204 protein-coding genes, 2 tRNA genes and 3 riboswitches (1 of these 209 only partly in view) are annotated in these 226545 nt (G+C 66.4%); of the genes, 82 read left to right on the top strand and 124 right to left on the bottom strand.

What is annotated here, in order from left to right; translation table 11 throughout:
* From RM50_RS08410 to RM50_RS08375, 8 genes are all read right to left on the bottom strand, one after another.
* A protein-coding gene (locus tag RM50_RS08410) for a cupin domain-containing protein (protein WP_043451689.1) crosses the window boundary here: on the bottom strand, positions 1–344 show its 5' portion. 1 nt of this gene lie to the left of the window's left edge; the window shows 344 of its 345 coding nt (coding positions 1–344); its start codon is at positions 342–344; the stop codon is cut by the window's left edge — 2 of its three bases fall inside, at positions 1–2.
* Between the two features lie 136 nt (positions 345–480).
* On the bottom strand, positions 481–867 hold the full coding sequence (locus tag RM50_RS08405; protein WP_043451687.1) for a VOC family protein: 387 nt from the start codon (positions 865–867) through the stop codon (positions 481–483).
* Between the two features lie 238 nt (positions 868–1105).
* Complete coding sequence (locus RM50_RS08400; RefSeq protein ID WP_043451764.1) at positions 1106–1429, bottom strand: hypothetical protein; 324 nt, start codon at positions 1427–1429, stop codon at positions 1106–1108.
* Positions 1430–1579: 150 nt separating this feature from the next.
* Positions 1580–1924, bottom strand: coding sequence for an iron chaperone (locus tag RM50_RS08395; RefSeq protein ID WP_043451684.1), 345 nt, complete (start codon positions 1922–1924; stop codon positions 1580–1582).
* Between the two features lie 10 nt (positions 1925–1934).
* Complete coding sequence (locus RM50_RS08390; RefSeq protein WP_043451682.1) at positions 1935–2402, bottom strand: SRPBCC family protein; 468 nt, start codon at positions 2400–2402, stop codon at positions 1935–1937.
* Positions 2403–2433: 31 nt separating this feature from the next.
* A complete protein-coding gene (locus RM50_RS08385) occupies positions 2434–3351 on the bottom strand; it encodes a 2-hydroxyacid dehydrogenase (protein ID WP_043451679.1) in 918 nt (305 codons plus the stop codon).
* On the bottom strand, positions 3348–4130 hold the full coding sequence (locus tag RM50_RS08380) for a DeoR/GlpR family DNA-binding transcription regulator (RefSeq protein ID WP_043451676.1): 783 nt from the start codon (positions 4128–4130) through the stop codon (positions 3348–3350). Before RM50_RS08380 ends, RM50_RS08385 begins: the two co-directional genes overlap by 4 nt.
* 69 nt (positions 4131–4199) lie before the next feature.
* On the bottom strand, positions 4200–5342 hold the full coding sequence (locus RM50_RS08375) for a Gfo/Idh/MocA family protein (RefSeq protein WP_043451674.1): 1143 nt from the start codon (positions 5340–5342) through the stop codon (positions 4200–4202).
* 135 nt (positions 5343–5477) lie between these two features.
* Between RM50_RS08375 and RM50_RS08370 the strand changes: the two genes are divergently transcribed.
* The 12 genes from RM50_RS08370 (at position 5478) to RM50_RS08315 (ending at position 17631) form a co-directional block, all read left to right on the top strand.
* A complete protein-coding gene (locus tag RM50_RS08370; protein ID WP_043451672.1) occupies positions 5478–6380 on the top strand; it encodes a carbohydrate kinase family protein in 903 nt (300 codons plus the stop codon).
* Between the two features lie 19 nt (positions 6381–6399).
* The gene (locus RM50_RS08365) at positions 6400–7284 is read left to right on the top strand and encodes an aldolase (RefSeq protein ID WP_043451671.1); all 885 of its coding nucleotides are present in this window, start codon (positions 6400–6402) and stop codon (positions 7282–7284) included.
* A gap of 91 nt (positions 7285–7375) precedes the next feature.
* A complete protein-coding gene (locus RM50_RS08360; protein ID WP_043451669.1) occupies positions 7376–8665 on the top strand; it encodes an ABC transporter substrate-binding protein in 1290 nt (429 codons plus the stop codon).
* Complete coding sequence (locus RM50_RS08355; protein WP_043451668.1) at positions 8662–9618, top strand: carbohydrate ABC transporter permease; 957 nt, start codon at positions 8662–8664, stop codon at positions 9616–9618. The genes RM50_RS08360 and RM50_RS08355 overlap by 4 nt, the downstream gene beginning before the upstream one ends.
* Before the next feature lie 4 nt (positions 9619–9622).
* Positions 9623–10438, top strand: a complete 816-nt coding sequence (locus RM50_RS08350) for a carbohydrate ABC transporter permease (protein WP_043451665.1) — start codon at positions 9623–9625, stop codon at positions 10436–10438.
* Between the two features lie 39 nt (positions 10439–10477).
* Positions 10478–11917 carry an NAD-dependent succinate-semialdehyde dehydrogenase gene (locus tag RM50_RS08345; RefSeq protein ID WP_043451663.1) on the top strand — a complete coding sequence of 480 codons (1440 nt, stop codon included), beginning with the start codon at positions 10478–10480 and terminating at the stop codon, positions 11915–11917.
* On the top strand, positions 11918–12661 hold the full coding sequence (locus tag RM50_RS08340; RefSeq protein WP_043451662.1) for a sulfite exporter TauE/SafE family protein: 744 nt from the start codon (positions 11918–11920) through the stop codon (positions 12659–12661).
* A 37-nt stretch (positions 12662–12698) separates the two neighbouring features.
* Positions 12699–13973, top strand: a complete 1275-nt coding sequence (locus tag RM50_RS08335) for an AGE family epimerase/isomerase (protein WP_043451660.1) — start codon at positions 12699–12701, stop codon at positions 13971–13973.
* Positions 13974–14095: 122 nt separating this feature from the next.
* Positions 14096–15340, top strand: a complete 1245-nt coding sequence (locus RM50_RS08330) for an MFS transporter (RefSeq protein WP_043451659.1) — start codon at positions 14096–14098, stop codon at positions 15338–15340.
* A 146-nt stretch (positions 15341–15486) separates the two neighbouring features.
* The gene (locus tag RM50_RS20640; protein ID WP_043451658.1) at positions 15487–16149 is read left to right on the top strand and encodes a hypothetical protein; all 663 of its coding nucleotides are present in this window, start codon (positions 15487–15489) and stop codon (positions 16147–16149) included.
* A gap of 100 nt (positions 16150–16249) precedes the next feature.
* Positions 16250–16798: an RNA polymerase sigma factor gene (locus RM50_RS08320; protein WP_052260065.1), complete on the top strand. Its 549-nt coding sequence runs from the start codon at positions 16250–16252 to the stop codon at positions 16796–16798.
* Positions 16795–17631: a hypothetical protein gene (locus RM50_RS08315; protein WP_043451655.1), complete on the top strand. Its 837-nt coding sequence runs from the start codon at positions 16795–16797 to the stop codon at positions 17629–17631. Before RM50_RS08320 ends, RM50_RS08315 begins: the two co-directional genes overlap by 4 nt.
* Before the next feature lie 137 nt (positions 17632–17768).
* On the opposite strand, the gene RM50_RS08310 is transcribed toward RM50_RS08315, so the two are convergent.
* On the bottom strand, positions 17769–18104 hold the full coding sequence (locus tag RM50_RS08310) for a cupin domain-containing protein (RefSeq protein WP_043451653.1): 336 nt from the start codon (positions 18102–18104) through the stop codon (positions 17769–17771).
* 154 nt (positions 18105–18258) lie between these two features.
* On the opposite strand from RM50_RS08310, the gene RM50_RS08305 reads away from it, so the two are divergent.
* From RM50_RS08305 to RM50_RS08295, 3 genes are all read left to right on the top strand, one after another.
* Positions 18259–18666 carry a DUF1304 family protein gene (locus tag RM50_RS08305; RefSeq protein ID WP_043451652.1) on the top strand — a complete coding sequence of 136 codons (408 nt, stop codon included), beginning with the start codon at positions 18259–18261 and terminating at the stop codon, positions 18664–18666.
* A 79-nt stretch (positions 18667–18745) separates the two neighbouring features.
* Positions 18746–19984, top strand: coding sequence for a mechanosensitive ion channel family protein (locus RM50_RS08300; protein ID WP_240471916.1), 1239 nt, complete (start codon positions 18746–18748; stop codon positions 19982–19984).
* A 49-nt stretch (positions 19985–20033) separates the two neighbouring features.
* A complete protein-coding gene (locus RM50_RS08295; protein ID WP_043451649.1) occupies positions 20034–20786 on the top strand; it encodes an ArsR/SmtB family transcription factor in 753 nt (250 codons plus the stop codon).
* 79 nt (positions 20787–20865) lie between these two features.
* Here the strand turns inward: RM50_RS08295 and RM50_RS08290 are convergent, their stop codons facing one another.
* The 5 genes from RM50_RS08290 to RM50_RS08270 all read right to left on the bottom strand — a co-directional run bounded on the left by RM50_RS08290 (position 20866) and on the right by RM50_RS08270 (position 26387).
* A complete protein-coding gene (locus RM50_RS08290) occupies positions 20866–22212 on the bottom strand; it encodes an alpha-L-fucosidase (RefSeq protein ID WP_043451647.1) in 1347 nt (448 codons plus the stop codon).
* Positions 22213–22269: 57 nt separating this feature from the next.
* Positions 22270–23172 carry a carbohydrate ABC transporter permease gene (locus RM50_RS08285; protein WP_082007014.1) on the bottom strand — a complete coding sequence of 301 codons (903 nt, stop codon included), beginning with the start codon at positions 23170–23172 and terminating at the stop codon, positions 22270–22272.
* Positions 23162–24082, bottom strand: coding sequence for a carbohydrate ABC transporter permease (locus RM50_RS08280; protein WP_240471915.1), 921 nt, complete (start codon positions 24080–24082; stop codon positions 23162–23164). The genes RM50_RS08285 and RM50_RS08280 overlap by 11 nt, the downstream gene beginning before the upstream one ends.
* A gap of 56 nt (positions 24083–24138) precedes the next feature.
* Positions 24139–25392 (bottom strand): ABC transporter substrate-binding protein, encoded by a 1254-nt coding sequence (locus RM50_RS08275; protein WP_240471914.1) that lies wholly within the window; start codon positions 25390–25392, stop codon positions 24139–24141.
* A 215-nt stretch (positions 25393–25607) separates the two neighbouring features.
* A complete protein-coding gene (locus RM50_RS08270) occupies positions 25608–26387 on the bottom strand; it encodes a FadR/GntR family transcriptional regulator (RefSeq protein ID WP_052260050.1) in 780 nt (259 codons plus the stop codon).
* 184 nt (positions 26388–26571) lie between these two features.
* On the opposite strand from RM50_RS08270, the gene RM50_RS08265 reads away from it, so the two are divergent.
* The 13 genes from RM50_RS08265 to RM50_RS08205 all read left to right on the top strand — a co-directional run bounded on the left by RM50_RS08265 (position 26572) and on the right by RM50_RS08205 (position 39855).
* On the top strand, positions 26572–27954 hold the full coding sequence (locus tag RM50_RS08265; protein ID WP_043451646.1) for an L-fuconate dehydratase: 1383 nt from the start codon (positions 26572–26574) through the stop codon (positions 27952–27954).
* Between the two features lie 9 nt (positions 27955–27963).
* Positions 27964–28392: an RbsD/FucU domain-containing protein gene (locus RM50_RS08260; RefSeq protein WP_043451644.1), complete on the top strand. Its 429-nt coding sequence runs from the start codon at positions 27964–27966 to the stop codon at positions 28390–28392.
* Positions 28392–29285, top strand: a complete 894-nt coding sequence (locus RM50_RS08255) for an amidohydrolase family protein (RefSeq protein WP_240471913.1) — start codon at positions 28392–28394, stop codon at positions 29283–29285. Before RM50_RS08260 ends, RM50_RS08255 begins: the two co-directional genes overlap by 1 nt.
* A 2-nt stretch (positions 29286–29287) precedes the next feature.
* Positions 29288–30259, top strand: a complete 972-nt coding sequence (locus tag RM50_RS08250; RefSeq protein ID WP_043451642.1) for an aldo/keto reductase — start codon at positions 29288–29290, stop codon at positions 30257–30259.
* Positions 30260–30295: 36 nt separating this feature from the next.
* A complete protein-coding gene (locus tag RM50_RS08245; RefSeq protein WP_043451641.1) occupies positions 30296–31141 on the top strand; it encodes a fumarylacetoacetate hydrolase family protein in 846 nt (281 codons plus the stop codon).
* Between the two features lie 27 nt (positions 31142–31168).
* Positions 31169–31927 carry an SDR family NAD(P)-dependent oxidoreductase gene (locus RM50_RS08240; protein ID WP_043451640.1) on the top strand — a complete coding sequence of 253 codons (759 nt, stop codon included), beginning with the start codon at positions 31169–31171 and terminating at the stop codon, positions 31925–31927.
* A gap of 67 nt (positions 31928–31994) precedes the next feature.
* On the top strand, positions 31995–33290 hold the full coding sequence (locus RM50_RS08235) for a hemolysin family protein (RefSeq protein ID WP_043451637.1): 1296 nt from the start codon (positions 31995–31997) through the stop codon (positions 33288–33290).
* Between the two features lie 172 nt (positions 33291–33462).
* On the top strand, positions 33463–34443 hold the full coding sequence (locus RM50_RS08230; protein ID WP_043451635.1) for a LacI family DNA-binding transcriptional regulator: 981 nt from the start codon (positions 33463–33465) through the stop codon (positions 34441–34443).
* Positions 34444–34568: 125 nt separating this feature from the next.
* Entirely contained in the window at positions 34569–35888 is a 1320-nt protein-coding gene (locus RM50_RS08225; RefSeq protein WP_043451634.1) for an ABC transporter substrate-binding protein, read from the top strand.
* Positions 35885–36886, top strand: coding sequence for a carbohydrate ABC transporter permease (locus RM50_RS08220; RefSeq protein WP_082007013.1), 1002 nt, complete (start codon positions 35885–35887; stop codon positions 36884–36886). The genes RM50_RS08225 and RM50_RS08220 overlap by 4 nt, the downstream gene beginning before the upstream one ends.
* Positions 36883–37782: a carbohydrate ABC transporter permease gene (locus RM50_RS08215; protein WP_082007012.1), complete on the top strand. Its 900-nt coding sequence runs from the start codon at positions 36883–36885 to the stop codon at positions 37780–37782. The genes RM50_RS08220 and RM50_RS08215 overlap by 4 nt, the downstream gene beginning before the upstream one ends.
* The gene (locus RM50_RS08210) at positions 37779–39371 is read left to right on the top strand and encodes an alpha-amylase family glycosyl hydrolase (protein WP_043451633.1); all 1593 of its coding nucleotides are present in this window, start codon (positions 37779–37781) and stop codon (positions 39369–39371) included. The genes RM50_RS08215 and RM50_RS08210 overlap by 4 nt, the downstream gene beginning before the upstream one ends.
* A 97-nt stretch (positions 39372–39468) precedes the next feature.
* Complete coding sequence (locus tag RM50_RS08205; protein WP_043451631.1) at positions 39469–39855, top strand: hypothetical protein; 387 nt, start codon at positions 39469–39471, stop codon at positions 39853–39855.
* 15 nt (positions 39856–39870) lie between these two features.
* Here RM50_RS08205 and RM50_RS08200 read toward each other — a convergent pair whose 3' ends face one another.
* From RM50_RS08200 to fdhA, 5 genes are all read right to left on the bottom strand, one after another.
* A complete protein-coding gene (locus RM50_RS08200; protein ID WP_043451630.1) occupies positions 39871–40614 on the bottom strand; it encodes a dienelactone hydrolase family protein in 744 nt (247 codons plus the stop codon).
* 65 nt (positions 40615–40679) lie between these two features.
* On the bottom strand, positions 40680–42041 hold the full coding sequence (locus RM50_RS08195) for an MFS transporter (protein WP_240471911.1): 1362 nt from the start codon (positions 42039–42041) through the stop codon (positions 40680–40682).
* A gap of 67 nt (positions 42042–42108) precedes the next feature.
* Positions 42109–43044 carry a serine hydrolase gene (locus RM50_RS08190; protein WP_043451625.1) on the bottom strand — a complete coding sequence of 312 codons (936 nt, stop codon included), beginning with the start codon at positions 43042–43044 and terminating at the stop codon, positions 42109–42111.
* A gap of 242 nt (positions 43045–43286) precedes the next feature.
* Entirely contained in the window at positions 43287–43640 is a 354-nt protein-coding gene (locus RM50_RS08185) for a GNAT family N-acetyltransferase (RefSeq protein WP_043451624.1), read from the bottom strand.
* Positions 43641–43752: 112 nt separating this feature from the next.
* Positions 43753–44964 carry a formaldehyde dehydrogenase, glutathione-independent gene (gene fdhA / locus RM50_RS08180; protein WP_043451622.1) on the bottom strand — a complete coding sequence of 404 codons (1212 nt, stop codon included), beginning with the start codon at positions 44962–44964 and terminating at the stop codon, positions 43753–43755.
* Between the two features lie 300 nt (positions 44965–45264).
* On the opposite strand from fdhA, the gene RM50_RS08175 reads away from it, so the two are divergent.
* From RM50_RS08175 to RM50_RS08165, 3 genes are all read left to right on the top strand, one after another.
* Positions 45265–46239, top strand: coding sequence for an aldo/keto reductase (locus RM50_RS08175; protein WP_043451621.1), 975 nt, complete (start codon positions 45265–45267; stop codon positions 46237–46239).
* 176 nt (positions 46240–46415) lie between these two features.
* Positions 46416–48155 carry a RecQ family ATP-dependent DNA helicase gene (locus RM50_RS08170; RefSeq protein ID WP_052260048.1) on the top strand — a complete coding sequence of 580 codons (1740 nt, stop codon included), beginning with the start codon at positions 46416–46418 and terminating at the stop codon, positions 48153–48155.
* A gap of 35 nt (positions 48156–48190) precedes the next feature.
* Positions 48191–49393, top strand: a complete 1203-nt coding sequence (locus RM50_RS08165) for a TerC family protein (RefSeq protein WP_043451619.1) — start codon at positions 48191–48193, stop codon at positions 49391–49393.
* A 1-nt stretch (position 49394) separates the two neighbouring features.
* On the opposite strand, the gene eda is transcribed toward RM50_RS08165, so the two are convergent.
* From eda to RM50_RS08135, 6 genes are all read right to left on the bottom strand, one after another.
* Complete coding sequence (gene eda, locus RM50_RS08160) at positions 49395–50021, bottom strand: bifunctional 4-hydroxy-2-oxoglutarate aldolase/2-dehydro-3-deoxy-phosphogluconate aldolase (protein ID WP_043451617.1); 627 nt, start codon at positions 50019–50021, stop codon at positions 49395–49397.
* Positions 50014–51426 (bottom strand): mannitol dehydrogenase family protein, encoded by a 1413-nt coding sequence (locus tag RM50_RS08155; protein ID WP_240471910.1) that lies wholly within the window; start codon positions 51424–51426, stop codon positions 50014–50016. The genes eda and RM50_RS08155 overlap by 8 nt, the downstream gene beginning before the upstream one ends.
* 38 nt (positions 51427–51464) lie before the next feature.
* A complete protein-coding gene (locus tag RM50_RS08150) occupies positions 51465–52439 on the bottom strand; it encodes a sugar kinase (protein ID WP_043451615.1) in 975 nt (324 codons plus the stop codon).
* Positions 52436–53647 carry a D-mannonate dehydratase ManD gene (manD, locus tag RM50_RS08145; RefSeq protein ID WP_043451614.1) on the bottom strand — a complete coding sequence of 404 codons (1212 nt, stop codon included), beginning with the start codon at positions 53645–53647 and terminating at the stop codon, positions 52436–52438. Before manD ends, RM50_RS08150 begins: the two co-directional genes overlap by 4 nt.
* Positions 53648–53745: 98 nt before the next feature.
* Positions 53746–54774 (bottom strand): L-idonate 5-dehydrogenase, encoded by a 1029-nt coding sequence (locus tag RM50_RS08140; protein ID WP_043451612.1) that lies wholly within the window; start codon positions 54772–54774, stop codon positions 53746–53748.
* The gene (locus RM50_RS08135; protein WP_043451610.1) at positions 54771–56168 is read right to left on the bottom strand and encodes an MFS transporter; all 1398 of its coding nucleotides are present in this window, start codon (positions 56166–56168) and stop codon (positions 54771–54773) included. The genes RM50_RS08140 and RM50_RS08135 overlap by 4 nt, the downstream gene beginning before the upstream one ends.
* Positions 56169–56345: 177 nt before the next feature.
* Here RM50_RS08135 and RM50_RS08130 point away from each other — a divergent pair, with 177 nt between their 5' ends.
* Together RM50_RS08130 and RM50_RS08125 are read left to right on the top strand one after the other, a co-directional pair.
* Positions 56346–57071 (top strand): GntR family transcriptional regulator, encoded by a 726-nt coding sequence (locus tag RM50_RS08130; protein WP_043451609.1) that lies wholly within the window; start codon positions 56346–56348, stop codon positions 57069–57071.
* Positions 57072–57199: 128 nt separating this feature from the next.
* A complete protein-coding gene (locus RM50_RS08125) occupies positions 57200–60877 on the top strand; it encodes a TM0106 family RecB-like putative nuclease (protein WP_043451608.1) in 3678 nt (1225 codons plus the stop codon).
* 2 nt (positions 60878–60879) lie between these two features.
* Here the strand turns inward: RM50_RS08125 and RM50_RS08120 are convergent, their stop codons facing one another.
* The 3 genes from RM50_RS08120 to RM50_RS08110 all read right to left on the bottom strand — a co-directional run bounded on the left by RM50_RS08120 (position 60880) and on the right by RM50_RS08110 (position 63558).
* The gene (locus tag RM50_RS08120; protein ID WP_043451607.1) at positions 60880–61191 is read right to left on the bottom strand and encodes an acylphosphatase; all 312 of its coding nucleotides are present in this window, start codon (positions 61189–61191) and stop codon (positions 60880–60882) included.
* A 109-nt stretch (positions 61192–61300) separates the two neighbouring features.
* Positions 61301–62236: a glycosidase gene (locus tag RM50_RS08115; RefSeq protein ID WP_043451606.1), complete on the bottom strand. Its 936-nt coding sequence runs from the start codon at positions 62234–62236 to the stop codon at positions 61301–61303.
* A gap of 260 nt (positions 62237–62496) precedes the next feature.
* Positions 62497–63558 (bottom strand): adenosine deaminase, encoded by a 1062-nt coding sequence (locus tag RM50_RS08110; RefSeq protein ID WP_043451739.1) that lies wholly within the window; start codon positions 63556–63558, stop codon positions 62497–62499.
* Between the two features lie 310 nt (positions 63559–63868).
* Here RM50_RS08110 and RM50_RS08105 point away from each other — a divergent pair, with 310 nt between their 5' ends.
* Positions 63869–64510 carry a transglycosylase family protein gene (locus tag RM50_RS08105; RefSeq protein WP_043451605.1) on the top strand — a complete coding sequence of 214 codons (642 nt, stop codon included), beginning with the start codon at positions 63869–63871 and terminating at the stop codon, positions 64508–64510.
* Positions 64511–64692: 182 nt separating this feature from the next.
* On the opposite strand, the gene RM50_RS08100 is transcribed toward RM50_RS08105, so the two are convergent.
* Complete coding sequence (locus RM50_RS08100; RefSeq protein WP_043451604.1) at positions 64693–65280, bottom strand: hypothetical protein; 588 nt, start codon at positions 65278–65280, stop codon at positions 64693–64695.
* Between the two features lie 156 nt (positions 65281–65436).
* Between RM50_RS08100 and RM50_RS08095 the strand changes: the two genes are divergently transcribed.
* From RM50_RS08095 to RM50_RS08075, 5 genes are all read left to right on the top strand, one after another.
* A complete protein-coding gene (locus RM50_RS08095; protein ID WP_043451603.1) occupies positions 65437–66357 on the top strand; it encodes an MSMEG_6728 family protein in 921 nt (306 codons plus the stop codon).
* A 3-nt stretch (positions 66358–66360) separates the two neighbouring features.
* Complete coding sequence (locus RM50_RS08090) at positions 66361–67221, top strand: NAD-dependent epimerase/dehydratase family protein (protein ID WP_043451601.1); 861 nt, start codon at positions 66361–66363, stop codon at positions 67219–67221.
* Positions 67222–67289: 68 nt separating this feature from the next.
* A complete protein-coding gene (locus tag RM50_RS08085) occupies positions 67290–67676 on the top strand; it encodes a DUF1622 domain-containing protein (protein WP_043451600.1) in 387 nt (128 codons plus the stop codon).
* A gap of 28 nt (positions 67677–67704) precedes the next feature.
* Positions 67705–68484 carry an isocitrate lyase/PEP mutase family protein gene (locus tag RM50_RS08080; RefSeq protein WP_043451597.1) on the top strand — a complete coding sequence of 260 codons (780 nt, stop codon included), beginning with the start codon at positions 67705–67707 and terminating at the stop codon, positions 68482–68484.
* 61 nt (positions 68485–68545) lie between these two features.
* Positions 68546–69358 (top strand): YqjF family protein, encoded by an 813-nt coding sequence (locus RM50_RS08075; protein ID WP_240471909.1) that lies wholly within the window; start codon positions 68546–68548, stop codon positions 69356–69358.
* Here RM50_RS08075 and RM50_RS08070 read toward each other — a convergent pair.
* Positions 69355–69690, bottom strand: coding sequence for a hypothetical protein (locus tag RM50_RS08070; RefSeq protein ID WP_043451592.1), 336 nt, complete (start codon positions 69688–69690; stop codon positions 69355–69357). The genes RM50_RS08075 and RM50_RS08070 overlap by 4 nt on opposite strands.
* A 75-nt stretch (positions 69691–69765) precedes the next feature.
* The gene (locus RM50_RS08065; protein ID WP_043451588.1) at positions 69766–72246 is read right to left on the bottom strand and encodes a Tex family protein; all 2481 of its coding nucleotides are present in this window, start codon (positions 72244–72246) and stop codon (positions 69766–69768) included.
* 128 nt (positions 72247–72374) lie between these two features.
* Between RM50_RS08065 and RM50_RS08060 the strand changes: the two genes are divergently transcribed.
* Complete coding sequence (locus tag RM50_RS08060; protein ID WP_043451585.1) at positions 72375–72692, top strand: hypothetical protein; 318 nt, start codon at positions 72375–72377, stop codon at positions 72690–72692.
* Positions 72693–72925: 233 nt separating this feature from the next.
* Here the strand turns inward: RM50_RS08060 and RM50_RS08055 are convergent, their stop codons facing one another.
* The 4 genes from RM50_RS08055 to RM50_RS08045 all read right to left on the bottom strand — a co-directional run bounded on the left by RM50_RS08055 (position 72926) and on the right by RM50_RS08045 (position 77646).
* Positions 72926–73996 (bottom strand): alkene reductase, encoded by a 1071-nt coding sequence (locus tag RM50_RS08055; RefSeq protein ID WP_043451582.1) that lies wholly within the window; start codon positions 73994–73996, stop codon positions 72926–72928.
* A gap of 118 nt (positions 73997–74114) precedes the next feature.
* Entirely contained in the window at positions 74115–74909 is a 795-nt protein-coding gene (locus RM50_RS08050; RefSeq protein WP_052260046.1) for a hypothetical protein, read from the bottom strand.
* Between the two features lie 131 nt (positions 74910–75040).
* Complete coding sequence (locus tag RM50_RS21260) at positions 75041–75628, bottom strand: DUF6318 family protein (RefSeq protein WP_430929400.1); 588 nt, start codon at positions 75626–75628, stop codon at positions 75041–75043.
* 290 nt (positions 75629–75918) lie between these two features.
* On the bottom strand, positions 75919–77646 hold the full coding sequence (locus RM50_RS08045; protein ID WP_043451579.1) for a purine-cytosine permease family protein: 1728 nt from the start codon (positions 77644–77646) through the stop codon (positions 75919–75921).
* Positions 77647–77858: 212 nt separating this feature from the next.
* Here RM50_RS08045 and bioB point away from each other — a divergent pair, with 212 nt between their 5' ends.
* The 3 genes from bioB to RM50_RS08025 all read left to right on the top strand — a co-directional run bounded on the left by bioB (position 77859) and on the right by RM50_RS08025 (position 80130).
* Positions 77859–78878, top strand: a complete 1020-nt coding sequence (gene bioB, locus RM50_RS08040; RefSeq protein ID WP_043451576.1) for a biotin synthase BioB — start codon at positions 77859–77861, stop codon at positions 78876–78878.
* Positions 78879–79202: 324 nt separating this feature from the next.
* Positions 79203–79637 (top strand): pyridoxamine 5'-phosphate oxidase family protein, encoded by a 435-nt coding sequence (locus tag RM50_RS08030; RefSeq protein ID WP_043451570.1) that lies wholly within the window; start codon positions 79203–79205, stop codon positions 79635–79637.
* A gap of 19 nt (positions 79638–79656) precedes the next feature.
* Positions 79657–80130, top strand: coding sequence for a very short patch repair endonuclease (locus RM50_RS08025; protein ID WP_043451568.1), 474 nt, complete (start codon positions 79657–79659; stop codon positions 80128–80130).
* 112 nt (positions 80131–80242) lie between these two features.
* On the opposite strand, the gene RM50_RS08020 is transcribed toward RM50_RS08025, so the two are convergent.
* A complete protein-coding gene (locus RM50_RS08020; RefSeq protein WP_430929399.1) occupies positions 80243–81433 on the bottom strand; it encodes a glycosyl hydrolase in 1191 nt (396 codons plus the stop codon).
* Positions 81434–81701: 268 nt separating this feature from the next.
* On the opposite strand from RM50_RS08020, the gene RM50_RS08015 reads away from it, so the two are divergent.
* Positions 81702–82112: an Hpt domain-containing protein gene (locus tag RM50_RS08015; protein ID WP_043451563.1), complete on the top strand. Its 411-nt coding sequence runs from the start codon at positions 81702–81704 to the stop codon at positions 82110–82112.
* On the opposite strand, the gene RM50_RS08010 is transcribed toward RM50_RS08015, so the two are convergent.
* Positions 82085–82849: a response regulator transcription factor gene (locus RM50_RS08010; protein WP_205622242.1), complete on the bottom strand. Its 765-nt coding sequence runs from the start codon at positions 82847–82849 to the stop codon at positions 82085–82087. The two genes, RM50_RS08015 and RM50_RS08010, sit on opposite strands and share 28 nt — an antisense overlap.
* Positions 82850–82943: 94 nt before the next feature.
* Here RM50_RS08010 and RM50_RS08005 point away from each other — a divergent pair, with 94 nt between their 5' ends.
* Entirely contained in the window at positions 82944–84599 is a 1656-nt protein-coding gene (locus tag RM50_RS08005; protein ID WP_043451558.1) for an ATP-binding protein, read from the top strand.
* Here RM50_RS08005 and RM50_RS08000 read toward each other — a convergent pair.
* The 11 genes from RM50_RS08000 to RM50_RS07950 form a co-directional block, all read right to left on the bottom strand.
* Entirely contained in the window at positions 84583–85839 is a 1257-nt protein-coding gene (locus RM50_RS08000; RefSeq protein ID WP_240471908.1) for an McrC family protein, read from the bottom strand. The two genes, RM50_RS08005 and RM50_RS08000, sit on opposite strands and share 17 nt — an antisense overlap.
* Entirely contained in the window at positions 85826–88057 is a 2232-nt protein-coding gene (locus tag RM50_RS07995) for an McrB family protein (RefSeq protein WP_043451555.1), read from the bottom strand. Before RM50_RS07995 ends, RM50_RS08000 begins: the two co-directional genes overlap by 14 nt.
* Before the next feature lie 70 nt (positions 88058–88127).
* Positions 88128–88409: a hypothetical protein gene (locus tag RM50_RS07990; RefSeq protein WP_430929398.1), complete on the bottom strand. Its 282-nt coding sequence runs from the start codon at positions 88407–88409 to the stop codon at positions 88128–88130.
* 65 nt (positions 88410–88474) lie between these two features.
* Entirely contained in the window at positions 88475–88891 is a 417-nt protein-coding gene (locus RM50_RS07985; protein ID WP_043451552.1) for an acyl-CoA thioesterase, read from the bottom strand.
* Positions 88892–88929: 38 nt separating this feature from the next.
* Positions 88930–91002: an ABC transporter ATP-binding protein gene (locus RM50_RS07980; protein WP_043451550.1), complete on the bottom strand. Its 2073-nt coding sequence runs from the start codon at positions 91000–91002 to the stop codon at positions 88930–88932.
* Complete coding sequence (locus RM50_RS07975; protein WP_043451549.1) at positions 90999–92732, bottom strand: ABC transporter ATP-binding protein; 1734 nt, start codon at positions 92730–92732, stop codon at positions 90999–91001. The genes RM50_RS07980 and RM50_RS07975 overlap by 4 nt, the downstream gene beginning before the upstream one ends.
* Positions 92733–92882: 150 nt before the next feature.
* A complete protein-coding gene (locus RM50_RS07970) occupies positions 92883–95126 on the bottom strand; it encodes an MDR family MFS transporter (protein ID WP_082007011.1) in 2244 nt (747 codons plus the stop codon).
* Positions 95119–95613 carry a MarR family winged helix-turn-helix transcriptional regulator gene (locus RM50_RS07965; RefSeq protein WP_043451547.1) on the bottom strand — a complete coding sequence of 165 codons (495 nt, stop codon included), beginning with the start codon at positions 95611–95613 and terminating at the stop codon, positions 95119–95121. The genes RM50_RS07970 and RM50_RS07965 overlap by 8 nt, the downstream gene beginning before the upstream one ends.
* A gap of 153 nt (positions 95614–95766) precedes the next feature.
* Positions 95767–97467 carry a thiamine pyrophosphate-binding protein gene (locus RM50_RS07960; RefSeq protein WP_043451545.1) on the bottom strand — a complete coding sequence of 567 codons (1701 nt, stop codon included), beginning with the start codon at positions 97465–97467 and terminating at the stop codon, positions 95767–95769.
* A gap of 3 nt (positions 97468–97470) precedes the next feature.
* Positions 97471–98535, bottom strand: coding sequence for an agmatinase (speB, locus tag RM50_RS07955; RefSeq protein WP_043451543.1), 1065 nt, complete (start codon positions 98533–98535; stop codon positions 97471–97473).
* 250 nt (positions 98536–98785) lie between these two features.
* The gene (locus RM50_RS07950) at positions 98786–99361 is read right to left on the bottom strand and encodes a helix-turn-helix domain-containing protein (RefSeq protein WP_043451541.1); all 576 of its coding nucleotides are present in this window, start codon (positions 99359–99361) and stop codon (positions 98786–98788) included.
* 269 nt (positions 99362–99630) lie between these two features.
* Here RM50_RS07950 and RM50_RS07945 point away from each other — a divergent pair, with 269 nt between their 5' ends.
* Positions 99631–101151, top strand: a complete 1521-nt coding sequence (locus RM50_RS07945) for a sodium:solute symporter (protein ID WP_043451539.1) — start codon at positions 99631–99633, stop codon at positions 101149–101151.
* Positions 101152–101254: 103 nt separating this feature from the next.
* Here RM50_RS07945 and RM50_RS07940 read toward each other — a convergent pair whose 3' ends face one another.
* Positions 101255–101482, bottom strand: coding sequence for a hypothetical protein (locus RM50_RS07940; protein WP_043451538.1), 228 nt, complete (start codon positions 101480–101482; stop codon positions 101255–101257).
* A 264-nt stretch (positions 101483–101746) separates the two neighbouring features.
* Between RM50_RS07940 and RM50_RS07935 the strand changes: the two genes are divergently transcribed.
* Entirely contained in the window at positions 101747–102886 is a 1140-nt protein-coding gene (locus RM50_RS07935; RefSeq protein WP_043451535.1) for a VIT1/CCC1 transporter family protein, read from the top strand.
* A gap of 35 nt (positions 102887–102921) precedes the next feature.
* Here the strand turns inward: RM50_RS07935 and RM50_RS07930 are convergent, their stop codons facing one another.
* Entirely contained in the window at positions 102922–104058 is a 1137-nt protein-coding gene (locus RM50_RS07930) for an LOG family protein (RefSeq protein WP_043451532.1), read from the bottom strand.
* 142 nt (positions 104059–104200) lie between these two features.
* On the bottom strand, positions 104201–105619 hold the full coding sequence (locus tag RM50_RS07925; RefSeq protein ID WP_043451530.1) for a sugar porter family MFS transporter: 1419 nt from the start codon (positions 105617–105619) through the stop codon (positions 104201–104203).
* A gap of 296 nt (positions 105620–105915) precedes the next feature.
* Here RM50_RS07925 and RM50_RS07920 point away from each other — a divergent pair, with 296 nt between their 5' ends.
* Genes RM50_RS07920 through RM50_RS07910 form a run of 3 tightly spaced genes read left to right on the top strand, consistent with a single transcriptional unit; the run spans position 105916 to position 108646 of the window.
* Positions 105916–106656 (top strand): GntR family transcriptional regulator, encoded by a 741-nt coding sequence (locus RM50_RS07920; protein WP_043451527.1) that lies wholly within the window; start codon positions 105916–105918, stop codon positions 106654–106656.
* A gap of 32 nt (positions 106657–106688) precedes the next feature.
* Positions 106689–107582 (top strand): 5-deoxy-glucuronate isomerase, encoded by an 894-nt coding sequence (gene iolB / locus RM50_RS07915; RefSeq protein ID WP_043451525.1) that lies wholly within the window; start codon positions 106689–106691, stop codon positions 107580–107582.
* A gap of 47 nt (positions 107583–107629) precedes the next feature.
* Positions 107630–108646, top strand: coding sequence for a LacI family DNA-binding transcriptional regulator (locus RM50_RS07910; RefSeq protein WP_156133855.1), 1017 nt, complete (start codon positions 107630–107632; stop codon positions 108644–108646).
* Here RM50_RS07910 and RM50_RS07905 read toward each other — a convergent pair.
* Complete coding sequence (locus tag RM50_RS07905) at positions 108643–109851, bottom strand: MFS transporter (RefSeq protein ID WP_043451520.1); 1209 nt, start codon at positions 109849–109851, stop codon at positions 108643–108645. The genes RM50_RS07910 and RM50_RS07905 overlap by 4 nt on opposite strands.
* 169 nt (positions 109852–110020) lie before the next feature.
* Here RM50_RS07905 and RM50_RS07900 point away from each other — a divergent pair, with 169 nt between their 5' ends.
* Complete coding sequence (locus RM50_RS07900) at positions 110021–110470, top strand: MarR family winged helix-turn-helix transcriptional regulator (RefSeq protein WP_043451517.1); 450 nt, start codon at positions 110021–110023, stop codon at positions 110468–110470.
* A gap of 84 nt (positions 110471–110554) precedes the next feature.
* Here RM50_RS07900 and RM50_RS07895 read toward each other — a convergent pair whose 3' ends face one another.
* The 9 genes from RM50_RS07895 to RM50_RS07855 form a co-directional block, all read right to left on the bottom strand.
* The gene (locus RM50_RS07895) at positions 110555–111985 is read right to left on the bottom strand and encodes a sugar porter family MFS transporter (protein WP_043451515.1); all 1431 of its coding nucleotides are present in this window, start codon (positions 111983–111985) and stop codon (positions 110555–110557) included.
* Positions 111982–112857 carry a sugar phosphate isomerase/epimerase family protein gene (locus RM50_RS07890; protein ID WP_043451512.1) on the bottom strand — a complete coding sequence of 292 codons (876 nt, stop codon included), beginning with the start codon at positions 112855–112857 and terminating at the stop codon, positions 111982–111984. The genes RM50_RS07895 and RM50_RS07890 overlap by 4 nt, the downstream gene beginning before the upstream one ends.
* 73 nt (positions 112858–112930) lie before the next feature.
* Positions 112931–113944 carry a Gfo/Idh/MocA family protein gene (locus RM50_RS07885; protein ID WP_043451508.1) on the bottom strand — a complete coding sequence of 338 codons (1014 nt, stop codon included), beginning with the start codon at positions 113942–113944 and terminating at the stop codon, positions 112931–112933.
* 31 nt (positions 113945–113975) lie between these two features.
* Positions 113976–114887 (bottom strand): sugar phosphate isomerase/epimerase family protein, encoded by a 912-nt coding sequence (locus tag RM50_RS07880; protein ID WP_043451506.1) that lies wholly within the window; start codon positions 114885–114887, stop codon positions 113976–113978.
* Positions 114888–115019: 132 nt separating this feature from the next.
* On the bottom strand, positions 115020–116540 hold the full coding sequence (locus tag RM50_RS07875) for a CoA-acylating methylmalonate-semialdehyde dehydrogenase (RefSeq protein ID WP_043451504.1): 1521 nt from the start codon (positions 116538–116540) through the stop codon (positions 115020–115022).
* A gap of 32 nt (positions 116541–116572) precedes the next feature.
* On the bottom strand, positions 116573–118522 hold the full coding sequence (iolD, locus tag RM50_RS07870; protein ID WP_043451503.1) for a 3D-(3,5/4)-trihydroxycyclohexane-1,2-dione acylhydrolase (decyclizing): 1950 nt from the start codon (positions 118520–118522) through the stop codon (positions 116573–116575).
* A 29-nt stretch (positions 118523–118551) separates the two neighbouring features.
* The gene (locus RM50_RS07865) at positions 118552–119490 is read right to left on the bottom strand and encodes a Cgl0159 family (beta/alpha)8-fold protein (RefSeq protein WP_043451502.1); all 939 of its coding nucleotides are present in this window, start codon (positions 119488–119490) and stop codon (positions 118552–118554) included.
* Positions 119487–120515: a 5-dehydro-2-deoxygluconokinase gene (iolC, locus tag RM50_RS07860; RefSeq protein WP_043451500.1), complete on the bottom strand. Its 1029-nt coding sequence runs from the start codon at positions 120513–120515 to the stop codon at positions 119487–119489. Before iolC ends, RM50_RS07865 begins: the two co-directional genes overlap by 4 nt.
* A gap of 187 nt (positions 120516–120702) precedes the next feature.
* Positions 120703–121107 (bottom strand): tautomerase family protein, encoded by a 405-nt coding sequence (locus RM50_RS07855; RefSeq protein ID WP_043451499.1) that lies wholly within the window; start codon positions 121105–121107, stop codon positions 120703–120705.
* A gap of 145 nt (positions 121108–121252) precedes the next feature.
* On the opposite strand from RM50_RS07855, the gene RM50_RS07850 reads away from it, so the two are divergent.
* Positions 121253–121609 carry an ArsR/SmtB family transcription factor gene (locus RM50_RS07850; RefSeq protein ID WP_043451497.1) on the top strand — a complete coding sequence of 119 codons (357 nt, stop codon included), beginning with the start codon at positions 121253–121255 and terminating at the stop codon, positions 121607–121609.
* The gene (locus RM50_RS07845) at positions 121606–122094 is read left to right on the top strand and encodes an SRPBCC family protein (RefSeq protein ID WP_043451496.1); all 489 of its coding nucleotides are present in this window, start codon (positions 121606–121608) and stop codon (positions 122092–122094) included. Before RM50_RS07850 ends, RM50_RS07845 begins: the two co-directional genes overlap by 4 nt.
* Here the strand turns inward: RM50_RS07845 and RM50_RS07840 are convergent.
* The 16 genes from RM50_RS07840 to RM50_RS07765 form a co-directional block, all read right to left on the bottom strand.
* A complete protein-coding gene (locus RM50_RS07840; RefSeq protein WP_043451494.1) occupies positions 122046–122861 on the bottom strand; it encodes a triose-phosphate isomerase family protein in 816 nt (271 codons plus the stop codon). The genes RM50_RS07845 and RM50_RS07840 overlap by 49 nt on opposite strands.
* A gap of 27 nt (positions 122862–122888) precedes the next feature.
* Positions 122889–124235: an MFS transporter gene (locus tag RM50_RS07835; protein WP_043451492.1), complete on the bottom strand. Its 1347-nt coding sequence runs from the start codon at positions 124233–124235 to the stop codon at positions 122889–122891.
* A gap of 101 nt (positions 124236–124336) precedes the next feature.
* Positions 124337–125104, bottom strand: coding sequence for an SDR family NAD(P)-dependent oxidoreductase (locus RM50_RS07830; protein WP_043451491.1), 768 nt, complete (start codon positions 125102–125104; stop codon positions 124337–124339).
* Positions 125105–125158: 54 nt separating this feature from the next.
* Positions 125159–126112: a 3-hydroxyacyl-CoA dehydrogenase family protein gene (locus tag RM50_RS07825; protein WP_043451489.1), complete on the bottom strand. Its 954-nt coding sequence runs from the start codon at positions 126110–126112 to the stop codon at positions 125159–125161.
* Positions 126109–126603, bottom strand: coding sequence for a ribose-5-phosphate isomerase (locus tag RM50_RS07820; RefSeq protein ID WP_043451488.1), 495 nt, complete (start codon positions 126601–126603; stop codon positions 126109–126111). The genes RM50_RS07825 and RM50_RS07820 overlap by 4 nt, the downstream gene beginning before the upstream one ends.
* 11 nt (positions 126604–126614) lie before the next feature.
* A complete protein-coding gene (locus RM50_RS07815) occupies positions 126615–128336 on the bottom strand; it encodes a dihydroxyacetone kinase family protein (protein WP_043451485.1) in 1722 nt (573 codons plus the stop codon).
* 36 nt (positions 128337–128372) lie between these two features.
* On the bottom strand, positions 128373–129371 hold the full coding sequence (locus RM50_RS07810; protein ID WP_043451484.1) for a sugar phosphate isomerase/epimerase family protein: 999 nt from the start codon (positions 129369–129371) through the stop codon (positions 128373–128375).
* A 125-nt stretch (positions 129372–129496) separates the two neighbouring features.
* Positions 129497–130186: a GntR family transcriptional regulator gene (locus RM50_RS07805; protein WP_043451483.1), complete on the bottom strand. Its 690-nt coding sequence runs from the start codon at positions 130184–130186 to the stop codon at positions 129497–129499.
* 111 nt (positions 130187–130297) lie between these two features.
* Positions 130298–131074, bottom strand: coding sequence for an SDR family NAD(P)-dependent oxidoreductase (locus RM50_RS07800; protein ID WP_043451482.1), 777 nt, complete (start codon positions 131072–131074; stop codon positions 130298–130300).
* Between the two features lie 10 nt (positions 131075–131084).
* Complete coding sequence (locus RM50_RS07795; RefSeq protein WP_043451481.1) at positions 131085–132434, bottom strand: MFS transporter; 1350 nt, start codon at positions 132432–132434, stop codon at positions 131085–131087.
* Between the two features lie 254 nt (positions 132435–132688).
* Positions 132689–133420, bottom strand: a complete 732-nt coding sequence (locus tag RM50_RS07790) for a FadR/GntR family transcriptional regulator (RefSeq protein ID WP_043451477.1) — start codon at positions 133418–133420, stop codon at positions 132689–132691.
* A 182-nt stretch (positions 133421–133602) separates the two neighbouring features.
* Positions 133603–134505 (bottom strand): succinate--CoA ligase subunit alpha, encoded by a 903-nt coding sequence (gene sucD / locus RM50_RS07785; RefSeq protein ID WP_043451474.1) that lies wholly within the window; start codon positions 134503–134505, stop codon positions 133603–133605.
* A gap of 11 nt (positions 134506–134516) precedes the next feature.
* On the bottom strand, positions 134517–135686 hold the full coding sequence (gene sucC / locus RM50_RS07780; RefSeq protein ID WP_043451473.1) for an ADP-forming succinate--CoA ligase subunit beta: 1170 nt from the start codon (positions 135684–135686) through the stop codon (positions 134517–134519).
* A 223-nt stretch (positions 135687–135909) separates the two neighbouring features.
* A complete protein-coding gene (locus tag RM50_RS07775; protein WP_043451472.1) occupies positions 135910–136629 on the bottom strand; it encodes a hypothetical protein in 720 nt (239 codons plus the stop codon).
* A gap of 82 nt (positions 136630–136711) precedes the next feature.
* Positions 136712–139204, bottom strand: coding sequence for a DNA helicase PcrA (gene pcrA, locus RM50_RS07770; protein ID WP_043451471.1), 2493 nt, complete (start codon positions 139202–139204; stop codon positions 136712–136714).
* A 110-nt stretch (positions 139205–139314) separates the two neighbouring features.
* Positions 139315–140145 (bottom strand): inositol monophosphatase family protein, encoded by an 831-nt coding sequence (locus RM50_RS07765; protein ID WP_043451470.1) that lies wholly within the window; start codon positions 140143–140145, stop codon positions 139315–139317.
* Between the two features lie 32 nt (positions 140146–140177).
* On the opposite strand from RM50_RS07765, the gene RM50_RS07760 reads away from it, so the two are divergent.
* Complete coding sequence (locus tag RM50_RS07760; protein ID WP_043451469.1) at positions 140178–140804, top strand: hypothetical protein; 627 nt, start codon at positions 140178–140180, stop codon at positions 140802–140804.
* 24 nt (positions 140805–140828) lie between these two features.
* Here the strand turns inward: RM50_RS07760 and RM50_RS07755 are convergent, their stop codons facing one another.
* From RM50_RS07755 to RM50_RS07745, 3 genes are all read right to left on the bottom strand, one after another.
* Positions 140829–143501, bottom strand: a complete 2673-nt coding sequence (locus tag RM50_RS07755; protein ID WP_043451468.1) for a hypothetical protein — start codon at positions 143499–143501, stop codon at positions 140829–140831.
* Complete coding sequence (locus tag RM50_RS07750) at positions 143491–144849, bottom strand: SWIM zinc finger family protein (protein WP_052260042.1); 1359 nt, start codon at positions 144847–144849, stop codon at positions 143491–143493. Before RM50_RS07750 ends, RM50_RS07755 begins: the two co-directional genes overlap by 11 nt.
* A 199-nt stretch (positions 144850–145048) precedes the next feature.
* Positions 145049–145840 (bottom strand): DUF998 domain-containing protein, encoded by a 792-nt coding sequence (locus RM50_RS07745; protein ID WP_043451467.1) that lies wholly within the window; start codon positions 145838–145840, stop codon positions 145049–145051.
* A gap of 83 nt (positions 145841–145923) precedes the next feature.
* On the opposite strand from RM50_RS07745, the gene RM50_RS07740 reads away from it, so the two are divergent.
* From RM50_RS07740 to RM50_RS07730, 3 genes are all read left to right on the top strand, one after another.
* A tRNA-Arg gene (locus RM50_RS07740) sits at positions 145924–145996 on the top strand.
* A gap of 1 nt (position 145997) precedes the next feature.
* Complete coding sequence (locus tag RM50_RS07735; RefSeq protein WP_430929397.1) at positions 145998–146474, top strand: DUF6314 family protein; 477 nt, start codon at positions 145998–146000, stop codon at positions 146472–146474.
* Complete coding sequence (locus RM50_RS07730) at positions 146471–146902, top strand: NUDIX hydrolase (protein ID WP_043451466.1); 432 nt, start codon at positions 146471–146473, stop codon at positions 146900–146902. Before RM50_RS07735 ends, RM50_RS07730 begins: the two co-directional genes overlap by 4 nt.
* Here RM50_RS07730 and RM50_RS07725 read toward each other — a convergent pair.
* Complete coding sequence (locus RM50_RS07725; protein ID WP_043451465.1) at positions 146899–148812, bottom strand: ABC transporter ATP-binding protein; 1914 nt, start codon at positions 148810–148812, stop codon at positions 146899–146901. The two genes, RM50_RS07730 and RM50_RS07725, sit on opposite strands and share 4 nt — an antisense overlap.
* A gap of 2 nt (positions 148813–148814) precedes the next feature.
* Complete coding sequence (locus RM50_RS07720; RefSeq protein WP_043451464.1) at positions 148815–150476, bottom strand: ABC-F family ATP-binding cassette domain-containing protein; 1662 nt, start codon at positions 150474–150476, stop codon at positions 148815–148817.
* A 250-nt stretch (positions 150477–150726) separates the two neighbouring features.
* Between RM50_RS07720 and RM50_RS07715 the strand changes: the two genes are divergently transcribed.
* On the top strand, positions 150727–151458 hold the full coding sequence (locus tag RM50_RS07715) for a hypothetical protein (RefSeq protein WP_043451463.1): 732 nt from the start codon (positions 150727–150729) through the stop codon (positions 151456–151458).
* Positions 151455–152192: a hypothetical protein gene (locus RM50_RS07710; RefSeq protein ID WP_043451460.1), complete on the top strand. Its 738-nt coding sequence runs from the start codon at positions 151455–151457 to the stop codon at positions 152190–152192. Before RM50_RS07715 ends, RM50_RS07710 begins: the two co-directional genes overlap by 4 nt.
* A gap of 209 nt (positions 152193–152401) precedes the next feature.
* Here RM50_RS07710 and RM50_RS07705 read toward each other — a convergent pair whose 3' ends face one another.
* The 10 genes from RM50_RS07705 to RM50_RS07660 form a co-directional block, all read right to left on the bottom strand.
* Positions 152402–155434, bottom strand: a complete 3033-nt coding sequence (locus RM50_RS07705) for an alpha-mannosidase (RefSeq protein WP_043451458.1) — start codon at positions 155432–155434, stop codon at positions 152402–152404.
* 122 nt (positions 155435–155556) lie between these two features.
* A complete protein-coding gene (fdhD, locus tag RM50_RS07700; RefSeq protein ID WP_043451456.1) occupies positions 155557–156432 on the bottom strand; it encodes a formate dehydrogenase accessory sulfurtransferase FdhD in 876 nt (291 codons plus the stop codon).
* Between the two features lie 50 nt (positions 156433–156482).
* A complete protein-coding gene (locus RM50_RS07695; protein ID WP_043451455.1) occupies positions 156483–158000 on the bottom strand; it encodes a molybdopterin molybdotransferase MoeA in 1518 nt (505 codons plus the stop codon).
* Complete coding sequence (locus RM50_RS20850) at positions 157997–158290, bottom strand: DUF6457 domain-containing protein (RefSeq protein ID WP_043451452.1); 294 nt, start codon at positions 158288–158290, stop codon at positions 157997–157999. Before RM50_RS20850 ends, RM50_RS07695 begins: the two co-directional genes overlap by 4 nt.
* Positions 158287–158997: a molybdenum cofactor guanylyltransferase gene (gene mobA, locus RM50_RS07685; RefSeq protein WP_240471907.1), complete on the bottom strand. Its 711-nt coding sequence runs from the start codon at positions 158995–158997 to the stop codon at positions 158287–158289. The genes RM50_RS20850 and mobA overlap by 4 nt, the downstream gene beginning before the upstream one ends.
* A 66-nt stretch (positions 158998–159063) precedes the next feature.
* Positions 159064–159564, bottom strand: coding sequence for an HNH endonuclease (locus RM50_RS07680; protein ID WP_043451450.1), 501 nt, complete (start codon positions 159562–159564; stop codon positions 159064–159066).
* 266 nt (positions 159565–159830) lie between these two features.
* Complete coding sequence (locus RM50_RS07675; RefSeq protein ID WP_043451447.1) at positions 159831–160598, bottom strand: NlpC/P60 family protein; 768 nt, start codon at positions 160596–160598, stop codon at positions 159831–159833.
* Positions 160599–160759: 161 nt separating this feature from the next.
* Positions 160760–161440: a C40 family peptidase gene (locus RM50_RS07670; RefSeq protein WP_043451445.1), complete on the bottom strand. Its 681-nt coding sequence runs from the start codon at positions 161438–161440 to the stop codon at positions 160760–160762.
* A gap of 70 nt (positions 161441–161510) precedes the next feature.
* A riboswitch (cyclic di-AMP (ydaO/yuaA leader) is annotated at positions 161511–161691 on the bottom strand.
* 129 nt (positions 161692–161820) lie between these two features.
* On the bottom strand, positions 161821–162639 hold the full coding sequence (locus RM50_RS07665) for a M23 family metallopeptidase (protein WP_082007017.1): 819 nt from the start codon (positions 162637–162639) through the stop codon (positions 161821–161823).
* Positions 162640–162649: 10 nt separating this feature from the next.
* Positions 162650–162861, bottom strand: a riboswitch (cyclic di-AMP (ydaO/yuaA leader).
* A 136-nt stretch (positions 162862–162997) separates the two neighbouring features.
* The gene (locus RM50_RS07660; RefSeq protein ID WP_043451441.1) at positions 162998–163699 is read right to left on the bottom strand and encodes a metal-dependent transcriptional regulator; all 702 of its coding nucleotides are present in this window, start codon (positions 163697–163699) and stop codon (positions 162998–163000) included.
* Positions 163700–163979: 280 nt separating this feature from the next.
* Here RM50_RS07660 and serC point away from each other — a divergent pair, with 280 nt between their 5' ends.
* Positions 163980–165110, top strand: coding sequence for a phosphoserine transaminase (serC, locus tag RM50_RS07655; protein ID WP_043451439.1), 1131 nt, complete (start codon positions 163980–163982; stop codon positions 165108–165110).
* Between the two features lie 110 nt (positions 165111–165220).
* Here the strand turns inward: serC and RM50_RS07650 are convergent, their stop codons facing one another.
* Both RM50_RS07650 and RM50_RS07645 read right to left on the bottom strand, forming a co-directional pair.
* The gene (locus tag RM50_RS07650; protein WP_052260039.1) at positions 165221–165802 is read right to left on the bottom strand and encodes a DUF3027 domain-containing protein; all 582 of its coding nucleotides are present in this window, start codon (positions 165800–165802) and stop codon (positions 165221–165223) included.
* 6 nt (positions 165803–165808) lie between these two features.
* Positions 165809–166192 (bottom strand): cold-shock protein, encoded by a 384-nt coding sequence (locus RM50_RS07645; protein WP_018762148.1) that lies wholly within the window; start codon positions 166190–166192, stop codon positions 165809–165811.
* A 240-nt stretch (positions 166193–166432) separates the two neighbouring features.
* On the opposite strand from RM50_RS07645, the gene RM50_RS07640 reads away from it, so the two are divergent.
* From RM50_RS07640 to RM50_RS07630, 3 genes are read left to right on the top strand one after another with little or no spacing between them, the layout of a single operon-like run.
* On the top strand, positions 166433–166666 hold the full coding sequence (locus tag RM50_RS07640; RefSeq protein ID WP_043451437.1) for a hypothetical protein: 234 nt from the start codon (positions 166433–166435) through the stop codon (positions 166664–166666).
* A 10-nt stretch (positions 166667–166676) separates the two neighbouring features.
* Complete coding sequence (locus RM50_RS07635; RefSeq protein ID WP_043451435.1) at positions 166677–169157, top strand: helicase-associated domain-containing protein; 2481 nt, start codon at positions 166677–166679, stop codon at positions 169155–169157.
* A 13-nt stretch (positions 169158–169170) separates the two neighbouring features.
* The gene (locus RM50_RS07630; protein ID WP_043451432.1) at positions 169171–170817 is read left to right on the top strand and encodes a DNA repair helicase XPB; all 1647 of its coding nucleotides are present in this window, start codon (positions 169171–169173) and stop codon (positions 170815–170817) included.
* Between the two features lie 18 nt (positions 170818–170835).
* On the opposite strand, the gene RM50_RS07625 is transcribed toward RM50_RS07630, so the two are convergent.
* The gene (locus tag RM50_RS07625) at positions 170836–171705 is read right to left on the bottom strand and encodes an FHA domain-containing protein (RefSeq protein WP_043451430.1); all 870 of its coding nucleotides are present in this window, start codon (positions 171703–171705) and stop codon (positions 170836–170838) included.
* 5 nt (positions 171706–171710) lie between these two features.
* Positions 171711–171968: a hypothetical protein gene (locus RM50_RS07620; protein WP_043451428.1), complete on the bottom strand. Its 258-nt coding sequence runs from the start codon at positions 171966–171968 to the stop codon at positions 171711–171713.
* Positions 171969–172210: 242 nt separating this feature from the next.
* Between RM50_RS07620 and RM50_RS07615 the strand changes: the two genes are divergently transcribed.
* From RM50_RS07615 to RM50_RS07600, 4 genes are all read left to right on the top strand, one after another.
* Positions 172211–172711, top strand: a complete 501-nt coding sequence (locus RM50_RS07615) for a DUF427 domain-containing protein (protein ID WP_043451426.1) — start codon at positions 172211–172213, stop codon at positions 172709–172711.
* A 73-nt stretch (positions 172712–172784) separates the two neighbouring features.
* A complete protein-coding gene (locus RM50_RS07610) occupies positions 172785–173495 on the top strand; it encodes a response regulator transcription factor (RefSeq protein WP_043451424.1) in 711 nt (236 codons plus the stop codon).
* A 2-nt stretch (positions 173496–173497) separates the two neighbouring features.
* The gene (locus RM50_RS07605) at positions 173498–175009 is read left to right on the top strand and encodes a sensor histidine kinase (RefSeq protein ID WP_043451422.1); all 1512 of its coding nucleotides are present in this window, start codon (positions 173498–173500) and stop codon (positions 175007–175009) included.
* Positions 175010–175116: 107 nt separating this feature from the next.
* Entirely contained in the window at positions 175117–175404 is a 288-nt protein-coding gene (locus RM50_RS07600) for a WXG100 family type VII secretion target (protein WP_043451419.1), read from the top strand.
* Positions 175405–175414: 10 nt separating this feature from the next.
* Here RM50_RS07600 and RM50_RS07595 read toward each other — a convergent pair whose 3' ends face one another.
* Positions 175415–176476 (bottom strand): ribonuclease HI family protein, encoded by a 1062-nt coding sequence (locus RM50_RS07595; RefSeq protein WP_043451715.1) that lies wholly within the window; start codon positions 176474–176476, stop codon positions 175415–175417.
* Between the two features lie 217 nt (positions 176477–176693).
* On the opposite strand from RM50_RS07595, the gene RM50_RS07590 reads away from it, so the two are divergent.
* A complete protein-coding gene (locus RM50_RS07590) occupies positions 176694–178004 on the top strand; it encodes an ABC transporter substrate-binding protein (RefSeq protein WP_043451417.1) in 1311 nt (436 codons plus the stop codon).
* 101 nt (positions 178005–178105) lie between these two features.
* Here the strand turns inward: RM50_RS07590 and groL are convergent, their stop codons facing one another.
* The 5 genes from groL to RM50_RS07565 form a co-directional block, all read right to left on the bottom strand.
* Positions 178106–179740, bottom strand: a complete 1635-nt coding sequence (gene groL, locus RM50_RS07585) for a chaperonin GroEL (RefSeq protein WP_043451415.1) — start codon at positions 179738–179740, stop codon at positions 178106–178108.
* Positions 179741–180035: 295 nt separating this feature from the next.
* Positions 180036–181313, bottom strand: a complete 1278-nt coding sequence (locus RM50_RS07580) for an ABC transporter substrate-binding protein (protein WP_052260037.1) — start codon at positions 181311–181313, stop codon at positions 180036–180038.
* Entirely contained in the window at positions 181313–181519 is a 207-nt protein-coding gene (locus RM50_RS07575) for a cold-shock protein (RefSeq protein WP_134165653.1), read from the bottom strand. Before RM50_RS07575 ends, RM50_RS07580 begins: the two co-directional genes overlap by 1 nt.
* Before the next feature lie 164 nt (positions 181520–181683).
* Positions 181684–182325, bottom strand: a complete 642-nt coding sequence (locus tag RM50_RS07570) for a LytR C-terminal domain-containing protein (protein WP_043451410.1) — start codon at positions 182323–182325, stop codon at positions 181684–181686.
* Positions 182326–182375: 50 nt separating this feature from the next.
* The gene (locus tag RM50_RS07565; RefSeq protein WP_043451408.1) at positions 182376–182705 is read right to left on the bottom strand and encodes a DUF3263 domain-containing protein; all 330 of its coding nucleotides are present in this window, start codon (positions 182703–182705) and stop codon (positions 182376–182378) included.
* 153 nt (positions 182706–182858) lie between these two features.
* Here RM50_RS07565 and RM50_RS07560 point away from each other — a divergent pair, with 153 nt between their 5' ends.
* On the top strand, positions 182859–183629 hold the full coding sequence (locus RM50_RS07560; protein ID WP_043451406.1) for a uracil-DNA glycosylase: 771 nt from the start codon (positions 182859–182861) through the stop codon (positions 183627–183629).
* Between the two features lie 14 nt (positions 183630–183643).
* Complete coding sequence (locus tag RM50_RS07555; RefSeq protein ID WP_043451404.1) at positions 183644–184483, top strand: siderophore-interacting protein; 840 nt, start codon at positions 183644–183646, stop codon at positions 184481–184483.
* A gap of 17 nt (positions 184484–184500) precedes the next feature.
* Here RM50_RS07555 and RM50_RS07550 read toward each other — a convergent pair whose 3' ends face one another.
* The 3 genes from RM50_RS07550 to RM50_RS07540 all read right to left on the bottom strand — a co-directional run bounded on the left by RM50_RS07550 (position 184501) and on the right by RM50_RS07540 (position 188593).
* Complete coding sequence (locus RM50_RS07550) at positions 184501–185988, bottom strand: threonine/serine ThrE exporter family protein (protein WP_043451402.1); 1488 nt, start codon at positions 185986–185988, stop codon at positions 184501–184503.
* A 34-nt stretch (positions 185989–186022) separates the two neighbouring features.
* A complete protein-coding gene (locus RM50_RS07545) occupies positions 186023–187339 on the bottom strand; it encodes a peptidoglycan bridge formation glycyltransferase FemA/FemB family protein (RefSeq protein ID WP_043451400.1) in 1317 nt (438 codons plus the stop codon).
* Between the two features lie 120 nt (positions 187340–187459).
* Complete coding sequence (locus tag RM50_RS07540) at positions 187460–188593, bottom strand: lipid II:glycine glycyltransferase FemX (RefSeq protein ID WP_082007010.1); 1134 nt, start codon at positions 188591–188593, stop codon at positions 187460–187462.
* Positions 188594–188714: 121 nt separating this feature from the next.
* Between RM50_RS07540 and RM50_RS07535 the strand changes: the two genes are divergently transcribed.
* Positions 188715–189257 (top strand): TspO/MBR family protein, encoded by a 543-nt coding sequence (locus RM50_RS07535; protein ID WP_043451396.1) that lies wholly within the window; start codon positions 188715–188717, stop codon positions 189255–189257.
* A 60-nt stretch (positions 189258–189317) separates the two neighbouring features.
* On the opposite strand, the gene RM50_RS07530 is transcribed toward RM50_RS07535, so the two are convergent.
* The 4 genes from RM50_RS07530 to RM50_RS07515 all read right to left on the bottom strand — a co-directional run bounded on the left by RM50_RS07530 (position 189318) and on the right by RM50_RS07515 (position 196087).
* A complete protein-coding gene (locus RM50_RS07530) occupies positions 189318–190757 on the bottom strand; it encodes an L-serine ammonia-lyase (protein WP_043451395.1) in 1440 nt (479 codons plus the stop codon).
* A gap of 408 nt (positions 190758–191165) precedes the next feature.
* Positions 191166–192314, bottom strand: a complete 1149-nt coding sequence (gene gcvT / locus RM50_RS07525; RefSeq protein WP_043451393.1) for a glycine cleavage system aminomethyltransferase GcvT — start codon at positions 192312–192314, stop codon at positions 191166–191168.
* Positions 192315–192322: 8 nt separating this feature from the next.
* Positions 192323–195169 (bottom strand): aminomethyl-transferring glycine dehydrogenase, encoded by a 2847-nt coding sequence (gcvP, locus tag RM50_RS07520; protein WP_043451390.1) that lies wholly within the window; start codon positions 195167–195169, stop codon positions 192323–192325.
* Between the two features lie 189 nt (positions 195170–195358).
* Positions 195359–195456, bottom strand: a riboswitch (glycine riboswitch).
* Between the two features lie 94 nt (positions 195457–195550).
* Positions 195551–196087 (bottom strand): TetR/AcrR family transcriptional regulator, encoded by a 537-nt coding sequence (locus RM50_RS07515; protein ID WP_043451711.1) that lies wholly within the window; start codon positions 196085–196087, stop codon positions 195551–195553.
* A gap of 83 nt (positions 196088–196170) precedes the next feature.
* Here RM50_RS07515 and RM50_RS07510 point away from each other — a divergent pair, with 83 nt between their 5' ends.
* The gene (locus tag RM50_RS07510) at positions 196171–197718 is read left to right on the top strand and encodes an MFS transporter (RefSeq protein ID WP_043451388.1); all 1548 of its coding nucleotides are present in this window, start codon (positions 196171–196173) and stop codon (positions 197716–197718) included.
* Positions 197719–197789: 71 nt separating this feature from the next.
* Here RM50_RS07510 and RM50_RS07505 read toward each other — a convergent pair whose 3' ends face one another.
* The gene (locus tag RM50_RS07505; protein WP_043451386.1) at positions 197790–198269 is read right to left on the bottom strand and encodes a Dps family protein; all 480 of its coding nucleotides are present in this window, start codon (positions 198267–198269) and stop codon (positions 197790–197792) included.
* A 221-nt stretch (positions 198270–198490) separates the two neighbouring features.
* Here RM50_RS07505 and RM50_RS07500 point away from each other — a divergent pair, with 221 nt between their 5' ends.
* Positions 198491–200047: an APC family permease gene (locus RM50_RS07500; protein ID WP_043451384.1), complete on the top strand. Its 1557-nt coding sequence runs from the start codon at positions 198491–198493 to the stop codon at positions 200045–200047.
* A gap of 57 nt (positions 200048–200104) precedes the next feature.
* Here RM50_RS07500 and RM50_RS07495 read toward each other — a convergent pair whose 3' ends face one another.
* The 7 genes from RM50_RS07495 to araB all read right to left on the bottom strand — a co-directional run bounded on the left by RM50_RS07495 (position 200105) and on the right by araB (position 206587).
* Entirely contained in the window at positions 200105–200656 is a 552-nt protein-coding gene (locus tag RM50_RS07495) for an AMIN-like domain-containing (lipo)protein (protein ID WP_043451709.1), read from the bottom strand.
* A 158-nt stretch (positions 200657–200814) separates the two neighbouring features.
* On the bottom strand, positions 200815–201117 hold the full coding sequence (locus RM50_RS07490; RefSeq protein ID WP_018762118.1) for a DUF4193 domain-containing protein: 303 nt from the start codon (positions 201115–201117) through the stop codon (positions 200815–200817).
* A gap of 92 nt (positions 201118–201209) precedes the next feature.
* Positions 201210–201413 (bottom strand): hypothetical protein, encoded by a 204-nt coding sequence (locus RM50_RS07485; RefSeq protein ID WP_043451381.1) that lies wholly within the window; start codon positions 201411–201413, stop codon positions 201210–201212.
* Between the two features lie 75 nt (positions 201414–201488).
* Positions 201489–202463, bottom strand: coding sequence for a LacI family DNA-binding transcriptional regulator (locus tag RM50_RS07480; RefSeq protein ID WP_240471906.1), 975 nt, complete (start codon positions 202461–202463; stop codon positions 201489–201491).
* Positions 202464–202555: 92 nt separating this feature from the next.
* On the bottom strand, positions 202556–204076 hold the full coding sequence (araA, locus tag RM50_RS07475; protein ID WP_043451378.1) for an L-arabinose isomerase: 1521 nt from the start codon (positions 204074–204076) through the stop codon (positions 202556–202558).
* Positions 204077–204113: 37 nt separating this feature from the next.
* Complete coding sequence (locus tag RM50_RS07470; RefSeq protein WP_043451376.1) at positions 204114–204842, bottom strand: L-ribulose-5-phosphate 4-epimerase; 729 nt, start codon at positions 204840–204842, stop codon at positions 204114–204116.
* Complete coding sequence (gene araB, locus RM50_RS07465; RefSeq protein ID WP_156133854.1) at positions 204839–206587, bottom strand: ribulokinase; 1749 nt, start codon at positions 206585–206587, stop codon at positions 204839–204841. Before araB ends, RM50_RS07470 begins: the two co-directional genes overlap by 4 nt.
* A gap of 268 nt (positions 206588–206855) precedes the next feature.
* On the opposite strand from araB, the gene chvE reads away from it, so the two are divergent.
* From chvE to mmsB, 3 genes are all read left to right on the top strand, one after another.
* Positions 206856–207983, top strand: coding sequence for a multiple monosaccharide ABC transporter substrate-binding protein (chvE, locus tag RM50_RS07460; RefSeq protein ID WP_205622240.1), 1128 nt, complete (start codon positions 206856–206858; stop codon positions 207981–207983).
* Between the two features lie 106 nt (positions 207984–208089).
* Entirely contained in the window at positions 208090–209619 is a 1530-nt protein-coding gene (gene mmsA, locus RM50_RS07455) for a multiple monosaccharide ABC transporter ATP-binding protein (RefSeq protein WP_043451372.1), read from the top strand.
* 4 nt (positions 209620–209623) lie between these two features.
* The gene (mmsB, locus tag RM50_RS07450) at positions 209624–210904 is read left to right on the top strand and encodes a multiple monosaccharide ABC transporter permease (protein WP_043451371.1); all 1281 of its coding nucleotides are present in this window, start codon (positions 209624–209626) and stop codon (positions 210902–210904) included.
* A gap of 116 nt (positions 210905–211020) precedes the next feature.
* Here the strand turns inward: mmsB and RM50_RS07445 are convergent, their stop codons facing one another.
* The 5 genes from RM50_RS07445 to RM50_RS07425 form a co-directional block, all read right to left on the bottom strand.
* Positions 211021–212271 (bottom strand): MFS transporter, encoded by a 1251-nt coding sequence (locus tag RM50_RS07445; RefSeq protein ID WP_043451369.1) that lies wholly within the window; start codon positions 212269–212271, stop codon positions 211021–211023.
* Positions 212272–212311: 40 nt separating this feature from the next.
* Positions 212312–214483: an elongation factor G-like protein EF-G2 gene (locus RM50_RS07440; protein ID WP_043451366.1), complete on the bottom strand. Its 2172-nt coding sequence runs from the start codon at positions 214481–214483 to the stop codon at positions 212312–212314.
* A gap of 84 nt (positions 214484–214567) precedes the next feature.
* On the bottom strand, positions 214568–214993 hold the full coding sequence (locus RM50_RS07435) for a ChaB family protein (protein WP_043451705.1): 426 nt from the start codon (positions 214991–214993) through the stop codon (positions 214568–214570).
* A gap of 71 nt (positions 214994–215064) precedes the next feature.
* Positions 215065–215138: transfer RNA gene (locus RM50_RS07430), tRNA-Thr, on the bottom strand.
* Positions 215139–215282: 144 nt separating this feature from the next.
* Entirely contained in the window at positions 215283–216170 is an 888-nt protein-coding gene (locus RM50_RS07425) for a DsbA family protein (protein WP_043451363.1), read from the bottom strand.
* 178 nt (positions 216171–216348) lie between these two features.
* On the opposite strand from RM50_RS07425, the gene RM50_RS07420 reads away from it, so the two are divergent.
* The 4 genes from RM50_RS07420 (at position 216349) to RM50_RS07405 (ending at position 221563) form a co-directional block, all read left to right on the top strand.
* Positions 216349–217851 (top strand): alpha,alpha-trehalose-phosphate synthase (UDP-forming), encoded by a 1503-nt coding sequence (locus tag RM50_RS07420; protein WP_043451361.1) that lies wholly within the window; start codon positions 216349–216351, stop codon positions 217849–217851.
* Entirely contained in the window at positions 217841–218677 is an 837-nt protein-coding gene (otsB, locus tag RM50_RS07415; protein ID WP_043451359.1) for a trehalose-phosphatase, read from the top strand. Before RM50_RS07420 ends, otsB begins: the two co-directional genes overlap by 11 nt.
* Before the next feature lie 218 nt (positions 218678–218895).
* The gene (locus RM50_RS07410; RefSeq protein ID WP_018772048.1) at positions 218896–219978 is read left to right on the top strand and encodes an ABC transporter ATP-binding protein; all 1083 of its coding nucleotides are present in this window, start codon (positions 218896–218898) and stop codon (positions 219976–219978) included.
* A gap of 166 nt (positions 219979–220144) precedes the next feature.
* Positions 220145–221563 (top strand): DUF4032 domain-containing protein, encoded by a 1419-nt coding sequence (locus RM50_RS07405; RefSeq protein ID WP_043451357.1) that lies wholly within the window; start codon positions 220145–220147, stop codon positions 221561–221563.
* Between the two features lie 3 nt (positions 221564–221566).
* Here RM50_RS07405 and RM50_RS07400 read toward each other — a convergent pair whose 3' ends face one another.
* Positions 221567–222937: an FAD-binding oxidoreductase gene (locus RM50_RS07400; RefSeq protein WP_043451354.1), complete on the bottom strand. Its 1371-nt coding sequence runs from the start codon at positions 222935–222937 to the stop codon at positions 221567–221569.
* A gap of 186 nt (positions 222938–223123) precedes the next feature.
* On the opposite strand from RM50_RS07400, the gene RM50_RS07395 reads away from it, so the two are divergent.
* Together RM50_RS07395 and RM50_RS07390 are read left to right on the top strand one after the other, a co-directional pair.
* On the top strand, positions 223124–224857 hold the full coding sequence (locus tag RM50_RS07395) for a glycoside hydrolase family 13 protein (RefSeq protein WP_043451353.1): 1734 nt from the start codon (positions 223124–223126) through the stop codon (positions 224855–224857).
* Between the two features lie 2 nt (positions 224858–224859).
* Positions 224860–225939, top strand: a complete 1080-nt coding sequence (locus RM50_RS07390) for a LacI family DNA-binding transcriptional regulator (protein WP_043451351.1) — start codon at positions 224860–224862, stop codon at positions 225937–225939.
* Here the strand turns inward: RM50_RS07390 and RM50_RS07385 are convergent.
* A complete protein-coding gene (locus RM50_RS07385; protein WP_043451349.1) occupies positions 225936–226463 on the bottom strand; it encodes a hypothetical protein in 528 nt (175 codons plus the stop codon). The two genes, RM50_RS07390 and RM50_RS07385, sit on opposite strands and share 4 nt — an antisense overlap.
* Positions 226464–226545 lie beyond the last annotated feature (82 nt).

The raw sequence follows: 226545 nt of genomic DNA, 5'->3' as shown, positions 1-226545 counted from the left end.
TACGGGCCAGTGACAATGTCCACCGAAATCTCCACGGCCGGGACCGGGCCACGGTTCTCCAGCCAGTGGTTGGTGTGCCGGTCCTCCGGCCAGCCCACCCCGGGCCCGTAGTCCGTGGCCACTCCGTCCCGGTGGTCCGTGATGGTCCCCTGCAGGATGTACACCGTTCCGGGGCGCCCTGCATGGTCGTGAAGGGGCCCGAACACTCCGCCGGGTTCGATGGTCACCATCCGCATCCGCAGTTGCCGGCCCTCCATGCCGTCGATCTCGCCCGCGAGGTCCACCGTCGCCAGCAATTCGACGGTGACTCCCTTCGTCTCCTGCTCCGCCTTCTCCACGCCCATCGTTTCCCTTTCGGTTGGACACTTACGACGGCGGCGCCGGCCCGCCGCTGCAGCGCACCCGGGTGCGGGGTGCCTTGGGCGGTGGGTGCCGGCGTCGTCCTTGTTCTCCAGAGCCTGCGTCTGCAGGCCGCGACGGTCAAGACGGAATCGAGGAAATGTTCAGGATGTTTCCCTCACTGTCCAGGAACCAGGCCGCCTGGCCGTAACCTTCCATCGTTGCGATGCCGTTTTCGGTCTTCAACCCGGGCATGTCGTAGTCCTCGAACACCACGCCCCGGGCGCGCAGTTCATCCACGTCCCGCTGGACGTCATCGGTGGCCCAGCCGATTTGCGTGTTTTTGGCCGAACCGGCGTTGTCCGTCTGGTAGATCAGGAACGATGTCCCCTTCCCGCACCGGTAGACAAGGCCGCCGTCGGCCATCGTCCGCTCGGGCTCAAACCCCAGCTTGTCCCGGTAAAACTCCCGCGCCCTGTCGATGTCCTTGGCCGGCAGCACAGCCATGACTTCCATATCTTTGAGCATGACGAATCTCCTTGTGCTTGGTGGCGTTGCTCTCCCCCTGAAACAGTCCGGCCGTCCCCCGCCGGGCCTCGTGGCCGTCCTTCCCGCCGATTGCCGGGGCGGCCGCCTGGAACCTCTGGATCCACCGTGGCACAGGACAGCGGCGGGAGGTTCCCGAAGTCTACGAGGCCATTATGGAACCGAATGTTCCGCGGCGAAATAGGGGATTTTTTCGCCGCATCCGGGCAGCGCGGACTCCTTATTTCCGGGCCGCCCGGAGGGTCTTGCGCACCGCGGCCCCGGCAGCAGTCACCAGGGGAATCAGGCACACAAGGGTGGCAATCGTGTTGGGACGGAAAGCCGCCCGGCCGTTGACCGTCCTGTACACACCCAGGGGCACCACAAAGCCGCCGCCTCCGCCGCCGGATGCCCCGTCACCGGATTCCGTCCCGCCGCCGAAACCGAAGGACACCAGCGCCACGGGCACAATCTCCTCCCCGCCCACGTTCACCGGCGTGCCGTACGCGCGGGCAACGCCCATGTTCTTAAAGGAATCTGCGAGGTTTGCAAGTGTGTCAGCCATGGGTTCAGGGTAGGCACCTGCTTGCCTGCAGGTAAGGACCATTGGTCCCGCCGCCCGGGCAACCGCCCAAGGGGCGGCTGCCAGGCAGCCGGTGCGTGCCGCCGTCGTGCCTTGGCGCCCCCGTGGTCCTGGCGTCGATGTGCACCGTGCCTACTTCCGAATTTCGGCCATCCTGAGCCGGACGATGTCCTCCAGCACGTCGTCCGGAACGGGGTGGTCCGCTGTGAAGCGGATGGTGCCCTTTGACAGGGAGTATCCCTCCAGCCGTGCGGCCACCGCCTCCACGACGGCGGAGGAGAACGGGAAGATCGAGAGGTGCTTTGCCGTAGACACGGCGGCCACGAGCGGTTTGCCGTCGAGTTTCAAGGCGGGCATCCCGTAACTCATGCCCTCGGTCGCGTCGGGGGCCAGCGACCGGGCGAGCTCGACCACGTGCTGCAGGCAGCCCCTGTCCCGGTCGCTGGCCTCAGCGAGCGCGTCGTCCACGACCCCCACCGTTCGGGCCTCAGCTCTTCCTGGCCGCGACGGTGGATGCCAGGGCTGCGAGCCCGCGTTCGAAGTCGGCGCCCACCATCTTGTCCATGTTCATGAACAAGGCGAACACCCGGCCGAGGCCCTTGTTTTCACCGGTCATCCGCCACGTGACCTCGGTCCCGCCCGGCGCGGGTGCAAAAGTGAACGTGGTGGGGTTCAGTGCCTTGAAGGGCCGGGTGAATTCGAGCCGGATGCCGATGGAGCTGGACGGAACGGACTCGGTGATCTGCATGGTCCCGCTGCCCGCCCTGCGGTTCCCGCTCCATTCGTAGCCGGCCCCTTCGCCGGAATCATTGCCGAAGTAGCGGCGGCTCATGCCGGGGTCGACTGTTTCCCACGGCGACCAGGCCGTCCACTCATGGAAGCTGTTAACCAGCGGGAAGATCTCTTCCGGGGAGGCAGGGATAACCGCGCTGCGGCGGACTTCAAATGAGGACATGGGCCAAGCATAGGCGCGGGGACCGCTGCCGTTAAGGGAGGACCACGTTCACCGGGTCCCTGCCTTCGAGCAGGAGGCCGATCTGCTTCCTGAGCAGCCGCACCATCCTGGGGAACATGGCCGAGCTGGCCCCGCCCACATGCGGGGTGATGAGCACCCCGGGGGTGGTCCACAGCGGGTGGCCTGCCGGCAGCGGTTCCGGGTCGGTCACATCCAGGGCGGCCCGCAGCCGGCCGCTTGAGGTCTCTGCCAGCAACGCGTCAGTATCCGCCACCGGGCCCCGGGCGACGTTGACCAGCAGGGCTCCGTCCGGCATGGCGGCAAGGAACTTGGCGTCCACCAGCCGCTCGGTCTGCTCTCCGAGTGGAACACTGACCACCACGATGTCGTGCAGCGGCAGCTGCTCATACAGCGAGTCGATGCCGTGGACGGGTCCCCGGCCGTCCTCGCGGGCACGGCTGGCCAGCCGGGTAACCTCGGTTTCAAACGGCAGCAGCCGGGCCTCGATGGCCTTGCCCACTCCCCCGTAGCCCACCAGCAGCACCCGCCGGTCCGCCAGGCTGGGGCGTGGGCTGTTGTCCCAGGTTCCGGTTTCCTGGTTCCGGACAAAGTCCGGGATGCCGCGCTGCGAGGCGACCATCATGCCCACTGCGAGCTCGGCGGTGGAGGTTTCATGGACTCCGGCAGCGTTGGCAAAGGTGACGCCTGCAGGCAGAACCGCGGAGACGCCGTCGTACCCGATCGACTGGCTTTGCACCAGGCCCACGTCCACGCCTTCCAGCGCAGCAAGCGCCGCAGGCTTGCCCATGTAGCCGGGAACCAGCAGGTCCAGCCGGCCTTCCGGCGCGGGCCCGGACAGGTCCCACACGACGAACTTGACGCCGTCCATGGGAGCGAGCGCGTCCAGCAGCTCCTGCCCGGGCAGGCAGACGCGGAGGCGGCCGGTCATGCGGCCACCATCAGCTTCACGTTCGCGGCGCTCAACGCGTCCTCGATTTCCCGTGGCGGCGGCGCGTCCGTCACCAGGATGTCGACTGCGTCGAAGGCAGCCAGCCGCGCCAGTGCGTACCGCAGCATTTTCTGGTGGGTTGCCACCACCACTACCTGTTCCGCCGATTTCATAAGCGCGAGTTTAGTGGCGCGTTCCACGTCCCGCTCGATATAGAACGCTTCGTCATGAATTCCTGTCACGCCAATAAAGGCTGTCTTGGCGCGGAGCCCAGCAGCGGCGCTGACGGTCATGGGGCCGTTGAACGCCTGGCTGTCCAGCAGCAGCTCGCCGCCCAGGCAGATGGTCCGCGCCGCCGTCAACTGGAGGCAGCGCTGGATGGCCGGTGCGGAGTGCGTGATGATGGTTCCCGTGAAGGACGTGGGCAGCTGCTGGGCGATCTGGTAGGTGGTGGTCCCCGCGTCCAGGATGATGGCATCCCGTTCCCCGATCATGGACAGGCAGGCGCGCGCCATCCGGAGTTTTGCGTCGGCATCCTCCCGGACCCTCGCTGCAAAGTCCGCGTTCTGGCCGTGGCCGTCCACGGCGCTGACACCGCCGTGGACCACCCGGGCCAGTCCGCGCTTGGACAGGACCCGGGTGTCCCGCCGCACCGTCATATCAGAGACGGCGAACCTCGCCGCCAGGTCGTTGGTGGAAATGAAACCCCTGCGGCCGAGTTCATCGAGAATGGTTTGCTGCCGGGGCGTCAGCGGCGCCTCTTTGTGTGTGGTGCCCATGGCCGTTCTCCCTCCCCAAAGCGCCGGGCAGGAGCCAGGCGGGATGTTGCAATTCCAACACGTATCTAGTTAAGAACGTACCCCGGCGGTGGCGTTGCCAAGCTCAACGGGGCGGCCCTCCGTAATAGAACGTTCTGCGGCGAGCCCCATGCGCACCGACTGCAGTCCGTCCGCGACGGTCACCTCCACGGGCCCTTCGCCGAGGATGGCCTTCCGAAAACCCAGGTGCTCGTAGTACGTGGAGCCATGGTGGGCACCTGCGGCAAGCACGGCCTCGTCCACGGGAACTTCGTGCTTTTCGGGGCCCAGCGGTGAGCGCGGGCTGAACTCGACGGTGGCCTCAGCCTCGTCGCCGGGGATCCAGTGGTTGGCGGCTACCGGGATGAGCGTTTCGATCTTGGCCGCATCCCCCACGATGGAAATCCGTTCCTGGAACTTGGAACCTTCGGCGAACATGGACAGTTCGAGCATGGCGCGGCGGCCGCCCTTGAAGTCCACGATCACGTAGGCGTTGTCCACCATGTCGGAAACCCGGCCGTCGTACACCTCATCCATGTGGTTGACGTCGTGGCCGCCGCTCGCATAGACCCTGACGGGCTCATCCTGCAGGATCAGGCGCATCAGGTCGAAGAAATGGCAGCACTTCTCCACGAGGGTGCCGCCGGTCCGCTCAGCAAAGCGGTTCCAGGCATCCACCTTGTGCAGGAACGGGAATCGGTGCTCGACGATGGAGAGCATATGGATGTTGCCAAGCCTGCCGTTGTGCGCAGCCTGGATGACTTCCTGGACCGGCGGCATGTAGCGGTATTCCATGGCCACCCATACGGGGGCCGGGTAGGTGGCAGCAAGGGCTTCGAGTTCATCCGCCTGCTCCGCGCTGGTGCACACGGGCTTCTCCACGAGCACGGGCAGGTTGGTTCCGCTGGCGAAGATGTCCTTCAGGATGTCCAGGTGCGTGTCGTTCGGGCTTGCGATGACCAGTGCATCCACGAGGCCTGAGGCCAGCAGCTCGTGATGGGTGCCGAAAGTCTGCACGTCGTGGCCGATTTCCTGCACCGTGGCTTCCAGCGACGACGGAGCCGGGTCCGAGACAGCGGTGATGTTGCTGCCAGGAATCAGGGCAAGGTTCCTGACGTGTTCGCGTGCCATGTGGCCTGCCCCGATGAGGCCATAGCGGATGGTCCGGACCGGTTCGGCAGAAGGCAAAGACATGTGCTGCTCCGTTTCTCTTCGTTGAGGGGGATCGCGGCGTTGTATCCCAAACACAACTATACAGAAAGTGTTGTTTTTCCAACATGCTATGTGTATATTTCTTCAATACCAGCCGGAACTACAACGAGGTGGAACGTGCCCCAACCGTCAACCGGACCCCTGCTTTTCGTAGGCTGCGCCACGCTTGACTCCATTGCCCTGGTGCAGGACTATCCCGCCGCGGACAGCCGCACCGTCGCCACTGACTTCGCAACCGCCGGCGGCGGCCCCGCAGCAACGGCAGCCGTTGCCGCCGCCAGGGCCGGAGCCACGGCTGCCTTTGCCGGGGTGCTTGGCGCGGACGAAGAAGGTGAGCGCATCATCAGCGGCCTTGAATCGGAGGGCGTGGATACATCCGCCGTGATCCGGGACGCAGGCGTGAAAACCGGTGCCAGCGTCATCGTGGTGAGCAGGGCCACCGAGAGCCGGGCCATCGTCACCCGCCCGGTCCCGCCGGTCAGTTTCCCGGCCGGCAGCCGCTTTTTCGAACTCCTGCGGTCCGCGTCATGGGTCCACACGGACCACCTGGGCTGGAATGCCGTGGCCACCGCCGTCCGCGAGCCCGGCCATCCCAACATCAGCGTTGACGCGGGCAACCCGATCCCCGCTTTCAGCCCGCGCGGCGTCGCACTTTACGTGCCCACCATAGAACGGCTCCAGGCAGAGTACGGCGCGGAACTCGCCCCCGGGGCCCTTCTGCAGAAAGCGCTCGACGACGGCGCCTCCGCCGTCGTCGCGACCGCCGGCGCTGAAGGGGCCTGGGTCCTGGAACGGGGAGGGGAGCCGGTGCATGTCCCCGCCACGCCCGCCACCATCGTGTCCACCCTCGGCGCCGGCGATGTGTACCACGGCGCCCTGCTCGCTGCCGTTGCGGCCGGCCTTCCCCTGGTGGACGCCGCTGCATTCGCCGGCCGCACCGCCGCCGCTTCCTGCGGCGGGCTGGACGGCCGCTCTGCCATCCCGCGCCAGACCATCAACCTTGTCCCAGCGTCCAACTGACCACTGAAAGAAGCAGCCCATGACACCCACAGACCTTTCCCCGCTGCAACGCCCCTCCGGCGCGTTCGCCATGCTCGCCGTCGACCAGCGTGAAGCAATGCGGAACATGTTCGCAGAGCACACGAACCAGCCCGTCACCGACGATGACCTCCGCGACTTCAAGCTGCAGGCGGCCCGGATCCTCACTCCGTATGCCTCCGGCATCCTGATCGACCGCCAATTTGCCCTGGACCAGGCGATCGAAGCCGGGGTGGTTGACCCGAGCTGCGGCCTGATCGCCTCCGCAGACCACTTCGAGTCCGCCCACGGCGAGCTGGTGGGCGAGGTCACCATCGACCGGCTGGTGGACCCGCACAAATACAAGGCACTGGGCGTCAAGGCCCTCAAGCTCCTGGTGCTCTACCGCCCGGATGAACCGGCAGAAGGCAGGATCTCCATGGTCCGTGAATTCGTGGACAGCTGCCGGTCGGCGGGGCTGATCAGCATCATCGAGCCCGTCTCACGCAAGCCGCTGGCAGGCGGCGACTTCGACTGGAACGCCGGAATCCTTGCGGCAGCGAAGGAACTCGGGGGCCTGGGCGCCGACCTCTACAAGGCCGAGGTTCCTTTCCATGGCCAGGCATCCGAGGAACAGGTCCGCACCGCGTGCGCCGAACTGACCAAAGCCATCGATGGCCCCTGGGTGGTGCTCTCCTCCGGGGTACCCGAGGACGTCTTTCCGGACGCCGTCCGGTGGGCCTGCCTCGAAGGTGCCAGCGGCTTCCTCTCCGGACGCGCCGTCTGGGCGTCCTGCATCGGCGCCCCCGACGTCGTCGAATCCTTGTCCACTGACGCCGTCCGCCGGCTGCAGCGGCTCTGTGAAGTTGTGGACGACGTCGTGTCGACCCAAAGGACCAACGCCTAGGCACTCCCGGCACGCCACAGCACGATAACCGGGCACCCCCTTTCAGCAGTACGCAAGCAAGACACAGCAAACACTCAACGAGGAGATTATTGTGAGTCAGATTTCACGCAGGCAGGCAGTCGCCCTTTTCGGAGCCCTGGGCTTCGGCGCCGCTGCGGCAGCGTGCGCCGGACCCGGCGGTTCCACCAAACCGGGAGGTGCCACCGGACCGGCGGCCCCCTCGACGGGAGCCGTCACCGGCAAAGTGTCCTTTGCCCACTGGCGCGGCGAGGACAAAGCCGTGTTCGACGAACTGATCAAGCGCTTCGCTGCACAGCACGGGGGCGCGGAGGTTGCCCAGGACATCTCCACCTCCAACGACTACAACGCCCAGGCCCTGCAGAAGCTGCGCGGCGGCTCCATCGGTGACGCCTTCGCCACGTTCCGTGGCGCCCAGTTCAAGAACTTCAGCGAAGCCGGCATCTACACGGAACTCAAAGACAGCAAGGCCGTGAAGAACTACCAGAAGGGTCTGCTGTCCGCGGGCCAGAGCGGCGACAGCCAGCTGGGCCTGCCCTACCAGGTGGTCTTCCCCATGCCCATGGCCAACGTGGACCTCTTCGACAAGGCTGGCGCGGAGATCGCCCCCAAGAACTGGGACGCCTTCCTGGGCATGTGCGAGAAGCTTGCCTCGGCCGGGGTCATCCCGATCTCCTGGCCCGGCGGGGACGTGGGAAACGGCGGCCAGCTGTTCAACTGCATGATCGCCAACAATGCCCCCGTGGATGACATGTGCGCCCAGATTGAACAGGGCAAGCTCAAGTGCACTGACGACTGGTTCATCAGGATGCTCAACCAGTACAAGGAACTGGCACCCTTCGTTCAGCCCAACGCCACCGGCACAGCCGTGGAACCGGCGCAGAACCTGTTCTCCCAGGGCAAGGCCGCCATGCTGGCCACCGGTTCGTACCATATTGCCGCCGTCCGCGGGCTGGGTGCCAAGTTCCCCATCGATCTGGTGTTCCCCAACACCACCTCGGACGGCAACGGAAAGTACGAGGGCGCCTACAACGCCACCTTCATCCTGGGCGTCAATTCGGCCAGCAAGAACCAGGCCGCCGCGGCAGCCTGGATCGATTTCCTCTCCGAACCCGAGAACGCCGGCTACTACGCCAACCAGACCGCACAGCACGTGTCCGTGGACAAGGTGGCGTACACCAACCCGGACCTCAAGCGGCTGAGCCCCTGGCTGCAGAAGAAGACGGCGCTCGCCGCCCGCTTCCAGTTCCAGAACCTGGATGTCCGCAATGCGGTGGAAGCCAGCGCCACGGCCGTTATCTCCGGCACCAGCCCGGAGCAGGCAGCCGCTGCCGCCCAGAAGATTGTTGATGAACGGCTATGAGCATCCATCCCGGAACCGCTGCCAAGCGCAAGGCACCGGAGAACCAGAAAGCCGTCGACGGCGCCAAGGGGCGGCGCCGCTCCCCCACCCGGGTCAATCCGGCGCTGTACCTGTTCCCGCTGCCGGCCGTCGCCGTCGTCGCCTTCTTCCTGGTGATGCCCACGCTGCAGGCCTTCCAGTACGCCATCACCGACTGGAACGGTTTTTCGGCGGCGTTCAACTACGTTGGCGTGGACAACTTCGTCCGGGCGTTCACCAAGGATTCACTGTTCACTAACGCCCTGACGAACAACCTGAAGTTCGTGCTGCTGGTGGTCATCGCCCAGACCGCGTTCTCGCTGGTCCTGGCGCTGCTCCTCACCAAGAACTCACGGGGCAGCATCCTGCTCCGCGCCCTGTTCTTCTTCCCCACCATCCTGTCCTCGGTGTCGGTGGCCTTTATCTGGAAGTTCATCTACGATCCCAACTTCGGCCTGGCCAACACGGTCCTCAAGACGGTGGGCGTGGACGGTGGCTCCTACCTCGGCAACGATGCCCAGGCCCTGTACTGGGTGGCCGTTACCCAGGTGTGGTTCCACTCGGGCCAGATGATGGTTGTCTACATCGCAGGCCTGCAGTCCATCCCCAAGGAACTCTACGAGGCGGCCGAAATGGACGGCGCCAACAAGTGGCAGCAGTTCAAGTCCATCACCTGGCCATTCGTGGCCCCGGCCACGTCCATCGTGGTGGCCTACACCACCGTGCAGTCATTCAAGGCGTTCGACCTGATCCTCGGCATCGCGGGCAACCCGCCCAAGGCCGCCCTGGACATCCTGTCCACCCGTATCTACAGCACCTTTGCCAACTCGGAGTTCGGCTACGCCGCCGCCCAGTCGATCATCTTCATGGCGATGATCGCCCTGGTCACCTGGCTCCAGCGCCGCCTGCTCCGGCTGACCCCGAAGGGGGACTAGCAGCATGCTCGCATCAGTAAGCCGCCGCGCCATCCTGGCCATCTATGCGGTCATCATCATCGTTCCGCTGACCGTGGTGGCCTTCGGCAGTTTCAAATCCACGCAGGAACTGTTCGCCGGGCCGTTCAGCCTGCCGCACTCCCTCTCCCCCGACAACTTCGCCGAAGTGGTGGGCGGCCAGAACCTGGGCTCGTCCTTCATGAACAGCGTCATTGTCACCGGTATTTCCGTGCCCCTGACCCTGTTCCTGGCAAGCCTGGCCGGCTATGCCGTGTCCCGGCTGAAGGGTTTCATGGCGTGGGCCATCTTTGGGTTCCTGGTCCTGGGCATGGCTATCCCGGCCCAGGCCAACATGGTGCCGCTGTACGTGCTCTTCGGCAGGCTCGGCCTCCTGGACAACCTCGCCGGCCTGGTCCTGGCCAATGTGGTCTCCACGTTGCCCATTGCCGTCTTCATCCTGGGCGGATTCATGCGGACCCTGCCCAAGGAGCTCTATGAGGCCTCCTCCATTGACGGCAGCGGCCCGTGGAAGACGTACTCCTCCATCGCACTTCCGCTGTCGGCGCCCTCCATCGCCGCCGCCGCGATCTTCCTGTTCGTTATCCACTGGAACGAGCTGCTGTACCCGCTGCTGTTCATCCAGACCCCGGGCAACCGCACCCTGCCGCTGGCACTGCTGAGTTTCCAGGGCGAGTTCCAGACCAACTATCCCCTCCTGTTTGCCGGCGTGATCCTGGCGTCACTGCCCGTGGTGGTGGCCTACGTCTTCCTGCAGCGCTACTTCGTCGCAGGCATCACCGCCGGCGCCAGCAAGGGCTGAGCACACAGGCCCCTGCCCGCCCAACGAAAGGCAACATCCGTGAATTTGAAATCAGCCGGCCATCTGGTCAACGGCGCCTGGCAGGCCGCCGGCAGCACGAAAGACGTGACCGACCCCGGCAACGGCAGCACCGTGGGCGAGGTGGCCTGGGGCTCCGCCGGGGACGCCACCAAGGCCGCCGACGCCGCCGCCGACGCCTTCGGTACCTGGTCCCGCACCACCGCCCGCCACCGCGCCGACCTGCTGCGCAACGCCGCCGACCTCCTGGCGGAACGCCGCGACGAACTCGCGCACACCCTGGCGCTCGAGGCGGGCAAGCGGCTCCCTGAAGCGCAGGGCGAGGTGGACTTTTCGGTGGAGTACTTCCGCTGGTTCGCCGAGGAGGCCCGCCGCGCCACCGGCACCATCAGCCCGCCTGAACTGCAGGGCCGCCGCCATCTCAGCAGCCGCAAGCCCATCGGCGTGGCCCTCAGCCTCACACCATGGAACTTTCCGGTGTCCATCCAGGCCCGGAAGCTCGCAGCGATGCTCGCCGCCGGCTGCACGGTGGTGGGCAGGGTGTCGGAGAAAGCCCCGCTGGCCGCCACCGGGCTGTTCGAGGTTCTGCACGACGCCGGATTCCCGGCCGGGGTGGTCAACCTGGTCCACGGCCCCTCCCGCGAGATCACGGCTGCCCTGATGTCCCACCCGGCGGTGCGGGCGGTCAGTTTCACCGGTTCCACGGGCGTGGGCCGGCAGATCATGGCGTCGGCCTCGGAGCGGGTGGTCCGGCCCCTGCTGGAGCTGGGCGGCAACGCCCCCTTCATGGTCTTCGAGGACGCCGACCTGGAGGCCGCGGTGGACGGCGCGGTGCTGGGCCGGCTCCGCAACACCGGCCAGTCCTGCGTGGCGGCGAACCGTTTCCTGGTCCAGGACAGCATCGCAGAGGAGTTCGCACGGAAGCTGGGCGCCCGCTTTGATGCGATGAGCATCGGCCACGGCGTTCCCGACGGCGGCGCACCGGTTCCGGACCTCGGCCCGGTCATCGACGCCGAACGGGTGTCCGCAGTGCAGGCCCTGGTCGACGACGCGCTGGAGCGGGGCGCCCGCCGCGTCACGCAACGGACTTCCGTCCCCGCGCGGGGGTCCTTCCTGGCACCCACGCTGCTCACGGACGTCCCCGACGACGCACTCCTGGTAACCGAGGAAGTCTTTGGCCCGGCGGCCGGCGTCGTAACCTTCTCCTCGGAGGAAGAAGCGGTCCGGAAGGCGAACGCCACCGAGATGGGACTGGCCGCCTATGTCTGGAGCGGCAGTCCCAGGCGCGGCTGGGAGGTCCCCGAGCGGCTCGAGGCCGGCATCGTGGGCGTGAATGACCCGCTGCCTTCCGTTGCCTTCGCACCCATGGGTGGCGCCAAGCAATCGGGCCTGGGCCGGGAAGGATCCAGCCTCGGCCTCGAAGAGTTCGAGGAGGTCCAGTACGTGGCCTGGAGGCCGTAAGTGCTCACCACCGGCCTGGTGTTGGCCGCCGTCGTCATGGGGGCCGGGATGCAGCGCGTCACCGGCATGGGATTCGCGCTTGTCGCCGCTCCATTCCTGGTCCTGCTCCTGGGGCCCGTTGAGGGTGTGGTGCTCGTGAACGTGTGCGGGGCCGTCACGGCAGGGGCCATCATCTTCCGGGTGGTGAGGGACATCGACTGGAAGCGGTACGCAGCCCTGGCCGCCTCGGCACTGCTGGGCATTATTCCGGCAGCCGTCCTGATCCGGCTAATTCCGGCGCCTGTCCTGGAGATCTCCATCGGGGTGATCCTCGCCGTCGGGCTGACCGTCCTCCTGGTCCTGAAGTCCGCCACCCTGCCGGCGCGCCGCCGCTACCTGGTGACCGCCGGCGGGCTCAGTGGGTTCATGAACACGGCAGCGGGCGTTGGCGGGCCGGCAGTGAGCATGTACTCGATCGCCACCCGGTGGCAGCACAGGTCCTTCGCGGCCACCATGCAGCCCTACTTCTTCACCATCGGCACGTTCTCGCTGGTCTCGAAGGCCATCACAGCTCCCGCGACCTTCCCCGTCCTGCCTTTGGCGATGTGGCTCGCCGTCGCCGGAGCCTGCCTGGCCGGCCTGGTACTCGGCGACCTCGCCGCCAAGCACGTCCCGGCCCGGGCCGCGCAGATTCTCCTGATCGTCCTGGCCTACCTGGGGGCGGCCGCAACCATCATCCGCGGCGTCTCCGACGCCGTCGGCTGACCTGACATTTTCACCTGCACCAAGAGAGGAACTAAACATGACGTGGCTCGACAGTGCCGCCCACGCACGATGGCTTGAGGCGGAAACGGACCGGCTGATCCGTTTCGCCGAGGCTTCCAAGGTCCCCACCGGATTCGGCTGGCTGGACAACTATGGCAAGGTCTTCGCCGACAAGCCGACGCACCTGTGGATCACCGCCAGGATGACGCACAGTTTCGCCGTGGCCGCGCTGATGGGACGGCCGGGCGCCGGGACGCTGGTGGACCACGGCATCGCGGCACTCAACGGAGCCCTCCACGACGACGAGTTCGGCGGCTGGTACGCCGAAGTGGACCAGAACGGGCCGGTGAACGATACCAAGTCCGGCTACCAGCACTCGTTCGTGCTCCTCGCCGCCGCCAGCGCCGTCGCCGCCGGCCGCCCGGGAGCCCGCGAGCTGCTCGACGAAGCGTTGCGCATAGCCGACACGAAGTTCTGGGACCACCAGGCCAACATGTGCTTTGACTCCTGGAACCGTGAATTCACAGAAACGGAGGCATACCGTGGCGGGAACGCGAGCATGCACTCCGTCGAGGCCTATCTCATCGTCGCTGATGTGACCGGGGAGAACCGCTGGCTGGAACGGGCGCTCCATATTGCCGAGGTTCTCATTCACCACTTCGCGCGCAACAACAACTACCGGGTGTTCGAGCACTTCGACCCGGAGTGGAATCCGATGCCCGAATACAACACCGACGACCGGGCCAGCCAGTTCCGCGCCTACGGCGGAACCCCGGGCCACTGGGTGGAGTGGGCACGACTGCTCCTGCACCTCCGCGCCGGGCTTGAAGCCCGCGGCCTGGACGTCCCGGACTGGCTGCTCGAAGACGCACGGGGCCTGTTCGACGCAGCCATCCGCGACGCCTGGGAACCGGACGGCCATCCCGGCTTCGTGTACACCGTCGACTGGGAAGGCAAGCCGGTGGTCACCACACGCATCCGCTGGGTCCCCGCCGAGGCCATTGGAGGTGCGGCGGCCCTGTACATTGCCACCGGCGAAAAGACATATGCGGACTGGTATGAGCGCATCTGGGACCACGCACGCGACTGGTTCATCGACTACGAACACGGGTCCTGGAAACAGGAACTGGACGAAAACGGCAATGTCTCCTCGACCGTATGGTCCGGTAAGGCAGACATCTACCACTTGTGGCACTGCCTCGTGGTTCCGCGCCTCCCGCTGGCCCCCGGGCTGGCCCCGGCGGTGGCGGCAGGCCTCCTCGACGCCCGCCTGCGCGGACAGGGACAGGACAGCGTGTCCTCCGGCCGCTGACTCGGTATTCGGCAGTGGTGTCACATCTGTGACACCACTGCTGATCCTGTAAATTTAAGGGAGGAATTGTCCGGCGAGCCGAGCCGCGTTCCATCCCCCTCCCTTGAATGGATCACTCCCCCATGTCTTCCGCGATCCCTGCGCCGGAACCTGCCCGTTTTCCCTACGCCGCGATGGTGGTCCTTGCCACCATCGCCTTTACCGCCATCACCACCGAGCTCCTCCCGTCCGGCCTGCTGCCCCAGATCAGCACGGGCCTGGAGGTGTCGGAACCGGTCGCCGGCTACCTTGCCGCCGCCTACGCCGCCGTCATCGTTGTCACCGTGGTTCCGGCGGCCCGGCTGCTGGGGAAGATCCCGCGCCATGCCCTGCTCGTGGGGCTGGTCCTGACCTTCGCAATCAGCAACGCCATGGTCGGCCTGGCTCCGGATTTCACCGCCGCCATGGTTGCCCGGCTGGTGGGTGGCCTGGCGCACGGACTGCTCTGGACCACTATGGCGCCCTTCGTCTCCCGCGTGGTTCCTGCCGACAAGGTGGGCAAGGCCCTGGCGATCGTGTTCAGCGGCAACAGCCTGGGCCTGGCCATCGGTGCGCCGGTGGGCACGGCCCTGGGCGGATTCCTTGGCTGGCGTGCCGCGTTCCTGGTCCTCGCCGGCTTTGGCGTGGTACTGACAGTCCTGGCGTTTTGGCTTCTTCCCCGCGTCCGCCGCATCAGCGACGCCGCCCGGCCGTCCCTGCGGAAGGCCATCGGCCAGCCGGGCGTGAAGTCCGTGGCCACCGCCTGGCCGCTCCTGGTGCTGGCGCACTTCGCCCTCTTCACCTACATTGCCCCGTTCATCCGCGAGGCGGCCCTGCCCGACTATGCCATCAGCCTCTCCCTCACCGTGCTGGGCGGCTCCGGCCTCCTGGGAATCTGGGTTGCCGGCCTCACCGTTGATTCGCGTCCCCGCCGGTCGCTGCTGATAACGACGGCGGCCATCGCAGCATCGATGGTCTTCCTGCCTTTTGCGGCGGGGAACCTTCCGCTGGCCCTGGTGCTCATGACCGTCTGGGGAGCGGGCCTGGGTGCCATCGGCATCTACAACCAGTCAGCCATCCTGCGGGCCGGCGGCGAGTACAGCGAGGCCGCCAACGGGCTGACCGTGCTGACCATCCAGCTCGGCATCACCATCGGTGCGCTGTACGGTTCAGCCGCCCTTGTGGTGGGCGGTCCACTGCTGGTGCCGGTTGCGGCCGCGGTCCCGGTGGTTGCTGCCCTGGTGATCACGCTCGCCGGGAAGCGGTACGCCTACCCGCCGGGGCCGCGCGAACGCATCTGGCTGGAACCGCGGCCGGTGGGTGAGAAGACGCTGGCGAAGGAACGGTAACGGCACCGTCAGCGGTGAAAATGACAAAATAGTCAAAAGATTCCCGCCGACCCGTAACCTCCATGACGAGTATTTCGATCCATTAAGTGCGGGGACATCCCGCGCAGTTGATCGCAATCCTTAAAAATTCGTCAACGGAGGGTCTCATGTCGTTCTTCACCATCTCAGGCAACAAGCTGGCAATGACCGTTTTGGCAGCCGGCGCGTTGGCCGTCGGGGGCACAGGCGTCGCCGCCATGGCAGAGTCAGCGCAGGACAGCCCGCCGGTGGTGGCTGCCACCGGGTCGCCGTCGCCCACGCCCACGGAGACCGAAACAGCGTCACCCACGCCCACGGACACCGAGTCCCCTGACCCGAGTCCCACGGAAACCGAAACAGAAGCTCCGGAGCCGACACCAACGGAGACGGAAACGGACACTCCCGAGCCTTCGCCCACGGAAACGGCGGATCCTGAGCCCGCGCCCACCTCCACGGCAGCCGGCCCTGACGCCACCGGCCCGGCGGCGTTCGGCCTGTGCAACGCCTTCACCAACGGCGGCCTGAGCCCCACCTCGACCGCCTTCGCGGCGCTGGCCCGGGCCGCCGGCGGCGAAAGCGGCATCGATGCCTACTGCGACACCGTTGCCGCCCCTGAAGGAGGCGAGGATGGCGGCCTTCCCACCGGCGACTCCACCGAGGACCAGGTGGAACAAGGCGCGACGGGACAGCAGCAGGTCCAGGAGCAGCGCCAGGGCGCGGGTGCTTCCAACGGCGCTGCCGGGCACCAGTCCGGCAACGGGGCCAAGCACGGCACCGGGTCGCAGCGGTAGCCTGACAAGAGGTTCTGCGGCTGCTCCAGGCCGCCCCGCCGGTCCGGAGCAGCCGCCCAGGTTGGGAATGCCGCACGCGGAACCTGCCGCAGGGGGGCGGATGCATACGGTCAAGGACGAAACACCGGCGCCCGGACCACCGGACGAGCGCCTGTTTTGTGCCGCTTACCGGGAGTTCTCCCCTGCCGTTCTCAGCTACCTGCGCGCCCGCAACGTCGAGGACCCGGAGGGGCTGACCCAGGAAGTCTTCCTGGCCCTTTACCCCCAACTCGGGAGCGTGTGCGGGGGGATGAAGGGGGTCAAGTCCCTCGCCTTTTCCATTGCCCACGCCCGGTACGTGGATGAGCACCGGCGCCGCCTCAAGGCGCCGGCCACCGCGGACTACACCCCCGAGGCTGATCCGCGCTGCAGCGACTCCGCGGAGGACCAGCTCCTCGCCGTTGAAGGCTCGGGCAACGTCAAAGACCTGCTCTCGGTGCTCCAGCCCGAGCAGCAGGAGGTCATTGCGTTGAGGGTGGTGGCCGACCTGTCCGTGGAAACGACCGCCGAAATCATGGGCAAGACACCCGGCGCCATCAAGCAGCTTCAGCGCCGGGCCCTGTGCCGGCTCCGGAAGCTGCGCCCCGCACTGAGAGAAGACCGGTCATGACGAGCACAAACAGAGGAACTTTTGAGCGGCGGCCGGATGACGAACAGGCCGTGGACCAACTCCTGGCCGAAGCCGGTTTCCCGGCGGACCCCGGGCTGCGGCGGGTGCTGTTGCAGCTGAAGGCCATGAGGGATACGGAGGTCCCGGAACCCTCGGCGGCGCTCCGGGCGCTCATGGGCATGCCGGACACAGCGGACATCATCTCTGTGGCGGATGGAAACAGCCAACACGCGGGAAGAGCACGGAAGAAGAGCCGGGTGGTGCTGACCAGCCTTGCCGTCGCCGCCTCACTCGGTGTTGCCGGCGGCGCGGCAGCGGGCAATGAGACGATCCGGCGAGGCGCTGAGGGAACCATCAGCACCATCATTCGATCGTTCGCGCCGCCCGTTCCGGACGCTCCGGCACCCCCGGCCCCGACTACCCCGGACCCGGCGCCGGGCGACGAAGCACCAGGCTCCGGCGCCGCCGTCGTGCCTGCCCCGGGAGGGGGAAATCCGCCGCCCGCACCAGCCCCGCCAACGACCGGGCAGCGGTCCTCCGATCCGGGACAGATTCCCGCGGACGGCCAGCGGGAGGCAGCCCGGCAGCCGGGTGGGTCAGCGGAGGTACAGGAGCCCGGACCCGGCGCATCCGGCCGGCCAGGCCCGGAAGGACTGCAGGAGGACAAGTCCCCAAGCCCCTTCCCTACTGCGGCGCAGCCGCTGACCGGCCAGCCGGCACCCGGCAGCCAGGAACAACCGGGCGCAGGGCGGCCGGTCACCAAGGGACGGCCCGACAGCGGCGTGCCTGACGGCCCGCCTCCCCCGAAGTCCAAGGTGCAGTCCGGCGGCTGACGGACCGGTGTGGCACGACGGCGGCTGCCGGGCTTCCGCTGGGGGAGCCCGGCAGGCGCCGTACTACCGGCCATCGATTGCTCCCTAGATGTCGCTTTGCACCGGCATAACGACATCTACGGAGCAATCGATTCGGGTCAGTCCCGGTATTTGGCCACTGTGAACAGGAAAGTGGAGTCCTCTTCCGCGTCGAGGCTGTGCAGACCGGGCGGAACGATCAGGAGGTCGCCGGCCTTTCCCTGCCAGGATTCACCGCCGGCGCGCAGGTTGAGGCAACCCTGGACCACGAACACCGTGGCGTCGCCGGGATTCTGGTGCTCGCTCAGCCGGGTCCCGGCTTTCATGGCGATGACCGTCTGCCGGAGGATCTTCTCGTGTCCGCCGTATACGGTGTCGGCGGCGCGGCCGTTGGTGGACGCAAGGGCTGCCTCGAGCTGCTGCCGGGCCAGCGCATCGATTGATATCTTCTGCATGCGCCCAAGGCTACCCACCGGGCGCCCGGCTGGCGACGGTCAGCGCCCCGGCCTGCAGCGCGTGCCGATGAAAGGGTCCCGGCTGCCGCGCAGCGTAGGGAATCCCCCATTCCGGGGATGGAACACGGCGCCGCCACCGGCCTAATCTTCGTGCATGAACGCCGTCTCGCAGGTTTTCGCGGTGTTGGCCGCCGCCATCTACATCTTCGTGTTTCCGCTGGAAAGCTTCCTCCTCCAACGCCACCGCTGGGCCCAGAAATTCCTGAGCACGCCGCCCGAAAACGTCCGTGCGGTGATGATGTGGGCCATCCCCACCGGGTACAAGAACCTGGTCATCGCCCTGGGCGTGATCGCGGGTGTGGTGGCCGCCAACACCGGACACCTCGTGGTTGGCTACACCCTGGTGGTCTATTGCTGCGCCAACATGGTCCTCACGGCCCCCACCATGCTGCTGGCGGACCTGCAGGGCCACTACCCAAGGAAATGGGAGAGCGTGCCGGGGACACTCGCCGCCACCGTCCCTGCCTTGGTGGCGCTGCTCCTGCTGCCCATCGGGCCATAGCCTCCCGCCGCCCGGGACGGACACGCCTGCGCCCCTGTCCAATTTCGGGGCCCGGGGCAGGCTTGATAGACCTTAAAGGATGCTAGCTGTCCTGAATCCCGCATTGCCCTTCATTGCCACAGCCCTGGCGGTGGTGGCCGGACTGGCATTGTCCTGGCTGCTCCGCAAGATCGTCCTGAAGCTGAACCGGAATCGCCCGGAGCTGCAGGCCACGTCCCGGGTGGCCCGGCAGCCGCTGCGGCTGGCACTGTGCCTGGTGGGCGTCCGCACGGCGCTGGGCCTTACCGCCGGAAGCGAAAGCTGGCACGCCGGCGTCGACCATCTCCTGCTCATCGCCCTCATTGGCGCCGTGGCCTGGCTCGCTATCGCCGTGCTGCTCATCGTGGAGGCAGTGGTGCTGACCCGGCACAGCGTTGACGTGGCGGACAACCGCCGGGCACGGCGGCTGCGCACGCAGATGATCCTGGCGCGGCGGATCGCCGTGGCACTGGTGGTGGTGCTCGCCGTCGGCACCGCGATGCTGACCTTCCCGGCCATCCAGGCGCTGGGCGCCGGGTTGCTTGCCTCCGCCGGTGTCATCTCGATCGTGGCAGGCCTGGCCGCACAGACGTCGCTGGTCAACGTTTTCGCCGGCATGCAGCTGGCCTTCACCGACGCCATCCGGGTGGATGACGTGGTGGTGGTCCAGAAGGAGTGGGGCCGGATCGAGGAAATCACGCTCACCTACGTGGTGGTGCATCTCTGGGACGACCGCCGCCTGATCCTGCCTTCCACCTACTTCACCACCACCCCGTTCGAGAACTGGACCCGACGCCAGTCCGAGGTGATGGGCACCGTGGAGTTCGACCTTGACTGGCGCGCTCCCGTGGAAGACATGCGCACCGAGCTCCGCCGGGTCCTGGCCGGCACCGAACTGTGGGATCAGCGCGTGGGCGTCCTGCAGATCACCGACGCCACCGGCGGCTTCGTCCGGGTCCGGATCCTGGTCAGCGCCGCGGACAGCGCCGCGCTCTTCGACCTGCGCTGCCTGGTCCGCGAAACCATGGTCACATTCCTCCAGCTGAGCCATCCGCAGGCCCTGCCGCACCAGCGCTGGGAGCAGGCGGCGGACGACGACGGCGGCACAGCCACCCGGCGCAGGGCACCCCTGCGCGGGCTGGGTTCGGCCGGGGCGGCAGGGGCGCGGCCCCCGGCGGACCCGCATGAGTCCCAGCTGTTCACCGGCTCCATCGAGGCGGTGGAGCGCTCCCGGGCCTTCACCGGTCCCGGCGAGGACGTCTTCGAGGAGCGGGACAGGAACCTGGCTGCGCACAACTGATCCCGCAGGACTATTGATATGTGACCTTTTAGTCACCTATTATTGGCGCATGGACGACGTGTTCAAGGCGCTCTCCGACCCCACCCGGCGGGACCTGCTCGACGAGCTGTTCCGCGAGGACGGGCAGACGCTGAGCGCCCTTGAGGCCCGTTTCGACATGACCCGCTTCGGGATCGCCAAGCACCTCCGCATCCTGGAGGACGCAGGCCTGGTGGTCACCCGCCGTCGGGGCCGGGAGAAGCTGCATTTCCTGAACCCGGTCCCCATCCGTCTGGTCCACGACCGCTGGGTCAGCAAATACGCAGAACCATGGGCCGCTGCCCTCAGCGACCTCAAATCCAGATTGGAAAGTCCCATGGAAAAGATTTTCGAGATTTACATCAAGACCACACCGGAACGGCTCTGGGAAGCCATCACGGACAGCGGGATCCGCAGCAAGTACCAGTTCGGAAACACACTGAAATCCGACTGGGTTCCGGGCGGACGGTTCGAGATGGGCAATCCCAAGGCCGGCGACCTGCTGGGCGAGGGCGAGAACCTTGAGGTGGATCCGCCGCGCCGCCTGGTGCAGACCATGCGCGCCTTGTGGGGCGAGGACGTCAAGGCCGAGGGCACGTCAAAAATCACTTGGGAGATCGAGCCGGTAGGCGATTCCTGCCACCTCACGGTCACCCACAGCGACCTGCGTGAAGGCGCCAATGAGCAGCTCTATGGCGGCTGGCCGATGATCCTCTCCGGCCTGAAGACCTGGCTGGAGACCGGCGAAAAGCTCACTACGCCCGGCTCGCTGATGTACACGTAAGCGGCGGATCTTGAGCTGAGGCACCACGACGGCGGCCCCCTTGGCGGGTCAGCCGCCGCCGTCGACGTTACTTCCGGGACTACGCCTTGGGGACGCGGATGATGGCAGGGCCGGGCCGGTCAGGCAACAGGGTGACATTGAGCCCGTCCCCGGTCGCCTGGACCGTTCCACCGGCACCTTCCGCTACCGCCTGTGACAATGAGAACCTGCCCGCGTCCAGCTTGATGGCAGCTTCCGTTCCCCCGCCCGGCGAGTCAACGAAAGCCACGGCCTCCGTTCCGCGGTCCACCCAGCGGATCCAGGGGTCCTCGCTGCTTGCCGCCATTCCATCCTGGAGCGGACGGGCCCCCACAAGGTACTGCTTGGCAGTGGCCATCCACTCGCCGAGACCTGTCAGGGCCTGGCGCTGGATCTCAGGGATGGTCCCGTCGGCCCGGGGACCCACGTTCAAAAGGAAATGGCCGCCGCGGGATACAACGTCTGTGAGGTGGCGGGCCAACTGCCGGCCGGTCAACGACTGCTCCGGACCTTCCACCTGGTTGTAGCCGAAGGAGAATCCGATTCCCCTGCAGTTCTCCCACTCGGATTCGGACTCGTTCTCCCTGGCGGCTTCGTATTCGCTGGTGGCGTAGTCCTTGTGGGTGGCGCCCCAACGGTCGTTCACCACGCCCTGCGGATTGATCGAGTAGAAGTGCTCGAACAGCGTGCCGAGGCCGTGCTCGCCAAAGTGCTTGCCGGCGTCGGGCCATTCGATGTCGTTCCACAGGACGTCCGGCTGGTACTTATCCACCAGGTCCACCACGTGGTTGTAGGCGTACTCGGCGTAGCCGGCGTCCTTGGGGCGGGACGTGTCGTGGACGCTTTCGCTGGTTACGTGCGGCGGGAAGGGACGTACGTGCCAGTCCAGGCCGCCGGAATAGTACAGCCCCAGCTTCAGGCCCTTGTCGTCCACAGCGCGGGCGATTTCGCCGATCAGGTCCCTGCGCGGTCCGCGGTGGACCGTGTTCCGTTCCCCTGTTCCCGGAGCGTCCCAGAGCGCAATACCGTCATGGTGCTTCGTGGTGGGCACCACGTAGTCGGCACCGGCGAATTTGAACAGCTCAGCCCAGTCCGCCGGATCGAACTGTTCTGCTTTCCATTGGTCCAGGAAGGCGTCGTAGTCCTCTCCTCCGAAGACCTCCCGGTGGTGCTGTTGGGCAGGGCTGCCGTCAATGCGGATGGTGTTGTAGTACCACTCCGCGTAGGGGTTGTGGGTAAACCACTCGTGGTCCTCTATGGTGCCCAGCGCGCCGATGGGTTCGGCCCAGGCGGGGACGGAGTAGGCGCCCCAGTGGATGAAGATGCCGAACGGCGCGTTCTGGAACCACTCCGGCACGGGACGGGACAACTTGTTCCAGTCTTCAGGCGTGGCTGTGCTGTCAGTCATGCTGCACTCCAATTTCAGATAGGTGATTTTGGCAATTTTTGTGGTTCAGGGTGGGGCTCAACGGCCGCCGAAGCCGCCCATGCTGACGCCCTTGACCAACTGGCGCTGCAGGAGGATGACGACCAACAGGCTGGGAATGACGGCGAGGGTGGCCGCGGCCATTAACGGCCCCCAGTCCGTTCCGCGTTCACCGGAGAACATGGAGAGGCCGAGTGGGATGGTGGCCTTTGAAACGTCGTTGATGATGATCAGCGGCCAAAGGAAACTGCTCCAGTAATCGATGAAGCTGAACACGGCAACCACCGCGAGGGGTGCACGGACCAGTGGCAGGATGACGCTCCACAGGATCCGGATGGACCCCGCACCGTCAATGCGGGCTGCTTCTTCAAATTCGACCGGGAGGGACAGGAGGAACTGCCGGATGAGGAAGGCCCCGAATGCCCCGAATGCGAACGGAACGATGAGCGCCGGGAGGGAATTCACCAGATCCAGCTTGTTCATCATGATGTACAGCGGGATGACCAGGACCTCCTGCGGCAGCACCAGTGTGCCAAGGAAGACGAGGAACAGCTTGTCGCGGTGCTTGAACTGCAGCCGTGCGAAGGCATACGCGGACAACAACGACACAACTGTCGTCAGTACTGCACCGGCAATGGACACCAGGAAGCTGTTGGCGATGACCTGGGCGAACGGAATGGCCGTCCATGCGGTGAGGTAGTTGGACCATTCCACACGGGAAGCCAGGAAGCTTGAGCCCGTGGAGAAAACCTCGGAAGTCGGCTTCAGGGACGTGGCCACCATCCAGAGGAACGGGAAGAAAAAGATAAGGCCGGCCACGATGATGGCCGCCCGGCTCACATAAGTACCAGTCCGCCTCTTCCTCCGGGTTGCGGTGACTTGGCGGCTCAGTCGCCCGGCGTTTCCGGTGGCGGCGCCCTTGGCCAAGGTGTCAGTTGTCATAGTTGACCAACCTCTTCTGCTGGGAAAACTGCAGCGCGGTGATGAGCATGACGATCACGAACAGCGCCCATGCCAGGGCTGACGCATACCCAAGCTTGTCGAAGGAAAAGCCGTTTCGGTACAGGTAGAGCACGATCGTGTTGGTGGACTCTCCCGGGCCGCCCAGCGTGAGCAGGTACGGCTGGGTGAAGACCTTGAAGGATCCAATGATGGTCATCACCGTGCAAAAGAAGAGCGACGGCGACAGCATCGGCAGCACCACGCGGAAGAACCGCTGCCATGCCCCGGCACCGTCAATGCGCGCTGCTTCGAGCAGGTTGGGTGAGATTCCGTTGAGCCCGGCGCCGAGGACGATGATGTTGTAGCCGATGCCCTGCCACAGGGACATGGCAATCAGTGATCCCATCGCGAGCTGGCTGTTGCCCAGCCAGGACGGGCCGTGGATGCCGACATTGGCCAGAAGACTGTTGACGACGCCGTCGTCGGTCAGCATCAGCCGCCATACCAGCGCATTCGCCACCATTGGAGTGACAACCGGGACGAAGAAGACGACCCGGAAGAAGGGGCCCCAGCTGCCCAGGTTGTGCAGCCATGTCGCTACTGCCAGTGCCAGGACGAGGTTCAACACCGTATAGCAGACGGCGAAGAACAACGTGTTGCCCAGGACAGTCCAGAAGACGGGATCCCCGGCCAGCATGCGCGTGTAGTTTTCCAATCCTACGAACTTGGGCGTACCGAACAGGGGCCAGTCGAACAGGCTGATCACGAGGGAGGCGACGAGCGGCACCACGATGAAGATGAGGAACCCCAGCATGCCGGGAGCCAGGTACGCAGCGGCGAGCTTTCCATGGCCGGTAACCCTGGCCGGCTTCTTCGCATTCTTTACGGCGAGCGTCGGTAATGCAGTCATCGTTGACCTATTCCTTGAGCGGGGCAGGCTCCAGGCCGGAGCCCGCCCCGGGAGGATTACTTGGCTGAGTTGGCGATGGTGGAAAGGATTTCCTGGGCTGACTTGCTGCCCCTGAACCCGTCGCCGGAGTACTGAGTGAAATTTGTTTCCACCTGGTTCCAGGTGGGCGTGGTCACCAGGGGGCGCCCGGACTTCAGCAGGGCTTCGACCACGGCGACGTCGGCCGCGGGCTTGTTTCCGGCCCAGTCCTTGACGGCGGATTCCACGGACGGCACCGTCCCGCGCGCTGCGCCGACGGCTCCAACAACCTCAGGGGTCGTAATCTTCATGATGTTCTTGAAGGCCGTTTCCTTGTCCTTGCAGGACGCCGCGATGGCGAAGGCGGAGCCTTGGATCATTCCGATACCCTGTCCCGATGTCGAAGGAATGACGGCGATGCCGACCTTGCCCTGCGTCTTGGTGGTAAGTGTGTCGTACATCCACGGACCGTCAATGATCATGGCCGCCTTCCCGCTCATGAACTGCTGCTCCGGGACATCGCTGCCGTCCGACGCCTGGGGAGCGCTGGCGACCTTTTCCTTGGCGGCGAGGTCAAAGGCAAACTGCTGGTCCCGCACCAAACCCTGGTTGGTCAGGTCCAGCTTCCCGTCTTTGACCGGTTCATTGCCGTTGGCAAAGGCCAAGGGCAGGCCCGGGCCGGCGCCGAAGCCCGGCGGAACGGCCAAACCCGTGACGCCATCCTTTGTGAGTGCCTTAAGGTCGGACGTGAACTGGGTGGTGGTGTAATTGAGCGTTGGTTCCTTTACGCCCGCTGCGGCCAGGAGATCCTTGTTGTAGTAGAGGACCACAGGTTCAGCGTCATACGGGATGCCGCGGAGGGTTCCGTCAACCGTCAAGCCATCGATCATCGCCTTGTTGTACATGGACACGTCAATGTTGTTGCTCTTGACCATGTCATCAAGCGGCACGGTCAGGTCCTTGAGCTCCTGGGCGCGGGCTGCCTGCGTGGTAATGATGCAGGGTGCGCCGGAACTGGATAGGCGCGTCTTCACTTTTGTCCAGTAGTCGTTGAAGCTGGGGCCTTCGAGCGTGAGGTCGAAACCGGGGTCCTTTTTCTTCGCCGCGTCCACGAAGGCCTGCCATTGGGCACGGTCGTTTTCATTGCTGATCCAGGTGTACATGGAGGAGGCTTCCTTGCCCCCGCCGGATGATGAACCTGCGCTTGAACCACAGGCGCTCAGGGTGCCCACTGCGAGGGCTGCCACCGCGGCCGCTGTCAACAGCCTGCCGGTAACGCGGTTGATCGACACGATGAATGTCCTTTCATTAGCTGGGGACAAAGGCTGCCCTGCGGCGTCTGGTCGCTTTCCCGATGGGTTTCCGCAACCTTTGTTCCAACAGAATGACCCTGCCCTCGTCGGGAAGTCAAGGATTCATCTGATCTTTTATGCTAATTTCCCCTCAAGAACCGTGAGAGCCAGCCTTTTACTGCCGTATTGCTCTACAAGGTCTGACGAATATTCGTCTAGCGGGCGCTGCTCCCGCCCTCCATAACTCCCGCCGCATCGCCACCCCGGTCCTCAAGGGCCGGTTCAGGGATGGCCGTCACATAGTCCTCTACGGCATATAGGTGGTTGGCCATCCGCGTCCTGGCGCGATCTGCGTCGTGCCCGCGCAACGCCTCCAGAATGCCAAGGTGCTCTCGGTGCGTGGCCTGCAGACCCTCGTTGTCGTGAAGGGAGCGCCACATGCGCCCCCTTATGGTGTTGCTCGACACGGTCTCGATCAGCGCGGACAGTACGTGGTTGGAGGATGCCTGCGCGATCAGGCGGTGGAACTCGACGTCGCACTGCATTGCAGCCTCGTGCTGGATAGGTTCTGCCTGAATAGCGGCATGCGCGCGTTCCAGAATGCGTTCTGCTTCGTCAAGCTGATCTTTGCCGATCTGGACGGCCGCGGCGGCAGCAGCCTCGGTCTCCAGCGCCCTGCGGACCGTATGCACCTGATTCGCGCGCTCACCGTCCTGCAGACCCACCCAGAATTCCATGGCGGAGAGGAGGGCGGCGGGCTCCAGGCGGGTGACGAACGTGCCGGCACCTTGCCGTGTTTCCAGGATTCCCATGACAGACAGGGCCCGCACGCCTTCGCGCAGGGACCCCCTGGAGACCTGCAGTTCCGCGGCGAGGTCCTTCTCGATGGGCAGCCGATCCCCCGGCCGCAGACGGCGGGAGGAGAGCATTCGTTTCACGCCCGAAATGACGACGTCAGTCTGCGACATCGCACCATGGGCGGCTCCGTTGGTCATGGATGCCGCCCTTCTTTCTGTTCCGTCAGTTTGGGTTTCCACTAACCGCTCCACTTTCATCCGATGAATTGCTTGGAAAAGCTATCCAAGTCCTATATTCTCATCAAATACTTCCAAATACATCTGATGACGCTTGCGCCGCCGCCGCAGCGTCATTCTCGCAGCCTCATCGAGAGGATTCACCTTGCCACAGATCACCGGATTTGACGTGTTCGACGTGCGCTTTCCGACGTCGCTCTCGGCCGACGGCTCGGATGCCATGAACAAGGACGGGGACTATTCCGCCGCCTACATCATCTTGAAGACCGACAACCCCGAAGTGTACGGATGCGGGTTTACCTTCACCATCGGCCGGGGCAATGACATCTGCGCGGCCGCCATGGAACTCCGGGCCCGTCCCCTTGTGGGGCTGGACGCCGATGCAATCTGCATCGACCTGGGAGGGACGTATCGAAGCCTCAAACGCGATTCGCAGCTCCGCTGGCTCGGACCCGAAAAGGGCGTGGAGCACCTTGCACTTGGTGCCGTGATGAATGCCGTATGGGACATGGCAGCCCGGCGGGCGGGCAAGCCACTGTGGCGGCTCCTGGTCGACATGACGCCTGAACAGATTGTCGATGCTGCCGACCTTACGTATCTGTCGGACGCGCTGACCCGGGACGAAGCATTGAACCTCCTGGCCCGCCTCGTCCCGTCCAGGGACGAACGGCTCCGCCAGCTGACCCGCGACGGCTACCCCTGTTACACCACATCCGCAGGGTGGCTCGGGTACTCCGACCAGAAGCTCCGGCGGCTCTGCCAGGAGGCGGTGGACCAGGGGTACCGCCACATCAAGCTCAAAGTAGGTGCCTCGCTGGAGGACGACATCCGGCGCCTTCGCATCGCCCGCGAGGTCATGGGACCCGAAGGGAACCTGATGATCGACGCGAACCAGGTGTGGGACGTTCCCCAGGCGATTGACTGGGTGAAGCAGCTGTCCGAATTCAACCCCCTGTGGATCGAGGAACCCACCAGCCCCGATGATGTGCTGGGCCACGCCGAGATCCGCCGGGCAGTGCAGCCGATCGGAGTGGCGACCGGCGAGCACGGCATGAACCGGGTCCTCTTCAAGCAACTCTTCCAGGCCGGGGCCATCGACTACTGCCAGCTGGACGCCTGCCGGCTCGCCAGTGTCAACGAAGTACTCGCGGTCCAGCTGATGGCGGCCAAGTTCGGTATCCCGGTGTGTCCCCACGCCGGCGGAGTGGGCCTGTGCGAGCTGGTCCAGCATTTGTCCATCTTCGATTTCATCGCCGTTTCGGGGGACCTTACCGGACGGGTCACCGAATTTGTTGACCACCTGCACGAACATTTCGTGGACCCTTGCCTCGTCAAGGACGGCGCCTATGTCATGCCTGCCAATCCGGGGTATTCGGCAGAGCTCAAGGAGCAGACCCTACAGGAATACGCCTTTCCCCGCGGCAGCTACTGGGCCGGAACAGAAGCCGGCCGGGCGGAAACGGCATGGCGGCAGGCCCACGATGGCCAAGCCGTTGCCTTCGCGAGCGTGCGGGCAGGAGAAGGGTAGGAAACAGCCATGATCAACTACACCCTTACGCATCCCGGCCTGCTTGCTGCCCTCGCCGAATCCGGCCATGGGTCGCAGATTCTGGTTGCCGACGCCAACTACCCCCACAACACGGGAGCACCGGCATCCGCCAGGCGCATCGCGTTGAACCTGAGGCCCGGCCTGCTCACCATCGACCAGATCCTCGAAGTGCTGGTCGACGCCGTTCCTCTCGAAGCGGCAGCGGTGATGACGCCGCCTGATGGAAACTGGACGGAGGCGGTCAGGGGCTATCAGCAGGCGCTGGGCACCGCGGTTCCCATCACCTCCCATCAACGCTTTGGGTTTTACGACGCCGCTCGGTCGCCCGACGTCGCCGTTGTCATCGCCAGCGGTGACACCCGGCACTACGCGAACCTGCTGCTGACCATCGGGGTCCGGCCTGACGGTACCGCCTGATGGAAGCATCCTCCTTGCAGGTGATCGACGCACACGTCCACGTCTGGGACCCCGCTGTGCTCGACTACGCCTGGTTGGCCGACGCCCCCGGCCTGAACAAGCCGTTCCTCCCGGACGATCTTCCGCACCACGGGGCCAGCACCAGTGCAGCGGTCTTCGTGCAGGCCGATTGCCGTGACGACCAGACATTGAAGGAAGTGGACTGGGTGACCGGGCTCCGGGCGGGTTGGCCGGAACTGGCCGGGATCGTGGCCTTTGCCGCCATCAGCCGCGGGGACGCGGTGGCGGCGGATCTCGACCAATTACTGGAGCGGCCCCTGGTCCGTGGAGTGCGGCAGCTCTTCCAGGACCGGGATGAGTCGTTCATGCTGCATCCGGCAACGCTGGCGGGGGCACGGCAAGTAGCCAGTGCCGGGCTGGTGTTTGACGCCTGCATCCGCGCCCCGCAGCTTGAGGCCCTGGCCGAGTTTGCCGGCCTCGTCCCCGACCTGCAGATTGTGCTGGACCACATGGGCAAACCTCCCGTCGCCCGCGGGGATCAAGCGATGTGGCGTACGGGCATGCGGGAAGTTGCAAGGCGCCCCAACGTCGTCGTCAAAATCTCCGGGGCCGGCGCGGAGGCGGACCCGAACCGGCCGCTGGCGCCCCAGGCATCACCCTTTGTCAGCGAAACGCTGGACCTTTTCGGAGCCGGGCGCTGCATGGTCGGCAGCGACTGGCCCGTCTCCCTCACCGGGCAGCCCGCCTACCAGGAGTGGCTCACCATTGTGGAACAGGCAATGGTGGGCGCGTCCGACGGCGAGCGCAAAAGTGTCCTGCACGGAACGGCAACCCGCATCTATCAGCTTCAACCGCCGCCACGACAGCCACCCACGAACCAGGAGAAGGACTGAAAATGCAAGCAGAAACCCGCACCATCCCGGACACGGACGTCCAGCTGCCGGTACTCGGCTTCGGCGGGGCGCCCATCGGCAATCTCTACCGGCAGGTGCCGGAGCAGGAAGCGCTCGACGCCGTCACCTCGGCGTGGGAGGGCGGCGTCCGGTACTTCGATACCGCACCGCACTACGGGCTGGGGCTGTCCGAACGCCGCCTTGGTGCGGCGCTGGCCGGGCTGGACCGCGACAGTTACGTGCTCAGCACCAAGATCGGGCGGCTCCTCCGGCCCAACCCGTCCCCGCAGGGCACGGATACCGAGGGGTTCGACGTCCCGGACGAGCTCCACAGGGTTCGGGACTACTCCCGGGACGGCGTGCTGCGCTCCATCGAGGAAAGCCTGCAGCGGCTGGGCACCGACCGGATCGACATCGTCTACATCCATGACCCCGACGACTACTGGACCGAAGCCGTCGAGGGAGCCGCACCCACCCTTTCCGCGCTCCGCGACGAAGGCGTGATCGGCGCGTGGGGCGCGGGCATGAACCAGTCCGGGATGCTCCACCGTTTCGTCACCGAGACGGACATCGACGTGGTCATGCTCGCCGGCCGGTACACGTTGCTGGAGCAGGGAGCCGCACAGGACCTGCTTCCGGCATGCATCGAACGCGGGGTCGGGGTGGTGAACGTCGGCGTCTTCAACTCCGGACTGCTGTCCAAGGAACGGCCGGCCGCCAACGCCACATACAACTACGCACCTGCCCCGCAGGACCTGCTGGACAGGGCCAACCTGCTGGCGGACATCTGCGAATTGCACGGAACCACGCTTCCCGCGGCCGCCCTCCAGTACCCGTACCAGCACCCGGCCGTGACAAGCGTCGTCCTGGGCATGCGGACGCCGGCCCAGGTGCAGCAAAACCTCGACCTGGCCTCCCAGAAAGTGCCGGACGCGCTCTGGGCCGACCTCCGCGACCGCGGGCTCATTACCTGACCGCACAGCCCACCCCTATTGAGAAGAGAAGGAACAATGCAATTTGCGCGCATAGGTGCCCCGGGCAAGGAAGTGCCCGCCCTGCTGCACGACAAGAAGTACTACTCCCTGGAGCAGCTGGCGGCCGATATAGACGCCGGCTTCTGGGAATCCGACGGTCCGGGACGCGCGGCCGTCGCGCTCGAAGCCGGGGAATTAACCGAACTCGCCGTCGACGGGGCACGCATCGGCGCTCCGATTGCCCGGCCCTCCTCCGTCATCTGCGTCGGCATGAACTACGCCGCGCATGCCGCTGAATCCGGCTCCGCCCCGCCTTCGGTCCCGATCATCTTCCACAAGGCTCCCAACACGGTGGCAGGTCCCTTCGACGCGGTGGCCATCCCCCGTGGTTCCACCAAGACCGACTGGGAAGTGGAACTGGGGGTGGTCATTGGCCGCCGCGCTTCGTACCTGGACTCCCCGGCACAGGCCCGTGACCACATTGCCGGGTTCGTCACCGTCAACGACCTGTCCGAGCGCACCTTCCAGCTTGAGGTGTCCGGCGGCCAATGGTCCAAAGGCAAGAGCTGCGCGGGTTTTTGCCCCACCGGCCCCTACCTTGTCACCCCTGACGAGGTGGATGCCGGGAACCTGCCGCTGCGCAGCTGGGTCAACGGTGAACTCCGCCAGGACTCCACCACCCGCGACCTGATCTTCGGGGTGGAACAGGTGATCCATGACCTCAGCCAATTCCTGGTCCTCGAGCCTGGAGACCTCATCTGCACCGGAACCCCCGAGGGAGTAGCCCTGTCCGGGCGCTTCCCCTACCTGAAGGCCGGTGACGTCGTCGAACTTGAAGTGGCGGGGCTTGGCCGCCAGCGGCAGGAATTCTTCCAGGGCTAGGCAGCCCGCCATCGAAAGGATCAAACAATGGAGTTTGCTGGACTCAAGGCAGTTATCACGGGCGGGGCATCCGGCATCGGCGCGGCGGCGGCGAAGCTTCTCCAGGAGCGGGGCGCCTCGGTCGCCGTGCTGGACCTCAACCCGGACCAGGCACCCGCAGGGATAAAGGCCATCCACTGCGACGTCTCCGACGATGCCTCCGTCCGCCAGGCCATTGAAGAAGCTGCGCAGCAGTTGGGCGGGATCGACGTCGTGGCCAACAACGCCGGGGTGGGCGCCCAGGGCACCATCGAGGCCAACGACGACGACGAGTGGCACCGGGTGTTCGACATCAACGTGTTGGGAATGGTCCGCGTCTCAAGGGCGGCACTGCCCCACCTGCGGCAGTCGGAGCACGCGGCCATCGTCAACACCTGTTCCGTAGCAGCCACCGCAGGCCTCCCGCAGCGGGCACTGTACAGCGCCACCAAGGGTGCTGTGCTGTCGTTGACTTTGGCCATGGCCGCCGACCACCTGCAGGAAGGCATCAGGGTCAACTGCGTCAACCCGGGGACGGCTGACACGCCCTGGGTCGGCCGGCTCCTGTCCGCAGCGGCGGACCCGGAGGCAGAGCGCGCCGCACTGGAGGCGCGCCAGCCCCACGGCCGGCTCGTCTCCCCCGAGGAAATCGCTGCTGCCATCGCATACCTGGCCAGCCCCTTCGCCGGTTCGACCACGGGCGTGGACCTGGCAGTCGACGGGGGCATGCAGGCACTCCGGCTCCGGCCGCGCACCCCCCGGTCCTGACATAAGTGTCCTGACGTAAGTGTCCTGACGCAGCGCCAAGCGCGCCCCGGCTCTGTAGTGTCATGTCATGGACAGCGGCGCCGTGGTCAACATCGCTTTGGTTCTGGGTTTCGTGCTGCTGGGCGGCGTGTTCGCAGCGGCTGAGATGGCCCTCGTGTCCCTGCGGGAAAGCCAGGTGCGCCGGATCGAGAAGTCCGGCCCCCGCGGAGTCCGGACTGCCGAGCTGGCGCGCAACCCCAACCGGTTCCTTTCCACCGTACAGATCGGGGTCACCCTTGCGGGGTTCTTCTCCGCGGCCTATGGCGCCTCGGAAATAGCGCCCGGCGTCGTCCCCCTGCTGGAGGCCGCCGGGCTGGGCGCGGCGGCAGGGCCAATGGCTTTCATCGGCATGACCCTGCTGGTTGCCTACCTGTCCCTGGTCCTGGGTGAATTGGCGCCCAAGCGGCTGGCGCTGCAACGGCCGGTGGTCTTCACCAGGATCCTGGCTCCGCCGCTGATTGCGTTTTCAAGGGCAATGCGGCCGGTCATCTGGCTCCTGTCCGTCTCGACGGACGCCGTGGTGCGGCTCCTCGGCGGCGACCCGCGGGCCAGGCGGGAGGGCATCAGTTCTGAAGAACTCTGGGACATGGTGGCGGAAAGCGAACTGCTGGAGGAAAGCAGCCGGAGCATCGTGGCCGACGTGTTCGGTGCAGGCGACCGGACACTTCAGGAGGTGATGCGCCCACGTACGGAAGTAACGTTCATCGACGGCGCCACCACCATCGCCGATGCCCGGAGCATGGTCAGGGATGGTCCGTATTCGCGGTTCCCCGTCATCGGGAAAGGTCCGGACGACGTGTTGGGGTTCGTGCATATCCGTGACCTCATGCCCCGCGATGAGGCGCAGGACCGGCGCCCGGTGCGCACCATTGCCAGGGAAATCCTGGCGCTGCCCGGCACCAACCGGGTGCTGCCCTCGCTGTCCCGGATGCGCAAGGTCAACCAGCACATTGCGCTGGTGGTGGACGAGTACGGTGGCACGGACGGTGTGGTGACGCTCGAAGACCTGGTGGAAGAGCTTGTGGGCGAAATCTACGACGAGTACGACACCGGCGCCGAGCACGAGGACCGCGTCAGCGTCGCCAACGGAACCATCGACGTCGACGGCGGCCTGATCCTGCAGGAGTTCAGGGCAGCCTCCGGAATAGAACTGCCCGAGGGCCACTATGAGACAGTGGCGGGATTCATCATGGACCGGCTGGGACGCCTTCCACGGGCGGGCGACCGCGTGCAGGTCCCCGGCTATGTGCTGACGGTCCTGAGCATGGACAGGCTCCGGATCGCACGGGTCCGCGTCACCCCGGCCACCGACCGGCCCGGGTAGGAGTACGACGGCGGCACGCGGCTTGGAGGGGCGGCGGCACTGCCTGGGCGGCGTTTACGAAACGCATGCGGTTCCGTTCCTTGTCCATTTACTGTTGTTGAGGCACTTCACGCAACCGTTTTCGTAAACCGTTTGCGTACGTGCCACAGAGCACCGGCGGGAAAGGGAAACAGTGGTAACCATCAGGGACGTGGCGCAACATGCCGGAGTGTCCCCTGCCACCGTTTCCCGCGTCGTCAATGGCCTCGTAGGGTACTCGGACGAAACCCGGGAACGCGTCGTGGCCGCCGTCCGGAAGCTCAGCTACGAAACGGATTACTTGGCCCGGGGCCTGAAGACCCGCCAGACTTCAGTGATCGGGCTCCTCGCGCCGATGGTTTCGGATGCCCTCGCCTCCAAGGTCATGCAGGGCGTCGAGCAGGAAGCCCAGGAGCGCGGCTACGCCGTCATGCTGGGACGCACCGGGGCCAAGTCCGCCTTCATCGCCGGCTACCTGAGAACCTTGCGAACCTACCGGTCCGCCGGGGTCATCCTCATCTCCGCGGTCATTACCCAGGAAACGCGGCAGCTGCTGGGACCCAACATCCCCATCATCTCCGTGGCCATCAGCGACAAATCCGGGTCGCCGAGTGTTGCCATCGATGACGAACAGGCAGCCTACGACGCAACCCGCCACCTGCTGCGGATAGGGCACCGCCGCATCGGCTTACTGGCGGGAGATCCCGGCTCGGTCTTCGTGGCCAAGCCCCGCGAGCGCGGCTACCTCCGCGCCATGCAGGAGGCAAAATGTACGCCGGTCACGGCCACCGGCAGCTTCTTTTACGAAAGCGGGGCGGCCGGACTGGACGAACTCCTGGCTCAGGATCCCGGATTGACTGCCATCTTCGCGGTGAGCGACGAGATGGGGGCCGCAGTGGTCAACGAACTCCAGAGGCGGGGCCGGAAAGTGCCTGAGGACGTCTCCGTCCTGGGCTTCGACAACACTTCCACCTCGCTGCACGTGCACCCGCCGCTGAGCACCATGGGCCAGCCGCTTGAGGAGATGGGACGGATGGCCGTAACCAAACTCCTCCGCGCGCGGGACCTCGGACCCAAGATCATGCCCCACCGGCTCATCGAGCGCGGTTCCACCGCGCCGCCGCCCACCACCTGACCAGCCACCGCACGCACTCCCCCACCCAAGGCAACGCCCGGCACATCTCCGTGCCGCCGTCGTCGTACTTCTCCATGCCCGCAACCCCTGATTCGCATCACAAATATCCCCAGAAGGAGCATCACATGAGGCAGCGCCGCCGCACTTGGCAGACACTTCTCACCACCACCGCACTCGTCACGGCAGTCGCCACCGGGCTCACGGCCTGCGGAGGTTCCTCACCCCAACCAAAAGCCAGCAGCAGCCCGGCCGCGGCGTTCGAGGGCAAGGGCCCCATCAACTACGTCTCCTCCCGGGATGCCTCCGGTGCCGCCAACAAGAGCATCGAGGAATGGAACGCGGCCCACCCGGACGAAAAGGTCACCTTCATCGAACTCCCCGACTCCGCGGACCAGCAGCGCCAGCAGCTGATCCAGAATGCCCAGATCAAGTCGGACACGTTCAGCGTGCTGAACCTCGACGTGGTGTGGAACTCCGAGTTCGCCGCCAACAAGTGGGTCCTGCCGCTGCCTGCGGACGCCGTGCCCACGGACAAGATGATCCCCGCCACCGTCAACGCCGCCAAATACCGGGACACCTTGGTAGGTGCGCCGTACTACACCGACGGTGCGCTCTTCTACTTCCGCCAGGACCTGCTCACCGCCGCCGGAGTTGCCGCCCCGCCCAAGACCTGGGACGAAATGAAGGACGCCTGCAAGAAGATCCTGGCCCTGCCTGAAGCGGCCGGCATGTCCTGCTACGCGGGCCAGTTCGACAAGAACGAAGCCCTCACCGTGAACTTCTCCGAGGCAGTGGCTTCCGCCGGCGGCAGCGTGGTTGACGCCGACGGCAAGCCCACGGTGGACACCCCCGAAGCAAAGAAGGGCCTGTCGCTGCTGGTTGACGGGTTCAAGGAAGGCCTCTTCCCCTCGGACGCCATCACCTACCTCGAGGAACAGGGCCGCCGCGCGTTCCAGGACGGCAAACTGGTGTTCCTACGCAACTGGCCCTTCGTCTACGCCTCCCTGAGCGCCACGGACGGCTCCAGCAAGGTGGCCGGCAAGTTCGGCATCACTTCCATCCCCGGAACCGACGGCCCGGGCGTCTCCACCCTGGGCGGCCGCAACCTGGCCGTCTCCCCCTTCACGCCCAACAAGGCCACGGCCCTGGAGTTCATCAAGTTCTTCACCAGCGAGGAACAGGCCAGGAAGCGCCTTGAACTGAGCTCCCGCGCACCCGCCTACGCCGACCTCTACCAGGACCAGGCCGTCGTCGCCAAGCGCCCCTTCTTCCCCAACCTGCTTGAGTCCCTGCAGAACGCCCAGCCCCGCCCCAAGGTGGTCCAGTACGGCGCCACCACCAAGGCCATCCAGGAAGAGGCCTACGCCGCGATCACCGGCCAGAAGACCACCGACGCCGCCCTGGCGGACATGCAGTCCAAGCTCAAAGAGATCTCCTCGAAATGACAAGCTCCGCAACCCTCAACCGGACACTGAACGGGCCGCCCGGCGCGGGCCGCACCCCGGGCGAAGGCCGGATGGCGGCCCTGCTGCTCTCCCCCACGCTCCTGGTGTTGGCGCTGGTGATCGCCTACCCGCTCATTTCGGCCATCCACCAGTCCCTGTACCGGGCCCAGTCAGGGCTGGACGCTGACGGTTACGTCACCGAAGGGGAAGCGTTCGTTGGCCTGGCCAACTACGCGGACCTCTTCTCGGGCGAAGCCGGCCAGCAGTTCTTTAACGCGTTCGGCAACACCACCTTCTTCACCGTCACCACCGTGCTGCTGGAGACCGTTTTGGGCCTGGCCCTGGCACTGGCCATGAACCGGGCCTTCAAGGGCAGGTCCTTCCTCCGCGCCAGCATCCTGGTGCCATGGGCCGTCCCCACGGCGGTGTCCGGCCTGCTGTGGCGCTGGATCTTCCAGTCCGACGGCATCGCCAACACCCTGCTGGGCAGCGAAATCCTCTGGACCGCGGAGGGAGCCGCCTCCAAGGTTGCCGTCATCGTCGCGGAAGTCTGGAAGACGGCTCCCTTCATCGGCCTGCTGGCGCTGGCCGGCATGCAGATCATTCCGGACGAAGTGTACGAGGCCGCCAAGATCGACGGCGCCGGCTGGTGGCGGCAACTGGGTGCCATCACGCTGCCGCTGGTAAAGCCCACCCTGCTGGTGGCCGTGCTGTTCCGCATGCTCGACGCGCTGCGCATGTTCGACCTGCCTTTCGTCCTCATCGGCCCTGGCAAGCAGTCGGTGGAAACACTGTCCATGCTTGCCTGGGACGAGTCCAACCAGCTTCGGTACGGCTCAGCATCCGCTTTTGCCGTCATCCTGATCCTCTACGTCGCGGCCGTGGCGATCGTGTTCGTCAAGGTGCTGGGCGCCGACATCACCGGGGCGAAGCAGCTGGGCGCCAAACGCCGTGCCCGCAAGGCAGACCGCATCCAGAAAGCCGAGGCCGCCCAATGACCATCACAGACCTCCGGGCGCTCTCCAAAGCCGGGACCGCGGCGTCGGGCGCTCCTGCCAGGACCGGGCAGAAACGCGGCTGGCGCTCCTACTCCGTCTACGCGGGCCTGGTGCTGATCATCGTCTACTGCCTGGCCCCGTTCTACTGGATGATCGTCTCCAGCCTGCGCCGCACCGCCGACATCTTCGACAACACCCTCCTCCCGAACCCCTTCTCGCTGGAGAACTACACCAAGGTGTTCGACGGCTCCACCATGTTCGGACAGGCGCTGCTGAACAGCCTGATCGTTGCCGGCGTGACCACGGTGGCCGCCCTGGTGCTGGGCATCTTCGCCGCCTACGCCATCTCCCGGCTGAACTTCCGGTTCAAATCGGTGATCCTCGGCGTCATCATTGCCACGTCCATGTTCCCGGGGATCTCCGTGGTGGTGCCGCTGCTGCGTTTCTTCACGGACCTGGGCTGGATCAACACGTATCAGGCCATGATCATCCCCAACCTGTCCTTCGCCATTCCGCTGGCCGTCTGGAACCTCACCACCTTCATGAAGCAGCTGCCCTTCGACCTTGAGGAAGCCGCCATGATCGACGGCTGCACCAAGTGGCAGGCGTTCCGGAAGGTCCTGCTGCCGCTGGCCGCGCCGGGCGTGTTTACCACCGCGATCCTGACCTTCATCCACAGCTGGAACGAGTTCATCATTGCGCTGTCCATGATCAACGACCCCAGGATCCAGACCGCCACAGTGGCCATTTCCAAGTTCACCGGCGCCACCGAGTTCCAGGCGCCGTTCGGCGAGCAGATGGCCGCCGGCGTCATCGTCACCATCCCCCTGGTGGTCATGGTGTTGGTGTTCCAGCGCCGGATCGTGGAAGGCCTGACCGCTGGAGCCGGGAAGTGAGCGGGGACTGGTGGGATTCCGCCGTCATCTACGAGGTGTACCCCCGGTCCTTCGCGGACGGTGACGGCGACGGCGTAGGCGACCTCCCCGGGCTGAGTGAACGGCTGCCGTACATCGCTTCCCTTGGCGTGGACGGGATATGGATGACCCCTTTCCAGCCCTCCCCACAGGTGGACCAGGGCTACGACGTCAGTGACTACTGCGGGGTTGATCCGCTGTTCGGCACGATGGCGGACTTCGATCAGTTGCTGGATAAAGCGCATGGCCAGGGCCTGCGGGTCCTGCTGGACGTGGTCCCCAACCACTGCTCATCCGCACATCCGCTGTTCCAGCAGGCCCTGGCCGCCGGCCCGGGCTCACCGGAACGCGAGCTCTTCCATTTCGTGGAAGGCCGCAGTTCCTCCCCGGACTCCCCCAGCGACCTCCCGCCCAACAACTGGCAGAGCGTCTTCGGCGGCCGGGCGTGGTCCCGCGCCAACCCTGGTTCGGCTACTGACACCCAGTGGTACCTGCACTTGTTTTCGTCCGGGCAGCCTGACTGGAACTGGCGTAACCCTGAGGTGGGCGACTACTTCGAAGGAGTGCTGCGCTTCTGGTTCGACAAGGGCGTGGATGGCCTCCGGATCGACGTGGCGCACGCCCTGTTCAAGGCCGACGGAATGCCGGACGCGCCGTCGGCCAGCCCGGTGGTGGACGGCCTGCGGTCCAATCCGCTGGTTTCGGACCAGGAGGAGGTGCATGAGGTATACCGCCGCTGGCGGAGGCTGGCTGAAAAGTACCAGCCGCACCGTCTGCTGGTGGGCGAAGTGAACCTCGAACCGGCCAGGGCCGCCCGCTACACCCGAGCAGATGAAATGCACCAGGCCTTCGCGTTCGCCTTCGTCAAACTGGGCTGGGACCCGGCCGCCTGGGCGAAGGTTGGCACCGAGCTTGAGGAGGCACGGAAGCTGCACGGCGCAGCCCCCACCTGGGCCCTGGAAAACCACGACATCGTCCGATCCGTGACGCGTTTCGGTGGCGGCCTGCAAGGGACGAGGCGGTCACGTGCTGCACTGGTGGCGCTTCTCGGCCTTCCGGGAGCGGCGTACATTTACCAGGGCCAGGAACTGGGGCTTCCCGAGGTGGACGTCCCGGAGGAGGCGCGCGTTGACCCGATGTGGGCACGCGGCGGCGTCACCCGCGACGGTGCCCGCGTTCCCCTCCCGTGGACGGAGGACCCCGCGGGCAGCCACGGCTTTTCAGCTGTCGGCGGGGCTCCGTCCTGGCTGCCCACTCCGGACGGGTGGGGCACCCGCGCCGTTGAGCGCCAACAACGGGACCCGGGGTCCCACCTTGCCCTGGCCAGGCAGGCCATCGCCCTGCGGCGCCGGCTTTGGGCAGACGGCACCTTCACCGTGAACGACGGCGGCACATGGCGCCTGCAGGAAGGTGGCCTGCTGCTGTGCCAACGCAGCCCCTGCTTCCTGGTGGCGGTCGCCATGGGGAGTGCCCCCGCCCGGCTGCCTGCCGGCGTCGTACTCTTCAGCGCCTTCCCGCTGGAACAGGACGGGTGGTTGCAGCCGGACAACGCTGCCTGGCTGCGCCTGTAGCAGCAGCCGCCTCCGGGGACCAATGGCCCTAGGGCAGGACGTGGGTCACCGACACAGTTAAGGCACCATGCAGCCCCACCCGGCAGACAGGACGACCATGTTCACCAAGCGCACCACCCTTCTAGCCGCCGCCCTGGCCTTTGCTGCTGCAGCCGTCGCGGCGCCCGCACAGGCTGCGGGCAGCGGCGGCGCGGACGTCGACCGGACAAGCGGCTGCCAGGACAATCAAGAGGTGTGCCAAACGGTCCTGACTCCGAGCGGCATCCGTTCCAGCTCCACCTTCAGCAACTGGGTTGATACAGATCCGGGCGACGGAACCACCACCCGGACGCGCATGAGCTCCCACAGCCTCGAGCAGGACGGCGTATCCATCGAAGTGGGCCTGCATTACGCGCAAACCACCGGCGGATGCACGGACCGGGAGGACAGCCAGCAAGCCGGGGACGGCCGCGGGTACAACCACGAGGTGTACCGCTGCCCGTGACCGCCCGGCGGGCACCTACACGCTGAGGTTCCGGTCGAGGAAGGCGAGCGTACGCCTCCATGAGTCTTCGGCGGCCTCAGCGTTGTAGGTGTACCTGTTGGTGTCGTTGAAAAAGGCGTGCCCGGTTCCCGGATACACGACGGCTTCGAAATCCACCCCGGCAGCCCGCATCTGCCGCTTCAGCCCGGGCAGCTCCTCCATGAGGGCGCTGTCCTGCCCGCCGTAGAAGGCCAGGACGGGGCAGTTGATGGCGCGCAGCTCCGCGTCCCTGAAGTCAGCGTGGCCGTAGAACGGAACGGCGGCCCGCAGCCGGGGTTCGGCAACCGCCAGGGAAAAGGTGTAGGTGCCGCCCAGGCAGAAGCCGGTCGCGGCCACCCGCCCCGCCAGTCCGGGCAGGCCTTCCAGATGGTCGAAACACACCCGGAGGGCGGCCAGCGCGTGCTTGGCGTACTCCGGTGCGCGGATCGGTGCCATGTGTTTCCGCAGCCGCGGCTGGGCATCGCTGCGCTGCTGCGGATCAAAGGCAGCCGCCTGCAGCTCTCCGCTGAGATCCGGCACTCCCCCGGCTCCGGTCAGCAGGTCCGGTGCGACCACCACGTAGCCTTCCGCGGCAAAACGGTCCGCCACATCCTTGGTCTGCGGGACAAGCCCCCACACTTCGTGGACCACCACAAGCCCGCCCCTGGGAGCCGCGGCCGGTTCACTGACGTACGCCTGGACGGACGTTGCGGCATTGCCCAGAGCCATCATGTTTCCCATCCGGCCAGCATGGCACGCCCGCCGGACGCTTCATAGGGGTTCACCGGATGCTTCCACCGGGCCGGCTACGCCTTCCGCTGCCGCCAGAACACGGAAATCCCGAACGTCACGGCACACAGCACCAGCATGGCCAGCACCATCCGCAGCCAGCTGTCCTGGTGCACCCCGCCGGCGGCAAACACACCGATCATGACGGTTGCGGTGATCGCCCCCACGTAGCGGCAGGTCTGGTAGATCCCGGCGGCAACGCCGCGCTCCTGGGGCCGGGTGGAGACGAACATGCCCTGGTTCGTGGCGATGCTCACCGTCCCGTACGGGATGCCCATCAGCGCCGTCAGCACCACCACCACCGGGATGGCCAGTGTCCCGGTCAGGAGCCACATGAGTGCCGCCACCACGGTCAGGAGCACGACGCCGGTGAGCAGCACCCGCCGGACACCCCACCGCCCCATCGCGGAGACGGCCCACGGGGTGGCCACCACGGACATGCCCGCCAGGGGCAGCATCAGCAGGCCCACCACCCCGGGATCGTAACCACCGGCTTCCTGCAGCAGCTGCGGGAGGCCGAAGAAGACAAAATAGTAGACGCTGCTGAACACAGCGAAGGCCAGGTACACCAGCATCAGCGGCCTGTTCCCGCCCAGCAGCCGCAGGTCCAGGAATGGCTTGGCAAACCGCAGCTCCCGCCAGGCAAACAGCGCCGCGATGACGGTACCCCCAGCGAGCATCCACCAGCGGTAGGCCGGCGCCACATTGAGCGCCGCCATCATGACCAGCAGGAGCGCACCGATGAATCCCGCGATGCCGGGAACGTCCGAATCGCGGACCAGCTCTGCGACGCTGCCGCGCTCCCTGACTTTGTCCGGCGGTGCGGCCTGCCGGACGATCAACAGCGCCGCCAACGCTAGGGGGACGTTGATCAGGAACAGCGACTCCCAGCCCACCAGGCCCACCAGCAGGCCGCCGACGACAGGCCCCACCGCAGCCGCCGACGTGTTGGCCATCTGCAGCCGCCCCAGCGGGCGTGCGGTGTCCACCTTGGCCTGGTGCGCAAGCGCCCCCACCATCACCACGGCGCTGGGATAGGCGGTGGCGGTGCCCAGCGCCATGACCGCGCGCGCCACACAGAGCAGAGCGAAGTTCGGCGCCAGCGGGGCCAGGGCGCAGGTGACGGCCACCAGCCCCATGCCCAGCAGGAACATCCGCCGGGGCCCGAACCGGTCCGCCAGCCGGCCCATGACCGGTTGCCCTGCGGCCGATGCCAGGTAGAACGAGGTGACAACCCAGGTCACGGCAGCGACGTCGAGGCCAAAATCGGCGCGCAGGACCACCAGGGCAACGGCGATCATGGACGAGTTCAGCGGGTTCAGTGCCGTGCCCAGGCTGAGGCCGGCGACGGCCAGGGAAGTCCGGGGTTTGTTGCTCACGGTAACAGTCTGGCGCATGGCTTCCGGTGCGGGCGACTTGGCAGACCCCCTTGGGGCGCGGTGTTGGCTACTTGCTCGCCAGCCCCACCGGGAAGAGGGCGTCCTCCACCGCCCGGGTCAGGTCCCGGATCACCTGGGCCTGGCCGTCGTCGGCAACGCCCTCGCGGTTCTCCGTGTAGATCACCAGCGCAAAGGTGGAACCGCGGTAGCTAAGCAGGGCGGCATCGTGCAGCTCACCGGAGACTTCCCCGTACTTGTGGTGCACATCCACTCCGGACCGCGACCCGGCAGGAATGAGGTCCTCGTTGTTGGTGTCCTGCATATAGCTGAGCAGCTGCTGGGTGTGGTCCCCATCCAGGAGCTCCCCGGCGTACAGCTTCTTCAGGATCAGGGCCATGTCGGCGGCGGTCAGCAGGTTCTGTTCGGGGTCGTACGTGACGCCGATCGAGTCCGCGTAGGCAATCAGCTGCGGGTAGCCTACGGCGTCCATGAGCAGCAGCCAGGAATCATTGTTGCTGTCATTGACCATGGCCTTGAGCTGGAAGGCGGCGTCATAGTCCCCCATGGGTTCATCCAGGCTCGCCTGCCCGTTCTCCACCAGGTGGTAGTAGGCAGCGGCCGTCAGGATCTTCGCCGTGCTGGCCGCGGTAAAGGTGTCCTGGTCCCCGAATGTCCGTTCCGCTCCGCCGGACACGTCGGCGAGCGCCAGCCCGATGCGGTATTCATCCGCCTCACTGAGGATGTTGTCCACGCTGTCCTGCAACGTCGCCGGGGCTGCCGCCACCGGCGCAGCGGGTACCGCCGGCTGGGTGGGGGCAACGGTGCCCGTCGGCGGCTCGGACCGCACCACTGCGAGGGTGATGGTGCCCACGATGACCAGCACCACGGCCAGGGCCAGGAAAAGCAGCCGCCCGTGGCCCTCCCGCCTGCTGGACGGTGGCTTGCCAGGCGCGGGCTGCGGGGCACCGCGGCCTGGTTTAGGCACCACGGGGTGCACGGACATACAAGGGCTCCTGTCCCGCTTCGGCAATCACAAGCAACGTCAGCCCGGCGTTGAGCCGCGCTGACAGATGCTGATTAAATCACCGGAGGTTGGGAGCTTCCTGAAGGCTTGCGGGGTGTTCCGCGGTGGTCTTCACGACACGCAAGCAACTCCTCGACGCGCGTATCGATTCACGCGCACCATATTCCGGGCGCGCCAGGAAATGTGCGCCTCGAAAACCATTCTGCGCGTCGGATGCGGTTCTAGGCGCGGGTCCGGGCAGCCAGCGCGCCCTCCAGGAATTCGAGGTGGGCCGGGGTGACGGCGACAACGCTGGCCGAGTATTCCGGGTGCTTGGCCAGGAACTTCTTGATGAACGGGCACACCGGCGCAATGCGGCTGCCGGACTCGACCGTGCTGTCCAAGGCAGCCGTGGCGAGCTGGCCGGCCAGGCCCTGCCCGCCGTATTCCTCGTTGATGACCGTGTGGTAGAAAATCCGCTGCGGCGACTCCCCGCCGTCGTATTCCTTGTAGGCCGCCTTGCCGATCACGTTGCCGGCGTCCAGGATCTCGAAGCGCTCGCGCCCGGGGTTGTGGCGGACGGTGATGTCACTCAAGGGGTACTCCTTTGTTAGCGGTTGGTGCTGCCCGTGCCAAGCCTAACCCGGCCCGGGCAGCCCTTATTTCCGCAAACGCGGTTCCCTGGGGGCGTCTCCGTCCGCCGTCCCGTCAGCTGAGGTAGCCGTTGGGATTGAGGACGTACTTCGTGGCCGCGCCGGCGTCGAACTCGGCGTAGCCCTTGGGCGCCTCCTCCAGCGGAATCGCCTTCGCATTGACATTCTTGGCGATGTTGACCCGGTCGTTGAGGATGGCCATCATCAGCTGACGGTTGTACTTCATCACCGGACACTGGCCCGTGGTGAAGCTCAGCGACTTCGCCCAGCCGGTGCCGAGGCTCAGGCTTAGCGACCCCTTCTTGGCTGCCTCGTCAATGCCGCCCGGATCACCTGTCACGTACAGGCCGGGGATGCCCAGCGCCCCGCCCGCCGCGGTGATGTCCATCAGCGTGTTCAGCACGGTCGCGGGTGCTTCCTGCGCTCCCTTGCCATGGCCGCGCGCTTCGAAGCCCACCGCGTCCACGGCGCAGTCCACCTCGGGCACGCCCAGGATCTGCTCGATCTGGTCCTTCGGATCACCCTGGGTCAGGTCCACGGTTTCGCAGCCGAAGCTGCGGGCCTGCGCCAGCCTGCCGTCGTTCATGTCGCCAACAATGACGACGGCGGCACCCAGCAGGTGTGCGCTGGTGGCCGCTGCGAGGCCCACGGGACCGGCTCCGGCCACGTAAACGGTGGAACCTACGCCCACGCCGGCCGTGACCGCGCCGTGGAAACCGGTGGGGAAGATGTCCGAGAGCATGGCCAGGTCCAGGATCTTCTCCATGGCCCGGTCCTTGTCCGGGAACTTCAACAGGTTCCAGTCCGCGTAAGGCACCAGGACATAGTTCGCCTGGCCGCCAACCCAGCCGCCCATGTCCACGTAGCCGTAGGCGCTGCCGGGCCGGTCCGGGTTCACGTTCAGGCAGATGCCCGTCTTGCGTTCCTTGCAGTTCCTGCAGCGGCCGCAGGCGATGTTGAAGGGCACCGAGCAGAGGTCGCCCACTTTGATGAATTCAACGTCGCGGCCCACCTCCACCACTTCGCCGGTGATCTCATGGCCAAGCACCAGGTTGGGTGGGGCGGTGGTGCGGCCGCGGACCATGTGCTGGTCCGAGCCGCAGATGTTCGTGGCCACCGTTTTGAGGATTACCCCGTGGTTGACCGGGCGTCCAACGTTGGCGGGATTAACCCCGGGCCCATCCTTGAGCTCGAACGTTGGGTAGTCAATGTCGATTACTTCTACCTTGCCGGCTTCCTTATAGGCAACGGCTTTGTTCCCTGTCATCTATCGCTCCTGTAGTCAGGCGTCCGGTGGGACGGCCGTGATCTTGGTAGGTGGGACATCCCGCGCGGGAACTGCGCTGGTCCAAGGGTTTTCCTGCCGTATCCGGTGGTCAGGTATCGGTTCCCGGGTTGGGGATTCGCCCAGTCTAGGCACGGCCCCCATGGCGGTCTAGGGGTAACAGCCCCCAGTTTCAGGCGCAATCCGGAGGGTATGCGCTTATAGTGGCGTACGCTGCACCGGCCCGGCCATGGACACCGGCCGGCCGGTTCGACATCAGGTTCGACCTTGAGGAGAAACGGCATGAAAACGCGCACCATCGGACAGTTGACGGTTTCCGCCCTGGGCCTGGGCTGCATGGGCATGAGCGAGTTCTACGGCAACGGCGACGAGCAGGAGTCCATCGCCACCATTCACGAGTTCCTCGATGCCGGCGGATCGCTGCTCGAAACCGCCGACATGTACGGCCCTTTCACCAACGAGGAACTGGTGGGCAGGGCAATCGCCGGACGCCGCGGGGACGTTGTCCTGGCCACGAAGTTCGGAAACGAGCGCCGTGAAGACGGCTCCTGGGTGGGCATCAACGGCCGGCCCGACTACGTCAGGTCCGCCTGTGACGCCAGCCTCCGGCGCCTGGGCGTGGACCACATCGACCTCTACTACCAGCACCGCGTGGACAAGACCGTCCCCATCGAGGACACGGTGGGCGCCATGGCGGAACTGGTCCAGGCCGGGAAGGTCCGCCACCTGGGCCTGTCGGAAGCATCCGCGGACACCATCCGCCGGGCCCACGCCGTTCACCCCATCACCGCACTCCAGACCGAGTACTCGCTGTGGGAGCGGGAGCCGGAAACCAAGGTGTTTCCCGTGCTCGCCGAGCTGGGCATCGGGTTCGTCCCCTACAGCCCGCTGGGCCGCGGCTTCCTGACCGGGCAGATCCGCAGCGCGGACGACTTCGCCGAGGATGACTTCCGCCGCCATTCGCCGCGCTTCCAGGGGGAGAATTTCACCCGGAACCTGGAACTCGTGGACCGGGTGAAGAACCTGGCGGACCGGAAGCAGTGCACGCCGGGCCAGCTGGCCCTCGCGTGGCTGCTCGCCCAGGGTGAGCACATCGTCCCCATCCCCGGGACCAAGAAGCGGGAACGGCTGCGCGAAAACCTGGGCGCCGTTGATGTCGAGCTCAGTCAGGACGAGCTGCAGCTGCTTGACCAGCTGGCACCGGCCGGAGCAACGGCGGGTGCGCGCTACCCCAACATGTCCACCATTGACGTCTGACCCCTAGCCGGCCTGGTCAAGGCAGCCGGGCAGCCCCGGCTCCAGGCCGGGTTTGTGGACACGGCGGGTGCATTCGCCGCGCGCCGGTGTCTACGACGGCGGCCGGGGCTGGCGTAGGCTGGTGGGCACGGCTGAAGCAAGCGGCCGCTGTTTCTTTCTGCGCGGAGCACTTTCCTATGTCCGACGAACCAGCCCTCCGGGCCCTTGCTGAGTCACCCTTTTCCCTGCCCCACCTGAGGGACGGCCAACTGGCGGGCATGGCGGCCCTTGCCCAGGGACGCGACGTCCTGGCCGTGATGCCCACCGGGTACGGCAAGTCCGCGATCTACCAGGTGGCGGCCCTGCACCTGCACCGGAAGACCGGACGTCCCGCCGTCGTGGTGTCGCCGCTGATTGCCCTCCAGGAGGACCAGCTGGACGGCCTGTCCCACGTCCTTGGCCCGGGCGCGGCGGTGGCCATCAACTCCTCACACAGTGATGCCGACGTCGAAGCGTCCTGGCGGGCTGCCGAGCAGGGCTCAGCGGTCTTCCTGTTCCTCGCCCCTGAGCAGCTGGCCAAAGAGTCGACGGTGGACCGGATCAAAGCCCTGGACATCTCGCTGTTCGTGGTGGATGAGGCACACTGCGTCTCATCCTGGGGCCACGATTTCCGTCCGGACTACCTGGCCCTTGGCAATGTCCGGGAGCGGCTGGGGAACCCGCCCGTCGCCGCGCTGACCGCCACGGCCTCCCCGCCGGTACGGGACGAAATCATGGAGCGGCTGGACATGAAGGACCCCCTGGTCCTGGTGCACGGCTTTGACCGGCCGAACATCAGCCTTGACGTGGTCCGGCACCACGAGGACAAGGGCAAGCGCAAGGCCGTGCTGGCACAGGTGGCGGATCTGGCCAGGAGCGGCCCGGGGCTGCTTTATGCCGCCACCCGGAAGGATACGGAGAAATACGCAGCCAAGCTGGCCAAGGAGGGGCTGCGCACCGAGGCCTACCATGCGGGCCGGTCCGCCGGGGACCGCGAGCGCATCCACGACATGTTCCTGGCCGACGAACTGGACGTCGTGGTGGCCACCACCGCATTCGGGATGGGCATCGACAAGCCGAACGTACGGTTCGTTGTCCACGCCGACATCCCCGAGTCGCTGGATGCCTACTACCAGGAGATCGGCAGGGCGGGCCGGGACGGAGCCCCCGCGGCCGCCGTCCTGCATTACCGTTCGGAGGACCTGGGCCTGCGCAAGTTCTTCAGCACCCACTCCCCCGACCCCGATTCGCTGCTGGCCGTCCTGAAGATCCTCAAGGCCGCCAAGGCCCCGGCCCCGAAATCGTCCCTGGCGGAGCTCACCGGCCTTCCGGCCCGGCGCATCACCGGCCTGGTCAACCAGCTTGAAGAGATCGGCGCCGTCAGCACGGGCAAGCGGGGCATCCGGCTCACCTCCAAAGCCAAGCTGCCCGCCCTGGTGGGGGACGCCGTCGAACTGGCCGAGGCGAGGCAGCGCGTGGACCAGTCCCGGCTCACCATGATGCGTGCGTACGCGGAGACCGACGGCTGCCGGCGTCAGTTCCTGCTGGGCTACTTCGGCGAGGACCTGCCGGAGCCCTGTGGAAACTGTGACGGATGCGCGGCGGCTGCCGCACACGCGCAGCCAACAGCAGGTGGCAAGGACAAGGCCGGGACGAAGAAGCAGGACAAGAAGCAGGCAGGCAGGACGAAGGGCGGCAGGACGTCCGACGGCGGCGGCCCGGCTTCCGCAGCGGACGAGCCGTTCCCGCTGCAGTCCGCAGTGGTGCACAAGGAATGGGGTCCCGGGCTGGTGATGCGGCACGAAGACGACGTCATCACGGTGCTCTTTGAACAGGAGGGGTACAAGACGCTGTCCCGGTCCGCCGTGGTGGAGAACAAACTCCTGAAGCCTGCTTAGGTAGGCTGGGAGGACCTCCAACGAAAGGCCCCCGGGTGGAAGTACCTGCGTATGTCTGGACCCTGACCATTGCGGGAATCGTGGGGCTGCTGGCCTTCGATTTCTTCTTCCATGTCCGCAAGGCGCACACGCCCACGCTCAAGGAATCCGCAGCCTGGTCCGCCATCTACGTGGGCATCGCGTTGCTGTTCGGGTTGGGGGTGCTGCTGTTGGGCGGCTCGGACATGGGCACGGAATACTTCGCCGGCTATGTCACGGAGAAGGCCCTGTCCGTCGACAACCTCTTCGTGTTCCTCATCATCATGGCCAGCTTCAAGGTGCCCCGCGCCGACCAGCAGAAGGTACTGCTGTTCGGCATCGTGTTCTCCCTGATCGCCCGCACGGCATTCATCTTCCTGGGCGCAGCCCTGATCAACAGTTTCGCCTGGGTGTTCTACATCTTCGGGCTCATCCTGCTGGTCACGGCCGGCAACCTGCTCAAGCCGGACGACCACGACGACGACTCCGACGGCCTGGTGGTCCGGCTCGCCAAGAAGCTGCTGCCGGCGTCGGAGCACTACGACGGCGACAAGCTCTTCACCGTGGAGAACGGCAAGCGGGTCCTGACGCCCATGCTGCTGGTGATGGTGGCCATCGGCGGCACCGACATCCTGTTCGCCCTGGACTCCATCCCGGCGATCTTCGGGCTGACCCAGAACGTGTTCGTCGTCTTCACCGCCACGGCGTTCTCCCTGATGGGCCTGCGCCAGCTGTTCTTCCTGATCGACGGCCTGCTGGACCGGCTGATCTTCCTCTCGTACGGCCTGGCGGCGATCCTGGGTTTCATTGGCGTGAAGCTCATCCTGCACGCGCTGCATGAGAACACGCTTCCGTTCATCAACGACGGCGAGCACGTCAACGTTGTGGAAGTCAGCACGGCCGTGTCGCTGTCCGTGATCCTGGGCGTGCTGGTGGTGACCATCCTGGCGTCCCTCTTCAGCCCGAAGGGCAAGGCCAAGAACGCGGTGTCCGGGGCAAAGCGGCATGCCACCGAATACCTGGATCTCAACTATGAGACGGACATGGCCGAACGCGACAAGATCTTCGCCAAGATGTGCCGGGAGGAAGGCCAGATCCGCAAGCTCCCCGAGAAGTACAAGCGGCTGATCCGCAACGAAACCGAATTCATGGCCCTGCTGCGCAACGCCCACGCGGAGCATGACAAGGCCCAGGTCCGGGCTGCCGCGGCCGAGGCCTGACCTACCGGCTAAGGGCTGCGGCGCCCCTGGCCAGTGCGGTGATCGTGTCCCAGTCTTTGGCTTGGACGGCGTCTGCCGGGGTCAGCCAGCTTCCGCCGACGCAGGCCACGTTGGGCAGCGCCAGGTAGTCCGGCGCAGTGGCCAGGCTGATCCCGCCGGTGGGGCAGAACCTGACCTGCGGGATCGGGGCGCCGATCGCCGCAAGGTACTTCGGGCCGCCGGCGGGTCCTGCCGGGAAGAACTTCATCGCGTCCAGGCCGGCGTCGAGGACCGCCATGACCTCCCCAACCGTGGCTACGCCCGGCAGCACCGGCACGTCGAGGGACAGCATCGAGGTGAGCAGGGCGGGGGTGACGCCGGGGCTGACCAGGAAGCGGGCGCCGGCTGCCACGGCGGCGTCGGCCTGCGCCGGGGTGAGGATGGTGCCGGCACCCACCAGGATCTCCGGGACTTCCTCGGCGATGAGCTTGACCGACGTCAGCGCGGACTCGGTCCGCAGCGTAAGTTCGATGATGCCCACCCCGCCGTCGGCCAGCGCCCGGGCGAGCGGCACGGCGTCCTGGGGGTCGTCTATGGTGACCACCGGGATGACCGGTGAAGTGTTCAGGACGGCGGAGGCGTCAGCCATGGTTGATCTCGTTTCCCAGGCCTTCCGGCCCGTTTTCCAGGGTGCGGTACCAGTGCAGGAGCAGGTGTGTGAATTGTTCGTTCTGCGCCAGGCTGGGGTCGAAAATGGGACGGAATCCCAGCAGGGCGGGAACGACCGTCTCCGCGGTGCGGGCGGCGGGCAAGGCAGCGTGGAGTTCGGCGGCCAGCGGATCGTTCAGGCCCGCCGGCGGCGTGGTAGCGACCCTGTGCATCCAGGCGGCAATCGCGAGGGCGGCCCACCGGGGTTCGCGGCCGGCGTCGAGCGTTCCGCGGATGGTGGGCAGCAGGCGCAGCCCAATCTTCTGTGAGCCGTCGCTGCCCACTTTGGCGGTGGTGTGGCCCAAGGCCGGATTCGCGAACCGTTCCAGCACCTGCGAGCAGTACTCTTCGCCATCGAGTTCGGCTGGCAGGGTGATGGTGGGCAGTGCTTCCGCCAGCATCATGCGCCGGCAGGCGGTGCGGAACGGCTCCACCGCCACGGCATCGCTGATGGCTTCCTTTCCAGCCGCCAGCCCAAGATACGCAAGCATGGAGTGGCTGGCGTTGAGCAGCCGCAGCTTCGCCGCTTCCCACGCTGCAACATCCGCGCTGAACAGGGCACCGGCGTCCTCCCAGCGGGGTCGGCCGGCAGCGAAGGTGTCCTCGATGACCCATTGCTTGAAGGGTTCGGCCACCACGGCGGCTTCGTCACGCACCCCCAGTTCATGTTCGACGGCGGCAAGGTCACGGTCCGTGGTGGCGGGCACCATCCGGTCCACCATGGTGGACGGGAACGCCACGTTTGCCGCGATCCAGGCCAGCAGGTCATCGCATTCGGCCGCGGGCAGTGCGGCGGCAAACCCGTGGACGAGCCGCGCCGTCAGTTCGCCGTTGGCAGGGAGGTTGTCGCAGGAAAGGATGGTGACGGGGCCGGCCCCGGTGCGTGCGCGCTGCTGCAGCCCGCGGGTGATCTGGCCGACGGCGGTCAGCGGCGGACGTCCGGCGAGGTCCGCCTGCACGTCGTCGTCGGACAGGTGCAAACCGCCCGTCAGGGGATCGAACCGGTAGCCCTTTTCCGTGATGGTCAGGGTGACGATCCTGGTGGACGCCGCAGCGATCCGGTCCACGACGTCCTGCGGCCTGTCCCGCCCCGGTATTGCTTCCACAATGCTGGAAACCACCCGCGGCGGTGCAGCACCCGCGCCCCTTTCGGCGACCGTGAACAGCCCGTCCTGGGGCGTCAGCTGGCGGGCCACGGTGTCCGATCGCTGGGTGACGCCAATGATTGCCCACTCGTAGTCCCCCGAGGAGGCCATGGCGTCCTCGGTAAATACTGCGGTGTGCGCACGGGCGAATGCACCGAGGCCAAGGTGGACGATGCCGGGCTGCAGCTCCTCCCGCGGCAACCGGACCTGCTGGCCGGTGGCGGCAAGGGATGAAGAACTCAGGCGTGCGATGACACTTCTCCTTCCACGGAGTGGGCGGACGCCGCGGCGTGGGCGCGCGTCTGCTCGAACGTGGGGATGAAGCCCGTTCCGCCCTTGCCGCCCACCACCAGCGACGACGCCGCGGCACCATACCGCGCCGCGGCCTGGAAGTCGTCCCCGAGCACCAGCCGTGCGGTGAGGGTCCCCACGAAGGCGTCGCCGGCGCCGGTCTGGTCCACCACCGCGGGGGCCGGGATGGCCGGCACCCATACCGAGTCCTGCCCGGACTCGAGCTGGATCCCTTCGGCACCGCAGGTCACGGCGACGTTGGCTGTGCCCTGGGCCCGGAGCCCGGCGGCGGCTTCCTGCGGCGTGGATGCGCCCAGCAACGCGCTGGTTTCGCCGGGGAATGAGGGGGTGACGAGGAAGGCCTGTGGCGCCAGTTCGGCGAGGACCGCCGTCGCTTCTTCCTTGGTGGTGAGCCGGGGCCGGAAGTTCGGATCGAACACAAAGCGCTGGGCCAGGGAGGCGGCTTTGACGACGGCGGCGCGTGCCGTCGTCGAGATGGCGGAGGCGATGCCGCCCGCCACCACCGCGCCGGCCGCGGTGAACACTGCGGGGTCCACGTCGTCCGGCCCCAGGGTGGAACCGACGCTGCCGCTGCGTGCGTAGGAGAACTCGCGTTCGCCATCCGGGTCGCTGTGCACCAGGTAGACGCCCTGCTGCCCGCGGCGGTGCAGCAACAGGTCTGTGGAGATACCCAGCTCGGCGACCCGCGCGGCAATCGCCTGGCCCAGGTCGTCGTCGGTGAGTACGGACAGCAGGCCCACCCTGGCACCCGCAGCGGCGGCGGCTGCTGCCACGTTGAGGGCGTCACCGGAGATGCCAAGCTGCGCTGGAACGCCGTGGGCGAAGGGCAGGTCGGTGGCGACTTCGACCAGGATCTCCCCCATCACCACCACATCGAAGGGCTTGTGTGCTGCAGCGTTCACCAGTCGTGCACCGATCCGTCGAGCCGGCGGTTGACAGGGAGGTATTTGGGGTCGAAGGGGAAGCGCGCGGCGGCTTCCTCGTTAAACTCCACCCCCAGGCCGGGAGCCTCACCAGGGTGCATGTAGCCGTCGTTGAAGGTGTAGGAACTCTTGAAGACCTCACCCGCCGGGTCCCGGTGGCCCATGTATTCCTGGATTCCGAAGTTGGGGATGCTCATGTCCACGTGCAGTGCTGCCGCGAAGGACACCGGCGAGAGGTCGCCGGCACCGTGGGAGCCGGAGCGGACGCCGTAAAGGTCAGCGAGGGAGAAGATCCGGCGCAGGTGGGTGATGCCGCCGGCGTGGGACACGGACGTGCGGATGTAGTCGATCAGCCGTTCCGTGATGAGCTGCTGGCAGTCCCAGATCGAGTTGAAGACTTCCCCCACGGCGATCGGGGTGGTGGTGTGCTGGCGGATCAGCCGGAACGCGGACTGGTCCTCGGCCGGCGTCGGATCCTCAATCCAGAACGGCCGGTACTGCTCCAGCGAGGCACCCAGCCGGCCTGCCTCGATGGGGGTCAGCCGATGGTGGACGTCGTGCAGGACGTGCACGCCGTACCCGAACTCCTCCCGGACGTGGGCCATCATCTTCGGCGCGAAGTCCAGGTAGGCCGTGGTCTCCCAGGTGTCCTCCTGGGGCACGTTGCTGCTGGCCGGTTCGTAGAGCTTCCCGTCCACTGGCGCGATGCCGTACGTCTTGTCCAGCCCGGGGACCGCGGCCTGGGCGCGGATGGCTTTGTAACCGAGGTCCAGGTGGTGCTGGAAGTCTGCGCTGAGGTCCTCGAGGGTGGTGCCGCTGGCATGCCCGTAGACCATCACGCCCTCACGGGCGGCGCCGCCGAGGAGTTCATAGACCGGCATTCCCGCGGCCTTGCCCTTGATGTCCCAGAGGGCGACGTCGATGGCGGCGATCGCCGTCATGGTCACCGGGCCGCGCCGCCAGTAGGCGCCCTTGTAAAAGTACTGCCAGGCGTCCTCAATACGGCGGGCGTCGCGGCCGATCAGGAGGGGGCAGAGGTGCTCGCTGAGGTAGGACGCCACGGCCAGCTCGCGGCCGTTGAGGGTGGCGTCGCCGATGCCGGTGATGCCGTCCTCGGTTTCAATGACGAGCGTCACGTAGTTGCGTCCGGGCGACGAAACCACTACCCGTGCGTCGGTGATCTTCACTGGGGGTCCTTCAATTGGTTGTACGGGCAAGGTGGGTCGCAGGAACTGCCGTCGCGGGGCCCACGACGGCAGTTCCTGCTGCGTGGTGGAGCGGGATGTCAGGTTCCGCTGAGCCGGAGCATGACCTTGCTGCTTCCGGCGGTCGGGTCGGCGGCGGTCTGCATGGCTTCCTCGGCGTCGTTGATGCCGAACGTGTGGGTGATGACGGGTGAGACGTCCAGGCCGTTCTGCATAGCCTGCAAGGCGTCGGTGATTTCGTCCACGAACCGGTAGGAGCCGATCCAGGTGATTTCCCGGGTGACGAGGTCGCCCAATGCCGCGGGCGCCGGGGCGCCGGGAAGGTTGCCCACCTGGATAAGCGTGCCGCCGCGGGCCGTGGCGCGCAGGACTCCGCCCAGGACTGCCGGGATCCCGGTGGCCTCGAAGACGAGCTCCATATCAGCGGGCAACGGATTGTCCGACACGTTGATGACCTCATCCGCGCCCATGGCCCTGGCGATTTTCAAGGACACATCGCTGATGTCGGTGGCCGTGACGCTGCGGGCTCCGGCAAATTTGGCGGCCGCGGTGACCAGCGATCCGATCGGGCCGGCGCCGTTGACCAACACGTCCCGGCCCCGCAGGCTGCCTGCACGGTTGACCGCGTGCATGGCGACGGCAAGCGGCTCGGCCAGCGCCCCGCGGCGGGTGTCGACTCCGGCGGGAAGGGGGCGGACCTGGAACGCCCTGGCAAGTTTCCGCTCGCTGAAGCCGCCGTCGGTGTGGGGGTCGAAGGCGGCCGAGCCAAAGTAGCGGATCTGCGGGTAGAGGTTGGTCCGTCCGCGCAGGCGCTCCGGCATGGTTCCGTCCCCAACGAGTTCGGCCGGGTGGACCGTCACCGCCTGGCCAACCTCGAGGTGTTCGACGCCGGCGCCCAGCGTGCTGATCCGGCCGGCCACCTCGTGCCCCAGGACGAGCGGCGACTTCAGCGCCGCGGTACCTGACGCTCCGTGCCGCCAGTAGGACAGGTCGCTTCCGCAGATCCCGCCCCATTCGACGTCGATGACTACTTCCCCCGGCCCGGCCACCGGCTCCGGCCGGTCATCGATCCGCAGGTCGTTGGCGCCATGGACGACGACGGCTTTCATACCGCGTCCTCCAGCCGGACCATGTCGCGGCCACGGACCTCGGGGCCCACGGCGGCCGATACCAGGGTGATCAGCGAGTAGCCAATGAGCATGGCGGCCAGCGGCCACCAGTGTCCGGTGACGGCGGTGAGCGTAGCTGCAAGGATGGGGCCAATGGCCGTGGCCAGGATGCCGCCGATTTCCTTGGCGAGGGCCAGCTGGGTGAAGCGGGTGCGGGCACCGAAGAATTCGGCCATGGTCACGCTTTCCATGGCGAACAGGCCCAGCACGCCGAGGTTGAGTCCTATCACCATGGCCACGGTGATGACGGCTGGATTGCCACTGGTGATCATGAGCATCATCGGGATGGCGTACACGGCAGTCAGGGCGCTCAGCACAAGGTACAGCGGGCGGCGGCCGAAGCGGTCGCCCAGGAAGCCGACCACCGGGATGGTGATGAAGCCAAGCAGGGAGCCGTACATGATGGCGTTGGTGCCCACTGTTTTGTCGGCCAGCAGCACGGTGGCCAGGTAGCCCACCAGGAAGGTCTGCACCAGGCCGGAGTTGCCGGCCTGGCCGAAGCGCAGGCCGAGTGCGATCAGGAAGGACTTGCCCTTCTTCTGGTGCAGGGCGGCCTCGATGGTGCTGGTTCCGGCAAGTTCCGGGGCCTTGGCTGCCGCGGTCTTGATCTTGTCCTTGGTGAGGGCAACGCCGTCGACGACGTCGGCACGCTGTTCAAAGACGGGGCTTTCCTTGATGGAGCGACGGATCCAGACGGCAAAAAGCATGATCACGAAGCTGGCCAGGAATGGGATGCGCCAGCCCCAGCTCAGCAGGTCTTCCTGCGAAAGCGACGCCACGAGGATGGCCCACAGGGCCGAAGCGCCCAGGGTGCCCGAGTTGGTTCCCAGGCAGACCAGTGACGAGATAAGGCCACGACGGCGGGCCGAGGCGAACTCAGCGAGCATTACCGTTGCACCTGCGATTTCCGCTCCAGCGCCGAAGCCCTGGATGAGACGCAGCGCCACCAACAGGATGGGCGCCCAGATGCCGATCATGGCGTAGGTGGGGAGCACTCCGATCAGGGTGGTGGAGGCGCCCATCAGGGCAATGGTGATGTAGAGGACCTTCTTGCGGCCGATCCGGTCACCCATCCGGCCAAAGTAGACGGCGCCGAACAGGCGGGCCACGTAGCCCACCCCGTAGGTTGCCATCGCGGCGATGAGCCCGATAACGGGGCTGACGTCCGGGAAGAAGATCTTGTTGAAGACGATGGCTGCCGCCAAAGAGTACAGCTGGAAGTCCATGAATTCCATGGCGGTGCCCAGCCATCCAGAGACGGCCACTTTGGCCAGGTCCCGGGTGTTGGGAGTTTCGGCCTGGCTGCGGGTTGGCGGCGCAATGCTTTCGGTCATCAGTTGCTCCTTTGCAGGTGATGCTGTCGAAGGGGAGAGCGTTTGGAGGGATGTGGACAGCGGAAAAGCTGGGTCTGCCGGGCCTGTTCGATGGGGCAAGAGTGACCGGCAGCACGTCGATTTCAACTACCATACAAGCACTACCATTCTAGTGTGTCAACCGGCTAGACTGGTCCCATGGCAACGGACAAAAGAAGCGCTTCCCCCCGGCTTTCGGTGCGCGACCAGACGCTTGAAACACTCCGGCGCAGGATCATTTCGCTGCAGTTGCCGCCGGGCGAGCCGCTGTCCGAGAACGAACTGGCCCAGGAGCTGGGGGTCAGCCGGACTCCCGTGCGCGAAAGCCTCATCCTGCTTCGCGAGGAAGGGCTGGTCCAGGTGTTTCCGCAGATCGGCTCGTTTGTCTCCCTTGTCGACCTGGGGCGCGTCTCGGAAGCGCAGTTCGTCCGGGAAGCCATCGAGTGCGCCTCGCTGCGGGACCTCGCCGTTGACAGCGACGGCATCGCTGGACTGAGGAGCATCCTGCGGGCCCAGTCCGAGGCGGACGCCAAGGACGATGTGGAGGAATTCTTCCGCTTGGACGAAGACTTCCACCGCGAACTCCTGCGCCTTGCGGGACACGAATCGGCCTGGGCCGCGGTCAATTCCGCCAAGGCGCACCTGGACCGCGCGCGCCGGATGAGCCTGCTGGACACCCGGCCGGTGTCCACCCTGATCGAACAGCACACCGCCGTTGTCGATGCGCTGGAAGCCAACAACCTCCCGGACGCGGACAGCAGCCTGCGCCTCCATCTCCGGGCCGTGTTCGAGGATGTTCAGCGGATCCAGGAAGCAACGCCGGGACTGTTTTCCGACGGCGAAGCGCGCCGCCCGTCGCGGCGCAGCGTGGCACGCCTGGCCTGATGGCCCCTGGGCGGCAGGCCAGGCAGGAAACCCCGGCAGGGGCAACGTGCTGCTTTGTCAGCCCCTCTTGCTACGTTTGAGCCAGGCCGGGGAAACGTCCCGGGCCCGCGAACAGTTCGGGAGGCCCCGTGTTTCTGCTCGACTCTGCCGGCGCTGACGCCGGGTCCGCCGCCCCGCCGGACCTGGTGTTTTCGGCCAGCGACCTGGTGGCTGCATCCGAGTGTGAGTACCGCACGCTCCGGGTCCTGGACGAAAAACTGGGACGGACTCCCAAGCCGGAGTTCCCCGTCGACGAGATGCAAAAGCGCGCCGGTGAACTCGGTGACCGGCATGAGCGCACCGTCCTGGCCAGCCTGGTGGCGAAGTACGGCGAGTGGGATGCCAGCCGCGCGGCAGGCGTGTACTCGCTGGAGCGTGGCCCCGCCCTGCGCGGCGAGCTGCAGGCCCGGCACGCCGAAACCGAGCTCGCCCTCAGGTCCGGTGCCGACGTCGTCTTCCAGGCCACCTTCTTCGACGGGGAATTCCTCGGCTACGCGGATTTCCTGGTGAACGAGGCCGCCGGCACAGGCAACCCCGGCCGCTATGAGGTGTGGGACACCAAGCTTGCCCGGCATGCCAAGGTCGGGGCGCTCCTTCAGCTCGCCGCCTACGGCGACCAGCTCATCGGCATGGGACTGGAGCCCTCCCCCGTGGTCACGCTGGTGCTGGGCACCCGCGTCGGCGACGACTGGCTGCGGAGCACCCACTCGCTGGCGGACCTGCTGCCCGTGTTCCGGGAACGACGCCGGCGCTTCCGCCAGCTCACGGCCAACCACCGTGCCGCCGGGGCAGCGGTGCAGTGGCAACAGCCCGGCATCGTGCACTGCGGGCGATGCGATTACTGCGCTGAACAGGTCAAGCTGCACCGGGACCTGTTGATGGTGGCAGGCATGTCCGTTGTCCAGCGGCGGAAGCTTCACGCAGCCAAAATCACCACCATTGATGACCTGGCTGCCCTCCCCGCCGCCGAAGCAAAGAACTCCGTCGCACGGCTTCGTGCCCAGGCGCGGATGCAGCTGGGGCTGGAGCAGCCGTCAGGCTCGCGGACGTTCAGCAAGGACGGCCAGCCGCACACGGTAGCCTACACCGTGCTGCCGGACAACACGATCGGATCACTGCCCGCTCCGAGCCCTGGCGACATCTTCTTTGATTTTGAGGGCGACCCCCTCTGGCAGGACCCCGCCACCGGCGTCTGGGGCATCGAGTACCTCTTCGGCGTCATCGAAGCGCCCGCTGCGGGCGCCGACGGAGATCCTGTATTCCGGCCCTTCTGGGCACACTCCCGGTCCGGGGAACGTCGCGCCTTCCTGGACTTCCTGGAGTACGTGGAGAAGCGCCGGGCCCGGTACCCGGACATGCATGTCTACCACTACGCCCCCTACGAAAAGACGGCGCTCCGGAACCTGTCCCTCGCCCACCAGGCGGGCGAGGACACCGTGGACGACTGGCTCCGGCAGGGACTGCTGGTGGACCTGTACGCCACCGTGCGGCATTCCGTCCGCATCTCCGAAGCGTCGTACTCCATCAAGAAGCTCGAACCGCTTTACATGGGTGGCAACCTCAGGTCCGGGGACGTCAAGGACGCCGGCGCATCGGTGGTGGCCTATGCCGCCTACTGTGCCGCGCGGGACGAGGGGCGGAGGGCAGAAGCCGACACCATCCTGGCCTCGATTTCAGACTACAACCGCTACGACTGCCTTTCCACGCTGCGCCTTCGCGACTGGTTGCTGGAGGTGGGGCAGCAGGCCGGGTCCGCACCCGGCCATCCTGGCGGTGCCGCTCCCGCCGCCGACTTCCCCGACCGGTCCGCTGGACTTCCCGCGGGAGGGAAGGACGAGGCCGCGGCCGGCAGGGAAGAATCCCCGGAGCACGAAAGGCTGCGCCGGTTCCTTGCCGGACTGCCGGACAACCGGCCCTGGACCAATGATGAGCGCGCCATCGCCATGGTGGCGGCCGCCACCGGATACCACCGACGCGAACGCAAGCAGTTCTGGTGGCAGCACTTCGACCGGGTCGAGGCCCCGCTGGAGAGCTGGTCCGACCAGAGGAACGTGTTCGTGGTGTCATCCGCGGAAGTGGTTTCCGACTGGGCGTTGGCCAAGCCACGGGAACGGATGCGCACCCGCGTCCTGCGACTCCGCGGCACCATGACCGAGGGCTCGGATTTCCGTGCGGACTCCACCTGGTGCCGGCTGTACGACGCTCCGGGTCCCGATGGGACGAACCCGGAGGCCGCACCCGGAACCAGGTCCTACACGTTTGGCACCAGGATCAGCGGGCTCGAGGCGGCGCAGGACAGCCCGGAACAACTGGTCACTATCGCTGAACGGGAAACGCGGAAGGTTGCCGCATATCCCCATTTCCCCGTGGCGCTGACCGAGGACCAGCCGCTGGCAACGGCCAGCATCGAAGCCTCCATCACGGAGATTGCCCGCGCCGTAGGCGCTTCCGCACCGTCGCTGCCTGCGCAGCCGGGCGTGGACATCCTGCGCAAGCTGCCGCCGCGGTTCCGTTCCCTCCCGGGCCCGGCGGCCGTCCGGCACGGCGAGGACGGTGCCGCAGATTATGCCGGTGCCATCACCGGGTCGCTGCTGGACCTGGACCGCTCGTACCTGGCCGTCCAGGGACCTCCGGGGACGGGGAAGACCTACGTTGGCGCGCACGTCATCGGCCGGCTGGTGGCGAAAGGCTGGAAGATCGGGGTGGTGGCCCAGTCACACAACGTGGTGGAGAACCTGCTGTGCCGCGCCATCGAAACCGGCGGGGTGGACGCACAGCGGGTAGGCAAGAAACTGGCTGCACCCCACCCGGTTCCGTGGACCCTCACGGCGGAAGGCGATGTGGCGCGCCTGCTCTCCTCCCCCGGCGGCTGCCTGGTTGGCGGAACCGCATGGACCATGACCGGCAAGGAAGTTCCGCCCGGGTCCCTGGACCTCCTGGTCATCGATGAAGCCGGCCAGTTCTCGCTGGCCAACACCTTGGCCGTGAGCCGGGCGGGGACGCGGCTGCTCCTGCTGGGTGACCCCCAGCAACTCCCCCAAGTCACCCAGGGCGCCCATCCGGAACCCGTGGACGAGTCCGCCCTCGGCTGGCTCGCAGCGGGACACGCCACCCTTCCGGCCACCCTCGGCTACTTCCTGGCCGACACCTGGCGCATGCATCCGGAACTGTGCCGTGCGGTGTCAACCCTCAGCTACGAGGGGAAGCTGAAGTCTGCTCCTGCGGCATCCCAGCGGATACTTGAGGAGCTGCCTCCCGGTGTCGAGACAGTGTTCGTTGACCACAGCGGCAACGCCACGGCGTCCACGGAGGAAGCAGAGGAAGTGGTGCGCCAGGTCCGCCGCCACCTGGGGTTGAAGTGGAGGTGCGGCCCGGAGGTGGAGCCGCGCCCGCTGGAACAGCAGGACATGTTGGTGGTGGCTGCCTACAACGCGCAGGTCCACCTGATCCGCAGGCACCTGGCGGAGGCCGGTCTGCCGGAGGTCCGGGTAGGCACGGTGGACAAGTTCCAAGGCCAGGAGGCTCCGGTGGTGCTGGTGTCGATGGCCTGCTCGGCTGTGGCGGAGGCCCCGAGGGGCGCGGATTTCCTGCTCAACCGGAACCGGATTAATGTCGCGGTGTCCCGCGGGCAGTGGCGTGCCGTGATCATCCGGTCCCCTGAGCTCACCAGCTACATGCCGCACAAACCCGCGGCCCTCGAAGAGCTCGGGGCTTTCATCGGCCTCAGCCCGCGGAACCAGGACGGGGCCCGCGCAAAGCGGGATTAGTGTCAGCGGACGCGGAAGCCGCGGAAGCTGCCGCTGGCCTGCGACAGTGAGTCGTCCACCCGTTCCACCCGGCCGGGCGTCCGGTCGGAATTCAACCAGTCCAGGAGTTTCCGGACCTGCGGCCCGGGCCCCTCGGCAACAACGGATACCGAGCCGTCGTCGAGGTTCTTCACCTCACCAGACAACCCGAGCTCCTCCGCGGTGCCCATGGTCCAGTACCGGAAGCCGACACCCTGGACCATCCCGAACACCCGGGCCTCCAGGCGTACGGCCTCTTGGCCCGCGTCATCCCGGGGGCGTTCATGCCTGCCCATGCTGCTCCTCCTGGACCTTGCACCCCGCCCAACTGCGGTCGCTGGAACTGCGTGCTGGAACCTCCAGAACGGCAGTTGGCGCTACCCGGTTGGGCGGGAGGGCAACCCGTTAGTTGATGGTGATGTCGCGGGTGGCGTGGTTATAGCGGATGGTCACCGTGCCGCCGGCGTGGTGCAGTTCGTGGTTGGGGCCATCGAACGTGCCGAAGGCGCCGTAGTTCTCAGCCCAGGAACGGTTCAGGGCGATCTTGAACGTGTAGTACCCGGCCGGCAGTTCGGCGCTCTTCTTCCAGAGCTGTTCCAGGAAGTCGAACTCCATCTGGGCCTCGTCGTACTGCGGCGCCCAGTTCTCGGGGGCACCCAGGATGGTATTGAAGTCACCGGCCACGGCCACGGCCTCCGGCTGCGGCAGGGTCTCGACGTCCGCGTCCTCGAACGGCTCTGCCGGTGCGGATGACCCGGCAGGTGCAGTCCCGGCCTTGTCTTTGGCGGTGGACTTCTTGCGGACGGCCTTGACCACAGGCTCAACGGCGTCTTCGATGGCCTTGGCTGCCTTGCCCACGGCGGAGGCGGCCTTCTTGGCCGGAGCCTTCCTGGCAGCCTTCTTCGGGGCTTCCTCCTTGGCGGGGACCTCCAGCGTTGCTGCTGCAGCGGAGACCGGGCGGACAAAGCCCTCGGGAGCCGTGGGAACCGGGGTATCGGCGGGGACCGGCGTGCCGGCGTCGAGCGCCGCCGCGAAGGAGTCAGCGTCAGGGAAGGCCACCGTGGCGCGCATGCCGTCCTCGGTGATGGTCCAGCCCGAGCGGCCCTTGATCAGCCAGCCTGCCTTGACCAGCTTGGCCGTGGCCGAGGTGAGCGTCTTGTGCCCCCGCGGGATTCCGCCGCTGAGAAGTTCCGCCTCGTGCTCGTTGAACGGCACCCGGGCCGTCGCTTCCGCCAGCACCTGGCCGGCGTTCAGGGCATCGCCGGACCACACGCCTTCGGTCAGGACATCCAGCACGGTCTTGAGTCGAAGGTAGGTGTTCTCTGCGGTGGACTTGGCCATGATTCCCCTTATATAAAAGCGATCGGTCTTAGGCATCTTGCCAACTGCCCGTTAAATCGCGCGACTTTAATTGGTTAACTCTGCGTGTCGTGACCGACTGTGAAGCGGATTATGCCGCAAGTGAGGCTGAGGTCTCGGGTAAGGGCTGTCTGCATAACCCTTTAAGCGCCGGCATGGGTGCCGCACCGCACTCCCGGACACGCCTGCGGCACCAGTTTACCGGCCCCGCAGCCCGGCTGTTGCGCCCGACACAGCAGCCGTCAGTCGGACACTTCCCGGCCGTTCAGCTCGGCCAGCAGTTCCGCCTTCCGTTCCTCCGAAGCAAAGGAGGAATGGATGGAATTCGCGGCCAGCCGGGCCCTGTCGAAGTCGGAGAGGTCAAAGACGGCGGTGAGCTGGGTGAAGTTGTCGTCCACGTAGCCGCCGAAGTAGGCAGGGTCGTCGCTGTTCACGGAAACATTGAGTCCCGCGGCGAGCATCGCAGGTAGGGGATGGTCGGCCAGGGTGTCGACGGTCCGCAGGCGGACGTTGGACAACGGGCAGACCGTCAGGGGGATCCGTGCGTCCACGAGCCGCTCCACCAGGTCGGGGTCGTCCATGCAGCGGATGCCGTGGTCGATCCGCTCCACACCCAGGATGTCCAGGGCCTCCGTGATGTACGACGCCGGGCCCTCTTCCCCGGCGTGCGCCGTCAGCCGCAGCCCGGCCTCGCGCGCCTTCGCATAGAGCCGCTCAAACTTCGACGGCGGGTTCCCCACTTCGGCCGAGTCCAGGCCGATGGCGCCGATCGGCGCATCCATGGCCAGCAGGCGGTCCAGGACCTCCAGCGCGGAATCCTCGGGCAGGTCGCGCAGGAAGGCCGCGATCAGGATGGTGGAGATTCCGTAGTCCTGCTCCGATGTGGCAAGCACCGAGGCAACGCCCCTGACGCAGGCTTCGAGGGGAACGCCCCTTGATAGGTGGGCCTGCGGATCCATCATGATTTCCGCGTGCCGGACCCCGGCGGCGGCCGCCCGCTCCAGGTAGGCACGGGTCATGTCCGCAAAATCCTGCTCGGTTTGCAGCACGGCCATGTTGGCGTAGTAGAGGTCAAGGAAGGACTGGAGGTCCGTGAACTCATACTTTTCGCGGAGTTCATCCAGGCCCGAATACGGCAGGGCAATGCCGTTGCGCCGGGCCAGGTCAAAGATGAGCTCCGGCTGCAGCGTGCCCTCGATATGCAGGTGAAGTTCGGTCACCGGGAGGGGCTGGGCAGGGGCTGCGGGTTCCGCAGAATCCGTTTCGTTTTCGGGCATGGTGCTGCCGCCGGCAAAGTTGTCCATCCGGTCAGGATAGTGCCCCTCCCGGGTTTGTGCCTTCTGGGCAATCCGGGCGGATGCTTCCCCGCGGGACACGGGGCCCCGTGCACCACGGCGCCACGCCTGCCGGTATCCCGATTTGATAACACCCAAACGATGACCTAGCGTGAAATACATGCCCGCCAGGCGGGCTTTTTGATTGCCCGGTGCTGCCTTCACCAGAACTGCCCAGCGGCAGCAGCCGACAGTGACCTCTATTCGTCAGGGGCGGGCAGTGGCGCGACGATCTCCGGGGACGGAAGCAGCGCTGGTGGCCTTCAGGAGCATCACCATAATGAAAAACACCAAGTTCCGTACTGCCGCACGCCGCGGAGTCACCCTGGCCGCCGTCTCCGCGGCAGGTTTGGCCCTCTCAGCCACGGCGGCCAACGCAGCGACCCCCACGTCCACGTGGGATGCACTCGCGCAGTGCGAAAGCGGCGGCAACTGGTCCATCAACACGGGCAATGGCTTCTCCGGCGGCCTGCAGTTCACCTCCAGTACCTGGGCGGCCTACGGCGGCACCGGTTCCCCCGCCGAGGCCAGCCGTGAACAGCAGATCGCGGTGGCCGAGCGGGTCCAGGCTTCCCAGGGCTGGGGTGCCTGGCCGTCCTGCGCCTCACAGCTCGGCTTGAGCGGTGGCGGCGGAGCGCCGGTCCAGAGCGCACCAGTACAGAGCGCACCCGTCCAGGCTGCTCCCGCGCAAAGCATCCAGGTGCAGAGCGCGCCGGCCAAGCAGGCTCCGGCACCGCGGCACGCAACCTCGGTTCCCCTCAGCGGTGAGACCTACACCCTGCAGGCCGGCGATACCTTGAGCATCGTGGCCGACAAGCTGGGCATCCAGGGCGGCTGGCAGCACCTTGCCGACGCGAACCTGGATACCATTTCGGATCCGAACCTCGTCTTCGAGGGACAGGTTATCCAGCTTCCCGCGTAATGGTCGTTGACCGTATCCAGCGGCTTGGCCCGCTTCCGCCTTGCAAAGGCGACACAGACAGGTCGGCGATAGACAAATTCCGTTGACCAAAAGACGACGCCGGCACACCCCCACGAGGGATGTGCCGGCGTCGTTCTTTAATTCCTTCTTTCCTGCCGCAGGAAGCGGCCAGGGCAGGGATATCAGCTGGCGTGCAGCTCCCGGACGATCCGCACCTTCCATGCGGATTCATCGCTGGTGTCCAGCAGCGCGACGGTGCCGTGCGCAAGGTTCAGGGCGACCCGCTTTACGGCGAGCAGCTCAAGGTAGAGGTGCTCGTTCATCCGGCTGGGGGTGTCGATCATGTACTTCACGGCGTCCCGGACCTTGCGGTAGTTGGCGCTGCGTTCGCGGTGCATGTGCAGTTCAAGGGCGGACCGCTGCTTGAGCCGCGGCTCGTGCCGGTTGAGCAGCGTGACGGCGGTGTGCACGGCGACGACGAGCGTGAGCGAAACACCGTAGATCCACCAGCCGCTGGAGAGCAGGAAGAGCGGCAGGTTGCCGATGGCCACGAGCGCGATCACCACCCGGAGGGCAGCAATGCGGCGGACCGTCCTGGCGACGGTAGCCATGCCGTCGCGGAAGCGGTGCTGGTCCTTCCGGGCCGCGGCAGGATCGATGGTGAACTCGTCAAGAACCAGGATTCCCTGGGCTTCAGGGCCCAGCATCTGCCCGTACCGGGGCAGGGCAGCGGGGACATGGTCGACGGCTTTGTCAGGTGTAGATGTCATGAGAGAGCTTCCAAAACGCGGGGGTGGTTGCGGTGATCTTAGTGGTTTAACCTGGGAGCCGTATGTATGCGTCCACTATTTGGACAGCACCCGGTGCCGTGCGTGGTCCCGCGCACTGTAATTGGAACATCCGCCGCATGCCGTCAGACTGAATAGATGCAAACCTTCCTCCCGTACCCTGACTTCCGCCAAAGCGCCAAAGCCCTGGACACAGCACGGCTGGGCAAGCAGCGGGTTGAAGCGCTGCAGACCCTCCGCGCCCTGGTGATTCCCGGCTATGGGTGGCAGACGCACCCTGCGATCCGCATGTGGATGGGCCACGTGCCCGCGCTCACCATGTATGGGCTGGCCATGGTGGATGAATGGATCGAACGGGGCCACCCCGACAACACCCGGGCGAACATCGCCGAGTTCGCCCCGCAGGCTGCCCACCCCGACTATGCCGCGAAGATTGTCATGCCGCCGTGGCTCGGGGATCCCGACTTCCACCTCAGCCACCGGTCCAAGCTGGTCCACAAGGAACCCAAGTTCTACACGTCTGTCTTTACGGATGCGATTCCAGACATGGACTATGTCTGGCCGGAGCCGCGCCATGAGTTTCTCCCGCAGGAGCCTGAGGGAGACATCCTGTGGATCCTGCGGGAGCCGTACGACGAGGTCGATCCCCAGTCGCTCAACACGGTGGCGCTGCCACCGGTGAACCGCAAGGCTGCCGAGGCGGCAGCCATGGCCGGCGGGGATGACGGGTACTCCCCCGTTTATGTGGACGACGGGTCCCGACGTCCTTCCCGCGCCCCGAAGAAGGCGCCCCCGAAGCCGCAGGCAAAGAAGCCCACCCGCAAGCGGCTTGCGCAGGAAGAGGCTTTCCGGACCCTTCCCGGAAAGACGCCCGTGGCGGTCCCCTTCGAGAACGGGTCCAGGTTCGCATTGGGACACGTCGTGGGCCGTCCCATCACCCTTGATGATGGCCGGTTCGGCAGGAACTTCGACGTCCTGGAGATCATCGACCGTTCTGCGTTCGCCTACCCCGCCCTCCTGCAGGACCCGCGCGTTTTCTTCCCGGTGGAGGCACCGTAGCCAATGACGATTCTTATGGCGGGCTGCGGTGACCTGGGCACCGAGGCAGGGCTCCGTTTCGCTGCTTTGGGCCACAGGGTCGTGGGCTGGCGCCGGACCCCCGGAAGACTGCCGGCGGCCATCGAAGGCGCCGCGGCAGACCTGGGATCGCCGGACCTGCCGCCAGTCCCGGCGGACACCACCGCCGTCGTCATCGCTGTCGCTGCCGACTCCCCTACCGAGGAGGCGTACCGGGCAGCGTATGTAGACGGGGTGGCCCATGTCCTCGACGCGCTGGAGCGCGACAAGGTGACGCCGGACAGGATCCTGTTCGTGTCCTCGACGGCGGTCTACGGGGACGCAGGCGGGGGCTGGGTGGATGAATCCACTAAGCCCGAACCCGGCGGCTTCTCGGGGCGGGTGCTGCTGGAGGCGGAAGACCTGCTGCAGGCCCGGCTCGCCGGAACCGGCACTTCCAGCACCTCGCTGCGGCTTGGCGGCATCTACGGGCCGGGCCGGACCCGGCTGATCGACCAGGTGCGGACGCAGTCCGCGGTCATCCCCAGCGACGTGCGCTACACCAACCGCATCCACCGCGACGACGCCGCGGCCGCCATCGTCCATCTGGCCACGATGGAAGCAGCACCTGCGCCTGTCTACGTGGGTGTGGACAACGATCCCGCAGACCTGGGGGCGGTATTGCGGTTCCTTGCGGCGGAACTGGGGCAGCCTTCGCCCCCGGTTGGCGACGCAGGCCCGGCCCGCGGAGGCAACAAGCGCTGCAGCAACCGCCTCCTGGGCAGCACCGGATTCACCTTCACGTTTCCCACCTTTCGGGAAGGGTACAGGGACGTTATCGCGGGGAACGGCGTCCGGCATCCATAACCGGCGCGGCCGTTCCCTGGTCACTGCCAGGCCGGCCGCGGCACGCCTGGCCCGAGTTGAGGCAGGGCATGGAGTTTCGGGAGATCATTGAGGCAGTCGGGCAGCTGGTCGATTTCGCGGGCGTTGCCGTCATGGTGGTCGGGGCCGTGGTGTCCCTCCCGCTGGCATTCCGCGGCCACCAGCCGCGGCAGCTGCCGCCCGGAGCAGGCAGACTGGGTTTCTACCGGTCTTACCGCCAATTGCTGGGACGGTCCATCCTCCTTGGCCTGGAACTGCTGGTCGCTGCCGATATCATCCGGACCGTTGCCGTCACGCCGACGTTCGAAAGCGTCGGGGTGCTGGCCATCATCGTGCTGATCAGGACATTCCTCAGCTTTTCTTTGGAACTGGAAATCACCGGCCGCTGGCCGTGGCAGAAGGACCCGGCTTCCGGCGCCGCCGCCCCCGCGGGGTAAGGTCCTGCCCGTCCGTTAGGCTTCAGCCATGACCGAATCCACCCGCGCCAAGGCATCCGAGTTGCTCCGCCTGCACGAGGCACCTGAGATCCTTCAGGTGGTCAATGTGTGGGACGTGGTAACCGCCAAAGTCATCACGGATGTGCCGGGCACCGCCGCCCTGGCCACCGCCAGCCACTCCATCGCTGCGACACTGGGCTACGACGACGGCGAGAACATCCCTGTTGGCGAGATGGTCGGCTTTGTGGGCCGCATCGCCGCTGCGACCCAGCTGCCGGTCAGCGCCGACCTCGAGTCGGGGTACGGAAACCCGGGCGAAACGGTAAGGCGGGCGATTGGAGTCGGCGTCGTCGGAGCGAACATCGAGGACCAGATGCGGCCGCTCGCAGATGCTGTCAACCAGATGTCGGCAGCAGTGCATGCAGGCGCCACCGAGGGAATCGACTTCGTTCTGAATGCCCGGACGGACGCCTTCCTCAAGGCCGGGGACCGGAACCGCGACGAGGTTGTTGCGGATGCCATAGCCCGTGGCAGGGCGTTCCTGGACGTCGGCGCCACCACCGTTTTCGTCCCCGGGCTGCTGGACGAGGCCACCGTCACCGCCTTGGTGGAGGGGATCGGCTGGAACAAGGTCTCGGTCATCAACGTGCCCGGCTCCCTGCCGCCGGCCAGGCTCCAGGAACTGGGCGTCGCCCGCATCTCATACGGACCGTGGACCCAGCGGGTGGCCCTGACGGCACTGGCGGACACGGCGGCAAGCCTTCTTGCCGGCGGCCAGCTTCCGGAGAACGCGCGTCCGCTGAACTAAGAGCTTCAACAGCCGTGCGCCAGAAGCCCGGTGATCCGGCCAAGCGAAGGAGTGGAAAGCCGTGAAGGCAAACTCGAATGCCGCCGAAATCTGGCCGCGGCCACCCGGACTGCCCTCGCCGGTGTTTTCTGACCAACGCTGGCTGGACGCCATCTTCCTCCACTGGCGCATTCAGGAGTCAGTGGCGGCGCGATACATGCCGGCCGGGGTCCGGCCGGACGTGTTCGACGGGAGTTCCTGGGTCGGGCTCATCGGTTTCCGCATGGAACAAGCCGGACTTGGGCACGGCCCGGGCATTCCGTACCTGGGCAGCTTCAACGAGGTCAACGTGCGGCTCTACTCACGCGGACCGGACGGAACCCGCGGCGTGGTGTTCCTCAGCCTCGACGCCAACCGGCTCCCCGTGGTCCTGGCAACCAGGGCGGCCGGAATACCCTACGTCTGGTCACGCATCCGGCACTGGCCGCCCTTTCCCGGTGGAGACGGCGACCTGCAGCAACCCGATTCAAGCGGACTCACCCTTGCCCGCAGCCTTGGGGATTTTCCCTTGGGCTACTCGGTGCGACGGTTCGGCCGCACTGCCGCCGGCAGCACCTTCGCCGTGGTTCCGCGCCTCGACACGGCAGCCGCTGACCCGTTGTCAGTCTTCCTGACTGCCAGGTTCGGCATGCACGGCCACTTCCTCGGAAGAACCGCCTACATTCCCAACACGCACAATCCGTGGCCCCTGTTTGCCGCGGACGTCCACCAGTTCTCCGATGGGCTGGTGGGGGCGGCAGGAATCAGCGTCAGTGGACCGCCCGAGTCAGTCCTTTACTCCCCGGGCGTTCGGACAAGGTTCGGCCGGCCCCGCCTGGTGAACACTGCCGGCTAGAAGCCGGTGTCCTGCACGTCCTGCCAGCCCTGGCCTTCGCTGAAGGTGCTCACCAGGGTGCCAACGCCCGCCTGCAGGGAGTTGGACGGATCGTAGTACAGGGACGCTTCGGCGGCGCGGCTGTGGGAGATCAGCTGCTCCGCCTCAAGCTTCGCCTCGGGCACGGTGGCGCCCACAATGCCCGTGCGGGCCGGAAGGGCAGGAGTATGCACGACGTCGGCCCCGGTCTGGGTCAGCGGGATGGTGGCGCCGGAGTTGATCTCGTCGTGCGGGAACTCGAATTCGGCATCGCCGGGGGCGGCAGGAACGGTGTACTCCAGGAAATACGTCATACTCCACCCTTGCAGAAAACCCGTCCCGGCCAAAAGACCCGCCGGCTTCCCTTCCGGACTCCAGTACTGCCCTGGCTACTTTCCCAGCCCGGCCTTCCGCAGCGCCTCGGCCATCGCCGTGTTGACGGGCTGGGGTTTTGGAGCCGGCCGGCCACCGCCAGCCGCCCCCGGCCCGGGCCTTGCGGACTGTTGGCGGTCCGGGCGTCCGCCCCGCTCGCTCTTGCCGCCCCGGTCGGGCTTGCCGGCTGGCTCCGCCCTTCCGGTACGCTCCGCCTTTCCGCTACGCTCCGTCTTCCCGGCGCCTGGGCCGCGAGGCCCTGAACCTGCACCGCCGCCCGCCGGTTCGTCGTCGAGCCTCAAGGTCAGCGAGATCCGCTTGCGCTCCGGATCGGCCTCCAGCACCTTGACGCGGACAACCTGGCCGGACTTGACCACTTCGCGCGGGTCCGAGACAAAGTGGTTTGCAAGGGCAGAGACGTGGACCAGCCCGTCCTGGTGGACTCCCACGTCCACGAACGCGCCGAACGCCGCCACGTTGGTCACGGTGCCCTCGAGGATCATGCCGGGCACCAGGTCCGAGATTTTTTCAACCCCTTCGGAGAAGGTTGCGGCGGCGAAGGCGGGCCGGGGATCACGCCCGGGCTTGTCCAGTTCGGCGAGGATGTCCCGGACGGTGGGCAGCCCGAAGGTGTCGTCAACGAACTTCTGCGGGTCCAGGGACGACGCCGGCGCCGAGCCCGCGGCAACCAGGATCTTCCGGGCCACAGCGTAGGCTTCCGGGTGCACGCTCGAGGCGTCCAGCGGTTCCGCTCCCCCGGTAATCCTTAGGAAGCCGGCACACTGCTCGAACGCCTTGGCGCCCAGGCGGGGCACCTTCTTGAGGTCGGTGCGCCTGGTGAAGGGGCCGTGCTCGTTCCGGTAGGCCACGATATTTTCACTCAGCAAGGGTCCGACGCCGGCCACCCGGCTGAGCAGCGCCGGCGATGCGGTGTTCACGTCGACTCCCACGGCGTTCACGCAGTCCTCCACCACTGCATCCAGGCTGCGGTCGAGTTTCGACGCCGTCACGTCGTGCTGGTACTGGCCCACGCCGATGGACTTGGGGTCGATCTTGACGAGTTCGGCCAGTGGATCCTGCAGGCGGCGGGCGATGGAGACCGCGCCACGCAGCGACACGTCCATGCCCGGCAGCTCGGCGGCGGCGAGCGCCGAGGCGGAGTACACCGACGCGCCGGCCTCGGACACCACGAGTTTCTGCGGTTTCCGGTCCACTTCCGGCAGGAGCTTGATCAATTCGGCGGCCAGCTTGTCCGTCTCCCGTGACGCGGTTCCGTTGCCGATGGCCACCAGTTCGACGGCGTGCTGCCGGGCCAACCGGACCAGGGTGGCCAGGGCTTCGTCCCACTTCCGCGCCGGAGCATGCGGGTAGACGGTGTCTGTGGCCACCACCTTGCCGGTGCCGTCCACCACCGCGACTTTGACGCCGGTCCGCAGCCCGGGGTCAAGGCCCAGGGTGGGCCGGTTGCCGGCGGGAGCGGCCAGCAGGACATCCCTGAGGTTGGCGGCGAACACGCGGACCGCCTCGTCCTCCGCTGCGGCGAACAGCCTGGCCCGCAGGTCAGAGGTGAGGCGGGCCAGGACGCGCGAGCGCCACGCCGCCTGTGCCGTCTGCATCAGCCAGGCGTCGGCTGGCCGTCCGCGGTCGGCGACGCCGAGGAACCTGGCCACCGCTGACTCGTAGCGGGCGCGGGCGGCGGTGAGGGCGGCGTCGTCCGACGGATCGGCTTCGGCGAGGTCCAGCTCAAGGATGCCGTCCTTCTCGCCGCGGAAGAGGGCCAGCACGCGGTGGGACGGCATGCGGTCCGGCGCCTGGGCGAACTGGAAGTAGTCCGCAAACTTCTGGCCTTCCGCTTCCTTGCCCTTCTTGACGCGGGAGACCATGCGGCCCTGCGTCCACATCCGGTCCCGCAGGGTGGCGGCGAGGTCCGGATCCTGCGCCACGCGCTCAACCAGGATGGCACGGGCGCCGGCGAGCGCGGCGGCAGTGTCACCGATGGAGTGCGCGGTGTCCAGGTACTTGGCGGCCTCCCGTTCGGGGTCCAGGTCCGGCCGCTTCAGGAGCGTCTCCGCGAGCGGCTCCAGCCCGGCTTCCCTGGCGATCTGGGCCTTGGTCCGGCGCTTGGACTTGAACGGGAGGTAGATGTCTTCAAGCCGGGACTTGGTGTCGGCAGCCAGGATGGCATTGCGCAGTTCCGGTGTCAGCTGGCCCTGGGCATCGATCGCTTCAAGGACGGCACGACGGCGGTCGGCCAGTTCGCGGAGGTAGCGGAGCCGCTCCTCCAGGTCACGAAGCTGTGTGTCGTCCAGCGTCCCGGTGGCTTCCTTGCGGTACCGGGCGATGAACGGAACCGTCGAGCCGCCGTCGAGCAGGCCAACTGCTGCCTTCACCTGCCAGGGTCTCACGCCAAGCTCGGCAGCGATCTGGGCGTGGACCGCGTCCTCCCCTGATGCGCCGGAGGGGAGGGAAGCGGGGGACGGTGCAGGCTGTTGGGTCACCTGAACATCTTGCCCTACAGGCCTTCCCGGCTCCACCGGAGGCGGGGGCGCCGGGAGCGCAGCAGGGCGGGGAGGTATTCCGTTGGGGCCATCAAAGTGCTGTAGTGGACATGCCGTTACCGGCGCCGATGCTCAAGGAAGAGGCCGTCATGCGTGAATTGCTTATGGTGTTCCAGGAGGGGTTCGACGACGCCAACATCACCGTGACCGTCAACGGCAAGGAGGTGCGCAGGGATCTTGGCGTGTCCACCAACCCATTGCTCGGCATCGCCACCGAGGTGTCCGTGGAATTGCCGGCGAAGGGCGCGCAGGTGGGGGTAGAGGTCACCAACCGTGGTTTGAAGGCCATCACCAAGGTCAGCGGACGGCCCAAGAGCGTGCTGGTGTCCATCGAGGACGGGCGGCTGCTCATGAAGGAAGGCACCGGCCGTGAAGCCGTGCTTTAGGCCGTTCCAGGGGCTGGAAAAGTGCCTATGGTAAGAGTCCATTCGATGGAGTATCATCTGATCACCGCCGGCTTCCGCTGGAGTCCGGCGGGCCAATATAAGTCTTCAGCCGGGGGTCGTCGGATGGCCTCCCGGCATTGCTGACCGGGACCAGCACCCCGGACAGCCAGCGACGGCGGCACCCTCGGTGGGTGCCGCCGTCGTCGTCTGTTGCGTCGTGGCCGACGCGCCGTTTAGCCCTGGTAGGCCGGGTAATCCGTGTAGCCGGTGGCGCCCTCGGCGTAGAAGGTGGATGCGTCGGGCTCGTTGAGCGGAAGGCTTTCCTTCCAGCGGCGGGCAAGGTCCGGGTTCGCGATGGCGGGGCGGCCGACCACAACTGCGTCCGCGTGTCCTTCGGACACGAGGTTTACGGCTTCTTCGCGCGTGGTGACGACGCCAAAGCCCGTGTTGACCAGGAAGGTGCCGCCGAACCGTGTGCGGAGATCCTGGACGAGGTCGCCGGTGGGTTCGTGGTGCAGGATGCTCAGGTAGGCCAGGTTGAGCGGCGCGATGCTGTCCACCAGGACTTCGTAGGTGGCACGGACGTCCGCGGCGTCGGTCTCGGCGATGCCCTGGACATTGTGTTCGGGCGAGATGCGCAGGCCTACGCGGTTGGCCCCAAGGGCTGCCACCACGGCGTTTACGGTTTCGATGACAAAGCGTGCCCGGTTCTCCGGCGATCCACCGTAGCTGTCAGTCCGAATGTTGGAGTTCGGGGCGAGGAATTCGTGCAGGAGGTAGCCGTTGGCTGAGTGCAGTTCCACGCCGTCGAATCCTGCCTCGATAGCGTTCAGCGAGGCGTTGACGATCTCCTGGATGACCATGGGAAGTTCGTCGGTGGTCAGGGCCTCGGGCACGGGGTAAGGCTGCTTGCCTGCGGGAGTCCGGACAACGCCATCGATGGCCACGGCGCTGGGGGCGACGATCGGCAGGCCGCCGGTAATGTCCGAATGGGAAACGCGGCCGCCGTGCATTATTTGCGCGAACATGCGGCCGCCTTCGGCGTGTACGGCATCCGTGACCTTCTTCCAGGCGGCGACCTGCTCTTCGGTGACGATGCCGGGCTGGCCGGGGTACGCCTGCCCTGCAGGTGTGGGGTAGATCCCTTCGCTGACGATGAGCCCCAGGGAAGCGCGCTGGCGGTAGTGCTCGACGACGAGCGGACCGGGGATGCCCTTCTCACCCGCGCGGAGACGGGTGAGGGGTGCCATCACCAGCCGGTTGGGGAGTTCCAGTTCGCCGAGGGTGAGTGGGGAAAACAGCATGCGCAGTTCCTTTCGAAGGCTGAAGACGTACTGTCTGTGCCAACTGTGGGGCGCGTGCAACTATTCCTCGTTGGTCCCGGTGGGATGCGGATCACATCCTGCCGCCGTTGTCCTGGGGTCACCGTACAGCGCCTGGACACCCTTGGCCTTGGGGATTGGTGGTGCAGTCGTCGGCGTAGTTGCGGGTGAGGGACCGCCAGACGCTGATGGTCTGCGGCGGGGAAGTGAACTGGCCCTGACCAGGGATGGGCAGCGGTGGTCCGGCATTCACGGAGTAGGTGCCCTGGAAAGAGGTGGTCAGGACAACCCGGAAATCCCCGGTGGATGCATAGGCGTGGCTGGTCCGGGTCTTTTCGCCCCACCGGTCCTGCGGCAAGGCACCGCCCATGGACGGCTGGGGACCAAAGACGGTGCCGTCGCCGTAGTTCCACGTGTACTGCACGGGTGTGGCCACCACGTGGACCTGCTGGCCGAACATGGTGACATCGAACTGCTGTTCAGCTGCGTCGGCATAGAAGTTGGTTTCGGCGCCGCGCAGGGTGTTCGGGCTGGGCTGCGCCACAACTTTGCCGGCATTGACCGGAAGATTCTGGAATTGGCGCTGGATGTCCGCGGCGATCCGGGGCAGCAGATCCTCCGGCTTGGGGTCGTAAAGGCACGTTGGTCCGGAGTGATGTGCCCAGACCGCGCCCGGGACACCCCTGGGCCGCGACAGCCACATCACGGGAATACCCTTGGCGCCGTCCTCCCGGTCCTTGCAGTCGAGCTGGCGCGCGAGGCAAGGTGTGTCGAAGTCACCGCCGCCGAGATGGCACTGGAGTTCGTACTTGTACTCGTTGGGGTCGGTAGGCGGATCGCTGGGGTCCAACTGAACAAACTCGTTACGTTCTGCGTCCCAAGTATGCCCCGCCATAGTTAGTCCTGGCGCCCAAGAACCTCCAAATTCTGGATCGTCTCCGCTACCCGCTTGCGCTGGCCAAGCAGGAAGCCCGATAACTAGGACCGCTACGAAAAGGACGGAGAGCCAGCGTGGGACGGACATGACTATCCGACTATGTTTCCGAGCTCAACAACTGACCAGCTACCAGCACGGTAGCTCAGGGCGAGCAAATTCCCTTGGTCAGGCGCTTGAGGGTCTGTCCTAGCCACAGTCCCGTCAGCTCGCATGTAGGACAGCGGCTCTTGGCGAACCTGAACTGCAACTTGGTACGTGCCGTTCTCAGCTTTGTTGAAAGTTGTATCTGCGACGGGTGTAGACACCTTCCCACCGACCAACCAACGCCCCTCCGAGTGCCAGTCCTTGATAACTTTGCTGACCTTTTGGCACGCGTCACAGGGAATAGGTGAAATGTCCTCAAACAGAGAGGTATCCCCCGTCTCATAGGAATAGCTCAAAACACTAAACCAATATTTTGAATACGCAATAGCACCTTCCTTCGTCTCCGTCTTGGCCACCTCCGGCATTACCGGGACCGGCACGTTCTGGGCGGGGCCGGTGGCGTCGGCGGGCTTGTAGACGGCGCTCGGGGTGGGAGTGGGGGTCGGAGTCCCGGTGGCTGTGGGCGTCTCGGCAGCCACAGCGGATGAACTTCCACCATTCCCGGGAGAGTCCCCCGAATTACAGCCGGCCATACCCAGGGAGAGACCAACAATAAGGGCTGCAGCACCGGACCGCGCACTGCGGGACGAAAGAAAGTTCTGTGATGTCATGGGCCGCTATTCCCCCAGTAGTTTCAAGACGGCTTGCTCCGAACAGTGACTTAAGGGTAGCCCAGGTCACAATAGGGCGATCAAACTTATCCACAGGCATTTCCCCGTCCCGGTTTTACCATCGGGAACGCGACAGAAGAAGTCACAAAGGAAGCCGGCACACCGACGTGCACCGGCTTCCTAATTTCCATAAACGGGAAAAGCTTGAATGGCTACTTCTGGCCTGGCAGCACCAACTCCCCTGTCTTGTCCGTCGATAAGGCGAGCGATGAGACATACTGGGGACCGCCGTCGGGCGCGTCCTGGGCCGAGCGCACCATGTCCGGCCGTTCAAACTCCAAACCCGTCACGTGGCACCGGAGCCTAGCGTCGCTGGGGTTCCCGTCGGCGTCGAACATCGGCAGGTCGATCCCGTCGTCAAGCCGCCGAAGGTAGTACCGCCCACGGGTCAGGACGGCAAGGGCCGGCGGCAGGACCAGGGCCAGTCCCACGGCGAAAATGGGCGAATAGGGCTGGATGGCAGCACCAAACGCCCCGAAGAACACCGCGATGGAAACCCCGGCGGACACCAGCATGGACACGAAACCCACCGGGTTCACCGCATAGAGCATGCCGCGGCGGAACTCAGGCACCTTGGGGGAAATCTTGAGCAGGTACTTGTTGATGGCAATATCGGACGCCACCGTAACCACCCACGCCATGGCGCAGTTGGCGTAGAAACCCAGGATGGTGTTGAGGAAGTCGAACATGTTGGCTTCCATCAGGACCAGGGCAATCAGCAGGTTCACCACCACGAACACCATCCGGCCGGGGTAGGTCTTGGTGATACGGGTAAAGGAGTTGGTCCACGCCAACGAGCCGGAGTAGGCATTGGTGACGTTGATCTTGATCTGCGAAATGACCACCAGCACCACGGCCAGCGTCATGGCAAGCCAAGCCGGCATCATCTCCTGGTAGACGCCCAGGAACTGGTGCACCGGCTCATTCGCAGTGGCTGACGCAGCGGGATCGAGGGTGGCAATCAGGTAGATGGCGATGAACAGCCCCACGATCTGCTTGATCGCGCCAAAGATCACCCAGCCCGGTCCGGCAAGGATCACGGCCCGCCACCAGGCAGCCCGGTTGGCGTCGGTGCGCGGCGGCATGAACCGGAGGTAGTCGATCTGCTCGGCAATCTGCGCCATCAAGGACAGGCACACCCCGGCGGCGAGCATCACGGACGCCAGGTTCGGCCCGCCGTCACCGGAAGCGCCCGTGTAGGCGAAGAAGCTGTCGATGCTCCCGGGATGCGAAACCAGCAGATATCCCACCGGAACCACCATCAGCAGCAGCCACAGCGGAGTAGTCCACACCTGCAGCTTGGCCAGCGTGTTCATCCCGTAGATCACCAGCGGGATGATGATCACCGTGGACGCGGCGTACCCAAGCCACTGCGGGACGCCCAGCCCCAGCTCCAGCCCCTGCGCCATGATGGAGCCCTCGAGCGCAAAGAAGATAAACGTGAAAGTTGCGAAGATGACGTTGGTGACCACCGACCCGTAGTAGCCGAAGCCCGAGCCGCGGGTGATCAGGTCGAGGTCGATGTTGTAGCGGGCCGCGTAGTACGCCAGGGGAAATCCCGTGGCGAAGATGACGACGGCGGCCACCAGGATTCCGAGGATCGCGTTGACCGTGCCGTACGAGATGCCGATGTTGGCCCCGATGGAGAAGTCGGCCAGGTAGGCGATGCCGCCCAGCGCGCTGGTGGCCACTACTCCGGCGCTCCATTTCCGGTAGGAGCGCGGCGCGAACCTTAGCGTGTAATCCTCAAGGCTTTCCTTGGTGGCGTTGAGCGCGGCGGTGTTGCCCGCCGCGGCAGAAGCGGGAGAACGCCCGACGGCGGGGCCACCGGCGGGTGCCGCCCGTTCCAGTAATTGCGGGGTATCCAGGTCCTGGCTCATATGCTGCCTCTTTCAGTGGAAGGGGAAGATCTCGAACCGACGGTAGCCAGCGGAAACGACAGCTCGGTCACGCCACTGTTTCAAGGGCGTTAAGCATTGACCGAATGTGTCAACAAAGCCTTCGGGCGTCCCTTGTGGACAGCCGACAAAAAACGCCGGCGGCAGTGGAACTAGCGTCGGAAAGAGAAATCCCGGCGAACCAAAGGACAGCGATGACAACCTCTCTTCGACCGCAGGACCGATCCATCCTGGAAAATGCGCGGCGGCAGGTCCTGGACCAAGGTGTGGGTCTGGCCGAAGAACAGCTGCTGGACGTCCTCCGCCTCCCCGACGACGTGCTCCCGGACATCCTGGAACTGGCCCACCAGGTCCGGCTGCGGCACTGCGGTGACGAGGTGGAGGTGGAGGGCATCATCTCGATCAAGACCGGCGGTTGCCCCGAGGACTGCCACTTCTGCAGCCAGTCCGGGGTCTTCGACTCCCCCGTGCGCGGCGTCTGGCTCGACATCCCGGAACTGGTCAGGGCCGCCAAGGAAACCGCCGCCGCCGGTGCCACCGAGTTCTGCATCGTCGCCGCTGTCCGGGGGCCGGACATCAAACTCATGAACCAGGTCAAGTTCGCCATCGACCGCATCAGGCAGGAAGTGGACATCAACATCGCCTGTTCCCTGGGTATGCTCACCCGGCGCCAGGTGGACCAGCTGGCTTCCTGGGGCGTCCACCGCTACAACCACAACCTGGAGACCGCCCGCAGCTACTTCCCGCAGGTAGTCACCACCCACACCTATGAGGAACGGCTGGAAACCTGCGCCATGGTCAAGGACGCCGGCATGGAACTGTGCTGCGGCGCCCTGATCGGCATGGGCGAAAGCCTGGAGCAGCGCGCCGAACTCGCCGCCCAGCTTGCGGCACTGGAACCGCACGAGGTTCCGCTGAACTTCCTCAATCCGCGGCCGGGCACACCCCTGCAGGACCAGCCGATCATGAATGGAAAAGACGCCCTGCGGGCCATTGCCGCCTTCCGGCTGGCGATGCCCCGCACCGTGCTGCGCTACGCCGGCGGCCGGGAGCTCACCCTCGGGGACCTCGGCACCCGCGACGGCTTGCTGGGTGGCATCAACGCCGTCATCGTCGGCAACTACCTCACCACCCTGGGCCGCCCCGCCACGGCCGACCTGAACCTGCTGGTGGACCTGAACATGCCCATCAAGGAACTGCAGAAGACGCTGTGAGCACCTCCTCCCCGCCTCCGGCGGCACCCGCCCCATTCTGCGAACTCTGCGGCCTTCCCGTGGAGCCGCCCACCCGGCAGGAGGGCGCCCACCAGGAGGACAGGCACGACGGCGGCCACGCACCGGCGTCGTACCTTCACTCCAGGTGCGCTGACCTTCTCCAGCTGGAACCTCCGCGCTTCTGCGCCGCCTGCGGCCGCAGGCTGAAAGTCCAGGTCTCCCCGATGGGCTGGTGGGCCAGCTGCAGCCGGCACGGAGTAAACGGGCCGTAAAGGGGCCTTCCGGCCTCTGGTGCCTTCCGGTCCGGCTGGGAAGAATGGCCGCATGATGTTTGAACATGCAGACGGCAATCCCGTCCTGGAACTCGACGATGAGCAGTCGTGGCGCCTCCTGGCCGCCACCCAACATGGCCGCCTGGTGGTTTCCGTCGCGGGGGAACCAGACATCTTCCCGGTGAACTACGTGACCTCACACCGGAAGCTTTACCTGCGCACAGCGCCCGGGAACAAGCTCGCGCAACTGACCATCAACGAGCGCGTGCTGTTCGAAACCGACGGCATCCTGTCCCAGGAAGCCTGGTCCGTCATTCTTCGGGGCACGGCACGGGTCCTCAGCAACTCCGATGAGCTCGCCGCCATCGAAGGGCTCGGCCTGAAGACCTGGGTGCCCACCCTTAAGGACTTCTACGTGGAGATCGAGCCGACGTCGGTCAGCGGCCGGCACTTCGTGTTCGGCGAACAACCGGAGCGGGAGATCTAGGCGCTCCTAGACTGGAGGAATGCCGGACAATTCCAGCGCGGAGAAGGCCACCGCTGACAAGCTGACCCCCGAGCAGCGCAGCTGGAACATGTCCCGGATCCGCGGCAAGAACACCAAACCCGAACTGCTGGTCCGGCGGCTCCTGCATGCCAAGGGCTACCGTTACCGCCTGCATGGCACATCCGGCGGCCGCAAGCTGCCGGGCAACCCGGACCTCGTCTTCGCCGGCCGGCACAAGGTGATTTTCGTGAACGGCTGCTTTTGGCATTTCCACGACTGCAGGGTGGGCCGGCACGCACCCAAAGCCAACGCGGACTTCTGGGCCGCAAAGCGCACGCGGACCCGGGAGCGCGACGCCGGCCAGCGCCGGCAGCTGGAAGACGCCGGCTGGGAAGTGCTGACCGTCTGGGAATGCGAGCTGAAGGACCGTTCAGCCCTCGAAGCCCAGCTGGTGCGTTTCCTGGAGGCCGGCGCCCGACCAGTGGAATCTTGAGCCAATCTTCAGCTGACGCCGCCGCTGACCTTGATCCCGCCAAGGCAGGATGAATGGGTTGCAGCGGTCAGGCAGCACGCCATTGATGGTTCCGGAGCAGCTTCCCTATCCCCTAGCTTCTCCGTGCCAGCAGGGCAGACTTGAAAGCAGCCGCCGACGGGTCACTGCTGTTGATCCGCCAGTCCGTCTCCTTCTGCAGGTGGAACCAGACGAAACCCATGACATCCGGCTGGGCGGCAAGATAAGACACCACGTCGGTGTTCCACGCGGCCTTGGACCCGCCGGACTCGCTGGAGGCTGTTTCAGCGATCAGGACCGGTTTGCCCGGAGCCAGGGCTCGGAGCTGGGAAATCCCCGGGCCAAACAGGTCCATCGGGGAGACCCAGGTGCTCCAGGTTTGCGAGGTGCCCCAGTTGTAGCCGTCCAGGGCCACGATGTCCACGTAACCCGCGCCGGGGAACAAACCGGCCAGTTCGGTGGATCCCCAGTACGGGACGTTCGGCGACCACACCCACTGCACGTTGGCCGCACCTGTGGCGGCGACCACGTCATGCACGTGCCGCCAGGCCGCGACGTAGTCGCCCGCCTGGTTTCCGTTCACGCCTTCCGCCCACGGATACCAGTTGCCGTTCATTTCATGGGCAAAGCGCAGCATTACAGGCTTGCCCCACGCTGCCAGGGACTGCCCCCACTGGCTGATGGTTCCGTCGAAGGCGCCGGCGGTGATGCGGTTCAACGCGTACGCCGGCTGCTCCACGCCGCCTCCCCACGCCCAGGGCTCCCACGTCACCAGCGGGGTGGCTCCGCGTGAACGTACCGCATCCATCTCAGCTATTGGCGGTGCCTGCAGGAAGTCCTTATAGCTCATCACGATGGACGGAATTTCACCTGCAAGGCTGGCCACATCATCCAGTTCGGAACCGGCCAGGGGACCCCCGGCGGTTGCCACCCCAAAGCGCAGGGCGGCAGAGCTGACGGCCGCGGGCTGCGGAGCCGGCGCGGGCGCTGCCGCCTGGACCACGAACGTCGCTGAAGCCTTGATGGACGAGGTCTTGGCCGTAATGGCCAGGTTGCCGGTGGCGGCGGGCGGAATGGTGATGCCGGTGCTGAAGGCGCCGGCCGCAGTGGTCTGGAACGGGAAGGTCGTGGAACCCACAATCACTGTCCCCGTGGTGGACGCCTTGAAGCCGGTCCCCGCCACGGTCACGGCAGAACCGACTGGACCGGACGCCGGGTCCAGCGTGATTTGCGGTGTGGTGGCTGCGCCGGCCGGCTGGACGCTGGCCAAAGCCAGTCCGGCCACGATTAAGAGCGCGACAAATAAAGTCCTGAAAGTTCGGAACACGGCAATCTATCCCCAGATTGAAGGCGGCCCAGGCCGCAGTTGATGTCAATGCAGAAAGCACCGGCCTCGATTTTATGGGCAGAATTGGGCCCTCCGATCAAGAAAACCGCAATTCTTGCCGAGTGTTCTGCGAGCCCGGAGGAACGGTCCTAACCTGAAAAACAGCAAGCAACCCCCGCATAACCGTCCTGTTTTCGGGTCCCCAGTTCCAGCAGAAAGGAGTGTCATGAGCACGTCAGACGAGGCGCCAAGGCCGCTGGTGGACCAGTCAGTCCTGGACCGGTTGCGGGAAGAACTTGAAGAGGAAGAGGGGTACACCCTGGTCTTCGTGGGGAACTTCATCGAGTACCTGCCCCAACGCCTGGACCGGCTAAGGCTGGCCATGACCACCGGCGACCTGGAGGGCTCCATCGACGCAGTCCTCAGCCTCAAGACCTCAAGCCAGATGGTCGGTGCCGAGCGGCTGGCGGGGCTGGCCCTGGAGCTGGAAACCGAGATCCGGGCCGAGGCCCGCCACGCCGACATGACGGTGGCGTTGCCCAGGCTGGCCGCCACCTACCTGCGGCCCATCACCCACTGCAGCCGGCAAACCACGCACCGGCTGCAGGCTCAGTGCTGTCCCGGAGCCAAGCGGTAACCCACCCCGCGGACCGTCTGCAGCCACCGCGGCTGCTGCGGCGAATCGCCAAGCTTCTTGCGCAGGTTGCCCATGTGGACCTCCACCGAACGTTCGTCGGCCTCGCTGATGTAACTGCCGACGTCGTAATCCTCGTCCCGGAGCCGCCGCACCAGGTCGGACTTGGTCCGGACCGTCCGGCCGGCTTCGAGGAGCGCATACAGAAGCTCGAACTCCGTGCGGGTCAGGTTCATTTCCCTGCCGTCCACACTGACAGTGCGCGAGGCGTAGCTGAGCTTAAGCCCGTTATGGCTGAAGTTTCCCCGCTCCGGATGGGCCGAGCCGTCCGGTGAGGCATCCACGGCAACCTCGGCCGGGTCCGGAACGGACCGTGGCCGGCGCATCATGGCGGCCACCCGGGCACGCAACTCGCGGGGCCGGAATGGCTTGGTCAGGTAATCATCAGCCCCGGATTCGAGCCCGATCAGGGTGTCCAGTTCCTCGGTACGAGCTGTCAGCATCACAATGTAGGCATCCGAAAACTCCCGGATCTGCCGCGACACCTCAAAGCCGTCAATGTCCGGCAACCCCAGATCAAGGGTGATGACGTCAGGGTTCAGGCTCTTGGCCATCAGGACGCCCTCAGCGCCGCCACTGGCGACGGAGACGTCGAAACCAGCCTGGGTCAGCACAGTGCGAACCAGTTCCCGAATGTCGTGGTCATCTTCGATGACCAGACCCACACGTGCCTCACTCATAGAGCCCCCTCAGTGCCAACGTCAGAAGTATAGCTGGCTGCGGATATCCTGCTGGTATGGTCCCCCACACCCCGACATCCGCGTCCTGCATCCCATGAGCACTCCCACGGCCTGGTCGTCGGGACGCCTGCGGTTCTTCAAGCGGCCCTTCCACGAGTACCGGCTGACGGACCGGGTGGCGATGAGCCAGATGCCCTTGTTCGTAACGACCCTCCTGACAGCTTTCCTGGTGTGGGCGTTCTTCACCGAAACCATGGACAACCCGTTGTTCGTCACCTTCCTGGTGTCCCAGCTGGTCCTCATGGCGCTGTGCTACGTGGTTCCGTGGGACAAGCTGCCGTACACGAGTTTCCTGGCCATCCCGATCCTGGATTTCATCTCCATTGCACTCGGCCGGGAAGGCGGCCAGGAGAGCCTCGCGGGTATCAGCCTGCTGGCGGTGTTCCCGGTCATCTGGCTGTGTGCGTCCGGGTTCTATCCACGGGCGGCCTTGTGGCTTTCCTTCCTGGGTCCGCTGGCCATCATTTGGGTGCCGCTGCTCTTGAAGGGCAACTTCACCCCGCAGGACTTTGCCCGGTCCCTGCTGCTGCCGGTCATGATGCTGGGCATCGGCGTGTCCGTGAGCGTACTGACCCTGAGCATGATGCGCCAGCAGAAGCAGCTGGAGGAGAAAGACGAGCAGCTGAGGGCCAGCCTGCGGACCAGCAAGCGCCAGGAGTCGCTGTTGAACACGGTGCTGGACACAGTCCATCTTGGCGTCCTGGCCGTTGACGCCGACGGGCACGACGTCCTGATGAACCGGAAACAGCGCGCCAACCATGAGCTGGCGCGGCCCAAGGACATTGCCGATCCCAACGAGTCCCAGCTGCTGGTGTTCGGGCCGGACCGGAAGACCCTGGTCCCCGTCGAGGAGCGGCCGGTGCGCCGCGCAGTCCTGGGGGAAACCTTCACCGACTACCTGGTGTGGCTGGGCGACGGCAAGGAACAGCGGGCGTTGGTGACCACGGCGCGCGCCATGAAGGATTCGGACGGCAACTTCACCGGCTCGGTGATTGTCTTCAGCGACGTCACCGACCTGGTGAATGCGCTCACCGCCAAGGACGACTTCGTCTCCAGCGTGTCCCACGAGTTCCGTACCCCGTTGACGTCCATCCTGGGCTACGTGGAAATCCTGCTCGCGGACGAACTGGAGGATTCCCAGCGGGACATGCTGGAAATCATCCGCCGCAATTCCGAGCGGCTCCTGACCCTCGTCTCGGACCTGCTGTCCAGCCGCAACGGCCAGTTGATCGTCACGCCCCACGCTGTTGATGTGGCCGAACTCGTGCGTGGCAGCGTGTCCTCGGCCATGCCCAGGGCTGCCGCGGCCGGTGTGGAGCTGCGGGCCGACACCCCGGAGCGGCTGGAAGCCCATGTGGACAGCGCGCGCATCTCCCAGGTCCTGGACAACCTGGTGTCCAACGCCATCAAGTACTCCCCCGGCGGCGGAGAGGTGGTGGTGTCACTGGCCCGCGAGGACGGGCACGTGGCCTGCCGCGTCACGGACACCGGCATGGGCATGACCCCCGAAGACGCCTCCGAGGTGTTCGCCAAGTTCTTCCGCACCAGCAGCGTCCGGCGCACGGCGATACCCGGCGTGGGCCTGGGCCTGCCCATCAGCAAGGCGATCGTGGAGGCACACGGCGGAACCATCGACGTCGACAGCACCCTGGGCGAGGGGACGACCTTTACCTTCAGGGTGCCGGTCTAGCAGCCCGCACAACTTCGCCCCAGGACTGGCGGGCAAGTTCCCGGACCGAAGCAAGGATGGCCGACGGCGGCTGGCTGAGATCCAGCGGATACTCCACGATGTCGATGTCCGTGTTGAGGATCCGGCGCAGCTTCACCTCACCCTGCCCGGCATACACCAGCCAGGCGGTGGGCACGGCGAGCGCCGTGCAGTGGGCGAGCATCTGGTAGTGGTCCGCGGTGAGCGATGCGCCGGCATCGGAGGCTGCCTTGTACTTGGCGTTATAGGCAACGACGGGGCGTCCCCCAAGCATGTGCACCGCGTCCGGCCGCACGGACAGCCGGTCGGAATCGTTCACCGCCTCGCTGAGCAGTGCGTTGTAGCGCAACCGCAGCTCCCCCGGATAGGACGCCATTGCGCTGCGCAGCGCCGTACCCACAAAATCCTCGAACACCTGCGCCATGTCCACCACGAACGCGGCGGTCTGCTGCCGGCCCTCGCCGGCTTCCGCGGACGCGTTCCGCAGGACCAGCCCGGCCAGGCGCAGCACGGCGTGGTAGCGCAGGTTCATCCGGGTGGGCTTCCACGGCGGAACCGGGGCGCCGGCCGGAAGGCGCGTCACGCCGTCGAGCTTTCCCTTGAGCTGGCGCAGGCGGCCCAGCACCTCGGGCCGGACCCCTGGCACCTGCCCCATACGTTCCAGGGCGGCGCGCAGGATCCGGTTTTCGGCGATGTCTTCGGTGAACTCATCGTACGAAACCTCCAGCGGAACCAGCATGCCGGGGCGGCGGGAGATCTGGTCCGAAATCCGGATCCGGCCCTTCACGGTCCGCAGCGACTCGTCCACCGTCAGGTAACCCTGCAGGACACCGCGGGCAAGCGCCCGCTCGGCCAGCAGCGCCAGCGACTCCGCCAGCGCGCTCCACAGGTCCCGGTCCTCCGCGGCGGCCACCAGGTCCGGCCGGAAGCCCTGCTCCCCCGCATAGCTGAGCAGGAACAGGAGCCGGCTGAGCCCCAGCCGGTCCTTGGGCCGGACGTCGAGCTGGAGGGTGGCCGTCCGCACCGATCCCACCTTGCCCACGGGTTCGATCCGGTACAGTCCCAGGCCCATCGGGGAGGCCTTGGCCAGGCCGCTGGAGTTCAGGAAGGACGCTGTTGGCGCGTCGAGCCGTTCCACCACGCCGCTGGACAGCTCGTCCAGCACCAGGTGCCGCACCGGGCCGGGTGGAGTACCGGGCGCCGGCGGATCAGCGCGCTGCAATGCGCCCCAGCAGCTGGTCCAGCCCGAAGCGTTCCTCCAGCTGCGCGCGGGTGAGCTGGCCGTGGTAGTGCTCCTCCAGCAGCGGCATCAGCTCGTATTTCCAGATCCGGCGCAGCCCCGCCGGGGTCTGGGCCGCCGGCTTCATGAAGTAGGAAGGCCCGATCATCAGGTCCCGGTCCCACTCATCAATGGCCGCATTGAGGGCGTCCAGCAGCAGCGCCGGGGTCGGATCCAGCTGCCGGGCCTGCAGGAACCTCAGCAGCGAACCCTTGACCGGCTCGGTCTGCGGGTGCAGCTCGATGAAGGAGAAGCGGCGGCGGATGGCGGCATCCATCATGGCGATGGACCGGTCCGCAGTGTTCATGGTGCCGATGATGTAGAGGTTGTCCGGCAGCGTGAACGGCTCGTTGGGGCTGTACTGCAGGTAGATCCTGTCGTCGCGGTACTCCAGCAGGAAGTACAGCTCGCCGAAGACCTTCGCCAGGTTGGCGCGGTTCATCTCATCGATGATCAGGAAGTACGGCTTCTTCTCGTTCCCCGGCTTGGCGGCTTCCTCCGCCAGCCGGCGCAGGGGGCCCGCCACCAGCTTGAAGGACACCTGGCCGCCGTCGGTCTTGTCCGGCCGGTAGCCCTCGAAAAAGTCCTCATAGGCATAGGACGGGTGGAACTGCACCAGCTTCACACGCTCATCGGTGGTGTCATCCGCCAGCTCCGCCGCCAGGTGCTTGGCAAGGTAGGTCTTGCCGGTGCCGGGCGGGCCGTAAAGGACCAGCTGCCGGTTCTCCTCCAGCAGGTCGGCAATCTCCTGGAGCGGTTCCAGCTCCATATGGAGGGACGCGGCAAATTCCTGCGTCAGGGGACGGAAGCCTTCCTGGACAGGCGGGACGACGGCGGTGGCGTCCGTGTCGCCGTCGGGCTCGTTTTCCGCCTCGGCAGGGAGCAGCGCCTGCAGTGCCTGGACCACGCGGGTCACGTCCACCACAATGCCCGGGGTGGCGAGCTGGCGCTGGACGTGCCGGGGAAGGCTGGTGGTGGTGTGGCCGTCGTCGAACCAACGCACCTTGCGCCGCAGCCGGCGGTTGTCGTCGTTGTATTCGGGCTCCCCCAGCACGCCGCCCAACCGCACGCTGCCGGCGTGCTGGTAAAGCACCAGGTCCCCCGGCTTCATCACCGTGAGGAAGGCAAACACCGCGGTCTTGGTGTCCTCGCGCTCCACGTAGCCAAGGTGTTTGTAGTCCTCATCCACCGCGTGCTGGACCAGGCCGGCGGGAACCCCGTGGTCCAGGTGGCGGAGATGTTCGACGTCGAGCGTCACCTTTTCCTCGTGGTGCCAGGCGGTGAGCAGCTCGGCATGGTCGCTGTGCGTGCGCAGCAGCCAGGCCCGGCGCCCGGGGTCGCCCACTTTGCGCCACTGGCTGACGAGCTGCCGGGAGTACCAGTCGATGCGCTGGCCGGCCTGCTCGTCAAGGTGCAGGCGGATGCGGTGGATGTCGGCGGTGATGTCCTCTTCGGTGTCGCCGTTGGCGCCGCCCACCAGGGAGGCGAAGGCATCCCGGATCTCCTGCCGCTCGACGTCGGCGACAACGGGCTCGAAGTAGCTGGGCCACGCGAGGAATTCGATGCTGCGGCGGATGGCGGGCTGGTCGTCAGGGGTGGAGGCGGCGAGGCGGTGGAACTGCAGCGGATCGTTGATGGCCGCCTGGACCACGGCGGCGGGCCGCTGGGCGACGTTCCGGACGAAGCGGCAGAGCCATTTGAGGTGGTCCCAGATGGTCCAGTTGAATTCTGCCGTCCGGTCACGGATGACGCCGTGGTCCGTCATGCCCGCATACAGCTCCCCGGGGAGCTCCAGCGGCGGTTCCAGCCAGCCTGCGGCTTCGGCCACGCGGGCTCGCTTGACCTTCAGGGACTTCACTTCGTGGGCCAGCGGGAGGGACTGCAGGAAGAGCAGTTCCACAGCCAACTGCTTGGCCCCGCGGGTGGCGCCCTCCAGGTTCTCCCGGAGGTTGGTCATCATCGGCGCCTTGGGGTCGGCGATCCCCCGGTCCAGGCGGTCCAGCAATTCGACGGCCGCCGGAACGGACCACGTCCTGGTGCGGCCGTCCAGGGGCGACGCCTTGCCCAGCAGGCCCGGCCCCAGCACAAACCAGGCCGCATCCTCAATCTCCTTGGAGATGCCGAGGGCGCGGGTCATGGCAGCAGTGGCAGTGGGGGTCATGCCCTCAAATTTACAGGGTCAAGCTGGGCGCCCGCTCCACGCAGTCTGGACTGCCCGGCTTCCTGCCGCCCTATTTGCCGGTGGCGGACCGCTTCCTGCCGAAGACGAAGTACCCCATGGGACCGATGAAATTGATGAAGGATGCCGCCCGCCATGCGGCCTTGGGCCCGTTGATGAGCGCGGCGGGCCGGCGGGAGATGTCGCGCTGCGCGGCCACCAGCAACGACACCTGGACGATGGCGGTGATGATGATTCCTGCCCTGCCTGACGGGGACATTTCCTTCCAGGTCTTCTTCTGCCTGCCGGCATGGGTCCTGCGGCTCTTGTTCATTGCCATTTTGTTCCTTGCCATGGGACTTCCTTTCAATGTGGATCGTTATTCCAGTCCAGTCACCCGGTGCCGTCCTGACCAGAGTCTTAGTGCCTGTAGGGGGCCATCCGGTCTTTCTGTTCCTGGGTGAGCCTTTGCACCCGGCCGGTTGCCTCGTCAACGAAGGCCAGGTGGCTGCTGGCCTTCACGCAGTCCTCCCGCGTGACGGGATCCTGGAGGAGGTAGTGGATGTCGAAGCTGGCCCCCTTGACGGCGCCGATCCACACCTGCACGACCGCAGGAACGTTGCGGTATTCCAGCGTCCTGACATAGCGGATCTTGTGGTCCACCACCAGTGCCAGGGTTCCGTCGGGGACATCGTTGAACAGGGACACCGGCGGCTCCATGCCGGGAAGTCCCGCGCCCCTTGGCGGCCCGAAGGCGGCGATCCGCGCCTCCTCCAGCATCCTGACAATCTGGACGTTGTTGATGTGGCCGTAAGCGTCCATATCGCCCCAGCGCATCGGCACCAGGACTTCGATCCGCTGGCCGCCGTGCGCGCTCAGCTGTGGACCGCCGTCGAATCATCCACCGGAAGTTCCCCGGCATCGGCACCGGCAAACTGCGACATGTAGAGGCGGTGGTATGCCCCGCCGGCGGCGAGCAGCACCTGGTGGTTGCCCTGTTCCACGATCCGTCCGTTTTCCATAACCAGGATGGTATCGGCATCGCGGATGGTGGAGAGCCGGTGCGCGATCACGAAGCTGGTCCGGTCGGAGCGCAGGGCTGCCATGGCTTTCTGTACCAGCAGTTCGGTGCGGGTATCCACGGAACTGGTGGCCTCGTCCAGGATCAGCAGCGACGGGTTGGCCACGAAGGCCCGGGCGATGGTGATCAGCTGCTTCTCGCCGGCGCTGACGTTGTTGCCCTCTTCGTCAATCACGGTGTCGTAGCCATCGGGCAGGGCCCGGACGAACCGGTCAACGAACGTGGCCTTCGCCGCCGCCATGACCTGCTCCTGCGTGGCGTCGAGGTTGCCGTAGCGGATGTTCTCGTAGATGGAGCCGCCGAACAGCCACGCGTCCTGCAGCACCATGCCCACCTTGGACCGCAGCTCGGACCTGCTGAGGTGGGTGATGTCCACGCCGTCCAGCAGGATGGCGCCCGCGTTGAGCTCGTAGAACCGCATCACCAGGTTCACCAGCGTGGTCTTGCCCGCGCCGGTGGGACCCACGATGGCCACCGTGTTGCCCGGCTCTGCCGTGAAGGACAGGTTCTCGATGAGGGGCTTGTCCGGGGTGTAGCTGAAGGTGACGCTCCTGAAGTCCACGTGGCCATCCGTCTTGGCCGGCAGGTGCTCGGTGGCCGTTTCGGTGTCCTGCTCCTCGGCGTCCAGGAACTCGAAGACGCGCTCCGAGGAGGCAACGCCGGACTGGAGCATGTTGGCCATGCCCGCCATCTGGCCCAGGGGCTGGGTGAACTCGCGGGAGTACTGGATGAAGGCGGTGGCGTCTCCCAGCGACATGGCTCCGGAGGCCACGCGGAGCCCGCCCACCACTGCGATGCCCACGTAGCTGAGGTAGGACACAAACTGCATCACGGGGAAGATGATTCCGGAGACGAACTGCGCCCCGAAGCTTGCCTTGTACAGCGCCTCGTTGCGCTCTTCGAACCGTGCCAGCATGTCGGCGTCGCGGCCAAAGACACGCACGAGGTCGTGCCCGGAAAAGGATTCCTCGATCTGGCCGTTCAGTGATCCGGTGTTCTTCCATTGGGCGGCAAAGAGCTTCTGGCTCCGGACGCCGATCATTCCGGCGGCCACCCCGGACAGCGGGAGGGCCACCAGCGCGATCAGGGCCAGCTGCCAGGAAACAATGAACATCATGATCACGATGCCCACCACGGTCAGCAGGGAGTTGACCAGCTGGGCGAAGGCCTGCTGGAGCGCCTGCTGGATGTTGTCGACGTCGTTGGTCACCCGGGACAGGACGTCGCCGCGCTGCCGGGTGTCGAAGTAGTTCAGGGGCAGGCGGTTCAGCTTGGTTTCGGTATCGTCGCGCAGCCGCCGGATGACCTTCATGACAATCCGGTTCAGCACATACCCCTGCAGCCACATGAAGATGTTCGCCACGAAGTACATGAGCAGGACGGTGGCGATCAGCATGGTGAGCTTGTCGAAGTTGATGCCTGTGCCGGGCACCAGTTCCATGCGGGAGACCATGTCCGCGAAATTGTCCTGGCCCTGCTGGCGGAGGCCGGCAACGAACTGTTCCTTGCTGGCTCCGGCCGGAAGCTGCCTGCCCACCACCCCGGCGAAGATGACATCCATGGCCTGGCCAAGGATCTTGGGGGCAATGACGTTCAGGACCACGGAGACGACCACCAGGCCCACCACGGCGTAGATGCCCAGTGCCTCGGGCTTCAGCAGCCCCATGAGCCGTTTCGCGGACGGCCAGAAGTGCTCGGCTTTCTTGGCCGGCATGGCACCGAACATGCCGCCGTCAGCCTCGGTGGGCTGGAACTCCTCTTCGACGAAATCGTCGTCCGCAGGTTCTGCGGCGGGCTGCGCTGCACCGGGCTGAACGTCACCGGACTGGGCGTCCACCGCGGTGGCGTCCTTCTTGCGGGGGCTCATGCCACTTCCTCCACGCTGAGCTGGGATTCGACAATTTCCTGGTAGGTGGGCGAGGTTTCCAGGAGTTCCTCGTGCGTGCCGCGGTCCACGATCCGTCCGTTGTCCAGCACCAGGATCTGGTCAGCGCCGGTGATGGTGGAGATCCTCTGGGCCACGATGATGACGGTGGCATCGGCCGTGGTGCTCCTGAGCGCGGCACGCAGCCGTGCATCCGTGGCGACGTCAAGGGCGGAGAAGGAGTCGTCAAAAAGGTAGACGCGGGGCTTGGTCACCAGGGCGCGGGCAATGCAGAGCCGCTGCCGCTGGCCGCCGGAGACGTTGGTACCGCCCTGGGAGATCCTGGATTCCAGGCCGTTCTTCTTGTCCCGCACGAAAGAGTCGCCCTGGGCTATCCGGAGGGCCTCCCAGAGTTCCTGCTCCGTTGCCTCGGTCTTGCCGAACCGGAGGTTGTGCGCGATGGTGCCGGAGAACAGGTAGGGACGCTGCGGCACCAGGGCCACGCGCCTGGTGATCTCGGCGCGGTCCAGCCGGTCCACGGGGACGCCGTCCAGCAGGACCTGGCCTTCTGCGGGGTCGTACAGCCGCGGCAGGAGGGACAGGAGCGACGTCTTTCCGGCACCTGTTGAACCGATGATGGCGATGGTCTGGCCGGGACGGGCAGTGAAGCTGATGTTGCTGAGCACCGGGGCTTCGGCTCCCGGATAGGCGAACGTGACGTTCCGGTACTCCACCACGCCCTCCAGTGCAGCCGGCGCCTGCGGGTTTTGGGGGTCGTGGATGGAGGGTTCGACGCCGAGCACCTCACCGATGCGGTCCGCGCAGACCGAGGCCCGCGGGATCATCATGGCCATGAAGGTGCCCATCATGACGGCCATCAGGATCTGCAGGAGATACTGCAGGAAGGCGGTGAGGGAGCCCACCTGCATGGCGCCGGCGTCCACCCGCTGGCCGCCAAACCAAAGAACCGCAGCGGTGGACAGGTGCAGGATCATGCTGATGGCCGGGAACATCAGCACGAACAGCGCGCCAATGCGCAGCGAAACGTCCGTCAGTTCCTTGTTGGCGGCGCCGAAGCGGTCCGTTTCATAGGGTTCACGCACGAAGGCCCGGACCACCCGGATACCGATGATCTGCTCGCGGAGCACGGCGTTGATCCGGTCGATCTTCCTTTGCATGGAGCGGAACAGCGGCATCAACCGGACCACCAGGTACCCCACCACGACTGCCAGCAGGGGAACGGACACCCAGACCAGCCAGGACAGGTTGATGTCCTCGCGCAGGGCCATGATGATGCCGCCGATGCACATGATGGGTGTGGCCACCATGAAGTTCAGCCCCATCAGCAGGAGCATCTGCACCTGCTGCACGTCATTGGTGCCACGGGTAATCAGGGTGGGTGCCCCGAACGCGTTGACATCCTTGGCGGAGAAGCTGGTGACTTGTCGGAAGACCGCACGGCGCAGGTCCCTGCCCACGGCCATGGCGGTCCTGGAGCCGAAATAGACGCCGGCGATGGCTGCAGCCACCTGGGCGAAGGCCACCAGCAGCATCACAGCACCCGTGCGCCAGATGAAGTCGGTGTCCCCCCGCGCCACACCCTCATCGATAATTTGGGCGTTCAGGCTGGGCAGGTAGAGGGCTGCAATGGTGGAGGCGAGCTGGAAAACAACGACAGCCAGGATGTACGGCGCATACGGTGTGGAGTAGCGCCGTATAAGGGTGAGGAGCATGGACTCAACTCTAGTGATGCCCACTGACATTGAGGCCCCCCGAAGGCACTTTTCCTGTCCGGAAGCCACAGTTAGCGGCAGGGCCGCAGCCCGCCTCCGGTTCACCGGTGCGGCCTGCGGCCCTCGTGGTGCTGCTGTCGTGCCGGTTGGTTACTGTCCCCGGCCCGGTTCAGTGCCTTCGGTGCCGGCACCGGCGGGGGGTGCGGCGGAGCTGTGCCGGCCGTGACCGGCCAGGTACAGCGCTGCTGCGGCCTGGAGCTTGCGTTCCTTCAGGAGCTTGCGCTGCAGCCTGCTGAGCTCTGCCGCCGTGGCTGCCTGCCTGGCCGCCACCTCCTGCTGCGAGCGCAGCTGTTCCTGGATGTTCAGGACCAGGCCGCCCAGTTCGGCCTGCTGCCGGGCCAGCAGGTGCTGGGTGTCCTGCAGCTTCTGCAAAGTGGCGGCGGCACTGGCGAGGGCGTCGGCGGCTTTCCCGGTCCGGTCCGCCTCCGTCCGGTCCGCCTCGATCTGGTACGCGGGGCGCAGGTCCAGGTCTTCGGAACGGAAGCTCCGTGCGAAGGCTTCCTCAAAGTCCTCCGTGGCTACCCGGCCGGCGGCCGCGGCGGCGGCGGCAGCCCCGCCGTCGTACGTCTTGGCCGGGGCTGTGGGCAGGCCCGAACGGACCGCACCCTGGGTGGCCATCCGCACACCGTCACGCACGTCCCCATCCCGCGATTCGCCGGAAACCATGGGAAGCTGGCCGGTCAAGGCCGTCATCCCTGCTTCGCCCGCCGCGTTGGCCTGCAGTGTGGCCTCGGGGGTGATGTCAACCGTCTTGCGCAGCGGGACCTCCTTGATGAAGAGCACTGCCAGAAGGGCAACGGCGCTTACAACGGCGGAGATCATGAAGATGCCCGCTGTGGCGTCACCGTAGGCGGCGCGCATGACGTCGGCAATCGGGGCCGGCAGGTCCTTCAGGTCCAGCGTGGCGCCGCTGTTTCCGCCGGCCGGGATGCCGAGCTTGGCCAGCCCGTCCGTGGCCAGGTCCTTGACGTGGTTTGCCATGACGGCGCCCAGGACGGAGACACCGATCGCGCCGCCAACCGAACGGAAGAAGGCAACGGAGGCGCTGGCCGAGCCGATGTCCTTGGCCTGGACGGTGTTCTGGACGGCAAGGACCAGGTTCTGCATCAGCATGCCCAGCCCGATGCCGAAGATGCCGGTGTAGAGGCCGGTCAGCCAGAGTTCGGTGGTGTGGTCCATGGTGCCGGCCAGCGCCAGGCCACCGATCAGCAGGATGGTGCCGCCGATCAAAAAGCGCTTCCACTTGCCGTAGCGGCTGATCAGCTGGCCGGAGACGACGGAACCGATGAGGTTGCCGGCGATCATGGGCAGCGTGAGCAGGCCGGCCTCGGTGGGCGTTGCGCCGCGGGCCACCTGGTAGTACTGGCCCAGGAAGGTGGAGGAACCGAACATGGCCACACCCACTGCCACGGAGGCGACGATGGCCAGGGCGGTGGTGCGCTCGGAGATGATCTTCAGCGGGATGATCGGCTGGGACACCTTGGACTCGACCAGCACCAGCAGGGCGAGCAGGAGGACGCCGCCGCCCACCATCACCGCGGTCTGCCAGGACCACCAGTCGTAGTAGTCGGCCTTGCCGGCGAAGGAGACCCAGATCAGGAGCAGGCTGACGCCGGAGGTGAGCAGGATGGCGCCAAACCAGTCGATCTTGGCGGGGCGTTTGATGTGCGGAACCTTGAGCGTGACCTGCAGCAGGATCAGGGCGACGACGGCGAGCGGCACGCAGACGAAGAACGTCCAGCGCCAGCCAAGCGCGCTGTCCACGATGAAGCCGCCCAGCAGTGGGCCACCGGCCGTGCCCACGGCCATGACGGCACCCATGTAGCCCGAGTACTTCCCGCGTTCACGCGGCGGAATGATGGAGCCGATGATCGCCTGGGCCAGCGCGGTCAGGCCGCCCATGGCGATGCCCTGGATCACGCGGGCTGTGAGCAGGAACGGGATGTTCTCGGAGAAACCGGCCATGACCGAGCCCGCCACGAAGATCACGATGCTCAGCTGGACCAGGACCTTTTTGTCGAAGAGGTCGGCGAGCTTGCCCCAGATGGGGGTGGTGGCGGCGTTGGCCAGCAGCGCGGCCGTAATCACCCAGGCGAAGTCCGTCTGGGTGCCCTTGAGCTCGGACATGATGGTGGGCAGCGCGTTGGCCACGATGGTGCTGCTGAGGATTGCGGTGAAGAAGGCGGCGAGCAGGCCGGTCAGGGCCTCCATGATCTGCCGGTGGTTCATGGGCGCACCGGGTTCGTGGCGCTTGGATTGCCGCGACTCCTGCTTGACGGTGCGTTCGCGCTGGCGCTCCCGTTCCTGGTCCGCGGCGGCGGTGACGTTAGCCATTGATGGACTCCTGCGTGGTGTGTTCGGTGGTGGTTCCGGCCGCCCTTGCCCGGATGGAATTCTTCAGGGATGTGGTGAGTTTGTTGAGCATTGCGGCTGTGGCCACGGCGTCGTCCTCGTTCCAGTCGGCGAGGTAGGCCTGCAGCGTTTCCGCCCTATGCCGCACCAGCTCCGCCAGTTTTTCCTTCCCGCGCGGGGACAGTGCCAGCAGTTGGGCCCGGCCATCGTCCGGGTCCGGGGTGCGGATCACCAGGCCTGCGTCCGCAAGCTCGGCCACGTGCCGGCTGAGCACGGGCGGGCTGACCCCCAGGCGCTCGGCCAGGTGTGCGGCCCGGGTCTCCCCCTCGCCGATGAACTTGAGCACGCCCTGGAGGGCAATGCCCGTGTCCTGGCCCTTGACGTTGATGGTGGTGACGCAGCGCAGGGCGCGCTGGAGGTCGAAAATGTGGCTGACGAGGTCGGCTGCGGTGGCCGGTGCGACAGACATGATCCTCCCTAAGGAATTAGTTGCTGCAAGCAACTGTATCAGAAAAAGGTTGCTTAGGGAAACGAAGTTATTGGTCATGCCACTTAAACCACAGCGCTCCTCCGCTTGAGCCGGTGGGGCAAAAGCGAAGGAGCGCGCGGGTTCTTGCTGGAATCAGTCGCCCAGGTGGGTGGGCCCGAACATTTTCAGGAGGGTTTCCACCACGACGACGTTCGGCCCGTCCGCGGCAAACCCTGCCTTGAGAGCGTCCCCGACATTTTCCGGGGCAACCCGGGTGGCGGGGACCCCGAAGGATTCGGCGAGCTTAACGAAATCCGGGCGCGCAAGTTCGGTGGCGGTGGCTTTACCGAAGGCGCCGACCATGTATTCGCGCAGGATGCCGTAGCCGCCGTCGTCCACGATCAGCCAGGTGACCGGGATATTGTGCTGCCTGGCGGTGGCCAGTTCGGCGATGGAGTACATGGCCGACCCGTCACCGGACACCGCGAGTACCCGGGCTGAGCCGGCTTCATTGCCCACCGTTTCCAGGCCGACCGCTGCGCCAATGGCACCGGGAAACGCGAAGCCAAGGCCGCCGGCTCCCTGGGCCGAGTGGAACTGTCCGTCCCGGGCGTCCCAGCAGGACCAGCCCCAGTAGGCGGCGATGGTCATGTCCCAGAAGGTCTGCATGTCCGCCGGGACCGCTTCACGGATATCGGCCATGAACTTCAGCTCCTTGGCCAGGTCCTGCGATTCCAGCCGGGCCCTTACCTTGGCCAGGGACTCCTTGACCAGGGTTTCGGGAGCCACGCCATGCCAGTCCGGAGCGGTCCGGGACGGGTCAGCAACCAGTGCCGCGTCCAGCGCCGCCAGGGCCTGGCCGGCGTCGGCCCGGATGCCCAGGCCGGGCCGGTTCGATTCCAGGACGCGGGGCTCGGCGTCGATCTGGATGATGCGTCCGCGCGGTTCGAAGGTGAAGTAGTTGGACGTCACTTCGCCAAGGGATGACCCGATGACCAGCAACACGTCGGCGTCCTCCAGGACGTCGGTCATGTAGCGGTCCTCGATCCAGGCCTGCAGCGACAACTCGTGGTGCCACGGGAACGCGCCGTTGCCGCCCGGCGTGCAGATGACCGGGGCGCGCAGTTTCTCCGCGACGGACAGCAGCGCCTTTTCCGCCTTTCCACGGCGGGTGCCGCCGCCGGCGATGATTGCCGGCCGCTTGGCCCGTTCCAGCCACTTCACGGCCTCGCGCACCAGTTCGATCCGCGGCGGGTTGTCTGCTGCCTCTGCCAGGGCATCCTCCACCGGCGGGACCATGATGGGATCCAGGAGTACGTTCTGCGGGATCTCCAGCCAGACCGGACCCTGCGGGGACGAGATCGCCTCGGTCCAGGCATCCTGGATGGCCGACGGGATGCCCGAGGCGTGCTGGATCAGCCGCTGGCTCTTGGTGACATTGGCGGCCGAGGCCTTCTGGTCATCGAGCTGGTGCAGCATGCCCTTGCGCCGCGCGCCCAGGCCTTCCAGGGGAATCTGGCTGGCCACCACCACCATGGGCACGCCGGTGGCGTACGCCTCCTGGAGGCCGGCCAGCGACGTCAGTGCGCCGGGGCCGGTGGACAGGAAAAGGACGCCCACCTCACCGGTGGCACGGGAGTAACCGTCAGCGGCGAAGGCGCTGTTGTTCTCGATCCGGGAGGAGACAAACCGGAGGTTGCCGCGGCCCATGGCGTCGAAGAGCCCCAGGGCGTGCTGGCCGGGGATGCCAAAAACGGTCTTCGCGCCGAGGGCCTCAAGGGTTTCGACGACGAGGTCCCCGCCGTTGCGCGGCCCGCTCCCCCGCCCCGCCGCCAATGGGTCTGATTCGGTCACGGCCTACTCCTTGGTGGCGGCAGCGAAACCGGCAGGCCGGCGGGCTTCCTGGCCCAGGGCCTGGGCCTGGTACCCGGTCTCCGCGCCAAAGCGGTCCCCCGGCAGGGCGTTGTCCGCCATCAAAGTGACGAGTTCGTAGGCCACATGGCTGGCGGCTACGCCGGTGATCTCGGCATGGTCGTAGGCCGGGGAAACTTCCACGACGTCGGCGCCCACCAGGTTCATGCCGCGGAAGCCGCGGATGATTTCCAGGAGTTCCCGGCTGGTGATGCCGCCCGCTTCAGGCGTGCCCGTGCCCGGCGCGTGGGCAGGATCCAGGACGTCGATGTCCACCGAGATGTAGAGCGGGCGGGTGCCGATGCGGTCACGGACCTTGGCCACGGTTTCCAGGACACCCTGGTAGTAGACGTCCGCGGAGGTGACGATGCCGAACCCGAAGCGGTGGTCGTCGTCGAGGTCCTTCTTGCCGTAGAGCGGGCCTCGGGTGCCGATGTGGCTGATGGCTTCGGTGTCCAGGATGCCTTCCTCCACTGCGCGGCGGAAGGGTGTGCCGTGGGTGTATTCAGCACCGAAGTAGGTGTCCCAGGTGTCCAGGTGCGCATCGAAGTGGAGCATGGCGATGGGTTCGCCGGCACGCTCGGCCGCGGCGCGCAGCAACGGGAGGGCGATGGTGTGGTCCCCGCCCAGGGTCAGCAGCTTGCTCCCCGCGGCCGTGAGGTCCAGGGCGTTCTGCTGGATGGTCTCGATGGCCTCGTTGATGTTGAAGGGGTTGACGGCCATGTCGCCGGCATCGGCAACCTGGATGTTCTCGAACGGGCTGACGTCCCAGGCCGGGTTGTAGGGGCGCAGCAGGCGGCTGGCCTCACGGACATGGTTGGCGCCGAAGCGGGCCCCCGGGCGGTAGGAAACGCCCGAATCGAAGGGCACGCCCACCACGGTCACATCTGCCTTGTCCACCTGGTCCAGGCGCGGAAGCCGGGCATACGTGGCAGCCCCGGCGTAGCGGGGAATCCGGGATGAATCGATGGGGCCAAGGTTGCCGTTGGCTTCAATGCGCAGCTCTTCCAATGGAGGCCTCTCCTTCGAGGAGTTGAGGGACTGTGTGACTGCAATCATACACTCTGGTTTTCCAATGAGCATCAGCTGTTTACCAATCGCTTGCCCGTCGTCTGACGCCCCGTCACGCAGAGCACGTTTTGGGCAGCCGGAAGCTGCAGGAAACCCGCGATCTCAAGGGAAGCCAGGCAGGCAGCGGACCAAAGAGTGCTCCGCGTGACGCTGGAACGAAGCCGGGCAGGGAGGCACCTCAGGAACCGGGTCAGCGGCTGGCGGCAGGCACCAGGACCCAAAGCACCTCGACCGGCTTGTCCGTGGGGTTGACCCAGGTATGGGGTTCGCGGCCCGGGAAGGTCACGGTGTCGCCGGTATTGAGGTCGTATTCCTCGTTGGTGAGGATCAGCTTGATGGACCCCTTGACCACGTGCAGCACATCGACGTCGCAGTCGACCGCATACAGTTCGGACTCGCCGCGGCCGTGCGGTTCGATCACGGCCTGGATGATCTGGACCCGGCGCTCGGAGCGCGCGGTCAGGAGCCGCTCCACGATGCCCTGGCCGCCCAGCGAGATCCGGGGGCCGTCATTCCGCCGGGTGAGGTGGGTTTCGGGCGCCGCGAACAGATCACCGATGGAAATGGACAGCACCTGGCACAGCGTCACCAGCGAGGCAACGGACGGCGAGGTCAGGTCGCGCTCCACACGGCTGAGGAATCCCTTGGTCAGCCCGGTCGCATCGGCCACCTGCTCAATGGTGAGCCGCTGGGACTGCCGCGCGGCCCTGATCCGGGACCCGATGGCCACCGGGACGTTGCTGGGCTCAACTGGCAGTGCCTTCATCTACGAACCTTTCATGGCCGGCAGCCCGGCTCCGCTCTCGAGCCATACTAATGGGCGCCGCTTTTGTGACGCGCCCATGCCACACGTCGCCGCGGCAGCATTCCCCTGACCTTGACTGTTGCGGCCGTCACACCCTATCTTTGGAAACTCCTGTTGCCTATAGGGCAATAACCTTCCCAGGCGATAACAGGTCCCTCTCCGTTCATCCCCGGCAGTACGGGCGCCCCGCACCCGACCACCCGGATCCCAACAGCTCCAAGGAGCCATCTATGGATGCCAGTGCCATCAACATCGCCATTGTGGTGGTGTACCTCCTCGCAATGCTGGCCTTCGGTTGGTGGGGAAAGTCCCGCACCCGAAACAACAGCGACTTCCTGGTGGCCGGCCGCCGCCTTGGACCATTCCTCTACACCGGGACCATGGCCGCCGTCGTCCTGGGCGGCGCCTCCACCGTGGGCGGCGTCGGGCTGGGCTACAAATTCGGCATTTCCGGAATGTGGCTGGTGGTGGCCATCGGCGCCGGTGTCCTGCTGCTGAGCCTGCTCTTTGCCGGGACCATCCAAAAGCTGAAGATCTACACGGTGTCCCAGATGCTCACCCTGCGCTACGGCAGCAAGGCAACCGAAGCTTCCGGCATCGTCATGCTTGCCTACACGCTGATGCTCTGCGCCACCTCCACCGGCGCCTACGCCACCATCTTCGTGGTCCTCTTCGGCCTGGACCGCGCACTGGCCATCGCCATCGGCGGCGCCATCGTGCTGGTCTATTCGACCGTTGGCGGCATGTGGTCCATCACGCTGGCAGACCAGGTCCAGTTCGTCATCAAGACCGTAGGCATCTTCTTCCTCATGCTCCCGTTCACCCTGAACGCCGCCGGTGGCCTGGACGGCATCCGCAGCCGTGTGGACGCCAGCTTCTTCCAGATGGACGGCATCGGGGTCCAGACCATCATCACCTACTTCGTGGTCTACACCCTGGGCCTGCTGATCGGCCAGGACATCTGGCAGCGCGTGTTCACTGCAAAGACCCCCAAGGTTGCGCGCTGGGGCGGCGCCACGGCCGGCATTTACTGCATCCTCTACGGCGTGGCCGGGGCCCTGATCGGCATGGCCGCCAACGTGGCCCTGTCCAACGTCAAGATTGCCGCCAAGGATGACGTCTACGCCGAGGTTGCCCAGCACATCCTCCCGGTCGGCATCGGCGGGCTGGTCCTCGCCGCCGCCGTGGCAGCCATGATGTCCACCGCCTCGGGCGCCCTCATCGCCGCCGCGACCGTGGCCCGCGCGGACGTGTTGCCATTCGTGGCCGGCTGGTTCGGCAAGACGGTGGAGACCGGGGACACCGAAAATCCGGAGCATGACGTCAAGGCAAACCGCATCTGGGTCCTGGTGCTGGGCGTCGTCGCGATCGTCATTGCCATCATTACCAAGGACGTCGTGGCGGCCCTGACCATCGCCTACGACATCCTGGTGGGCGGCCTCCTGGTGGCCATCCTTGGCGGCCTGGTCTGGAAGCGCGGGACCGGCATGGCTGCGGCGGCGTCCATGGCCGTTGGTTCGGTGGTGACGCTGGGGACCATGATCATCCTGGAGGTGAACGCCAAGGAACCGCTGGACGGCATCTACGCCAACGAGCCCATCTACTACGGGCTGATCGCCTCGGCCGTTGTCTACATTGCAGCCTCGCTGTTCACCCCGCCCACGGACCCCGCCGTCATGCAGGCATGGCAGCGCCGGGTCTCGGGCCAGGGCGCGGAGGAAACCCCGGAGGAAGTCCTCGCCGGACGCTGATCCCAGGCATTCAAGCCCAAGCATTAAAGTACGACGGCGGCACCTCCTTTCGCATGGCAGCGAAAGGTGGTGCCGCCGTCGTCAGTCCTGGCCGCCCCTGTTTCTAGCCTTCCGTGTCGCGGGGCTCGTCGTCATCCAGCGGGACCTCGCGGTCCTCGGCGTCGATGACGATCGGTGGCGCCTGGACCACGGGCTCTTCCTCGTCGACGATGTCGTCCTCTGCGACCCAGGTTTCATCGTCAACCGGTGCATCTTCCGCGTAGTCGTAGGCGGGATCCGCCTCCACGGCGTCAAGGTGCGGCATGTCCGGGTGCTGTCCGGTGGTGCTCATGATTGAACCTCCGTAAGTTCGCCTGACGTGCTCTTTCAGGGAGGGCGCAGGCCGCGCCACCCCTTCATCACAGCACCGTGCACCGGACGGGTCAATAGCCGTCACAGCACCCCGCGGCAGGTGGACGAACGGCGGCAGGAGCCGCGGATTTGAGGCAAACCGAAACTTCGCAGCGAGGTTTGCCAGCCAAAAATCCGCGAAAATCAGCAGTAGGCTGGCAGGGCAAAGGCGCGAGTACATGCCCTTTCCAGTCCAGGAGTTTCAGTGTCGCAGCACGCCCGTTCCCATTCCCACGCCACGCCCCAGGAGGCCGCCGGCCCACCCCAGCCCTCGGCGGCCAACATCAAGCGGTGGCGCCAGTACCTTGCCGATGAACGCGCCGAGGCCGCCGTCTACCGCGACCTCGCGCAGAACCGCCAGGGCGAGGAACGTGACATCCTGCTGGCCCTGGCCGAGGCGGAAGGCCGGCACGAAGCCCACTGGCTGGCCCTGCTGGGGGACCATGCCGGCAAGCCGAAGAGAGCGTCCGCGCGGAGCCGCTTCCTTGGCTTCCTGGCCCGGCATTTCGGCTCCGTGTTCGTGCTGGCCCTGGCCCAGCGCGCCGAGGGCCGCTCCCCCTATGCCAAGGATCCCAACGCCACCGAGGCCATGGCCGCCGACGAGCAGATCCATGAGGAAGTGGTCCGTGGGCTGGCCACCCGCGGCCGCAACCGGCTGGCCGGAACGTTCCGCGCCGCGGTCTTCGGCGCAAACGACGGCCTGGTCAGCAACCTGTCCCTGGTGATGGGCATGGCAGCCTCCGGCGTGGCCAGCAGCGTGGTGCTGCTCAGCGGCATCGCCGGGCTGCTGGCCGGCGCCATGTCGATGGGCGCGGGCGAATTCATTTCCGTCCGTTCCCAGCGCGAACTGCTGGCCGCCACCCGGCCAACGCAGATCACCCTGGCGGCCGCGCCCAAGCTGGACCTGGAACACAACGAACTCCTCCTGGTGTACCTGGCCCGCGGGATGTCGCGGGAGGCGGCGGAGCACCGGGTGGCCGAGCGGATGGGGCTGCTGTCCTGCGACTGCGACCCCAGCCTGTCGCTCCAGCCAGACCTGCCGGAGGAAGAGGACCAGCATGAGGCGGTGGGTACGGCATGGGGAGCCGCGCTGTCCAGCTTCTGCTTCTTCGCCTCCGGGGCCATCGTCCCCATCCTGCCGTTCCTGTTCGGCCTGACCGGCGTCACCGCGCTGGTGGTGGCAGGAGTCCTGGTGGGCACCGCACTCCTGGCGACCGGCGCCGCCGTCGGCCTCCTCTCCGGCACCTCCCCGCTGACCCGCGGCCTGCGCCAGCTGGCCATCGGCCTCGGCGCCGCCGCCATCACCTACCTGCTGGGCCTGCTGTTCGGTACCGCCGTAGGCTAGCCGGGAGTTCGCATCCTTGAGGTGCTGCGGTGCCGTCAGCGGCGCTGCAGGACCTCCACTGCTTCCTCCACCGTGTCCACCAGGAAGATGTAATCCGCCATGGCGCGGCCGGTGGCAAGCGAGCGCAGCATGGGCCAGGCGGGGTATTCCTGTTCCCAGTGGCGCCGGCCCACCAGCACCATCGGCGCCACCTTCTCGCGGGCGCCGTAGTAGTTCTCGCAGGCATCCTGGAAGATCTCCTGGACAGTGCCGGCGGCACCGGGAAGGAAGACGATGCCGCCGTGGCAGAGCTCCAGCAGGATGGCCTCGCGGATGGCGTTCGCGAAGTACTTGGCGATGTGCGTGGCGAAGTAGTTGGGCGGCTCATGCCCGTAGAACCAGGTGGGGATGCCCAGCGACGGCGTCCCGCCCGGATGGCGTTCGACGACGGCGGCTGCCGCCCGTGCCCACGCGGACACCGAGGGCCTGAAGCCCGGAACGGCGGCGAGGGCTGAAAGTTCCGCCTTCACGTCACCGTCGGGTGCCCGGCTCAGGTAGGCCCCGAGGTTTGCCGCCTCCATGGCCCCCGGACCGCCGCCGGTGGCCACCGTGTACCCTGCCAGCGCCAGCCGCCGTCCCAGCAGGGCGGCCTGGGCGAAGCCGGCACTGCCGCGCGGCGCAGCATGGCCGCCCATGACCCCGACGATGGCGCGGCTGGACCAGGGCACTGACCCGGTCAGCTCATCCAGTGCATCGCCGACGGCGTGGTCATGCAGGGCCGAGGCCAGCGTTGAGTCCACACGGTGGCGCTGGCCGGGTTGGATGCTCCAGTGGTAGATCCGGGCATCCGGCAGCTCCTCATACGGCGAGGTTGCCAGTCCCGCGTACAGTTCGGCCGGGGAGTACAGGACGGCCCGGTACGGGTCGAAGGGGACACCTTCAAGCCTGGGGAAGATCAGGGCGCCGCGGCTGCGGAGGTTGGCTTCCATGCCGTCGTCGAAGATGCAGCCCAGGAACATCGCGCCCTCGACGCTGACGTTTTTGAGTGCCGCCGACCGGCCGCGCAGGTCCAGCGACTGCGCATGCCAGCCGTGCAGGTTGACGGCACCGCCGGCCACCAGGCTGTCGAAGCTGGCCAGGTCCTGGACTTCGAGGTTGCGGGGGCGGGGACCAAGGCTTCCGGCGAAATTCATGGTTGCTGCCCCGCGCTCCACATCATGGAGCCAGCCTAGGCCACCCCACGCAAAAAGCGGGGCCGGACCGTGCCCGTCCGGTTGTTACTGGACGGCCTGGGTCCAACCCCGCCGTGAGCCGCGATGCCGCGGCAAGGCGTCGCTAAGCGGAGACCTTTGCCGGAACCTCACCGCCGCGAAAGTGCGCTTCCAGGTCCTCGAGCGAGTGGCCCTTCGTTTCCGGAACAAACTTGATGACGAAGGCCAGGGACGCGATGTTCACCAGGACGAACAGGCCGAATGTGCCGGTGGAGCCAAGGGCGTTGACCACGATGGGGAACAGGAAGGAGATGGCCGCGTTCACGGTCCAGAGGGCGAAGACCGCGATTCCCATGGCGAACCCGCGGATGGCCAGCGGGAACATTTCGGAAAGCAGGAGCCAGACGCAGGTGCCGATGAAGCACTGGACAAAGGCCACGAACAGCATCATGGCGGCCAGGATGGTGTAGCTGGCCAGGTCCGACTGCGGCAGGAGGAAGACGATGGCCAGCAGTGCCTGCGAGCCGACCACCCCGGAGAAGCCGATGACCAGCATCCTGCGGCGGCCCACGAAGCCCAGCAGCCAGATGCCCAGGATGGTCATCAGCACTGAGGTGACGCCGACACCGATGGTTGCCACCAGCGACGCGCTGACGCCGAGTCCGCTCTTTTCCAGGATGGTGGGTGCGTAGTAATTCACGGTATTGATTCCGGTGGCCTGCTGGACCGTGGCGAGGCCGATGCCGATGTACAGCAGGCGGCGCATCCAGGGGTTGTTCTTCAGGTCGCGCAGGGCGTGGCCCCGCTCTTCCTTTGCGGTGCGGGCCGCCTGCGCGATCTCCTCGAATTCTGCAGCTGCTTCCTGGGGGCTGCGGCTGAGGTTAAGGACGCGGCGGCTGTCCTCGAGGCGGCCGCGGATGGCGTACCAGCGGGGTGACTCGGGGAGCATCAGCATGCCTGCGAGCAGTGCGAGGGCAGGCAGGGAGGCGATGCCCAGCATGGTCCTCCACACTTCGGTGTCGTGGATCAGGGCGTCCAGGAGGGCGTTGATGGCGAATGCGAGCATCTGGCCGGTGACGATCATGAGTTCGTTGATGGTCACCATGCGGCCACGCAGGTGGGCGGGCGCCATTTCGGCAAGGTACAGCGGGCAAGTGACGGCGGCGGCGCCGACGCCGAGGCCAAGGACGATGCGGGCCGCGATCATGAAGCTGACGTTGGGGGCGAGGGCGCAGCCGATGGCGCCCAGCAGGAACAGCAAGGCGCAGACGAGCAGGGAGCCGCGGCGGCCCAGCTTGTCGGCCATGCGGCCTCCGGTGAGGGCGCCGACGGCGGCCCCCGGGAACAGCAGTGCGCTCACCACGGTTGCTTCCTCGACGGCGGTCATGTTGAGGGAGTCATTCATGTACAGCAGGGCGCCGGAGATAACGCCGGTGTCGTAGCCGAAGAGCAGGCCGCCCAGGGTGGAGATGACGGTGAGCCGGGCAAGGTATCCGCGGCGCTGCGTGCCGGGCGCGCCGGTGGTTTGTTTCTGCAACAGCATTGTTGCCTCTCAGATTCTCTCGGGGACCGGAAGACCGGCCGGGAATGTGATGCGTGCCACCGACTTTAGAGCGCTCTAATACTGTTCGTCAATAGAAAGTCTTAATGTCAGCACAATTGCATTGGCACCGTGTTCCCGCCGACGCGGGCAGGCGGCACCCTTGACCCGCAGAGCCCTGCTGATACGATCGGGGAAGAAAGTATGTCCTATCAAGAGAACATATGGCGGCACATGGGCCGCAGGCGCGGCTGTCCCGACCGGACGGAGGCGCAGGACCGACAACGAGGGAACGCACCGTGGCGAACAACCTGGGACTCAGCATCGACCGCTCCTCCCCCGTGCCCCTGTACCACCAGGTGGTCCAGGGCATCGAGGCGGCGATCTACAGCGGGGTCCTGGAACCCGGGAGCCGGTTGGACAACGAGATCGACCTGGCCGCCCAGCTGAACCTCTCCCGCCCCACCATGCGCAAGGCCATGGACGAACTGGTCCGCTCCGGCCTGCTGGTGCGGAAACGGGGCGTGGGCACCCAGGTGGTCTCCAGCCAGGTGCGCCGGCCGCTGGAACTTTCCAGCCTCTACGACGACCTCACCAACAACGGCAAGAAGCCCACCACCGAGGTCCTCAGCTTCTCGCACCTGGAGGCGGACGACGCAACCCTCACCACGCTGCAGCTGCCCGCAGGTTCGAAGGTGTACCACTTCACCAGGCTGCGGCGGGTGGGCGGCAAGCCCCTGGCCCTCATGGAGAACTGGGTGCGCGACGATATCGCAGAGATGGATGAGGCCATGCTGGGCGCCGAAGGCCTGTACTCGATCCTCCGCCGCGGGGGCGTCAACTTCCGGTTGGCCACGCAGCGCATCGGCGCCATGAACGCCAACGATTACCAGGCGTCCATGCTGGACACTCCGGCGGGGTCGGCACTGGTCACCATGGAACGCACGGCGATGGACGATACCGGGCGCCGCGTTGAGACCGGCCACCACGTCTACCGGGCCGATTCCTACAGCTTTGAGATGACTCTCGTACAGCGATAATCCGCACAGCAATAATCCAAGGAGCCAACTCCATGACCAACTGGGTCTACCCCCTGGGCACTGCCTCCGACGGCGCCTGGGATGTTTCGATCGGGACCTCCGATTCCGCCCTCACCGTGGACGGCTGGGCCCATACGGGCCTGAAGGTTGCCACCCTTGGTGCCGGCGCCGCCGTCGAGCTTCCCGCCGCGGAGGAGGAACGGATCGTGGTGCCCCTCAACGGATCCTTCACCGTGGCCGTGGACGGTACGGACTACCCCCTCGAAGGACGGCCCTCCGTCTTCGCCGGCCCCACCGACGTGCTCTACTCTGGCACCGGGCGGGCCGTCAGCATCAGCTCCGCCGACGGCGGCCGGGTGGCCGTGGCAACCGCGCCGGCACAAAAGTCCTACCCCACCAGGCTGGTGCCGGCTGCCGAGACCCCGGTGGAGCTTCGTGGGGCGGGCAACTGCTCGCGCCAGGTCCACAACTTCGGCACGCCGGCGGCACTGGAGGCCGACAGGTTCATCGTCTGCGAGGTCCTCACGCCGGCCGGGAACTGGTCCTCCTACCCTCCGCACAAGCATGACGAGGAGAAGGAGGGCGAGACCTCCCTGGAGGAGATCTACTACTTCGAAACGCAGGTGGCTTCCGGCTCCGGGGCGCCCACGGACGCCGACGCCATCGGCTACCAGCGCGTGTATGCCTCGGACGAGCGGCCCATCGACGTCTCCGCCGAGGTCCGCACGGGTGATGTCGTCCTGGTCCCTTATGGCTGGCACGGTCCTGCCATGGCCGCGCCGGGGTACGACCTCTACTACCTCAACGTGATGGCGGGTCCGGGGCCTGCGCGCGAATGGCTGATCAGCGACGACCCCCACCACGGCTGGGTGCGTCAGACCTGGGACAGCCAGAACATCGATCCCCGGCTGCCGTTCGGCTCCTGACCATGGTTGGGCGGCCAAGCGGCGGCAGGCTGGCATAGTGGAGTCCTGTGAGACAGACTTCCCCCTCAGCACGGTCGGTGACCATGGAGGACGTGGCACGCGACGCCGGCGTGAGCCGCGCCTTGGTGTCCCTGGTGATGCGCGATTCCCCGAACGTTTCGCCGGCCAAACGGACGGCGGTGCTGGAAAGCGCCGCCGCGCTGGGGTACTCCCCCAACAGGCTCGCCAGCCGGCTGGCCAGCCACCGGACCAACACGCTTGGGGTCCTCTTCCTCGATCTGCACAACTCGGTCTTCGCTGATATCTACGACGGCCTGACCGAGGGCCTGGCCGGCAGCGGCAACCAGGTGATGGTCGCCGTCGGCTCTGCTGATCCCGGGACGGAACTTGAGGCCGTCCGCTCGTTCGTGGACCTGCGCGTGGACGGCGTGCTGCTGGCCGGCTACACCGGCACCTCGGCGGAACTGGCAGGGGCCCTGCGCGGGACGCCCGCCGTCGTCATCACCCGGGAGCTGGAGGTCGACGGCGTGGATTCCGTTTTGACCGACGACTTCCGTTCCGGCGCACTCGCCGTGGAGCACCTGTACCAGCTGGGGCACCGACGGATCGCGCACGTGGACATCTCCGACTGGCTCCCCTACACCGAACGCAGGGAAGGCTACCTCCATGCCATGCGTGAGTTCGGCCTGGAGCCGCAGCTGGTGCACAGCGACATGACCGAACGCGGCGGCCGGGCCGTGATGGAACAGTTCCTGGACTCCGGCGCCACCCTCCCCACGGCGGTCTTTGCGCACAACGACCTCACGGCCATCGGCATCATGGAGGCGCTGGCGGCGCGGGGACTGTCCGTTCCGGGCGATGTGGCGATCGTTGGATGCGACAACATCGAGGTCGGCGCTTCCCCGCTGATCGGCCTGACCTCCATCGACCAGCACGCCCGGGAGCTGGGAAGGGTGGGGGCGCACGTCATGCTGGACCGGATTGCGGGCACGGCCGGTCCGGCCGTAACCCGCAAGCTCGAGCCTGCCCTCATGGTGCGCCGCTCCTCCGATCCGGCCGCTTAGCGGCTGGCCAGTTCCTCCACGGCCTGGACCGTGCCGCGGTTATCGCCCCGCTGCCCACTCCTCCTGGCCCCAGCGGCGGCGATGGCCATCACGGCCAGGCCCGCCAGGGTGATGCCGGCACCGGCCCAGATCGGAGAGGTGTAGCCCAGTCCGGCGGTGATGGTGATGCCGCCAAGCCAGGCGCCGAGGGCGTTCCCCACATTGAACGCCCCGATGTTGGCACCGGAAGCGAGGGTGGGAGCGCCGGAGGCGTACTTCATGACGCGCATCTGGAGCCCCGGCACAGTGGCAAAACCGAACGCGCCCATGAGGACCAGGGAAATGACTGTCAGCACGGGGTTCGTGGCCGTCAGCGCAAATCCCGCCAGGACCACGGTCAGCACAGCCAGCACCACCAGCAGTGTGCGGTCCACGTTGCGGTCCGCAGCCTTTCCGCCAAGGGTATTGCCGGCAAAGAGGCCCACTCCGAAGACGATCAGCAGCCACGGCACGGTGGAGGCGGCAAAGCCGGACACTTCGGTGAGGGTGTAGGCGATGTAGGTGAAGGCGCCGAACATTCCGCCGAAGCCCAGGATGGTCACCACGATCGAGAGCCAGACCTGGCCGGAGCGGAACGCACGCAGCTCGGAGCGGAGGCTGGCCGCTTCTTCCGTTTCACCCGCCGATGAGGGGACGAGTGCCAGGATGCCGGCGAGCGCGGCTACGCCGATGACCGTGATGGCCCAGAAGGTGGCACGCCAGCCGGCGGCCTGGCCCAGCAAAGTTCCAAAGGGCACGCCCAGGACGTTGGCTGCGGTGAGCCCGGTGAACATGAGCGCGATGGCGCCCGCCTTCTTGCTGCGAGGAACCATGCCGGCGGCCACCACAGCCCCGATACCGAAGAACGCGCCATGCGAGAGGGCAGCGATGACGCGCCCGGCCATCATGGGCCAGTAGCCGTCCGCCGTTGCGGACAGCAGGTTCCCGGCGATGAACAGGACCAGCAGGGCGGCCAGCACCGGCTTGCGCCGGAAACGAGTCACCGCGGCAGTCAGGCCCAGCGCGCCCACCACCACCGAGAGCGCGTAGCCGGAGATGAACCAGCCGGCGGAGGCCTCACTGACCCCGAAGTCGGCCGCCACCTGCGGCAGCAGGCCGGCGATGACGAACTCGGTAAGTCCTATGCCGAAGCCGCCCAGGGCGAGTGCTATCAAGCCAACAGGCATGCGAATGCTCCTTTGAGCTGTAGGTGTGGTTGTCCCCTCAATGGGAAAGCGCCTAAGATAGTTGCAGACGCGGTGTTTATTGTTGCACATGCAAATATACCGCGCAAGCAACTATCTCTGTCTGTTGACCGATGGGCCGTTCCGGGCGGCCACCTACGAAGGAGCACGCATGGGCATCAAGGACGACGCCGTCGAGGTCCGCGCCCAGGGCTGGCGAACGCTGGCGGCCCTGCACGGGCTGATCGACAATGAGCTCGAGCGTGCCCTCCAGGCCGAATCCAAACTGTCCGTGGTGGAGTACACGGTGCTCGACGCCCTTAGCCGGCAGGACGGCTGGCACATGCGGATGCAGCAGTTGGCCCGCGCCACCGCCTTGAGCCCCAGCGCCACCACCCGGCTGGTAAACCGCCTGGAGGACCGTGGCCTGCTGACCAGGATCCTCTGCGACGACGACCGCCGCGGCATCTACACCGAGCTCACTGCCAGCGGCAGCAGCCTGTTGGCAACGGCCCGGCCGGTCCACGACGCCACGCTGGAGCGTGCCCTCGAGGAAGCCCAGGCCGTTCCGGAGCTTGCACCGCTGGTGGACGCCCTCCCCCGGCTGCACGCCCGCGCATAAGACTGCCCGTGCCTTGGCGCGCAAATGCCCCGGTGGAGATCCCCACCGGGGCATTTGCCTGTAGGGACAGTGGATTGATCCTGGTCAGGGAATCGTGGCTTCCGCGGCATGGGCTTTGTTCCCGGCCACGTTCTTGAAGTAGTGCTCCAGGTCCTCCAGGCTCTTGTCCTTGGTCTCGGGCACATACTTGGCAGCGAAGGCAATTGCGCCCACACCAAGGACCGCGAACACGAAGAAAGTGTTGGAGATCCCCAGGGCCGCCAGCAGCTGCGGGAAACCAAACCCGATCAGGAAGTTCACGATCCACAGCAGGAACGCCGAAGCGCCCATGCCCAGGCCACGGATTTTCAGCGGGAAGATTTCCGAGAGCATCAGCCAGGTCACCGGCGAAATGGCTCCCTGCTGGAATGCCAGGAATGTCACGGTCAGCGCAAGGATGACGAAGCCGCGGCCGGAGCCTTCCGGCAATATCAGGGAGAACAGTCCGATCAGCAGCAGCGCCGTCGTGGTCCCCACCTGCCCGGTGATCAGCATCCTGCGCCGGCCCACCTTGCCCAGCAGCCAGATCCCGACGAACGTGGCGAGGACCGAGATCACGCCGTTGGCAATGTTCGCCGTCAGTGCCGCTTCGCGGCCAAAACCGGACTGCGACAGGATCTGGGTTCCGTAATACATGATCGAGTTCACGCCGGTAATCTGCTGGATCACCGCCAGGCCCAGGCCCACGAAGAAGATGCGCCGGAGCCACGGAATGCCCAGGTCCTTCCAGGAGCCCATCTTGGACTTGTAGTCCTCCACGGCCATGGCTTTGACTTCTTCGAACTCCCTGCGCGCCTCCTCCTGCGAACGGATCCGCTGCAGCACGCTGAGTGTCTCGCCAAAGCTGCCGATCGAGGCCAGCCACCGGGGGCTTTCAGGCATGAAATTCATGCCGATCCACAGCGCAATGGCCGGAAGAGTGGCGATCACCAGCATCCATCGCCAGATCCCGTGAGATTCGCCGAAGGAGTTGCCGAGGTAGGCGTTGAAGATGAACGCCAGCAACTGCCCGGTGACGATCATGAGTTCGTTCTGCGTGACGATGCGCCCACGCCGGTTGCTGGGCGATACCTCTGCAAGGTACACCGGCACCGTGACGGACGCCCCGCCCACGGCCAGTCCCAGGATGAACCGGGCGGCGATCATCACTTCGGTGTTGGGCGCGAAGGTGCAGCCCAGGGTACCCAGCAGGAACACGACCGCCAGCACCATGATCATCCTGCGCCGGCCGTTGCGGTCCGCCAGGCGGCCGCCGAAAAGGGCGCCGAACGCGGCACCGAACAGCAGGGACGAGGTCACCAGGCCCTCAGTGAGCGGGGTGAGCCCGAGGTCCTCCTGCATATACGGCAGGGCGCCGTTGATCACGCCCGTGTCGTAGCCGAACAGCAGGCCGCCGAAGGTGGAGATGATAGTGACGGTCCGCAGCGCGCGCTTGTGGTTTCCGGGCCGCGGAGCGGTATGCGCAGGCGAACTCATACGCTCACCTTTTGGACGTACTGCTTCATGGTCTCCAGCTGGTACCGGGAAACGTCTTCGGCGTTCTCGTCCTCGGCAAAGACACTGGACACCATCACCGAATCTTCACGGTCCAGGAAGCCGATTTCCTTCAGGCCGCCGAAGAACTCATCCCAGTTCACGTCGCCATCGCCGATCTTCAGGTGCTGGTGGACGCGGACCGGGTTGCCGGGCGGGTTGGTGATGTACCGCAGGCCATGGGACGCGTGATGGTTCATGGTGTCGGCCACGTGGACCAGCCGCAGCTTGTCGCCCGCAGCCCGCATGATGTCCAAAGGGCTGTTCTTCATGTGGAAACTGTGCGAGGCCACGTAGACCATGCCAACGTTCTTCGAGTTGACGCCGCGGATCACGCGGATGGCGGCCAGGCCTTCCTCCACGAAGTCGTCCGGGTGCGGGTCGATCAGCAGGTCGATGCCTTCACGCTCGATGATCGGCAGCAGTTCCTCCATGGAACGGTAAAAGGCCCGCTCGGATTCCTCTGCCTTTTCGGGGCGGCCGCTGAACTCGGTGTTCATGGTGCTGACGCCCAGGTCCACGGTGATCTGGATGGCGCGCTTCCAGTAGCGGACCGCAGCTTCGCGGGCGTCCTCGTCCGGGCCGGACCAGCGCAGCACGGGCAGGACAGAGGCGATCCCGATTCCGGCATCCTGGCAGGCACTCTTCAGCTGGCCCACCAGTTCATCGTCCGCTTTGGGGTGGTTGTAGAACGGGATGAAGTCCGCATGCGGGGTCATTTGCATGTACTTGTATCCGAGGTCCGCCACCAGTTTGGGGAACTCCAGCAGGCTGTGGGAGTGGTGGAACGGGGTGGGGTCAAGGGCGATTTTCACGTAAACACTCCATTGTGGATCAGTCAGGTTGGAGACACAAAAGGGGACGGATGGCTCCGCCCCCTTTCCGGTCCTACTTGTAGAGGTCGGGCTTTGCCGCCAGCTTCACGGCGACCTTTTCGCCGTTCTTCTGTGCTTCAACGCCTGCTTCACAGCACGCGGCGGTGGCGTACCCGTCCCAGGCGGAGGGGCCGCCGATTCCGCCCTTAAGTGCCGCGTCCACCCATGACTGGATTTCGACGTCGTATGCCGCCCCGAAGCGCTCCTCGAAGCCGGGAGTGACGTTGCCGCCCCAGTGGCCGTTGCTGCGGGTGTAGGGTCCCTTGTCCCCGCCGATGCTGACGATGCCGTCCTCGAAGGAGGCCTGGGTGGCCACTTCGTAGCCGAACTTGGCATTGACGTAGATTTCCACATCAGCCAGGACACCGGACTCGGTCTCGAGCAGGACGTGCTGCGGATCGTGCTGGCCGTTCGGCGCGTTCCGGGTGGCCTTGCCCAGGCGCACCTGGACGCTGGTGATTTCCTCGCCAGTAAAGAACCGGATGGCATCGAATTCGTGGACCACGGAGTCGTTGATCAGCATCTCGTTGGTGAAGCCCTCGGGGGTGCTGGGGTTGCGGTGCTGGTGGTGCAGCATCAGCAGCTCGCCCAGTTCGTGGTTGCGGATGATCGATCCCAGGGCGGCGTACTCGGCATCGAAGCGGCGCATGAAGCCCACCTGGATCCGCTTGCGGCCCAGGGCCACCTCTGCCTCGACAATTTTCCAGGAGGATTCGGCGTCGGGGGTGAGGGGCTTTTCGCAGAGGATTGGGATGTCCTTGGCGATGGCCTTGAGCAGGATGTCCTGGTGCAGGAAGCCGGGGGTGGCGATCAGGACGGCGTTGACGTCGCCGTTGTTGAGGGCCTCGTCAGCGTCGGCCAGGGCCACGGCGCCCGGGATGCCTTCGATGGCGGCCTGCGCCCGGGCGAGGTCCACGTCCACGACGGCGGCGACTTCGGCTCCATGGATGCGCTTGTTGAGGCGCTGGATGTGGTCGGCGCCCATGCGCCCTGCGCCGATGACGGCAACGCGGAGGTTCTGAGTCATTGTTCTGTCCTTCTGGTGTCTGTGGCGGGAGTTAGCTGACGGCGGTACGGGAGCCGCAGGACAGCAGGTAGTTGCGGGTGCGCTTGGCGATGGGCATCGGCACGTCGAAGGCCACGGGGTACATGTCCTGCTCCACGATGCCGAAGATGGGCCGGTCCAGGGCTTCCACGGCTTCGATGACCGCGCGGAGGTCCGGCAGGCCGTTGGGGGGCTCGGTCATGACGCCGGCCAGGTTGGCGGCGGCCCAGGTCATGTTCTCCTCATTGACCTTCTTGAGGATCTCCGGGTTGATCTGCTTCAGGTGCAGGTAGCCGATCCGGTCCGGGTAGTTCTTGATCAGGTCCAGGCTGGAGGCGCCGCAGTATTCAGCGTGTCCGGTGTCCAGGCAGAGGTTCAGGTACTGCGGGTCGGTGGCTCCCAGCAGGGTCTCAATGTCCTGCTGCGCGCCCACGTGCGAGTCTGCGTGGGAGTGGAACTGCTGCTTCAGGCCGAAGTCCTCCAGGAGGGTCTTGCCCAGGCGGTTGTGGCCGGCGAACAGGTCGGCCCAGGCTTTGCTGCTCAGAGTGCCGCTCTCCACGGCTTCACCGGTGACGTCGTCACGCCACATGGCGGGGATGACGACGATGTGCTCGCCGCCCATGGCAGCCGTCAGCTCTGCCACCTTGCGGGCCGGTTCCCAGGCGGTTTCCCACTGGGCGAGGCCGCGGTGGAAGGCGGTGAACACGGTGCCCGCGGTGACTTTCAGGTCACGCTGCTTGAGTTCTTCCGCCAGGCGGGTCGGGTCGGTGGGAAGGTAGCCGTAGGGGCCCAGTTCAATCCATTTGTAGCCGGACTCCGCCACCTCGTCGAGGAAGCGTTCCCAGGGGGTCTGCTTGGGGTCGTCCGCGAACCAGACGCCCCAGGAGTCCGGCGCCGTGCCGATGATCAGCTTGTTCTCAGTCATTGTCTGTCTCTTTGATAGGGGCCACGCCGCCAGGGTTCCCTGGCCGTGGAGCCAAATCGGCGAGGGTCCCAGCCTGAGCTTGCGAAGGTTGGGAGCCGATTTGGACTTGCGAGGCGAGGGTGGCGGTGGGGATCAGTTGGAGGGGAAGTTGTAGGAGGCGCCGGAGGCGTGGTGGGTTTCGGGCCAGCGGGAAGTGACTACCTTGCCGCGGGTGTAGAAGCTGACGCCTTCGGGGCCGTAGATGTGCTTGTCGCCGAAGAGCGATGCCTTCCAGCCGCCGAAGGAGTGGTAGGCCACGGGGACGGGCAGGGGTACGTTGATGCCGATCATGCCCACGGTGACCGAGCGCTGGAACTTGCGGGCGGCGGCGCCGGAGGAGGTGAAGATGGCGGTGCCGTTGCCGTAGGGGTTGGCGTTGATGAGCTTGATGCCGTCTTCGAGGGTGTCCACGCGGACGACGACGAGGACAGGTCCGAAGATTTCCTCCGTGTAGGCGGTCATTTCGGTCTTGACGTGGTCCAGGACGGTGGGGCCGACCCAGAAGCCGTTTTCGTGGCCGGGGACCACGAGGTCGCGGCCATCCACGACCATGGCGGCGCCGGCGGTTTCGGCTTCGGTGACGATCCGTACGATGCGTTCCTTGGAGGCCGGGGTGATGACCGGGCCCATTTCGGCGTCGGGTTCGGTGCCGTTCTTGACCTTGACGGCCAGGGCGCGCTCTTCGACCTTCTTGACCAGCAGGTCAGCGGCCTCGCCGACGGCGACAGCGACGGAGATGGCCATGCAGCGTTCGCCGGCGGAGCCGAACGCGGCGGCCGCGAGGTGGTCGGCGGCGTTGTCGAGGTCGGCGTCGGGCAGGATCATGGCGTGGTTCTTCGCGCCGCCCAGCGCCTGGACGCGCTTGCCGTGCCTGGTGGCGGTTTCGTGGACGTACTGGGCGATCGGGGTGGAGCCAACGAAGGAGATGCCGTCCACGTCCGGGTGGGTGAGGAGCCCGTCGACGGTTTCCTTGTCGCCGTGCAGGACCTGGAACACACCGTCCGGCAGGCCGGCTTCCTTCCAGAGCCTGGCCAGCAGCAGCGAGGCGGAGGGGTCCCGTTCGGAGGGCTTGAGGATGAACGCGTTGCCGGTGGCGATGGCCATCGGCGCCATCCACAGCGGCACCATGACGGGGAAGTTGAACGGGGTGATGCCCGCGACGACGCCGAGCGGCTCACGGAAGTTGAACACGTCGATGCCGGTGGAGACCTGGTCCGAGTAGTCGCCCTTAAGCAGGGTGGGGATGCCGCAGGCGTATTCGATGACTTCCAGGCCGCGGCCGATCTCGCCCTTGGCGTCCGAGAGGACCTTGCCGTGCTCGGCGGTAACCAGCTGGGCGAGGTCGTCAACATGGGCGGCGACGAGTTCGCGGAACTTGAACAGGACAGCGGTGCGCTTGGCCAGGGAGACATCGCCCCAGGTGTCGGCGGCCTTGCGGGCGGCGGCGACGGCGGTGTCCAGGTCGGCGCGGTTGGCCAGCCGCAGTGTGGCGGAGACGGCACCGGTGGCCGGGTTGTACACGTTCGTGGTGCGGTCGCCTTCGCCGGCCGTCTCTTCGCCGTTGATGAAGTGGTTGATGACCGTGGTCTGGGTCTGGGTGGTGGTGGCAGTCATGGGACTCTTCCTTGAGTAGTGAAAAAGTGTGGTCAGCCGAGCAGTTTGCGCTGGCGTGACTTGTGGTCAACGTAGGTTTGGAAGGCCTGTTTGGTGGATTCCAGTTCGGAGACCTGGGAGACGGGGACATCCCACCAGGACTCAGAGGACGGTGCGTCCAGGAGCGGGTCGGATTCGACGTGGATCAGGATCGGCCCGCTGCCCTCCGGGGCAGCCTTGGCATCGCGGATGGCCTGCTCCAGTTCTGCAATGACCTTCTCGCCGGGTTCGATCCGGATGACCTTCACGCCCAGGGACTCGGCGTTCAGGGCCAGGTCCACGGGCAGGATCTCGCCCTCGTCGAAGCTGTGCTGTTCCTCATCCAGCGCCCGGTACTGGGTACCGAACCGCTGCGACCCCAGGGACTCGGACAGGGAACCGATGGAGGCGTAGCCGTGGTTCTGGATCAGGACCACGATCAGCTTGATGCGTTCGGCGACGGCGGTGACCAGTTCGGTATGCATCATCAGGTAGGAGCCGTCCCCCACCATCACGACGACGTCCCGCACCTGTCCGCCTGACGCGCCTGCCGCCGTCGTGCTTGCCGCTTCGGCAATCGCTGCACGCTTGACGCCCAGGCCGCCGGGGATTTCGTAGCCCATGCAGGAGTAGGCGTACTCCACGTGGTAGCCGAACGGGTCCCGGACGCGCCACATCTTGTGCAGGTCACCGGGCAGGGACCCGGCGGCGCAGATGACCACGTCGCGGGCGTCCATGGCCCGGTTGGTGGCTCCGATGATTTCGTTCTGGGCCGGCAGCGGGGTGTTGCGGGTGTCGAAGGCCTCGTCCACCGTGGCGTTCCAGCGCTTCTTCTCGGCCTCGACCAGCTGTTCCAGGTCGGCACCGACGCGGTAGCCGCCCAGGGCTGCGTTGAGCTTGGCCAGGGCCTTGCGGGCGTCGGCAACGATCGGCAGCGCGGTGCCGTGCTTGTAGGCGTCGATCGGGGCGACGTTGATGTTCACGAACTTCACGTCGGGATTCTGGAACGCGGTCCGGGACGCGGTGGTGAAGTCCTCGTAGCGGGTGCCGATGCCGATGATCAGGTCCGCTTCGGCGGCGATGGCATTGGCCGCCGTCGTGCCGGTGGAGCCAATGGCGCCCAGGGAGTGCTTGTGGTCCCAGGGCAGGACCCCGACGCCGGCCTGGGTGTTGCCCACCGGGATGCCGGTCAGCTCGGCGAACCTGGCCAGTTCATCGTTGGCGTAGGCGTAGAGGACGCCGCCGCCGGCAATGATCAGCGGACGCTTCGCTGCGCGGATGGCTGCTGCGGCGCGGGCGATGTCGTCGTCGTCGGCCTCGGGGCGGCGGATCCGCCACTCCCGCTCTGCCAGGAACTCTTCGGGAACATCGAAGGCTTCGGCCTGGACGTCCTGCGGCAGCGAGATGGTCACCGCGCCCGTCTCGGCCGGATCGGTCAGGACGCGCAGGCCGTGGTGGAACGCGGAGAACAACTGCTCGGGCCGGGTGACCCGGTCGAAGAACTTGGACAGCGGCCGGAACGCGTCGTTGACTGTGAGGTCGTACGCGTGCGGCTGCTCGAGCTGCTGAAGCACGGGGTCGGCAGCCCGGGTGGCGAACGTATCGGACGGCAGCAGCAGGACAGGCAACCGGTTGGTGGTGGCCAGCGCGGCACCGGTCAACAGGTTCGAGGACCCCGGGCCGATCGAGGTACTGATCGCATAGGTCTGGCGTCGGCGGGTGTGCCGGGCATATCCCACGGCCTGGTGGACCTGGGCCTGCTCGTTCCGGCCCTGGTAGTACGGCATCAGGGTGGGGTCCAGCTTCTGGTACTGCTTCAACGCCTGGCCCACGCCGGCCACGTTGCCGTGCCCGAAAATCCCGAACGTGCCCGGAATGAGCCGTTCCCGGTATTCCTGGCCGCCCACCTTGTCGACGGTGTACTGCTTGGAGAGATATTCGACGACGGCCTGCGCCACCGTCATCCTGCGTGTTCCTGTTGTGGTGCCCATGGCTAGTTCTCCGGGATGTCAGTGGTGTGGTGCAGCAGCGAGGCCGCGCTGGCGACGGCGCCGGCGACGTCCCCGTCTGCGGGGTAGAGCAGGGTGCGGCCAACGGTCAGGCCTTGGACACCGGGCAACGCCAGCGCGGCTTCCCAGGTGGCGAAGACCTCGTCCTGGGTGCCGTCCGGGTCCCCGCCCAGCAGGACGGTGGGCATGGTGGTGGCGGCCATGACGCGTTCCATCTCCGCCACGACCGGCAGCTTCATCCACGTGTAGGCGCTGGTGGAACCCAGGCCCTCGGCGATCGCGATGGACTTGATCACGGCGTTGGTGGACAGGTCGTTGCGGACCCGGCCGTTATCCCGGACGGAGAGGAACGGCTCCACCATGGCGATCAGCTTCCGCTCCGCCAGGGAGTCGATGGCCCGTGCGGTCGCTTCCAGGGTGGCCACCGTGTCCGGGTCGCCCAGGCAGATCCGGGTCAGCATCTTCCCGCCGTCAGCACCCAACGCCTCCAGAGCGGCCGCGGTGTGGCCGGTGAAGCGGTCATCGAACTCGTTGACCAGCCCGGCCAGGCCGCCGCGGTTCATCGAACCGAACACCAGCTTCCCGTCCAAGGCCCCCAGGAGCAGCAGGTCATCCATGATGTCCGGCGATGCCAGCACACCGTCGACGGCAGGGTTGGCCAAAGCGATCTGCAAACGGTCCAGCAACTGCCGCCGGTCCGCCATGGCGACGGGGTCGTTGCCGACGGCCAGGGCGCCGCGGGCCGGGTGGTCGGCGGCGACGATGAAGTTCTGCCGGCCTGCCTTCACGCCCGGGTGGCGGCGGCGTGCCTTCGCGGCGCGGGCCACGGCGTCCGGGTCTTCGAGGCGGATGGTGCTCAGGTGCTCGTAGCGGCGCGGGTCATCGTCCACGGCATGGTTCGAGGCGATCGGGGTGAGGGTCACAGTGCTGCTCCTTCGGTGGCAAGCTGTGCGTTGGCGCTGGAAACACCGGTGCCGGGAACCGGACGGCCGCGTTCGGCCAGCAGCGAGGTGACCTCCTCCGGCGTCGGCATGGCGTCGGCGCAGGAGAGGCGGGAGGCGACGATGGCACCGGCGGCGTTTGCGTAGTCCAGGACCTGGGCCAGCGGCCAGCCGGACAACAGGCCGTGGCAGAAGGCGCCGCCAAAGGAATCGCCTGCCCCCAGGCCGTTCAGGGTTTCCACCGGCACGGGCGCCGAGACCACGCGCTCGGTGCGGGTCTTGGCCATCACGCCTTCCGGGCCGAGCTTGACGACGGCGATCTCCACGCCGGCGGCGAGCAGCCGGTCTGCCTGCTCATCGGGCGTACCGTCGCCGACGGCGACGGCGCATTCCTTGTCATTGCCGATGGCCACGGTGACGTGCGGCAGGATCTTCGCTACCTCGGCGCGGGCTTCTTCTTGGGAGGCCCAGAACATGGGGCGGTAGTCCAGGTCCAGGATGGTGAACTGTCCCTCGGCAAGTTCTGCCCGGGGGCGGGCCTCGTGCGCGGCGATGTGGGCGGACCGGGACGGTTCCTGGGACAGGCCCGTCACCGTGGACCAGAAGATCCCCGCCTTCCGGATGGCGTCCAGGTCCAGCTCTTCGGCCTTGATCTGCAGGTCCGGAGCCGTGGGGAACCGGCCGTAGAAGTACAGCGGGAAGTCATCGGTGGCCGGCTTGATTGCACAGAACGTCGCCGGTGTCTGCAGGCCGGCGACCGGGGTCACGAAAGAATCGTCGACGTTGAACTTGTGCAGTTCGCGGTGCAGGTACGTGCCGAAGGGGTCGTCCCCTGTCCGGGTGATGACGCCGGTCCGGCGGCCGTGCCGGGCCGCGGCGACGGCGACGTTGGACGGGGAACCACCAAGGTATTTGCCGAAGGACTCAACGTCCTCCAGGCCAACCCCGATGTCGTTCGGGTAGATATCAACGCTGATGCGCCCGATCGTAAGAAGCTCGTGGGTCACGGTGATCGTGGACCTTTCTGGTGTGGAACTCGTGTCCTTTGAGGGGCAGGAACTCCGGAACTGGCAGGCCGTGGTGTGGGCCACAGGCACTACTTTGCCGTAGTTCCAATGTCCTGTCAAAGGTTTGTACTGACATACTTACAACATACGTTTCGCCGCACTCTTCCCATGAGGAATGGGCACCCGGCTACTTCTTGGGCACAGCCAATTCGCCCGTGACGTACTGGGCGCGGCCAAATCCGAACGACCAGTCCCCGGCGGTGTTTTCGACATAGCCAATAAAGACGTCCTCGCCGGCAACACCCACGCCAGCAAGCTTTTCAGCCACCGCCGCAAAGAGCCGCTGCTTGACCTCCTGGGACCGGCCGCCCTGGGTGAAGATCTGGATCATCACCACTCCCCCGGTGCGCTCAAACCCCAGTCCCGCGTCCTGGGCGAAGATCTGGCCCTGCGCGTGTTCGGTCAGGATATGGAAGTAGTCACGTTCCGGAATTCCGTACTCCGCAAGGATGGCGTCATGGATCCCGCGGCTCAGCTTCTGCAGATCCTCCGGTGAGCGCCCCTCGTTGACGTCAATGCGTACCAATGGCATGAAAGTATCTCCTCGAGTAGTTTGTCCTAACATACTAACAAAGGATTTTTCGAAGAAACAAGACCCTTGAAAGGGGGGCGCAACCGGGGTTACGATTAGTCAATCAAGAGATTGATAAACAAAGAGGTTGATTAAGGGGCCGGGCATGACCAATGACGCGGAATTGGACTCCGCATTCCTCGCCCTGGCCGACCCCGTGCGGCGAAGCATCATTGCCCGTTTGAGCCGTGGCCCGGCCACGGTGAACGAGCTGGCGGAGCCGTTCGAGATTTCCAAGCAGGCAGTCTCGAAGCACATCCAGGTACTCGAGCAGGCGCAGCTGGTGACCCGCACCAGGGATGCCCAGCGCAGGCCCGTCCACCTGAACCCCGCACGGCTGGAAGCGCTCACTGCCTGGATTGACCAGTACCGGTTGGTCCGCGAGGAGCAGTTCCGCAGCCTCGATGCCGTGCTTGAATCCAGCGCCGGGCAAGCGGCGCCAACGGCAAAGGACAGGAAATGAGCAATCCACTGAGAATCACGGCCCCGGAGGGACTCCCCTACATCGACTTCGAGCGGGAGTTCGACTTTCCGGTGGCGGATGTCTTCCGGGCACACAAGGACCCGGAGCTGGTGGCCCGGTGGCTGGGTCCGCGGGGCATGAAGATGGACATGGACCATTACGATTTCCGCACGGGCGGGAGCTACCGGTACATTCACACCGGCCCGGAGGGGGTCCCATACGAGTTCCGTGGAATCTTCCACACGGTGCGCGAGAACGAGTTCGCCCTGCAGACCTTCGAGTTCGGCGGCTACCCGGACTCCGTGAGCCTCGAGTCCATGACTTTTGAACCGCTCGACGGCGGCCGGTGCAGGCTGCGGGGCCACGCCATGTACCCAAGCATGGAGGCGCGGGACGGCATGCTGCACTCGGGCATGGAAGGCGGCATGTCCGAAGGCTATGAGCGCCTTGACGAGCTCCTGGCCGGGGCGTCGGCGCCTGCCTGACGCTGGAGGAGCGCTTCGTCAAGCACCCGGCCCAGGTTTGCGGCGTCGTGGGCGAAGCGGCCCAGGAAGAGTCCGTCCGCAGCGGGCAGCTGCGGGAGCAGTCCCGGCCCGGCGCTGCCGCCGTAGATGATGGGGCAGCCCGGGCCCAGGGCTGTCCGGATCGAGGTGAGGACGGCGTTGACGTGCTGCGCCGGCGCCGGCTCCTGCGCGCCGATGGCCCACACCGGTTCGTAGGCTAGCACCAGGCGGTTCAGCAGGGTGGGACTTCCCCCCGTGGCAGCGTGGACCTGCCCCAGGCAGAAGTCCGCGGCAGCCCCGGCGTCGAGCCTGTCCGGCTCACCGATGCACAGCAGCGGGGTCAGGGAATGGTCGACGGCGGCACGCACCTTGCGTGCCACGACGGCGTCGTCCTCCCCGAACAGCCGGCGGCGTTCGGCGTGGCCGATTTCGACGAGCGAGACGCCGAGCTCGGCCAGCATCCCGGGGCTGACCTCCCCGGTCAGTGGACCGCCGCCCCACGCGCAGTTCTGGGCGCCGAGCAGGACCGGCGAGCCGGCCAGGATCCGGGCCGCGGGCTCAAGGACCGGGAAGGAGGGGATGACAAAGACCCGGACCGTGGAATGCTCCGCTGCCAGTCCGGGCCTGTCATCGACGATGCACCGCACCTCCGACAGCCAGCGCAGGCTTTCCTGGTAGCCCAGGTACATCTTGGTGCTGACACCGATGAAGAGGGTGCCGTTGCCTGCGCTGCTGCCGGAGGTGCTCATGGTGTCCTTGCGTGGATAGTGCGGTGCTCAGTCGAGCAGGTCGTCGGCTTTGTTCTTGAACCGTTTCGTTGCGTACATCATCGCTGCGGCTACGAACGGCAGGACGCCCAGGGCGTAGACGCCCATGGATCCGGTGGGTGAGTGCGTGGCCTCGTTGACGGCGGTGCGCAGGATGGGGGCCACGAAGCCGCCCAGGTTGCCCAGCGAGTTGATCAGCCCGATGCCTGCCGCAGCGGCGGAACCGGCGAGGAACGCCGTGGGATAGGACCAGACCACCGGACCCACTGCCAGGAAGCTGCAGACGGCGAGGGTTATGAAGATCATGCCCAGGACCGGCTGGTGGTTGGTGCCTGCCCAGGCCGAGCCGAAGATGCACAGGCCGGTGGACAGGAACAGGATGGTGCCGAACTTGCGGCGCTTGGCCACGGTGTCGGCGGCCTTGCCGATGAAGTAGCAGGCGAAAATCCCGAAGAACCACGGGACGGCGATCAACAGCCCGACGGCGAGCCCCACCTTTTGCCCGGTCAGCGAGCTCACCTGCTGCGGCAGGAAGAACGTCACGCCGTAGACGGCGATCTGGAGGCAGAAGTAGATGACGGTGAAGTACCAGACGCGGCCATTGCGCATGGCCGCGAGGATGCCGCGGGGGCCGTGTTCGTCCTTGATGTTGTCCTCAAGGGCCATGACTTCCTTCAGCGCGTACTTCTCCTCGCGGCTGAGGAACTTGGCCTTCTCCGGTCCGTTAATCAGGAAGAAGAACGCCGCAACGCCCGCCAGGACGGCCAGCATGCCTTCGACGAAGAACATGACCTGCCAGCCGCGCAGGCCGGGAACCTGGTCGCCGATGTTGATCAGCCAGCCGGAGAGCGGATTGCCGATCATCTGCGAGAACGGCTGGGCCAGGTAGAAGATGGCGAACATCTGCACGCGCACCTTGTTCGGGAACCATTCGGCCAGGTACATGATGACACCGGGGAACAGGCCTGCCTCGGTCACGCCGAGGAGGAAACGCAGGATCACGAACGAGGTCTCGCCCTGCACGAAGGCGAAGCATGCGGACACGATGCCCCAGGTGATGGCAATGCGTGCCAGCCAGATCTTGGCGCCGACTTTCTTGAGCAGCAGGTTGCTGGGGATCTCGAAGATTGCGTAGCCGATGAAGAAGATGCCCGCCCCGAGGGCGAAGGCTGCGGCGGACACGCCCTTGTCCGCGCCCAGCGCCGCTTCGGCGAAGCCCACGTTGGTGCGGTCCAGGAACGAAACAACGTAGAGGATGACCAGCATCGGCATGAGCCGGCGGGCCGCTTTGAAGATCGCGGACTTCAGGACCGGACGGGCCAGGAGTTCCTTGGATGTTGCGGTGGTTTCTGACACAACACTCTCCTTCGAGTGGTGACGTTGGTTGTTCCCCGGGGGCCGGCGGCCCCCGGGCGTGGTGTGGCGCCCGGCCTTGTGATGCCGGGAGGTGGGCGCCGTCAGTGCATGTACAGGCCGCCGTCGACGTTCAGCGTCTGGCCGGAGATGTACCCCGCGTCCTCGCCGATGAGGAAGGAGATGGCCGCGGCGACGTCGCGGGTGGTGCCCACCCGGTTCACCACCAGGTCCTTGACGAGTTCATCCTTGCGTTCCTCGCTAAGGGTGCCGCCCATAATGTCCGTATCGATGGGACCGGGCGAGATGGCGTTGACAGTGATGTCGTACTCGCCCAGTTCCCGGGCGGTGGCGCGGGTCAGGCCGATGACGCCGGCCTTGGCCACCGAGTACGGAGTCTTGCTGAACGTTCCGCCGCCCCGCTGCGCGGAAACCGACGAAATGTTCACGATCCGGCCCAGCCGGTTCTTTGCCATGGACTCGGCGGCCCGGCGGGTGGCGTAGTGGACACCGTTCATGTTGATGTTGACCACGCGGTCCCATTCGGTTCCATCGAGCTCCAGATAGGGGACGGGTGAGCTGACGCCTGCGATGTTGGCCAGGGCAACCAACTGGGGAAGCTCGGCCTCGATCTCGTCGATGGCGGCCCGCACGGAGGCTTCGTCGCCAATATTGGCGCCGGCACCGTGGGCTTTGACACCGTGCCTGTCCGCCAGTTCCTTGGCCAGGTTCTTGCTGGCGGCGTCGTCCAGGTCGATCACGCCGATGTTCCAGCCGCGCTCGGCCAGGTACTCGGCGGTGGCCCGGCCGATGCCGCGCTCGGAGACGGCACCGGTGACAATCACCGTGCGGTCGGTGGGGAATGAAGTCATGGTTTTCCTTTTGGATGAACGGGAACTGGAGGGCGTTGCCAAGGCAGGCGTTGCCTAGGACAGCGGCGCAGGTCCCAGTTCCTCGATGAGCTTCTGCATGGCCACGTACGCCTTGTTCCGGTAGGCAACCAGGGCTGCGGTGCGGTCGGCGGGGACGTCAAGGAAGCCGGAGCCGGTCTTGGTGCCGAGCTGCCCGGCGTCGACCTTGTCCTGCAGGATCTTCGGGGTGGCGAACCGCTCCGGGAATCCGGTCTGCAGTGACTTGTAGCAGAAGGCGTAGACGTCCAGCCCTGCCATGTCGGCGATGGCGAACGGGCCGAAGAACGGCAGCCGGAAGCCGAAGGTGGTGCGGACCAGGGTGTCCACGTCCTCGGCGGTGGCGATGCCTTCCTCCACTACCTGGGCGGCCTCGTGGAAGAGGGCGTACTGGAGCCGGTTCAGCACGAAGCCGGTGACGTCCTTGACGGTGGCCGTTTCCTTGCCGGTCTCCCCCACGATGGTGCGGGCGGCCTGGACGGTTGCCTCGGAAGTTCCCTCGTGCGGGATGACTTCCACGCCGGGAATGAACGGGGCGGGGTTGGAGAAGTGGACGCCCAGGAACCGCTCCGGGTTGTCGACGACCTCGGCGAGTTTGGCGATGGAAATGGTGGAGGTGTTGGAGCCGATGATCGCGTCGGGGCGGGCGGCAGCGCTGATCCGGGCCAGGGTGGCGTGCTTGATCTCGAGGACCTCCGGCACCGCTTCCTCGATGTACTCGGCGTCAGCTACTGCTTCTTCGATGTCCTTGGCGGCCCAGAGGTTTTCCTTGAGCAGGTCCGTTGCGTTGGCCGGGAAGAGGCCTGCAGCGACGAATTCGTCGGATTCCTTCAGCAGCCGTTCGTAGTTGCTCCGGGCGATTTCGGCGGAGACGTCCGCCAGGGCCACGCGGGCCCCGGCGAGTGCCAGGACCTGGGCGATTCCGCCGCCCATGTAGCCGGAGCCGACGACGGCGATGTTACGTGTGCTCATTTGGTGTCAAGTCCTTCCGACGCGCCCTCATAGGAGCAGATGGCGTCTACTTTGGCCGCGGATGCGGAGTTTTCATCGAAGCGGTAGTTGAGCCACTCGCCCACCAGCTTCTTGGCAAGTTCCAGGCCGATGACGCGCTGGCCCATGGTCAGCACCTGCGCGTTGTTGGACAGCACGGAGCGTTCCACGGAATAGCTGTCGTGGGCCGTGACTGCGCGGATGCCCGGTACCTTGTTGGCCGAGATGGCCACGCCCAGGCCGGTGCCGCAGATCAGCAGCGCGCGGTCCGCTTCGCCGGCGGCCACCTTGCGGGCTGCTGCAACGGCCAGGTGCGGGTAGGCCGTGGAGTCGTTGGCGCCGACTCCTACGTCCTCCACCGACGCAACGCGGGGGTCCGCCTCCAGCAGTTCGCGCAGGGCGTTCTTGTATTCGACGCCGGCTTCATCGTTGCCGACGACGATGCGCCAGCCTAGCTGGGATTGCTCAGTCATAAGGGTTCTCCTTAGTTGCTTTCGATCGAGGCGGCGTACTCGGCCACCCGGCGGGCGATGAGGCCGAAGGACACAGCACCGGGGTCGGGATGGCCAATGCTCTTTTCCGCCAAAGGCCGGGCACGGCCTTTCTTCGGGCTGAGGCCGGCAGTCGCGTCAGCGGCCTTGGCGGCCGCCTCCGCCGCCGCACGAAGGCTGCCGGCCAGGCTGCCGCCGTCGTCAATTTCCTTGGCGAAGGTGTCGGCGAACGGAAGCAGCGCGTCCACCATGGTCTTGTCTCCGGCTTCGGCCTTGCCCAGGGTGATGATGGCGTCGCGGAGAGCGTTGACGGCTGCCGCTGCGTCAGCCGCGGTATAGGCGTCCTTGCTGCCAAGGGTCCTGCCGACGGCAGTGACGGCCGCGCCCCAAAGGGCCCCGGAAGTACCGCCGGCGCGCTCGGCCCACTGCTCCCCCGCCGCCGCGAGGACTTCCTCCAGGCCGGCGCCGCCTGCGTGGGACTTCTCCGCTGCAGCAACGGCTGCGTCCACGCCGCGCCGCATGCCGATGCCGTGGTCCCCGTCCCCGGCGATGGCGTCAAGCTTCCCGAGCGCCTCCTCATGTTCGACGACGACGGCCTGGGCTTCCTTCAGGGCGCCCACGGCGGTGGCCGCCAGGGCGGTGGAGGCTGCCGTGGCAGCCAGCGCCGGAGTCGCTTCGGCGTCTTCCAGGGCCTCCAGCGAACGGGCCCGGCGGGGAGCCAGGTTGCCCTTCCGGAAGGCGGGGGTATCAGCCGGCGCGGCCCAGAATTTCTCCAGTTCCCCGTCCAGCCAGAACAGCGTCAGCGACAGTCCGGACATGTCCAGACTGGTTACCAGTTCGCCGCATTCGGGCTCCACGATCTCAAGGCCGGCTGAGGTCAGAAGCGACTCGATCCTGCCAAACAGCAGGAACAGTTCGTCATATTTGACCGTGCCCAGGCCGTTCAGGATCGGCACCACGCGGGTACCGGCGTTTTCAGGCTTGTCCTTCAGCAGTCCGTCCACCAGCAGCTTGGCGAGTTCGCTGGCGGTGGGCAGCGGCTGCTCCGAGATTCCGGGTTCGCCGTGGATGCCAAGTCCGACGGACATCATGCCTTCAGGCACCGTGAACAGGGGTTCCTCCGCGCCGGGAAGGGTGCAGCCGGCGAAGGCCACGCCAAGCGAGCGGGTGTGGTGGTTGGCCTTGATGGCGAGGCGTTCCACCTCGTCCAGGTTGAGGCCCGCTTCTGCTGCCGCCCCGGCCACCTTGAAGACCGTAAGGTCCCCGGCGATGCCGCGGCGTTTGCCGATCTCTTCGAGGGGGGCGCTGGCGATGTCATCGGTGACCAGGACGGTCCGGGTTTCGATGCCTTCGGCGTTCAGCTTGTCCTGTGCCTGGCCGAAATGGAGGACATCGCCCGCGTAGTTGCCGTAGCTCAGCAGGACGCCGCCGCCGGTATGGGATGCCTTGGCCACCCGGTAAACCTGACCGGCGGCAGGGGACGCAAACATGTTGCCGCAGGCACTTCCGGCCGCGAGCCCGGCACCCACCAGGCCCGCGAAGGCCGGGTAGTGGCCGGAACCGCCGCCAATGACCAGCGCCACCTGGCCGTCAGGTGATTCGGTTGAACGGACCACTCCGCCGTCAACGCGGGCCACGTACTGGCGGTTGGCCGCGACGAAGCCGTCGAGGGCGTCGTCGGCAAACTGCGCTGGATCGTCAAATATCTTTGTCATGATTCCTCGTTGAACCGCTTGGGGTGGTTGCGGGACTTAGCGTGCCGGGACGGCAGCCGGGGTTTGCCGGCCCTGGGCCACCATGCTGGTTCCCAGTGCATAGCTGTCCCGTTTGGGCAGGACCTGGCGGCGCAGGTAGTCCTGGTTGGCGGCCGTGACGCTCAGGCCGTCCCCGCCGTAGTGTTCGGTGCAGATGATGCCCTGGAAACCTACGGAGAGGGCGAACTGGAAGGCCTCGCGGTAGCTGATGAGGCCTGATTCCATCGGCGCCGGCATGGCGACATAGTGGTCCCGGGCCTGGTCCTCATCGCGGATGTAGTTCTTCACGTGCCAGTAGTTGGAGTACGGCAGCGTCTTGTGGACCAGTTCACGCCAGTCCTCGATGGGCCGGTGCAGGCGGATCAGGTTTCCCAGGTCCGGGTTCAGTCCCACGTTGGGCAGGTCGATGTCCTGGACCAGCTGCACGGACGAGTCCCCCGTGCCCAGGTAGGTGTCCTCGTACATCTCCAGGGACACCAGGAGGCCGAGCTCGGCCGCGTGCTTGCCCACTTCGCGGATGCGGCTGACGGCGTTGTTCCAGCTTTCCTTGTCACCGACGGGATCCTTGTGGCCTTCGACGGTCCAGAACCACAGCTGCTTCTGCTGCTCGGGGGTGATCGCCTGGTGCAGGCCGATGGAGACAACTTCGCAGCCAAGCTGCGCCGCGGCTTCGAGGGTGCGGTGGGTGTAGGCCAGGTTTTCCTCCCACTTCCCTTCCTCGATCACGCTGCGGCGGATGGCTGAGATGGAGGGAAGCCCCAGGCCAGCGGCGGTGGCCGCAGCCTTCAGCTCGTCCAGCCGGGCGCTGGAAAGATCGCCGGGGCGGACCCAGCTGTCGGTGAGGTCGGCGTTGGAGAAACCGGCATCGGCCACTTCCTCGAAGACCCGCTGCCAGTCGCTGGCAGGGGCATCCTGGGCAGTGGTTCCGTCCGGCCGGGTTCCGGGGAACTGCAGCAGGGCGGCGGCAATGGGCCAGTTATCGGCGGTGTACGGCATTGTCACTCCAGATCTCGAATCGCATTTCCTATAGGATCTATGCTTGTACGTGTCCCTGTCAAGGGGTTGGGGGACGGCCTCGCGGGGAAGCCAGGGGTGGTGCGGGGCGGCCGCCGGCGCTATTGCTAGCTGCGCACTTCGCTGTCGTGCTGGGAGCGCTGTTTGACGCCTTCGATGTGGTCGATCATCTTTTGCCGGGCAAGCTCGGCGTCACCGGCCTCAAATGCTTTGAGGATTTCAGTGTGCTCGGCGATGGCATAATCGGCATCCGTGACGCCCAGGCCGCCGAAGAAGCGGAAGCGCTGCACCTGGCCGCCCAGGGCGTTGTATGCGGACAGCAGGAACTGGTTGTCCGCCGATTCGGCGATGAGTCGGTGAAACCGCTCGTCGGCTTCCCAGTACGCACGGAACTCAGCGAACGACGGACCGCGCGGTGCGGCCTTCAGGTCCTCGATGGCCTGTTGAAGCTGCCCGGTCAGCTCGCTGCCCGCGTGCCTGCAGGCCATGAAGGCATTGGCGGGCTCGATGACCAGCCTCGCGTCCATCAGGTCCGCCAGCTCATCGGGGGTGAACAGCGGCGCCACGCGGTAGCCGCGCAGGGCCATTCTCCGGACCATCCCGGTGGCTTCAAGCCGGGCGAGCGCCTCGCGGACAGGCGTCGGGGAAACGTCCAGCTCCCGGGCCATGCCATCGATGCTGACCGGCGTGCCGGCTTCAAGCCGGCCGTCCATCAGGGCAACCAGGAGCGCTTCGTAGACGTGGTCGGCGAGGACCTGCCTGCTCACGCCGCCGGAGGCCTGGTTCTTGGTTGCCATGTAGAAATCCTATAGCCGGTGAAGGTGCGGGAACGCCGGGGGCAGGTGTCTCCGGGCACACCCCCGCCGGTGCCGTGCTGCCAGGCAGCACGGCACCGGCGGGCTGCCGCGTCAGGAAACCTGCAGGCCGCCGTTGATGTCGTAGGTGGCGGCCGTGATGTAGCCGGCATCCTCGCCCAACAGGAAGGCGATGAGGGCGGCAACTTCCTCCCGCGTTCCAACGCGGCCCATCATGATCCCTTCGGACATCTGGGCCTTGCGCTCATCGGTCAGGGTTCCGCCCATGATGTCGGTGTCGATCGGGCCCGGGGCGATGGCGTTCACGGTGATGTTGTGCTCGCCCACTTCCCTGGCCAGGGCACGGGTGAACCCCAAAATTCCGGCCTTGGAGGCGCTGTACGCAACCTTGGAGTAGGTTCCGCCGCCGCGCTGGGCGGAGATGGAGGAGATACTGACGATCCTTCCCAGTTCCCGCTGGATCATGCCCTTGAGGACGCGCTGGGAAACGAGGAAAGTGCCGCGCATGTTGATGGCGAAGACCTTGTCCCATTCCGCCACGGTGGTTTCCATGAAGGGGGTGGGCGAGCTGATCCCGGCCAGGTTGACGAGTCCGACGATGGGCGGCAGCGACTCCTCGATCTCCGCGATGGCGCGGTCCACCGACGCCTCGTCCGAGACGTCAGCGCCTACCCCGAGGGCCTTGACCGCACGGCTGGAACCGATCTCGGCTGCCGCCGCCTGGGCGTCTTCGGCATTGATGTCAAGGATGGCGATGGACCAGCCCTCGCTGGCCAGTCGGTCGGCGGTTGCGCGGCCGATGCCGCGGGCGGAGGCCGCGCCGGTCAGGACCGCCGTGCGCTCTGCGGGAAAAGTGTGCTGTGTTGTCATTGCTGTTTTCCTAGTGGGTTTCGGCGGCGGGAACGGTGACTCCGGGGGCAGAGACACCCTCGGGCCGCTTGCGGGCGTAGAGGTAGGTGGCGGCAGCGGTCACCGCCAGGCAGGCGGCCAGGAAGACCAGGCCGGTCTGGCTGTTGCCGGTGGCATCCTTGAGGATGCCCACGATGTAGGGAGCCACGAAGCCGCCCAGGTTGCCCAGGGAGTTGACCATGGCGAGGCCCGCGGCGGCCGCGGCGCCGGTGAGGGCAGCGGAGGGCATGGCCAGGAAGGGCGCGATGGCCGAGTAGATGCCCATTGCCGCCAGGGTCAGGAAGACCATGGCAAGCACGGCATTGACCGGGAGCAGGTAGCCAGCGCCCAGGAGGCCGACGGCAGCGAGCACCATGCTCATGCTGGCATGCCACACGCGGTTGCCGGTACGGTCCGACCGCTTGCTCCAGAAATAGACGAAGACGGCCGCGATGGCATAGGGGATGAAGACGATGAACCCCACCTGCGTTGAGTCAAACTTGCCCAGTGCCTTGACGATGGTGGGCAGCCAGAGCCCCAGGCCGTAGATGCCGCAGACCAGGCCGAAGTACAGCGCGGAGTAGGCGATGGTGCGGGGGTCCTTGAGGCCGGCCAGGAAGTTGTGGTTTCCGGACTTCTGCTTGTGGGCCAGCTCAGCGGCCATGGTGGTCGACAGCCATTCACGCTCTTCCGGCTTGAGCCACTTGGCGTGCTCGGGGCGGTCGGTCATGACGAACGGCGTGATGATGCCGAGGATGATGGCCGGAATGCCCTCGAGGATGTAGAGCCACTGCCAGCCGTGCAGGCCGGCCACGCCCTCCAGGTTCAGGAGCATGCCGGACACGGGTGCGCCCAGGGCGTTCGAGATGGGCTGCGCCAGGATGAAGATGCCCAGCACGGTGACCCGCTGCGCTGCGGGGAACCAGAGCGTCAGGTAGAAGAGGATGGCGGGGAAGAAACCGGCTTCTGCCGCCCCGAGTAGGAAGCGGATGACGTAGAAGGTGGCTTCGCCGTTGACCAGGAACATGGCCGTGGCGAAGATGCCCCAGCTGATCAGGATGCGGGCAATCCACTTGCGGGCACCGTACCGGTACATGCCGCCATTGCTGGGAATCTCCAGGAGTGCATAGCCCAGGAAGAAAATGCCGGCACCCAGGCCGTAGGCGGCCTCGGTCAAACCAATGTCGCCCTGCATTCCGAGTTTTGCGAAGCCCACGTTGTTACGGTCAAGGTAGGCGATGAAGTACAGCAGGACGATCAGGGGCATGAGCCTCCTGCGGACCTTGCGGAGGGTAGTCTCGCCCAGTTCGCTGAGTGCAGGGGCGGAAGTACGGGAGGTCATCGCGGGCCTCCCGCCGGGGTGTGGAAACCCTTGAAAAGGGAATGCGCGCACATAACGACTCCTTTGGCTGGCGGCATTGGGGGGAAATTGATATCAGATGTCTGATGTCTGACTGAGATTCTAGTCACAGGTGCGTGGGACCGTCAACACAGGTCATGGTGCCGCGTAAGGGGTTGCAGCTTATTGAGAGGGATAGGGAAGCACGGCGTCCCCATGTCCAGCAGCTGCCCGTCGCCGACAGGGCGAAACAGTCCTCAGCCGGCAGTTGCGCCGCTGCGGCTGGAGACCGCGAGGTAGTGCTCGTAATCCTCGAAGGTTTGGGTGATGTGGGCGTCCATGGTGGAACGGGCGGTGGCAGGATCGCCCGCGGCAATGGCAGCGAGGACCATCTTGTGATGATGGATCGCGTGGCGCTGCACGTCCGGGAAAGCGGAGGTCTCCCGCCGCATGGCATACAGCAGGGTGGAGAGCTGGCCCAGCAGTGCTGGCACGAAGGGGTTCCCGGAGGCGCGCAGCACGGTGTCGTGGAAGGCGATGTCGGCGATTGTCAGGGCGTCGACGTCCCCCGCCTGGTGCGCCGCTTCCATCTGCTCCACGCTGTCCTGGAGGGCAGTGAGATCGGCCGGGCGGTGGCGGGAGGCTGCGAGCTCGGCTGCCCCGGTCTCCACCATGCGGCGGACCTCAAGCAGGCGGAGGGCCACTTGGTCGGAGGCCACTCCCTTCGACGCTGCCCGCATGATGGCATCCAGTCCGGTCCAGCGTTCGGGCGGATTGACGAAAGTGCCAAGGCCGCGCTTGACGTAGACAACGTCCTGCGCCTTCAGCACTTTCATGGCCTCCCGGGCCGTCAGCCTGCTGACACCCGATTCCTTGGCGATGTCTGCTTCGGGCGGCAGGGCGTCGTCGGCCTTGATGTCGCCGCTGATGATGTGTTCGAGGACCTTGTCCACGACAGCGTCGACCAGGGTGGGTCGCTTCTCTGCCATCGTTGTTCCCCTGCCTGCGCGCCCGCGGCGCCATGATTTTCCTTCCCCAACATTACTCGACCGGGTTGGGCAGGAGCCGCCCGCCGCCGTCGCCGTTCGTTAAAAACGAACGCGAGGCCACCCGGTGTTCCGTCCCATGGCTGGGACGGACCGGGTGGCCCCGCGCTGAGGCTGCCGTCGTCCTAGAGGGCTGAGTAGACCTCGCGGAGCAGCTTGGCGGTCTCGGACGGCGTCTTGCCAACCTTGACGCCGGCAGCTTCCAGGGCTTCCTTCTTGGCCTGGGCGGTACCGGCCGAGCCGGAGACGATGGCGCCTGCGTGGCCCATGGTCTTGCCTTCGGGGGCGGTGAAGCCGGCCACGTAGCCAACAACCGGCTTGGTGACGTTGGCCTTGATGAAGTCGGCTGCGCGCTCTTCGGCGTCGCCGCCGATTTCGCCGATCATGACGATGGCCTTGGTCTCGGGGTCAGCCTCGAACGCGGCCAGGGCATCGATGTGGGTGGTGCCGATGATGGGGTCGCCGCCGATGCCGATAGCGGTGGAGAAGCCCAGGTCGCGCAGTTCGTACATCATCTGGTAGGTCAGGGTGCCGGACTTGGACACCAGGCCGATGGGGCCCTTGCCGGTGATGTTGGCGGGCGTGATGCCCACCAGGGCTTCACCGGGGGTGATGATGCCGGGGCAGTTCGGGCCAATGATGCGGGTGACCTGGTTGCCGTCGGCGTCCAGCTTGGACTGGGCGAGGGCCCAGAATTCGGCGGAGTCCTGGACCGGAACGCCTTCGGTGATGACGACGACCAGGCCGATGCCGGCCTCGATGGCTTCGACGACGGCGTTCTTGGTGAATGCCGGCGGCACGAAGACGATGGAGACGTCGGCGCCGGTCTCAGCCATGGCTTCCTTGACGGTGCCGTAGACGTTGATTTCGTTATCGCCGTGCAGGACGGTGGTACCGGCCTTGCGGGCGTTGACGCCGCCCACGATGTTGGTGCCGGCCTTGAGCATCAGGGCGGTGTGCTTGGTGCCTTCGCCGCCGGTGATGCCCTGGACGATGACCTTGGAGTCTTTGTTCAGATAGATAGACATGGTGCGTCCCTTTACTTCGCTGCGTTGGCGAGTTCGGCGGCCTTGTCGGCGCCCTCGTCCATGGTGGCGGCCAGGGTAACCAGCGGGTGGTTGGCCTCGGTGAGGATGCGGCGGCCTTCCTCGACGTTGTTGCCGTCGAGGCGCACTACCAGCGGTTTGTTGGCGGAGTGGCCCAGCTCGGCCAGCGCGCCGACGATGCCCTTGGCGACAGCGTCGCACGCGGTGATACCGCCGAAGACGTTGACGAACACGGACTTGACCTGCTCGTCGCCCAGGATGACGTCCAGGCCTGCGGCCATGACCTCGGCCGAGGCGCCGCCACCGATGTCGAGGAAGTTTGCGGGCTTGACGTTGCCGTGGTTCTCACCGGCGTAGGCAACAACGTCGAGGGTGGACATGACCAGGCCGGCGCCATTGCCGATGATGCCTACTTCGCCGTCGAGCTTGACGTAGTTGAGGTCCTGCGCCTTTGCCTTGGCCTCAAGGGGATCGGCAGCGTCCTTGTCCTCGAGCTGGGCGTGCTTGGGGTGGCGGAAGTCGGCGTTCTCGTCCAGGGAGACCTTGCCGTCCAGCGCCAGGATGTCACCGGTGCCGGTCTTGACCAGCGGGTTGACCTCCACCAGGGTGGCGTCTTCCTTCTTGAAGACATCCCACAGCTTGAGGATGACGCCGGCGACCTTGCCGCGCAGTTCCTCAGCAAAGCCGGCGGCGGCGACGATTTCGTCGGCCTTGGCCTGGTCGATGCCCACGGCGGGGTCGATGGCGATCTTGGCCAGCGCTTCGGGACGTTCGACGGCGAGCTGCTCGATCTCCATGCCGCCCTCAACCGAGCACATGGCCAGGTAGTTGCGGTTGGCCCGGTCCAGCAGGACGGAGAAGTAGTACTCCTCGGCGATGTCCGCACCCTGGGCAATCATCACCTTGTTGACGGTGTGGCCCTTGATGTCCATGCCCAGGATGTTGGAGGCGTGCTCAAACGCCTCGTCGGCGGACTTTGCGACCTTGACGCCGCCGGCCTTGCCGCGGCCGCCTACCTTGACCTGTGCCTTGACAACGGTAACGCCGCCGATCTTCTCGGCAGCTGCCTTTGCTTCTTCTGGGGTGTACGCCACGATGCCGGCAAGCACGGGTACACCGTGCGCCTCGAACATATCGCGCGCCTGGTATTCAAACAGGTCCACGGTTTAGTGTCCTTCTACGTCGAAGTAGTTTCTGTACAGTCGGACACCATCGGTAAGACGATGACCGGGCTGCGGATTGCACGCACCGGCGGCCTGTTGGAAACGAGCCACGCGGCGTAATGCTCCATGGGGAACTCTAGTCCTTTGGAGGGACCGGGCCGTCCCAGACTACCGCTTATGTGAGTAAGCACACTATTCTATGGGGCGTAGAAAAACCGCGGATTTACGGGGTTTTTGGCGCCTCCGGCTGCGGTGGCGGGCTGCTTTTGGCCGCGCCCGGGATCAGTTCGTAACGTTCCGGAGAGATGAAGAATCCGACGCCGGCCGAGACGTTTCCGCACGCCACACCGCCGTTGTAGGCGGAGCATCGCAGACCGTTGCGTTCGAGGTTTTGCCCGTCCATGAGGACCGGCAGCTCCGCAAGGGGACCGGCCTTGGTGCCCCGCGGTCCGTAGGCTGCCTCCATGCTTGTGACGCCGGAGCGGCATCCTCCGTAGTGTGCCGTGTCGGGCGAGAGCAGCGCGGTGCCGCCCAGGTAGCCAAGGTGGGTTCCGGCGCAGTCGTCCGTGACGTCCCCCGGCCGGGGCGCCGGGTAGGTGGCGAGTTCGCAGTGGGCCACCGGAACGATGGGCAGCTTGTTGTTGGCGGCGTCGCCGTAGCTGTTCTGTTCATAGGGCAGGTCCACGTGGTCGCCCCGGGCGGACGTCAGGGAGCACGCGATGGCCCGGTCCTGGGTGATGAAGGAGAGGACGCCGGTGCCGCTGGAGAACGCCTTGGCCTCGGCGAGGGGAGCCTTTTCCAGTTGCTCCATGGGCTGGGGCGGATCGGGCGGGATGTAGGAGGGGTCCGCAGTGGTCACGCTGCACCCTGTGGCGGTGGAAACCATGGTGGCAAGGAAAAGGGCGGCGAGCATCCCCCGTACAGTCCGTCGCATGGCGTCCATTATGCCTTTGCCGCTCCCCCGCCACCGCACCTTGCGGCTCCGCACCGCACCGTGCCGAAGCGGGGGAACCGGGGCGGCGGGCTCAGGCGTCCAGCTTGGTCAGCGGGGCGTAGCGCAGCAGCAGGCGTTTCTCGCCGACGTCGAATTTGACCTTTGCCACGGTCTTGTCGCCGGCCCCTTCAAGCGCCAGGACTGTTCCGTTGCCGAAGCTTGTGTGGTTGACCTTGTCCCCCACGCTGACGGCGATGATTTCCTTTTGCGGCTGCACCCGGTTCTTGGCGATGAATGCAGGGACGTCGGCGTTGAAGCCGGCGGAGGAGTCCGCCGCAGCGCCCCGGGCAGTTCCGGCGCCCCAGAACGAGCCGCTGTAGCGGCCGGATCCGATGGAGCCGCCGCCTGCCCACGACTGGCGGCTGGTCCCTTCGCGCTTCCATTCCAGGAGCTCGGCGGGAATCTCCTCCAGGAACTGGCTGGCGGGGTTGTACTGGCTTTGGCCCCACATGCTGCGGACCTCGGACCGTGTGACGTAAAGCCGCTTGCGGGCGCGGGTGAGGCCCACATAGGCCAGCCGGCGTTCCTCGGCCAGTTCCTTGGGGTCGGTGGCGGAGCGCTGGTGTGGGAAGAGTCCGTGCTCCATGCCGGTAAGGAACACGACCGGGAACTCCAGGCCCTTGGCCGTATGCAGGGTCATCAGCGTCACCACGCCGAGCCGCTTGGCCTCGGCCACGGCGGCGTCAATGTCGGCGCCGGGGGCGTCGGGGATCTGGTCGGCGTCGGCCACGAGGGATACCTGTTCCAGGAACGCGGCCAGTGTGCCTTCCGGGTTTTCCTGCTCGTATTCACGAACCACGGCCACCAGTTCGGCCAGGTTCTCCACCCGGGACTCGTCCTGCGGGTCGGTGCTGGAGCGAAGCGCAGCGAGGTAGCCGGTCTGTTCCAGGACGGCTTCGAGCGCGGCGGCGGCGCCGGACCCGGCAGCCACTTCGGCGAGGTCGTCCAGCATCTTCACGAAGCCCAGGACGGCGTTGACCGACCGGGTGGCCATGCCGGGTGCCTGGTCGGCGCGGCGTGCAGCTGCCATGAAGGACGTCCGCTCCCGCTCCGCCAGCGCGGCGACGGCCCCTTCTGCCCTGTCGCCGATGCCACGCTTGGGCTCGTTCAGGACGCGGCGCAGGTTGACGTCGTCGTCCGGGTTCACCAGGACGCGGAGGTAGGCGAGGGCGTCCTTGATTTCCTTGCGCTCGTAGAAGCGTGTTCCGCCAACCACCTTGTACGGCAGGCCGACGCGGACCAAAACGTCTTCGATGGAGCGGGACTGGGCGTTGGTGCGGTAGAAGATGGCGACGTCGCCCGGCCGAAGGTTCTCCTCGTCCTGGAGCCGGTCGATCTCCTTGGCGATGAACTGCGCCTCGTCGTGCTCGTTTTCGCCCACGTAGCCAATGATCTTGTGGCCTTCGCCCTCGGCGGTCCACAGCCGCTTTTCCGGCCGGTTGGGGTTGCGCGAGATCACCGAGTTGGCGGCATTGAGGATGTTCTGCGTTGAGCGGTAGTTCTGCTCCAGCTTGATGGTGCGGGCTTCGGGGTAGTCCTTTTCGAACTCGACGATGTTCCGGATGTCTGCGCCGCGGAAGGCATAGATGGACTGGTCCGAATCACCCACCACGGTGAGTTCAGAGGCGCCGGGGCCTTCGCCGACTATCTCGCGGACCAGCGCGTACTGGGCGTGGTTGGTGTCCTGGTATTCGTCCACCAGGACGTGGCGGAACCGGCGCCGGTAGGACTCGGCGAGCGCGGGGAAAGCCCGGAACATGTAGACGGTCTCAGCGATGAGGTCGTCGAAATCCATGGCGTTGGCTTGGCGGAGTCGCTGCGTGTACCCCTTGTACACGTCCGCTACGGCCTGCTCGAAGGGGTCGTTGTAATTTGCGGCCGAGGCGAAGGAGTCCGCGTCGATGAGTTCGTTCTTCAGCGCCGAAATCTTGTGTTGGATGGCCTTGGGTGCGAACTTCTTGGGGTCCAGGTCCAGGGCTTTGGAGACCTGGGTGACCAGGCGCAGGGAGTCGGCGGAGTCGTAGATGGAGAAGTTGGACTTCAGCCCTACGTTCGCGGCTTCCTGCCTAAGGATCCGCACGCAGGACGAGTGGAACGTGGAAATCCACATGATTTTGGCGCGGCCGCCCACCAGGGCCTCGATGCGCTCCCGCATCTCCGCCGCGGCTTTGTTGGTGAAGGTGATGGCCAGGATCTCGCCATGGTGGGCGCGGCCGGTGGCGATCAGGTACGCGATCCTGTTGCTGAGCACGCGGGTCTTGCCGGAGCCGGCGCCGGCGACGATCAGCAGTGCCGAACCTGCGTGCTTGACCGCTTCCTCCTGCTGCGGGTTCAACCCCTGCAGCAGGGCCTTGGCGTCCGGGCGGTGGCTCCGGTGTTGCCCTTCCGGTGCCCGCTCTGCGTGGACGTGGCCGCCACTGCCAGGTGCCCCCACAACGCCTTCTGACGGCGACTTGGTACGGGCAGTGGCTGCAGGAGCGGCCTTGAAGGGTCCGTCAGAGTACGGGTCAAACAACATATCCATGGTGCCTACAAGTCTAGGCGGTGGGACCGACAACGCCTTCCAGCCTGTGGATTACCAGCCCTTATCCACCGGCCAAAACCGTAAGCGCCCATGTCAGGGCAGCGAAATGCCTAGGCCACTGACGCTGACTCAAGGGCGGCACGCAACTGGCGCACCGCCGTCGTACCTCCTGCCAGGAACCACTCCAGCCCGTTCACCCGGACCGTGTCCACGGCGCCGCCTGCCGCCCGGACGATCGCCTTGCCCGGCAGCCAGTCCCATTCCGGGCAGCTGTGCTGGAACCAGCACCCCAGCTGCCCGTCCGCCACCCGGCCCAAATCGCACGAACCGGACCCAAGCATGCGAAGGGAGGCTGCGGATGTGGCCGCCGCATGCCACGGCATGGCGCACAGGGGGTCCATCAGCCAGGTGGGGTGGATGTAGGTGGCCGCACCAAGCTCGGCGACGCTGGTGCCGTTACGCCTGCCGCCGTCGTCGCTGAATACGGTCAGGACATCCCCGTTCAGGGTGGCCCGCCGGTCGCGGCCGCCCAGCCACAGCTTGTCCTCCTCGGGCTGGAAGATGGCACCCAACATCACATCGTCGCGGTCCTTGAGGGCGATCGCGGAGCACCAGTAGGTTGAGCCGTGCAGGAAGTTGTAGGTGCCATCCACGGGGTCGATGACCCAGGTGCGGCCGCTGGCGCCTTGGACGGCGGTCCCTTCCTCCCCCAGGATGCCGTCTTCCGGCCGGCAGCGCTGCAGCTGCTCCAGCACGTAGGCCTCGGCTGCGTGGTCCGCCGCGGTCACGACGTCTGAGACTGACGTCTTCTGTTCAGACTGCAGGCCGGCCATGCGCATGAGGAGCGCCAGCTGCCCGGCTTCACGGACCAGGGCCGCCGCCAGTTCGTAGTCGTCCAGGGATGGGTCAAGAACAGCTGCGCTGTGTCGGCCAGTGGTCATGGCTTCAGTTTATGGGGCGGGATAATGGTGCCATGGCCAAAACCCCTGCCCAGCGGATCAAGAAACACGGCGCCAACGCGGTGGTGCCCCAGCATCACCTGCCGCCGGTGGTCAACCCCAGCACGGAGCGCACGCCGGAAAAGGCGCAGGGCAACAGCAACCTGATCGTCATCGCCGGCGTCGTGGCCAGCCTGTTCCTCTTCTGGTACCTGCACCTGCTGACGTTGGACCAGCTCACGCAACTCACCCAAGGACTGGCCATGCCGGATTCGCTGGTGGGCGGCTTCGATCCCGCCTACATCAGCCGGCTGCAGGACGTGATGAACAGCGATGCGCTGGGCCAGCTGAACTATGTCCACAAGACCGCCGGGACCCTGTTCCCGCTGATCTTCGGCTTCACCTGGCTTCTGCTCATCGGCACCAACGTTGCGCGGAAGGCACTGCGCTGGGCGCTTTGGGCGTTGCCCCTGCTGTTCGTGGTGGTTCGGCTGTGGGGCAATGTGGCCATTGATGCCATGCTGGGCACGCAAGGTCCCGACGCCGGCCAGGTGGCTATGGCGTCCGGCCTCACCATCGCAGGCTGGGTGCTTCTGGTGCTGAGCCTGCTGGCCGGAGCTGCAGTAGTTCTCCTCAACAGGCGGACGCGGAAAGACCACTAAGCCGCAGTTCCCCGGGCGGCACTGCTAAGCGTTGATCCCCATGTCCGCTGCGAGCCGTTTCGCTTCCAGCGCGCTTTTCGTTCCGCTTTTAGATCCCGCCACCTTCAGCACGGCGGCAACAAATTCCGCCGGCACGTTTGCCGGTGTCCTCTGCCCGCGTGGAATTGCTGCCCACAACTCAGTGCAGGTGGCCAAGAGCTCGTCGGTACCGGCAGGCAGCCGTGGCCGTGCTGCGGCAACCTCGGCCAAGGCAGTCAGCGCGGGCCAAACCCTGTCCAGATGCCCTTCGTACGCCACCAACGCCAGGTTGCGGGTAAGCCGCCCCACGGCGAGCCCGCCGACATTCAACTGGTTTCGGGCCGCCTGGGCCAGCTGGTCTGCGAGCAGCAGTCCCCTCTTCGCCAGCTCCAGTGCAGTGCCAACGGCATCTGTCGGCTCGCTGGCAGCGAGTTGCGTAATCAGCCACTCGTGGGTCCAGAGACCGATTCCACCAGCGGTTGCGCCTGCCAGTTCCCCATTACGCCGGCATACCAGCCCGTCGTGGACTGCCCGTTCGCGGTGCCAGACGGCGCCCAGGTCCGGCCAGAAGGGCACGATGGTGGCGACCTCCAGCCAACTGCCCCGTGGCCACTCCTTGCCACCGCCGCCCCATAGGTCTGGTGACAGCAGCTCCTGGGGAAGGGACGGGAACCGGTCCAGCGGAACTGGCAGGACCAGTGCTTTGTTCACGGCCGGAGGCGTAAAGCCGCCTCCTGCGACCCAATCCCGGAGTATTCTTCCGGCCTGCCGTTCCGGGTTGTCGGCGCCGCCGAGGGGGCCCACTGGGATGTCGGGAAGGCTCGATGCCAGTTCCCCGTCCGTTGGCCCCAGACGCAGGAGTGCCTGGAAGAAGTCCGCTTCCCCGTACTGCCAACCTTCGCGCGCATAGAGATTGAGCACCGACACCAGTCGGCCCAGGTCGACGCGGAAATCGGAGTAGCTGGGCGTAGCGAGGGAATACGGGACGCTGCCGGCCTGGAGGGCCAATTCGCTATGGCGGAAGACGCGGATTGCGGAGAGGGCGTCGAGACGGGAGAACCAGTCAAACGGGTCGAAAGGCCCGGAGCGCGCACTTCGCACTTTGGCGGTAAGAAAATGATGAGCGGCCACGTCCCACCCATTTGACGCCCACAGCTTCACAACAGTTTCCGGGTCCGGGTATGCGAGTTGATCCGGCAGCCGCGGGGCAGGGCCCACGAATTGCGGGTCGGTCAGCGGATGACGGCGACCGTACCACTCGCGTACTTCCCGGGGAGCATGAAAGGCCGAACGAAGGAACCGGTCCAGGTACTGCTCCTCAACCACCGTGTGCCGTGAATGCCGGTCCCACCAGGGAAGCGGGAATTCAAGGTTCACCTCGGGCGCCACGTACGGTGGAATGAACGGCTGCTCCACCGTATCCGGAGCCCACAGCGACTGCCCTGAAAGTGGGTCTTCCCGGATGACAATGGCGGGAACACCCAGCACCTTTTCCGCCATTGACCGGATTTTGAGGTCAGCGGATCCGGCTGCGGCCTCCCAGCACATCCGCAGAACGCCGTCGCAACCTTCGGCTGGCTGGAGTGCCTTTAGATGCCGGACCAAAAATACCTGCGGCTTCTTCTCGCTTCTTGCAAACACTGCGCTGCTGAGTTCCTGCAGGTCACTTCCGCTCATCGGGGCCCCCAAGAGGAGTTCCAACGCCAGGAAAGACATGAATCCGGGCGCCGTTGCCACCACCGAGAGCAGGAGGGGGATGATCCTGCCTGTTTCTTCCTGCGTCGGTTTCAAGGCGTTCAGGACTTCGGCCAGCAGGCGTTGGTTGGGGGTTCCGTCGCAGCGTGACAGGGCCGTTTCAACGCGGCAAAGTACGTCGGCGCGGGTCAGCGTTCCCCTTTGCACATAGCCACAAAGGGCGGCGCCAACCCCGGAATCCTTCAAAGGGGCGAGCGCGTCGGCAGTGTCGAAACAGCGAATCAAGGCGTCGGGTGCAGTGTCATCGAGGTCGAAAAGGTCCATGAGCTGTGTCTGGGTACGTGGCAGAACCTCGCAGCATCCTGCCGGACCGATACGGAATTGGAGCCCTCCCCAGCTGGGATATTCGTACGTCCGGGCAGCATCCTCGTCCCAAACCTCGTGGACCTGCCGGAGGCAGCCATAATAAAAAGCCCACAGGCGGGGATATGCCTCCAAATCCATGGTGGGGATATTGAAATGGAGAATTAGCGGCAGGCAATGGCGGATGACGGCGGCGGCCGTCTCCCGTTCCGCTGTTGCATTCCGGACGATCGCTGCTGCCACAAATTCCCGGCACCATGCTTCGCCCTTCGCCACCATGGCATCGACCAGCAGCAGGACAGCTTGGCTCTTGCTCGAAGCCAGACTTCGCCAGGGCAGGAGCCGCGCAGCATTTCGCGGAGAACTGGCCATAACCGTGACCACGTCCCTGATGCTGAGGTTGGCGTAAAGGTTCTCCATGGTTATGTTGCCCACGGAGCGGTAGTCCGTATCATCCCGAAGGAGGGTGCGGCCGCTTTTTGCAAACCAGGCGGTGGCTTCCTTCAGATCGGACGAAGTAAGGTTCCTGATGTACTCCGGCACCGCTTTCCGGTCATCCTGTGTGACAAGCCGCCGGATGACCTGCACTGCTGTCGGATCGGCGCGCTCCTCAATCGCCATAGAGATCACCCTCCCGGTTCCCGCCAGCGTCCAGCAGGTGCAGCCGGACGGCCAGCACGTGTTTGCAGGGTCCCCTGGACCCCCGGTTGTCCATCCACCAGGGACACGTACACCGATAGGACCCGTCAGACCCGCTGATCCGGTACGCATAGGTTCCTGCAGTACTGCGGACTTCCCACCAGTGCTCCCTGCGTACCACGCCTCCGCCGGCAAGGACGCTGCGGGCAGCCGCAAGCCTTGGGTAGTCCTTCACAGTGCGTTTCCGGTCCAGCGGCAGTTCCCGGTGGAAGTACTCCCCCTCATACAGATCGAATCCGACTTTGCCGGAGGCGCCCAAATAGGCAAGTCCATGGTTAATCCGGGGCGCAGCCAACCCTGTCTTCGCCTGGAGCTCACCGGCGGAAACAACGGAGTGCCATGACAGGAACTTCAGCACAGTCTGCCCGTCAGCCTCCGCCCCGGGCGCCGCAAGCGACTCGGGGATCCCGCCTTCCCCGGAAAAGCCCCGCGCCGCGGCAGGAGAAAGCAGCAGCGTGAAGTTGGCTCCGGGCAGTTGGAACACCCAGGCACTGGAACCGCTGCCATGCTTGAAGATGTCCACGCGGGTGGCAAACCGTGCGACACGTCGTGCCGCAGCCAGCCGTCCGGTCCCGGCCAAGGTTACTGAGTGCGGCCTTGCCGTTGTCACTTCACGGAACCCTCGTGCAGATGGCAGCAATACAAGTGTGCGGCCCGGCCGCGCTGCCGGAAGAGACGACAGAAACTGGGCCATGGCAGGTCCGCCCATGGTGGCCAAGTGGGACATTCCCGCAGCGATGCCGGGGGTCTCGGCGAAACCCCTCACCCACCGGTCCGGGAGTTCGACTTTCCGCTCCAGGTGGCTCTCTGCCGGGGTGGAAACCAGCAGCCCATCACGGCCCACAGCCAGGTGCAGCAGCTCGTTCCTGTGGACGTTCGCCAGTGCAGACCGCAGGGCACTGTTGATGTCCACGTTGGTTGTTCCGAAGCCAATCTCGCCCCCGTCAAGGCCTGCCTCCAGGAGGTCGAGCCGCGCATAGACACCGTTGCAGGCAGAGAACGATTCGCACCGCAGCCGGTCTCCGCCGGCTGTCATGACTGGGTCCAGGACGTCGCTGAGGCGGAAGGCCGCATCGAAGTACCTCGACGCCGCGACGTCTGCCACGGCAAGAAGGGCGTTCGCCACCACGTCCGGACGGGCAGCAAATCCGCGGAAGAAACTCGGATTCTGCACCAAACCGTTCGGGGTGGCTCCCAGTGCAGATTCGAGCAGAAGCCGGCTCCCGCCGTCGGACTCCCGAAGCGTTGATTCCGCCAGGTAGGTACTCATGGAAGCGCCCCGGGACGCGCAGGTGCTGAAGGAGTGGAGCCAGCCAAACGACGGTGCTGGGACCGGTCCCCCACCGGCGAGGCCGCAGACGGCATCGACATGGCGCAAGCCTAGGCCTCAACCCAGCCGGCCGAGGGCTGAAAAGGGCTCAATTTATGGTCAAGAATCGCAAAGCCATCCAGCTGGCGACCATTGGGGCCTATCTGCGGGAAGCTCCATTGTGGACGGCCAGGGCAACAGCGCGGGCCGCAGCCCTCACCTGCTTCCGGTGCCGGTGCACCCGGCTGGCAATGACCAGCCCGGCGGCAGCCATTCCCACGGTGACCGGATAACCCATCAGCCGTTCCAGGGTGCCAGGCTCGGGAACCATCATGTGCGTCAGGCCACCGGTGGCAAGCGCGGCCAGCGACACACTGCCGCAGGCAAGGAGGAACCACGCCATTCCCGTTTTCCGGAGCCAGAGCAGCCCAAGCACCAGCAGGGCAGCGCCACCGGTGAGGAAATACGCTACGGCGCCCGCGTAATGCCACGGCGAGCCGACATCCTCAGGGACCAGTCCCACCACCACCGTTCCGGCCCCCGCAACGCCTGTGAGCAGCCGGACCGCAGTCGCCGCGATCCACGGTTTCCTGCGGCCCCAGTCCACGCGCGTCCCGGGCCGGCCCGCCACGCGCAGCAGCCCGGAGGTCAGCAGCACCGCCCCCAGCAGCAGCCCGAGGCCCTGGACCACGAACGATGCGTTCATCAGCCAGTTGAGCGGCGAGCACACCTCCCGGCCGGCATAGATTCCACAACTCAACGCGCCCAGGTCACTGATGTATCCGGTCCGCAGGTCATAGGGACGGGGTCCGGCCCAGGCCATCGCCACGGCGGCCTCCGCAAAGAAGTACTGCAGCACGCTCAGCACCGCCCAGGCGCCGATGTACTGCCGGGTGGACGCAACGTTCGGGATGAAGGCTGCGGCGGGAGTGGCAGTTGGGGCTGGACTCATGCCTTGAGCGTAGTACGCGCCGGTACCTTGTATGCTTGTAACCGTGTCCGGACGGACCGGCCCCGCCGAACCCCCGGATGCCAGCCCTCGTAGCTCAGTGGATAGAGCACGGCTCTCCTAAAGCCGGTGTCGTTGGTTCGATTCCAATCGAGGGCACTTGAACTCTCCTTTGCCGGAGCCCAGCCTCCGCGACTACCTCCTGGGCAGCAACGCCGGGCAGCCGTTGCCCGCGGGCCGCTGGCGGGTGGAGCGCAACCTGCTGGACAGGTCGGACGGCACGCGCGGGGCCTTTACCGGCGTCGTGCTTTTCACCCCCACGGACGACGGCGGCCTGACCCTTCATGAGGAAGGCACCATGCGCTGGCCTACCTTCACCGGACCCGCCTCACGTGACTACCTCCTGAAACCCGCGGTACGGCCGGATGCGCTGGACGTGTTCTTTCCCGACGGCAGGCCGTTCCACCGCATGGGTTTCACCCCGGACGCCAGCCGGGACGCCCACTGGTGCGACCCCGACACCTACCGGGTGTCCTACCTGTGGGAGGGCCCGGACGCTTTCAGCTACAGCTGGGACGTGACCGGCCCGCGCAAAGACCTGCTGCTCACATCCCACCTGGCGAGGATGGCCGGATGAGGGACCGGATCGTGGTCTCCGCCGTCTGCGTGTTCGATGATGCCGGTCGGCTTCTGACCGTGCGCAAACGCGGCACCGACATGTTCATGCACCCGGGCGGCAAGCCCGAGCCCGGCGAAACGGCCGTCCAGGCCGCCGCCCGGGAACTCGCCGAAGAGGTGGGCATCGTGGTCAGGCCCCAGGAGCTTGAACTGCTGGGAGTCTGGATCGCCGACGCCGCGAACGAGGCGGCCACCGATATTGAAGCCACCGTCTTCACCGCCCCGGGGACGTGGCAGGCCACCCCGGCGGCCGAAATCGCCGAGATCCGCTGGCTGGACTTCAGCGGGCCGGCCAAGGGTTCGCCCCTCCCCCGGGACCTCGCCCCGCTGCTGACGGACCACATCCTGCCTCTGCTGGCGGCACAGGCCACGCAGTCCGGACCCTAGAACTCCGGAACGGCTTCCTCCGCCACCGCGGTGGCCTCGGCAAACTGCGTCCGGTAAAGCTCGGCGTAGCGGCCTCCCGCGGCCAGGAGTTCGGTGTGGGTTCCGCGCTCCACGATCCGGCCGTCCTCCACCACCAGGATGGCGTCGGCGGCACGGACGGTGGAAAGCCGGTGCGCAATCACGACGGCGGTCCGGCCCTCGAGCGCAGCGCCCAGGGCTGCCTGCACAGCGGCTTCGTTCGTGGAGTCCAGCGCGGCGGTTGCCTCGTCGAGGATGACGACGCGGGGCTGGGCAATCAGGAGCCGGGCGATGGTCAACCGCTGGCGTTCACCGCCGGAAAGCCGGTAGCCGCGCTCCCCCACCACGGTCTCCAGCCCGTCGGGGAGCGACCGGATCATGGTTTCCAGTCGCGCCTGGCGCAGGACGTCCCACATGTCCTCCTCGGTGGCATCGGGCCGGGCCAGCCTCAGGTTGGAGGCGATGGTTTCGTGGAACAGGTGGCCGTCCTGGGTCACCATGCCCAGGGTGTCCCGCAGCGAATCGAAGGTGGCGTCCCGTACGTCCAGCCCGGCCCCCGGGGTGGTGCCACCCAGCCGCACGGCGCCGGAGTCGACGTCGTACAGCCGGGACAGCAGCTGTGCAATGGTGGACTTGCCGGCCCCTGAAGAGCCCACCAGGGCGACGGTCTGGCCAGGCTCCACCCGGAAACTGACCCCGTGGAGGACTTCCTCGCCGCCCCGGGTGTCCAGGGTGGAGACCTCCTCGAGCGACGCCAGCGATACCTTGTCCGCGGACGGGTACGCGAAGCGGACGTTGTCGAACTCAACGGACACCGGACCGGCGGGGACCGGCACGGCATCAGGCTTCTGCTGGATGAGCGGTTTCAGGTCCAGGATTTCAAAGACCCGTTCGAAGCTGACCAGCGCGCTCATGACTTCAACCCGGGCGTTGGACAGCGCCGTGAGCGGGGCATAGAGCCGGGTCAGCAGCAACGCCAGGACCACCACGTCGCCCGGGGCGAGCTGGCCACCCAGGGCGAGCCAGCCACCCAGGCCATAGACCAGGGCGAGCGCGAGCGCGGACACCAGCGTCAGGGCGGTCACGAAGGTGAACTGCAGCATCGCCATCCGGACGCCGATGTCCCGGACCCGTCCCGCGCGGGCAGCAAATTCACGGGATTCCTCGTCCGGCCGGCCAAACAGCTTGACCAGCGTGGCGCCCGGGGCCGAGAACCGCTCGGTCATCTGGGTTCCCATGGCAGCGTTGTGCGCGGCGGCTTCGCGGCGCAGGTCTGCCAGTTTCGAGCCCATGCGGCGGGCGGGAATCAGGAAAATCGGCAGCAGCACCATGGCGAGGACTGTCACCAGCCAGGACGTATTGAGCATCACGGCCAGTGTCAGGGCCAGCGCCACGGAGTTGCTCACCACGCCGGACAAGGTTCCGGCGAAGGCGGACTGCGCGCCGATGACGTCGTTGTTGAGCCGGCTGACCAGCGCGCCGGTGCGGGTCCGGGTGAAGAAGGCGATGGGCATGCGCTGGACGTGGTCGAACACGCGGGTGCGCAGGTCCACGATGACGCCTTCGCCAATGGTGGAGGAGAGCCAGCGGGTCAGCAGGCCCACCCCGGCCTCGCCCACGGCCACGATGGCGATCAGCACCGCCAGCCAGATGACCGTTCCGGCGGCAGCCTTGGCGATGATGGCATCAACCACCTGGCCGGCGAGCACCGGAGTGGCGACGGCCAGGAAGGCAGCCGCAATGGAGGACAGCACGAAGGCGATCAGCTTGCCCTTGTGCGGTGCGGCGAAGGCCAGCACCCGCTTCAGGGTCTCTTTGGAAAACGGCTTGGAGGCGCTCTTTGCGGTGCTGATGTTGTAGAGCGAACTCCAGGCCACGCGGTCCATGCTCATGGTTACTTCTCCTGGCTTGCAGTGTGGTGGAGTTCCTGGACCGTGCCGTTGTCCAAGTGCCACCGATAGTCGAGTCTGACGTTTTCCAGCAGGCGGCGGTCGTGGGTGACCAGCAGCAGGGCGCCATCGTAGCTTTCCAGGGCTTCTTCCAGCTGCTCGATGGCCGGCAGGTCGAGGTGGTTGGTGGGCTCATCCAGCACCAGCAGGTTCACGCCCCGCGCCTGGAGCAGGGCCAGGGCGGCCCGCGTCCGTTCCCCCGGCGAGAGGGAATCCACGGTCCGCGACGTGTGGTCCGCCTTGAGGCCGAACTTCGCCAGGAGCGTGCGGACATCGGCGCCGGTCCAGTCCACCAGCACGGCCTCGACCGCGTCGCCCAGCGGCAGGCCGCCGTCGAGCATCCCGCGTGCCTGGTCAATCTCGCCGACGGCGACCGAAGCCCCGACGGACGCGTCGCCGTCGTCCGGCGCCTGGGTGCCCAGCAGCAGGCGCAGCAGGGTGGACTTGCCGGCCCCGTTCGGGCCGGTGATGCCCACCCGCTCGCCTCCGTTGAGCTGGAGGTTGACCGGTCCCAGCGTGAAAGCACCCTGCCGTGCCACGGCGTTCCGCAAGGTGGCGACGACGGCGCTGGACCGCGGTGCCTGGCCGATGGTGAACTGGAGCTGCCACTCTTTCCGCGGCTCCTCCACCACATCCAGCCGGGCGATGCGGGACTCCATCTGCCGGACTTTCTGCGCCTGCTTCTCCGACGACTCGGTACTGGCGGCGCGCCGGATCTTGTCGTTATCCGGGTTCTTCTTCATCGCGTTCCGGACGCCCTGGGAGCTCCATTCACGCTGCGTGCGGGCACGGGACACCAGGTCCGCCTTCGTGGCCGCGAATTCCTCAAACTTTTCGCGGGCATGCCGCCGGGCTACGGCCCGCTCCTCCAGGAAGGCGTCGTAGCCGCCGTCGTACACCGCCACGCTGTTCTGGGCCAGGTCCAGCTCCACCACGCGGGTGACGCACCGGGCCAGGAATTCGCGGTCATGGCTGACCAGCACCACCCCGCCGCGCAGCCCCTGCACAAAGTTTTCCAAGGTGGCCAGGCCGGCAAGGTCGAGGTCATTCGTGGGCTCATCGAGCAGTACGACGTCGAACCGGCTCAGCAGGAGCGCAGCGAGGGCCACCCGGGCAGCCTGGCCGCCGGAGAGACCGGTCATCATCGCATCGGGGCCGGCGTCCAGGCCAAGGTCCGAGAGGACGGCCGGGATGCGTTCATCCAGGTCGGCAGCGCCGGAGGCCATCCAGCGGTCGAAGGCCCTGGAGTAGGCATCGTCAGCGCCCGGAGCCCCGGAGCCCAGCGCTTCAGCGGTGGATTCCATCTCGGCGGTTGCGTCCGCGCAGCCGGTCCGGCGCGCAATGTAGGCGGCTACTGTCTCACCGGGGACGCGCTCGTGCTCCTGGGGCAGCCAGCCGACAAAGGCGTCCGAGGGGGCAAGGCTGACCGAGCCCTGCTGTGGCTGGTCCACGCCGGCGAGCAGGCGCAGCAGCGTGGACTTCCCGGCCCCGTTGGCGCCCACCACGCCCACCACATCGCCGGGAGCCACCGTCAGCGACAGCCCGGAAAATAGCGTGCGGTGGCCGTGGCCGCCGGAGAGGTCCTTGGCAACGAGGGTTGCAGTCATCGGTTGGTCCTTTCGCCGCTGCCCGGGCAGCCGTTGACGGCCGGCAGAGGCGGCAGGAAGGGCCGCGGCGCCGCTGGGGCTGCAGGACATAGAAGAACCCGCTGGTCCGGACTTGGGGGGTGTACGGACCAACGGGCTCGACCATCAACTATAGACGAACCTGCATCACGGGCAAAATCGCCGGCACGGCCGGTGCCGGACAGGCACGGTAAACTCGGTCACACCCCTCCCGTTATGCAGAGAGTCCCCCATGACCATTCCCGCCAAGGCGTTCCAGCGCTGGCTGCAAAGCATCGCGCCCGATGCCAGCACCGCGGATGTCTGCCGGGTCTCCGGGATCAAGCGCACCACACTGGCACAGCAGCTGGTGCGGGGCAAGGTCTCCGTCAGCACGGTGGTCAGCATCAGCCGCGCCTACAACATCAATCCGGTCACCGCGTTGGCAGGGTTCGAGGCCTTCAACGTCCTGGCAGGACCGCCGCCGCCGCCCACCAGGAACGAGTTGGTGAGCCAGATTTCCACCGCAGACCTTCTCCGGGCACTTCTGGTCCGGCCTGCCATGGAACCGGGACAGGGCGGCGCCGCTCCAGCCCTCAGTTTCGCCCCGCACCCCACCTCGGTGAAGAACTGGGTGGACGCAATTGATGACGGCGAACTCCGGCACCGGGTGTCGACAGCCACCGGCGTGGCCCCGCAGAACTATTCCGCCCAGTTGACCGCCAACCGGCTGTCCCCCGAGCTGGCCGTGGCAACGGCGATGGCAGCGGGAGTGGGACCGGCCGGCGGCCTGGTGGCCACGGGGGTTGTGACGGAGGAGGAGGCCGGCTGGCCGCCCGGTGCGCGGCAGGCCGCGCTGGACAGCCTTTCCGACGGAGAATTAACCGCCCTTGCCGGAGACCGGCTCCAGGCAATGGGCAAAGTGCTGCGCCGCCAGGAGCAGGACCAAGCGCAGACAGACAAGATTTGGGAGAACCTGGGATGATCGAGACACTTCAATGGAGCACGCTGGCGATATGCGCGTTGGTTGCCGCCGCGCGGATCCCCAGCACCCTCCGGGGTGAGAACCGCTCCCTTTTCGGCATCTTCGCTTCAATGACACTGGCGATCCTGTTGAGCATCAAGGGCCCGTACCTGGTGATCGACCAGGCGCTGGGCGGAATTAACCTCGCCAACCTGCTGCTGCGCTTCGTGATCTTCGGTGCCATCTTCTTCATGGGCATCCGAATCGCCAAAGGATTTGGTGCCGACGGCGCCTACCGCCTGATTACGGGGAAGACAGGCATAATCGTCCTGTTTGCAGTCTCGGCCGTATTGGTCGCCCTGTTCTTTTCCATGGACACGGAGGGATCCTCCGCGGGGCTCCAGGCCGTGTCCGCGAAGGACGACCGTAATTTCGCGCTCGTCGAATATTATGGCGCCGCAGGCAGGGCCTACCCCGCCTATGTCACCTTGGTCCTGGTGCCCTCCATGGTTCGGGCCGTGCGGGAGCGGCTCCCCATCCTGGTGCGCATCGCAGCGGCCCTGCTGGCTTTGGGCGGAGTAGCCGTTGGGCTCACACTACTTTTTCCGGTTATCCCGCCCACTATGGGATCCATCGAATTCATCATCAACTACACGGCGGTGCTCTGCTTCGTCATTGGGCTGGCCCTGATCTGGGTTGCCAAGGTGGTTAATGGCAGGACCGTTGGACCGCGCAGGAAATCTACCGAAAAGTAACCTTTCCGGCTTTCACAAAATCATTAGAATGTGAAACAATCATGAATGTGTGAAGGCGGGGCCGCCGAGCGTTTTCGAACGGGGATAAATTCTGGAACGCGGGCAGCTCCGGGGGCCTTCGCACACATTGGGGGGATGAGTGGTGGCGGATCGTTGGGGACCGCCCCCACTCAGCCTGTTTAAGGGCCCCTGTCAGTTTCTCTTGGCTCTCACCCGCGGACGAAACGCAGTGTTACCAGCTGGAACGGCCTGAGCGAGAGGTCGGCACCCCGGCCGCCCGCAACCACTCCTGGAGCCTCGGAGGGACGCTCCAGAAGATCGGTCACCAGAACCCTGCTCACCGGGAATTGAGCTGTAATGCTGCCCGCCGAACGCTCCCCGAGCGACTCGTAGAGCCGGACCACAACGTCGCCCGAGCCATCCTGTGCCAGCTTCACCGCTTCAATGACCAACGCGGGATTGCTGACGGAGAAAAGCGGCTCCACCGGAGCTGCGCCGCTGACCACGCGGGGTGCAAGGTTGGTGCGGTAGCCTTCCTGGACCGCGTCGGCGATACTCGCGCCGGGACGGATGGTCACCGTCAGCTCGTGGCGGCCGCGGTCGGCGTCGGGGTCCGGAAACTTGGGCGCCCGCAGCAGGGACAGACGCACCGTGGTGGTGGTTCCGCCGTCGGACTCCCTGACGCTCCTGCCTACATCATGGCCGTAGGTGGAGGAGTTGGACAACGCAACCCCGTAGCCCGGTTCGCCGACGTGGATCCAGCGGTGGGCGCAGATCTCAAACTTGGCAGCCTCCCATGAGGTGTTGGTGTGGGTGGGCCGGAAGACATGGCCAAACTGCGTTTCGGCGGCTGATCGGTCCGCCTTGACGTCGAGGGCGAAGCCCAGCTTGAGCAGCTTCTCGCGCTCCTGCCAGTCCACGGAGGTGGAAATTTCCAGCGAAGGACTGCCGGGAGCGAGGGTGATGCGCTGGGTCAGCGTGGACATGCCCACGCGCCGTTCCACCTCCACCACGGCCTTGCCGTCGTCGCTGGTAAGGCTGACCGACTCGGCATGGACCAGCGGAGTGACGTTGCGCCGGTAGAACTCGTCGATGTCCCACGCATCCCACTCGTTGGGTGTGTCCCGGTGCAGTTCCAGCAGGTTGCCCCGCTGGCCGGGTGCGATGGCTTCGCGGCCGGTGGCGTGGTCGCGCAGCGAGGCAAGCAGGCCGTCGGCGTCCACTAGGGCGCTGATGATCCCGTTGTCCAGGAGGTACCCGCCGTCGCGCTGCGTTGCCTGTGCCGGTGCCGGGTGCGGTGCAGGCTCCCCCGCCGCCAGCGCCGGGACGCCGTCACGGGTGTGCGGAGCGGTGTTGAGCAGGAACTGGCGGTCGCCGGAGCCCAGCAGGGCAGTGGCAGCCTGGCTGATCAGGGACTCCAGGGCGGCCTCGACGGCCTGGTAGTTCCGCTCGGCGTCCTTGTGGACCCAGGCTATGGAGCTGCCGGGAAGGATGTCATGGAACTGCTGCAGCAGCACCAGCTGCCAGAGGCGCCTGAGTTCGGCCGCGGGGTATTCGAACCCGCCCCTTGCGCGGACCGCTGCCGTAGCGCACCACAGCTCGGCTTCACGCAGCAGATGTTCGCTGCGGCGATTGCCCTTCTTGGTCCGGGCCTGGCTGGTGTACGTGCCGCGGTGCAGCTCCAGGTACATCTCGCCCACCCAGACCGGCAGTGCCGGGTACTCTGCCTCGGCCTGTCGGAAGAAGCTCTCCGCGGAGCCGATCCTGACTTTCGGCGATCCTTCCAGGTCTGCCGTGCGGGCAGCAGCGGCGAGCATCTCGCGGGTGGGGCCACCGCCGCCGTCACCGAAGCCGAACGGTACCAGCGACACCGTGCCCCGGCCGTGGTCCCGGTAGTTGCGTTCGGCGTGGGCCAGGTCCCGTCCACTGAGGTCCGAGTTGTAGGTGTCCACCGGCGGGAAGTGGGTAAACAGCCGCGTTCCGTCGATCCCCTCCCAGTTGAAGGTGTGGTGGGGCATCCTGTTGGTCTGGTTCCAGGAAATCTTCTGGGTGAGGAACCAGCGGCTGCCGGCGGACTTCACGATCTGCGGCAGCGCAGCGCTGTAGCCGAAGGAATCCGGCAGCCATGCTTCCCTGCACTCAACACCGAATTCCGCCAGGAAGAAGCCTTTGCCCTCGACGAACTGCCGGGCCATGGCTTCGCCGCCGGGCATGTTGGTATCGGATTCCACCCACATGCCGCCTACGGGAACGAACTGGCCCGCCTGGACCTTCTCCCGGATCCGGCTGAACAACTCGGGGTAGAACTCCTTGATCCAAGCTAGTTGCTGGGCAGAGGAGCAGGAGAAGACGAAATCGGGGTCTTCATCCATGAGCGCCACCACGTTGGAGAAGGTCCTGGCGCATTTGCGGATGGTTTCCCGCACCGGCCAGAGCCAGGCCGAATCGATGTGCGCGTGCCCGGTGGCAACCAGCTGGTGCGCCGACGCATAGGCGGGCCGCGACAGGACCGTTGCCAACGCTTCCCGGCCCGCTGCAGCGGTGCCCGCAACGTCATCCGGATCCATCACATCCATCATGTGCTCAAGGGCGCGGAGGATCTCATGGCGGCGCGGCAGCTCCGGCGGCAACTGTTCCATGAGTCCAGCCAACGTCCAGACATCCTGCTGAAGCTCCCATACGCACTGGTTGAGTTCAGCAATGGCGATGGTTCCCAGCCGGTACTGCGGCGCTCCCCCGGCAGTCTCCTTGTCGCCCAGCGGAGTGGGCGCGAAGGTCCACCCCTGGGCCATGTCCGGATTTGCGGCAGCCTCCACGTAGAAGTCCACTGCCATGCCGGTGCCCAGCAGCTTCAGCGGAATGTACTGGTTGCGGGGTGAGATTGCCTTGATGATGCTGCCGTCCGGGCGCCATGCGATCCCCTCGCATTGGAATCCTGGCGCTTCCGTGGTGAATCCCAGGTCCACCACCACCTCCACCGCGGTGTCGGGGCCACTTCCCCATGATTCGGGCACCTCGCCCTGCAACCGGAGCCAGGTGGTGCCCCAGGGGCGGCCCCAGGCGGCACCGTGTTCCTGCGGCTGGAACTCCTGCCGCATCGCTTCGAGCGCTGGGACCGGTTCGTCGGGGACATCCCAACTGCTCAGGGAAAGCGGGACCGTCCTGGCGTAAATGGCAGGAGCAATGCGTTCACGCACAAACCTGGCCAGTCGGACTTCCGTGATGGTCCGGTCGTCATGCAATATAGGTCCTCTTTTAGGCTCGGAACTGGATCATTGCGTCCATTCGATGGACAAATCTACCCGCCGCCTGCCCGGCAACCAACCCCCCGCGGAAAACGAACATACGTCGGCCATGGGCGCAGCTAACTGATGGGCACCGCGGCCGGCCGACGGATGCGGGCATCACCGGCGTAGACGTTGAAGCTTGTTCCGCGGCTGAATCCAGCCACGGTGAGTCCGTTCGCCTCTGCCAGCTCCACGGCGAGGCTCGACGGGGCGCTCACGGCCGCCAGGATGGGAATCCCTGCCAGGGATGCCTTTTGAACCAGTTCGAAGGACGCCCTTCCCGACACCTGGAGAACGGTGCCGGCCAGTGGCAGGAGGCCTTCACGCAGCGCCCAGCCCACCACTTTGTCCACGGCATTGTGCCGGCCCACATCCTCCCGCAGGCACAGCAGGCGGGGCTCGCCGTCGTCGTCAATTTTGAACAGGCCCGCCGCGTGGACTCCGCCGGTGTCATCAAAGAGGCGCTGGGACTTTCTGAGCAGCCCGGGCAGGGAGGCCAGTACCTCCGCGTCCACTGTGAGGGGGTCAGCTGCGGGGCTGTGATGGGAGGACTTTTGGACCGCCTCGATGGAGTCTGTTCCGCAAATGCCGCAGGAACTGGACGTGTAGACCTTGCGGCCGGTGTCCGGAACCGGGACGTCCGGCCGCAGCTGCGCCTCCACCACGTTGAACGTTTGGACGCCGTTTTCGTCTTCTCCGGCGCAGAACCGCAGGGACACCAGGTGTTCGGGAGCCCAAATGACCCCTTCCGACACCAGGAAGCCGGCCACCAGGTCGAAGTCGTCCCCGGGCGTGCGCATGGTGACCGAATAGGAAAGCCTGCCCAGCCGGATTTCCAGCGGCTCCTCTACCGCCAGGACGTCCTCGCGGTGGCGGACCGGGTACTCGAGGGCACCGGGCGAACCATCCAGGACATACTTGTGCACCTTGCGGCGCTGGGTTACGCGTCCCATGTTCCACCCTGCCTGTTCATAACTCCATCATGGCACCATGGGGCCCCGCCTCAGCCCAGGAGCGCACTCCAGTCCACCGGGCCGCCGGATGCCGGCTTCGCTTTGGGCTGGCCGGCGCGGGGGTTGCTGCGCGGTTTTGCCTTGGGTGCCCCGTCCCCGGGCTGCGGCAGGGGCGGTCCCCACGGCAGGGCAAAAGCCGGCACCGGCTCGCCCAGCTGCACGCCATGCGGGGGTACCACCAGCACCCCGTCGGCGGCGGCCAGTCCGCGCATCATTCCCGGGCCCGTATGCTGCGCCGGGGACGCCATGCCGTAAAGCAACCGGAAGGGCATGAGCCGGGTCCGGCCGGGGTCGGGTTCGATCATTGTTCCGCAGGGCACTTCCTGCACCGGCGGCATGGCCCCGTGCCCCAGCGCGGCAAGGAGGGGGCCACCCATGGTGGAAAGTGCCATCATGGCCGCCAGCGGGTTGCCGGGAAGTCCGAGGACAAACCGCCCGTCCGGAAGTTCTGCCAGGACTGCGGGATGGCCCGGGCGCATGGCCACGCCGTCGATGATGAGCCGGCCGCCCAGTTCGGCGACCGCACGCCGGAGGTGGTCTGTTCCCGAACGCCCGGTGCCCCCGGTGGTAATAACGACGTCGGCCGGCAGGTCGGGTGCGTCCGGCACGTCGGGGAGCACGTCTTCGAGTGCCGCGAGCCACTCGGCGTAGGAGTCGCCGATCCTCTGCCGGCCCCCTGGGATTCCACCCAGCATGGCGACGACGTCCGGCAACTGCGGCCCGAACGTGTCCCGTACCTGGCCGGGGGCGGGCCTGCCCTGTTCCACCACCTCCGATCCGGTCAGCACCAGACGGACCACGGGTTTGCCCTGGACCTGCACTTCGTCGTGGCCGGCCAGCGCCGCCAGTGCCAGGTGTGCCGGGTTGAGCTTCACCCCTGCCTGCACCAGGACATCGCCTTCCAGGGCCTCCTCACCGGCTTTCCTGATGTGCTCGCCGGCGCGGGGTTCTCCGGGACGCGCCTTGCCTCCGGTCAGCAGGACGGGAAGCCCCTCGTCGTCCCGGCCAAGCACGGCGCTTTCCGTGCGCAGGACGGCCTTGCCGCCGGGAGGAATAAGTCCGCCGGTGGCGATGGGACTGGCCTGGTGCGGCGCCAGCCGGACTCCCGGCTCCACCGGGATCCACGGGCCGCTTCCGTTAACCACCCAGCCGTCCATGGCCGAGGACGCATAGTGGGGCATGTCCTGAAGAGCCACGATGTCCCGGTCAAGTTTCCGGCCCAGCGCCAGCCGGAGCGCCACGGGACCGGGCGGGATGGGAGTGGCGGAGTCGTATGCCACCTGCCGGGCCTCTGCCCAGGTGTGGGCCGCATCGTGATGGCCGGTGCCGCCCTGCCCTCCGGCGGAAGGACCGGTGTCGTCCATCCCGGGACCGGAGTGTTGGGCAGATGTACCTGCCCCGCCCACCACGCCGACGTGTCCGGCTGTGTCCTGTGGCGTCCGGGCGGTCAGCACCTCCCCTTCGCTGCGCGGTGGTGCATGCGGAACACTATGGGGTTCTGCGGTCATTCGCCGGGAGTCCCGGCGGTTTCAGTGCCGTAGTCCTGTGCCAGGGAACGGGCGACGGCCAGCGCTGCGTCCATCGCGGCGGCGTCCATCTCCCTGCCCGGGGCCGCGGCCAGGCCCGCGGCAAAGCCTGCAATGAAGGTGGTGAGCGGCGCGGCCGGCCGGACCACGGAGTGGGCGGCAACGCCGGCAAGGGAGAGCACAGCGTTGACGTCGACCTGGACATTTTCCAGCTTGTACGCCTGGAGCAGGGCCCGGCACCACTCTTCCAGCGTTTCGTCCTGGCTTTTCACGAATTGCCTCCCACGTTAGTGTCGCCCGTGCGCCGGTCCTGCCTTCCGCGCTGGTTTCCGGCGGCCATCCCCAGCGCAGCAGCGTCATCCCAGGTATCCACATCGGAGGTGGACCCGGCGGGGACTGTGACAAGCTGCACGTCCAGATTAGCAAGGAGCGCCCGGACAGAGCCGTTGGCCAGCGCGTTCCGGGCGGCGAGCTCCCGGCAGGCATGTGTTAACTCAGCTGTGTTGTAAAAAGCGGCCAACGGCTGCGGCCTCCCGTCTTCGGCAGCGGCCATGACACTGCGCACGCGGGCGGCTTCCACCGGGGTCGCAGCCAGGGCGTGCCGCAGGGCGGCCACGGCCTGGGCGGACAACGGCATGTCACAGGCCAGCACGAGCGTGACCGGCGAACCACCACCGTTATTGGCCAGGGTTTCCAATCCGGCGGCGATGGCAGCGGCGGGACCGGAGAACGGCGGCTCTTCCCGGCAGGAAAGGACCGCGGCCGGAGGCGCAGTCCCCGGCACTGGCGCCGCGGTGACCCCGAGGAGGCCGGCGTCACCAACAACGACAGTGCGCCATGCCCCGGACGCAGCGGCAAGAGCCCATTCCAGGAGAGTCTTGCCGCGGAAGACGAGGGTTTGCTTGGGCACCCCTCCCAGCCGTGAAGACCGGCCGCCGGCCAGGATCAGGGCATCAAACGCCAACGTGTTCGCTTGCATGACCCCAGCCTAGCGACAGGCAGGGCCGGCAGCGCCGAATCCGGCGGGAGGACAGGCCGGGCTGGGTCAGGCAGCCCGCTCCGGAAGAAGGAAGGGATCCCACGCTGGCGTTGGCTTCTCGAGTTCCTTGATCTGCCAGATCGTTCCATGCGGCGGCTCCGGGACGAAACGCAGGGTCCAACCCATCTCCGCGGGCGTATGGTCCCCTTTGACGTTGTTGCACCGCAGGCAGGCGGCCACCAGGTTTTCCCACGAATCGGCGCCGCCCCGCGACTTGGGGTGCACGTGGTCGATGGTGTGGGCCGCCTTGCCGCAATAGGCGCACTTATGCCCATCCCGCCGAAGCACTCCCCGCCGGCTGACGGCCGTGGAGTGGTTGTACCGGGGCCTGATGTAGCGGTTGAGGAGGATCACGGACGGACGGCCCAGCACATCAGTGGGGCCCACCACGGGGTCGTCACCCTCGGCCACCACGCTCGCCTTGCCCGCGAGCACAAGCACCAGCGCCCGGCGGAAAGTCACAACCGCCAGCGGTTCATATCCAGCATTCAGAACGAGAGTGCGCATGCACTTACCTCTTCACGGCCGCACCCGTCAGGGGCACGAGGGCCGGCTGCCCTCGGCATGTCCGGGCTATGGATCGACATGACAAGAGTAAACAAAGAAGTGCAATATCAGGTAATCGCCGCCCCTGGACGGCAAAACCGGCGGCTACCCTCGACGGCGGCGCGCGAGCCCCCGTTGACTAAACAGAAAGGACCCCGGCCAGGCGTGGCGGGGTCCTTTCCGGCTTACCGACCGGCGGCACACACGGTGCACCGGCCCACGGCAGCTTAGTTGACGCGGATGAAAACGGGGCCGGAACCGACGTTGGCGCTGAAGACCACAGTCTGGTTTCCGTTGTAGCCGCCGTGGACCGCCATGCCGTTGCCGGCGTAAACAGCGATGTGCGCCATGCCTGCGCCGCCGTCGGCGTAGTAGATAAGGTCACCGGGCTGCGCTTCGGCTGCACTGACCGTGCGGCCCAAAGAGAGGTAGCCGGCGGGCCAGTCGTGGAAGTGGATTCCTACGGCTGCCAGGGAGTTGGTGACCAGCATGGTGCAGTCCTGCATGACGCCAAGCTGGGCGTAAGCGGCGGAAAGGATCGCAGCACCCTTGCCACTGGCCGATGCCTGCGCGGCGGGGGCGGCGGGAGCGGCGGCGGTGGCAACCTTCGCCGTGACCTTGGGAGCAGCAACGGGCTGGGCCGCGGGAGCTGCTTCCTGGACCTCGACCTGGGGCTCAGGCTCGGCCACGGGAGCCGGCGTGGTGGTCACGGCAGGCTTTTCGTAGCTGATGGCAATGGTGGACGCCGCGGAGATCGGGGCGTCGACGGCGGATTCAACTTCCAGTGCGGAGGCCGGAGCGGAGTCCCGCTTGACGTTGGCGTCGGCAGCGTTGGCTGCGATGCCGCTGGTCAGGACCAGACCGGAGGCAGCGGCGATAACTGCGGCCTGGCGGCCCATGCCGCCGGCGTTGTCGCTGACCGCTTTGGCAATGACAGCGATCGAGTTGGTTTTGGTGACCTCGGCACGGTGGCGCGCGGTAGCACGTGTCGTCATCAGTTCTCTCTTTCGTGTTTCCCCTGGTCCGCTTGTAGGCAGGCAGGGAAGGTTGGACGCGCCGGCATCTTGGGGGTACGCCGGCGCGTCCCGAACGGGGATGTGATCTAGCGAAAAAGCTGTGGGTAAAGAAATAGCCCTTGGAGCATGGAGCCCAAGAACTAGTTTCCGTAGTGGTAGTACGAGGATGAACCGGTGGCTGCCGGGGAGTGGAGCAGCGTGCCCTGCGACGGGTTCAGTGCGCTGATCATCATGCCGTTACCGACATAGATGCCGACGTGTGCGCCGCCGTTCTGGACGACCAGGTCACCCGGCTGGGGGGTGGAGGTGGGAGTCATGATGCTCCACGCGTTGGTGCGCGGGATGCTGATGCCGGCCTGCGCGTAGACCCACTGAACGAACCCGGAGCAGTCCCAGCCGGTAACGGGGCTGGTGCCGCCCCAGACGTAGGAGTGGCCGATGCCGGTGTAGGCGATGGCTGCAATTCCCGACGTTGCCGCGGAAGACACGGCGGAAACAGTCTCGGCAGTCTTGGCGGCCGACGCGTCCTGGGTTGCTGCGGCGCGGTCGGCCGAAGCGGTGGACTGTGTGCGGACCGTTTCCACCTTGGGTGCAGCGGTGGTCTTGACGACGGGACGCTCGAAGGAGACCGTCGCCGTGGGTGCGGCGGTGACAGCGAGGGCGGTCTGGGCGGAGCCGGACTCGGTGGATGCAGAAACACCGGCAGTGGTGTCGGCAGCCGTCGCCGGCAGGCCCATGCTCAGGATGAGGCCCGATGCCGCTGCCACAACGGCAGCCTGGCGGCCCACGGTCCCGGCATTGGCACTAACGGCCTTGGACATGGCATCCAGGGGGTTGGTGCGAACCGTTTGCGCACGGTGGCGCGCAGCATGATGGCGTGAAGACACGAAGGTAGCCTCTCCCAATGCCTGCGAGGTGAGCTGTCGGATTCGGATGGGAGTCACCCGGCCACTTTGCTTTCCTGGAAAGCTCGTGACTTAACCCCAAGGCCTCCATGGAATGAAGGCCAAAATTGGTTCCCCCGCCCCTGCCAGACGATGAAATGCGAACGGACCTTGAGCGGTGGCAGAGTTAGGCAATCCACTCAAGAGCGTCAACTTCGGAAAAGTTGACGCGAGTTAGACGGTACAGCAGTTTTGCTTCAATGTCACATTCAGGTCACGGCGGGTCACGGTGATCTGAGACTGCGCACTCATTTGGGCTACAGCCAACCCATCGGGTCGACCACTTCGCCGTTGACCTGCACCTCGAAGTGGAGGTGGCATCCGGTGGAGGCGCCGGTGGTGCCGCTGAGGGCGACGACGTCCCCGCGGGAGACCGTCTGGCCCACCTTGACGTTGAAGGATGAGAGGTGGTTGTAGGTGGTCTCCAGGCCGTTGCCGTGATCGATGACCACCCGGTTCCCGCCGCCGAACTGGTGCCAGCCGGCGAAGGTCACGGTTCCCGTTGCCGCTGCCAGGACAGACGTTCCGCACTGAGCCACGAAGTCCTGCCCACGGTGGAAGTCGCCGGAACCGCCGGTGATCGGGCTCACCCGGTAGCCGAAGGGGGAAGCGGTGGTGAGGGTGGCCAGGGGCGCTGCCAGGGTGCCGGCAGAAGCCGCCCGCGTCACCGATCCGGCCGACTGGGCGCTCAGGAGCTGCTTCAGCTTGCCGTCGGGGTCCGCCTGGGTGACCACGGCGGAACGGCTGAAGTCGATCTGCGCGCCAATATCCGCAGAAATCCTGGGCTGAGGGCTGACAGCGGAGGCAGCTACGGGAGTATTGCCGGCAGCATCCGTAGCCATGACGGGGCCGGTTGCGGGCACGGTCACCGTCAGCACCAGGCCGGTGGCGGCAAGGGCGATGCCGGCCTTCTGGCCGATGCCGCTGGCCGCGGCGAAATCCGTCATCTGCCGGAAGGGACCCCGGCGGCGGCGCGCGTCGCGGTGCAGGTCGCGGGGGCGCTCCACTGCGGCAACCTCGGCACTCCGCACCGCAGGAGGGCCGTCCGCGCGGCGGCGGCCCCGGGAGGTCTGCATGGTCAAGAAGGGTTCCTCTCTGGAAAAGCCTGCGGAGTTAGCTGTCGGATTCGGGTCAGAGAGTTCAAAGACCCGGCCCGTCATGGGCAAGCTTCTGCACAGGGGTATTCCCGGAAGAATCCTTCACTGGAGAGGCTTGCTGCTGACGGACTTCACCCCAAGGCAGTCCCCCGCTGCCGCTTGTGGTTCCCCCGCCTCTGCCAGTAACGACTCGTGCACCTGTCCCGCTGGCAGAGCTCGGCTCCGGGACAGGTAACGCTTAAGTATCAACGATCGCTTCCACTATAGGGGCTTAAGACCCTAGGTAACAATTCCGTTATCTTTGGTGGGAAGCGCGGTTTAAGGTATGCGGCCGGCCTCAGGAGGGGGCGACGGCAACGAAGACGTGCGCGGCGACTTCGGGCGGCAGTTCGAGGGCGCCTTCGATTCCCGGGACCCGCACGGAGATGTAATCACCCACGCGTTCCAGTGCCACGGCGGCACCGGGCCGGATGCCGCCTTCGTCGAGTTGGGCCAGCAGTTCCGGTTCAACCTGGATGGGCTCCGCCAGCCGGACAACGGTGACGCCCGAGGCCGGTCCATAGGCCTTCATGGCTTCCACCAGGCTGACGGCGCCGTCCGCGAAGCCGGGGCCAGGCTGTCCGCCCAGGTCGGCCAGGCCGGGAATGGGATTGCCATATGGCGACTCGGTGGGATGGTCCAGCAGCTCGTAGATGCGCCGCTCCACCCGCTCGCTCATCACGTGCTCCCAACGGCAGGCTTCGTCGTGGACGTAGGCCCAGTCCAGCCCTATCACGTCGGCGAGAAGGCGTTCGGCCAGCCGGTGCTTGCGCATCACCTCGGTGGCGCGCTTGCGGCCGGTGTCCGTGAGTTCCAGGTGCCTGTCGCCCGAGACGACAACCAGGCCGTCGCGTTCCATCCGGCCGATGGTTTGGGAAACTGTGGGCCCGGAGTGGCGCAGACGCTCGGCGATACGGGCCCGCAGGGCGACGATGTTTTCTTCCTCAAGCTCCAGGATGGTCCTGAGGTACATCTCCGTAGTGTCGATCAGATCCGTCATCCAGCTCAGCTCCTCGAGCGCAGTACCTTGCGTTGTCCCACCGTATCGCCTCTTCCCGCGAGGTAGTCCGGGGGCAAGCTTAGCCTATTTTGACTTTGTCCGAATAGCCGCGCTGGTCTCCGCCTGTCTCAATGTCTGGACTTTGACGCCGCCAACTCCCGCCTGCACAGCAGTTCAGGCAGAATGGGGACGGCCTGTATTGCAGCCCAACGCCGGCTGCCGGCCACCACGACCCGCCCGTCCGGACCAAAGCTATCGTCCCCGCCGAATTGGAGCCCCTGTGAGCGACACCAGCATCACGATCCCTGCCGACCTCCTGCCCAAGGACGGGCGGTTCGGGGCCGGCCCGTCAAAGGTCCGGCAGGAGCAGATCGACGCCCTGGCAGCAGCTTCCAGGACCATCCTGGGCACGTCCCACCGGCAGGCCCCGGTCAAGAACCTGGTCGGATCAGTCCGGGAAGGGCTCAGCCAGTTCTTCCGCGCTCCCGAAGGCTACGAGGTGGTCCTGGGCGTGGGAGGCTCCACCGCGTTCTGGGACATCGCAAGCTTCGGCCTGGTGGAAAAGAAGGCCCAGCACTTGTCCTTCGGCGAGTTCGGATCCAAGTTTGCCGCCGCCACCAACAAGGCGCCGTTCCTGGAAGCTTCCTCGATCGTCAAGTCGGAGCCGGGCACCCGGCCGGAAGCACGGGCCGAGGCAGGCGTGGACGTCTACGCCTGGCCGCAGAATGAGACCTCCACCGGTGTGGCCGCTCCGGTCCAGCGCGTTTCCGGGGCGGACGAGGGCTCGCTGGTCCTGGTTGATGCCACGTCGGCAGCCGGCGGCCTGGACGTCGATGTCGCGGAAAGCGATGTCTACTACTTCGCCCCGCAGAAGAACTTCGCCTCCGATGGCGGCCTGTGGCTGGGCCTCTTCTCCCCTGCCGCCATTGAGCGGGCCGCGCGGGTCAAGGAAAGCGGTCGCTGGATTCCGGACTTCCTGGACCTGCAGACGGCCATTGACAACTCCCGCCTGAACCAGACGTACAACACTCCGTCGCTGTCCACGCTGGTGACACTGAACGCCCAGGTGGAGTGGCTGAACTCCAACGGCGGCCTTGATTTTGCGGCCGCGCGGACCGCGGACTCCGCCGGACGCATCTACAGCTGGGCTGACGCCTCCGAGTTCGCCACCCCGTTCGTGGCCAAGCCGGAGGAACGCTCCAACGTCATTGCCACCATCGACTTTGATGAGTCGGTTGACGCCGCAGCTGTGGCCAAAGTCCTGCGCGCCAACGGCATTGTGGACACTGAGCCCTACCGGAAGCTGGGCCGCAACCAGCTGCGGATTGCCACCTTCGTGGCCATCGAGCCCAGCGACGTCTCAGCCCTGCTGTCCAGCATCGATTTCGTGGTGGGCGAGCTGCGCAAGTAAGCAGCCCTTAACGTACGACGGCGCCGCCCGGGTTTGTCCCGGACGGCGCCTTTTTCGTTGGTTCCGCAGGCCGCGGCCGGTCTTCCGGCAGCAGCACGTTGACGGGCGCGTCAGGCTCCTGGTTGCCCGCCGTCGTCCTGCGGTCCATCGTCGTCCTGCGGTCCATCGTCGTCGTGCGGCCCATCGCCGGCCTCAATGGCCGGGACGGCCTCCTCAGCCGGCTCCCCCTCGACAGCGACCGGTTCCACGGCCACCCCTGCTCCGGGAGCGTCTTCGTCCGGTTCCTGCTGCTGCTCGTCCTCGGGGCGCACGCGTTCGGCCCACGGCACCCACTCGGGGGCCAGGATGGAATCCTCTGACGGCAGCAGGCCAAGCTCGTTGACCGTCACCACTTTGGAGCGCGAGTTGCGGGTCAGCACCGCGTACCACTGCCAGCCGGCGTAACCGGGCAGCCGCGACTCGAACAGGTGCGTGACCAGGCGGTCGCCCTCACTCTTGGCTGCCAGGTGCGCCCCGATGGTGGCGGCGGGTGTAATGCCTTCCACCGCGGCCCGGGCAGTTTCGACCGCCGCGGCCAGGAAAGCGTCGGGCTTGCCCGTACGCCACACGGGCACGCCTGCCTTGCGCTTGGGCGGAGTCTTGGCAGCCTGCTCCTGCACTGGCGTGCCCGGCTGTTCAGATTGGGGGCTCATGGGCGCTTAGACGTCCAGCTCGTCGGCAACCTTGCGCAGCGCGGCAGCAATGGCCTTGCCCTTGTTGCCGTCCGGGTACTTGCCCTTGGACAGGGTGCCGGACAGGTTGTCCAGCACGGTCACCAAGTCCTGCACCAGCGGCGCGAGATCCTTCGCACTGGGACGCTTGGCCTTGGCGATGGACGGGGTCTTGTCCAGCACGCGCAGGCCCAGGGCCTGGGCGCCCTTGCGACCGTCCGCCACACCGAACTCCACGCGGGTGCCCGCCTTGAGTTCTGTCACGCCCTCAGGCAGTGACGACTTGGGCAGGAAGACTTCCTGGCCGTCTTCGCCCGCGAGGAACCCAAAGCCCTTGTCCTTGTCATACCACTTGACCTTGCCGGTAGGCACGTAATCAACCTTCTTCGTTCTGCTGTCATGAGACACGGCCCGCGGCCACCGCATCCGCAGTGTTGTGCGGGTTCAAGGTATGGCCGGCGCAAACCGTGTTGGTCTGTATCCTTCAAGGTTATCCTGCCGCATGCCCTGTTCCCGCTTCCGCCGGCTTTGTTCCGCCGCAGGCGCAAGGCTTGGGCCGTTCCCGCCATGGCCGCTCACTTTTGCATCCAGCCCCGCTGTAGCGTTACGTCCATGACTTCCTCGCGTTACCGGCGGCCGTTGACGGTCCTTGCCGCAGTTATTGCCGTGCTGTCGCTCGTAGCCGTGGGAGCGGTCATGGCGATGGCCTTTGCCGGCACGGCTGCGCCGGCCTGGATCACCTACACAGCCCTCTACGGCCTGCCGGCAGCCTTCATCCTGATGCTACTGCTGGTCCTGGACGCTGTGGCAGCCCGGCACCGGGCGGGACGGGCACAGCAGCGGTAACGTTGGACTGATGTCCCTTATTCGTGCGCTTGGCAAGGACCTGGAGGCACGCAGCAACGATGCGCTGCGTGCCCTGTTCGCCGCGCGGCCGGACCTCATTTCCCCCGCCGTTCCGGATTTCGCTGCCCTGGCGGCACGCGCCAGTTCCCGTGTCAGCGTGCAGCGGGCGCTGGAGCGGCTCAACCGCCCGCAGATGCAGGTCCTTGAGACGCTGCACCTGTGCACGAATACAGACACCGGCCACAGCGCCTCGGCGGAGGGCCTGCAGCACCTGATCCGCGGCGCCTCGCTGGCCACAGTCCAGGACATCCTGGGAACCTTGCAGGAGCTTGCCCTGGTGCACCCCGTGCCTCCCCCGCATGGAACTCCTCCCCCTGCCGCGGACCAACCTTTCTACCTCCCGGTGGGGTCCCTCAAGGACGTGGTAGGCCTGTATCCCGCCGGCCTCGGCCGCAGTTACACCGAGCTGGTCCGCCTGCAGCCGGCATTCGCCCAGCGGGCCGTGCAACTGGTGTCCGAACTGCACCGCAAGGGCTTTCCCATCCAGGACGCCACCACACCCATGGAGGCTGCGCTGGCACTCCAGCACTGGACGGCCACGCCGGAGGCCCTGCAGGAAATCCTCGCCGGAGCTCCGGAACGGACGACGGCGCTGCTCGCCCGGTTCCGCAACTGGGCCATGGGTGCCGTCCCCCAGGCGCAACGGAAGGCATCGGTCACCTCGGAGGGCGCCGACGTCGGGCCCGTGGACTGGCTCCTCGCCCGGGGGCTGCTGGTGCCGCTGGACGCGGCGCACGTCGAGTTGCCACACAGTGTGGGGCTGGCCCTGCGCGGCGGGGCGATCGTCAACGACTTCACGCTGAAGCCACCGCTTCCGGAGCTCGGCAGCACTACGGCGGCACGGCGCAGGAACGCAGCCCTGAGCGCCATTTCGGAGACCCTCCGCCTTGCCTCCGAGCTGGTGCACACCGTGGGTGAGCACCCGCTGGCAACGCTGCGCAGCGGCGGCGTGGGGGTCCGCGAAATGCGCCGGCTGTCCGAGGTGCTGCGAGTGGACCAGGGCACCGTAGGCCGGCTGCTGGAACTGTGCGGCCTGGCGGGATTGATCCGCCTGGACGTGGACTCGTCGTCGTGGGTGCAGCCGCCCGAGCTGGAGTGGCTGGTCCTTCCGAGGCAGGAGCAGTGGTTGTGGCTGGTAAATGCCTGGCTGGCCAGTGAACGGGTTCCCTCCATGGTGGGCCAGCCCGTGAACGCTGCGCCCGGAGCACCGGCCGGCCGGTCGGCCGCCGGGACCACCATCGCGGCGTTGTCAGCGGGCGCCCAGCGGCCCGACGCTCCCGTGGTCCGCAAGCGAATCCTTGAGATCCTGCATGAGCTGACGGTTGAAGCCGCTGCCGGCGACGGCGCCGCTCCGATGCTTGATGCAGCCTCCGTCCTGCAGCGCGCGGAGTGGTCGCAGCCGCGGATGGCCCGGCGGTTCAGTTCATTGATCCGCGGTGTCCTCGCCGAGGCGGAGATGCTGGGCCTGGTCGGTTCCGGTGCCCTGAGCCAACTGGGCAGCGCTTTCGCGGAGGACAACCCCGACGCCGCACTGGCCATCCTTGGCGAGCATCTTCCGGCGGCACTCAATCACGTGCTGCTGCAGGCGGACCTGACCGCGGTGGCCCCGGGGTACCTTGACCCTTCGTTGGCCGGAAAGCTCCTGGTGATGGCCGACGCCGAAGGGCAGGGGCCGGCAACCATCTACCGGTTCTCGGCGGGGTCCATCAAGCGCGCGCTTGAGCACGGCTACGATGCGGCGGGGCTTTTGGCGTTCCTCCGCGAGCATTCCGCCACGGCGGTCCCCCAGCCGCTGGAATACCTGGTGGAGGACACCGCGTCCCGGCACGGCAGGCTCCGGGTGGGGCAGTCTGTCAGCTTCATCCAGAGCGATGACGAGGCGATGCTCCGGGACCTGGTGGCAGGACCAAAAGCTGCCCAGCTTGGCCTGGCCATGCTTGCACCGACGGTTGTCACGTCCTCGGCTCCGCCCCGCGAACTTGCCGCCGCCCTCCGCAGCCTGGGCCTGTCCCCGTCCGTGGACGGGATGGAGCCGGCCGGCCGGCCCCGCCGTCCTTCCGCTCCGCACGAAAGCCTGCGCCCCGTCTATACCGCGCCTGGGACGGCGCCCGCGGCGGAGGAAGTGGAGGCCCAACTGGACGTCCTGCGGAAGGCGGACGCCGCCGTCGGGCATTCCACCGGTTTTGCTGCGGCCGGCAGCGAGGCCGCCACCCAGCTTGGCCTTGAAGCGCTGCAAACGGCCATCCGGTTGAAGCAGCGGATCCAGATGAACGTCGTCGACAGCCTGGGGAATGCCAGCCTGGAGGTTGTTGTTCCGCTATCTGTGAGCGGGGGCCGGGTCCGGGTGTTCGATCCTGCCAAGGACACCGAGCGGGTCCTGTCCGTCCACCGCATCATCGACATCGAGGCCGCAGAAGAACTGCGCCAGTGAAGGAATCCACTCCGTGACCGACGGGCCCCTGATCGTCCAAAGCGACAAGACCATCCTCCTCGAGGTGGACCACGAGCTGGCCACCGAGGCCCGGCACGCCATCGCTCCGTTCGCCGAACTGGAGCGCGCGCCGGAGCATATGCACAGCTACCGGCTGACGCCGTTGGGGCTGTGGAATGCCAGGGCAGCCGGCCTCGATGCCGAAAAGGTGCTGGATGCGCTGCTGAAGTACTCCCGCTTCCCCGTGCCGCACTCGCTGCTGATCGACATCGAAGAAACCATGTCCCGGTACGGCAGGCTGCGCCTGGAAAAGGATCCGCGGCACGGCCTGGTCATGCGGACGGACGACTACCCCGTGCTGGAGGAAGTCATCCGCGCCAAGAAGATCGCACCGCTGCTGGGGCCGAGGATCGACGGTGAGACGGTGGTGGTGCACGCGTCGCAGCGGGGCCAGCTCAAGCAGCTGCTGCTGAAGCTCGGCTGGCCGGCGGAGGACCTGGCCGGCTACGTGGATGGCACCCCGCACCTGATTTCCCTCAACGAGGACGGCTGGCAGCTCCGGCCGTACCAGCGGCTGGCCAGCGAAAACTTCTGGGCGGGCGGCAGCGGTGTTGTGGTGCTGCCCTGCGGCGCGGGCAAGACCCTGGTCGGGGCCGCCGCCATGGCCACGGGTTCCACCACCACGCTGATTTTGGTCACCAACACGGTGGCGGCGCGGCAGTGGAAGGACGAGCTGCTGCGGCGGACTTCCCTCACGGAGGACGAAGTCGGCGAATATTCCGGCGCCCTCAAGGAGGTGCGGCCGGTGACCATCGCCACCTACCAGGTGCTCACCACCAAGCGCGGCGGCCTCTACCCGCACCTGGAGCTGGTGGACGGCCACGACTGGGGGCTGATCATCTATGACGAGGTCCACCTCCTGCCGGCTCCGATCTTCAGGATGACGGCGGACCTGCAGGCCCGGCGGCGGCTGGGGCTGACCGCCACGCTGGTCCGCGAGGACGGCCGCGAGGGCGAGGTGTTCAGCCTGATCGGGCCCAAGCGCTATGACGCGCCGTGGAAGGACATCGAGTCCCAGGGGTATATCGCGCCCGCTGATTGCGTGGAGGTCCGCGTTGACCTGCCCAAGGATGAGCGGGTTGCCTATGCGATGGCGGACGACGCCGACAAGTACCGCTTGTGCGCCACGTCCGAGTCCAAGACGCAGGTGGTGGAACAGCTGGTGGCCCGGCATGCCGGCGACCAGCTGCTGGTCATCGGCCAGTACATCGACCAGCTGGACGAGCTCGGCGAGCGCCTGGGGGCTCCGGTGATCAAGGGCGACACCTCCGTCAAGGTACGGCAGAAGCTCTTTGACCAATTCCGCGCCGGCGAACTGCAGACCCTGGTGGTGTCCAAGGTGGCCAACTTCTCCATCGACCTTCCGGAGGCCTCGGTGGCCATCCAGGTCTCCGGCTCCTTCGGGTCCCGGCAGGAGGAGGCCCAGCGGCTGGGGCGGCTCCTGCGGCCCAAGAAGGACGGCAGGGCTGCGCGCTTCTACTCCCTGGTGGCGCGTGACACCCTGGACCAGGAATTCGCTGCCAAGCGCCAGCGGTTCCTCGCCGAGCAGGGATACGCCTACCGGATCATGGATGCCAAGGACGTGCACGCCGCGGAGTAGTCCGCGGCCTGCACATCTTCACCGCACGCCCTCCGAACTGTCCCGCTCCATCTTCCCCGTCCGCGGGTCCAGCTGGGGGCGCTCATAGGCAAGTTCCCCGCCGCTCCGGCCGCCGAAGGGACGGCCGTGGTCGGCGAATTCCTCCCGGAAGAACGCCAGGCACCACTGCCCCATCTGGATCCTTGCGCCGGTCCGGAGCACCGACGGGCCCGTGCGGGGGACGCTGCCGCTGACGGCCCCGTGCGGCACCAGGACGTATTCGTCCTGCTCGTCGTGCCTGATCTCGGCGTGGAGCCCGTCCAGGCCTTCCAGCCGGACGTCGGACCCGGGGGCACTGCCGATCGTCGTGACCTCTGCCGTCAGGGCAACCTCCCGCGGAATCTGGCCGGTCCACGTCGCGGCGTCCTGGACGAAGATCAGCCGGGGCCTGCCGCCGCCCCTGGCGTAGTGCGTGGTGGTGATGCGTCGGACGATCTTCCGCTGGACGGTGGGGACCAGTGGCAGGGGCGTGGATGGCGGCAGCAGCGGCATGCCCCTGGGCCGCCGCCTGCCCTGCCGGACCAGCGGCAGCAGCGAGCCGAGTTTGCCGAGCTTGATGTACGGCGAACGCGTCACCAGCCGCTGCGACGCCGGGATGTCCACCTTGCCGAGGCTGAGGATGTTGCCGTCCGGTCCGGCCACGGTGACGCTCAACCCTTGGCGGGCCAGCAATTCGGCCAGCGGTTTGATCTCCTCCAGCGATGGCAGCCCGCCGCCGGTCAGGGGCGCCAGCCCTTCGAGTGACACCGTGACCTCAGTGCCGGCGGCCCTCGCCTTGCCCGTTGTGACCGCCCCGGACTCATCCGTGTACGAAAAGTCCAGATCAACGTCCAGACGGTTCCCGGCCATGTCCGTCAGCCGCGGTTCGCGTCCGACCCGGCAGCATCCCGGTCGCTGGTGGTGACGCGGAGCGTGCCGTTGAGCTTCCACGTGGCGCGCGGTGCGTCCGGGCCAATGTCGCGGGGGACTTCAACGGCCATGTCGATGAACTGGTAATTGATGGCCGCACCCTTGCCAGTGAGATAGGACCACATCTCTTCGGCAAGGTCCGCCCAGTCCCGGATGGTGCGGTCGCCTGCGGCTGCGTTTTCGGTGGCACTCAGGTCAGTCATGATGGTCTATCCCCTTCGATGGGCCAGGAACTATCGGATAACTACCGTTGTTGGCGCAGGGCCACCGGGCACACGAAGAGAGAGGCCGGTGGCCCATTGGAACGCTGGTGCCGGGCTGGCAGCCCGGCAAGCATCACTGTATTCCGGCACGCTGGGCTGGGGAAGATCCGGGACCCGGAACGTTCTTGCCGCAAATTGGGTTCCCGGGTGCGAAACGGCGGGGGCGGACGCACACTGGAGACATGAGTCCACGAATTGTTCCAGCCGTGCCCGGCCCCGGGCAGGAGTCAGTATGGGATTATCCCCGGCCGCCGAGGATAGAACCGAGCACGGAGCGCATCCGGATCGTCCTGGGCGGCGAGCTGATCCTCGACACCACGGACTCGCTCCGCGTCCTGGAGACCAGCCACCCGCCGGTGTATTACGTCCCGGAGGAGGCCTTCGTCCCGGGGTCGCTGGAATCGGGTGCCGGCAGCAGCTTCTGCGAGTTCAAGGGTGCTGCCAAGTACCTGACAGTCCGCGGCGGGGGGAAGGAAGTGGAGAGCGCCGCGTGGTCCTATCCTGAACCGGCCTCTGGCTTCGAGGCCCTCGCGGGCCGGGTGGCCGTGTACCCGGGCCGGATGGATTACTGCGAAGTGGACGGGGAGCGGGTGGTTGCCCAGCCGGGCCGCTTCTACGGCGGGTGGATCACCAGCAAGGTGGTGGGTCCCTTCAAGGGCGAGCCGGGGACGATGGACTGGTAACGGCAAGCGGGCCATCATCATGCTCACAACGAATATCCAGACAACTCCCAGAGACTGGGAGCATGATGGGAGCATGAACAAGAACGGTCCAGAAGCCAGGCTGCTCGTCGTCGATGATGAACCCAACATCCGCGAGCTCCTCTCCACGTCGTTGCGGTTCGCGGGCTTTGAGGTGGTCTCGGCAGCAAACGGTCGCGATGCCCTCGCCGCTGCGGACACGCATGCGCCCGACCTGGCAGTTCTGGACGTCATGCTTCCGGACATGGACGGCTTCACCGTGACGCGGCGGCTCCGAGCCTCCGGAAAGCACTTCCCTGTCCTTTTCCTGACGGCCAAGGATGACACCGAGGACAAAGTCACGGGCCTGACCGTGGGCGGCGACGACTATGTGACCAAACCTTTCAGCCTCGACGAAGTGGTGGCCCGCATCCGGGCCGTGCTCCGCCGCACGCAGCCGATGCTCGATGACGACGCCATCATCCGCGTTGACGACCTCGAACTCGATGATGACGCGCACGAGGTCCGTCGCGGCGGCACCGTGATCGAGCTCTCCCCCACGGAGTTCAAGCTGCTGCGGTACCTCATGCTGAACCCCAACAGGGTGTTGTCCAAGTCGCAGATCCTGGACCATGTCTGGGAGTACAACTTCAATGGCGACGCGTCCATCGTGGAGTCCTACATCTCCTACCTCCGGCGCAAAGTGGACATTGATCCCGAGGCGCCGGCCCTGATCCAGACCAAGCGCGGCGTGGGCTATGTGCTGCGGACGGCCGAAAAGCGCTGACCTTGCTCAAACGGTGGAAGTCGGCCTCGCTCAGGTCGCAGCTGGTGGCCATGATCATGGGCCTGCTGATCGTGGCCCTGACCGTGACTGGTGCCGTCACGCTGACGCTCCTGCACAGCTATCTCCAGGGGCAGGTGGATGACAAGCTGAACGCCGCCGTCGACTCTGCCCGGAAGCAGCGTTCCTTCACCCAGCTGCAGGCACCGAGCCCGGTTCCCACCGACTATTCGCTGATGCTCTTCGCCCCGGGCGAGCAGCCGTTGACCTTCGGCGGCGATCCGGACGACCATCCGGACATCAGCGCCATCACGGTGGAGCAGGCACAGGCGCGCGGGCTGGCCCCCTTCCAGGTGCGGGGGACGGACGGGGAGAACTGGCGGGTGGTGGCCGTGACGGTGCAGAACGGCCAAACCACGGCTGTGGTGGTCATTGGGCTGCCCCTGGAAAGCGTTGATGACGTCCTCAAGCATGCAACCTTGGTGGTGACCGGCGTCGGCCTGCTGACCCTGCTGCTGGCGTCCCTGATTGCCAGCTGGACAGTGTCGCGTTCCTTCCGGCCGCTGGCCCGGGTGGAAAAGACCGCGGCCGCCATTGCCGCCGGCGACCTCTCACGCCGTGTGGAGGTTGAGAATCCGGCCAGCGAGCTGGGGCGGTTGAGCAGTTCCCTTAACGCCATGCTGGCCCACATCGAGACGGCGTTCGCGGCCCGGACCGCTTCGGAGGCAAGGATGCGCCGCTTCGCCGCCGACGCATCGCATGAGCTGCGTACTCCCCTGGTGACCATTCGTGGTTTCTCCGAGCTCTACCGCCACGGCGCCCTGTCCACCGAGGAGGACGTGGCCACGGCCATGGGCCGGATCGAAAGCGAAGCCAAGCGCATGGGTTCGATGGTGGAGGACCTGCTGCTGCTGGCCCGGCTGGATGAGCAGCGGCCCCTGCAGCAGAAACCGGTGGACCTCCAGCTGATCGCCCACGACGCCGTGGTGGATACCCAGGCCAGTGACCGTTCAAGGGTTATCTCGTTGACGGGGCTTGACGGCGGACCGGCAGGACCGGCACCTGTCCTCGGCGATGAGGCCAAGCTGCGCCAGGTCGTGGGGAACCTGATGGGCAACGCGTTGCGCTACACACCCGACGGAAGCCCGATCGAGCTCGCGGTGGGCGTCCGTCCGACGGACGCCGGCGAGCGCTCGGTCATCGAAGTACGCGACCACGGGCCCGGTATCTCCGACGAGGACGCGGCCAAGGTTTTTGAGCGCTTCTACCGGGCGGACACCTCCCGCACCAGGGAGACGGGCGGCAGCGGCCTGGGGCTCGCCATCGTGGCGGCCATTGTCGGCTCCCATGGCGGGACCGTGCGGGTGGAAAAGACCGACGGCGGCGGGGCAACCCTGGTGGTCAGCCTTCCACGGCGGGAAGACCCTTTGGCGGCCGACGCCGGGGGCGGGCAGGAAGCTGCTTCCGGCAGCGCTGCGGGGGTCAAGGGCGGCAACGGGTCCGTTATCCACATATAGCCGCCCCGGCATGGCCGGCACCTGCCGTGGCCCCATAGGCTCCTTGCAGCAGCCCGGAACCGCCGGGAGCGGGGCGGGTCCGGCCCGCCGTACCGAAAGGCACAGCCATGAGCATGATCTCCGTCGACACCGAATTACTCCAGCTGAAGTCTGCCAACGTTCAGGCCACTGTGGACCGCATCAACGCCGACGTCCACGCCATGAAGCGCGGCCTGGATGAGCTGCAGGGTTCGTGGCGGGGTTCGGCCGCCACCAACTTCCAGGCACTGATCACCGAGTGGACCATCACGCAGGGCCGGGTCGAGGCGTCCCTGGCCTCCATCAATACCGCCCTGGCCTCGGCAGCAGCCACGTACGCCCAGGCGGAGCAGGGCAACACGCAGCGCTTCAGCTGACCCCTTGGCCCTAGGCCTCAGGCGTGCCCTGGTGGAACCGCAGCCGCCACCGGTCGCCGTCCAGGACCCACAGGGAGCTGCGCAGGGTGGTGCCGGAACGCGCATAGCTCCGGTAGGTCAGCAGGACCGCGCCGGCGCCAACGCGGTCGGCCCCGAGGATTTCGATCTCGGTCCGCTCACCGGGGTCTTCCTCGAGTGCCATCATCATGGCGTCCCGGGTCCAGACCCGTCCGGAGCTGCCGATTTCCATGAAGTCCGGGTGGAGCAGCACGGCGGTCCGGCCGATGTCCCCGCGGACCAACGGACCCAGCAGTTCACGTTCGAGCTCTTCCACCAGCGCCTCGGGCGGGATGGAGCCGGCGTGCTGCGCTGCCTCGGCCACCTCAAGGTCGTCAGCATCGAATTCACTGAACAGGTCGGGTTCTTCGTAGGCCGGGACCGGCGCCGGAGTGGCCCGCGGCCTCCCCGAAGCATCAGCGCCGCGGGCTGCCGGAACGTCGCCGGTGGCTGCAGGCACCGTGCCGGCAGTCGCGGTTGCGGGACGGACCGGCCCGGCGGCCGGGATGTCCAGCGTTGCCGGCTGGCTGGCGGCCAGATGGTGGTGCGAGCCGGGGAATCCGGGACCGGAGCGTGCCGCCACCCCCTGCTGGTAGGCCGTGGCAGCTGCCCGCGCCCGTTCATCGGCGGCCTCGTTGAGTTCGTGGCCGGCGTGGCCTTTGACCCATTCGAACGTGTACGTCCGGCCGGCCAGTTCGCGGTCGAGTTCCTTCAGCAGCTCCACATTCAGGACCGGCTTGCCGTCCGCTTTGCGCCATCCTTTGCGCTTCCAGCCCGGCATCCACTTGGTAATCGAGTTGATCACGTACTGGCTGTCGCACAGAATCCGGAGGTCCTCCCCCGGCACGTGCGCCGTGGCACGCAACAGGTCAAGGACGGCCATCAGCTCCCCTTGGTTGTTGGTCCCGTGCGGCCAGCCGCCTGCGCGCCAGCATTCATCGTTCACGTACCAGGCCCAGCCGGCCGGGCCGGGGTTTCCCAAGGCCGAACCGTCAGCCGCTGCAGTAATCGTCACTGATCCATCCTGCCAGAAGGTGCTGACAAAGCGGTGCCGCAGCGCAAGGGAGGACCTGTTCTGGAAAAATGGGAAAACGTTTACCAAAGTTCTTGACGAACGTGCCGGAGGCGCGAAACAATCGCAGCATTGCTATGAGAAAACGCTTTCTGGCATCCTCCCGCTGAACCATCGCTGCTGGGGGAGGACGGCCGACACGCATCCGGAAGGAACATCAATGACGATTCCCCCAGTATCCCGGCGCAGGTTCCAGCTCGGTGCTGCCGCCCTGGCCCTGTCCATCCTGGCCACCGGCTGCGGCGCCCCCGGCGGATCCGGCGACAACGGACAGGTGACCCTGCGGTTTGCCTGGTGGGGCAACGAATACCTGAACGCACAGACCGACAAGGTGATTGCGGCGTTCGAGGCCTCGCACCCGAACATCAAGATCAAGGCTGAGCCGGGAGAATGGTCCAGTTACTGGGACAAACTGGCAACGAAGACTGCCGCCAATGACGCTCCGGACGTCATCCAGATGGACCAGAAGTACATCGCCGAATACGGCGGCCGCGGAGCCCTGGCTGACCTTTCCAAGCAGGGCGGCATCGACACCTCCAAGCTGGACAAGGAGGCCCTGGCCTCCGGCCAGTACGACGGCGCCCAATACGGGTTGAGCACGGGCCAGAACGCCTACGTCATCATGGCCAACACCAAGGTCTTCGAAGCCGCAGGCGTCCCGGTGCCGGACGACAAGACGTGGACCTGGAAGGACTTCGTGGACACCGCGGCGAAGATCAGCGCCGCCGGCGACGGCAAAAGCTACGGCGCCGCTTACGGGAGCAACGAGGCGGACCTCATCATCTGGCTTCGCCAGCACGGCGAAAACCTCTATTCCCAGGACGGCAGGCTGGACTTCGGGACAGACACGGCCGCGTCCTTCTGGGAGCGGCTGAAGGAACAGCGCGATTCCAAAGCCAGCCCGCCGGCCACCGTGGCCACAGAGGACTCAGGGGCGGGACTGGAGGAAAGCCTGTTCGGCACAAACCGCGTGGGCATGGCCTGGTGGTGGACCAACCAGCTCGGTTCGCTCGAAGCCACCACCGGCAGCAGCATCAAGATGCTGCGCGCCCCGAGCCTCGACGGTGCGTCGGCGGCCAACGGCATGTACTACAAGCCCACCATGTTCTGGTCCGCTTCCTCCCGCTCGAAGCATCCGCAGCAGGCTGCGGAATTCATCAACTACCTCGCCAACAGTCCGGAGGCCGGTGCCATCCTGATGACGGACAGGGGCGTGCCCACCAACAGCGAGATCGTTTCCGGCATCACCCCCTCACTCAAACCGGCCGACACCACGGTCGTGGGCTTCCTGAAGGACATAGCGCCGGACATCAAGGAGGCACCGCCGGTGCCGCCGGTGGGTGCCGGAAGCGTCCAGAACGTCATCAAGCGCTACACCGATGAGGTGCTGTATGACCGGCTGACGCCCCAGGCGGCGGCGGAAGCCTTCAAGAAGGAAGTACAGGGGATGCTGGACTCGGCCCGCAAATAGAGTCCCGCCAGGGTTATATATCCGGAACGCAAAAATGCGGCCCCCTCTTTTCGAGGGGGCCGCATTTTTATGGCTGGTGGGACTGGTCCCGGCCGGGAGGCTTAGAAGCCGCCCATGCCGCCCATGCCGCCCATGTCATCGCCACCGGCAGGGGCTGCAGCCTTCTCCGGCTTGTCAGCAACTACTGCCTCGGTGGTGAGGAACAGGCCGGCGATCGACGCCGCGTTCTGCAGGGCAGAGCGGGTGACCTTTACGGGGTCGTTGACGCCGGCGGCCAGCAGGTCGGTGTACTCACCGGTTGCTGCGTTCAGGCCGTGGCCTGCGGGCAGGCCGCGGACCTTGTCGACGACCACGCCGGGCTCGAGGCCGGCGTTGAAGGCGATCTGCTTCAGCGGGGCGTCGATGGCAACGCGGACGATGTTGGCGCCGGTTGCTTCGTCGCCGGACAGCTGAAGGTTGGCGAATGCCTTGGCACCGGCCTGGATCAGGGCCACGCCGCCACCGGCGACGATGCCTTCTTCAACTGCAGCCTTGGCGTTGCGGACCGCGTCCTCGATGCGGTGCTTGCGCTCCTTGAGCTCCACCTCGGTGGCAGCCCCGGCCTTGATGACTGCAACGCCGCCGGCCAGCTTGGCCAGGCGCTCCTGCAGCTTCTCGCGGTCGTAGTCGGAGTCGGAGTTTTCGATCTCGGCGCGGATCTGGGAAACGCGGCCGGCGATCTGGTCGGCGTCGCCTGCACCTTCGACGATGGTGGTCTCGTCCTTGGTGACAACAACCTTGCGGGCCTGGCCCAGGAGCTCCAGGCCGGCGTTCTCCAGCTTGAGTCCAACTTCCTCGGAGATGACCTGGCCGCCGGTCAGGACGGCGATGTCGGCGAGCTGGGCCTTGCGGCGGTCACCGAAGCCCGGAGCCTTGACGGCGACGGACTTGAAGGTGCCGCGGATCTTGTTGACGATCAGGGTGGCCAGGGCCTCGCCCTCGATGTCTTCGGCGATGATCAGCAGCGGCTTGTTGGACTGCATGACCTTCTCGAGGACAGCAACCAGTTCCTTGACGTTGGAGATCTTGGAGTTGACGATCAGGATGTACGGATCCTCGAGGACCGTTTCCTGGCGCTCTGCGTCGGTGACGAAGTAGGCGGAGATGTAGCCCTTGTCGAAGCGCATGCCTTCGGTGAGCTCGAGCTCCAGGCCGAAGGTGTTGGATTCCTCGACCGTGATGACGCCTTCCTTGCCCACCTTGTCCAGTGCTTCGGCGATGAGGGCACCAATTTCGTCGTCACCGGCGGAGATGGAGGCGGTGGCCGCGATCTCTTCCTTGGTTTCGATTTCCTTGGCGGAGTTCAGCAGTTCGGCGGTGACGGCGTCAACGGCCTTCTCGATGCCGCGCTTGAGGGACAGCGGGTCGGCGCCGGCGGCAACGTTGCGCAGGCCTTCCTTGACCAGGGCCTGTGCCAGGACGGTGGCCGTGGTGGTGCCGTCGCCGGCCACATCGTCGGTCTTCTTGGCAACTTCCTTGACCAGCTCTGCGCCGATCTTCTCGTAGGGATCGTCCAGCTCGATCTCCTTGGCGATGGAAACACCATCGTTGGTGATCGTGGGGGCGCCCCACTTCTTTTCGAGGACGACGTTGCGTCCACGCGGGCCGAGGGTGACCTTAACGGCGTCGGCGAGGGTGTTCAGGCCACGCTCAAGGCCGCGGCGTGCCTCTTCATCAAATGCAATGATCTTGGCCATAACGGCAGTAGTCCTTTCGGGACAGTCGTTAAGAATGAACCTTCGCTGCAGTGCCCGCGACGGACGATCCTGTACCCGGCGGCCTCTGTATGCCTCCGGACGGGGATCTCACTGAAGTAAGGTGTTTCTTTCGCTCCTCGACCGGTGCCGCGCTCCGCCGGCGGAAACCAGGCTTTGCTTTAGCAGTCGGTACGTCAGAGTGCTAACTCAATAATTAGCACTCCCCAGGTGAGAGTGCAAGCGAAATGACGCCTGGCGGGCGCCTGGAGCAGCCTCTTCGCCCAGGGCGATCAGCTCACCGGCCGGCAACCTCCCGGCCGGTGAGGCCGGGGTTGTTGTCCGCTCCGTAGCTGAACACGGAGAAAGCGGCTGAGGTGATGTCGCCGTTGGGATCGAAGGCAACCGGGCCCGATTCGCCGTCGTAGTTGATGTCCGGGCCGGCGGCCAGGCCACCAAGGCACTCCTTGTAGCCCGTGCAGGGCGCGGCGGGTTCTGCCGCACCGCCACCCGCCGGACCGCCTGAAACCGCAATCAGGTTGGCGGCGATGGAGCGCCCGGCGTCGTCCTGTGCACGGGCGGCGGCCAGGGCCGCCAGGGTCACCGCGTCATAGGTTTCGGCCGCGTATGAAACGTCCTTCAGGGATGGGTCCACCTTCAGCAGCTTTCCCTGCAGCGCGGCCGAGGGCAGCTGGCCCGGAACCAGCGCCCGGGCGCCCTCCAGGGCCCGTGGAGGCAGCCCGGATCCGTAGCGGGCAAAGGCGCCGTCACTGAGGATGAGGCGCGACCCCGCGAGGCCGGCGTTGTTCAGCTGGGCCAATGCAGCCTGGGCGCCCTCGCGCGCGACCAGGACCACCGCGTCCGGCTGTGCCTTGGCGGTGGAGCGTGCGGCGTTCACTGCGTCACCGGGCTTGAAAGAGGCGGCAGGAAGGACCGCGAGTCCGGACTTTTGCGCCGCCTCGGCAACCGCCGCCGACAGGTCCTTGCCGTACGGACCCTCCTGGTACAGGACGCTGATGGTCGAGGCCCCGCCGTCCTTGGCGAGTTTGGCCAATACTGGCCCTTGCGCCACATCTGCTGCAGCGGTGCGGAAGTAGTAGCCCCCGCTGGCCATCCCGGATAGGCCGGCTGCGGTGTTGGCCGGCGAGATGAGGGGTACGCGGGCCGGGGAAAGCACATCGACGGCGGGGGCCGCATGGCTGGAATCCGTGGGTCCGATGACCACGTCCGCCTTGGCGGCCACCAGGTCCTTTGCCTGCCCTGCAGCCTCCTCCTCCGGATGCACCGGAAGCAGTTCCACCGGCCTGCCCTTATGCCCGCCGGCGGCGTTGATGTCCTGGATGGCGGCCTTGGCGGCGGCCAACTGCGGTGCATTGAGGAAGGCCGCGTCACCGGAGTTGTCCAGGATCAGGCCCACCCGCAGGACACCGTCACCGGATGCCTCAACGGTTTCCACCCTGGCATTGCCACCGGCGCCGGAGCACCCCGTGGCAACGAGAACGGTTCCCAGGACTGCGGCCAGGGCGGCACCGGCACGCAGCGGGAAGGGGTGTACGGAGGAACGGGACAACAGCATCACTGGGCCGGCCGGACGTTTTCTGCCTGGGGCCCTTTTTCGCCCTCGCCGACCTCCAGCTGCACCCGCTGGCCCTCGTCCAGGGCCCGGTAGCCCTCCCCCTGGATCGCGGACCAGTGGACAAAGACGTCGTCGCCGGAGCCGTCAACGGTGATGAAGCCGTAGCCTTTTTCAGCGTTGAACCATTTGACGGTTCCCAGTGCCATGATGAACAACTCTTTCCGTTGGATGCCGGGCGGGCGCGGACCGCCGGCGGAAACCGCGGCCGGCCGTAGCCTGGCACCCACTCTAGCCAATGGCCGCCACGGGCCGCGGGCGGCAGCCGCCTGGAGCCCGGAACGTTATCCAGGCGTAACGGGAGGGACTGCCGCTACCGGTATCCGGGTCCCAGCACCACGACCAGCGGAACCTGGAACTCGGTGCTGTTGACCACGGTGGGGATGTTCAGCAGGGCCGCCAGCGCCTGTGCGCTTGCCAGCTGCTGGGGGCCGGCGTAGAAGATCACGGAAGATTTTTGCGGAGCGCCGGCCCAGTTGCCCACCTGGCCCAAGCGCCAGCCGTCAGCCTGGACCATTCCGCCCACGCGGCCGGCCAGTCCTGCTGTTCCCGCAGCGTTGTACACCGCCACCGGCTGGGTCCGGTCGACGGCGGCCGGCTGGGTGGCAGAGGCAGTGGGCTCAGGCTCGGCACTGGTGCTTTGGGTTGGCCCGGCAGATGCCGGCGGCGTCGGGGAGACCGGAGCGGTGGAGGGAGCCTGCGTCGCCTGCGGCGTGGATCCGGTTCCGGCCAGCGGAGTTGACTCCACGCTCGCCGATGCCTGGGTCGCAGCAGTGCTGAAACCAAGCTTGGGAAGGATCAGGAAGGACACCAGCCCGATGGCCAGGGCCGCCACGCCCACCGCGAGGATGGGCCAGAGCCGCACGCGGGACGGGGCCGTGGCCGTCCGGTGGACACCTTGTCGCGACGCGGCTTCGGGGACCTTGTCGAATTCATCGCGGGCGTATCTGGTCATGGTGGAAGGACATCCTTGTAGAGTGCGGCTGTTGTCCCCGCCGCGGCGTCCTAAGCGTCGGATCCCAGGCGGCGGGCGGTGCGCGCACGGTGGCGCGACGTACGTAGTCTACGCAATCTCTTGACCAGCATGGGATCGTGGGCCAGTGCGTCCTCGCGGTCGATCAGCGCGTTGAGAAGCTGGTAGTAGTGGGTCGCGGAGAGATCGAAGAGCTCCCGGATGGCCTGTTCCTTGGCCCCTGCGTACTTCCACCACTGCCGTTCCAGGGCCAGCATCTGCTGCTCCCGCTCCGACAGGGAGGACTCACGGAGGGCGAAATCCGCCAGGAGGGGTTTCCGTGGATCCTGCTCCGGCAGGTGTTCCCGGGCCGGTTCCGCCACGGCACACTCCTTCGCTGGTTACGGTAAATGTCTTACCCCCATGCTAGCTGCCGAATAACACTGGTGTCATTCGCACCTGGCCGCGTGCCTCGTCCCCCTGCCCTGGCACCCCTCCCCCCGGCTGCCCGCGCCCGGTCCTGCAAGAATGGAACGATGTTTGAATCGGATGCGCTGTTCGAGCTGCAGCAGGACTCCGCGGACACCCTCCGCTTCGCCGACCTCGCCGCCCTGCCGCTGGCAGACCTCATGGCGCCGGACTGGGCTGCTGCCCTGCAGGACGTCGAAGGCCAACTCCGGAAGGTGCTGGCGTTCCTGGCCGCGGAAGAGGCGGCCGGGCACCAGCTCCTGCCGTCGCCGTCGAACGTCCTGCGGGCCTTCCGCCAGCCCCTGGCCGGCGTGAAAGTCCTTCTTGTGGGGCAGGATCCGTACCCCACGCCGGGCCACGCCGTCGGACTTTCCTTCTCCGTCGACCCGCACGTGCGGCCCATCCCGCGCAGCCTGGCCAACATCTACCGGGAGCTGGAATCGGACCTGGGCATTCCGCCACGCGTCCACGGCGACCTGTCGGCTTGGACGGAGCAAGGCGTGCTGCTGCTGAACCGCGTCCTGACGGTCCGCGCCGGAGCCGCCGGTTCACACCGGGGCAAGGGCTGGGAGGAGATTACGACGGCGGCAGTCACCGCGCTGGCGGCCCGCACCGCAGCGGACGGGGCAAGGCTGCCCCTGGTGGCCGTGTTGTGGGGCAAGGAGGCTGAGGGCGTCCGGGCGCTCCTGGCCGGCGTCCCCGCCATCACCAGCGCCCATCCCAGTCCCCTGTCCGCCTCCCGCGGCTTCTTTGGCTCCCGGCCGTTCAGCCGTGCGAACCAGCTGCTGCGGGACCAGGGGGCAACGGACGTAACCTGGGAACTCCCGCCGTCGCTCTAGCTTAGGCTTGCCTCATGAGCACCGTTCCTGCCGCCACCAGCGCAACCAAGAAGAGCCGCCCGCAGGTCAATCTGACTGTCCTGCGCAAGGAACAGCTGACGCCGCACATGGTCCGGATCGTCGCCGGCGGGGACGGCTTCAAGGACTTCACCAACAACGGGTTCGTGGACCGGTACGTCAAGATTGTCTTCCCCCAGCCCGGCGTCGAGTACCCCTCGCCCCTGGATCTCTGGGAAATCCGGGAAACCATGCCCCGCGAACAGTGGCCGTTCACCCGCACCTACACCCTGCGCTGGGTCAACACTGGAGCGCAGGAACTGGCCATCGACTTCGTGGTCCACGGCGACGAAGGCCTGGCAGGCCCTTGGGCGGCCAGGGCAGAGCCTGGCGAAACCCTCACCTTCACCGGTCCCGGCGGGGCCTACAACCCCAACCCGGAAGCGGACTGGTACCTCTTCGCCGGCGATGAGGCAGCGCTGCCCGCCATCGCCGCCTGCATCGAGGCACTGCCGCCGGAAGCTGCGGGGATGGCTTTCCTGGAGGTCGGGTCCGAGGCCGAAATCCAGCCCATTTCCGCCCCCGCAGGGCTGGACCTCACCTGGCTGCCGCGCAACGGCGTCCCCGCGGGGTCCAGCGACCTGTTGATCAAGGCGGTGGCGAATGCGGACTGGCCGGGAGGCTCCGTGGACGTCTTTGCGCACGGCGAGCGCGGCTACATGAAGGCGCTGCGCGAGGTCTTCTTCAAGCAGCGCGGACTCGAGCGCCGGCAGGTCTCACTCTCCGGCTACTGGGCGCAGGGCCGGGTGGAGGACGTCTTCCAGGCCGAAAAGAAACTGCCGGTCGGCCAAATCTAGGCGGCCCGGCGCCCGCGCTACCGGCGGCGCGCCCGGCGCCGCTCGTTGCTTGCCAGGCTCCGTGTCAGCGGCCGTGCCAGCACATCGCCCAGGACGATCCCTCCGGCAGTGCCGAGGACGATCGCGCCGGCGCTGAGCATGCCACCGGCGCCGGCGAGGATTTCCGACTCCTCTACGGTGAGCACGTACATGGACCGGAAAATCGTGAGGCCGGGCAGCAGGATCAGGGCCGCGGGAACAGCCACCACGAGCTGCGGTGCCCCCATCCGCAGGGCCACCACCCGCGCCAGGAGGCCGATGACCACGGCGGCGATGGCCGGGGCGAAGCGGTCGCCAATGCCCAGCAGGCCGCAGCCCAGCAGGACCAGATAGCCCGCCACGCCAACCCCGGCCGTGGGCAGGAGCAGCTTCCAGGTGGTTTGCTCGGTGATGCCGATGGCCATCACGGCGGCGGCCACAAAGACGATGAGGACCCACAGATCGTAGGCGGGCGGAAAGGTCTGCGTGACGTCGATGCGCTGCAGGCCGGTCAGCTCCCCCACGACAAAGGCGACGGCGATGCCGGCAACGATGGCGCCGAAGGTCAGCAGCGTGGACAGGAACCGCCCCGCCGCCGTCACCGGGAAGCCGTTAATGGCATCCTGCACGGAGGACACCAGCCGGCCGGTGGGAAGGAGCAGCAGGATGCCGCCCACCACCACGATCGACGGTGAGGCGGTGAGCCCGAACTGCCACAGCAGCAGGGCCAGCATGGTGACCACGAATGAGCAACTCGCGGTGATGAAGAAGTCCGGGACGCGCCAGCGTCCCAACTGCCTGGCCAGCAGGCTGATGCCGATGTTGGCCACGAATGCGACCGCCGAGGACACGGGCCCTCCGCCCAGCACCCCGACGAACACTGCGGCGAAAACACCGAATGCCGCCGTCACCATCCAGCGCGGATACGGCTTGGGGCTGGTGATGGCCTCGTTGAGCCGGCGGACCGCCTCATCACGCCCCACCCCGCCGGCCACGATGTCCGTGACCAGTTGGTGGACCTTGGCGAGGCCGGCGTAGTTGTTGGTCCAGGACCGCACCACGCGCAGCAGCGCGATGGGGGTCTGGTCCTTGGGGGCATAGTTGATCCCCACGGACTGGTTGGTGATGTCGACCTCGATGTTCTTCAGTCCCAGCGCCGCGGTGACGGCAATAATGCTGGTTTCCACTTCGAGGGCGCCGGCGCCGTAGCGGAACATCGTTTCGGCCAGGTGGAGGGCGAAGTCAAGGGTTTTGCGGGCGGAGGTGTCCACGCCGCCCACCTGGATGGTGGGGTTCGCGTAGGGGCTCCCGGCGAGCCGGTCCACGATGCTCAAGGGCGCCGTGGGCGGGTTCTCCCCCTGGACCAGGCGGCGGAGCATTCTCCTGGCAGCAGCGTCCTGCCGGAGCTGCGCAGGAGTCAGCGGTTCAGTCTTGGGCAGGCCGTCAGTCTTCGGCCTGGACCCTGGCCGTTCGGGCCGGTCAGTCATGCCCGATTCCTCCCTGTCTGCGGATTATGGACGGTCAGGCTGCACGTTTCAGCGGCAGCTTGCCCAGCAGGGTGCGGGCGGCTGCCGCCGCGGACCTGGCGAGCCGGTTGGCGTGGAACGCACCGGGCCGTACCGGGAGGACGAAGTCCCCCACCAGCTGGACCACTTCGCCGCCGAATCCCTTCTTGAATTCGTAGCCGCCGTGTCCTTCCTCGTCCTGTCCGGAGATGCCGAAGGTGCCGTAGAAGTTGTACCGGGGGTACCCCTTCTCGAGTGCGTGCAGCATCATGCCCCAGTACAGGGACGTTGCGCCGTTGAAGTAGATGTAGTCCTGGACGGTGCCGCCGATGACGCACACCACCTCATCGCCGTAGCAGACAAAGTGGATCGCGGCCACGGTGGCGGTACCCACCGAATCGGGGAACCTTTCGATGTCCTTCAGGCTGCGCTGGTAGCTGTCCACCAGGTCCTGGACCACCTTGAGCCGGTTGGCCTTCTTCTTGCTGCCGGTCTCCTCGACGTCGCGGCGGAGGTCGGCGGCGGTGGCTGATTCCGCGGCCAGGCGTTCGGTGATGGATTTGCGGTAGGCCGGGATGTCGATCTTGGCCATCATCAGCTTGGTGAATTCGCTGGAAGTGGTGCGCAGCAGGTGCTCGTAGTAGTCGCGTTCGCGGTAGACGAAGCCTTTTTCGTCCCCGGCCCGGCTCAGAGCGCCGTAGAAGTCATCCAGGGTGTCCAGGGTGGCCTGTTCCAGGAAGACGCCGTTTTTTTCGGCCTTGCGGATGGCTTTCCGGGTCCGGTAGCTGGTGCCCATGATCAGTTCTTCGGCGTCCTGGATGCCCACGAGGTTCTTGACGAACATCCAGTTCACGTTGACGAAGTTCATGTCCAAACCCTGGTGGCGGAATCCCAGGCGTTCCAGGTCCGCAACAAGCGGCCTGTTGTCCTCGATTTCGGGGTGTTCGGCGCCGTCGGCGTCCCGTGCAATGTACCGAAGGTTCGGTGAGATCCTCAGTTCAGCGGCTTTACGCCCTGCCGCATGTTTGCGGAGAAGTTCGACGACGGCGCGCACCAGGTCACGGTCCGCATAGTCCATGAGGGGACCCTTGGCACATTCGCAAACGGTGTAGCCCAGCCGGGTGGTGGTGTAGTTGAGCTTCCCTGCGGCCACGAGTTCGCCGTCGCGTTTCACTCCGAAAAGCTCCACCTGCTGGCCGCGGGCGCGCTGGAAGCGGGCAAAGTCGATGGACTGCAGGAAGCTGTTCTGGGGGTGCTTCAGCGCGAAGGCTTCAAATTCGGCGTCACTGAGGTTGGCATATTCAAGCCCGCCGGCGGCGGAATCTGGATTCAAGGGGTTACCTTCTTCTGGCTCTTCGCAGCCTGGGGCAGGCGCTGGACGGACGGTATTCATGCCCCGGCCGCACCCGTGGGTGCAGGCCGGCAGGCGCGTTGGTTTAGTTGGCGGCGGAGGTCAGTAGAACTGCTGCCCGGTCCGGGCGGTTTCGATCCGGCGGAACACTTTTTCTCCGCCCTTGACCCACAGCCGGTGCCGGAGCGGGGACAGGACGTAGTCGTGGCACCCCACGAAGTCAGTGACGGTCTTCGTGAAGCTGGTCTTGAACATGCCCATGCCGTAGAGGTTGTGGGTCTTGTCCTTGATACGGGCCGCTGGCGGGGTGCCGCAGAAGTCGTACTCGGTACAGCCCAGTTCCTGCATACGGCGGATCGCGGTCCACTGCACCAGGTGCGAGTCCCCGTACTGCTTGCGGTTCTGGGTGGAGCCGCCGTCCTTGTAGGTTGCCTTGGCGCCATAGTTGATGACGAAGGCGCCCACGCTGGGTTTGCCGTCTTCGTACACGAAGAAGAAGTTGCCCTGGCCGCGGTTGCAGAACTCGTCCCAGAACCGTGCGTAGTACTCATAGCTGCGGAGGGGCATGGAACCCTTGGCGCTGACGGTGTCAGCCATCAGGTCGTAGAGGGCCCGATAGGTTTCCGGGCCCTGCTCCTGCCGGACCACCTGGCAACCCTCCCGTTCCGCGCGCCGGACTGCGTTCCGCGCACGGGAGGAAATGGCTTTGAACACCTCTTCCTCCGGCCCTGAGATGTCCAGCAGCGCGGTGGAGTCGTTGGACTGGATGTTCGGGGCCTTGACGAAGCCGGCTGCAAGGAGTGCCTGCCGGGCTTCATCGGAGTCGATGATGTCCGGTTCCACCTTGATGGTGAAGACCTTCAGCTTCTGGCTGCGGACAAAGGCTGCGCATGCTTCGAGGGCAGGCCCCAGGTCAGCTGCATCCGCGACGTCGGGGCCCTTGATGAGGTACCACAGCCGCCCCAGGACGGGGAACGTCTTCTCCAGCACCAGGTTATAGCTGGCGGTACCGTGGCCTTCCAGCACCAGGAACCGGACTTTCCAGCCGCTTCCGTTCTTCACTGATGCGTAGGCGGCAGACTGCAGCATGTTGCCGCCGTTCGGGTTGGCCGTGACGTGCTTGTCCCAGTTCTCAATTTCCTCGGCTGTGGCAAAACGTGCGGTGAATTCTCGCAAGGGGGCCGTGTCCAATCGGGTGTGTGCGCGGTTTCGTTGGTTCTGGATGCGTGCGGACATGCAGCCTCAAGTCTAAAGCCTCAGCGATGCCAGCCCCTTCTCCGGGCCTGCCTGGCATGGCGCCAGGGACAGGCCGAATGCCACCTTGACGCGGCTCATGGCATTCAACAAGGGTGGGGGTATGAGGCCGGACCAGGAACAGAGCGGTACAGACGTGAAGAGCGGGCGGCCCTACAGTCCAGGTGTCCAGGCGGCGGCTCTTGCCGGGTTCCTGGTGGCGTCCCTGCTGGTGGCAGGCCTGGGCGGCCTGGCGTCCGCAGCAAACGTGAACGGTTGGTATGCGTCGGCTGACAAGGCCCCCTGGACCCCGCCCAATTTCGTTTTTGGACCGGTCTGGACTGTTCTGTACACCGCGATGGCTGTGGCCGCCTGGCTGGTCTGGCGCCAACGGAGCAGCATGACCCGCCGGGCCATGACCGTATACGCCATCCAGCTGGTCCTCAACCTCGCCTGGACGCCGGCGTTTTTCGCCCTCTATCCACCCCTCGGCACGGCGGCCCTGTGGCTGGGCCTGGCCATCATCCTGGTGTTGATTGCCGCGGTCGCGTTGACGGTGATGTACTTCGGCCCGATCAGCCGGACGGCCGGCCTGCTGCTGCTGCCGTATGTCTCATGGCTCGTCTTCGCTGCGAGCCTGAACTGGTGGGCAGCCGTGCACAACTAGGCCGGCCGGACGGCGGCAGGAAGGCGGCTCAGTCCGCCGTGCCGCCATTTGGAGGGGTTGTCAGCACTCGACGACGTTGACGGCCAGGCCGCCCATGGCGGTTTCCTTGTATTTGTCGCTCATGTCCTTGCCGGTTTCGCGCATGGTGATGATGACTTCGTCGAGGGACACGCGGTGGGTGCCGTCGCCCCAGAGCGCCATTTTCGCGGCGTTGATCGCTTTCGCGGCGGCGATCGCGTTCCGCTCGATGCAGGGGACCTGGACCAGCCCGCCGATCGGGTCGCAGGTCAGGCCCAGGTTGTGTTCCATCGCGATTTCCGCGGCGTTCTCCACCTGCGCCGGGGACCCGCCCATCACCTCCGCCAACCCCGCGGCGGCCATCGAGGACGCCGAACCGACCTCGCCCTGGCAGCCGACCTCGGCCCCGGAAATCGAGGCCTGTTCCTTATACAGCACCCCCACCGCCCCGGCCGCGAGCAGGAACCGCACCACCACATCCTCCCGGTCCGCCCGGGCGGCCTTCTCCATGCCCGGCGCGAAATGCAGGGCATAGAACAACACCGCGGGAATGATCCCGGCCGCCCCGTTGGTCGGGGCCGTGACCACCCGGCCGCCGGACGCGTTCTCCTCATTCACCGCCAACGCCACCAAGTTAACCCACTCCTGCCAATACCTGGGATCGAACGGCCCCGCATCCCACGCAGCATCCGGATCCACGTCCCGCCCGTCCGCGCATTCCTTCTTCAACCGCTCAAACCAGTCCGGCGCGCGGCGGCGGACCTTCAACCCGCCCGGCAGCACCCCGTCCCGTTTCAACGACGTGGCCACGCACGCCTCCATCACCGCCCAGATCTGCAGCAACCCGGCCCGGATCTGCTCCCCGGACCGGGAAGCCTTCTCATTCACGAACATCACGTCCGCGATGCCCAGCCCGGTCACCGCGCAATGCTCCAGCAGCTCCGCCGCGGTCCTGAACGGCAGCGGCAACTCCTGCTTGGACGCCTCCAGTTCCTGCTGCGCCGCGTCCTCCTCACCCTCACGGACAATGAACCCGCCCCCGACCGAGAAAAACGTCGCCGCATGCACCACGTTTCCCCCGGCGTCGGTGACGGTGAACGTCATCCCGTTCGTGTGCCGGGGCAGGACCGTCAAGGGCCGCAGCACCATGTCCTTCACCCCGTACGGCAACGGCACCGCCCCGGCCAGGTTCAGCACCCCGGTCTCCGCGATCGAGGCCAGCCGCTCCTCCACCTCTTCCGGCAGAATCAGCTCCGGATGATAGCCCTCCAACCCCAACAGCACCGCCGTCATCGTCCCGTGCCCATGCCCCGTCGCGGCCAACGACCCATACAGATCCACCCGCAACGACACCACAGCCCCGAGCTTCCCCGAGGCCTTCAACTCCTCAGCAAACACAGCAGCAGCCCGCATCGGCCCCACAGTATGCGACGACGAAGGGCCAATACCAATAGAAAACAGATCGAACACTCCGACTGCCATGACAATTCCTAACTAAAACTCTGGTTCGAGTCACTCTGAGTGGCTGGGGTGGAGCGGGCAGGACATCCTCTGCGGGCTCGGTCGCGAAGACGCCCGCTAAGCGGACGTGACGCAGTGGCCGGGTTGGGTGCCCGCCTGACCGAATTCCTCCGCGTGCTCGGGGCCCACGCCGTCCGCGTTCCCTGGCCGAGCTTGCGAGGTTAGGGGGACGGTGGGAAGCACGTCTCCGGAATCCGCCCAGTCGCCAACGCACGTCCAGGGCGACACGCCCACGAGGGGCCGGCGGAGCCGGACTTTTCGAAAGCGTGCGTCAAAGCGAGGAACGAGCAGCACGCGTGAAAATGTCCGGTCCGCCGGTCCCGAAGGTGAGCCATGGGATTTCGACAAGCTCGAACACCGGCTTTGGGACTACTTGAGGCGCTTGTAGAACGGGAGGTCGACGACTTCGAAGGGCTCTGCCTTGCCGCGGAGATCGATGTCCAGGGCTGTGCCAGGTGCCGAGTGGTCGACGTCGACGTAGGCCATGGCGATGGGGTAGCCGAGGGTGGGCGAGGGCTGGCCGGAGGTGACTTCGCCGACGGCGGCGCCTTCCTTGAGGACCGGATAGTGGGCGCGCCCTGCGCGCCGGCCCTTGCCTTTGAGTCCCACGAGGCGGCGGCCGGTGGTGCTTCCGGCGCCCGCTTCCTTTTTCGCGGCGAGGGCGGCTTTGCCAACAAAGTCGCCTTCCTTGGAGAGCGCGACGACGGCGCCAAGTCCGGCGCTGAACGGGTCGCCCTGCAGCGACAGTTCGTTGCCGTAGAGCGGCATGCCGGCCTCAAGGCGCAGGGAGTCCCGCGACGCGAGGCCGGCCGGGGCCAGCTCCCCGTCCTCTGCGATGGCGAGCAGTGCCTGCCACAGCGCGGGGGCGTCGTCGTTGTCCACAAAGATTTCGAACCCGTCCTCGCCGGTATAGCCGGTGCGGGCGAGCAGCAGTTCCTTGCCAGTGCCGCCCACCAGGAACGGAACCTCGACGGCGGCGTAGTACTTCAGCTCGGTCACCATCGGGTGCTGCGCGGCCGGGACCAGGCGCAGCAGGAGCTCCTGGGCCAGTGGTCCCTGGACCGCGATGAGGGACGTGCGGCCTGAAGCATCGTCCACCAGTGCATTGAAGCCTGAGGCCCGCTCCAGCAGTTCACGGGCGACCGTCCCGGCTTTGCCCGCGTTGGGCACCACGAGGAAGACGTCGGTGCCGTCTTCGGCCGCCGGACGGCGGTAGACGATCAGGTCGTCGATGATGCCGCCGTCCGTGTTGCAGATCAGCGAATACTTCGCCTTGCCCACCGCCATGGCGGAGATCTTCCCCACCAGGGCGTAGTCCAGGAAAGCAGCGGCATCCGGGCCGGTGACCCAGACTTCGCCCATGTGGGAGAGGTCGAACAGCCCCGCAGCCTTGCGGACGGCGTGGTGCTCAGCCAGTTCCGAGCTGTACTTGAGCGGCATCTGCCAGCCGCCGAAGTCCGTGAAGGAGGCGCCAAGCTTCTGGTGTTCGTTGTAGAGGGCCGTATATTTCGCAGTCATGGGGTGGCTCAGTTCTCGAACTCGGAAAGCGGCGGGCAGGAGCAGATGAGGTTCCGGTCGCCGGCCGCGCCGTCGATGCGTCCCACGGGCGGGAAGTACTTGTCCTGTTTGTGGTGGGCGGGGAAGGCGGCCTGCTCGCGCGGGTAGGCGCGGTCCCAGTCGGAGCTGACGACGGCGGCTGCCGTGTGGGGTGCGTGGCGCAGGGGTGAGTCCGTCACGGCGAAGTCCCCGTTGGCCACCTGGTCGATTTCCTTGCGGATGCTGATCATGGCGTCGATGAAGCGGTCGATTTCGGCGAGGTCCTCGGATTCGGTGGGCTCCACCATCAGCGTGCCGGCGACGGGGAAGGACAGGGTGGGGGCGTGGAAGCCGAAGTCGATCAGCCGCTTGGCCACGTCCTCGGCCGTGACCCCGGTCTTCGCGGTGAGTTCGCGCAGGTCCAGGATGCACTCGTGCGCCACCAGGCCGCCCTCGCCGGTGTACAGGACCGGGAAGTATTCGTTCAGGCGGGACGCGACGTAGTTCGCGGCGAGCAGCGCGGACTTGGTGGCCTCGGTCAGGCCCTCGCCGCCCATCAGCTTCACGTAGGCCCACGAAATTGGCAGCACCCCGGCGGAGCCGAAGCGGGACGCACTGATCGCGACGCCGTGTCCTGCCTCGTGCACGGCCTTGTTGGCGTCGCCGGGCATGAATGGTGCCAGGTGCGCCTTGGCAGCGACCGGGCCGACGCCGGGTCCGCCGCCGCCGTGCGGGATGCAGAAGGTCTTGTGCAGGTTCAGGTGCGAGACGTCGCCGCCGAACTGGCCCGGCTGCGCCAGGCCCACCAGGGCGTTCAGGTTGGCGCCGTCGATGTACACCTGGCCGCCCGCGGCGTGGACTGCGTCGCAGACGTCCCGGACATCCCCGTCATAGACCCCATGGGTTGAGGGATAGGTGATCATGATGCAGGACAAGGCGTCCTTGTTGGCCTCGATCTTGGCCGTCAGGTCATCGTGGTCGATGGTGCCGTCCGCGGCGGTGGCCACGACGACGACCTTCATGCCGGCCAGGACGGCGGAGGCGGCGTTGGTGCCGTGCGCGGACGCCGGGATCAGGCAGATGTTGCGCTGCTGCTCGCCGCGGGAGTGGTGGTAGCCGCGGATCGCCAGCAGCCCGGCGAGCTCGCCCTGGGAGCCGGCGTTGGGCTGGATGGACACCTGGTCGTAGCCGGTGATGGCGGTCAGATCGGCTTCGAGGTCGGCGATGAGTTCGCGCCAGCCCTCGGTTTGGGAGTCCGGGGCGAAGGGGTGGATGGAGGCGAACTCCGGCCAGGAGATGGCTTCCATCTCGGCGGTGGCGTTCAGCTTCATGGTGCACGAACCCAGCGGGATCATGGTGCGGTCCAGCGCCAGGTCCCGGTCCGAGAGCTTGCGGATGTAGCGCAGCAGCTGCGTTTCGGACCGGTGTGTGTTGAACACCGGGTGCTGCAGGTAGTCGGAGGAACGCTCAACGGCGGCTTCGAGGGCAAAGCCGTCCCCGTCGGCGACCTGGGTGCCGAAGATGTCGGCAACCTGGGCGACGATGGCCGCCGTCGTGGTTTCATCCAGGGAGATGCCGACCGTGTCGCCGTCGATGTGGCGCAGGTTGATGCCCCGCGCCTCGGCGTCGGCGACGAGGGCTGCTGCGCGGCCGGGGACGCGCACGGTCAGGGTGTCGAAGAAGCTCCGGTACAGGACCTCCACGCCGGCAGCGGCAAGTGAGGCCGCCAGGGTGCGCGCGTGGCCGTGCACCGTTCCGGCGATCGCCTTCAGCCCGTCCGGGCCGTGGTACACCGCGTACATGGAGGCGACGATGGCCAGGAGCGCCTGGGCGGTGCAGATGTTGGACGTGGCCTTTTCGCGGCGGATGTGCTGCTCGCGGGTCTGCAGCGCCAGGCGGTAGGCGGGGACGCCGGCGTCGTCCTTGGACACGCCCACCAGGCGGCCGGGCAGCGAACGTTCCAAGCCCTTGCGGACGGCCATGTAGGCGGCGTGCGGGCCGCCGAAGAACAGGGGAACACCGAAGCGCTGGGCGGAGCCGACGGCGATGTCCGCGCCCTGCTCCCCCGGGGGCGTGATCAGGGTGAGTGCCAGCAGATCGGCGGCAACGGTGACCAGCGCGCCGCGCTCCTTGGCGGCGGCGATGACGCCGGACTGGTCCCAGACGCGTCCGGAGGCGCCGGGCTGCTGCAGCACGATGCCGTTGATGTCGCCATCGGGAAGTCCCTGGGACAGGTCGGCCACCTCCACCTCGAAGCCCAGCGCCTCGGCGCGGCCCTGGACGATGGCGATGGTCTGGGGCAGCACGTCGCTGTCCAGGACGGTCTTGCCGTCCGCGGCGGGTTTGGCCTTGTTGGCGCGGCGCATCAGCAGCACGGCCTCGGCCACGGCGGTGGCCTCATCCAGCAGGGAAGCGTTGGCGATGGGCAGTCCCACCAGGTCCTGCACCATGGTCTGGAAGTTCAGCAGCGCCTCGAGGCGGCCCTGCGAGATTTCCGGCTGGTAGGGCGTGTAGGCCGTGTACCAGGCAGGGGACTCCAGGATGTTCCGGCGGATCACCGGCGGAGTCACGGTGTCGTAGTAGCCCTGCCCGATCATCTGGACGGCGGTCTTGTTTTTCGCCGCCAGTTTACGGAGTTCGGTGAGGACTTCGACCTCGCTGAGGGCGTCCTGCAGGCGGAGGGCGGTCTCCTGGCGGATGACCTTGGGCACCGCGGTGTCCACCAAGTTGTCGACCGTGTCGTAGCCCACGGCTTTGAGCATGGTGTCGACGTCGGCCTGGCGGCGCGCGCCGATATGGCGGTCTACGAACGTGGTGGAGGCTGGGGTAACCGACACAAGGAACTCCATTTACTCAGGCGGCGCAGGGTACGCCACAGCTATTCGGGTTCCTCCCCGCTCTGTATTGGACCTGAGAGTTTCCGCGTCCCCTGCCTGGGCAGGACCCGCTTGCACCGTCGGTGAGCACAACAGCCTTTGGCCCCTCCCTGGGAGGAAGGATGACTGCCTGCTGCTTTCCAGAGGCGCCTCGCCGCGGCGGTACAGGGGCCTGCGAGATTCCTGGGGAGGATTTGCTCCTACGGCGCCTGCCTGTACTTCCGGCAGAACTCTCCCGCCGCAGATCAAAGGCTATTAAGTTGTGGGTTTATGACGGCCGGTGACAGCCCTCACAACTTTCCATTGTCCTACGGGGCAGGCCTTCCCGGCAAATGCCGAAGTCTACCTGCGGAGCCGTTCCAGCGCGGCCAGCAGTTCCTCAACGTCGGCTGCCCCTCCGCCCTCCGGCGCGGGCGCCACGGACAGCATGGCGTTGAAGTACAGCCCGTCACCCATGTAGAGGACGGCCTTGGCCAGCTCCGGCCCCACGTCGGCCGCGATTTCGTCCAGCCATCGCTGCTGGATGGCCGCGAAACGGCGGCGGGTCTCTTCGTGCGCCACTTCGGCAAGCCTGGTGGCGGCCACGATGGCGCGGTCCAGGGGGGTGTCGGCCCAGACGGAAGAACGGATGAAGTATGCCGCGGCGCCCTCGCTGGCCGAGGCCATGGCATCGGCGTCGGCCTTGGCCAGCCCTTCCAGCCGGTCGAGCAGCACTGCGATGAGCGCTTCCTTATTCGGAAAGTGGTAGAGGAGGCCGCCCTTCGACACGCCGGCCTTTCGCGCCACGGCGTCGAGTGTCGCAGCCCGCTCCCCCACTTCGATCAGCAGGGACTCGAAGGCGTCAAGGACCGCGTCACGGGCTACAGGCTTTCGGGGCATGCTTCCCATCATGCCCGGCATCCGGCAGGAAAGCGGAATGCTCGCGCTTTCAAACTATACCGTCTGGACGGTATAGTTATTCCATGACGACGACCGCACCCACCCCCCTGGAGACCAGCCCGACCCTCTCCGGCCGGCGTGATTGGGCCGCCCTGGCGCTGCTGATGTTTCCGGTACTGCTGGTGGCAGTGGACAATACGGCCCTGACCTTTGCCCTCCCGGCCATTGCCCGCGCCCTGGATCCGTCCGGCGTGCAGCTGCTGTGGATCGTCGACGCCTACCCGCTGGTGCTGGCCGGGCTGCTGGTATCCATGGGCAGCCTGGGTGACCGGATCGGGCGGCGGAGGCTGTTGATCATTGGCAGCCTGGGCTTCGCAGCCCTCTCAGCCGCAACGGCCTTCGCCCCCACGCCCGAGTGGCTGATTGCCGGCCGCGCAGCCCTGGGGTTCTTTGGCGCCATGCTGATGCCGTCCACGCTGTCGCTGATCCGGAATATTTTTCCCCAGCCCAACCGCCGCCGGCTTGCGGTTGCCATCTGGGCCGCTGGATTCTCGGGCGGCGCGGCCCTGGGGCCGATCTTCGGCGGATGGCTGGTGGAGCACTTCTGGTGGGGTGCCGTGTTCCTGGTGGCAGTCCCCCTCATGCTTCCCCTGCTGGCGGGTGGGCCGGCCCTTATTCCGGAATCGAAGGACCCGGCCCCGGGGAAGGTGGATATTCCCAGCATCCTGCTCTCCATGCTGGTCATGGTTCCGGTGGTTTACGGCATCAAGGCGCTGGCCACCGAGGGTCCCGGCGCAGCCGGGCTGGGCAGCATCCTCTTCGGCCTGGCCATGGGCGTCGTGTTCGTCCGGCGCCAGCACCGGCTGGAGCACCCCCTGCTCGACATGTCGCTGTTCGGGAACAGCGTGTTCAGCATGGCCATCAGCGCCAACATCCTCGCCCTGTTCTCCTTCAACGGCTTCATCCTGTTCCTGGCCCAGCATCTCCAGCTCCTCGAAGGGATGACCCCGTCAGCCGCCGGCGTCGCGATGATTCCGGCACTGGCAGCCACGGTTGTGTCGGGTTTGGTCGTGGTTCCCCTGGTCCGCAAGGTGCGTCCCGGGGCAGTGGTGGCGGCGGGCCTGGCTTTCAGCGCCGCGGGCTACAGCATGGTTGCCTTCGGGAACCACGACGGCGGCCCCGCGCTGCTGCTGGCAGCCCTGCTGGTCCTGGCGCTGGGTGTCGGCACGGCGGAAACAATATCCAACGATCTCATCCTGGGCTCAGCCCCACCGGAGAAATCCGGGGCGGCTGCAGCGATCTCGGAAACGGGCTATGAGGTGGGATCCCTGCTGGGGACGGCGTTGCTGGGTTCCATCCTGACCGCCTCCTACCAGCAAAACCTGCGGCTGCCCGCAGGGGTGGAGGAAATGCTGCCGGGCCCCGGCCTGCACAACGCCAGGGAAACCCTGGCCGGGGCGGTGGAAGCGGCGGCCGGCCTCCCCGCTCCGCTGGCGGAGCTGACCAGGGATGCCGCAGCCGCCGCCTTCGACTCCGGCGTCCACATCACCGCGGCGATTGCGCTGGTCCTGATGGCGGCGGCGGCAGTCCTGGCCGCCGTCGTCCTTCGCAGGGTGCCGAAGGCTTCCTAGCCGGGGCAGAAAAAAGCGCCCTTTGCAGGGGATTGACCTGCAAAGGGCGCCACGCCGATGGCGGTGGCCGCCTACTTGGAGTCGGCAGCGGTGACCTTGGCGGTCGGCTTCATGTTTTCCGCCTGCACCATCCAGGCGAACTGCTCCAGCCGGGCGATGAACTCGTGCAGCAGGTCAGCCGAAGTGGGGTCTTCTTCATCCACTTCGTCATGGACCTTGCGCATGGTGCCCACGGCGGCCTCCATGGCGGCGACGATCCGCTCGATGGCATCCGTAGTGCTGATCAGTCCGTCGGGAAACTGGGCCAGGCTGGTGGTTTCGGCCACGGTGGAGCTGCGGCCATCGGGAAGGGCGTGCAGGGCCCGCATGCGTTCGGCGGTGTCATCCGCGAACTGGCGGGCGGCGTCGACGATCTCATCAAGCTGCAGGTGGAGGTCGCGGAAGTTGGTGCCCACGATGTTCCAGTGCGCCTGCTTACCCTGCACGTGGAGCTCAATGAGGTCGGCAAGTACGGCCTGCAGGTTGTTGGTCAGTGTCGGTGAAGCTTTCATGCATCCTCCTCTGGTGGTCCAATAAGGCAGACGCTACCAGCCACGGATGGGGTGGCGGCAGGGTATCCGCGAATTTCTCAGTGAGCTTACTAATTCTGAAGATGAGTCATAAACGAATGTGATTCATATTTCATCTTGCATCCGCAGCGCGGCACCCCCATACTAAATGAACGCCATTCATATAGTGACCTCCGTCTCACAGCCTTCCAGAAAGTGGTGCCATGACAGAGACAATCCGCACCAGTACGGCCAAACCCGGTCCGCGCGCCCACGCACCGTCCACGGACGGCGTCAGTGCCAAGGGACTCAAGGGCGGGCAGCTCGGGCTCCTGGCCGTCGTCGTCCTCGGCATTTCAACCATTGCCCCCGCCTATACCCTCACCAGCGCACTGGGACCCACCGTCAACGAAGCCGGCCTCCAGCTGCCCGTCATCTTCCTGATCGGGTTCATTCCGATGATCCTGGTTTCGCTCGCCTACCGGGAGCTCAACGCCGACTCCCCCGACAGCGGCACCACCTTTACCTGGGTGACCAAAGCCTTCGGACCCTGGATCGGCTGGATGGGCGGCTGGGGCCTGCTGGCCGCCAACATCATCGTGCTGTCCAACCTGGCCGGCGTCGCCGTCGACTTCTTCTACCTCTTCCTGTCCCAGCTCACCGGTTCCGCCGAACTGGCGGACCTGGCCGACAACAAAGCCCTGAACGTCCTGACCTGCTTCGTCTTCGTGGCACTGGCCGTGTGGGTCAGCTACCGCGGCCTGCACACCACCAAGCTGGTGCAGTACAGCCTGGTGGGCTTTCAGTTGCTGGTGCTTGGCCTGTTCGTCGCCATGGCCTTCGCCAACTGGTCGAGCTCAGAGACGGCCATCCCGTTCAGCTGGGACTGGTTCGACGTCACCAAGATCGAAACCTTCGGGCAAATCGCGGCCGGCATCTCGCTGTCCATCTTCGTGTACTGGGGCTGGGACGTCTGCCTCACGGTCAACGAGGAAACCGCCAACGGCAAGAAGACCGCCGGTGTGGCCGGCACCCTGACCGCCGTCATCGTCCTGGCCATCTACCTCCTGGTCAGCATCGCCACCATGATGTTTGCCGGCGTCGGTGATACCGGCAACGGCCTGAACAACGCGGAAAACCACGAGAACATCTTCACGGCGCTGGCCTCACCCATCATGGGCCCGTTCGCCATCCTGATGTCCCTCGCCGTGCTCTCCAGCTCCGCCGCGTCGCTGCAGTCCACCTTCATGTCACCGTCCCGCAGCCTCCTGGCCATGGCCCACTACGGCGCCCTGCCGGAGCCCTTCAGCCGGATCAGCAAAAAGTTCTCGACGCCGGGCTTCGCCACCATTGCCGCCGGCGTCATGTCCGCGGGGTTCTACGCCGTGATGCACGTGGTCAGCGAAAACGTCCTGAATGACACCATCCTGGCCCTGGGCCTGATGATCTGCTTCTACTACGGGCTCACCGCCCTGGCCTGCACCTGGTACTTCCGCCACAGCCTGTTCAACAGCGTGCGGCACTTCCTGCTCCGGCTGGTGTGCCCGGTGGTGGGCGGCGTGGGACTCTTCGTGGTGTTCGTCCAGACCGCCATCGACAGCCTGGCACCCGAGTTCGGCAGCGGTTCCGAGGTGTTCGGCGTGGGACTGGTGTTCATCCTGGGCATCGGCATCCTGGCTCTGGGCGCCGTCGTCATGCTGGTCATGTCACGCACCCATCCCGGATTTTTCCAGGGCGACACCCTCAAGCGGGACACCCCCGCCCTGGTGGTTCCCGAGTAACGCAGCTGCGAAACAAAGGTGCCGTGCCCCCGTCAGGGGCACGGCACCTTTGTGCTTTCACCAGTAGTGTGCGACGTCGACCACCAGGCGGGAGCCCGCCCCGGGTCCGTCAAGGGTGAACACCCGGAACGGCAACCGGGCACGCACGCCCAGGCCGATAGTTGTCTGGCCCTCGAAGCTTCCGGCCCACGCCACCTGCCGGAAGGTCTGGTAACCCGAAACATTGGCGAGCCCGGCCTTGTCGGCAGGGGTGTAGGTGGGCTGGCCGTTGTTGTCATAGGCAGGGGCCTTGACGACGACCTGGAGCCGGGCGCCGCCCCGCACAGGCACCACTGCCCCGGAGCCGTCCTGGATCACCTGTCCTACGTAGCGGACGCTGTAGCCGGGTGCGGGCATGCCGCCCAGGTCGACCACCAGCCGGTCGAAGCAGTAATGCTGCCCGGTCCGGACGTTGGTTACGGGCGCGCCGGTCATGGCGCCGTCCGCCTTCATCAGCGAACCCCAGGTGAGCCCGCAGTACGGCGTGGCCGCGGACGCGGGCCCCGCCGCCACAAAACCCAGGCCTGCGGCTAAAAGGATTGCCGCAAGCCAGACGGAGAACTTCTTCATTGCCGTGCCATCCACGAATAGAAGCCATTGGATGCTTCCAGCGTAGGAGTCCCCGAACCGGGAAACGAGGGGCATTTTGGTAACGACGGCGGCGGGAGACACGACAGCGCCGGCCACCTCCAGGAGGTGGCCGGCGCAGGGAAAATCCAGGAAGGAGCTTAGCCCTCGCAGTCGCGGCAGTACTTCAGGCCGTCCTTTTCGCGGGCAACCTGGGAGCGGTGGCGGACCAGGAAGCACGACGAGCAGGTGAACTCGTCGGACTGCTCGGGAACCACAATGACGGTCAGTTCCTCGTTGGACAGGTCGGCCCCGGGGAGGTCGATACCTTCAGCGGTGTCGTTCTCGTCGACATCGATAACTGCGGTCTGCGCGTTGCCGCTCCGGGACGCCTGGAGGGCCTCGAGAGAGTCAGCAGGCGACTCTTCTTCCTGCTTGCGTGGAGCATCGTAATCGGTAGCCATAGCGTGTTCACTTTCGTTGCTGCGCAGCGCCATTTCAGGCACCTCAGTGCAGCAGTTTAGGGCATGATCCCGCTACCGGCGCAATAGTGTGGTCAAGGAGACATATCACCTGGTGCAGGCCCTGTCCGGGCATGCTCGGAGCGGGCATGGCCGGCCCCGACGGACACGCCACTCAGGGCCGGCAGCCAACCCCACCGGGTGGCGTCGGCCATGGCGCCGGCAGCCTGGGACTCCGATTCGTAGGTGAAGATATCCAGGGCCCAGCCGCGCAGCCGGGTGAGCAGGTTTGCCGTCATGCCTGAAACGTACGCAGGCAATGTTGTGGGCACGTTTCGTGGCCGTCTCCCCCGGATTAACTCTCCTGCGTTGCCTCAGCCGGCCGGCGGTGCCGTGCTGCTCCGCAGGACGAGTTCGGGTTCCACCACCAGCGTCCGCGGCCCCTCCAGGCCATCCAGCGCCGCGAGCATCATCTGGACGCACTGCCGGCCCAGTTCTTCAAAGTCCTGGCGCACCACCGTCAGCGGCGGGCTGAAGTAGCCGGCTTCCGGCTGGTCATCGAAGCCCACCACCGACACGTCCTGGGGCACCCTGATGCCGGCCTCGTTCAAGGCACACAGGACACCCAGCGCCATTTGGTCGTTGGCAACGAAAACTGCGGTCGCGCTGCGCGCAGCAGCAAGACGCCGTCCGATCGTGTAGCCGCTGCCGGCGCTCCAGTCGCCCTCGGTGACAAGGTCGGCCGCAAGTCCAGCGGCCTCCAGGGTGGACCGCCAGCCGTCGGCACGGGCCACGGCGTCAATCCAGTCCTGGGGCCCCGCCACGTGCCCAATCCGGACATGCCCCTGCCCAATGAGGTGCCGTATGGCCAGTTCGGCGCCGCGCCGCTGGTCCACCCTGACACCACCCACTGTGTGGGTTCCCTCGGGACCAACAGCCACCACCGGAACCCCGATGGGAAGTTCCGCGAGCGCGGCCAGCGTGGCAAGGTGCGGCACGATCACCACGATCCCGTCCACCGACTGGTCCAGGAAATGACCCACGGCGTCCAGGATGGCGTCCCGCCGGACTTCCCGCAGCGCGGCGACACTCACGAAGTAGCCTGCGTCCCGGGCAGCGCGTTCCACCCCCAGCAGCGTATTGGCGGGGCCGTAGTGCGAGAGCTCGCTGCCCAGGACTCCGATGGTCTGAGAGCGCCGGGTGACCAGGCTCCTGGCGGCGGTGTTGCGGCGGTACCCCAGCTCCACGATCGCCGCTTCCACCCTTTCCCTGGTCGCCGTGCTCACGCTGGGGTGCCGGTTGACCACGCGGGACACGGTCTGGTGCGAGACCCCGGCCAGCCCTGCCACGTCCTGAAGCCTCGGCAGCCGCCGCCCGCCGCGGGTCACAGGGTTCTTGCCGTTGGCAGCCGCGGGCGTCCCGTCCTCAGCGGTGGCATGGGTCAGATGCCGCCGGCGAGTTTGTAGTAGGCGGCGTTCCAGTTCAGGTCTTTTTTGAACTGGCGGATGGTGGTGTCTTCGTCGATGGTGAGGAGTTCGGTTTTGGCGATCTCGGCGAAGTCCTCGAAGACGTCCATGCCCACCTGGGTGGAGAGCACGGTGTGGTGGGCGGCGCCGGCGGTGAGCCAGGCGGCGGCGGAGGTGGCGAAGTCCGGCTTCGGTTCCCACAGGGCGCGGGCCACGGGCAGGTTGGGCAGCGGCTGGTCCAGGGGGACGACGTCGACGGCGTTGGCCACCAGGCGGAAACGGTCGCGCATGTCGGACAGGGCGACGACGACGCCCGGGGAGGCATCGGCGTCGAACACCAGCCGGACCGGATCTTCCTTGCCTCCGATGCCCAGCGGGTGGATTTCCAGCCGGGGCTTCGCCGCCGTGAGGGACGGGCAGACTTCGAGCATGTGCGCGCCGAGGATCTTCTCGGCGCCGGGTGCCAGGTGGTAGGTGTAGTCCTCCATCAGGGAGGCGCCGCCGGGCAGGCCCGCGCCCATCACCTTCGCGGCGCGGACCAGGATGGCGGTCTTCCAGTCGCCCTCGGCGCCGAAGCCGTACCCGGCGGCCATGAGCCGCTGCACGGCCAGGCCCGGAAGCTGCCGGAGCGCGCCCAGGTCCTCGAAGGACGTCGTGAACGCCGCCGAGCCGTTGGCCTCCAGGAAGCTCCGCAGGCCCAGTTCGATCCGGGCGCCGTACCGCAGCGAATCGTGCCGCGCCGCGCCCGCGCGGAGCTCCGGCACCACGTCGTACAGGTCCTGGTACTCGGCCACCAGGGTGTCGACGTCGGACTCCGCGGCGCCGTGCACGGCGTCGGCGAGCTCGTTGACGGACCAGGTGTTCACCGCGACGCCGAAGCGCAGCTCAGCTTCGGTCTTGTCGCCCTCGGTGACGGCGACGTTGCGCATGTTGTCCCCGAAACGGGTCAGCTTCAGGCTCCGGACGGCGGCCCACCCGGCGGCGGCGCGCTGCCAGGACCCGACCTGGCGTGCCACCCCGGGGTTGGAGACGTGCCCGACGACGGTCTTCCGGGCGATGCCCAACCGGGACTGGATGTACCCGAACTCGCGGTCGCCGTGCGCGGCCTGGTTCAGGTTCATGAAGTCGAAGTCGATGTCCGCCCACGGCAGGTCGCGGTTGGCCTGGGTGTGCAGGTGCAGCAGCGGCTTGCGCAGCAGGTCCAGGCCGGAGATCCACATCTTGGCCGGGCTGAAGGTGTGCATCCAGGCGGTGACGCCGATGACCGAGTCATCCGAGTTCGCCTCCAGCGCGGTGCGGCGGATGGCGTCCGAGTCGGTCAGGACCGGCTTCCACACAATCCGCACGGGCACGGCGGAGGAGGCGTTCAGCTGGTTCGCGATCTCCTGTGACTGCGCGGCCACCTGCTTCAGGACTTCCTCGCCGTAAAGGTGCTGGCTGCCGGTGAGGAACCAGACCTCGTAGCCGTCGAGGGAGGTGTTTGCTGCGGTACTCATGGGTTCTCCTGAAAAGTTATAAGGGGACGGCGTTGAGTTACTGGCCGTAGACGTTCTGGTAGCGGGAGTAGAGCGAATCAATGTGGCTCGGGTCGATGGGCAGGGGTTCGCCCAGCTGCCGGGAAATGTGGACGGTGCGGGCCACTTCCTCGCACATCACCGCAGCCTTCACCGCGGAGCGGGCGTCCTTGCCGATGGTGAAGGGGCCGTGGTTCTGCATCAGGACCGCCGGCGAATTCGAGTTCTTCAGCGTCTCCACGATGCCGTGGCCAATCGAGTCGTCCCCGATCAGCGCAAACGGCCCCACCGGAATCTCCCCGCCGAACTCATCGCCCATCATGGTCAACACGCATGGGATGGCTTCTCCCCGGGCGGCCCAGGCCGTGGCGTAGGTGGAGTGCGTGTGCACCACCCCGCCCACCTCGGGCATGTGCCGGTACACATAGGCGTGCGCCGCCGTGTCCGAGGACGGCGACAGCGGCGGATTGCCCCAGTCCACGGTGCCGCCTCCACCAAGGTTGGTCCCCCTGACGGGGGTGCCGTGCAGGTCGGTCACGATCATCTGCTCCGGCGTCAGTTCCTGGTAGGAGACGCCGGAGGGCTTGATGACCATGAGGTCGGTGCCCGGCACCCGGGCAGAGACGTTCCCTGCCGTCCACACCACCAGTTCGTACCGGGTCAGCTCGGCGTGCAGCGCACACACTTCCGCGCGGATCCTTCCGATGGTTTCCAGGATGACGGTTTCGGCTCCGGTTCCGGCGCTCATGCGGACACCTCAACGGCAGCAGCGCCGGAACCCAGCAGGGAGCCGGCCGCCCTTCGCTGGATGGCCTTGAGCCGGTGCATCACGTCATTGCCGCCGCGGCCGAAGTAATCGTGCAGCGCCTCGTACTCCTGGAACAGTTCCTCGTAGGCGGCCACGTTTTCCGGGATCGGCGTGTACACCTCGCCGGGTTCGGCACCCATGGCGGCGGCCGCTTCCCGGATGTCCGCGTATTCACCGGCGGCGACGGCGGCGTGGATCGCCGATCCCAGCGCCGGGCCCTGCTCCGAGCCGATGGTGGAGAGCTGCAGCCCCGTGGCATCGGCGTAGATCTGCATCAGGAGCTTGTTCTTGAGCAGGCCGCCGGCCACGATGAACTCCTTGACCGGAACGCCGGCGTCGCGGAAGGCATCCACGATGGTGCGGGTCCCGAAGGCCGTGGCCTCCAGCAGGGCACGGTAGGTGTCCTCGGGCCTTGTGGCCAGGGTCTGGCCCACCACGATGCCGGACAGCTCATGGTCCACCAGCACTGATCGGTTCCCCGAGTGCCAGTCCAGCGCGATGAGGCCGTGTTCCCCGATTGCCTGCCGTGATGCCAGTTCGGTGAGGTATTCGTGGATCCCCACCCCCGCGTCTCTTGCCGCCTGGTGGTATTCGGGCGGGACGCCGTACGTGGTGAACCAGCCGAAGATATCCCCCACCCCTGACTGCCCGGCCTCGTAGCCCCACATTCCCGGCACGATGCCGCCGTCCACGGCCCCGCACATCCCGGGAACCTCGCGCAGTTCAGCGCCGTTCATGACATGGCAGGTGGAGGTGCCCATGATGGCCACCAGCTGCCCCGCGTCCACAGCCTTCGCCGCGGGGGCCGTCACATGCGCATCAACGTTGCCCACCGCCACGGCGATGCCCTCAGGCAACCCGGTCCAGGCCGCGGCCTCCGCCGTGAGGGTTCCGGCGGCATCGCCCAGCCGGCCGATGGTGTGCTCCAGCTTGGAGCTGACAAAGTCCTTGAAGTCCGGATTCAGGGCGGCAAGGAAATCCTCCGACGGATACCGGCCGTCCTGGTAGATGCCCTTGTAGCCGGCAGTGCAGGCATTACGGACATAGGTGCCGCAGAGTTGCCAGACGATCCAGTCCGCCGCCTCCACCCAGCGGTCCATGGCGGCATAGGCCTCCGGGTCTTCTTCCAGCAGCTGCAGCCCCTTGGCGAACTCCCACTCCGACGAGATCAGGCCGCCGTAGCGCGGAAGCCAGTCCTCGCCCCGTTCGGCGGCGAGCCGGTTGATCCGGTCGGCCTGACCCTGGGCGGCATGGTGGCGCCACAGCTTTACATAGGCATGCGGCCGGTTCCCGAATCCGGCCACTTCATTCAGCGGCGTACCGTCAGCTTTCACGGGCACCATGGTGCAGGCGGTGAAGTCGGTGGCAATTCCGACGACGGCGGCCGGGTCGATCCCCGCATTGGCCACCGCGGCGGGCACCGCGGTGCGCAGGACCTCCCGGTAGTCATTGGGCACCTGCAGCGCCCACTCCCCCGGAAGCCGCGCGCCGTCGTCGCCCGCGGTGTCTTTGGGCAGGACATCGGTCACCACCGCGTGCGGATACTCATGGACGGCGCTGCCGAGCTCCTTGCCGTCACGGACCCGCACCACCACGGCACGGCCCGAAAGGGTTCCATAGTCCACCCCGATGACGCAATGGTCGTGGCGGGGCTCGGAGCTGGAAGTAAACAACGTGTCTGGCATGTGGTTGCCTCCGTCCCGGGAGGCAACGGCCTCATTACCGGGTTTGTAGGGGTCGGGGTCAAGCTGGGTGCTGCAGTAAGTGTGAACGCTAACAAAGAAGAAGTCAATGAAGGCCCGGCATTTTGGAAGGTTCCGGGAGGCGGCTCTTGTTAGCGTTCACAAATCAGTCTATATTGAACCGACACATCAACCATGTGGCCAGGACCACGAGCATCGCTGCTTTCGGGTCCAACAACACTTCGCGGCAGTGCTGCCGCGGAAGGAGATAATGGTGAGAATCAAAAAACTCATGGGCGCGGTGGCCCTTGTCCTCGCCCTGACGGTGGGCGCCACCGGTTGCGGCGCCCGCGGCGGTGCAAGTGAGTCCAGCGGTACGGCAAAGCCGAGCGATTCATTGGTCGGCATCTCAATGCCCACCCAGACATCCGAGCGCTGGATTGCCGACGGCGCCAACGTGGAAAAGTCACTGAAGGACCTCGGCTACAAGACTGACCTCCAGTTCGCCAACGACGACATCCCCACGCAGGTGTCGCAGATCGAGAACATGCTGACCAAGGGCGCCAAGGCCCTGATCATCGCCGCCATCGACGGCACCACCCTGACCGACGTCCTGGCCAAGGCCAAGGAGCAGAACGTCAAGGTCATCGCCTACGACCGCCTCATCAACGGCACCCCGAACGTGGACTACTACACCACCTTCGACAACTACACCGTGGGCGTCCAGCAGGCCACGTCCCTGCTGACCGGCCTGGGCCTCCTCGATGCCAGCGGCAAGAAAGTGGAGGGCAAGGGCCCCTTCAACATCGAACTCTTCGCCGGCAGCCCCGACGACAACAACGCCAATTTCTTCTGGACCGGCGCCATGGACACCCTGAAGCCGTACATGGATGCCGGCACCCTGAAGGTCCCCAGCGGCCAGACCAAGTTTGAGCAGGCGGCCATCCTGCGCTGGCAGGCACCCGTGGCGCAGAAGCGCATGGAGGACATCATCACCTCCGCCTACAGCTCCGGCACCAAGCTGAATGGCGTGCTCTCCCCTTATGACGGCCTCTCGATCGGCATTATCTCGGCCCTGACCAGCACCGGCGGCTACGCCAAGGGAAGCCTGCCCGTAGTCACCGGCCAGGACGCCGAGAAGGGCTCCGTCAAGTCCATCATCGCCGGCGAGCAGTACTCCACCATCTTCAAGGACACCCGCCAGCTCGGCGCCCAGGCCGTCAAGATGGTTGACGCTGTCCTCAAGGGCCAGGAACCGGAAACCAGCGACACCAAGACCTACAACAACAAGGTCAAGGTCGTTCCGGCCTTCCTGTTGACGTCCGTGATCATCACCAAGGACAACTACAAGAAGGAACTGATCGACTCGGGTTACTACAGCGACGCCGACGTCAAGTAGCCGGCGTCCGGGGCTGTGGCCGGACCCTCCGTCCGGCCACAGCCCCTCCCGCAGCCTCCTGCAGCAGCAGCCAGGCCAAGCTTCGACCAGTCAGTGGGAATTGACGATGAACACACCCATTCTTCAGATGCGAGGAATCACCAAGACGTTTCCCGGCGTTAAGGCGCTGCAGGACGTCACCCTGGATGTGAACCGTGGAGAAGTCCACGCCATCTGCGGAGAGAACGGAGCCGGCAAATCAACCCTCATGAAGGTGTTGTCCGGCGTCTATCCACACAACACCTTCGAGGGGGACATCCTCTTCGAAAACGAACCCTGCAACTTCTCCAGCATTTCGGACAGCGAAAAGCGCGGAATCGTGATCATCCACCAAGAGCTGGCCCTGAGCCCGTACCTGTCGATCGCCGAAAACATCTACCTCGGCAATGAACAGGCCACCAATGGATGGGTGGACTGGCGGAAGACCAACCTCGAGGCAGCAAAGCTGTTGGCCCGCGTGGGCCTGGACGAAAACCCGGTCACGCCTGTGCAGCACATCAGCGTGGGCAAGCAGCAGCTGGTGGAAATTGCCAAGGCGCTCTCCAAGGAAGTGAAGCTGCTGATCCTGGACGAGCCCACGGCCGCCCTCAACGATGAGGATTCCGGCCACCTGCTGGACCTGATCCTCCACCTCAAGGGCCAGGGCGTCACCAGTATCATCATTAGCCACAAGCTCAACGAAATCCGCAAGGTGGCCGACGCCGTCACCATCATCCGGGACGGCAGGACCATCGAGACCCTGCGCCTGGACGAAGGCCAGATAACCCAGGAACGGATTATCCGCGGAATGGTTGGCAGGGACCTTGAGAGCCTTTACCCGGACCGCGAGCCGAACATCGGCGAAGAAGTCCTCCGGATCGAGGACTGGTCGGTGCGCCACCCCCAGGACCACACCCGCATGGTGGTCCGGAACGCCAACCTGCATGTCAGGAAAGGCGAAGTGGTGGGCCTGGCCGGGCTGATGGGCGCCGGGCGCACGGAACTTGCCATGAGCGTTTTCGGCCGCACCTATGGCACCGCCACCTCAGGCAAGGTCTACAAGTACGGCGAGGAAATCAACACTGCCACCGTCTCGGACGCGATCCGGCACGGCATCGCGTACGCCACGGAGGACCGCAAGCACTATGGCCTGAACCTCATCGAGGACATCAAGCGCAACATCTCCCTGGCGGCACTGCGCAAGCTCGCCAAACGCGGCTTTGTGGACAAGAACCAGGAAACCGTGGTGGCCAACGGCTACCGGAAGAGCATGAACATCAAGGCGCCCTCGGTTGCCGCCATTACCGGAAAGCTCTCCGGCGGCAACCAGCAAAAAGTGGTGCTGAGTAAATGGATGTTTTCGGATCCTGACGTGCTCATCCTCGACGAACCCACCCGCGGGATCGATGTCGGCGCCAAATACGAGATCTACACGATCATCGCCAAACTCGCGGCGGAAGGAAAAGCCGTGATCGTCATTTCCTCGGAGCTTCCCGAACTCCTGGGAATTTGCGACCGCATCTACACCCTCGCCGCGGGCCACATCACCGGCGAAGTGCCCATCGCCGAGGCCACCCAGGAAACCCTGATGCACTACATGACCAAAGAGAAGGAATAGCGAAATGTCCGCCTTACGAGAATCGCTCGGATTCCTCACCAGCCGCCTCCGCCAGGTTGGCATCTTCGTAGCCCTGATCCTGATCGTCCTGTTGTTCCAGGGACTGACCGGCGGAATCCTGCTGGAACCGCAGAACGTCACCAACCTGGTGGTCCAGAACAGCTACATCCTCATCCTCGCCATCGGAATGGTCATGGTGATCATCGCCGGCCACATTGATCTTTCCGTCGGCTCGGTGGCGGGGTTCATCGGCGCCGTGGCCGGCGTCATGATCGTGCACTGGGGCTGGCCCTGGTGGGCCGCCATCCCCGCCTGCCTGCTGGTCGGCGCCCTCGTCGGCGCCTGGCAGGGCTACTGGATCGCGTACGTGGGCATCCCGGCCTTCATCGTCACGCTGGCGGGCATGCTGATTTTCCGCGGCCTGACGCTCATCACGCTGAAGAACCAGCAGATCACCCCCTTCCCGGCCGAGCTGCGGGCCCTGGGCGGCGGCTTCCTTCCGGATATTTCCGGCGGCACATCCGTCCTGGAATGGCTCACCGTCATCCTGGGCGTCGGCGCCACGGCGGCCCTGCTCATCCAGGCCCTCAAGGAACGGCGCATCCGCCGGAAGTTCGACCTCGAAAGCGAGCCCCTGGTCTGGTTCGTCATCAAGACCGCATTCACCGCGCTGCTCATGCTGATCATCACGTTCCTCCTGGCGTCCTACCGGGGCACGCCAATCGTCCTGGTGGTCCTTGCCGCCCTGGTCATCGCCTACACCGCCCTGATGAACAACAGCGTCTTCGGCCGGCACACCTACGCCATCGGCGGCAACCTCCACGCCGCCGAGCTCTCCGGAATCAAGACCAAGGCCGTCACCTTCCGGCTCTTCGTGAACATGGGCGTTCTTTCCGCGCTGGCTGGCCTTGTCTTCACTGCCCGGCTCAACTCGGCACAGCCGGCCGGTGGAACGGGCTTCGAGCTGGATTCGATCGCCGCAGCCTTCATCGGCGGCGCCGCCGTCACCGGCGGCATCGGAACGGTGGCCGGGGCGATGATCGGTGGCCTCATCATGGGCGTGCTCAACAACGGCATGTCCATCCTGGGCCTGGGCACGGACTACCAGCAGCTCATCAAGGGCCTGGTGCTGCTCGTCGCCGTCGGTTTCGACATCTTCAACAAGAACCGCAGCGGTGGCGGCGGCGAGCTGGGGAAGCGCTTCAAGCTGAAGACCTCACCACCGCCGGCCGAGGAGAAACCTGCCCCGGCGCCCACCGAAACGGTCGAGGCCGGCATCAAGTAGGCCCCCGCAAGGACGCCGCACCGCGCCGCACACCCTGATGGCTCCCGGAGCCCTGGACAAAACGTCCCGGGCCCCGGGAGCCTTCGCGTTGTGGCCCCGCCGTTCACCGAGGGTGTTCACGGCGCGGCCGCACCGCTGGCCACGTCGGCGGGGGCCCGCCGCCGCCGGCTCAGCAGGATGAAAGGCGCGGCAAGCAGCTGGATGGCACCACCCATGGCCAGCGAGGCGGGATAGCCGTAGATGTCCGCGGCCCGGCCCAGCACGGGCTGCACCACCACTCCCCCGCTCGATCCCATAAGCGAGGCGAAGCTCAGCACCGTGGCACGCTGCTTCGAGGCGATCATGTCATTGAGGTAGGCCTGGCGCACCGGTGTGCCGGCCGAGGCAACCACGGCCCACAGCGCCAGGAGCACCAGGGCCAGCCAAAAAATACTGGTGGCCAGGAGCACCACCAGGACTACTGCGCTGGTGATGGTGGAAATGATCAGCACGGTGGTGCGGCGGCGGACCAGCTTCCGGACCAGCGGAGCCAGAAATCCGCCCAGGATGTCCGCGCCTGCCACGATGGCTGCTGCCAGGCCCGCGATGGAGTACGCCCTGGGATCGCCGAAGAGCTGCAGCAGGTAGGGCTGCAGGGCATAGAAGACGTAGAAGGCAACGCCCTCGGTGAACGGGGCGGCCAGCATCATGTACCGCACCGGCGGATTGCCCAGGCCTCCCTCCACCGACGCCCGAAGAACGGCACGGGTGGCCTGCAGCGGGTGGGCCGAACGCTCCGGCGTGAAGCCGACGTCGTGCATGAGCAGGAAGGCGACGGCGAACATGGCCACCAGGACTGCGACGCGCAGCAGGAACGGCACGCCCAGGTTGGTGGCCTGCGCGATCACCCCGCCGGCCACCGAACCGGCCAGCATGGCGATGCCGGACACCATCTGGCCGCGGCCCAACACCGCTTCCAGGCCGCCGTCGTAGCCGGAAAAGTGCAGCGCGTCCACCAACCAGGCTTCCACCGCCCCGGAGAAGAACGTGAAGCCCAGGCCCAGCAGCGCGGACACGGCTGCCCACCACCAGAACGGCGCGGACAACTGCCACAGCACGTAGTAGAGGTACGTGGACCCGGCCAGGGTCACGGTGCCCAGCAGGAAGGACGCGCGGCGTCCCCAGCTGTCCGCCACCACGCCGGTGGGGACCTCGAAGAGCACCATTCCTGCCGTGAAGAAGGCATTGGCGGCGAACGCCTCCAGGTTGTTCAGCCCGGCGTCGAGCAGGAACAGCGTATTGATGCCCCAAATGAACGACGCCGCGAGGGTGTTTCCCAGCGTCAGTGTCAGGTAGATGCGTTGGATCTTTCGTGCTGCGGCGTTCACTGCGCGCGGCGCTCTGCGAAGGTGTTCCTGCCCGGCCGGATCAGGACGGGCTGAAGTTGGGCGGGACGGGATCGTGGCGCAGGTAATGCCGGCGGAAGCGTCCCGTGCCGGCGGTGAGGGCCCGCAGTTCCACTGCGTACCGCAGGAGCTCCTGGTCCGGGACCTCGGCGCTGATCTCGGTGAGCCCCTCCCCCGACGAGGTGGTGCCGGTGAGGCGCCCGCGGCGGCCGGACAGGTCACTCATCACCGTGCCCACATGTTCATCGGCCACCATGATGGACACCGAGGACACCGGTTCCAGCAGTTGGATCTTCCCAGCCGCCGCGGCTTCGCGCAGGGCCAGCGCGCCGGCTGCCTGGAAGGCGGCGTCGGAGGAATCCACGCTGTGGGCCTTGCCGCCCACCAGGGTCACGCGCAGGTCGACCACGGGAAAGCCTGCTGAAACCCCTTTTTCCATCTGCGCCCGGACACCTTTTTCGATGGACGGGATGAAGGTTCCCGGGATGACGCCGCCAACCGTCTTGTCCACGAATTCGAAGCCGCCGCCCCTGTCCAGCGGTTCCACCTCGATGTCGCACACCGCATACTGGCCGTGGCCGCCGGACTGTTTGACGTGGCGGCCGTGGCCGGTGGCGGGCGCGGCAAAAGTCTCCCGCAGCGGGGTCACCACGTCCACGGTATGGAGCTTCACGCCCTGGTCCCGTAGCCGGTCCAGGACGACCTCCGCGTGGGCTTCACCCATGCACCACAGCACCAGCTGGTGCGTTTCGGCATTCCTGTCTACGCGCAGGGTGGGATCGCCCGCCGCAATCCGCCCCAGGCTGCGCGCCAACGCGTCCTCGTCGCTGCGGGAGTCGGCTTCCACCGCAACCGGAAGCAGGGGTTCGGGCATTTCCCAGGTGGCCAGCAGGAGCGGGTTCTCCCGCGCCGAAATGGTGTCCCCGGTTTCGGCGCTGCCCAGTTTTGCCAGGGCGCACAGGTCGCCAGCCACGCAGTAGGGAACGGGACGCAGCGTGGCGCCCAGCGGGGAGTAGATGTGGGTCACGCGCTCGTCGGTGTCGTGGTCCTGGTGGCCCCGGTCGGCCAGGCCGTGGCCGCCCACATGGACGGGCGAATCCTCGCGCAGGGTCCCGGAAAAGACCCGGACCAGGCAGATGCGCCCCAGGAAGGGATCGTTGGAGGTCCGCACCACCTCGGCGGCGAGCGGACCGGACGGATCGCAGGCCAGGCTTCCGGCAGGCTCCCCCGAAAGGCCGGTGGCATCCGGCAGGTTGCGTTCCACGGGCGCCGGGACGGCGCGCACCAGCAGGTCAAGCAGTTCCGCCGTACCCAGCCCGGTAACGGCGGACGTGGGCAGTACCGGAAAGAAGGAACCACGGGCGACGGCGGTCTCCAGGTCGGCAGCGAGTGCTGCGGTGTCGATGTCGCCGCCTTCCAGGTAGCGGTCCATCAGCGTCTCGTCCTCGCTTTCAGCGATGATGCCCTCGATGAGGGCACCCCTGGCCGTCGCGGCCTCCTCCCGTTCGCCTGCCTCCGCCGCGCGGACTTCAGGTGCGGCGTCCCCGCTGGAGTAGTCCGTCACCTCCTGCGGGAGCAGGCCCAGCAGGCCGGTGGCCTCGCCCCCGGTCCGCACCGGGACGCACAGCGGCAGGACGCCGTCGCCGAATGCTTTCTGGCAGGCGGCCAGGGCGCCGTCGTAATTTGCCCGCGGATGGTCCATCCGGGTGATGACGACGGCGCGCGGCAACCCCATGTGCGCGCACTCACCCCACAGGGCGGTGGTGGTCGCGTCAATTCCGTCCACGGCGGACACCACGAACAGCGCGGCGTCGGATGCGCGGAGCCCGGCGCGCAGCTCGCCGATGAAGTCCGGGTACCCCGGCGTGTCCAGCAGGTTCACCTTGATGTCATCCACCACCAGCGGCACCAGGGACACCGTGACCGACCGCTGCTGGTGCACCGCCGCGGGGTCCGAATCCCCCACCGTCGTGCCGTCCGCGATGGAGCCCTTTCGGGTGATCATGCCGTTGGCTGCCAGCAGCGCCTCGATGAGCAGGGTCTTCCCGGCGCCCGAGTGCCCTACCAGGGCCACATTCCGGATCCGTGCCGGATCCTGGGCAGCAATGCCGGAGGCCTGGTCGGCGCGCTTTGCCTCAGGCCCGTTCCTGCCGCCTGCCGCCCGCGCTGACTCCCGGGTGCTCTTCACCGACATTGGAACCTCCTGGCATCATCGCCGACCGGACCGGATGTGTCCTCTGATTCGACACCCTGGCGGGCAGGACGGCAAGAGCGGGGGCTATTTGCTGCGGGCTTTTCGGGTAGCGGCGTCGTTGGCTTTTTGGAGCGCCGAGACCAGTTGTTCCTTGTCCATCTTCGACCGGCCCTTGACGTCCAGTTCCTTGGCCAGCTTGTACAGGTGCTCCTTGGAGGCGTTGGCATCCACCCCGCCGGCGGTGGATGCGGATGAACGGACGCCCTGCTCCGCACGTTTGTCGGACGGGCCGCGTTTTTCCTTGGGCTCCCAGTGGTCGCCCACCTTCTCGTAGCTGTGCTTCAGCGAGGCGTACGCTGCGCGGGCCGCCCGTTGTTCGTCGTGGTCATAGGACTCAAGGGCCGAATCATAGGTCTTGGCGAACGTGTCCTGGGCCTTCTGGTCAGAACGCTGCAGGGTCGAGGGAAGTTCGTCCTTGCGGGCATGGTCGTTCTTGCCGGTCTTGGGCATGGCACCCATCCTCCTTTAGTCAGCAGGCTGATCATTCGGATGGATCCAGCTTAAACCCGGAGGTTGTCGTGAGCCCCCTGTCGGATTCGAACCGACGACCCCCGCTTTACAAGAGCGGTGCTCTGGCCAACTGAGCTAAGGAGGCGTGCCCCTGGGGGCAGGCACCGTGAAGGCGCTAGATAAGGTTAGCCCAAGTCCCGCCGGGCGTAAAAACGCCGCCGGACCGGCGCCGGATGCGGCAAGGGCCCGCCCCGGACATCCGGAACGGGCCCCTGCCTGCTGCTGGTTCCTAGCCCTTGGCTGCGATCGCTGCCTGCAGGAAATCGGGGAACGGGGTCTGGGCGCTGTCACCCTTGCCCCACTGCTTGCCGTCGACGAACACCGTGGGGGTGCCGGTGACGCCAATGGCCGCGGCTTCCTTGGTGGTGAACTTAACGAAGGGGCGGTAGGTCTTGTCATCCACGCAGGAATCGATGTTCACGCCCATGTCGGACGCCATCTTCTTCAGGTCGTTGTCCGACAGGCCTGCACTGCCTTCGGCCGGCTGCTTGGCGAACAGTTCGTTGACGAAGTCGGAGTACTTCTCCGGGGACTCGTTGACCACGCACGCTGCGGCGTTGGCGGCACGCGAGGAGTAGTTGGTGGTGGACCGGCTGTCCAGGAACCCGAGGGCGCGGTACTCAACAGTGATCTTCCCCTCGTTGCGCAGCGAGGTGAGCTGTTCGTTGTACTGCGTTTCGAAGTTCTTGCAGATGGGGCAGATGAAGTCGATGTAGAGGACCACCTTGACCGGCTTGCCGGCCTCCGCTTCCGCACCCGGAGCCGCAAGCTGGGCCGGCGGAGTCTTCGGGGCGTCCCCGAGGGACGCCGCATCCACCGTGGCCGGCTCAGTTTTGGCCACATCCGTGTTGGCCAGCAGGGTTACGCCGCCGTGCACGTTGGCGTTGGCCGGGGTGGGCCCCTGCTCCGCAATCGGGGCGTTCTGCTTCATGCTGTTGGTAACCACGAGGGCCACGACCACCAGGATGGCCACCACGGCTGCAACGATGCCCCAGCCGATCAGCAGCTTGTTGCGCTTGTCCTTCTTTAACTGCTCTTCCCGGATCAGGCGCGCCTTTTCCCGCGCCTCCGCGGTTCGCTCAGCCTTGGACTTACGTACTTCGTTTGCGGGGCTCATGAGTTCCTTGGGTCGGTCGACGAAGGGGGACCACTTGGTGGCACCCCAAACATTTTAGGGGAGAAAACTGGGAGCTTGCGGTTTCAACCATTCCCCGGGTTGACCAACGGACGAATAGCCCCGATGATTCCGTCCGGCTAGGGTGGCTTAGAGGCACAAGCAACCCCAGGGGGCCGCAATGCAAACACCTGTCCAGGAAAAACCCGCCGGCACGGCGACGGCCGGCCATAGCGCTTCGAGCCACGCCGGCCACACCAAATACGACTTCATGGTGGTCTCCAACAGGCTTCCCGTCGACCGCGTGGCGTCAGGGGATGACAGCGACGACGGGTCCGGCTGGCGCCGCTCCCCCGGCGGCCTGGTGACCGCGCTCGCCCCCATGATGACCAAGACCGACGGCGCCTGGGTCGGGTGGCACGGAGCGCCGGACGAAACCGTGAAGCCGTTCACCCACGGCGGCATGGACCTCGTCCCGGTCCAGCTCAGCACCGACGACGTGGAGCTGTATTACGAGGGCTTTTCGAACGCCACCCTCTGGCCCCTGTACCACGACGTTATTGCGCCGCCGGAATTCCACCGGACCTGGTGGGACGCCTACCGGAGGGTCAACCGCCGGTTCGCCGACGCCGTAGTGCGCTACGCGGACCACGGCGCCACCGTGTGGGTCCAGGACTACCAGCTGCAGCTGGTACCGCGGATGCTCCGCGAAGCCCGCCCGGACCTGCGCATCGGGTTCTTCAATCACATCCCGTTCCCGCCGCCGGAAATCTTCGCCCAGCTCCCGTGGCGGCAGGCCATTATCGACGGCCTGCTCGGCGCGGACCTGGTGGGCTTCCAGCGGGTCAGCGATGCCGGCAACTTCATGCGCTCCGCCCGGCGGTTCCTCGGCGCCAGCGTCAAGCAGCAGCAGGTGCACGTCAAGGACCACAACGGCAAGCTGACGCACATTGCCCGGGCCCAGGCCTTTCCCATCTCCATTGACGTCAAGCAGATCACCGAGCTGGCCGCCAGGCCCGACATCATTGAACGCGCCCGGCAGATCCGGCAGGACCTGGGCAATCCCAAGACCATCCTGCTCGGCGTGGACCGGCTGGACTACACCAAGGGCATCCGCCACCGGCTCAAGGCCTTCGAGGAGCTCCTGGCGGACGGGCGGCTGACGGTGGGCGATGCGACCCTGATCCAGGTGGCCTCCCCGAGCCGCGAGCGCGTGGAACAGTACCGGCTGCTGCGCGAAGAGGTAGAGGGCACTGTGGGCCATATCAACGGCACCTATGACACGATCGAAAACACCGCCGTCCGCTACCTGCACCACAGCTATCCGGTGGAGGAGATGGTGGCGCTCTACCTGGCCGCGGACGTCATGCTGGTTACTGCCCTGCGCGACGGAATGAACCTTGTGGCCAAGGAGTACGTCACTGCCCGCAACAACAACGACGGCGCGCTGGTCCTAAGCGAATTCGCCGGCGCGGCGGACCAGCTCAAGCAGGCCCTTCTGGTCAATCCGCACGATATCGCCGGCCTCAAGAACACCATCATGAACGCCGTCGAGCTCACCCCACGCGAAGCCTCCCGGCGCATGCGGTCCATGCGCCGGCAGATCCTGGACCACGACGTGGACCACTGGTCCGCAGACTTCCTGCGCGCACTGGACGAAAAGGTGGTCCGCGATGACTCCTGAGGGCCGCCACCCCAAGCCGCCACTGGCGTTGTCCCCCGAACTGCGCGAAGCGGTCCGGCGGATAGCCCGCACAGAGCACCTGCTGGTGGCCATGGACTTTGACGGCACCATGGCCCCCATCGTGGGACGGGCGCAGGATGCACGGCCCCTTCCGCGCACGGCGGCGGCATTCGCCGGCCTCGCCGTTCTGCCGCGCACGACGACGGCACTCATCTCGGGACGTGCCCTCGCCAGCCTCCGGGAGGTCGCCTCCCCGCCGGTGGACACCCTCCTGATCGGCAGCCACGGGGCAGAAGCGTGGCTGGGCCCGGGCTCCACCGAACTGGCCCTGGATGAGGACCAGAAGGCTCTCCTTAAGGAAGTTCGGGCGGAGCTGGCGTCAATCGTCGCCGAGGCTCCGGGCACATCCCTGGAAGACAAGCCCGCCGGCGTTGTCCTGCACACCCGCCTGGCCGGGGATGACGTGGCAGAGGACGCCGTGCTGGCCGCACGGTCAGTGCTCAAGGACCGCAGGGGCGTGTACCTGAAGGAAGGCAAGCGGGTCCTGGAGACCTCGGTGGTCAACGCCTCAAAGGGTGAGGGTGTCACCTTCCTGCGGCAGGCCACCGGAGCCACCGCCGTCCTGTTCGCGGGCGACGACGTCACGGACGAGGACGCTTTTGGCCGGCTTGAGCCGGGTGATGTGGGCGTCAAGGTCGGCCTCGACTTCACCCAGGCCCAGTACCGGGTGGAGGCACCGGTCCATATTGCGGAACTGCTGGAAGCATTGCTCCAGGCGCGGAGCATTGCCGTTGCAGAGGAGGACCCGCAGGCAGCGTCCGGCTAGGACGTGGCCAGCGGCACATGTGACGTTCGTAACATTTGCGCTAAAAAGAGAAAGCTCTGGCATACTCTTTGTGTGATGTGGCGCACAGCGAAGCGTGCGGCGTCATTCCGTGCTCCGCGCCCAACCGCGGAGCACTTTGCAGCAACACAACTGAATAAACATGAACCATTCACAACGGATCGTCCGGCACGTACCTGCCGGTGAAGGGATTGATAACTGTGGCTACAGTTACTTTTGATAACGCTACGCGTCTGTACCCGGGCACCGATAAGCCCGCCGTCGATAAGCTCAACATCGACATCGCCGATGGCGAATTCCTGGTCCTCGTTGGACCCTCCGGTTGCGGCAAGTCCACCTCCCTGCGCATGCTCGCAGGCCTCGAGGACGTCAACGCAGGCCGCATCCTGATCGGTGACCGCGATGTCACCGATGTTCCGCCGAAGGACCGCGACATCGCGATGGTCTTCCAGAACTACGCGCTATACCCGCACATGACTGTGGCCGACAACATGGGCTTCGCCCTCAAGATCGCCGGCGTCTCCAAGGAAGAACGCGCCGAGCGCGTCCGGGAAGCCGCCAAGCTCCTCGACCTCGAGCAGTACCTGGACCGCAAGCCGAAGGCACTCTCCGGCGGCCAGCGCCAGCGTGTTGCCATGGGCCGCGCCATCGTCCGTAACCCGCAGGTCTTCCTCATGGACGAGCCGCTGTCCAACCTGGATGCCAAGCTCCGCGTCCAGACCCGTACCCAGATCGCGTCCCTGACCCGCCGCCTCGGCGTCACCACCGTCTACGTGACGCACGACCAGGTCGAGGCCATGACCATGGGTGACCGGGTGGCTGTGCTGAAGGACGGCCTGCTGCAGCAGGTTGACACCCCGCGCAACCTGTACGACCGTCCGAAGAACGTTTTCGTTGCCGGCTTCATCGGCTCCCCCGCCATGAACCTGCTGGAACTTCCCGTCGTCGACGGCGGCGTTCAGTTCGGCGGCACCGTCTACCCCGTGCCGCGCGACGTCCTCGAAGAGGCACACGGCTCCACCGTCACGCTGGGCAGCCGCCCGGAGGACCTGGAAACCGCTCCGCACGGTGAAGGCCTGAAGGTTGAGGTCGACGTCGTCGAAGAGCTCGGCGCCGACGCCTACGTTTACGGCCACACCACGCTGGACGGCAAGGACCACGACATCGTGGCCCGCGTCGACGGCCGCCGTCCTCCGATGAAGGGCGAGGTCATCTACGTCCGTCCGCAGTCGGGCCACGTGCACCTGTTCGACACCAAGACCGGCCTGCGCCTGGGCGACTGATCTCCACCGCCCAAACGGTGGTTGAGCCTGTCGAAACCCGGGACCACCCACCTACGCACTAAACGGCGGCCCGCACCTTTTCACCATGGTGCGGGCCGCCGTCGGCCTTTAACTCCTGCCTGGACAGGATTTAGGCGCCCCGACCCGAGTACGGAAGAATTGACCCATGACCGAGGAACACAGCGCCCAGTGGCACGACGAACCCACCGACTACGCCCAGATCGGTAAGCTGCCCCGGTTCGTGGCGGCCAGCGCTGATGACAACAAAGCCGCCCCCGTCGCCTCATCGCTGAACATCACTGCGGCAGCGGCAGATCCTGAACTGCTCGACCTGCCCTGGCACATCGCCCTGGAGGAATGGCCCGCCCAATACCTGGCCGCGCTCCCCCGTGGTATTTCCCGGCACATCGTGCGCTTCGCCCATTTGGGCGGCTCGGTCATCGCCATTAAGGAAACCTCCGAACACGTGGCCCGCCACGAGTACCACATGCTCCGTAAACTGGCCCGGCTGGACGTTCCCTGCGTGGAACCCGTCGCGGTCATCACCGGCCGCACTACCCCCGACGGCCGCCCGCTCAACCCTGTCCTGGTGACCCGCCACCTGAAGTTTTCCATGCCCTACCGTGCGCTCTTCTCGCAGATGCTGCGCAAGGACACCCTCACCCGCCTTATTGATGCCCAGGCGCTGCTCATGGTGCGGCTGCACCTTATCGGCTTCTACTGGGGCGACGTTTCCCTCTCCAACACCCTGTTCCGCCGCGACGCCGGCGCCTTCGCCGCCTACCTGGTGGACGCCGAAACCGGCGAGCTCTACCCGGACCTGTCCACCGGGCAGCGCGAGTACGACCTCGAAATTGCCCGGGTGAACATCGCCGGCGAACTCATGGACCTCCTGGACGGCGGCCTGATCGAGGAAAAGGTGGACCCAGTGGCCACCAGCGAGCTGATCATGGACAGCTACAGGCGGCTGTGGGCGGAACTCACCGAGAAGGAATCCTTCGAACTGGGCGAGCGCTGGCGGGTGGGCGCGCGCATCCGGCGCCTGAACGAGCTCGGCTTCGACGTCGAGGAATACGCCATCAAGACCACCCAGAACGGCTCCACCATCCAGCTGCAGCCCAAGGTGGTGGACGCCGGCCACCACCAGCGGCGCCTGCTCCGGCTCACCGGCCTGGACGCCCAGGAGAACCAGGCCCGCCGGCTCCTCAACGACATGGACTCCTTCCGGGCGGACAACAACCCGGAAATGGACGAGGAATACAGTGCCCACCTGTGGGTAAGCCAGATCTTCGAGCCCATCGTGCGGGCCATCCCCCGGGACCTGTCCGGCAAGCTGGAGCATGCCGAGGTGGTGCACGAGGTACTGGAGCACCGGTGGTACATGTCCGAAAAGCAGGAGCGGCACATCCCCCTGGCCGAGGCCGTCCAGTCCTACATCGACTCGATTCTCCGGCACCGGCGGGATGAGGCGGCGATCATGCTCAACCCGGACACGGAACTGCTGAAGATCCTCGAGGTGGAAAACGAGGAATCCCGCTATGGCGCCGATGAATCCGTGGACGAGTACCCGGACTCGGACGACTAAGTCCTAGATCGCCTTTCCGGGGTTGAGTATGCCTGCGGGATCGAACAGTTCCTTGATCCTTCGCTGCAATTCCCGGACGGGCTCAGGCTGCTCCTGGCCCAGCCACCGCAGCTTGTACTGGCCAACGCCGTGTTCGCCGGTGATGGTGCCGCCCATGGAGAGGGCCACCGTGATCGATTCGTCCAGCGCCACCTGAAGCCGCTCCATCGCGCCCGGATCAACATCTGCGCCTTGCCGGTCGACCCAAAATGTGGGGTGCAGGTTTCCGTCGCCGGCGTGGGCCACGACTTTGAGGTGCACGCGCTGCGCGTCGGCCATGGCTTCGAGCGCTGCCACGTAATCCACCAGGCGGGACCTGGGCACGGCCACGTCCTCGCCGACCCGGTACTCATCGTCCACCTCAGTGCCCCTGCTGTGCCGGCGCAGCTCCACCAGCCGCTCCGCTTCCGCGCTGGCCTCGGTGGTCACGGTGGCCCCGCCGGCAGCGAGGACCTGGCGCACCACGTCGGCCTCCGCGGCAGCCCCGAATCCGTCCGTCTGGACCAGCAGCAGGGACTTCCCACGGGCGGTGAGGTCGGACCCATGGATGTCATCGAGCTGGGCCAGGGTGCCGCCGTCGAGCAGTTCCATGATGGCCGGCTGGACGCGGGCCTTGCCCACGGCCAGGACACCGGCGGCAGCCGTCCGGAAGTCCGGGTAGAAGGCGGCTACGGTGTGCACCTCCCGCGGCAGGTACTTCAGCCGCACGGTGATTCCGACGACGATGCCCAGCGTCCCTTCAGAGCCCACGAACAGGCCCGTGAGGTCATAGCCGGCCACGCCTTTGAAGGTCTGGTGGCCGGTGTGGATGAGTGACCCGTCGGCCAGGACGACGTCGAGCGCCAGGACGGAGTCCCTGGTGACCCCGTACTTGGCGCACCGAAGCCCTCCTGCATTGGTGGCTACATTGCCCCCGATGGTGGAGCTCCGGAAGCTGGCCGGGTCCGGGGCGTACATAAGGCCGTGGCCGGCCGCGGCTTCGTTCAGGACCGCATTCACTACCCCGGGTTCCACCACGGCGGTCTCATCGTCCGGATGCAGGGCAATGATCCGGTCCATCCGCTCCAGCGACAGGATGATGCAGTTCCTGGTGGCATGTGCCCCGCCCGACACGCCCGTTCCGGCGCCGCGGGGAACAATGGCCACCCCGCTGGCGGAACAGGCTTTCACCACCGCCTGGACGTCAGCCACCGACTCGGGGAAGACCACCGCCAGGGGAAGCTGGAAGTCAATGACGGGCGCCTGGTCGATGGCATACCGGCGGAGGGATACCTCGCTGACATCCAGCTGGCCCGGCGCCAGGATGCCTTCCAGCTCGTCCACAATGCTTCCCACAAGTCCTCCATCCATCCCCGGACACACCCCTTCAGTGTAGGTCGCCGCAAGGGACACCCGGCCCGCACCACTGTGCAATCGCTTCCACGTCTTCGACCGGTATAAGCACAGCTTCGACGGCGATTGCTCTGAAACATTCATGGAAGCGTTTTCATTTAATCTGCCGACGCGGCTAAGCTGGCTCCCATGTCTGTCGATACTGTGACCCAGGACACCTTCTCCGTTGCTGGTCCCCTGACGCTCGTCCATGCTGCCGACACTGCACCCGGCTGGTGGCGCTCCGCCGTGATCTACCAGGTCTATCCTCGGTCCTTCCGCGACCTGAACGGTGATGGAGTCGGAGACCTGGCAGGAATTACCCAGGAACTCCCCCACCTGGCAGACCTGGGCGTCGACGCCGTCTGGCTGTCCCCCTTTTACCGGTCGCCGCAGCGGGACGCCGGCTACGACGTCAGCGACTACTGCGACGTGGATCCGATCTTCGGCACCCTTGCAGACTTCGACGTCATGATGGCTGAATCGCACCGCCTGGGCCTGCGTGTCATTGTCGACCTCGTTCCCAACCACTGCTCGGACCAGCACCCTGCGTTCCAGGCAGCCCTCCCGGCGCCTGACGGAAGCCCCGAACGGGACATGTTCATCTTCAGGGACGGAACCGGACCTGATGGGGCGGAACCGCCCAACAACTGGCAGTCCCACTTCGGCGGCCCGGCATGGACGCGTGTTGCGGGCGTGGACGGCCGCCCGGGCCAGTGGTACCTGCACCTGTTCGACTCCTCCCAGCCGGACTTCAACTGGGACAACCCGGCAGTCCACGCCGAGTTCGAGCGGGTGCTTCGTTTCTGGCTGGACCGCGGCGTCTCCGGTTTCCGGGTGGACGTGGCCCACGCGCTGGTGAAGGCACCGGGGCTGCCGGCATGGGGTGGCCGCGCCGACGGCGGCAGCAGCGACGGGTTCCCCGGGCACGAGGCACCCATGTTCGGCCAGCCCGCCGTCCATGACATCTACCGCAACTGGCGGCGGATCCTGGACGGATACGGACCGGACCGGATCCTCTGCGCCGAGGCCAGCGTGGACCTGCACCGGCTGGCCCACTGGGTCCGGCCGGATGAGATGCACCAGGCCTTCAACTTCCCGTACCTCCACGCAGGCCTTGACGTATACCGGCTGCGCTCGGTGATCACTGACTCCCTGACGGTCCTGGACGGTGTGGGCGCACCCAGCACGTGGGTGCTGTCCAACCATGACGTCGTCCGCCATGCCAGCCGCTTTGGGTATAACGGGCTTGGCCCGCGGGACGGCGACGGTATTGGCCCGACGGATCCCCAGCCTGACCATGAACTGGGCCGGCGCCGCGCAGCCGCCGCTTCCCTGTTCATGCTCGGCTTACCGGGCGCCGCCTACCTCTACCAGGGTGAGGAACTGGGTCTGCCGGACGGCATTGACATCCCCGGGGACCTTCGCCAGGATCCCACCTTCGCCCGCACGGGCGGAGAGCGGCTTGGCCGCGACGGTTGCCGGGTACCGATGCCCTGGCACTCCGGGGAACCGCACTTCGGCTTTGGCGCCGGCAACGATCCCTGGCTGCCGATTCCGTCCTCTTTTGGTGACCTGGCCCGGAACGTACAGGCAGAGTCACCGGAGTCGCACTTGTCCCTCTACCGCGATGCACTGGCATGCCGGCGGGAACTGGACCTGGGCAGGGGATCGCTGTCCTGGGCAGAGCAGTGGTGCACCGGGTCCTCCCTGGGCTACCTCAACGGCACTACGCTGGTGCTTATGAACCTGAACCACGAGCCGCTGGAACTGCCGGCCGGCCACGTCATGATCCGCAGCGTTCCGGCAGAAGCGGGCCGGCCCCTCGCTTCCGGTGAGACCGCCTGGATCGAACTCGGGGCGGAAGCCACACCAGCACGCTGATCATGGCAGGTATCAAAGAAGTTGCCAGCCGGGCCGGTTTGTCAGTGGCGACGGTGTCCCGGGCGCTGAGCGGAAAGTCAAACGTCTCGGCAGCCAGCCGCCGCCTGGCACAGGAGGCAGCCCGCGAGCTTGGGTTCGTCCCTTCCTACCACGCCTCCAGCCTTGCCTCCGGACGCAACCACAACATCGGCCTGGTGGTGCCCAACGTGCAGCGCTGGTACTTCTCCTCCGTGCTGGAGGGCGTATCGGAAACCCTGCTGGATGCAGGTTACGACCTGACCCTGTACAACGTGGGCGAGCAGCCCGGCCGCCGCAGCAGCATCCTGAACGACTTCCTGCTGCGCAAGCGGCTGGACGCCGTCATCGCGGTTGCCCTGGTGCTTGGCGAGGACGAAATCGGGCAGCTGCTGGCGGTGCACCGTCCCATCGTGGGCATCGGCGGCGCACTGCCCGGCGCGTCGACCATCAGGATCGACGACGAGGGGCTGGCCGCGCTGGCCACGCGCCACCTGATCGGGCTGGGGCACACCAGGATCGCCCACATCACCGGGGACGCAGAGTTGAACCGCGACTTCAAGCTCCCGCAGCTGCGGCAAAAGGGCTTCACCGGTGCCATGGCGGCTGCTGGGCTGACGGTCAGGGCGGAGTGGCAGGCTACGGCCGATTTCACGATCCAAGGGGCCTACGCCGCCGGCAGGCGGCTGCTGGGATCAACGGCGGAACGTCCCACCGCTGTCTTCGCGGCTTCAGACGAGATGGCGGTGGGCATCATGCTTGCAGCGCGCGATTTCGGCCTGCAGGTGCCCCGGGATCTTTCAGTAGTGGGGATTGACGGGCATGATCTCGCGGAGACGTTCGGCCTGACCACCATCAGCCAGGATCCCAGGGGGCAGGGAAAGCTGGCGGCTGCGACAGCTTTGGCTTTGCTGGGTGGTACCGGGAGTGATTCCGACGGCGGCCCGGCAGCGGGTGCCACGGCTACCGTTCAGGACCAGGAGTATCCAACGGAGTTCGTTATCCGGAACAGCACCGCTGTACCTCCGGAGTTGGCACCGCCGGAATTGTCCCGGCAACGGCCTTAGGCCGTAGCGTCCGGCGTCTCCTCACCAGACGAGCCGTCGCTGCCCATGAACCGTGCGAACTTTTCCAGGATCATCGGCCAGGCCTCCACGTACGCCCTACGGGTAGCAACGGGGTCCTCGGCGCCTTCCCATCCTTCATGGAAAACCCGGACCTCAGTTCCGGTGCCGACGGCCCGGAACACCACCAGCAGCTCGGTAGACCACAGCGCCGTGGTTCCCGGGTGCCAGGTGGCATGGAAGGACAGCGGGGGCTGCCAGTCGTCAAGGGTCCCCCAGATGCTGGAGCGGCCGTCATCCGCCGTTTCGAGGATGAGGTTCTCCTCGAACTCCACATAGGAGCCCGCCCCATAGACGCCGTGCTGCTCCAGCGGCCACCACAGGTGGGTATGGTCGGTGAAGCCGGCGAACGCGCGCGCTACAGGCCCTGGAACAACGATGGTGTTGACGACCGGTTCCAGGGGTTCGACTGCCGGGCGGCTGTCTTCTCCGGAAGGGTCCTGGGCGTGGCTGAAGATGCTGCTCATGAGGGAATACTCTACCGGCGCGAGTCCGGCCTGGGCGATGCGGGCTGGCCGGGGTGGGCCAGGTGGTGGGTGGTTAAAGTGG

The organism is Pseudarthrobacter phenanthrenivorans, assembly GCF_000813845.1.
GTDB lineage: Bacteria > Actinomycetota > Actinomycetes > Actinomycetales > Micrococcaceae > Arthrobacter > Arthrobacter phenanthrenivorans_B.
Note: the sequence above shows the minus strand (reverse complement) of the source record. Positions and strands in the feature narration are given on the sequence as shown.

What these genes read in the sequence shown, in the direction of transcription:
- RM50_RS08405 (WP_043451687.1), bottom strand. Translation starts at nt 867, where the DNA reads ATGCTCAAAGATATGGAAGTCATGGCTGTGCTGCCGGCCAAGGACATC.
- RM50_RS08400 (WP_043451764.1), bottom strand. Translation starts at nt 1,429, where the DNA reads ATGGCTGACACACTTGCAAACCTCGCAGATTCCTTTAAGAACATGGGC.
- RM50_RS08390 (WP_043451682.1), bottom strand. Translation starts at nt 2,402, where the DNA reads ATGTCCTCATTTGAAGTCCGCCGCAGCGCGGTTATCCCTGCCTCCCCG.
- RM50_RS08385 (WP_043451679.1), bottom strand. Translation starts at nt 3,351, where the DNA reads ATGACCGGCCGCCTCCGCGTCTGCCTGCCCGGGCAGGAGCTGCTGGAC.
- RM50_RS08380 (WP_043451676.1), bottom strand. Translation starts at nt 4,130, where the DNA reads ATGGGCACCACACACAAAGAGGCGCCGCTGACGCCCCGGCAGCAAACC.
- RM50_RS08375 (WP_043451674.1), bottom strand. Translation starts at nt 5,342, where the DNA reads ATGTCTTTGCCTTCTGCCGAACCGGTCCGGACCATCCGCTATGGCCTC.
- RM50_RS08365 (WP_043451671.1), top strand. Translation starts at nt 6,400, where the DNA reads ATGACACCCACAGACCTTTCCCCGCTGCAACGCCCCTCCGGCGCGTTC.
- RM50_RS08355 (WP_043451668.1), top strand. Translation starts at nt 8,662, where the DNA reads ATGAGCATCCATCCCGGAACCGCTGCCAAGCGCAAGGCACCGGAGAAC.
- RM50_RS08350 (WP_043451665.1), top strand. Translation starts at nt 9,623, where the DNA reads ATGCTCGCATCAGTAAGCCGCCGCGCCATCCTGGCCATCTATGCGGTC.
- RM50_RS08335 (WP_043451660.1), top strand. Translation starts at nt 12,699, where the DNA reads ATGACGTGGCTCGACAGTGCCGCCCACGCACGATGGCTTGAGGCGGAA.
- RM50_RS08330 (WP_043451659.1), top strand. Translation starts at nt 14,096, where the DNA reads ATGTCTTCCGCGATCCCTGCGCCGGAACCTGCCCGTTTTCCCTACGCC.
- RM50_RS20640 (WP_043451658.1), top strand. Translation starts at nt 15,487, where the DNA reads ATGTCGTTCTTCACCATCTCAGGCAACAAGCTGGCAATGACCGTTTTG.
- RM50_RS08320 (WP_052260065.1), top strand. Translation starts at nt 16,250, where the DNA reads ATGCATACGGTCAAGGACGAAACACCGGCGCCCGGACCACCGGACGAG.
- RM50_RS08315 (WP_043451655.1), top strand. Translation starts at nt 16,795, where the DNA reads ATGACGAGCACAAACAGAGGAACTTTTGAGCGGCGGCCGGATGACGAA.
- RM50_RS08310 (WP_043451653.1), bottom strand. Translation starts at nt 18,104, where the DNA reads ATGCAGAAGATATCAATCGATGCGCTGGCCCGGCAGCAGCTCGAGGCA.
- RM50_RS08305 (WP_043451652.1), top strand. Translation starts at nt 18,259, where the DNA reads ATGAACGCCGTCTCGCAGGTTTTCGCGGTGTTGGCCGCCGCCATCTAC.
- RM50_RS08300 (WP_240471916.1), top strand. Translation starts at nt 18,746, where the DNA reads ATGCTAGCTGTCCTGAATCCCGCATTGCCCTTCATTGCCACAGCCCTG.
- RM50_RS08295 (WP_043451649.1), top strand. Translation starts at nt 20,034, where the DNA reads ATGGACGACGTGTTCAAGGCGCTCTCCGACCCCACCCGGCGGGACCTG.
- RM50_RS08290 (WP_043451647.1), bottom strand. Translation starts at nt 22,212, where the DNA reads ATGACTGACAGCACAGCCACGCCTGAAGACTGGAACAAGTTGTCCCGT.
- RM50_RS08285 (WP_082007014.1), bottom strand. Translation starts at nt 23,172, where the DNA reads ATGACAACTGACACCTTGGCCAAGGGCGCCGCCACCGGAAACGCCGGG.
- RM50_RS08280 (WP_240471915.1), bottom strand. Translation starts at nt 24,082, where the DNA reads ATGACTGCATTACCGACGCTCGCCGTAAAGAATGCGAAGAAGCCGGCC.
- RM50_RS08270 (WP_052260050.1), bottom strand. Translation starts at nt 26,387, where the DNA reads ATGACCAACGGAGCCGCCCATGGTGCGATGTCGCAGACTGACGTCGTC.
- RM50_RS08260 (WP_043451644.1), top strand. Translation starts at nt 27,964, where the DNA reads ATGATCAACTACACCCTTACGCATCCCGGCCTGCTTGCTGCCCTCGCC.
- RM50_RS08255 (WP_240471913.1), top strand. Translation starts at nt 28,392, where the DNA reads ATGGAAGCATCCTCCTTGCAGGTGATCGACGCACACGTCCACGTCTGG.
- RM50_RS08250 (WP_043451642.1), top strand. Translation starts at nt 29,288, where the DNA reads ATGCAAGCAGAAACCCGCACCATCCCGGACACGGACGTCCAGCTGCCG.
- RM50_RS08245 (WP_043451641.1), top strand. Translation starts at nt 30,296, where the DNA reads ATGCAATTTGCGCGCATAGGTGCCCCGGGCAAGGAAGTGCCCGCCCTG.
- RM50_RS08240 (WP_043451640.1), top strand. Translation starts at nt 31,169, where the DNA reads ATGGAGTTTGCTGGACTCAAGGCAGTTATCACGGGCGGGGCATCCGGC.
- RM50_RS08235 (WP_043451637.1), top strand. Translation starts at nt 31,995, where the DNA reads ATGGACAGCGGCGCCGTGGTCAACATCGCTTTGGTTCTGGGTTTCGTG.
- RM50_RS08225 (WP_043451634.1), top strand. Translation starts at nt 34,569, where the DNA reads ATGAGGCAGCGCCGCCGCACTTGGCAGACACTTCTCACCACCACCGCA.
- RM50_RS08220 (WP_082007013.1), top strand. Translation starts at nt 35,885, where the DNA reads ATGACAAGCTCCGCAACCCTCAACCGGACACTGAACGGGCCGCCCGGC.
- RM50_RS08215 (WP_082007012.1), top strand. Translation starts at nt 36,883, where the DNA reads ATGACCATCACAGACCTCCGGGCGCTCTCCAAAGCCGGGACCGCGGCG.
- RM50_RS08205 (WP_043451631.1), top strand. Translation starts at nt 39,469, where the DNA reads ATGTTCACCAAGCGCACCACCCTTCTAGCCGCCGCCCTGGCCTTTGCT.
- RM50_RS08200 (WP_043451630.1), bottom strand. Translation starts at nt 40,614, where the DNA reads ATGGGAAACATGATGGCTCTGGGCAATGCCGCAACGTCCGTCCAGGCG.
- RM50_RS08190 (WP_043451625.1), bottom strand. Translation starts at nt 43,044, where the DNA reads ATGTCCGTGCACCCCGTGGTGCCTAAACCAGGCCGCGGTGCCCCGCAG.
- fdhA (WP_043451622.1), bottom strand. Translation starts at nt 44,964, where the DNA reads ATGACAGGGAACAAAGCCGTTGCCTATAAGGAAGCCGGCAAGGTAGAA.
- RM50_RS08175 (WP_043451621.1), top strand. Translation starts at nt 45,265, where the DNA reads ATGAAAACGCGCACCATCGGACAGTTGACGGTTTCCGCCCTGGGCCTG.
- RM50_RS08170 (WP_052260048.1), top strand. Translation starts at nt 46,416, where the DNA reads ATGTCCGACGAACCAGCCCTCCGGGCCCTTGCTGAGTCACCCTTTTCC.
- eda (WP_043451617.1), bottom strand. Translation starts at nt 50,021, where the DNA reads ATGGCTGACGCCTCCGCCGTCCTGAACACTTCACCGGTCATCCCGGTG.
- RM50_RS08140 (WP_043451612.1), bottom strand. Translation starts at nt 54,774, where the DNA reads ATGAAAGCCGTCGTCGTCCATGGCGCCAACGACCTGCGGATCGATGAC.
- RM50_RS08135 (WP_043451610.1), bottom strand. Translation starts at nt 56,168, where the DNA reads ATGACCGAAAGCATTGCGCCGCCAACCCGCAGCCAGGCCGAAACTCCC.
- RM50_RS08130 (WP_043451609.1), top strand. Translation starts at nt 56,346, where the DNA reads ATGGCAACGGACAAAAGAAGCGCTTCCCCCCGGCTTTCGGTGCGCGAC.
- RM50_RS08120 (WP_043451607.1), bottom strand. Translation starts at nt 61,191, where the DNA reads ATGGGCAGGCATGAACGCCCCCGGGATGACGCGGGCCAAGAGGCCGTA.
- RM50_RS08115 (WP_043451606.1), bottom strand. Translation starts at nt 62,236, where the DNA reads ATGGCCAAGTCCACCGCAGAGAACACCTACCTTCGACTCAAGACCGTG.
- RM50_RS08110 (WP_043451739.1), bottom strand. Translation starts at nt 63,558, where the DNA reads ATGGACAACTTTGCCGGCGGCAGCACCATGCCCGAAAACGAAACGGAT.
- RM50_RS08105 (WP_043451605.1), top strand. Translation starts at nt 63,869, where the DNA reads ATGAAAAACACCAAGTTCCGTACTGCCGCACGCCGCGGAGTCACCCTG.
- RM50_RS08100 (WP_043451604.1), bottom strand. Translation starts at nt 65,280, where the DNA reads ATGACATCTACACCTGACAAAGCCGTCGACCATGTCCCCGCTGCCCTG.
- RM50_RS08095 (WP_043451603.1), top strand. Translation starts at nt 65,437, where the DNA reads ATGCAAACCTTCCTCCCGTACCCTGACTTCCGCCAAAGCGCCAAAGCC.
- RM50_RS08090 (WP_043451601.1), top strand. Translation starts at nt 66,361, where the DNA reads ATGACGATTCTTATGGCGGGCTGCGGTGACCTGGGCACCGAGGCAGGG.
- RM50_RS08085 (WP_043451600.1), top strand. Translation starts at nt 67,290, where the DNA reads ATGGAGTTTCGGGAGATCATTGAGGCAGTCGGGCAGCTGGTCGATTTC.
- RM50_RS08080 (WP_043451597.1), top strand. Translation starts at nt 67,705, where the DNA reads ATGACCGAATCCACCCGCGCCAAGGCATCCGAGTTGCTCCGCCTGCAC.
- RM50_RS08070 (WP_043451592.1), bottom strand. Translation starts at nt 69,690, where the DNA reads ATGACGTATTTCCTGGAGTACACCGTTCCTGCCGCCCCCGGCGATGCC.
- RM50_RS08060 (WP_043451585.1), top strand. Translation starts at nt 72,375, where the DNA reads ATGCTCAAGGAAGAGGCCGTCATGCGTGAATTGCTTATGGTGTTCCAG.
- RM50_RS08055 (WP_043451582.1), bottom strand. Translation starts at nt 73,996, where the DNA reads ATGCTGTTTTCCCCACTCACCCTCGGCGAACTGGAACTCCCCAACCGG.
- RM50_RS08050 (WP_052260046.1), bottom strand. Translation starts at nt 74,909, where the DNA reads ATGGCGGGGCATACTTGGGACGCAGAACGTAACGAGTTTGTTCAGTTG.
- RM50_RS21260 (WP_430929400.1), bottom strand. Translation starts at nt 75,628, where the DNA reads ATGGCCGGCTGTAATTCGGGGGACTCTCCCGGGAATGGTGGAAGTTCA.
- RM50_RS08045 (WP_043451579.1), bottom strand. Translation starts at nt 77,646, where the DNA reads ATGAGCCAGGACCTGGATACCCCGCAATTACTGGAACGGGCGGCACCC.
- bioB (WP_043451576.1), top strand. Translation starts at nt 77,859, where the DNA reads ATGACAACCTCTCTTCGACCGCAGGACCGATCCATCCTGGAAAATGCG.
- RM50_RS08030 (WP_043451570.1), top strand. Translation starts at nt 79,203, where the DNA reads ATGATGTTTGAACATGCAGACGGCAATCCCGTCCTGGAACTCGACGAT.
- RM50_RS08025 (WP_043451568.1), top strand. Translation starts at nt 79,657, where the DNA reads ATGCCGGACAATTCCAGCGCGGAGAAGGCCACCGCTGACAAGCTGACC.
- RM50_RS08015 (WP_043451563.1), top strand. Translation starts at nt 81,702, where the DNA reads ATGAGCACGTCAGACGAGGCGCCAAGGCCGCTGGTGGACCAGTCAGTC.
- RM50_RS08010 (WP_205622242.1), bottom strand. Translation starts at nt 82,849, where the DNA reads ATGAGTGAGGCACGTGTGGGTCTGGTCATCGAAGATGACCACGACATT.
- RM50_RS08005 (WP_043451558.1), top strand. Translation starts at nt 82,944, where the DNA reads ATGAGCACTCCCACGGCCTGGTCGTCGGGACGCCTGCGGTTCTTCAAG.
- RM50_RS07995 (WP_043451555.1), bottom strand. Translation starts at nt 88,057, where the DNA reads ATGACCCCCACTGCCACTGCTGCCATGACCCGCGCCCTCGGCATCTCC.
- RM50_RS07990 (WP_430929398.1), bottom strand. Translation starts at nt 88,409, where the DNA reads ATGGCAAGGAACAAAATGGCAATGAACAAGAGCCGCAGGACCCATGCC.
- RM50_RS07985 (WP_043451552.1), bottom strand. Translation starts at nt 88,891, where the DNA reads ATGCGCTGGGGCGATATGGACGCTTACGGCCACATCAACAACGTCCAG.
- RM50_RS07980 (WP_043451550.1), bottom strand. Translation starts at nt 91,002, where the DNA reads ATGAGCCCCCGCAAGAAGGACGCCACCGCGGTGGACGCCCAGTCCGGT.
- RM50_RS07975 (WP_043451549.1), bottom strand. Translation starts at nt 92,732, where the DNA reads ATGCTCCTCACCCTTATACGGCGCTACTCCACACCGTATGCGCCGTAC.
- RM50_RS07970 (WP_082007011.1), bottom strand. Translation starts at nt 95,126, where the DNA reads ATGGCTAACGTCACCGCCGCCGCGGACCAGGAACGGGAGCGCCAGCGC.
- RM50_RS07965 (WP_043451547.1), bottom strand. Translation starts at nt 95,613, where the DNA reads ATGTCTGTCGCACCGGCCACCGCAGCCGACCTCGTCAGCCACATTTTC.
- RM50_RS07950 (WP_043451541.1), bottom strand. Translation starts at nt 99,361, where the DNA reads ATGAAGGCACTGCCAGTTGAGCCCAGCAACGTCCCGGTGGCCATCGGG.
- RM50_RS07945 (WP_043451539.1), top strand. Translation starts at nt 99,631, where the DNA reads ATGGATGCCAGTGCCATCAACATCGCCATTGTGGTGGTGTACCTCCTC.
- RM50_RS07940 (WP_043451538.1), bottom strand. Translation starts at nt 101,482, where the DNA reads ATGAGCACCACCGGACAGCACCCGGACATGCCGCACCTTGACGCCGTG.
- RM50_RS07930 (WP_043451532.1), bottom strand. Translation starts at nt 104,058, where the DNA reads ATGAATTTCGCCGGAAGCCTTGGTCCCCGCCCCCGCAACCTCGAAGTC.
- RM50_RS07925 (WP_043451530.1), bottom strand. Translation starts at nt 105,619, where the DNA reads ATGCTGTTGCAGAAACAAACCACCGGCGCGCCCGGCACGCAGCGCCGC.
- iolB (WP_043451525.1), top strand. Translation starts at nt 106,689, where the DNA reads ATGACCAACTGGGTCTACCCCCTGGGCACTGCCTCCGACGGCGCCTGG.
- RM50_RS07905 (WP_043451520.1), bottom strand. Translation starts at nt 109,851, where the DNA reads ATGCCTGTTGGCTTGATAGCACTCGCCCTGGGCGGCTTCGGCATAGGA.
- RM50_RS07900 (WP_043451517.1), top strand. Translation starts at nt 110,021, where the DNA reads ATGGGCATCAAGGACGACGCCGTCGAGGTCCGCGCCCAGGGCTGGCGA.
- RM50_RS07895 (WP_043451515.1), bottom strand. Translation starts at nt 111,985, where the DNA reads ATGAGTTCGCCTGCGCATACCGCTCCGCGGCCCGGAAACCACAAGCGC.
- RM50_RS07885 (WP_043451508.1), bottom strand. Translation starts at nt 113,944, where the DNA reads ATGACTCAGAACCTCCGCGTTGCCGTCATCGGCGCAGGGCGCATGGGC.
- RM50_RS07880 (WP_043451506.1), bottom strand. Translation starts at nt 114,887, where the DNA reads ATGACTGAGAACAAGCTGATCATCGGCACGGCGCCGGACTCCTGGGGC.
- RM50_RS07875 (WP_043451504.1), bottom strand. Translation starts at nt 116,540, where the DNA reads ATGACTGCCACCACCACCCAGACCCAGACCACGGTCATCAACCACTTC.
- iolD (WP_043451503.1), bottom strand. Translation starts at nt 118,522, where the DNA reads ATGACGGTGGCGCAGGCCGTCGTCGAATATCTCTCCAAGCAGTACACC.
- RM50_RS07855 (WP_043451499.1), bottom strand. Translation starts at nt 121,107, where the DNA reads ATGCCATTGGTACGCATTGACGTCAACGAGGGGCGCTCACCGGAGGAT.
- RM50_RS07850 (WP_043451497.1), top strand. Translation starts at nt 121,253, where the DNA reads ATGACCAATGACGCGGAATTGGACTCCGCATTCCTCGCCCTGGCCGAC.
- RM50_RS07845 (WP_043451496.1), top strand. Translation starts at nt 121,606, where the DNA reads ATGAGCAATCCACTGAGAATCACGGCCCCGGAGGGACTCCCCTACATC.
- RM50_RS07840 (WP_043451494.1), bottom strand. Translation starts at nt 122,861, where the DNA reads ATGAGCACCTCCGGCAGCAGCGCAGGCAACGGCACCCTCTTCATCGGT.
- RM50_RS07830 (WP_043451491.1), bottom strand. Translation starts at nt 125,104, where the DNA reads ATGACTTCATTCCCCACCGACCGCACGGTGATTGTCACCGGTGCCGTC.
- RM50_RS07825 (WP_043451489.1), bottom strand. Translation starts at nt 126,112, where the DNA reads ATGAGCACACGTAACATCGCCGTCGTCGGCTCCGGCTACATGGGCGGC.
- RM50_RS07820 (WP_043451488.1), bottom strand. Translation starts at nt 126,603, where the DNA reads ATGACTGAGCAATCCCAGCTAGGCTGGCGCATCGTCGTCGGCAACGAT.
- RM50_RS07815 (WP_043451485.1), bottom strand. Translation starts at nt 128,336, where the DNA reads ATGACAAAGATATTTGACGATCCAGCGCAGTTTGCCGACGACGCCCTC.
- RM50_RS07810 (WP_043451484.1), bottom strand. Translation starts at nt 129,371, where the DNA reads ATGCCGTACACCGCCGATAACTGGCCCATTGCCGCCGCCCTGCTGCAG.
- RM50_RS07805 (WP_043451483.1), bottom strand. Translation starts at nt 130,186, where the DNA reads ATGGCAACCAAGAACCAGGCCTCCGGCGGCGTGAGCAGGCAGGTCCTC.
- RM50_RS07800 (WP_043451482.1), bottom strand. Translation starts at nt 131,074, where the DNA reads ATGACAACACAGCACACTTTTCCCGCAGAGCGCACGGCGGTCCTGACC.
- RM50_RS07795 (WP_043451481.1), bottom strand. Translation starts at nt 132,434, where the DNA reads ATGACCTCCCGTACTTCCGCCCCTGCACTCAGCGAACTGGGCGAGACT.
- RM50_RS07790 (WP_043451477.1), bottom strand. Translation starts at nt 133,420, where the DNA reads ATGGCAGAGAAGCGACCCACCCTGGTCGACGCTGTCGTGGACAAGGTC.
- sucD (WP_043451474.1), bottom strand. Translation starts at nt 134,505, where the DNA reads ATGTCTATCTATCTGAACAAAGACTCCAAGGTCATCGTCCAGGGCATC.
- RM50_RS07775 (WP_043451472.1), bottom strand. Translation starts at nt 136,629, where the DNA reads ATGGACGCCATGCGACGGACTGTACGGGGGATGCTCGCCGCCCTTTTC.
- pcrA (WP_043451471.1), bottom strand. Translation starts at nt 139,204, where the DNA reads ATGGATATGTTGTTTGACCCGTACTCTGACGGACCCTTCAAGGCCGCT.
- RM50_RS07765 (WP_043451470.1), bottom strand. Translation starts at nt 140,145, where the DNA reads ATGACCACTGGCCGACACAGCGCAGCTGTTCTTGACCCATCCCTGGAC.
- RM50_RS07760 (WP_043451469.1), top strand. Translation starts at nt 140,178, where the DNA reads ATGGCCAAAACCCCTGCCCAGCGGATCAAGAAACACGGCGCCAACGCG.
- RM50_RS07755 (WP_043451468.1), bottom strand. Translation starts at nt 143,501, where the DNA reads ATGGCGATTGAGGAGCGCGCCGATCCGACAGCAGTGCAGGTCATCCGG.
- RM50_RS07750 (WP_052260042.1), bottom strand. Translation starts at nt 144,849, where the DNA reads ATGAGTACCTACCTGGCGGAATCAACGCTTCGGGAGTCCGACGGCGGG.
- RM50_RS07745 (WP_043451467.1), bottom strand. Translation starts at nt 145,840, where the DNA reads ATGAGTCCAGCCCCAACTGCCACTCCCGCCGCAGCCTTCATCCCGAAC.
- RM50_RS07730 (WP_043451466.1), top strand. Translation starts at nt 146,471, where the DNA reads ATGAGGGACCGGATCGTGGTCTCCGCCGTCTGCGTGTTCGATGATGCC.
- RM50_RS07725 (WP_043451465.1), bottom strand. Translation starts at nt 148,812, where the DNA reads ATGAGCATGGACCGCGTGGCCTGGAGTTCGCTCTACAACATCAGCACC.
- RM50_RS07720 (WP_043451464.1), bottom strand. Translation starts at nt 150,476, where the DNA reads ATGACTGCAACCCTCGTTGCCAAGGACCTCTCCGGCGGCCACGGCCAC.
- RM50_RS07715 (WP_043451463.1), top strand. Translation starts at nt 150,727, where the DNA reads ATGACCATTCCCGCCAAGGCGTTCCAGCGCTGGCTGCAAAGCATCGCG.
- RM50_RS07710 (WP_043451460.1), top strand. Translation starts at nt 151,455, where the DNA reads ATGATCGAGACACTTCAATGGAGCACGCTGGCGATATGCGCGTTGGTT.
- fdhD (WP_043451456.1), bottom strand. Translation starts at nt 156,432, where the DNA reads ATGGGACGCGTAACCCAGCGCCGCAAGGTGCACAAGTATGTCCTGGAT.
- RM50_RS07695 (WP_043451455.1), bottom strand. Translation starts at nt 158,000, where the DNA reads ATGACCGCAGAACCCCATAGTGTTCCGCATGCACCACCGCGCAGCGAA.
- mobA (WP_240471907.1), bottom strand. Translation starts at nt 158,997, where the DNA reads ATGCAAGCGAACACGTTGGCGTTTGATGCCCTGATCCTGGCCGGCGGC.
- RM50_RS07680 (WP_043451450.1), bottom strand. Translation starts at nt 159,564, where the DNA reads ATGCGCACTCTCGTTCTGAATGCTGGATATGAACCGCTGGCGGTTGTG.
- RM50_RS07675 (WP_043451447.1), bottom strand. Translation starts at nt 160,598, where the DNA reads ATGACGACACGTGCTACCGCGCGCCACCGTGCCGAGGTCACCAAAACC.
- RM50_RS07670 (WP_043451445.1), bottom strand. Translation starts at nt 161,440, where the DNA reads ATGTCCAAGGCCGTTAGTGCCAATGCCGGGACCGTGGGCCGCCAGGCT.
- RM50_RS07665 (WP_082007017.1), bottom strand. Translation starts at nt 162,639, where the DNA reads ATGCAGACCTCCCGGGGCCGCCGCCGCGCGGACGGCCCTCCTGCGGTG.
- RM50_RS07660 (WP_043451441.1), bottom strand. Translation starts at nt 163,699, where the DNA reads ATGACGGATCTGATCGACACTACGGAGATGTACCTCAGGACCATCCTG.
- RM50_RS07650 (WP_052260039.1), bottom strand. Translation starts at nt 165,802, where the DNA reads ATGAGCCCCCAATCTGAACAGCCGGGCACGCCAGTGCAGGAGCAGGCT.
- RM50_RS07640 (WP_043451437.1), top strand. Translation starts at nt 166,433, where the DNA reads ATGACTTCCTCGCGTTACCGGCGGCCGTTGACGGTCCTTGCCGCAGTT.
- RM50_RS07635 (WP_043451435.1), top strand. Translation starts at nt 166,677, where the DNA reads ATGTCCCTTATTCGTGCGCTTGGCAAGGACCTGGAGGCACGCAGCAAC.
- RM50_RS07625 (WP_043451430.1), bottom strand. Translation starts at nt 171,705, where the DNA reads ATGGCCGGGAACCGTCTGGACGTTGATCTGGACTTTTCGTACACGGAT.
- RM50_RS07620 (WP_043451428.1), bottom strand. Translation starts at nt 171,968, where the DNA reads ATGACTGACCTGAGTGCCACCGAAAACGCAGCCGCAGGCGACCGCACC.
- RM50_RS07615 (WP_043451426.1), top strand. Translation starts at nt 172,211, where the DNA reads ATGAGTCCACGAATTGTTCCAGCCGTGCCCGGCCCCGGGCAGGAGTCA.
- RM50_RS07610 (WP_043451424.1), top strand. Translation starts at nt 172,785, where the DNA reads ATGAACAAGAACGGTCCAGAAGCCAGGCTGCTCGTCGTCGATGATGAA.
- RM50_RS07600 (WP_043451419.1), top strand. Translation starts at nt 175,117, where the DNA reads ATGAGCATGATCTCCGTCGACACCGAATTACTCCAGCTGAAGTCTGCC.
- RM50_RS07590 (WP_043451417.1), top strand. Translation starts at nt 176,694, where the DNA reads ATGACGATTCCCCCAGTATCCCGGCGCAGGTTCCAGCTCGGTGCTGCC.
- groL (WP_043451415.1), bottom strand. Translation starts at nt 179,740, where the DNA reads ATGGCCAAGATCATTGCATTTGATGAAGAGGCACGCCGCGGCCTTGAG.
- RM50_RS07580 (WP_052260037.1), bottom strand. Translation starts at nt 181,313, where the DNA reads ATGCTGTTGTCCCGTTCCTCCGTACACCCCTTCCCGCTGCGTGCCGGT.
- RM50_RS07575 (WP_134165653.1), bottom strand. Translation starts at nt 181,519, where the DNA reads ATGGCACTGGGAACCGTCAAATGGTTCAACGCTGAAAAAGGCTACGGC.
- RM50_RS07570 (WP_043451410.1), bottom strand. Translation starts at nt 182,325, where the DNA reads ATGACCAGATACGCCCGCGATGAATTCGACAAGGTCCCCGAAGCCGCG.
- RM50_RS07560 (WP_043451406.1), top strand. Translation starts at nt 182,859, where the DNA reads ATGTTTGAATCGGATGCGCTGTTCGAGCTGCAGCAGGACTCCGCGGAC.
- RM50_RS07555 (WP_043451404.1), top strand. Translation starts at nt 183,644, where the DNA reads ATGAGCACCGTTCCTGCCGCCACCAGCGCAACCAAGAAGAGCCGCCCG.
- RM50_RS07550 (WP_043451402.1), bottom strand. Translation starts at nt 185,988, where the DNA reads ATGACTGACCGGCCCGAACGGCCAGGGTCCAGGCCGAAGACTGACGGC.
- RM50_RS07540 (WP_082007010.1), bottom strand. Translation starts at nt 188,593, where the DNA reads ATGTCCGCACGCATCCAGAACCAACGAAACCGCGCACACACCCGATTG.
- RM50_RS07535 (WP_043451396.1), top strand. Translation starts at nt 188,715, where the DNA reads ATGAGGCCGGACCAGGAACAGAGCGGTACAGACGTGAAGAGCGGGCGG.
- RM50_RS07530 (WP_043451395.1), bottom strand. Translation starts at nt 190,757, where the DNA reads ATGGCAGTCGGAGTGTTCGATCTGTTTTCTATTGGTATTGGCCCTTCG.
- gcvT (WP_043451393.1), bottom strand. Translation starts at nt 192,314, where the DNA reads ATGACTGCGAAATATACGGCCCTCTACAACGAACACCAGAAGCTTGGC.
- RM50_RS07515 (WP_043451711.1), bottom strand. Translation starts at nt 196,087, where the DNA reads ATGCCCCGAAAGCCTGTAGCCCGTGACGCGGTCCTTGACGCCTTCGAG.
- RM50_RS07510 (WP_043451388.1), top strand. Translation starts at nt 196,171, where the DNA reads ATGACGACGACCGCACCCACCCCCCTGGAGACCAGCCCGACCCTCTCC.
- RM50_RS07505 (WP_043451386.1), bottom strand. Translation starts at nt 198,269, where the DNA reads ATGAAAGCTTCACCGACACTGACCAACAACCTGCAGGCCGTACTTGCC.
- RM50_RS07500 (WP_043451384.1), top strand. Translation starts at nt 198,491, where the DNA reads ATGACAGAGACAATCCGCACCAGTACGGCCAAACCCGGTCCGCGCGCC.
- RM50_RS07495 (WP_043451709.1), bottom strand. Translation starts at nt 200,656, where the DNA reads ATGAAGAAGTTCTCCGTCTGGCTTGCGGCAATCCTTTTAGCCGCAGGC.
- RM50_RS07490 (WP_018762118.1), bottom strand. Translation starts at nt 201,117, where the DNA reads ATGGCTACCGATTACGATGCTCCACGCAAGCAGGAAGAAGAGTCGCCT.
- RM50_RS07485 (WP_043451381.1), bottom strand. Translation starts at nt 201,413, where the DNA reads ATGACGGCAAACCTGCTCACCCGGCTGCGCGGCTGGGCCCTGGATATC.
- araA (WP_043451378.1), bottom strand. Translation starts at nt 204,076, where the DNA reads ATGAGTACCGCAGCAAACACCTCCCTCGACGGCTACGAGGTCTGGTTC.
- RM50_RS07470 (WP_043451376.1), bottom strand. Translation starts at nt 204,842, where the DNA reads ATGAGCGCCGGAACCGGAGCCGAAACCGTCATCCTGGAAACCATCGGA.
- araB (WP_156133854.1), bottom strand. Translation starts at nt 206,587, where the DNA reads ATGCCAGACACGTTGTTTACTTCCAGCTCCGAGCCCCGCCACGACCAT.
- chvE (WP_205622240.1), top strand. Translation starts at nt 206,856, where the DNA reads ATGGTGAGAATCAAAAAACTCATGGGCGCGGTGGCCCTTGTCCTCGCC.
- mmsA (WP_043451372.1), top strand. Translation starts at nt 208,090, where the DNA reads ATGAACACACCCATTCTTCAGATGCGAGGAATCACCAAGACGTTTCCC.
- mmsB (WP_043451371.1), top strand. Translation starts at nt 209,624, where the DNA reads ATGTCCGCCTTACGAGAATCGCTCGGATTCCTCACCAGCCGCCTCCGC.
- RM50_RS07440 (WP_043451366.1), bottom strand. Translation starts at nt 214,483, where the DNA reads ATGTCGGTGAAGAGCACCCGGGAGTCAGCGCGGGCGGCAGGCGGCAGG.
- RM50_RS07435 (WP_043451705.1), bottom strand. Translation starts at nt 214,993, where the DNA reads ATGCCCAAGACCGGCAAGAACGACCATGCCCGCAAGGACGAACTTCCC.
- RM50_RS07425 (WP_043451363.1), bottom strand. Translation starts at nt 216,170, where the DNA reads ATGAGCCCCGCAAACGAAGTACGTAAGTCCAAGGCTGAGCGAACCGCG.
- RM50_RS07420 (WP_043451361.1), top strand. Translation starts at nt 216,349, where the DNA reads ATGCAAACACCTGTCCAGGAAAAACCCGCCGGCACGGCGACGGCCGGC.
- otsB (WP_043451359.1), top strand. Translation starts at nt 217,841, where the DNA reads ATGACTCCTGAGGGCCGCCACCCCAAGCCGCCACTGGCGTTGTCCCCC.
- RM50_RS07405 (WP_043451357.1), top strand. Translation starts at nt 220,145, where the DNA reads ATGACCGAGGAACACAGCGCCCAGTGGCACGACGAACCCACCGACTAC.
- RM50_RS07395 (WP_043451353.1), top strand. Translation starts at nt 223,124, where the DNA reads ATGTCTGTCGATACTGTGACCCAGGACACCTTCTCCGTTGCTGGTCCC.
- RM50_RS07390 (WP_043451351.1), top strand. Translation starts at nt 224,860, where the DNA reads ATGGCAGGTATCAAAGAAGTTGCCAGCCGGGCCGGTTTGTCAGTGGCG.
- RM50_RS07385 (WP_043451349.1), bottom strand. Translation starts at nt 226,463, where the DNA reads ATGAGCAGCATCTTCAGCCACGCCCAGGACCCTTCCGGAGAAGACAGC.